At 69.2% G+C, this 226890-nt stretch carries 208 protein-coding genes, 5 tRNA genes, 1 pseudogene and 1 riboswitch (2 of these 215 cut by a window edge); of the genes and pseudogenes, 91 read left to right on the top strand and 123 right to left on the bottom strand.

Annotated features, from left to right (window positions below; translation table 11 throughout):
• The 7 genes from IEW87_RS08955 to glpK all read left to right on the top strand — a co-directional run.
• A protein-coding gene (locus IEW87_RS08955) for an iron-siderophore ABC transporter substrate-binding protein (protein WP_188711899.1) crosses the window boundary here: on the top strand, positions 1 to 1064 show its 3' portion. 4 nt of this gene lie to the left of the window's left edge; the window shows 1064 of its 1068 coding nt (coding positions 5-1068); its start codon lies beyond the left edge, outside the window; its stop codon occupies positions 1062 to 1064.
• 41 nt (positions 1065 to 1105) lie between these two features.
• Positions 1106 to 2101 (top strand): FecCD family ABC transporter permease, encoded by a 996-nt coding sequence (locus tag IEW87_RS08950; RefSeq protein ID WP_229731053.1) that lies wholly within the window; start codon positions 1106 to 1108, stop codon positions 2099 to 2101.
• Positions 2098 to 3144, top strand: a complete 1047-nt coding sequence (locus IEW87_RS08945) for a FecCD family ABC transporter permease (RefSeq protein ID WP_229731052.1) — start codon at positions 2098 to 2100, stop codon at positions 3142 to 3144. The genes IEW87_RS08950 and IEW87_RS08945 overlap by 4 nt, the downstream gene beginning before the upstream one ends.
• Positions 3141 to 3968 carry an ABC transporter ATP-binding protein gene (locus IEW87_RS08940; protein ID WP_188711897.1) on the top strand — a complete coding sequence of 276 codons (828 nt, stop codon included), beginning with the start codon at positions 3141 to 3143 and terminating at the stop codon, positions 3966 to 3968. The genes IEW87_RS08945 and IEW87_RS08940 overlap by 4 nt, the downstream gene beginning before the upstream one ends.
• Positions 3965 to 4882, top strand: coding sequence for a siderophore-interacting protein (locus IEW87_RS08935; protein WP_188711896.1), 918 nt, complete (start codon positions 3965 to 3967; stop codon positions 4880 to 4882). The genes IEW87_RS08940 and IEW87_RS08935 overlap by 4 nt, the downstream gene beginning before the upstream one ends.
• Positions 4883 to 4987: 105 nt before the next feature.
• A complete protein-coding gene (locus IEW87_RS08930) occupies positions 4988 to 6670 on the top strand; it encodes a glycerol-3-phosphate dehydrogenase/oxidase (protein WP_188711895.1) in 1683 nt (560 codons plus the stop codon).
• 23 nt (positions 6671 to 6693) lie between these two features.
• On the top strand, positions 6694 to 8205 hold the full coding sequence (glpK, locus tag IEW87_RS08925; protein ID WP_188711894.1) for a glycerol kinase GlpK: 1512 nt from the start codon (positions 6694 to 6696) through the stop codon (positions 8203 to 8205).
• 14 nt (positions 8206 to 8219) lie between these two features.
• Here the strand turns inward: glpK and IEW87_RS08920 are convergent, their stop codons facing one another.
• From IEW87_RS08920 to IEW87_RS08910, 3 genes are read right to left on the bottom strand one after another with little or no spacing between them, the layout of a single operon-like run.
• On the bottom strand, positions 8220 to 10079 hold the full coding sequence (locus IEW87_RS08920; protein ID WP_188711893.1) for a gamma-glutamylcyclotransferase: 1860 nt from the start codon (positions 10077 to 10079) through the stop codon (positions 8220 to 8222).
• A 22-nt stretch (positions 10080 to 10101) separates the two neighbouring features.
• A complete protein-coding gene (gene ffh / locus IEW87_RS08915) occupies positions 10102 to 11664 on the bottom strand; it encodes a signal recognition particle protein (protein ID WP_188711892.1) in 1563 nt (520 codons plus the stop codon).
• Between the two features lie 13 nt (positions 11665 to 11677).
• Positions 11678 to 12250, bottom strand: a complete 573-nt coding sequence (locus tag IEW87_RS08910) for a TetR/AcrR family transcriptional regulator (protein WP_188711891.1) — start codon at positions 12248 to 12250, stop codon at positions 11678 to 11680.
• Positions 12251 to 12329: 79 nt separating this feature from the next.
• Here IEW87_RS08910 and lipB point away from each other — a divergent pair, with 79 nt between their 5' ends.
• The 6 genes from lipB to IEW87_RS08880 all read left to right on the top strand — a co-directional run bounded on the left by lipB (position 12330) and on the right by IEW87_RS08880 (position 18987).
• Positions 12330 to 12971, top strand: a complete 642-nt coding sequence (gene lipB / locus IEW87_RS08905) for a lipoyl(octanoyl) transferase LipB (protein ID WP_188711890.1) — start codon at positions 12330 to 12332, stop codon at positions 12969 to 12971.
• Entirely contained in the window at positions 12968 to 13960 is a 993-nt protein-coding gene (gene lipA, locus IEW87_RS08900; protein WP_188711889.1) for a lipoyl synthase, read from the top strand. Before lipB ends, lipA begins: the two co-directional genes overlap by 4 nt.
• Before the next feature lie 101 nt (positions 13961 to 14061).
• Positions 14062 to 15690: an ABC transporter substrate-binding protein gene (locus tag IEW87_RS08895; protein ID WP_188711888.1), complete on the top strand. Its 1629-nt coding sequence runs from the start codon at positions 14062 to 14064 to the stop codon at positions 15688 to 15690.
• 2 nt (positions 15691 to 15692) lie between these two features.
• Positions 15693 to 16676 carry an ABC transporter permease gene (locus tag IEW87_RS08890; protein ID WP_188711887.1) on the top strand — a complete coding sequence of 328 codons (984 nt, stop codon included), beginning with the start codon at positions 15693 to 15695 and terminating at the stop codon, positions 16674 to 16676.
• Complete coding sequence (locus tag IEW87_RS08885) at positions 16673 to 17503, top strand: ABC transporter permease (protein ID WP_188711886.1); 831 nt, start codon at positions 16673 to 16675, stop codon at positions 17501 to 17503. The genes IEW87_RS08890 and IEW87_RS08885 overlap by 4 nt, the downstream gene beginning before the upstream one ends.
• Entirely contained in the window at positions 17500 to 18987 is a 1488-nt protein-coding gene (locus IEW87_RS08880) for an ATP-binding cassette domain-containing protein (RefSeq protein WP_188711885.1), read from the top strand. The genes IEW87_RS08885 and IEW87_RS08880 overlap by 4 nt, the downstream gene beginning before the upstream one ends.
• Here the strand turns inward: IEW87_RS08880 and IEW87_RS08875 are convergent, their stop codons facing one another.
• The 4 genes from IEW87_RS08875 to IEW87_RS08860 are packed head-to-tail and all read right to left on the bottom strand — an operon-like array spanning position 18988 to position 25236.
• Complete coding sequence (locus IEW87_RS08875; RefSeq protein WP_188711884.1) at positions 18988 to 19488, bottom strand: DUF2004 domain-containing protein; 501 nt, start codon at positions 19486 to 19488, stop codon at positions 18988 to 18990.
• Positions 19489 to 19527: 39 nt separating this feature from the next.
• Entirely contained in the window at positions 19528 to 20397 is an 870-nt protein-coding gene (gene ftsY, locus IEW87_RS08870; RefSeq protein ID WP_188711883.1) for a signal recognition particle-docking protein FtsY, read from the bottom strand.
• Positions 20398 to 20407: 10 nt separating this feature from the next.
• Positions 20408 to 21574 (bottom strand): class I SAM-dependent methyltransferase, encoded by a 1167-nt coding sequence (locus IEW87_RS08865; protein ID WP_188711882.1) that lies wholly within the window; start codon positions 21572 to 21574, stop codon positions 20408 to 20410.
• Positions 21571 to 25236 carry an AAA family ATPase gene (locus IEW87_RS08860; RefSeq protein ID WP_188711881.1) on the bottom strand — a complete coding sequence of 1222 codons (3666 nt, stop codon included), beginning with the start codon at positions 25234 to 25236 and terminating at the stop codon, positions 21571 to 21573. Before IEW87_RS08860 ends, IEW87_RS08865 begins: the two co-directional genes overlap by 4 nt.
• Positions 25237 to 25732: 496 nt before the next feature.
• Between IEW87_RS08860 and IEW87_RS08855 the strand changes: the two genes are divergently transcribed.
• The 3 genes from IEW87_RS08855 (at position 25733) to cofD (ending at position 28175) form a co-directional block, all read left to right on the top strand.
• Positions 25733 to 26023: a hypothetical protein gene (locus IEW87_RS08855; protein WP_188711880.1), complete on the top strand. Its 291-nt coding sequence runs from the start codon at positions 25733 to 25735 to the stop codon at positions 26021 to 26023.
• Positions 26024 to 26039: 16 nt separating this feature from the next.
• On the top strand, positions 26040 to 27116 hold the full coding sequence (locus tag IEW87_RS08850; RefSeq protein ID WP_188711879.1) for a GNAT family N-acetyltransferase: 1077 nt from the start codon (positions 26040 to 26042) through the stop codon (positions 27114 to 27116).
• A gap of 93 nt (positions 27117 to 27209) precedes the next feature.
• Positions 27210 to 28175 carry a 2-phospho-L-lactate transferase gene (gene cofD, locus IEW87_RS08845; RefSeq protein WP_188711878.1) on the top strand — a complete coding sequence of 322 codons (966 nt, stop codon included), beginning with the start codon at positions 27210 to 27212 and terminating at the stop codon, positions 28173 to 28175.
• Positions 28176 to 28296: 121 nt separating this feature from the next.
• Here the strand turns inward: cofD and IEW87_RS08840 are convergent, their stop codons facing one another.
• A complete protein-coding gene (locus tag IEW87_RS08840) occupies positions 28297 to 28866 on the bottom strand; it encodes a GNAT family N-acetyltransferase (protein ID WP_188711877.1) in 570 nt (189 codons plus the stop codon).
• Between the two features lie 64 nt (positions 28867 to 28930).
• Here IEW87_RS08840 and IEW87_RS08835 point away from each other — a divergent pair, with 64 nt between their 5' ends.
• Positions 28931 to 30022, top strand: a complete 1092-nt coding sequence (locus IEW87_RS08835) for an NAD(P)-binding domain-containing protein (RefSeq protein ID WP_229731051.1) — start codon at positions 28931 to 28933, stop codon at positions 30020 to 30022.
• Between the two features lie 37 nt (positions 30023 to 30059).
• Here IEW87_RS08835 and IEW87_RS08830 read toward each other — a convergent pair whose 3' ends face one another.
• The gene (locus IEW87_RS08830; RefSeq protein WP_188711875.1) at positions 30060 to 30641 is read right to left on the bottom strand and encodes a PadR family transcriptional regulator; all 582 of its coding nucleotides are present in this window, start codon (positions 30639 to 30641) and stop codon (positions 30060 to 30062) included.
• 118 nt (positions 30642 to 30759) lie between these two features.
• Between IEW87_RS08830 and IEW87_RS08825 the strand changes: the two genes are divergently transcribed.
• Positions 30760 to 33195, top strand: a complete 2436-nt coding sequence (locus tag IEW87_RS08825; protein WP_188711874.1) for a M20/M25/M40 family metallo-hydrolase — start codon at positions 30760 to 30762, stop codon at positions 33193 to 33195.
• 33 nt (positions 33196 to 33228) lie between these two features.
• Here the strand turns inward: IEW87_RS08825 and mutM are convergent, their stop codons facing one another.
• From mutM to IEW87_RS08795, 6 genes are all read right to left on the bottom strand, one after another.
• Positions 33229 to 34137: a bifunctional DNA-formamidopyrimidine glycosylase/DNA-(apurinic or apyrimidinic site) lyase gene (gene mutM, locus IEW87_RS08820; RefSeq protein WP_188711873.1), complete on the bottom strand. Its 909-nt coding sequence runs from the start codon at positions 34135 to 34137 to the stop codon at positions 33229 to 33231.
• On the bottom strand, positions 34130 to 34822 hold the full coding sequence (gene rnc, locus IEW87_RS08815) for a ribonuclease III (RefSeq protein ID WP_188711872.1): 693 nt from the start codon (positions 34820 to 34822) through the stop codon (positions 34130 to 34132). The genes mutM and rnc overlap by 8 nt, the downstream gene beginning before the upstream one ends.
• 8 nt (positions 34823 to 34830) lie before the next feature.
• Positions 34831 to 35040 carry a 50S ribosomal protein L32 gene (rpmF, locus tag IEW87_RS08810; protein WP_188711871.1) on the bottom strand — a complete coding sequence of 70 codons (210 nt, stop codon included), beginning with the start codon at positions 35038 to 35040 and terminating at the stop codon, positions 34831 to 34833.
• Between the two features lie 2 nt (positions 35041 to 35042).
• Positions 35043 to 35585 (bottom strand): YceD family protein, encoded by a 543-nt coding sequence (locus IEW87_RS08805; RefSeq protein ID WP_229731187.1) that lies wholly within the window; start codon positions 35583 to 35585, stop codon positions 35043 to 35045.
• A gap of 37 nt (positions 35586 to 35622) precedes the next feature.
• Positions 35623 to 36123 (bottom strand): pantetheine-phosphate adenylyltransferase, encoded by a 501-nt coding sequence (coaD, locus tag IEW87_RS08800; RefSeq protein WP_188711870.1) that lies wholly within the window; start codon positions 36121 to 36123, stop codon positions 35623 to 35625.
• Positions 36124 to 36261: 138 nt separating this feature from the next.
• Positions 36262 to 38439 carry an ATP-dependent DNA helicase RecG gene (locus IEW87_RS08795; RefSeq protein ID WP_188711869.1) on the bottom strand — a complete coding sequence of 726 codons (2178 nt, stop codon included), beginning with the start codon at positions 38437 to 38439 and terminating at the stop codon, positions 36262 to 36264.
• 56 nt (positions 38440 to 38495) lie between these two features.
• Here IEW87_RS08795 and rsmD point away from each other — a divergent pair, with 56 nt between their 5' ends.
• A complete protein-coding gene (rsmD, locus tag IEW87_RS08790; protein WP_188711868.1) occupies positions 38496 to 39065 on the top strand; it encodes a 16S rRNA (guanine(966)-N(2))-methyltransferase RsmD in 570 nt (189 codons plus the stop codon).
• Positions 39066 to 39069: 4 nt separating this feature from the next.
• Positions 39070 to 40038 (top strand): thiamine-phosphate kinase, encoded by a 969-nt coding sequence (thiL, locus tag IEW87_RS08785; RefSeq protein WP_188711867.1) that lies wholly within the window; start codon positions 39070 to 39072, stop codon positions 40036 to 40038.
• A gap of 135 nt (positions 40039 to 40173) precedes the next feature.
• On the opposite strand, the gene IEW87_RS08780 is transcribed toward thiL, so the two are convergent.
• Entirely contained in the window at positions 40174 to 40851 is a 678-nt protein-coding gene (locus IEW87_RS08780) for a TetR/AcrR family transcriptional regulator (RefSeq protein WP_188711866.1), read from the bottom strand.
• Positions 40852 to 40901: 50 nt separating this feature from the next.
• On the opposite strand from IEW87_RS08780, the gene IEW87_RS08775 reads away from it, so the two are divergent.
• The 5 genes from IEW87_RS08775 to IEW87_RS08755 all read left to right on the top strand — a co-directional run bounded on the left by IEW87_RS08775 (position 40902) and on the right by IEW87_RS08755 (position 46181).
• The gene (locus IEW87_RS08775; RefSeq protein ID WP_373285128.1) at positions 40902 to 42494 is read left to right on the top strand and encodes an MFS transporter; all 1593 of its coding nucleotides are present in this window, start codon (positions 40902 to 40904) and stop codon (positions 42492 to 42494) included.
• Positions 42494 to 43630: a tyrosine-type recombinase/integrase gene (locus tag IEW87_RS08770; RefSeq protein WP_229731048.1), complete on the top strand. Its 1137-nt coding sequence runs from the start codon at positions 42494 to 42496 to the stop codon at positions 43628 to 43630. Before IEW87_RS08775 ends, IEW87_RS08770 begins: the two co-directional genes overlap by 1 nt.
• The gene (locus IEW87_RS08765) at positions 43627 to 45102 is read left to right on the top strand and encodes a tyrosine-type recombinase/integrase (protein WP_229731047.1); all 1476 of its coding nucleotides are present in this window, start codon (positions 43627 to 43629) and stop codon (positions 45100 to 45102) included. Before IEW87_RS08770 ends, IEW87_RS08765 begins: the two co-directional genes overlap by 4 nt.
• Positions 45102 to 45491 (top strand): DUF6262 family protein, encoded by a 390-nt coding sequence (locus tag IEW87_RS08760; protein WP_188711865.1) that lies wholly within the window; start codon positions 45102 to 45104, stop codon positions 45489 to 45491. Before IEW87_RS08765 ends, IEW87_RS08760 begins: the two co-directional genes overlap by 1 nt.
• A gap of 198 nt (positions 45492 to 45689) precedes the next feature.
• A complete protein-coding gene (locus IEW87_RS08755) occupies positions 45690 to 46181 on the top strand; it encodes a DUF3515 family protein (protein WP_188711864.1) in 492 nt (163 codons plus the stop codon).
• Here IEW87_RS08755 and IEW87_RS08750 read toward each other — a convergent pair whose 3' ends face one another.
• The 8 genes from IEW87_RS08750 to IEW87_RS08715 form a co-directional block, all read right to left on the bottom strand.
• Complete coding sequence (locus tag IEW87_RS08750; RefSeq protein WP_188711863.1) at positions 46182 to 47276, bottom strand: D-alanine--D-alanine ligase family protein; 1095 nt, start codon at positions 47274 to 47276, stop codon at positions 46182 to 46184.
• Positions 47182 to 48288, bottom strand: a complete 1107-nt coding sequence (locus tag IEW87_RS08745; protein ID WP_229731046.1) for an NAD(P)H-dependent glycerol-3-phosphate dehydrogenase — start codon at positions 48286 to 48288, stop codon at positions 47182 to 47184. Before IEW87_RS08745 ends, IEW87_RS08750 begins: the two co-directional genes overlap by 95 nt.
• Positions 48285 to 48971 (bottom strand): lysophospholipid acyltransferase family protein, encoded by a 687-nt coding sequence (locus tag IEW87_RS08740; RefSeq protein ID WP_188712721.1) that lies wholly within the window; start codon positions 48969 to 48971, stop codon positions 48285 to 48287. The genes IEW87_RS08745 and IEW87_RS08740 overlap by 4 nt, the downstream gene beginning before the upstream one ends.
• Before the next feature lie 56 nt (positions 48972 to 49027).
• Complete coding sequence (gene murA, locus IEW87_RS08735) at positions 49028 to 50389, bottom strand: UDP-N-acetylglucosamine 1-carboxyvinyltransferase (RefSeq protein ID WP_188711862.1); 1362 nt, start codon at positions 50387 to 50389, stop codon at positions 49028 to 49030.
• Between the two features lie 65 nt (positions 50390 to 50454).
• A complete protein-coding gene (gene leuD, locus IEW87_RS08730; RefSeq protein WP_188711861.1) occupies positions 50455 to 51051 on the bottom strand; it encodes a 3-isopropylmalate dehydratase small subunit in 597 nt (198 codons plus the stop codon).
• 1 nt (position 51052) lies between these two features.
• The gene (gene leuC / locus IEW87_RS08725) at positions 51053 to 52507 is read right to left on the bottom strand and encodes a 3-isopropylmalate dehydratase large subunit (RefSeq protein WP_188711860.1); all 1455 of its coding nucleotides are present in this window, start codon (positions 52505 to 52507) and stop codon (positions 51053 to 51055) included.
• Between the two features lie 203 nt (positions 52508 to 52710).
• The gene (locus IEW87_RS08720; RefSeq protein WP_188711859.1) at positions 52711 to 53703 is read right to left on the bottom strand and encodes a TerC family protein; all 993 of its coding nucleotides are present in this window, start codon (positions 53701 to 53703) and stop codon (positions 52711 to 52713) included.
• A 217-nt stretch (positions 53704 to 53920) separates the two neighbouring features.
• A tRNA-Glu gene (locus tag IEW87_RS08715) sits at positions 53921 to 53993 on the bottom strand.
• 157 nt (positions 53994 to 54150) lie between these two features.
• On the opposite strand from IEW87_RS08715, the gene IEW87_RS08710 reads away from it, so the two are divergent.
• Both IEW87_RS08710 and IEW87_RS08705 read left to right on the top strand, forming a co-directional pair.
• Positions 54151 to 54786, top strand: coding sequence for an MBL fold metallo-hydrolase (locus IEW87_RS08710; RefSeq protein ID WP_188711858.1), 636 nt, complete (start codon positions 54151 to 54153; stop codon positions 54784 to 54786).
• A gap of 38 nt (positions 54787 to 54824) precedes the next feature.
• Complete coding sequence (locus IEW87_RS08705; RefSeq protein ID WP_188711857.1) at positions 54825 to 56075, top strand: CoA transferase; 1251 nt, start codon at positions 54825 to 54827, stop codon at positions 56073 to 56075.
• Here the strand turns inward: IEW87_RS08705 and IEW87_RS08700 are convergent, their stop codons facing one another.
• Positions 56076 to 56996: a diacylglycerol/lipid kinase family protein gene (locus IEW87_RS08700; protein ID WP_188711856.1), complete on the bottom strand. Its 921-nt coding sequence runs from the start codon at positions 56994 to 56996 to the stop codon at positions 56076 to 56078.
• Positions 56997 to 57238: 242 nt separating this feature from the next.
• Here IEW87_RS08700 and IEW87_RS08695 point away from each other — a divergent pair, with 242 nt between their 5' ends.
• Both IEW87_RS08695 and IEW87_RS08690 read left to right on the top strand, forming a co-directional pair.
• Positions 57239 to 57982 (top strand): pyrimidine reductase family protein, encoded by a 744-nt coding sequence (locus IEW87_RS08695; protein ID WP_188711855.1) that lies wholly within the window; start codon positions 57239 to 57241, stop codon positions 57980 to 57982.
• Positions 57983 to 58077: 95 nt separating this feature from the next.
• Positions 58078 to 58821: a SurA N-terminal domain-containing protein gene (locus IEW87_RS08690; protein ID WP_188711854.1), complete on the top strand. Its 744-nt coding sequence runs from the start codon at positions 58078 to 58080 to the stop codon at positions 58819 to 58821.
• Positions 58822 to 58851: 30 nt separating this feature from the next.
• On the opposite strand, the gene IEW87_RS08685 is transcribed toward IEW87_RS08690, so the two are convergent.
• Positions 58852 to 59325: a hypothetical protein gene (locus IEW87_RS08685; protein WP_188711853.1), complete on the bottom strand. Its 474-nt coding sequence runs from the start codon at positions 59323 to 59325 to the stop codon at positions 58852 to 58854.
• Positions 59325 to 59738 carry a DUF4383 domain-containing protein gene (locus IEW87_RS08680; RefSeq protein ID WP_188711852.1) on the bottom strand — a complete coding sequence of 138 codons (414 nt, stop codon included), beginning with the start codon at positions 59736 to 59738 and terminating at the stop codon, positions 59325 to 59327. The genes IEW87_RS08685 and IEW87_RS08680 overlap by 1 nt, the downstream gene beginning before the upstream one ends.
• Before the next feature lie 174 nt (positions 59739 to 59912).
• Here IEW87_RS08680 and IEW87_RS08675 point away from each other — a divergent pair, with 174 nt between their 5' ends.
• The 3 genes from IEW87_RS08675 to IEW87_RS08665 are packed head-to-tail and all read left to right on the top strand — an operon-like array spanning position 59913 to position 62886.
• The gene (locus tag IEW87_RS08675; protein WP_188711851.1) at positions 59913 to 61037 is read left to right on the top strand and encodes a type III polyketide synthase; all 1125 of its coding nucleotides are present in this window, start codon (positions 59913 to 59915) and stop codon (positions 61035 to 61037) included.
• A complete protein-coding gene (locus IEW87_RS08670; RefSeq protein WP_188711850.1) occupies positions 61034 to 61738 on the top strand; it encodes a methyltransferase domain-containing protein in 705 nt (234 codons plus the stop codon). Before IEW87_RS08675 ends, IEW87_RS08670 begins: the two co-directional genes overlap by 4 nt.
• Entirely contained in the window at positions 61735 to 62886 is a 1152-nt protein-coding gene (locus IEW87_RS08665; protein WP_188711849.1) for an FAD-dependent oxidoreductase, read from the top strand. The genes IEW87_RS08670 and IEW87_RS08665 overlap by 4 nt, the downstream gene beginning before the upstream one ends.
• Before the next feature lie 24 nt (positions 62887 to 62910).
• Here IEW87_RS08665 and IEW87_RS08660 read toward each other — a convergent pair whose 3' ends face one another.
• Together IEW87_RS08660 and IEW87_RS08655 are read right to left on the bottom strand one after the other, a co-directional pair.
• Entirely contained in the window at positions 62911 to 64029 is a 1119-nt protein-coding gene (locus tag IEW87_RS08660) for a baeRF2 domain-containing protein (protein WP_188711848.1), read from the bottom strand.
• Positions 64022 to 64225, bottom strand: coding sequence for a hypothetical protein (locus IEW87_RS08655; RefSeq protein ID WP_188712810.1), 204 nt, complete (start codon positions 64223 to 64225; stop codon positions 64022 to 64024). The genes IEW87_RS08660 and IEW87_RS08655 overlap by 8 nt, the downstream gene beginning before the upstream one ends.
• A 157-nt stretch (positions 64226 to 64382) precedes the next feature.
• Between IEW87_RS08655 and IEW87_RS08650 the strand changes: the two genes are divergently transcribed.
• Both IEW87_RS08650 and IEW87_RS08645 read left to right on the top strand, forming a co-directional pair.
• Complete coding sequence (locus tag IEW87_RS08650) at positions 64383 to 65369, top strand: DNA topoisomerase IB (RefSeq protein ID WP_229731045.1); 987 nt, start codon at positions 64383 to 64385, stop codon at positions 65367 to 65369.
• 127 nt (positions 65370 to 65496) lie between these two features.
• Positions 65497 to 66696: a zinc-dependent alcohol dehydrogenase gene (locus tag IEW87_RS08645; protein WP_188711846.1), complete on the top strand. Its 1200-nt coding sequence runs from the start codon at positions 65497 to 65499 to the stop codon at positions 66694 to 66696.
• Between the two features lie 31 nt (positions 66697 to 66727).
• On the opposite strand, the gene IEW87_RS08640 is transcribed toward IEW87_RS08645, so the two are convergent.
• From IEW87_RS08640 to prfB, 12 genes are all read right to left on the bottom strand, one after another.
• Positions 66728 to 68212 carry an aldehyde dehydrogenase family protein gene (locus IEW87_RS08640; RefSeq protein ID WP_188711845.1) on the bottom strand — a complete coding sequence of 495 codons (1485 nt, stop codon included), beginning with the start codon at positions 68210 to 68212 and terminating at the stop codon, positions 66728 to 66730.
• Between the two features lie 228 nt (positions 68213 to 68440).
• Positions 68441 to 68515, bottom strand: a tRNA-Gln gene (locus tag IEW87_RS08635).
• A gap of 91 nt (positions 68516 to 68606) precedes the next feature.
• Positions 68607 to 70112, bottom strand: a complete 1506-nt coding sequence (gene gltX, locus IEW87_RS08630; RefSeq protein ID WP_188711844.1) for a glutamate--tRNA ligase — start codon at positions 70110 to 70112, stop codon at positions 68607 to 68609.
• Between the two features lie 11 nt (positions 70113 to 70123).
• Positions 70124 to 71347, bottom strand: coding sequence for an MFS transporter (locus tag IEW87_RS08625; protein WP_188711843.1), 1224 nt, complete (start codon positions 71345 to 71347; stop codon positions 70124 to 70126).
• Positions 71337 to 72104 carry a fumarylacetoacetate hydrolase family protein gene (locus tag IEW87_RS08620; RefSeq protein WP_188711842.1) on the bottom strand — a complete coding sequence of 256 codons (768 nt, stop codon included), beginning with the start codon at positions 72102 to 72104 and terminating at the stop codon, positions 71337 to 71339. Before IEW87_RS08620 ends, IEW87_RS08625 begins: the two co-directional genes overlap by 11 nt.
• A 4-nt stretch (positions 72105 to 72108) precedes the next feature.
• Positions 72109 to 73206 (bottom strand): branched-chain amino acid aminotransferase, encoded by a 1098-nt coding sequence (locus tag IEW87_RS08615; protein ID WP_188711841.1) that lies wholly within the window; start codon positions 73204 to 73206, stop codon positions 72109 to 72111.
• Positions 73207 to 73242: 36 nt separating this feature from the next.
• Positions 73243 to 74295 (bottom strand): 3-isopropylmalate dehydrogenase, encoded by a 1053-nt coding sequence (locus IEW87_RS08610; RefSeq protein ID WP_188711840.1) that lies wholly within the window; start codon positions 74293 to 74295, stop codon positions 73243 to 73245.
• A gap of 23 nt (positions 74296 to 74318) precedes the next feature.
• A complete protein-coding gene (locus IEW87_RS08605) occupies positions 74319 to 75860 on the bottom strand; it encodes an MFS transporter (RefSeq protein WP_373285104.1) in 1542 nt (513 codons plus the stop codon).
• Positions 75861 to 75932: 72 nt separating this feature from the next.
• Positions 75933 to 77522 carry a phosphoglycerate dehydrogenase gene (serA, locus tag IEW87_RS08600; protein ID WP_188711838.1) on the bottom strand — a complete coding sequence of 530 codons (1590 nt, stop codon included), beginning with the start codon at positions 77520 to 77522 and terminating at the stop codon, positions 75933 to 75935.
• Between the two features lie 105 nt (positions 77523 to 77627).
• On the bottom strand, positions 77628 to 77984 hold the full coding sequence (locus tag IEW87_RS08595; protein WP_188711837.1) for a hypothetical protein: 357 nt from the start codon (positions 77982 to 77984) through the stop codon (positions 77628 to 77630).
• A complete protein-coding gene (locus tag IEW87_RS08590) occupies positions 77981 to 78430 on the bottom strand; it encodes a hypothetical protein (protein WP_188711836.1) in 450 nt (149 codons plus the stop codon). Before IEW87_RS08590 ends, IEW87_RS08595 begins: the two co-directional genes overlap by 4 nt.
• Positions 78430 to 79539 carry a peptide chain release factor 2 gene (prfB, locus tag IEW87_RS08585; RefSeq protein WP_188711835.1) on the bottom strand — a complete coding sequence of 370 codons (1110 nt, stop codon included), beginning with the start codon at positions 79537 to 79539 and terminating at the stop codon, positions 78430 to 78432. Before prfB ends, IEW87_RS08590 begins: the two co-directional genes overlap by 1 nt.
• A 56-nt stretch (positions 79540 to 79595) precedes the next feature.
• Between prfB and IEW87_RS08580 the strand changes: the two genes are divergently transcribed.
• Positions 79596 to 80888 (top strand): MFS transporter, encoded by a 1293-nt coding sequence (locus IEW87_RS08580; RefSeq protein WP_188711834.1) that lies wholly within the window; start codon positions 79596 to 79598, stop codon positions 80886 to 80888.
• Positions 80889 to 80891: 3 nt separating this feature from the next.
• Here IEW87_RS08580 and IEW87_RS08575 read toward each other — a convergent pair whose 3' ends face one another.
• Positions 80892 to 81356, bottom strand: a complete 465-nt coding sequence (locus tag IEW87_RS08575; RefSeq protein WP_188711833.1) for a MarR family winged helix-turn-helix transcriptional regulator — start codon at positions 81354 to 81356, stop codon at positions 80892 to 80894.
• Positions 81357 to 81465: 109 nt separating this feature from the next.
• Between IEW87_RS08575 and IEW87_RS08570 the strand changes: the two genes are divergently transcribed.
• The 7 genes from IEW87_RS08570 (at position 81466) to IEW87_RS08540 (ending at position 88001) form a co-directional block, all read left to right on the top strand.
• Positions 81466 to 81936, top strand: coding sequence for a MaoC family dehydratase (locus IEW87_RS08570; RefSeq protein WP_188711832.1), 471 nt, complete (start codon positions 81466 to 81468; stop codon positions 81934 to 81936).
• The gene (locus IEW87_RS08565; RefSeq protein WP_229731044.1) at positions 81933 to 82847 is read left to right on the top strand and encodes an SDR family NAD(P)-dependent oxidoreductase; all 915 of its coding nucleotides are present in this window, start codon (positions 81933 to 81935) and stop codon (positions 82845 to 82847) included. Before IEW87_RS08570 ends, IEW87_RS08565 begins: the two co-directional genes overlap by 4 nt.
• A 4-nt stretch (positions 82848 to 82851) precedes the next feature.
• Positions 82852 to 84459: an AMP-binding protein gene (locus IEW87_RS08560; RefSeq protein WP_188711831.1), complete on the top strand. Its 1608-nt coding sequence runs from the start codon at positions 82852 to 82854 to the stop codon at positions 84457 to 84459.
• Positions 84460 to 84582: 123 nt separating this feature from the next.
• Positions 84583 to 85581 carry an ABC transporter substrate-binding protein gene (locus IEW87_RS08555; protein WP_188711830.1) on the top strand — a complete coding sequence of 333 codons (999 nt, stop codon included), beginning with the start codon at positions 84583 to 84585 and terminating at the stop codon, positions 85579 to 85581.
• A gap of 7 nt (positions 85582 to 85588) precedes the next feature.
• On the top strand, positions 85589 to 86383 hold the full coding sequence (locus IEW87_RS08550) for an ABC transporter permease (RefSeq protein WP_229731043.1): 795 nt from the start codon (positions 85589 to 85591) through the stop codon (positions 86381 to 86383).
• Positions 86383 to 87231: an ABC transporter permease gene (locus tag IEW87_RS08545; RefSeq protein WP_188711829.1), complete on the top strand. Its 849-nt coding sequence runs from the start codon at positions 86383 to 86385 to the stop codon at positions 87229 to 87231. The genes IEW87_RS08550 and IEW87_RS08545 overlap by 1 nt, the downstream gene beginning before the upstream one ends.
• Complete coding sequence (locus tag IEW87_RS08540) at positions 87228 to 88001, top strand: ABC transporter ATP-binding protein (RefSeq protein WP_188711828.1); 774 nt, start codon at positions 87228 to 87230, stop codon at positions 87999 to 88001. The genes IEW87_RS08545 and IEW87_RS08540 overlap by 4 nt, the downstream gene beginning before the upstream one ends.
• 6 nt (positions 88002 to 88007) lie before the next feature.
• Here the strand turns inward: IEW87_RS08540 and IEW87_RS08535 are convergent, their stop codons facing one another.
• The 8 genes from IEW87_RS08535 to IEW87_RS08500 form a co-directional block, all read right to left on the bottom strand.
• Positions 88008 to 88427, bottom strand: a complete 420-nt coding sequence (locus IEW87_RS08535; RefSeq protein WP_188711827.1) for a pilus assembly protein TadG-related protein — start codon at positions 88425 to 88427, stop codon at positions 88008 to 88010.
• A complete protein-coding gene (locus tag IEW87_RS08530; protein ID WP_188711826.1) occupies positions 88424 to 88858 on the bottom strand; it encodes a TadE family protein in 435 nt (144 codons plus the stop codon). Before IEW87_RS08530 ends, IEW87_RS08535 begins: the two co-directional genes overlap by 4 nt.
• A complete protein-coding gene (locus IEW87_RS08525) occupies positions 88833 to 89216 on the bottom strand; it encodes a TadE family protein (RefSeq protein WP_229731041.1) in 384 nt (127 codons plus the stop codon). Before IEW87_RS08525 ends, IEW87_RS08530 begins: the two co-directional genes overlap by 26 nt.
• A gap of 2 nt (positions 89217 to 89218) precedes the next feature.
• Entirely contained in the window at positions 89219 to 89431 is a 213-nt protein-coding gene (locus tag IEW87_RS08520) for a hypothetical protein (RefSeq protein WP_188711824.1), read from the bottom strand.
• A gap of 22 nt (positions 89432 to 89453) precedes the next feature.
• Entirely contained in the window at positions 89454 to 90395 is a 942-nt protein-coding gene (locus IEW87_RS08515; protein ID WP_188711823.1) for a type II secretion system F family protein, read from the bottom strand.
• A complete protein-coding gene (locus IEW87_RS08510) occupies positions 90392 to 91261 on the bottom strand; it encodes a type II secretion system F family protein (protein ID WP_188711822.1) in 870 nt (289 codons plus the stop codon). Before IEW87_RS08510 ends, IEW87_RS08515 begins: the two co-directional genes overlap by 4 nt.
• On the bottom strand, positions 91258 to 92445 hold the full coding sequence (locus IEW87_RS08505) for a TadA family conjugal transfer-associated ATPase (protein WP_229731039.1): 1188 nt from the start codon (positions 92443 to 92445) through the stop codon (positions 91258 to 91260). Before IEW87_RS08505 ends, IEW87_RS08510 begins: the two co-directional genes overlap by 4 nt.
• A gap of 70 nt (positions 92446 to 92515) precedes the next feature.
• Entirely contained in the window at positions 92516 to 92986 is a 471-nt protein-coding gene (locus IEW87_RS08500) for a low molecular weight protein-tyrosine-phosphatase (RefSeq protein WP_188711821.1), read from the bottom strand.
• Positions 92987 to 93028: 42 nt separating this feature from the next.
• On the opposite strand from IEW87_RS08500, the gene IEW87_RS08495 reads away from it, so the two are divergent.
• Positions 93029 to 93110 (top strand) — tRNA-Leu (locus IEW87_RS08495).
• 139 nt (positions 93111 to 93249) lie between these two features.
• Here IEW87_RS08495 and rdgB read toward each other — a convergent pair.
• The 4 genes from rdgB to IEW87_RS08475 form a co-directional block, all read right to left on the bottom strand.
• Entirely contained in the window at positions 93250 to 93837 is a 588-nt protein-coding gene (gene rdgB, locus IEW87_RS08490) for an RdgB/HAM1 family non-canonical purine NTP pyrophosphatase (protein WP_188711820.1), read from the bottom strand.
• Positions 93834 to 94562: a ribonuclease PH gene (gene rph, locus IEW87_RS08485; RefSeq protein ID WP_188711819.1), complete on the bottom strand. Its 729-nt coding sequence runs from the start codon at positions 94560 to 94562 to the stop codon at positions 93834 to 93836. Before rph ends, rdgB begins: the two co-directional genes overlap by 4 nt.
• 87 nt (positions 94563 to 94649) lie before the next feature.
• Positions 94650 to 95948, bottom strand: coding sequence for a UDP-N-acetylmuramoyl-L-alanine--D-glutamate ligase (gene murD, locus IEW87_RS08480; RefSeq protein ID WP_188711818.1), 1299 nt, complete (start codon positions 95946 to 95948; stop codon positions 94650 to 94652).
• A complete protein-coding gene (locus IEW87_RS08475) occupies positions 95938 to 97272 on the bottom strand; it encodes a MurL-like N-terminal domain-containing (RefSeq protein WP_188711817.1) in 1335 nt (444 codons plus the stop codon). Before IEW87_RS08475 ends, murD begins: the two co-directional genes overlap by 11 nt.
• 56 nt (positions 97273 to 97328) lie before the next feature.
• Here IEW87_RS08475 and IEW87_RS08470 point away from each other — a divergent pair, with 56 nt between their 5' ends.
• Positions 97329 to 98624, top strand: coding sequence for a nicotinate phosphoribosyltransferase (locus tag IEW87_RS08470; protein ID WP_188711816.1), 1296 nt, complete (start codon positions 97329 to 97331; stop codon positions 98622 to 98624).
• Positions 98625 to 98651: 27 nt separating this feature from the next.
• On the opposite strand, the gene IEW87_RS08465 is transcribed toward IEW87_RS08470, so the two are convergent.
• From IEW87_RS08465 to IEW87_RS08455, 3 genes are read right to left on the bottom strand one after another with little or no spacing between them, the layout of a single operon-like run.
• A complete protein-coding gene (locus tag IEW87_RS08465) occupies positions 98652 to 98918 on the bottom strand; it encodes a DUF3039 domain-containing protein (protein ID WP_188711815.1) in 267 nt (88 codons plus the stop codon).
• 44 nt (positions 98919 to 98962) lie between these two features.
• The gene (locus IEW87_RS08460; RefSeq protein WP_188711814.1) at positions 98963 to 100504 is read right to left on the bottom strand and encodes a hypothetical protein; all 1542 of its coding nucleotides are present in this window, start codon (positions 100502 to 100504) and stop codon (positions 98963 to 98965) included.
• Positions 100480 to 101292 carry an ABC transporter ATP-binding protein gene (locus tag IEW87_RS08455; RefSeq protein ID WP_188711813.1) on the bottom strand — a complete coding sequence of 271 codons (813 nt, stop codon included), beginning with the start codon at positions 101290 to 101292 and terminating at the stop codon, positions 100480 to 100482. The genes IEW87_RS08460 and IEW87_RS08455 overlap by 25 nt, the downstream gene beginning before the upstream one ends.
• A gap of 213 nt (positions 101293 to 101505) precedes the next feature.
• Here IEW87_RS08455 and IEW87_RS08450 point away from each other — a divergent pair, with 213 nt between their 5' ends.
• Both IEW87_RS08450 and IEW87_RS08445 read left to right on the top strand, forming a co-directional pair.
• Positions 101506 to 102201 (top strand): phosphocholine cytidylyltransferase family protein, encoded by a 696-nt coding sequence (locus IEW87_RS08450; RefSeq protein WP_188711812.1) that lies wholly within the window; start codon positions 101506 to 101508, stop codon positions 102199 to 102201.
• A gap of 76 nt (positions 102202 to 102277) precedes the next feature.
• Entirely contained in the window at positions 102278 to 102559 is a 282-nt protein-coding gene (locus IEW87_RS08445) for a hypothetical protein (RefSeq protein WP_188711811.1), read from the top strand.
• Positions 102560 to 102571: 12 nt separating this feature from the next.
• On the opposite strand, the gene IEW87_RS08440 is transcribed toward IEW87_RS08445, so the two are convergent.
• The 3 genes from IEW87_RS08440 to IEW87_RS08430 form a co-directional block, all read right to left on the bottom strand.
• On the bottom strand, positions 102572 to 102880 hold the full coding sequence (locus tag IEW87_RS08440) for a helix-turn-helix domain-containing protein (protein WP_188711810.1): 309 nt from the start codon (positions 102878 to 102880) through the stop codon (positions 102572 to 102574).
• A gap of 55 nt (positions 102881 to 102935) precedes the next feature.
• A complete protein-coding gene (locus IEW87_RS08435; protein WP_188711809.1) occupies positions 102936 to 104186 on the bottom strand; it encodes a CDP-glycerol glycerophosphotransferase family protein in 1251 nt (416 codons plus the stop codon).
• Between the two features lie 86 nt (positions 104187 to 104272).
• Complete coding sequence (locus IEW87_RS08430) at positions 104273 to 105499, bottom strand: CDP-glycerol glycerophosphotransferase family protein (protein ID WP_188711808.1); 1227 nt, start codon at positions 105497 to 105499, stop codon at positions 104273 to 104275.
• A 52-nt stretch (positions 105500 to 105551) separates the two neighbouring features.
• On the opposite strand from IEW87_RS08430, the gene IEW87_RS08425 reads away from it, so the two are divergent.
• Positions 105552 to 106661 carry a glycosyltransferase family 2 protein gene (locus IEW87_RS08425; protein WP_373285101.1) on the top strand — a complete coding sequence of 370 codons (1110 nt, stop codon included), beginning with the start codon at positions 105552 to 105554 and terminating at the stop codon, positions 106659 to 106661.
• 6 nt (positions 106662 to 106667) lie between these two features.
• Here the strand turns inward: IEW87_RS08425 and IEW87_RS08420 are convergent, their stop codons facing one another.
• The 3 genes from IEW87_RS08420 to IEW87_RS08410 are packed head-to-tail and all read right to left on the bottom strand — an operon-like array spanning position 106668 to position 110808.
• On the bottom strand, positions 106668 to 108104 hold the full coding sequence (locus IEW87_RS08420) for a CDP-glycerol glycerophosphotransferase family protein (RefSeq protein ID WP_188711807.1): 1437 nt from the start codon (positions 108102 to 108104) through the stop codon (positions 106668 to 106670).
• Positions 108101 to 109345, bottom strand: a complete 1245-nt coding sequence (locus IEW87_RS08415; protein ID WP_188711806.1) for a CDP-glycerol glycerophosphotransferase family protein — start codon at positions 109343 to 109345, stop codon at positions 108101 to 108103. Before IEW87_RS08415 ends, IEW87_RS08420 begins: the two co-directional genes overlap by 4 nt.
• A gap of 47 nt (positions 109346 to 109392) precedes the next feature.
• On the bottom strand, positions 109393 to 110808 hold the full coding sequence (locus IEW87_RS08410) for a S1C family serine protease (protein WP_188711805.1): 1416 nt from the start codon (positions 110806 to 110808) through the stop codon (positions 109393 to 109395).
• A gap of 112 nt (positions 110809 to 110920) precedes the next feature.
• Here IEW87_RS08410 and IEW87_RS08405 point away from each other — a divergent pair, with 112 nt between their 5' ends.
• On the top strand, positions 110921 to 112120 hold the full coding sequence (locus tag IEW87_RS08405; RefSeq protein ID WP_188711804.1) for an aminotransferase class I/II-fold pyridoxal phosphate-dependent enzyme: 1200 nt from the start codon (positions 110921 to 110923) through the stop codon (positions 112118 to 112120).
• A gap of 3 nt (positions 112121 to 112123) precedes the next feature.
• Here IEW87_RS08405 and IEW87_RS08400 read toward each other — a convergent pair whose 3' ends face one another.
• Entirely contained in the window at positions 112124 to 112936 is an 813-nt protein-coding gene (locus tag IEW87_RS08400; RefSeq protein ID WP_188711803.1) for a carbon-nitrogen hydrolase family protein, read from the bottom strand.
• A gap of 108 nt (positions 112937 to 113044) precedes the next feature.
• Here IEW87_RS08400 and IEW87_RS08395 point away from each other — a divergent pair.
• Positions 113045 to 113121 (top strand) — tRNA-Met (locus IEW87_RS08395).
• A 116-nt stretch (positions 113122 to 113237) separates the two neighbouring features.
• Here IEW87_RS08395 and IEW87_RS08390 read toward each other — a convergent pair.
• Positions 113238 to 114467: an MFS transporter gene (locus tag IEW87_RS08390; RefSeq protein ID WP_188711802.1), complete on the bottom strand. Its 1230-nt coding sequence runs from the start codon at positions 114465 to 114467 to the stop codon at positions 113238 to 113240.
• Between the two features lie 41 nt (positions 114468 to 114508).
• Here IEW87_RS08390 and IEW87_RS08385 point away from each other — a divergent pair, with 41 nt between their 5' ends.
• Positions 114509 to 115198, top strand: coding sequence for a FadR/GntR family transcriptional regulator (locus tag IEW87_RS08385; protein WP_308420916.1), 690 nt, complete (start codon positions 114509 to 114511; stop codon positions 115196 to 115198).
• Between the two features lie 58 nt (positions 115199 to 115256).
• Here the strand turns inward: IEW87_RS08385 and IEW87_RS08380 are convergent, their stop codons facing one another.
• On the bottom strand, positions 115257 to 116060 hold the full coding sequence (locus tag IEW87_RS08380; RefSeq protein ID WP_188711801.1) for a DUF4352 domain-containing protein: 804 nt from the start codon (positions 116058 to 116060) through the stop codon (positions 115257 to 115259).
• Between the two features lie 215 nt (positions 116061 to 116275).
• A complete protein-coding gene (locus tag IEW87_RS08375; RefSeq protein WP_188711800.1) occupies positions 116276 to 118330 on the bottom strand; it encodes a transketolase family protein in 2055 nt (684 codons plus the stop codon).
• A 65-nt stretch (positions 118331 to 118395) separates the two neighbouring features.
• On the opposite strand from IEW87_RS08375, the gene IEW87_RS08370 reads away from it, so the two are divergent.
• The 4 genes from IEW87_RS08370 (at position 118396) to ulaA (ending at position 121930) form a co-directional block, all read left to right on the top strand.
• Complete coding sequence (locus IEW87_RS08370) at positions 118396 to 119559, top strand: ROK family protein (RefSeq protein ID WP_188711799.1); 1164 nt, start codon at positions 118396 to 118398, stop codon at positions 119557 to 119559.
• Between the two features lie 97 nt (positions 119560 to 119656).
• Positions 119657 to 120106 (top strand): PTS sugar transporter subunit IIA, encoded by a 450-nt coding sequence (locus tag IEW87_RS15050; RefSeq protein ID WP_268234595.1) that lies wholly within the window; start codon positions 119657 to 119659, stop codon positions 120104 to 120106.
• A gap of 48 nt (positions 120107 to 120154) precedes the next feature.
• Entirely contained in the window at positions 120155 to 120436 is a 282-nt protein-coding gene (locus IEW87_RS15045; RefSeq protein ID WP_229731035.1) for a PTS sugar transporter subunit IIB, read from the top strand.
• A gap of 33 nt (positions 120437 to 120469) precedes the next feature.
• Positions 120470 to 121930 (top strand): PTS ascorbate transporter subunit IIC, encoded by a 1461-nt coding sequence (ulaA, locus tag IEW87_RS08360; RefSeq protein ID WP_188711798.1) that lies wholly within the window; start codon positions 120470 to 120472, stop codon positions 121928 to 121930.
• A gap of 21 nt (positions 121931 to 121951) precedes the next feature.
• On the opposite strand, the gene IEW87_RS08355 is transcribed toward ulaA, so the two are convergent.
• Positions 121952 to 122434: a YciE/YciF ferroxidase family protein gene (locus IEW87_RS08355; RefSeq protein WP_188711797.1), complete on the bottom strand. Its 483-nt coding sequence runs from the start codon at positions 122432 to 122434 to the stop codon at positions 121952 to 121954.
• Positions 122435 to 122630: 196 nt separating this feature from the next.
• Between IEW87_RS08355 and IEW87_RS08350 the strand changes: the two genes are divergently transcribed.
• The 6 genes from IEW87_RS08350 to IEW87_RS08325 all read left to right on the top strand — a co-directional run bounded on the left by IEW87_RS08350 (position 122631) and on the right by IEW87_RS08325 (position 128460).
• Positions 122631 to 122987 (top strand): ArsR/SmtB family transcription factor, encoded by a 357-nt coding sequence (locus IEW87_RS08350; RefSeq protein WP_188711796.1) that lies wholly within the window; start codon positions 122631 to 122633, stop codon positions 122985 to 122987.
• A complete protein-coding gene (locus IEW87_RS08345) occupies positions 122984 to 124687 on the top strand; it encodes a SulP family inorganic anion transporter (protein WP_229731032.1) in 1704 nt (567 codons plus the stop codon). Before IEW87_RS08350 ends, IEW87_RS08345 begins: the two co-directional genes overlap by 4 nt.
• 119 nt (positions 124688 to 124806) lie before the next feature.
• Positions 124807 to 125742: an ATP-binding cassette domain-containing protein gene (locus IEW87_RS08340; protein WP_188711795.1), complete on the top strand. Its 936-nt coding sequence runs from the start codon at positions 124807 to 124809 to the stop codon at positions 125740 to 125742.
• Positions 125739 to 126584: an ABC transporter permease gene (locus tag IEW87_RS08335; RefSeq protein WP_188711794.1), complete on the top strand. Its 846-nt coding sequence runs from the start codon at positions 125739 to 125741 to the stop codon at positions 126582 to 126584. The genes IEW87_RS08340 and IEW87_RS08335 overlap by 4 nt, the downstream gene beginning before the upstream one ends.
• A complete protein-coding gene (locus IEW87_RS08330; protein ID WP_188711793.1) occupies positions 126581 to 127759 on the top strand; it encodes a sensor histidine kinase in 1179 nt (392 codons plus the stop codon). Before IEW87_RS08335 ends, IEW87_RS08330 begins: the two co-directional genes overlap by 4 nt.
• Entirely contained in the window at positions 127756 to 128460 is a 705-nt protein-coding gene (locus tag IEW87_RS08325; RefSeq protein ID WP_188711792.1) for a response regulator, read from the top strand. Before IEW87_RS08330 ends, IEW87_RS08325 begins: the two co-directional genes overlap by 4 nt.
• A 3-nt stretch (positions 128461 to 128463) precedes the next feature.
• On the opposite strand, the gene IEW87_RS08320 is transcribed toward IEW87_RS08325, so the two are convergent.
• Positions 128464 to 129060, bottom strand: a complete 597-nt coding sequence (locus IEW87_RS08320; protein ID WP_188711791.1) for a TetR/AcrR family transcriptional regulator — start codon at positions 129058 to 129060, stop codon at positions 128464 to 128466.
• 57 nt (positions 129061 to 129117) lie between these two features.
• On the opposite strand from IEW87_RS08320, the gene IEW87_RS08315 reads away from it, so the two are divergent.
• Positions 129118 to 130170 (top strand): alpha/beta fold hydrolase, encoded by a 1053-nt coding sequence (locus IEW87_RS08315; RefSeq protein ID WP_188711790.1) that lies wholly within the window; start codon positions 129118 to 129120, stop codon positions 130168 to 130170.
• 50 nt (positions 130171 to 130220) lie between these two features.
• Here the strand turns inward: IEW87_RS08315 and IEW87_RS08310 are convergent, their stop codons facing one another.
• Entirely contained in the window at positions 130221 to 133184 is a 2964-nt protein-coding gene (locus IEW87_RS08310) for a UPF0182 family membrane protein (RefSeq protein WP_188711789.1), read from the bottom strand.
• A 20-nt stretch (positions 133185 to 133204) separates the two neighbouring features.
• Positions 133205 to 134344: a YlbL family protein gene (locus IEW87_RS08305; protein ID WP_188711788.1), complete on the bottom strand. Its 1140-nt coding sequence runs from the start codon at positions 134342 to 134344 to the stop codon at positions 133205 to 133207.
• A gap of 167 nt (positions 134345 to 134511) precedes the next feature.
• On the opposite strand from IEW87_RS08305, the gene IEW87_RS08300 reads away from it, so the two are divergent.
• Positions 134512 to 135909 (top strand): zinc-dependent metalloprotease, encoded by a 1398-nt coding sequence (locus IEW87_RS08300; protein WP_229731030.1) that lies wholly within the window; start codon positions 134512 to 134514, stop codon positions 135907 to 135909.
• Between the two features lie 785 nt (positions 135910 to 136694).
• On the opposite strand, the gene IEW87_RS08295 is transcribed toward IEW87_RS08300, so the two are convergent.
• Positions 136695 to 138410: an ATP-dependent helicase gene (locus tag IEW87_RS08295; RefSeq protein WP_188711787.1), complete on the bottom strand. Its 1716-nt coding sequence runs from the start codon at positions 138408 to 138410 to the stop codon at positions 136695 to 136697.
• Complete coding sequence (gene nudC / locus IEW87_RS08290; RefSeq protein ID WP_188711786.1) at positions 138407 to 139300, bottom strand: NAD(+) diphosphatase; 894 nt, start codon at positions 139298 to 139300, stop codon at positions 138407 to 138409. The genes IEW87_RS08295 and nudC overlap by 4 nt, the downstream gene beginning before the upstream one ends.
• Before the next feature lie 59 nt (positions 139301 to 139359).
• Here nudC and IEW87_RS08285 point away from each other — a divergent pair, with 59 nt between their 5' ends.
• A complete protein-coding gene (locus tag IEW87_RS08285) occupies positions 139360 to 140550 on the top strand; it encodes a phosphotransferase (protein ID WP_188711785.1) in 1191 nt (396 codons plus the stop codon).
• Here IEW87_RS08285 and IEW87_RS08280 read toward each other — a convergent pair whose 3' ends face one another.
• Both IEW87_RS08280 and IEW87_RS08275 read right to left on the bottom strand, forming a co-directional pair.
• Positions 140551 to 143976, bottom strand: a complete 3426-nt coding sequence (locus tag IEW87_RS08280) for an ATP-dependent helicase (RefSeq protein ID WP_188711784.1) — start codon at positions 143974 to 143976, stop codon at positions 140551 to 140553.
• Entirely contained in the window at positions 143973 to 147215 is a 3243-nt protein-coding gene (locus IEW87_RS08275) for an ATP-dependent DNA helicase (protein WP_188711783.1), read from the bottom strand. The genes IEW87_RS08280 and IEW87_RS08275 overlap by 4 nt, the downstream gene beginning before the upstream one ends.
• A 160-nt stretch (positions 147216 to 147375) precedes the next feature.
• Between IEW87_RS08275 and IEW87_RS08270 the strand changes: the two genes are divergently transcribed.
• The gene (locus IEW87_RS08270; RefSeq protein WP_188711782.1) at positions 147376 to 147600 is read left to right on the top strand and encodes a DUF3107 domain-containing protein; all 225 of its coding nucleotides are present in this window, start codon (positions 147376 to 147378) and stop codon (positions 147598 to 147600) included.
• A 52-nt stretch (positions 147601 to 147652) separates the two neighbouring features.
• On the opposite strand, the gene IEW87_RS08265 is transcribed toward IEW87_RS08270, so the two are convergent.
• Complete coding sequence (locus IEW87_RS08265) at positions 147653 to 148366, bottom strand: ferritin-like fold-containing protein (protein WP_188711781.1); 714 nt, start codon at positions 148364 to 148366, stop codon at positions 147653 to 147655.
• A gap of 163 nt (positions 148367 to 148529) precedes the next feature.
• Here IEW87_RS08265 and IEW87_RS08260 point away from each other — a divergent pair, with 163 nt between their 5' ends.
• Entirely contained in the window at positions 148530 to 149945 is a 1416-nt protein-coding gene (locus IEW87_RS08260) for a DEAD/DEAH box helicase (RefSeq protein WP_188711780.1), read from the top strand.
• On the opposite strand, the gene IEW87_RS08255 is transcribed toward IEW87_RS08260, so the two are convergent.
• Positions 149946 to 150800, bottom strand: a complete 855-nt coding sequence (locus tag IEW87_RS08255) for a PHP domain-containing protein (RefSeq protein ID WP_188711779.1) — start codon at positions 150798 to 150800, stop codon at positions 149946 to 149948.
• A gap of 80 nt (positions 150801 to 150880) precedes the next feature.
• Between IEW87_RS08255 and IEW87_RS08250 the strand changes: the two genes are divergently transcribed.
• Both IEW87_RS08250 and IEW87_RS08245 read left to right on the top strand, forming a co-directional pair.
• Positions 150881 to 151903 carry an endonuclease/exonuclease/phosphatase family protein gene (locus IEW87_RS08250; protein WP_188711778.1) on the top strand — a complete coding sequence of 341 codons (1023 nt, stop codon included), beginning with the start codon at positions 150881 to 150883 and terminating at the stop codon, positions 151901 to 151903.
• A 49-nt stretch (positions 151904 to 151952) separates the two neighbouring features.
• Entirely contained in the window at positions 151953 to 153353 is a 1401-nt protein-coding gene (locus IEW87_RS08245) for an aminopeptidase P family protein (protein WP_188711777.1), read from the top strand.
• Here the strand turns inward: IEW87_RS08245 and IEW87_RS08240 are convergent.
• Complete coding sequence (locus IEW87_RS08240; RefSeq protein WP_188711776.1) at positions 153338 to 153985, bottom strand: YflT domain-containing protein; 648 nt, start codon at positions 153983 to 153985, stop codon at positions 153338 to 153340. The two genes, IEW87_RS08245 and IEW87_RS08240, sit on opposite strands and share 16 nt — an antisense overlap.
• 106 nt (positions 153986 to 154091) lie before the next feature.
• Between IEW87_RS08240 and IEW87_RS08235 the strand changes: the two genes are divergently transcribed.
• The 6 genes and pseudogenes from IEW87_RS08235 (at position 154092) to IEW87_RS08215 (ending at position 159365) form a co-directional block, all read left to right on the top strand.
• Positions 154092 to 155375 carry a magnesium transporter MgtE N-terminal domain-containing protein gene (locus IEW87_RS08235; protein WP_188711775.1) on the top strand — a complete coding sequence of 428 codons (1284 nt, stop codon included), beginning with the start codon at positions 154092 to 154094 and terminating at the stop codon, positions 155373 to 155375.
• Positions 155375 to 155881: a DUF1003 domain-containing protein gene (locus tag IEW87_RS08230; protein WP_188711774.1), complete on the top strand. Its 507-nt coding sequence runs from the start codon at positions 155375 to 155377 to the stop codon at positions 155879 to 155881. The genes IEW87_RS08235 and IEW87_RS08230 overlap by 1 nt, the downstream gene beginning before the upstream one ends.
• Before the next feature lies 1 nt (position 155882).
• On the top strand, positions 155883 to 157016 hold the full coding sequence (locus IEW87_RS08225; protein WP_188711773.1) for an Mrp/NBP35 family ATP-binding protein: 1134 nt from the start codon (positions 155883 to 155885) through the stop codon (positions 157014 to 157016).
• 193 nt (positions 157017 to 157209) lie between these two features.
• Positions 157210 to 157428, top strand: a pseudogene (locus IEW87_RS15220) (site-specific integrase); the annotation flags it as partial.
• Between the two features lie 24 nt (positions 157429 to 157452).
• Positions 157453 to 158112 carry a tyrosine-type recombinase/integrase gene (locus IEW87_RS08220; RefSeq protein ID WP_229731028.1) on the top strand — a complete coding sequence of 220 codons (660 nt, stop codon included), beginning with the start codon at positions 157453 to 157455 and terminating at the stop codon, positions 158110 to 158112.
• Positions 158109 to 159365: an MFS transporter gene (locus IEW87_RS08215; protein WP_188711771.1), complete on the top strand. Its 1257-nt coding sequence runs from the start codon at positions 158109 to 158111 to the stop codon at positions 159363 to 159365. Before IEW87_RS08220 ends, IEW87_RS08215 begins: the two co-directional genes overlap by 4 nt.
• Before the next feature lie 238 nt (positions 159366 to 159603).
• Here the strand turns inward: IEW87_RS08215 and IEW87_RS08210 are convergent, their stop codons facing one another.
• The gene (locus IEW87_RS08210) at positions 159604 to 159972 is read right to left on the bottom strand and encodes a twin-arginine translocase TatA/TatE family subunit (RefSeq protein ID WP_188711770.1); all 369 of its coding nucleotides are present in this window, start codon (positions 159970 to 159972) and stop codon (positions 159604 to 159606) included.
• A 62-nt stretch (positions 159973 to 160034) separates the two neighbouring features.
• Between IEW87_RS08210 and IEW87_RS08205 the strand changes: the two genes are divergently transcribed.
• Positions 160035 to 160664 carry an O-methyltransferase gene (locus tag IEW87_RS08205; RefSeq protein WP_188711769.1) on the top strand — a complete coding sequence of 210 codons (630 nt, stop codon included), beginning with the start codon at positions 160035 to 160037 and terminating at the stop codon, positions 160662 to 160664.
• A 69-nt stretch (positions 160665 to 160733) separates the two neighbouring features.
• Here IEW87_RS08205 and IEW87_RS08200 read toward each other — a convergent pair whose 3' ends face one another.
• The 3 genes from IEW87_RS08200 to dapE all read right to left on the bottom strand — a co-directional run bounded on the left by IEW87_RS08200 (position 160734) and on the right by dapE (position 163303).
• Positions 160734 to 160907 (bottom strand): DUF3117 domain-containing protein, encoded by a 174-nt coding sequence (locus IEW87_RS08200; protein WP_084644214.1) that lies wholly within the window; start codon positions 160905 to 160907, stop codon positions 160734 to 160736.
• A gap of 81 nt (positions 160908 to 160988) precedes the next feature.
• The gene (locus tag IEW87_RS08195; RefSeq protein WP_188711768.1) at positions 160989 to 162251 is read right to left on the bottom strand and encodes a putative hexosyltransferase; all 1263 of its coding nucleotides are present in this window, start codon (positions 162249 to 162251) and stop codon (positions 160989 to 160991) included.
• Entirely contained in the window at positions 162233 to 163303 is a 1071-nt protein-coding gene (gene dapE, locus IEW87_RS08190) for a succinyl-diaminopimelate desuccinylase (protein WP_188711767.1), read from the bottom strand. The genes IEW87_RS08195 and dapE overlap by 19 nt, the downstream gene beginning before the upstream one ends.
• Positions 163304 to 163346: 43 nt before the next feature.
• On the opposite strand from dapE, the gene dapD reads away from it, so the two are divergent.
• On the top strand, positions 163347 to 164300 hold the full coding sequence (dapD, locus tag IEW87_RS08185; protein WP_188711766.1) for a 2,3,4,5-tetrahydropyridine-2,6-dicarboxylate N-succinyltransferase: 954 nt from the start codon (positions 163347 to 163349) through the stop codon (positions 164298 to 164300).
• Positions 164301 to 164552: 252 nt separating this feature from the next.
• On the opposite strand, the gene IEW87_RS08180 is transcribed toward dapD, so the two are convergent.
• The 9 genes from IEW87_RS08180 to IEW87_RS08140 all read right to left on the bottom strand — a co-directional run bounded on the left by IEW87_RS08180 (position 164553) and on the right by IEW87_RS08140 (position 172479).
• Positions 164553 to 165845, bottom strand: coding sequence for a citrate synthase (locus tag IEW87_RS08180; RefSeq protein ID WP_229731027.1), 1293 nt, complete (start codon positions 165843 to 165845; stop codon positions 164553 to 164555).
• A 137-nt stretch (positions 165846 to 165982) separates the two neighbouring features.
• Positions 165983 to 167095, bottom strand: a complete 1113-nt coding sequence (gene dapC / locus IEW87_RS08175) for a succinyldiaminopimelate transaminase (RefSeq protein ID WP_229731025.1) — start codon at positions 167093 to 167095, stop codon at positions 165983 to 165985.
• Between the two features lie 27 nt (positions 167096 to 167122).
• Positions 167123 to 167449 (bottom strand): ferredoxin, encoded by a 327-nt coding sequence (gene fdxA, locus IEW87_RS08170; protein WP_188711764.1) that lies wholly within the window; start codon positions 167447 to 167449, stop codon positions 167123 to 167125.
• A 48-nt stretch (positions 167450 to 167497) separates the two neighbouring features.
• Positions 167498 to 167881: a DUF6113 family protein gene (locus IEW87_RS08165; protein WP_188711763.1), complete on the bottom strand. Its 384-nt coding sequence runs from the start codon at positions 167879 to 167881 to the stop codon at positions 167498 to 167500.
• A 4-nt stretch (positions 167882 to 167885) separates the two neighbouring features.
• The gene (gene typA, locus IEW87_RS08160) at positions 167886 to 169790 is read right to left on the bottom strand and encodes a translational GTPase TypA (protein WP_188711762.1); all 1905 of its coding nucleotides are present in this window, start codon (positions 169788 to 169790) and stop codon (positions 167886 to 167888) included.
• An 87-nt stretch (positions 169791 to 169877) separates the two neighbouring features.
• The gene (locus tag IEW87_RS08155; protein ID WP_188711761.1) at positions 169878 to 170579 is read right to left on the bottom strand and encodes a hypothetical protein; all 702 of its coding nucleotides are present in this window, start codon (positions 170577 to 170579) and stop codon (positions 169878 to 169880) included.
• A 98-nt stretch (positions 170580 to 170677) separates the two neighbouring features.
• Positions 170678 to 171355: a hypothetical protein gene (locus IEW87_RS08150; RefSeq protein WP_188711760.1), complete on the bottom strand. Its 678-nt coding sequence runs from the start codon at positions 171353 to 171355 to the stop codon at positions 170678 to 170680.
• Positions 171348 to 171860 carry an RNA polymerase sigma factor gene (locus IEW87_RS08145; protein WP_188711759.1) on the bottom strand — a complete coding sequence of 171 codons (513 nt, stop codon included), beginning with the start codon at positions 171858 to 171860 and terminating at the stop codon, positions 171348 to 171350. Before IEW87_RS08145 ends, IEW87_RS08150 begins: the two co-directional genes overlap by 8 nt.
• 64 nt (positions 171861 to 171924) lie before the next feature.
• Positions 171925 to 172479: a hypothetical protein gene (locus IEW87_RS08140; protein WP_188711758.1), complete on the bottom strand. Its 555-nt coding sequence runs from the start codon at positions 172477 to 172479 to the stop codon at positions 171925 to 171927.
• A 25-nt stretch (positions 172480 to 172504) separates the two neighbouring features.
• Here IEW87_RS08140 and IEW87_RS08135 point away from each other — a divergent pair, with 25 nt between their 5' ends.
• Positions 172505 to 173251, top strand: a complete 747-nt coding sequence (locus IEW87_RS08135; protein WP_188711757.1) for a CPBP family intramembrane glutamic endopeptidase — start codon at positions 172505 to 172507, stop codon at positions 173249 to 173251.
• 81 nt (positions 173252 to 173332) lie between these two features.
• Here the strand turns inward: IEW87_RS08135 and IEW87_RS08130 are convergent, their stop codons facing one another.
• Both IEW87_RS08130 and IEW87_RS08125 read right to left on the bottom strand, forming a co-directional pair.
• Positions 173333 to 173752, bottom strand: a complete 420-nt coding sequence (locus tag IEW87_RS08130) for an NUDIX hydrolase (protein ID WP_188711756.1) — start codon at positions 173750 to 173752, stop codon at positions 173333 to 173335.
• On the bottom strand, positions 173749 to 174222 hold the full coding sequence (locus IEW87_RS08125; RefSeq protein ID WP_188711755.1) for an NUDIX hydrolase: 474 nt from the start codon (positions 174220 to 174222) through the stop codon (positions 173749 to 173751). Before IEW87_RS08125 ends, IEW87_RS08130 begins: the two co-directional genes overlap by 4 nt.
• A 289-nt stretch (positions 174223 to 174511) precedes the next feature.
• Between IEW87_RS08125 and IEW87_RS08120 the strand changes: the two genes are divergently transcribed.
• Complete coding sequence (locus IEW87_RS08120) at positions 174512 to 174790, top strand: hypothetical protein (protein WP_188711754.1); 279 nt, start codon at positions 174512 to 174514, stop codon at positions 174788 to 174790.
• A 2-nt stretch (positions 174791 to 174792) separates the two neighbouring features.
• Here IEW87_RS08120 and IEW87_RS08115 read toward each other — a convergent pair whose 3' ends face one another.
• The 4 genes from IEW87_RS08115 to thiM form a co-directional block, all read right to left on the bottom strand.
• On the bottom strand, positions 174793 to 175218 hold the full coding sequence (locus IEW87_RS08115) for a GNAT family acetyltransferase (protein ID WP_229731023.1): 426 nt from the start codon (positions 175216 to 175218) through the stop codon (positions 174793 to 174795).
• A complete protein-coding gene (locus IEW87_RS08110; protein WP_188711753.1) occupies positions 175215 to 175352 on the bottom strand; it encodes a hypothetical protein in 138 nt (45 codons plus the stop codon). Before IEW87_RS08110 ends, IEW87_RS08115 begins: the two co-directional genes overlap by 4 nt.
• A gap of 183 nt (positions 175353 to 175535) precedes the next feature.
• Complete coding sequence (gene thiD, locus IEW87_RS08105; RefSeq protein ID WP_373285100.1) at positions 175536 to 177653, bottom strand: bifunctional hydroxymethylpyrimidine kinase/phosphomethylpyrimidine kinase; 2118 nt, start codon at positions 177651 to 177653, stop codon at positions 175536 to 175538.
• On the bottom strand, positions 177650 to 178423 hold the full coding sequence (thiM, locus tag IEW87_RS08100) for a hydroxyethylthiazole kinase (protein ID WP_229731022.1): 774 nt from the start codon (positions 178421 to 178423) through the stop codon (positions 177650 to 177652). Before thiM ends, thiD begins: the two co-directional genes overlap by 4 nt.
• A riboswitch (TPP riboswitch) is annotated at positions 178415 to 178509 on the bottom strand. Its footprint overlaps the gene before it by 9 nt.
• A gap of 93 nt (positions 178510 to 178602) precedes the next feature.
• Between thiM and nadA the strand changes: the two genes are divergently transcribed.
• Genes nadA through IEW87_RS08080 form a run of 4 tightly spaced genes read left to right on the top strand, consistent with a single transcriptional unit; the run spans position 178603 to position 182652 of the window.
• On the top strand, positions 178603 to 179886 hold the full coding sequence (gene nadA / locus IEW87_RS08095) for a quinolinate synthase NadA (RefSeq protein WP_188711750.1): 1284 nt from the start codon (positions 178603 to 178605) through the stop codon (positions 179884 to 179886).
• 28 nt (positions 179887 to 179914) lie between these two features.
• Entirely contained in the window at positions 179915 to 180787 is an 873-nt protein-coding gene (nadC, locus tag IEW87_RS08090) for a carboxylating nicotinate-nucleotide diphosphorylase (RefSeq protein WP_188711749.1), read from the top strand.
• Positions 180784 to 181950: a cysteine desulfurase family protein gene (locus IEW87_RS08085; protein ID WP_188711748.1), complete on the top strand. Its 1167-nt coding sequence runs from the start codon at positions 180784 to 180786 to the stop codon at positions 181948 to 181950. Before nadC ends, IEW87_RS08085 begins: the two co-directional genes overlap by 4 nt.
• A gap of 9 nt (positions 181951 to 181959) precedes the next feature.
• Positions 181960 to 182652: an NUDIX hydrolase gene (locus tag IEW87_RS08080; protein ID WP_188711747.1), complete on the top strand. Its 693-nt coding sequence runs from the start codon at positions 181960 to 181962 to the stop codon at positions 182650 to 182652.
• A gap of 20 nt (positions 182653 to 182672) precedes the next feature.
• Here the strand turns inward: IEW87_RS08080 and IEW87_RS08075 are convergent, their stop codons facing one another.
• On the bottom strand, positions 182673 to 184520 hold the full coding sequence (locus tag IEW87_RS08075; RefSeq protein WP_188712710.1) for an ABC transporter ATP-binding protein: 1848 nt from the start codon (positions 184518 to 184520) through the stop codon (positions 182673 to 182675).
• Positions 184521 to 184725: 205 nt separating this feature from the next.
• Between IEW87_RS08075 and IEW87_RS08070 the strand changes: the two genes are divergently transcribed.
• On the top strand, positions 184726 to 186177 hold the full coding sequence (locus IEW87_RS08070; protein WP_188712709.1) for an MDR family MFS transporter: 1452 nt from the start codon (positions 184726 to 184728) through the stop codon (positions 186175 to 186177).
• A gap of 34 nt (positions 186178 to 186211) precedes the next feature.
• On the opposite strand, the gene IEW87_RS08065 is transcribed toward IEW87_RS08070, so the two are convergent.
• The 7 genes from IEW87_RS08065 to eno all read right to left on the bottom strand — a co-directional run bounded on the left by IEW87_RS08065 (position 186212) and on the right by eno (position 192617).
• Positions 186212 to 187231: a pseudouridine synthase gene (locus IEW87_RS08065; RefSeq protein WP_229731020.1), complete on the bottom strand. Its 1020-nt coding sequence runs from the start codon at positions 187229 to 187231 to the stop codon at positions 186212 to 186214.
• A 57-nt stretch (positions 187232 to 187288) separates the two neighbouring features.
• Positions 187289 to 187362: transfer RNA gene (locus IEW87_RS08060), tRNA-Leu, on the bottom strand.
• Positions 187363 to 187417: 55 nt separating this feature from the next.
• Positions 187418 to 188806, bottom strand: a complete 1389-nt coding sequence (locus tag IEW87_RS08055) for an NAD(P)/FAD-dependent oxidoreductase (protein WP_188711746.1) — start codon at positions 188804 to 188806, stop codon at positions 187418 to 187420.
• Between the two features lie 23 nt (positions 188807 to 188829).
• Positions 188830 to 190188 (bottom strand): S8 family serine peptidase, encoded by a 1359-nt coding sequence (locus IEW87_RS08050; RefSeq protein WP_229731018.1) that lies wholly within the window; start codon positions 190186 to 190188, stop codon positions 188830 to 188832.
• Entirely contained in the window at positions 190185 to 190727 is a 543-nt protein-coding gene (locus IEW87_RS08045) for a DUF501 domain-containing protein (protein ID WP_188711745.1), read from the bottom strand. Before IEW87_RS08045 ends, IEW87_RS08050 begins: the two co-directional genes overlap by 4 nt.
• A 76-nt stretch (positions 190728 to 190803) precedes the next feature.
• Positions 190804 to 191304, bottom strand: coding sequence for an FtsB family cell division protein (locus IEW87_RS08040; RefSeq protein WP_188711744.1), 501 nt, complete (start codon positions 191302 to 191304; stop codon positions 190804 to 190806).
• A gap of 32 nt (positions 191305 to 191336) precedes the next feature.
• A complete protein-coding gene (gene eno, locus IEW87_RS08035; protein WP_188711743.1) occupies positions 191337 to 192617 on the bottom strand; it encodes a phosphopyruvate hydratase in 1281 nt (426 codons plus the stop codon).
• Between the two features lie 147 nt (positions 192618 to 192764).
• On the opposite strand from eno, the gene IEW87_RS08030 reads away from it, so the two are divergent.
• Positions 192765 to 193424: an SDR family NAD(P)-dependent oxidoreductase gene (locus IEW87_RS08030; protein ID WP_188711742.1), complete on the top strand. Its 660-nt coding sequence runs from the start codon at positions 192765 to 192767 to the stop codon at positions 193422 to 193424.
• Between the two features lie 4 nt (positions 193425 to 193428).
• Here IEW87_RS08030 and IEW87_RS08025 read toward each other — a convergent pair whose 3' ends face one another.
• The 3 genes from IEW87_RS08025 to IEW87_RS08015 are packed head-to-tail and all read right to left on the bottom strand — an operon-like array spanning position 193429 to position 197956.
• Positions 193429 to 194565 (bottom strand): N-acetylglucosamine-6-phosphate deacetylase, encoded by a 1137-nt coding sequence (locus IEW87_RS08025; protein WP_188711741.1) that lies wholly within the window; start codon positions 194563 to 194565, stop codon positions 193429 to 193431.
• A 30-nt stretch (positions 194566 to 194595) separates the two neighbouring features.
• Positions 194596 to 196926, bottom strand: coding sequence for a glycosyl hydrolase family 95 catalytic domain-containing protein (locus IEW87_RS08020; RefSeq protein WP_188711740.1), 2331 nt, complete (start codon positions 196924 to 196926; stop codon positions 194596 to 194598).
• Positions 196927 to 196954: 28 nt separating this feature from the next.
• A complete protein-coding gene (locus IEW87_RS08015) occupies positions 196955 to 197956 on the bottom strand; it encodes a LacI family DNA-binding transcriptional regulator (RefSeq protein WP_188711739.1) in 1002 nt (333 codons plus the stop codon).
• A gap of 211 nt (positions 197957 to 198167) precedes the next feature.
• On the opposite strand from IEW87_RS08015, the gene IEW87_RS08010 reads away from it, so the two are divergent.
• The 3 genes from IEW87_RS08010 (at position 198168) to IEW87_RS08000 (ending at position 201376) form a co-directional block, all read left to right on the top strand.
• Complete coding sequence (locus IEW87_RS08010; protein ID WP_229731016.1) at positions 198168 to 199445, top strand: ABC transporter substrate-binding protein; 1278 nt, start codon at positions 198168 to 198170, stop codon at positions 199443 to 199445.
• A 63-nt stretch (positions 199446 to 199508) separates the two neighbouring features.
• Positions 199509 to 200471, top strand: a complete 963-nt coding sequence (locus tag IEW87_RS08005; protein ID WP_188711738.1) for a carbohydrate ABC transporter permease — start codon at positions 199509 to 199511, stop codon at positions 200469 to 200471.
• Positions 200471 to 201376, top strand: coding sequence for a carbohydrate ABC transporter permease (locus IEW87_RS08000; RefSeq protein WP_229731015.1), 906 nt, complete (start codon positions 200471 to 200473; stop codon positions 201374 to 201376). The genes IEW87_RS08005 and IEW87_RS08000 overlap by 1 nt, the downstream gene beginning before the upstream one ends.
• Positions 201377 to 201397: 21 nt before the next feature.
• Here IEW87_RS08000 and IEW87_RS07995 read toward each other — a convergent pair whose 3' ends face one another.
• Both IEW87_RS07995 and IEW87_RS07990 read right to left on the bottom strand, forming a co-directional pair.
• On the bottom strand, positions 201398 to 203584 hold the full coding sequence (locus IEW87_RS07995; RefSeq protein WP_188711737.1) for an alpha-galactosidase: 2187 nt from the start codon (positions 203582 to 203584) through the stop codon (positions 201398 to 201400).
• Between the two features lie 71 nt (positions 203585 to 203655).
• Positions 203656 to 204681: a LacI family DNA-binding transcriptional regulator gene (locus tag IEW87_RS07990; protein ID WP_188711736.1), complete on the bottom strand. Its 1026-nt coding sequence runs from the start codon at positions 204679 to 204681 to the stop codon at positions 203656 to 203658.
• A gap of 148 nt (positions 204682 to 204829) precedes the next feature.
• Here IEW87_RS07990 and IEW87_RS07985 point away from each other — a divergent pair, with 148 nt between their 5' ends.
• Genes IEW87_RS07985 through IEW87_RS07975 form a run of 3 tightly spaced genes read left to right on the top strand, consistent with a single transcriptional unit; the run spans position 204830 to position 208115 of the window.
• Positions 204830 to 205537 carry a ThuA domain-containing protein gene (locus tag IEW87_RS07985; protein WP_188711735.1) on the top strand — a complete coding sequence of 236 codons (708 nt, stop codon included), beginning with the start codon at positions 204830 to 204832 and terminating at the stop codon, positions 205535 to 205537.
• Entirely contained in the window at positions 205510 to 206601 is a 1092-nt protein-coding gene (locus IEW87_RS07980) for a Gfo/Idh/MocA family protein (protein WP_188711734.1), read from the top strand. The genes IEW87_RS07985 and IEW87_RS07980 overlap by 28 nt, the downstream gene beginning before the upstream one ends.
• Complete coding sequence (locus IEW87_RS07975) at positions 206598 to 208115, top strand: alpha-N-arabinofuranosidase (protein WP_188711733.1); 1518 nt, start codon at positions 206598 to 206600, stop codon at positions 208113 to 208115. The genes IEW87_RS07980 and IEW87_RS07975 overlap by 4 nt, the downstream gene beginning before the upstream one ends.
• A 9-nt stretch (positions 208116 to 208124) precedes the next feature.
• On the opposite strand, the gene IEW87_RS07970 is transcribed toward IEW87_RS07975, so the two are convergent.
• The 7 genes from IEW87_RS07970 to mfd all read right to left on the bottom strand — a co-directional run bounded on the left by IEW87_RS07970 (position 208125) and on the right by mfd (position 219004).
• Positions 208125 to 209951 (bottom strand): beta-L-arabinofuranosidase domain-containing protein, encoded by a 1827-nt coding sequence (locus tag IEW87_RS07970; protein ID WP_188711732.1) that lies wholly within the window; start codon positions 209949 to 209951, stop codon positions 208125 to 208127.
• An 81-nt stretch (positions 209952 to 210032) separates the two neighbouring features.
• Positions 210033 to 210665: a hypothetical protein gene (locus tag IEW87_RS07965; RefSeq protein WP_188711731.1), complete on the bottom strand. Its 633-nt coding sequence runs from the start codon at positions 210663 to 210665 to the stop codon at positions 210033 to 210035.
• Between the two features lie 89 nt (positions 210666 to 210754).
• Positions 210755 to 212005, bottom strand: a complete 1251-nt coding sequence (locus tag IEW87_RS07960; protein WP_188711730.1) for an APC family permease — start codon at positions 212003 to 212005, stop codon at positions 210755 to 210757.
• 160 nt (positions 212006 to 212165) lie between these two features.
• Positions 212166 to 213434, bottom strand: a complete 1269-nt coding sequence (gene hisS / locus IEW87_RS07955; RefSeq protein ID WP_188711729.1) for a histidine--tRNA ligase — start codon at positions 213432 to 213434, stop codon at positions 212166 to 212168.
• Positions 213435 to 213479: 45 nt separating this feature from the next.
• Positions 213480 to 214100, bottom strand: a complete 621-nt coding sequence (locus tag IEW87_RS07950; protein ID WP_188712704.1) for a MazG family protein — start codon at positions 214098 to 214100, stop codon at positions 213480 to 213482.
• 59 nt (positions 214101 to 214159) lie between these two features.
• A complete protein-coding gene (locus IEW87_RS07945) occupies positions 214160 to 215311 on the bottom strand; it encodes a Na+/H+ antiporter NhaA (protein ID WP_188711728.1) in 1152 nt (383 codons plus the stop codon).
• 81 nt (positions 215312 to 215392) lie between these two features.
• Positions 215393 to 219004 (bottom strand): transcription-repair coupling factor, encoded by a 3612-nt coding sequence (gene mfd, locus IEW87_RS07940; protein ID WP_188711727.1) that lies wholly within the window; start codon positions 219002 to 219004, stop codon positions 215393 to 215395.
• 28 nt (positions 219005 to 219032) lie between these two features.
• Here mfd and IEW87_RS07935 point away from each other — a divergent pair, with 28 nt between their 5' ends.
• A complete protein-coding gene (locus IEW87_RS07935) occupies positions 219033 to 219461 on the top strand; it encodes a hypothetical protein (protein WP_188711726.1) in 429 nt (142 codons plus the stop codon).
• Between the two features lie 14 nt (positions 219462 to 219475).
• Here the strand turns inward: IEW87_RS07935 and pth are convergent, their stop codons facing one another.
• Entirely contained in the window at positions 219476 to 220057 is a 582-nt protein-coding gene (pth, locus tag IEW87_RS07930) for an aminoacyl-tRNA hydrolase (RefSeq protein ID WP_188711725.1), read from the bottom strand.
• Between the two features lie 68 nt (positions 220058 to 220125).
• Positions 220126 to 220743 carry a 50S ribosomal protein L25/general stress protein Ctc gene (locus IEW87_RS07925; protein WP_188711724.1) on the bottom strand — a complete coding sequence of 206 codons (618 nt, stop codon included), beginning with the start codon at positions 220741 to 220743 and terminating at the stop codon, positions 220126 to 220128.
• A gap of 425 nt (positions 220744 to 221168) precedes the next feature.
• On the opposite strand from IEW87_RS07925, the gene gnd reads away from it, so the two are divergent.
• Positions 221169 to 222617, top strand: coding sequence for an NADP-dependent phosphogluconate dehydrogenase (gene gnd / locus IEW87_RS07920; protein WP_188711723.1), 1449 nt, complete (start codon positions 221169 to 221171; stop codon positions 222615 to 222617).
• Positions 222618 to 222688: 71 nt separating this feature from the next.
• On the opposite strand, the gene IEW87_RS07915 is transcribed toward gnd, so the two are convergent.
• The 4 genes from IEW87_RS07915 to glmU form a co-directional block, all read right to left on the bottom strand.
• Positions 222689 to 224197: a sensor histidine kinase gene (locus tag IEW87_RS07915; protein WP_229731014.1), complete on the bottom strand. Its 1509-nt coding sequence runs from the start codon at positions 224195 to 224197 to the stop codon at positions 222689 to 222691.
• Positions 224197 to 224928: a response regulator transcription factor gene (locus tag IEW87_RS07910; protein ID WP_188711722.1), complete on the bottom strand. Its 732-nt coding sequence runs from the start codon at positions 224926 to 224928 to the stop codon at positions 224197 to 224199. Before IEW87_RS07910 ends, IEW87_RS07915 begins: the two co-directional genes overlap by 1 nt.
• A gap of 65 nt (positions 224929 to 224993) precedes the next feature.
• Positions 224994 to 226028 carry a ribose-phosphate diphosphokinase gene (locus IEW87_RS07905; RefSeq protein ID WP_188711721.1) on the bottom strand — a complete coding sequence of 345 codons (1035 nt, stop codon included), beginning with the start codon at positions 226026 to 226028 and terminating at the stop codon, positions 224994 to 224996.
• Positions 226018 to 226890, bottom strand: partial view of a bifunctional UDP-N-acetylglucosamine diphosphorylase/glucosamine-1-phosphate N-acetyltransferase GlmU gene (gene glmU / locus IEW87_RS07900; protein WP_188711720.1) — the 3' portion only. The gene runs 573 nt beyond the window's last position; 873 of the gene's 1446 nt are visible here — the last part of the coding sequence; its start codon lies beyond the right edge, outside the window; its stop codon occupies positions 226018 to 226020. Before glmU ends, IEW87_RS07905 begins: the two co-directional genes overlap by 11 nt.

Genomic DNA, 226890 nt, shown 5'->3' with positions numbered 1-226890 from the left:
CTCCCCACCGCCGCGTCATCTCGCTGGCCGCGCTCACCGGGTCGCTCCTCCTCCTCGCCTCGTGCGGATCCGGCTCATCGGTCGCCGGCGAAGGCCCTTCGGCGAACGACGCGGCGTGCGACGCAGCGGCGCATCCCGAGGCCTCGAGCACGTTCCCGGTTGAGATCGACCACGCCCTCGGGACCACCACGATCGAACAGGCCCCCGAACGGGTCGCGTCCATCGGCTGGGGGAACCAGGACGTCGCGCTCGCGCTCGGCATCGCGCCCGTCGGCTCGGACGATCAGACGTGGTCGATGACGGGTGACGAGGGACTCGGTCTCTACGACTGGACGCTCGACGCATACGACGAGCTGTGCGCCCCCGAACCCACCGTGTTCGAGACCGCAGATGGCGTTGACTTCGAGGCGATCGCCGACGCGCAGCCGGAGGTCATCCTCGCGGGCTACTCGGGGCTGACGGCCGACGAGTACGAGACGCTCAGCAAGATCGCCCCAACCGTCGCCTACCCGGAGATCCCCTGGTACACGCCGTGGCGCGAAGCCATCGAGATCGACTCCGCCGCGCTCGGCCTCGCCGCAGAGGGCGACGAGCTCGTGGCCGACCTCGATCAGCGCATCGCCGAGGCGACCGCCGACATCGACAGCTTCGAGGGCAAGACCGCCGCGTTCTTCTACGTCACCCCGTCCGACCTGTCGGTGATCTCGATCTACGCGACGGGCGACGCCCGCACCGCGTTCCTCGGCGACCTCGGATTCGACTTCCCGCAGCTCGCGCTGAACGTGTCGGAGAAGGGCGAGTTCTACACCGACATCGCCGCCGAGAATGCCGACATCATCGACGACGTCGACGTGATGGTGCTCTACGGCGACGACCAGGTCCTCGCCGAGATGCAGGACGACCCCCTGTGGAGCACGGTCCCCGCCGTGCAGAACGGCGCGGTCGTCGCCGTGGGCTCCGGAGACGCCTTCAGCGGATCCGTGACCCCCACCGCGCTGTCCATCCCGTGGATGCTCGACGACTACGTCGCACTGCTCGACGACGCGGCCTCGCACGTCGAGTGACTCTCGCGCCCGCTCCGCACCGCGTCGCACGATCGCCGCGGGTGATCGTCGTCGCCATCGGCGGTGTCGTCCTCGTGGTGATCGCCGTGGCGGCGTCGCTCGCGTTCGGCTCGCGGGCCGTCACCCTCGGTGAGATCGCCGAGGGGCTCGGCGCATGGCTGCGCAGCGACGTGGCGGAGCGGATCGGCGCCATTGCGGTCGCGGAGCGCATTCCGCGCACCGTCCTGTCGATCGTGGCGGGAGCGGCGCTCGCCGTCTCGGGCGCCGTGATGCAGGCCGTCACCCGGAACCCCATCGCCGACCCGGGCATCCTGGGTGTCAACACCGGCGCGGCGCTGTTCGTCGTCTGCGGCATCGCCTTCCTGGGCGCGACGACAACATTCGACTACCTCGGCCTCGCCCTCGTCGGCGGCGCGCTCGCCGCCGTCATCGTCTACGTCGTGGGATCGATCGGCCCCGGTGGAGCGACACCGATCAAGCTGGCGCTCGCCGGCGCGGCGATGACGGCGGCGCTGTCCTCCCTCGTCAGCGCCGTCCTCCTCCCCCGGCTCGCGGCCATGAACGACTTCCGCTTCTGGCAGGTCGGTGGCACGGGAGGAGCCGACTGGGAGGCCATGGCGGTCGTCGCCCCACTCCTGATCGTCGCGGCGGTGGTGGCAACCGTCTGCTCGGGTGGACTCAACGCTCTCGGGCTCGGCGACGACGTCGCGCGGGCACTGGGCGTCCGCGTCGGACTCACGCGCGCCGTCGCGGCGTCCGCCGGCGTCGTGCTCTGCGCCGCCGTCACCGCGATCGCCGGCCCGATCGCCTTCGTCGGCCTCATGATCCCCCACGCCGTCCGCCTCGTCGTCGGCCCCGACCAGCGCGCGATCCTGCCGCTCTCTGCCCTCGGCGGAGCCGCCCTGCTCGCGCTCGCCGACACACTCGGACGCGTCATCGGATCGCCGGGTGAGGTCGAGGCGGGCATCGTCACCGCCTTCCTCGGTGCGCCCGTGCTCGTCGTGATCGCCCGCCGCACGCGGATGAGAGCACTGTGAGCACCGCCACCGCCACTGCCGTCGCGACCACCATCCGGTTCGGCCGTCGCCGCCGCCTCCGGCGACGCGCCATCGTGTGCGGCGGCCTGACAGCACTCCTCGTGGCCCTGGCCGGGGCGATGCTGATGCTCGGCAACACGATCTATCCCGCATCCGACGTGGTCGCGGTTCTGCTCGGCGAGGACGTGCCTGGCGCTTCGTTCACCGTCGGCACGCTGCGCGTCCCGCGGCTCATCGGCGGCGTGCTCGCCGGCCTGGCGTTCGGCGTGGCCGGCTCGACATTCCAGACGATGCTCCGCAATCCGCTCGCGAGCCCAGACGTGATCGGCATCACCTCCGGCGCGAGCGCCGCGGCCGTGCTGTCGCTCGTCGTCCTCCACTGGTCCGCAGGCGCGACGATGGCCCTCGCGCTCACCGTCGGAATCGCGACCGCGGCCGTCATCGCCCTCGCCGCACGCGGGCGCGACTCGACGGGCGGACGCCTGATCCTGATCGGCATCGGAATCGGCGCCATGCTCGACGCGGTCGTCGCCTATCTGATCCAGCGTGCGGCCGAGTGGGACGTGGCGGTCGCGATGCGCTGGCTCACCGGCAGCCTCAACGGCGTCGGCATGGACGACCTTGCGCCGCTCGCGATCGCGGTGATCGTCATCGTGCCGCTCGTGATGGTCCTGTCGCGCGATCTCAGTGCGCTCGAGCTCGGCGACGCGTCCGCGACGGCCCTCGGTGTGAAGGTCGACCGTTCGCGGATCCTCCTGATCGTCGGCGCCGTCGCGCTTGCGTGCTTCGCCACCGCCACGACCGGACCGATCGCGTTCGTCGCGTTCCTCTCGGGGCCGATCGCCGCGCGCCTGGTCGGACCAGGCCGTCCCGCGATCGTCCCGGCAGCGCTCGTCGGCGGCTGCATCGTGCTCGCGGCGGATCTCGTCGGCCAGTACGCGTTCGACACCGCGTTCCCCGTGGGCGTGATCACCGGCATCGTCGGCGCGCCGTACCTGCTCTATCTCCTCATCCGCACGAGCCGTCTCGGAGGATCCTCGTGACCGAAACGCATCTGCTCGAAGTACGCGGGCTGTCGGCCGGATACGGCGGGCGGGCGATCGTCGACGGCGTTGACCTCCTGCTCCCGCCTGGCCGCATCAGCGTGATCGTCGGCGCCAACGCCTGTGGGAAGTCAACCCTCCTGCGGACGATGTCGCGCCTGCTCGCGCCGCGCGACGGATCCGTGCTCCTGGACGGGCACGCGATCGGCACGATGCCCACGAAGCAGCTCGCGCAGACGCTCGGCCTGCTGCCGCAGCAGCCGATCGCGCCCGAGGGCATCGTCGTCGCCGACCTCGTCGGCCGGGGGCGACACCCTCACCAGCGAATGTTCCGCTCGTGGTCGGCCGCCGATGACCGCGCCGTCGCCGAGGCGCTCGACGTCACCGGCATCGCAGAGCTCGCTGACCGCGCCGTGGACGAGCTCTCCGGAGGGCAGCGGCAGCGCGTCTGGATCGCCATGGCGCTCGCGCAGCACACGGACGTACTGCTCCTCGACGAGCCGACGACGTTCCTCGACCTCGCCCACCAGATCGATGTGCTCGACCTGCTCGCCGATCTGAACCGCGACCGCGGCACGACGATCGCGATGGTGCTCCACGACATCAACCTCGCGGCGCGCTACGCCCACCATCTCTTCGCGATGTGCGATGGCCGCCTCCTCGCGCACGGCGCGCCGCGCGACGTCGTCACTCCGGAGCTGATCGCCGACGTCTTCGGACTCGACGCCCAGGTCATCGACGACCCGGTCTCCGCGACCCCACTCGTGATCCCCCGCAGCCGCCACCACACCGGCGCCCCCGCCCGACAAGGAGACACCGCATGACCTTCGCCCTCGACACGCGACCCTCGAGGTTCTTCCGCACGCGCGTCACGCAGATCCAGGACCTCACGCCGAGCTTCCGTCGCTTCACGCTGACGGGCGACGACATCTCCGAGTACGGCGACCCGGGCTACGACCAGCGCATCAAGGTCGTCTTCCCGTCGGAATCGGCACCCCTCGACGCGATGCCGACCGGCGCCGACTGGTACACGGAATGGCGCGCGATGCCGGAGACCTCACGTCCGCCATTCCGCACCTACACGACCCGTGCCGTGCGGACCGCCGACCGCGAGATCGACATCGACATGGTCGCGCATGACGTGATCGGACCCGCCTCCGCATGGATCGCGGACGCCGCCGTCGGCGACGAGCTCCTCGTCTATGCGCCGACGATCCACCACGAGCCCGTCAGCCTCGGCATCGATTTCGTGCCGCCCGCGCAGACGGATCACGTGCTCCTCGTCGGAGATGAGACCGCCGCCCCCGCGATCGCAGTGATCCTGGAGCAGCTTCCCCGCGATGTCGTGGGCACGGTCGTGCTGGAGCTGCCCGACACGCGCGATGCAGCCTATCTGCCGCCGCATCCGGGATTCGACGTGTTCGTCGCTGGCCGTACCGACGGCGGTCGTCATGATCACCTCGAGGCGACCGTGCGGGCGCGTGCGGGCCTGCTCTGCCCGGACGGCCTCGGCGCCGACGTCGAGGAGATCGACATCGACCGCGACCTGCTCTGGGAGGTGCCGCGGACGGCGAAGGGCGGCGCCGCCCTGAAGTCGGCCCCGCTGTACGCCTGGATCGCCGGTGAGGCCAGCGCGGTGAAGTCGCTGCGCCGTCACCTCGTCCGTGACGTCGGAATCGACCGCCGCGCCGTCGCCTTCATGGGCTATTGGCGCATCGGCCGCGCCGAGGGATCCTGAACGAACCAAGGCTCTCGCGAACGCTGCTCGACCGCTGACGCGGCCTGCCTCCGCAGTCGCGCGCACCCCGAGGCGACACCCCCTCACAGTCGTTACGCTGGGGGTATGCGGAAGTCCGTCGAAGCCGCGCGGGATCGGGGCCGCGCCGACGTCGTCATCATCGGTGGCGGCATCAACGGCATCGCCGCGTTCCGCGACCTCGCGCTGCAGGGCGTCGACGTGCTGCTGGTCGAGCGCGACGACTTCGCGTCGGGCGCGTCCGCGGCGTCGAGCCATATGATCCACGGCGGTATTCGCTATCTCGAGAACGGCGAGTTCCGCCTCGTGCGCGAGTCGGTGCGGGAACGCAACGACCTGCTGAAGACCGCCCCTCACCGCGTCCGGCCGTTGCGCACCACGATCCCCATTCGCCGGTTCTGGTCGGGCCTGATTCAGGCGCCGCTGCGTTTCCTGACGGGGCGGGCAGGGCGCCCGACCGAGCGCGGGGCCGTGCTGATCAAGCTCGGCCTCATCATCTACGACCTGTTCGCCACCACCGGCCGCCGCACACCCTGGCACCGCTTCCGCGGTCGGCGCGCCTCGCACGCCGAGCTTCCGAAACTCGCGCCCGATGTCACCTGGACCGCCACGTACTTCGATGCGTCGATGCACGATCCCGAGCGCCTCGCTCTCGATGTTCTGGCCGACGGGCTCGCCGCAAGCCGCAGCGCTCACGCCGTCAACTACGTCGAGGCAACCGGTTTCGATGGCGGCTCCATCGCCCTGACCGACCGAGACAGCGGCGAGACGTTCCGCGTCGCCTGCGACGTGATCATCAACGCGACCGGTCCGTGGGCCGACCTCACCAACAGCGCACTCGGCTCCCCCACGCGCTTCATGGGCGGGACGAAGGGCTCGCACATCGTGCTCGACAATCCCGAGCTCGTCGCCGCGACGGGCGGGCGCGAGATCTTCTTCGAGAACGCCGACGGGAGGATCGTGCTGATCTACCCGCTCAAGGGACGAGCGATGGTGGGGACGACCGATATCGACGCCGATCCGGCGGAGCCAGTGCGCTGCACCGAGGAGGAAGTCGACTACTTCTTTGCTCTCATCGGCGAGATCTTCCCCGAGATCGCCGTCAGCCGCGACGAGATCGTCTACCGCTTCAGTGGGATCCGACCGCTGCCGGCGAGCGACGCGGCGAACCCGGGGCAGATCTCGCGCGACTACCGAATCGAGGTCGCCGACCACGGTGGCACCACCCTCGTCACCCTCGTCGGCGGGAAGTGGACGACGTTCCGCTCCCTCGGCCAGACGCTGTCCGATGTGACGCTGCGCCTGCTTCGGGCGCCACGCGTCGAGACGACACTCGGCCGTGCGATCAGCGGCGGTCGTGACTATCCGGCGTCGGATCGCGCGCGCGACGTGTGGCTGCGATCCCGTCTGCCCGGCGCCGGCTCGCGCGGTCCCGTCCTGCTGTCGCGCTACGGCACGCGCGCCGCCGAGGTCTGGCGCGTACTCGAAGACGACGACGACGTGCCGATCGCCGGCGATCGGCTGTCCACGCGGGAACTCGCGTGGATGGTCGACGAGGAACACGTGACCCGGCTCTCCGACGTCGTGAAGCGACGCACCGACCTCGCCTTCACCGGCGCCGTCACGCACGAGCTTCTCGAGCGGATCGCCGATGCGTTGGCTCCCCTGCTCGATTGGGACGACGAACGTCGCCGCCACGAGGTCGCCGAGACCATCGCCGAGTTGCGTGACCGCAACGGCATCGACCTCGCCACGCGCGCCACTGCCTGACCCCGCGTTCGAAGGAGAACCGCATGCCCGATCACGTCCTCGCCATCGACCAGGGCACGACCTCGTCGCGCGCGATCATCTTCGATCGCGACGGTCGCGTCGTCGCAAGCGGCCAGAAGGAGCACGAGCAGATCCTGCCCCGCGCGGGCTGGGTCGAGCACGACGCGAGCGAGATCTGGCGCAACGTACAGGAGGTGATCGGCCTCGCCCTGAGCCGCGCCGGGCTCACGCGCCACCACATCGCGGGCATCGGCATCACCAATCAGCGCGAGACGACCGTCGTCTGGGATCGTGCGACCGGCGCGCCCGTCGCGAACGCGATCGTGTGGCAGGACACGCGCACACAGGACATCGTCGATCGCCTCGCCGCCGACGGCGGCGCCGACCGGTTCCGCGACGTCGTCGGGCTGCCACTGGCGACCTACTTCGCGGGCACGAAGATCGCGTGGATCCTCGAGAACGTCGAGGGCGCACGGGAGCGCGCCGAGGCCGGCGAGCTGCTTTTCGGCACGACCGACACGTGGGTGCTGTGGAACCTCACGGGCGGGTCGGACGGTGGCATACACGCCACCGACGTCACCAACGCCTCGCGCACGATGTTCATGGATCTCGACACACTGACGTGGCGCGACGACATCCTAGAGGCCTTCGAGGTGCCGCGCGCGATGATGCCCGAGATCCGTTCGTCGTCCGAGATCTACGGGCACGCGAAGGATTCCTCGCTCCTGCGCGAGACCCCGATCGCGGGGATCCTCGGAGATCAGCAGTCAGCGACGTTCGGACAGGCCGCGTTCGACGCTGGCGAGAGCAAGAACACGTACGGCACGGGCAACTTCCTCATCTTCCAGACCGGCGAGGAGAAGGTGCTCTCGGACGGCGGGCTGCTGACGACGGTCGGCTACAAGCTCGGCGACGACCCCGTGCAGTACGCTCTCGAGGGCTCCATCGCCGTGACCGGATCGCTCATCCAGTGGCTGCGCGACCAGCTCGGCATCATCTCGTCAGCGCCGGAGGTCGAGGAACTCGCAGCGAGCGTCGAGGACAACGGCGGCGTCTACCTGGTGCCCGCCTTCAGCGGGCTATACGCACCGTACTGGCGCGCCGACGCCCGCGGCACGATCGTGGGTCTCACCCGGTTCGCCAACAAGGCCCACATCGCTCGCGCGGCCCTCGAGGCGGTCGCCTTCCAGACGCGCGACGTCCTCGACGCCGTCGGTTCCGACACCGGGCTCGATCTGACGGAGCTGCGGGTCGACGGCGGAATGGTCGCCAACGACGCGCTGATGCAGTTTCAGGCAGACGTCCTCGGCGTGCCGGTCGTCCGTCCCGTCGTCACGGAGACGACCGCGCTCGGCGCCGCCTACGCCGCCGGCCTCGCCGTCGGCGTGTGGGAGAGCCTCGATGAGCTGCGGGGCAACTGGCAGGAGGACCGGCGCTGGGAACCGCAGCTGCCGTCGCACGAAGTCAACCGTACGCTGCGTCTCTGGCGCAAGGCCGTGACGAAGTCGATGGGCTGGGTCGACGACGACGTCTGAGGCGAGGCGGACGCTCAGGCGCGCTGTCTCGGGTGGGAGAGTCGGCGCCGGAGCTTCGCCACGGTGAGGGTGAAGGTGCCGACGACGAGCGCTCCGATCAGCACGAGCGCGATCACCACGCTGGGCACGATCGCAACGACGCCGATCAGCGCCACGGCGAGCAGGAGCATCATCTCGCGCAGCTCACTGCCGAACTGCTGCAGCCGCGCGGGTCGTGCGCGCAGTGTCCCCAACTGCTGCGGCGCGATGCCGAGCCGGGCGCGCGTCGATGCATCGACGAAGATGGTCGGAATATCCGGCCAGACGCCGAGCGTCTCCCTGACACCGGGAAAGCGCGCCCCCCAGATGCCGTTCGACACGCGTTCGCGCTCGGCCTGCACATCCTCCGGCACTTCGAAGGCCTTCACGGCCAACGTCTGGACCTCGCCCATCGCATCGGGACCGCCTTCGAGCACGACGTAGTCGCCGCTCGAGACCCCGAGCAGCTGCAAGGAGAGCCGGCTCATGAGGCAGACATCGCGCTCCGTCGAGGCCGTGTCGGCGAGGGTGACGCGCATGGTGAGCGAGTTCGGCGGACCGAGGATCACGTCCGACCATCGCTGTCGCCTCACCGCGACCGGACGGATGCGCACCTCTTCGCCCGCCTCGACGCCCATGCCCATCCGCAGCACGTGATCGATCTCGATGCCCTCCGCGGGGAGCGGCGCATCATCGCCTCCTCGCAGCACCGTGGCGATCGTGCGCGGGGCTCGATCACCCGCGACATCGAGCAATGCCTCCGACACCAGCTCGACGTGCCTCGGATGTCCGAGCAGCCGATCCAGCTCGCGGCCGAAGCGCACCACCGATCGGCCACGTCGCTCGAGAAAATCGTTGGATCGCCCCGAGATCGCGACGACCTCGCCGTCCTCCTCCTTGACGATCCTCGCGTCGATCAGAGTGCCGTACCGGCGCGGCCGCGCCCCCATCTCATCGCGCAAGTCCCAGAGCGGATTCTCTTCACGAACGAGTCCGGCCGCGCGCAGTGCCTCGGTGGACTCCGCGACGCTGGACCGTCGTGTGACGATCTCTTCCGGCTCCGATCCCACCACCGCGGCGACGGCCGGCTCCTCGCCGATTCGTTCGAGCACGGAACGCTGATCCGCGAACCAACGCTCGGGCGCGACCGCATCGGGCCGCTCCTGGTCGAGGCTGCCCATGATCCAGGGACCTTCCTCGCCGGCGAGACAGCCGTCACGAGCGACGTAGGCGTAGGCGCCGGTCAGCCGCTCGCCCGTCTCCAGCAGGATCGGCGTTTCGACCCAGACGCGTCGATATGCGGAGGCCTCGCTCCGATCGAGCTCCCGAAGCTGCTGATCGTCGAGCAGCTGCAGCGCCATCTCCGTGACGGCGCCCTCCTCCGGAACAACGGTCGCCGGGACGTACCCCAGCGGCGAGACGAACGAACAGAATCCCGCGATCATGCCCTCGACACGCGCGCGGATCGACGGCACGACGAGCGGCACCGCCGTGCCGGAGAACTTGTGTCGCAGCTGCGACGGCGCCGCGTTCGAACCGACTGCGAGGACGGGCACGCGCGGATCCGGGCCGATTCCGTACGACTCCTCGAGCACGGACGACAGGTGTGGGAATGCGGTGCGCGACAGCCCGAGTCGTTCGCGTTCGGTCACGGTGAGTTCCACGCGGCAGTTCGGAAGGCGCTGTGCGTGATCCGAGCGCCACTGGAGCTCCCCGCCGTCGCGATCACGAATCTGCCAGATGGCGTCTTCGGTGATGACCACCGATGCAGCCGGGCGGCGTCCGGGATAGGAGAGCGGATTCGCCCGCGGGGCGCTGGACGCGTCGAAATCAGACGCGGCAGTATCGTGCGGCATGGCGCTCAGCTTACCGAGACGCCTACTTGCCGAAGAGCTTCTGGATTTCGGCCATATCGGTCTCGTTCGGCGCCTCTGGGGCGGCAGCCGCACCGAGGCCGAAGCCGGATCCGCTCGGCTGCGCCGGCGGCTGTCCGCTCGCCTGCGCCGCGCGCTTCGCCGGGTTGCCCGACTGCCCGCCGACGTGTTTGGCCTTCTTGCCCTTCTTGCCGCGCTTCGTCGACGCTCCCGTCTTCTGGCCGGGGATCGTCCCCATCCCGGGGATGCCGGTGGACTCGCCGCGCGCGACCTTCTTCATCATCTTGGCCGCCTGTTCGAAGCGGTTCACGAGCTGGTTGACCTCGGTGACCGTGACACCGGAGCCGCGCGCGATGCGCGCCCGGCGTGAGCCGTTGAGGATCCGGGTGTTGTGGCGCTCCGCCGGCGTCATACCGCGGATGATCGCTTCCGTGCGGTCGATCTCGCTGTCGTCGAAGCCCTCCAGCTGCTGCTTCATCTGGGAGCCCATGCCCGGGAGCATCCCGAGCATCTTCTTCATGGACCCCATCTTCTTGACCTGCTGCATCTGCTCGAGGAAGTCGTCGAGCGTGAAGGCCTCCTTCGCGAGCTTCTCCGCAACCTTCTGCGCCTCTTCTTGGTCGAAGGTGCGCTGCGCCTGCTCGATGAGGGTGAGCACGTCGCCAAGGTCGAGGATGCGACTCGCCATGCGGTCGGGGTGGAATTCCTCGAGCGCGTCGAGAGTCTCACCGTTCGAGGCGAAGATGATCGGACGGCCGGTGACCGAGGCGACCGACAGCGCGGCACCGCCCTTCGAATCGCCGTCGAGCTTCGAGAGCACGACGCCGGTGAAGTCGACGCCCTCCTGGAACGCGCGCGCGGTGTTGACGGCGTCCTGGCCCGTCAGGGAGTCGATGACGAAGAGCACCTCGTCGGGGTCCGTCGCGCGGCGAATCTTCGAGGCCTGCTTCATCAGCTCCTCGTCGACGCCGAGGCGGCCGGCCGTGTCGATGATGACGATGTCGTGCTGCTTCTGGCGCGCGAACTCGACGCCGCTCCTCGCAACCTTGACCGGGTCGCCGACGCCGTTCCCGGGCTCGGGCGCGTAGACGGTCGCGCCCGCCTGCTCGCCGACGACCTGCAGCTGGTTCACTGCGTTGGGACGCTGGAGGTCGGCCGCGATCAGCAGCGGCGTGTGGCCGTCGTCCTTGAGCTTCTTGGCGAGCTTGCCGGCGAAGGTCGTCTTACCGGATCCCTGCAGGCCCGCGAGCATGATGACGCTCGGCGGCGTCTTGGCGAACTGCAGCTTGCGCTGCTCGCCGCCGAGGATCGCCACGAGCTCCTCGTTGACGATCTGCACGACCTGCTGCGCGGGGTTCAGCGCCTTGTTGACCTCGTCGCTCAGCGCGCGTTCGCGCACGTCGGCCGTGAACTTCTTCACGACCTCCAGCGCGACGTCAGCCTCAAGCAGGGCGCGCCGGATCTCGCGCACGGTGCCGTCGACATCGGAGGCCGACAGGCGACCCTTCGTGCGGAGATTCTTGAATGTCTCGACGAGACGGTCGGAGAGCGTGCCGAAAGTAGCCATGGTGGCCTCGATTCTAGTCGAGGGACGACCCCGGGCCGCTCAGGACGTCGAGCGCGCGCTCGAGATGGTCCGCCAGCGGCGCCGTCCCCGCGCCCGCAGCCGCCCACGCGCGGATCGCGGCGAGCGCCGCGGCACCGTATGCGCCTGCCGTGACCTCCGCGACAAGCGGATCGGTCCCCGTACGACGCAGTCCCCGCGACGCGATGTGGGCGATCCGCCAGGCACGCAGCGCCGACTCGCGTTCGAGGTGTGCTTCGATCCGCATCGTCTCGGCGTTCGCGAACGCGAGCGCCAGGGCGTCGGGGGCGAAGCCGTCCGCCAGGCGCCGCAGGGCGGTGGCCGGCGCCTCGCCGCTGGAGACCGCGCTGGCGATCTCCGTGATCCGCTCGTCGAGCCCGCCCCACAGCAGATCCGCCTTGCCGGCGGCGTAGTTGAAGAAGCTCGAGCGCCCCACTCCCGCGCGCGAGGCGATCTCGGCCACGTTCGTCTCGTCGTACCCCTGTTCGAGGAACAGCTCGCACGCCGCCTCGGCGAGCATCTCCCGAGAGATCGCCTTCGGCCGCCCCGGCCCCGTCGTCTTCGCCACGCCCCCAGCGTAGGCCCGCCGTCGCTCTGCGACACGCTAGGGTTTTCTGGACTGCGTCCATCTATTGAAAGGAAACGCGATGGTCACCGTGCTGGAGGCGGGCTACGGCCCGATGTACGTGCCCTACGCTGCCGGCTGGCACCTGCAGCGACGGATCCACGGGGAGATCGTCGCCGGCACACGCGAGGAGACTCTCATCCTCCTTGAGCACGAGGCGGTCTTCACCGCGGGTTCGCGGACGGAGGAGCACGAGCGCCCCGGACTCGGCGAGACCCCCGTGGTGGACGTCGACCGCGGCGGAAAGGTCACCTGGCACGGCCCCGGACAGCTCGTCGGCTACCCGATCGTTCACATCGGCGCGCAGCGCGAGGTCGTCGGTCACGTGCGGCGGCTGGAGGCCTGTCTCATCGACGCGCTCGCCGAGGTCGGTGTCCACGGCTTCCGCGTGCGCGGGCGCACCGGCGTCTGGGTCGGCAGCGAATCCTCCCTGGCGAAGATCGCCGCGATCGGGGTGCGCGTCGAGCGCGGCGTCACCCTGCACGGCTTCGCCCTCAACTGCAACAACGCGCTGGAGGCCTACGACGAGTTCATTCCGTGCGGTATCGAGGACGCGTCCGTCACATCGATTCGACGGGAGACCGGCCGCGACCTCTCCCCTGCCGACATGTCGGCGGCCGTGCGCCGCGCGTTCGCCGCCACCTTCGAGCGGGTGACCGCATGAGCGTCGCGGCGCCGGAGGGAAGGAAGCTGCTGCGGCTCGAGGTGCGGAACGCGCAGACCCCCATCGAGAAGAAGCCCGAGTGGATCAAGACCCGCGTGAAGCAGGGTCCGGAGTACCGCGCCCTGCACTCCCTCGTGAAGGACGAGGACCTGCACACCGTGTGCCAGGAGGCGGGCTGCCCGAACATCTTCGAGTGCTGGGAGGATCGTGAGGCGACGTTCCTCATCGGCGGCTCGCAGTGCACGAGGCGCTGCGACTTCTGCCAGATCGACACCGGTCGCCCCGCGGCGTACGACACGGACGAGCCGCGTCGCGTCGCCGAGTCGGTGCGCCGGATGGAGTTGAGGTACGCCACCGTCACGAGCGTCGCGCGCGATGACCTCCCCGACACGGGCGCGTGGCTCAACGCCGAGACCGTGCGGAAAATCCACGAGCTCAACCCGAACACGGGCGTCGAGCTGCTCGCGAACGAACACAACGGCGAACCAGATTTCCTCGGCGAGATCTTCAGCGCGCGGCCCGAGGTGTTCGCGCACAACGTCGAAACGGTGGCGCGCGTGTTCCGGCGGATCCGCCCGGCGTTCGACTATCACCGCTCGCTCGGCGTGATCACCCAGGGGCACGAGGCAGGACTCATCACGAAGTCCAACCTCATCCTCGGCATGGGCGAAGACCCCCGCGAGATCCTCGAGACGCTCGCCGACCTCCGCGAGGCGGGGTGCGACATCATCACGCTCACGCAGTACCTGCGCCCCTCACCGCGCCACCTCCCGGTCGATCGGTGGGTCAGACCGGGCGAGTTCGTAGACCTGCGCGAGGCGGCCGAGGAAATGGGGTTCCTCGGCGTCCTCGCGGGCCCCCTCGTGCGCTCGTCCTACCGTGCGGGACGGCTGTGGGCGCGCTCGATGCGCGAGAAGGGTCGGCCGATCCCGCCGCACCTGCAGCACATCGCCGACAGCGCGCCGGCCGAGTTCGCGCAGGCACTCTGATCCCCTCGCCCGAATGAGGCGGGAACAACCGCTCGCATCCGGGCGTTAAGCTGGGTGCGGTCTATTTCTGGACCGCGTCCACATCACTGTCGAGGGAATCCATGCCTCTGCTTCGTCGTGCCGTGTCGGCACTCGCTCTCACGTCCGTCGCGCTCGTCGCCGCCGCCTGCACGCCCGCCCCGCAGACCGAGCCCGAGGCCGTCGCGGGCGGCACCCTCGTGTACGCGACGGGCGATGCGGAGCCGACCTGCCTCGATCCCCACGTCGGCGGCAACTACCCCCAGGGCCTGATCTCGACGCAGTACCTCGAGCCGTTGTTCGGGCGCGACGCGGACGGCGAGATCGTCCCGTGGCTCGCGGAATCCGGTGAGGCCTCTGAGGATGGTCTCACGTGGGACATCGCGCTGCGAGACGACATCACGTTCACCGACGGCACCCCGTTCGACGCCGAGGCGGTCAAGGTCAACATCGAGCATCTCCAGGATCCCGACACCGCCTCGTCGACCGGCTACCTCTCGGTCGAGCAGGTCGAGGAGGTCGAGGTCGTCGACGAGACGAACGTACGGCTGCACCTGTCGACCCCGAAGTCCGCCTTGCTCGAGGTGCTGAGCCAGCAGTGGTCGGCGATGCAGTCACCCGCGGGCATCGAGCGCGGCATGGACGAGAACTGCCAGGCGCCGATCGGGACCGGTCCCTTCATCGTCGAGAGCTGGGCGCCCCAGCAGTCGGTGACCCTCGTACGCAACGACGACTACGTCCCGACGAACCCGGAGATCGACCACGAGGGTGCAGCGCACCTCGAGCGGATCGAATGGCGCTTCATCCCGGACGCCGCCACCCGCCAGTCGGCGCTCGCGTCGGGCGAGGTGCACGTCATCGACAATCCCCTGCCGGCCGACATCGCGGCCGCAGAGTCGCAGAGTCTCGGACACATCGACGCGCCGCGACCGGCTGCGGCGAACCGCATCGAGCTGAACTCGGCGCAGGCGCCATTCGACGACGCCCTCGTGCGCGAGGCGTTCATCCGCGCCGCCGACCCGTCCCCCGGTATCGAGACGCTCTTCGCCGGCACCGCGAGCCGCTCATACTCCGCACTGTCGAGCGCTGAGCCGTTCGCGCTGAGCGACGAGGAGCTGTTCCGCACGGATCCCGACGAGGCGGAGAGCCTGCTCGACGAGGCCGGGTGGACCGAGCGCGCCGATGACGGCACGCGCATGAAGGACGGCGAGCGCCTCGCCGTGCGCTTCCCCGTCTCGACCAACCAGTCGACCGCGGCCGAGCAGTCGCTGTTCGAGCAGATCCAGTCGAACACCGCCGCGGTCGGCTTCGACGTCGAACTGCAGCCCACCGACCTGTCGACGTGGTACGGCGCGCTCGCGGCCCACGAGTACGAGGCGGTGTCGGCGCCGTACACGACCGTCGGCCCCGACGTCCTGCGCATTCTGTACCACTCTGACGGCACGGTGCCGGCACCCTCCGGGTACTTCGCGAACAACGCCCAGCTGACCGATCCGGAGCTCGACGCCCTGCTCGAGGACGCGCTCGCGACGACGGACGACGCCGAACGACAGCAGCTCTATACCGACGCCCAGCGGATCATCCTCGACAGCTTCACCGTCCTGCCGCTGTACGACCAGCAGAACCACTTCCTCACGAACCAGGTGACGGGGGTCGGCACGCTCCACACGATCTCGACGCCGACGTTCGTCAACGCGCAGCTGACCGAGTGACGATGACGACGCTGAAGTGGCTCGCGGCGAAGCTCGCCGCGGCCATCGGCGTCGTCTGGCTCGTCGCGACACTCGTTTTCTTCGCCCTGCGTGCGTCCGGGGATCCGCTCGAGGCGATTCTCGGCGGCCCCGGCTCGCAGGCGAGCGAGGAGTCCGTGCGCGCGGCCGTCGAGGCCTACGCGCTCGATCAGCCGTTGGTGTCGCAGTACCTCCTGCAGCTGCGTGATATCGCGACGCTGCAGCTCGGCGACTCGTTCGCCCGACGCCAGCCGGTCGCCGACCTGCTGTGGGCTGCCCTGCCGTCCACCCTGTTGCTCGCCGCGATCGCCCTCGTGCTGGCGTGGATCCTCGCCGTCGCGGGCGCCGTCGTGCAGTCCGTGTCGCGCGGGCGCTTCGGGCGCGCGGTCGGATCCGTGATGCGCGCGCTGGAAGTGGTGGCGAGTGTGGTCCCGCAGTTCTGGCTCGGCGCCGTGCTCATCATGATCTTCGCCTCGAGCGCCGGCTGGCTTCCCGCGACCAGCACCGGGAACGACCCCGCTTCGCTCGCGATGCCCGTCGTCACGCTGGCCATCCCGATCGCCGGCTTCCTGTCGCAGGTCTCGCGCGACGCGCTCGATACGGCGGATATCGCGCCGTTCGCGACCTCGGCGCGTGCGCGCGGCGCCAGCGAGCTGCGGGTCCTGCTGCGCCACACCCTTCGGCACGCGAGCCTGCCGGCGATCTCGCTGTCGGGCTGGGCGTTCGGCAGCCTCCTCAGCGGGGCGGTCGTCGTCGAGGTGCTGTTCGCCCGTCCGGGCCTCGGACGCCTGCTGCAGCAGGCCGCACTCGCCCGCGATGTCCCCGTCGTCATCGGCGCGGTTGTCATCGTCGCGCTCATGTACGTCGTCGTCGTGATCGCGACCGACGCGCTCGAGCTCGTCGTGGATCCCCGCCTGCGTCGCGCCGCTCGCGCCCGCCGCGCGCCGGACGTGGCGGTGGGATCATGAGACCAGTCCCTCGCGTCCGCCACGCCGCGGCCGCGCTCGGCGCCCCCGGGATCACCGCCGCGGTCGTCGTGCTCGCGCTCGGCGTCTCGATCATTGCCCCCGGGCTCATCGCGCCGGGGGATCCCCTCGGCATCTCCCCTGCCGACGGCTTCCGACCACCCAGCCTCGCCCATCCGTTCGGGACCGACGAGTCGGGCAGAGATGTCCTCACCCGCGTCGTGCACGGCGCCGGGGCGTCGGCGGGGATCGGCATCGCCGCCACCGCAATCGGCATCGGGCTCGGCGTCGTCATCGGCTTCGCCTCCGGCCTCGGCCCGCGGCTCGTCGACCAGGCGCTCACCCGCGTCGTCGAGGTGCTCTACGCCCTGCCGACACTGGTCATGGCGCTACTCTTCGTTGCCGTGCTCGGCGCCGGCCCGACCAGCTCCGTCCTCGCGGTCGGGCTGGCGACCGCGCCCGGGTACGCCCGCGTCATCCGCGCGCGGGTGCGCCAGGTCGCGATGAGCGACTACGTCGCCTACGCCCGCCACGAAGGACTCTCCGCACCGCGCGCGTTCGTTCGCCACGTGCTACCCAACACGCTCTGGCCACTCGCCGCTCTCGTCACACTCGGCGTCGGACAGGCGATCGTGTGGGTCTCCGCCCTGAGCTTCCTCGGCCTCGGGGCCGAGCCGCCGTCGCCCGAGTGGGGCTCGATGCTGAACGCCGGACGGGTGTACCTCGCGACCGCGTGGTGGATGACGTTCTTCCCCGGGCTCGCGATCATCGTCACGGCGACCGCACTCACCGCCCTCGGCCGGGCGCTATCGAAGGGGTCGACGTCATGACGCTCATGAGCCTGCGCGGGCTCGACGTCGATCTGCCGGGTTCGGGTCGCGTCCTCGAGGACGTCTCGCTCGACATCGCTCCCGGCGAGATCCTCGCGATCGTTGGCGAATCCGGCGCCGGCAAGTCGGTCCTGGCGCGCACGCTGCTCGGTCTCACGCAGGCGGATCCGTTCGCCCGCGTGCACGCCGACGAGCTCACCTTCGACGGCACGGATCTGCGCTCCGCTCGGCCGCGTCGGTGGCGGCAGCTGCGCGGATCCGACATCGGCCTCGTGCTGCAGGACGCCCTGCAGTCCCTCGACCCGCTGCGGACCGTCGCAGCCGAGGTCGGGGAGCCCCTCGCGATCCGCGGCGTCCGGAGGCGCGAGCGCCGCCGTCAGGTGATCGAGGCGCTGGAACGGGCCGGACTGCCGGATGCAGAGGCGCTGCTCGGCCGTCGATCCGGCGAACTGTCCGGAGGGATGCGGCAGCGCGTGCTCATCGCGTCCGCGATCGTCGGCGGCGCGCGGATGCTCATCGCGGACGAACCGACGACGGCGCTCGACGCGACCGTGGCGGCGCGCGTGCTCGACCTGTTGCGCGGCCTCGCAGATGACGGCGCGGGGGTCCTGTTCATCACCCACGACCTGCTGGCCGCCCGCCGCATCGCCGACCGCGTCCTGGTGCTCGACGCGGGCCGCGCGATCGAGACCGGCTCTGCCGGATCCGTGCTGACGTCGCCGTCGCACCCCGTCACGCGCGCCCTCCTCGCCGCCCTTCCGACGGCGGCGGCACCACGCGACGCCCCGCCCGCAGATCACGGCACGGGCGTGGGAATCGAGGCGCGCGATGTGGTGCGACGGTACGGTCGCGTGACCGCCCTCGACGGCGTCAGCGTGCGCCTGACGGCGGGCCGGACCCTCGGGGTCGTCGGCGAGTCGGGCTCGGGGAAGTCCACGCTCGCGCGCGTGCTGATCGGCGCGGAGCGGCCCGACGCCGGATCCGTTCACCGCTCGGGCGAGCCGCGGGTGCGTCTCGTTCCGCAGGATCCGCTCGGATCGTTCGATCCGCGGCGCACCGTCGGCCGCATCCTCCGCGACGCGCGAGCGGACAGCGCTCCGCGTCCGGCGGAGCTGCTCGAACGCGTGGGCCTCGACGCCGGAATGCTCGACCGCCTCCCCGCTCGACTCTCGGGCGGGCAGCGCCAACGCGTCGCCATCGCGCGGGCGCTCGCGGCCATGCCGGAGGTCCTCGTGTGCGACGAGCCCGTCTCGGCGCTCGACGTCACGACGCAGGCCGGAATCCTCGCCCTGCTGCGCGACCTGCAGACGCGTGACGGCCTCGCCATGGTCTTCATCTCGCACGATCTCGCCGTCGTTCGCGGCATGGCCGATCACGTCGCGGTGATGCGAGACGGCCGCGTCGTCGAGGAGGGCCCCACTGACCGCGTGTACGCGGATCCACAGCACCCGTTCACGCGGGAACTGATCGCCGCGGCGGGATGATCAGTCGGCGTTCGTGACCGACTGCACCGTGCCGTCACCCGCGAAGTTGACGAGAAGCACGTCGTCGGTCTCATCCGGGTCCAGCGCGTACTCGAGCACCGCGAACGGATCCGAACCATCGTGCTCGTCGGCCAGGATCGTCATGCTCATCAGCTCGAGCGACCGAATGACGTCGACCGGCGCGTCGCCGGAGACGTCGACGAGGATGTCGTCAAGCTCGTCGCCGTAGCGCTTCGTCATCTCGAGGATGAACTCCGTCACGTCGCTCGCGCGGTTGTCGACCTCCGCGAGCATGGCGTGGCGCGCGCGACGATCGATCTCCTCGATCGACGTCACGAGCGACGCCGCGGCGTCGAGCGCGTCGAGCGTGACATCGTCCTGATCCGGCGCGGTGAGATCGACCGTGACGCGCATGTCCCCCAGGTCGACGTTCTCGCTCCAGAAGATCGCGCCGTCGGGGCCCGTCTCGAGCAGCCCGAAGTAGTCGTGTTCGATCGCCATACGCCCACTCAATCACGTCTCGGCGGGCGGCGGAACACTTCAGCCGACGAGCTGCGCGGCGAACGCGTGCGGCGTGAAACCCGCGAGGTCGCCGATGCCCTCGCCCTCGCCCAGCAGCTTCACGGGGATCCCCGTGCGTTCCTGGACGCTCAGCACGAACCCGCCCTTCGCGGATCCGTCGAGCTTCGTGATCACGAGGCCCGTCACGCCGGCGTGCTCGAGGAACGCCTCGGCCTGCATCACGCCGTTCTGGCCGGTCGTCGCGTCGAGCACGAGGAGCACCTCGCTGACGGGTGCCTGCTTCTCGATGACGCGGCGGACCTTCTGCAGCTCGTCCATCAGGCCGGCCTTCGTGTGCAGTCGGCCCGCCGTGTCGACGAGCACGATCTCGGTGCCGTGGGTCTTGGCGTGATCAATGGTCTGATAGGCGACCGACGCGGGGTCCTGCCCCTCGCGCTCGGGACGTACGATCGCCGCGTCCGCGCGTTCGGCCCACGTCGCGAGCTGCTCCACCGCCGCGGCGCGGAACGTGTCGGCCGCGCCGATCACGATCGATCGTCCGAAGCGCTTCAGGAAATGCGCGAACTTGCCGATCGTCGTCGTCTTGCCGACACCGTTGACGCCGACGACGAGCACCACCGCGGGGCGTTCGGTCAGTTTCAGGGTGGTGTCGAACTGGGCGAACCGCTCCTCGAGGCTCTCGACGAGCATGCGCTTGAGGTCTTTCGGATCCTCCGTGTGGAAGCGGGCGACCTTCTCGCGCAGGTCGTCGACGATCTGCTCGGTGATGTCCGGCCCGAAGTCGGCCGTGATCAGCGCGGTCTCGAGGTCCTCCCACGTGTCGTCGTCGATCGTCTCTTTCACGAACATGCCGCGCAACGCGCGGCCGAGGGACCACTTCTCCGCCATGTCGACCAGCCTACCGGCGCGTCGAGGCCGTGATCGTGAAGGTGCTGTTGCGCGCGATCTGTCGCGTCGGGCCGACCAGTCGCTCGAGCTGCGGGCGGTAGCGCAGGTGGCTATTCCAGACCGTCCACAGCTCGCCGCCCGGGCGCAGAGCTCGCGCCGCCTCGGCGAACAGGCGCGGCGCGATGCGGTCCGTGACCGCGTTTCCCGAATGGAACGGCGGGTTCAGCAGCACGAGATCGTGGGAGCCGTCTGGCTGCGCGGCGAGACCGTCGTCGCGCACGACCTGGACCCGATCCGTCACGCCGTTCGCCGCCATCGTGGCCCGCGCCGAGCTGACGGCGGCTGCGGAGCGATCGGTCGCGATGAGCCGGGCGCCGGGGCGCGCGCGAGCGTACGACGCGGAGATCGCGCCGGTGCCGCAGCCGAGATCGATCACGGATTCCGCATGCGGCATATCCTCGAGATGCGTCAGCAGGAAACGCGTGCCGATATCGAGGTCCGTTCCGGCGAAGGCGGCTCCGTGCGCCACGAGCTCGAGGCCGACATCGGCGTGATGGCGGCGGCGCGGCCACGGCTCCCCCGCGCCACGCACCGGCTCGGCCGCGTGCAGCGCGCGTGACTTCCCTACGCCGCGGCTGGCTCGCACCGACGCGAAGTGCATTCCCAATACCTCGTTCATCGTGCGCGTCATGTGCTTCACCCGTCCTCCCGCGATCACGCGCGCCGACGGGTCCGCGGCCTCGGCGACCACGCGCGCGATCTCGTCGAGCGCGTCGAGGCCGCGCGGCAGCTGCAACAGCACCGTCGTCGCATCCCGCGTGAGGGATGCGCCAAGGTCGTGCCAGGTCACGCGGCCGGTCAGCTCGATCCCGAGGCGCTCGGCGTTCTCCGCGAGTGCCCGTTCGCTCGTGAGGGGGTCCTGGTGCACGCGCACGCGGGCCGAGGGGTCTGCGACGAGGATCGGCAGCGTCAGGCCGCCGTAGCGATCACCGATGACGACCACGTCGTCCCCGAGCGGGAGCGTCTCGGCGAGGATCAGGCGGTCGCTGGCGTCGGCGGCGACGAGGTCGGGCGCCTCGAGATCGGGCGACCGACGCAGGCGGGGCGCGAGCTCGTCGAACGCGGCGAGCAGGGCGCCGCCCGTGGGCCCGGGCTGGAGATCGTCGGCGTCGCTCATGCGGTGGCGCGGTCGCCCACCCGCTGGCCGACGACCGCCGAGACGCCGTCCTGGCGCATCGAGACGCCGTACAGAGCGTCGGCGATCTCCATCGTGCGCTTCTGGTGCGTGATGACGATCAGCTGGCTGTTCTCCCGCAGCTTTTCGAACACGCCCAGCAGCCGGCCGAGGTTCGCATCGTCGAGCGCGGCCTCGACCTCGTCGAGAATATAGAAGGGGCTCGGGCGCGCCTTGAAGATCGCGGTGAGCAGAGCGACCGCGGCGAGCGACCGCTCGCCGCCGGAGAGCAGCGAGAGGCGCTCGATCTTCTTGCCGGCGGGCTTGACCGAGACCTCGATGCCGGTGGCGAGCATGTCGTGTGGGTCGGTGAGCGAGATGGATCCCGTGCCCCCGGGGAACAGGATCGGGAACACCTCCCCGAAGGCCTGCTTCGTGTCCTCGAACGCGTCCGCGAAGATCGTCTGCATCCGCTCATCGAGGTCGGCGATGATCGTCTGCAGGTCCTTGCGCGTCTGGGTGAGGTCGTCGAGCTGTTCCGTGAGGAACTTGTGTCGCTGTTCCAGCGCGTCGAATTCCTCAAGCGCGAGGGGGTTCACCCGGCCGAGCTGGCCCAGCTGGCGCTCCGCGGCGCGCAGGCGCTTCTCCTGCTGCGCGCGGTCGTACGGCACCGACTCGACCGCGGCGCCGGCGGGGTCCTCCGGCGCCTCGGAGCCATCCGGGGCGTCATCTTCTCCCGCCGGCGCCTCCTCAGGCGGGCCGAGATCGCCCGGAGCCGGCGCGTCCGTGCCGACGCGATCCGGTTCCCGCGTGACGTCCGGTTCGGTCGCCGGCGCGGCCGAGGTCTGTTCGGCGAGCACCTGATCGAGCGGCACCGGCTGATCCGGCCCGTACTCGGCGACGAGGATCTCCTCCCCCATCCCCAGCTCGGACTGCGCGCGCTCGGTGAGGCTCGTCAGGTGCAGCTTCTTCTCGTGGATCTGCAGTTCGAGGCCGTGAACGCTCTCGGTGAGCCGCGCGAGGCGCTCGCGGATCGAGGTGTCTCTCTCCCGCAGCTGGCGCAGCTCTCCCGACACGGCGCTGCGCGCGCGTTCCGCCTCACCGAGGGCCGCGCGCGCCTCCGCGACCGAGCGGTCGGCCGAATCAAGCACCGCCGGAAGCTCGTCGGCGACGGCCTGCGCGATCTCGCGCTGGCGCCTGCGCAGCACGGCGCGGCGCGCCGCCTGCGCCGCAGCCTCCTGCTCGCGCGTGCGCTGGCGTTCCAGGCCCGCGGCCTGCGCCTCCGCGGCCCGCACACGCTCGCGAGTCGTCTCGACCTCGAGGCGTGCGCCCATCTCGAGTTCGCGTGCCTTCTCGAGCTCCTCGAGCAGGCCGTCGCGCGATGACGCGTCGAGGATGGGGCGCGGTTCCTCGACCGCGCGCGTGAGCTCCTTCCGGGCCTGCGCGACACGCCCTTCGGAATCGGCAACCGCGGCACGAGCTTTGTCCAGATCCGCCGTCAAGCGCTCGCATTCCGCGATCGCCGCCTCACGACGCACCGTGACGCGGTTGACGTGTTCGGCTTGTTGCGCGAGCTGCGCGTCATGTTCGCGAAGCGACGCCAGCGCTTCCTTCTGCCGGCGTCTCGCCGCCTCGACGCGTTCCCGTCCGGCCGCGCGCTCGTCGTCGAGTGCCGCGAGGCCGTCGCGGATCCCGGCGAGGCGCGCGGAGGCGTCGTCTCGCTCGGCCTGCAACGCGAGTCGCGACGTGCCATCGCCGGATCCGGCGCGAATCGTTCGGGCGGTGACGACCTCGCCGACGCGGGTGACGATCGTCGCGTCGACGGGCACGCGCTCGGCGGCCTCGCGCGCCTGCTCGAGGTCCTCGGCGATCAGCACCGATCGCAGCAGCCCCATGACTCCGCTGGGGGCCTGGACGACGCCCGCGGCGGGCGCCAGCCCCGTCGCACCCGCCTCAACCGCGTCGCCCTCCGGGGCCTCGGCGATGACGACGTCGACCGCGCCGTCCTCGCCCGTCGACGACGCGACGTCGAATGCCGCGCTTCTGTCGTCGACGAGCACGCCTTCCGCGAGCGGCCCCAGCACCGCTTCGACAGCACGCTCGTAACCGGCGTCCACCTGCACGGACTCGCTCACGAGCCCGCGGACGCCCCGCCCACCGCGCGCGATGATCGCGCTGGCGGCGTTCTTGACGTCGAGGGCCGAGCTGAGCGCAGCGGTCTTCGCGGTCAAGGCATCCGCCTCGCGCTCCGCCTCCCGGTGGCGCTCGCGAACCTCCTCGTGGGCCTTCTCCGCAGCGCTGACCTCGCGTTGCGCCTGCTCGTACGCCGACTGAAGCTCAGCCGCAGCGGTCTCCCCCGCCTCGGCCGCCTCGAGCTGGTCGAACGCGTCCTGCGCTTCGCGCCGGCGCTCCTCGGCCGCGTCGAGTGCGGCCTGCTGCCGCACCACGCCTGCCCGCACGGCCTCGAGCGTCTGCTCCGCCGCCTCCGCGGATCCGCGCAACGTCGTCACCCGCATGTCGTACTCGCTCACGAGCGCGCTCTGCTCGGCGATGTCGGCGTCGAGTGCGTCGAGCTCGGCGCGGGCGTGGACGACCTCACGAGACGCGCCCTCGACGGCATCACGCGCCTCGATCACGATGTCCCCGAGCCGCGTGACCTCCTCGTGTGCGGCATCGATCGCCTGCTGCGAGACGGTCACGGGGTTTTCGCCTGCGTCGTCGTCGCTTCCGAGCAGCGAGAGCCGCTGGTTCGCAAGCGTGTAGAGCCCGCGGATCCGCTCCTGGACCTGCTCGAGACCGAACACCACGCGCTGCGCCTCGTCGACGGCCCGGGCGGTCTGTTCCCGCTCGAGGTGCGTGATTCGCGATCGGATGTCGGAGGCCTGTTCCTCGAGCGCGATGCGCTCCGTGTGTCGCTCCTGCTCGCCGCGGGCGTGCTCCGCGAGCTGGCGCCGCAGCTGTACGACGTCATCCGCGTACAGGCGCGCCTTCGCATCGCGCACGACCGCGGCGATCGTCTGCGCCTGCCGCGCGATCTCCGCTTGCCGGCCGAGCGGCTTGAGCTGTCGACGGATCTCCCCCGCCAGGTCGCTCAAGCGCATGAGGTTCTGCTCCATCGCATCGAGCTTGCGGAGCGTCTTTTCCTTGCGACGGCGGTGCTTGAGGATCCCCGCGGCCTCCTCGATGAAACCGCGACGCTCCTCGGGCGTCGCACGCAGCACGCTGTCGAGGCGGCCCTGACCCACGATGACGTGCATCTCACGCCCGAGTCCGGAATCGCTCAGCAGTTCCTGCACGTCCAGCAGACGACACGCCTCGCCGTTGATGGCGTACTCGCTCTGGCCGCTGCGGAACAGCGTGCGGCGAATGGAGACCTCGCTGTACTCGATCGGCAGTGCGCCGTCGGCATTGTCAATCGTGAGCTGCACTTCCGCGCGACCGAGGGGCCCGCGCGTCGCGGTGCCCGCGAAGATGACGTCCTCCATCTTTCCGCCACGGAGGGTCTTCGCCCCCTGCTCGCCCATGACCCAGGCCAGAGCGTCGACGACATTCGACTTCCCGGATCCGTTCGGACCGACGATCGCAGTCACGCCCGGTTCCAGGACGAAGGTGGTCGGTTGCGCGAACGACTTGAACCCCTTCACGGTGAGGCTCTTCAGGTGCACGTCGGTCTCCTTCCCTGTCGTCGCCTCGCGCGCGGATCCTTCGTCACACCCTATTCCGCACGCCCATCGCGACTCGGGAACGGCGCGGGACACGCCGATATCCGCGTGTCTGCTTGACGTGGAGCATTCTCTGCGCGTACTTTCAGACAGCACCTAGTCGATCCGGGTTCATCGCCCGCAGAGGTCCGAGAGGAGGAAGACCATGATGATTCGAAAGTCTCAGATCACGGCTTCCGTCCCCGCTCTGCGTCTGGCGCGACGAGGTTCGACAGGCGTCCGCATTACGGCTAATCGCTAGAACCGTTTTTGCTGCAGAGCCCAGGTTCGCGATCTGCCGTTCTCGCCGGTCCGTTCTGAGGACCCTTGGCGTCGTGATCGACGCCGATCTCCCCGGTTGAGCACCTCTACCGCTCACCATTTCCCCTCCCTGTCCCGGTCAACGGGATCCCTGTGTCCGCGATTGCGCGGATGCGTCCTTCACACACTGGAGTCCATTGTGAAACTGTCTGTTCCCACCCATCCCCCGAGTATCGAGCGGCCCGCCGAGCAGTCGGCCGTCGACACCGCCACGCAGATCCTGCAGCGCCGCGCACCGCGCACCGCGCTGCTGGATCGCCTGGCGATGAGCGTCGGGGTCGCGCTGCTGATCTGGGGCACGCGCCCCGACAGGCGTGCCGCGCCCGACGTCAGCGGATACCGCGTGGCCGGCAAGTCGCCGGACGCACGCCGGTCCGTTGATCGCACCCTGGCCGCTCACGGCCTTTCGCACCACCCCTTCGCTCGCTGAAAGGAGCAGAGCACCCATGACTCCGGACATCGCGCCGCTGGGGGTCCCCGCATCCGCCGATGATGCCGCGTGGTGCGCGTACGTCGACATCTTCAATGCCGCGTACGCGCACGACGCGGGCACGGACCTGCTGAGCTGGGACCGCGTGGACCTGCTGTCGCGCCTGCAGCGACAGGAGCATCAGGAGATTCACGCGTACGTCGCACGGGACGGCGGCGTCACGATCGGCGCCGCCTCCCTCGAGTTCGACCGCTCGACGAAGAACGACGTCGAGTTCATGGTGTCTGTGTATCCGGCGCACCACGGTCGAGGCGTCGACGACGCGCTGTACGAGCACCTCGAGCACGAGGCGCGTCGCCTCGGTCGTTCGGTCGCGATCGACTTCAAGGCGACGCCCGTCGACGGATCCGGGATGGACGACGCCGACGTGATTCGCCCGTCGTCCGGAATCGGCGGTGTGCCCCGCTCCGACGAGAACGCGAAGCTCCTCACCGCCCGTGGGTATGCCCTCGGCCAGGTGGAGCGTGCGAGCGCCTACTCGCGACGGTCGGATCCGGCGGTGCTGCGGACGCTTCTTGCCGACGCGCTCGCCCTGGCAGGACCCGACTACGAGCCTGTCTGGTGGTCCGGCCGCACGCCGAATGCGTATGTCGACGCCTATGCGTACGCCATCTCGCGCCTGTCGACGGATATCCCCGCGGGCGATCTCACGCTGGAGGAGCAGACGTGGGATGCCGCGCGTATCCGCGCCCGCGAGGACCGCGTCGACGAGACCGGTCAGGTCTGGAATGTCTCCGGGGTCGTGCACCGCCCGACCGGCAGGATCGTCGCATTCAATGAGCTGGTCGTCCCTGCCGACCGCACGCGGCCCACGGAAAACTACGGCACGCTCGCGCTCACGGAGCACCGCGGTCGACGCCTCGGCACCGTCGTGAAGTGCCTCGGCCTGCTCGGATGGCACGAGACGGTGACCGAATCGCCGTGTGTCTTCACCTTCAACGCCGAGGAGAACCGCCACATGCTCGACGTCAACGAGCGCGTGGGTTTCGTCCCCCGGTTCTGGGAGGGCGTGTGGCAGAAGCGCCTCGCCTAACGAATGGGTCGCCATAGTTTGCAGGCGGGAGGGCCCCGCAGCTGCAAACTATGGCGACCCTCATCGCGGGACGCCAACGGGTAGCGTGGATCCATGCGGATTGTCGTCATCGGCGGGGGTGTGGGGTGTGCGCGGTTCGTGCTCGGGCTGCGCGAGCACATTGCGCGGGACAGCTCTGATGACACCATCGACGTCGTCGTGAATACGGCCGACGACTGGTGGGTGTCGGGGCTGCGGATCGCGCCCGATCACGACAGCCTGCTCTATGCTCTCGCGGGCGTGAACGACACTGAACGTGGCTGGGGCCGTGCCGGAGAGACCGAACGCGTCTCCGCGGAGCTGGCCGCATGGGGCACGGCGCCTGACTGGTTCACGCTCGGCGATCTCGACCTCGGCACGCACATCGCCCGCACCGCGTGGCTGCGGGAGGGGGCCTCGGTCAGCGACGTCTACCGGCGCCTTGGATCCCGGTGGCCGCTCGGCGCGACCCTGCACCCCGCGACGGACGCGGAGATCGACACGCAGGTCGTCACCGACAGCGGGCGGATGCACTTCCAGGAATGGTGGGTCAGGCATCGCTCGCGGCTGCCGGCACGCCGGTTCAAGCAGAGCGACATCGAGCGCGCCTCGGTCACGTCGGGCGCCCGTGACGCGATCGAGAACGCCGACGTGATCCTCGTCGCCCCGTCGAACCCCGTCGTATCGATTGGTCCGGTTCTCGCGGTTCCGGGGATGCGCGGGCTCCTGAAAGACGCCGCCGCTCCGATCGTCGGCGTCTCCGGCATCATCGACGGATCCGTCGTGCGCGGAATGGCCGATGCCTGCCTGACCGCGATCGGTGTCGAGACCTCGGCGCGCGCGGTGGCGGAGCACTACGGCGCACGACGCGCGGGCGGGATCCTCGACGGCTGGCTCGTCGACGAGACCGACGCGGCCGCGACGGATCCGCTTACCGCTCTCGGCATCACTACGCGCGCCGTTCCGCTGTGGATGCGCGACCCGGACTCGTCCGCGCAGGTCGCCCGCGACACGCTCGCCCTCGCGCGCACGCTGCGCTGACCCCTCCCGCGACGCCCTCCTTCCGCGACGAGGCGCGCGAATGCGGGGCCCGCGATCTGGTTCGCGAGTGCCCTCCCGCCCTTTTCCACGTCCGTGAGGGCGAAATCGCACTCGCAGGGCGTCAGAGCGCGAGACGCATCAGCACGCGCGGGAAGCCGTTGAGAACCGAGTCGGTGGATGCAGCCTTCGTGAAGCCCGCCCGTTCAAACAGCTTGCGCGTGCCGACGTACGCCATCGTCAGATCGACACGCGCGTCGCCGTTATCGACCGGATAGGCCTCGATCGCCGGCGCTCCGCCGGTGCGCGCGTGCGCGACCGCGCCCTGAACGAGGGCATAGGTGATCCCCTGCTTTCGATAGCCGGGACGCACACGGAGACACCACAGTGACCAGACGTCGAGGTCATCGATGGCCGGTATCCGTCGGTTGTGCGCAAAGCTCGTGCGGGCGCGCGGGTGCACAGCCGCCCAGCCGACGGGCTCGCCGTCGCGGTAGGCGATCACACCCGGCGGCGGATCCTCGCCGCACAGCTCGCGAACACGCTCGGCGCGCGCTGGGCCCCGAAGGGCGTTGTTCTCTCTGCTTCGGAGACGATAGCTCAGGCAGAAACAGACGTTGGAGGTCGGTTTCTTCGGGCCGACGACGGCCGCGACGTCTTCGAACACGACCGCGGGGCGAACATCGATGTCCATAAGAGCAGGGTATGTGCCGTGGCCGGTGCGGAATAGTGCCGGTGCCTCGCGGGTTGGCCAGGATGTGACCACCTCCCGATTCGCCACCGTCGTCGTCATCGGTGGAGGTCAGGCGGGGCTCTCGGCGGCGCATCACCTCTCCCGGCGAGGGTTCGCCAGCGCTCTCGACCACTCGGAGGCTGATCGCTCGTTCGTCGTACTCGACGAGAACGACGCTCCGGGCGGCGCCTGGCAGCACCGGTGGGAATCACTCGTCGTGCCGAAGCTCAACGGCATTTTCGCGCTGCCCGGCATGCCACCGCCGGATACGCATCGACCCGACCCCAGCCGAGAGGCGGTACCGCGGTACTTCGCGGAGTTCGAACGACGCCACGGGCTACCCATCGTGCGTCCCGTACGGGTCGAGCGGGTCGACTACGCAGACGACGAGGAGGACGGCGACCTTCTCGTCCGCACGCGCGACACGCTCTGGCGCACGCGCGCGGTCATCAACGCCACGGGCACGTGGAACGCGCCGGTCCTTCCCGTCTACCCGGGCGCCGACACATTCCTCGGCGAGCAGTTGCACACCCGCGACTACACGCGGCTCGAAGATTTCACCGACCGGCGGGTGGCGGTCGTCGGCGGCGGCATCTCCGCGGTGCAACTGCTCGAAGAGATCTCCCGCGTCGCCGACACGTTCTGGTACACCCGCCGCGAACCCGTGTTCATCGAGGGCGACTTCGAGCCCGAGACGACCGGACGCGACACGATCGAGAAGGTGACCGCCGACGCGGAGGCCGGGCGGCCAACCGGCAGCATCGTGAGCTACACGGGCCTGAACTGGAGCCCGGCGGCGCGCGCCGCGCACGACCGCGGCGCGCTCGATCGACGACCAATGTTCACGCGCATCGAGCCCGAGGGCGTCCGCGAAGCGGACGGATCCCTCACCCCCATCGACACGATCCTCTGGGCGACGGGGTTTCGCGCCGACATCCGACACCTGGATCCGCTCTACCTCGTGAACGAGATCGGCGGGGTGACGATGCGCGGCACGCAGGTCTTCGGCGAACCGCGCGTGCACCTCATCGGCTTCGGGCCCTCGCAGTCGACCGTCGGTGCGAATCGCGCCGGGCGTGAGGCAGTGGCACAACTCGTGCGCGATCTCGCGATCTGAACGGCGAGGACCAACTCCGTCAGCGCGAGCGGCTGTCTCACTCCGCGGTTGAGCCGTTGGCGGCACCGTCCACATCGATGCGCTCGGGCAGGAGCGCCAGCCAGTCGACCATCGCCTGTTCGTAACGGATCCCGAGATCAAGGACCGCGAGCGTGAAGTCGTCCACCCCGGGGATCTCGACGCCCCGCGCGGCTGCGTCTTCCGCTGCCGCGCGCTCCGCGAAGTAGGACTCGAGTGCCGTGGAGTGCTCGGCGTGCGCGTCACGAATGAGCGCGGCGATCTGCTCCGCCGACAGGAAGCGTCCGAAGCGCAGGCGCAGGAGGAGCGGATAGCGGATGACTTCCCGCTGGGGCTCTGTCGCCAACCACTCCTGGAACGCCGCGCGGCCGTCGCCGGTGAGGCTGTAGGGACGCCGATCGCGCGCGCCCGCACGCCCGGCCTCGATCAGTCCGCGCTCCGACAGCGTTTTGAGCTCGCGATAGACCTGGCTGCGCGTGAGGCTCCAGAACGCGCCGATCTCGTCTTCGGCCTTCGCGACGAGATCCCACCCGCTCAGCGGACCGTCGTGCAGCATCCCGAGCAGGGACGCAGCGGTCGTGTTCAGCGGCTTGTCGGTCACGGTCCCCCTCGAGTTCTGCTGCGTTCACGTCGATCTTAGCGCTTGACACTCCACTGTGGACGGTCAATACTTTTCATATTCCACTGTGGACTGTCGACCGTCAAGGAGCACCGAATCGATGAGCACGACGAACGACCCGAGCGAGACGCCGCGCCGCGCGTCTACGCTCGTCGGCGCCCCCGTCCGAGCACTCAGCGGGCTCGTGGCCTCACTCGTGCTCCTCATCATCGGCGCCATGGCAACGCTGGATCTCATTCCGCCGGGACCGGAGCCCTCGTCGGCGCCGCAGAGCGAGTTCAGCGCCGCGCGCGCCGCTGAGCACATCCCCGCCTTCGCGACCACGCCGCACCCGACCGGGACGCCCGCCGCGGATCGCGCGCGGGACGAACTCGTCGATCGCCTGCGCGAGCTCGGGCTCGAGCCGCAGCTGCAGCAGACGCTGGGCGCATCTCCGGTGCGCTCGGGCAACGACGGCTCGGACCTCGTCGGCGCGGTCGACAACGTGGTCGCAGTCATCCCTGGTGCCGATTCGAGCGGTCGCATCTTCCTCCTGGCGCACTACGACTCCTCGATGAACAGCCCCGGGGCTGCCGACAATGGCGCCGCGGTTGTCGCGATCCTGGAGACCGTGCGCGCCCTGCAGCATGGCGAGGAACCCCGAAACGACATCGTGGTGGTGTTCACCGACGGCGAGGAACCTGGCATGCTCGGCGCCGACGCGTTCGTGCGCGATCATCCTCTTGCGCACAACGGCGGTGTCGTGTTGAACCTCGAGGCCGGCGGCAGTCATGGCCCGTCGACGGTGTTCGAGACGTCTGCCGGTAATCGCTGCCTGCTCGACGCATACGGATCGGTGCCGCATCCCTTCGGCGACTCCGCCACCGCGTCGTTCTTCGAGCTGACCTCCCACAACACCGACCTCGGGGTCTTCACCTCGGCGGGATTCTCCGGACTGACCTCGGGATTCTTCCGCGGCACCACGGCGTACCATACGCCGCAGGACACGATCGAGAACCTCAGCGCGGCAAGCCTCCAGCATCACGGTGCGAACCTGCTCGACCTGACGCGTACATTCGGCGCGGCAGACCTCGGCGAGGCAGCCACGACGGAGTGCGACGACGCGGTCTTCTTCACGGCCTTCGGACAGCTCGTGCAGTACCCGACGGGCCTTGCGCTGCCCCTCGCGGGCCTGAGCCTCATCCTCCTTGTCGGAGCGATCATCGTGGCACAGCGCCGGGGCCTGCTCCGCATCGGGCGCACGCTTGCGGCATTCGGATCCGCCGCCGTGATGATGGCCGTCTCCGCTTTGGCCAGCTTCGGCCTCTGGGAGGCGCTGGTCGCGTTGCGGCCCGGCTACGCCGACTTCGGGATGGGCGACCCGCACCGCGCGGAGCTCTACCGCTTCGCCATCGTCGCCCTGACGGCGGCGGTCCTCGTCGGCTGGTACGCGCTGCTGAGGCGTCTGCTCGGTCCGACCGCTCTCGCCCTGGGCGCGCTCGCCTGGCCGGTGTTGATCGGCGTCATCACGGCAGGAACGGTGCCCGGGATGTCATATCTCTTCACGCTCCCTGCCCTCGGCGGAACGGTCGGGATCGCGGTCGCTCTCTTCGCGCCGTCGCCACGGTGGCGGCTGGTCGCGCTCACCGCGGGCGCCGTGGTCGCGGCACTGTTCCTCCCGCAGCTCGTGTGGGAGCTGCTTGCCTCCTCGGGCGGCATCGCCTCCGGGGCAATGGTGGCCTTCCTCATCGCCCTGCTCGCCGTCCCGTTCCTCCCCCTCATCGAGCTTGCCTTCCGGGCGCATTCGCCCACAGACCGCCGATCGCGCGTGCGCCGAATACTCGCCGCGCGCGGCACGGGGATCACCGGCGTCCTTCTCGTGCTCGCGGTGTCCCTCACCGCGGCGGGGCTCGCGATCGACCGCTTCGACGCGGACCACCCTCGCCCCGCACACCTGCATTACGTCGTCGACGACGACACGCAGACAGCCGCGTGGGTCAGTCGCGATCGACAGCCGTCCGACTGGACCTGTGACTTCGTCACCTGCGGCGGCGAAGCGGATCCGCGTTCGGCGGCCGTCGCGCAGCAGGTCCCGTGGTTCGGTGACTCCGCTCGCACGGGCCTCGCCGACCCCGCTGACCTGGCGGCACCCGAGGTGGCCGTTCTCGACGACCGACTCGACGGCGACGTTCGCGTCCTCGAGGTCCGGGTGCGTTCCGCGCGCGACGCCCCCGTGGTCACGCTGTACAGCGACCGACCCGTCGCGGCGTCGACAGTCGACGGCCTCCCGCTCGCCGACATCACGGACCGGGAAAACGGCCCCTGGGCGTTCGGATTGGAGATCCACGGGCCGTCCAACGACGGCGTCGTGGTGACGCTGCGGGTCGAGAACGGCGGATCCGAGGCCATCGGCCTCCGCGTCGTCGACCACACGTACGGGCTCGACGACGTCCCCGGTTTCACGCCGCGCCCGACCGGTATCGGCATCGCGATGGCTCCGTCCGACGTCGTCTCGGTCGGCCGCTCGCTGTCGGTCCCGGCCGCCGCTGCGGAATGACCGGCCGGCGCCGTCTGAGCGATGGTCCGGCGGCTACCTTTTGCGCTGGCAACGGCGACAGAAGTGGCTCGACCGGTTCGTGAACGACACCCGGACCAGCGGCGTGCCGCAGCGCGCGCACGGCTCGCCGTGCCGCCCGTAGGCGTTGAGCGAGTGGGCGAAATACCCGGCCTCGCCGTTGACGTTCACGTACTGCGCGTCGAAGCTCGTCCCGCCCTCGGTGAGTGCCTTGGCGAGCACCGCCCGCACCTCGGCGAGCACACGGTTCGCCGCGCGCGTCGAGAGCGTCGCCGCGAGGGTCTCCGGGTGGACCCGGGCCGCCCAGAGCGCCTCGTCGGCGTAGATGTTGCCGATGCCACTCACGGCGGTCTGATCGAGGAGGACCCGCTTGATCGCCGAGGAGCGGCGTCGCAGCAGCGCCCGGAACGCGCCGTCGTCGAACGCCGGATCGAGCGGATCCCGCGCGATGTGCGCGGCCTGGCTCGCCACCACAGGCAGCGGATCCCCGAAGCCGCCCGCCGCGCCGTCCACGGTCGGCACGAGCTGGTCGATCGCAAGGGATCCGAACGTGCGCTGGTCCGCGAAGACGACGGCGAGCTCGCCATGGTCCGGATGCTCGATCGAGAAGCGGATCCGCTCGTGACGTTCAGGCGCCGCGCCGGGCGCGCGGAGGAGCATCTGGCCGCTCATGCCGAGATGCGCCACGATCGCGTCCGCGGCGCCGTCGAGCGGGAACCAGAGGAACTTGCCGCGGCGGACGGCCGCGCGCACCGCGGATCCCGTCAGTCGCGCCTCGAAGTCGGTGCCGCGCGAGGTCGCGGAGACGGCGACATGCCGCGTGAGGGCACGCTCATCGTGCACCTCGACACCCGTGATGCGCGCGCCGATGAGCGCAGGCGCGAGGCCCGATCGGACCACCTCGACCTCGGGCAGCTCAGGCATGCACGTTCCGCCACAGCGTGAGCGCCGCGGCCATCTCGGCCTGCTTCTTGCTCGTGCCCGTGCCGGTCGCGCTGTGCTCGCCCACCGTCAGGACCGCCACGTACCGACGGTCATGATCCGGGCCGGTGCCCGTGATCTCGTATCGCGGCGGAGGCACCTCGAGGCGCGCCGCGAGCTCCTGCACGCTCGTCTTCGGGTCGACAGCGGCACCGTATCGCGCCGGGTCGTCCACGAGCGGCGTGATGAGGCGCAGCACCAGCGCGTCGGCAGCGGCGCGCCCCGCCGCCAGGAAGGCCGCGCCGAAGAGCGCCTCGGTCGCGTCCGCGAGGATCGAGTCCTTCGCGCGCCCGCCGGTCTGCTCCTCGCCTCTGCCGAGCTTGAGGTGCTCCCCCAGCCCGATGCCCCTCGCGACATCGGCCAGCGCGATCGTCGACACGACCGCGGCGCGTCGCTTCGCCAGCTCACCCTCGGACACGTCCGGGAAGCGTTCGTAGAGCATCGCCGTCACAGCGAGACCGAGCACAGAGTCGCCGAGAAACTCGAGGCGCTCGTTGTGCGGGATGCCGCCGTTCTCGTAGGCGTAGGAGCGGTGCGTGAGCGCTAATACGAGAAGCTCGGCGTCGATATCGACGCCGAGCTTCTCGGTAAGCGACTCGAGCGCGCGCTCGTCAGTGCGCGGAGTCATGACGCGGTTCAGACGTCGGCGACCTTGCGGCCCTTGTACTCGAGGAACAGCTCGGTGCCCTGCGAGTCGGTGACGACCTTCGCCTGGTGCGGACGGCTGTAGGTGACCTTGCCGTTCTCCACCGTCTTGACGAGGGCCGGCGCCTTGGCCTTCCACTGCGAACGACGCGAGCGCGTGTTCGAACGGGACAGCCTTCTCTTCGGGGGGTTACCAGCCATGGCTAGCTCTCTTCTCTGCTCTGGCCGACGCCGTGCGCCGGATCGGTTTCGGTAAGTTCTCGGAGCGCCGCCCACCGTGGATCGATGGGGTCCTGCGCCACACCGGGTGACTCGGTCAGCTCCTCGCCCGTGACGGGGTCAAGACCCGGGCAGTCCGGCCGACACACCGGCTGAAACGGAAGCGACAATACAATCGCATCCCTCACCAGAGTTTCAAGATCCACGTGGTCGTCTTGAAGCTCGAAGTCAGGGGTTTCGTCTCCAGGATACTCGAAAAGCTCTTGGAACTCGACTTCGACGGGCTGCGTGATCTCACGCAGACAGCGACTGCATTCACCTTCGTACGTTGTGCGGGCCGTCCCCGAGACGAGGATCCCTTCGTGAACGGACTCGAGGCGCACGTCGAGTGCGAGCTCGCTTCCGGCCGCGACCGACACGACGCCCTCGCCCCAGCGTTCCGGCACCGGGATCGTGAGCGCGTGCTCGCGCATGTCGCCCGGCCGCCGCACGATCTCGCGCGCGGGCAGCACGAAAGGCCCGTTCAGATGTTTCTTCACGGTTTCAGCCTACGTCCGGATGCGCTCAGAAGTCGCTGGGCGACGAATCGTTCAGATAGCGCACAACCGCCGGCGGAACATACGGCGAGACGTCGCCGCCGAGGCTCGCGACCTGGCGCACAAGCGAGCTCGACACGACCGAGTTGGCGGGATCCGCGAGGAGGAACACCGTCTCGACGCCAGCGAGGTGGTTATTCACGACCGCCATCGGCGTCTCGTACGCGACGTCCTGCTGCGAGCGGATGCCCTTCACGAGCACGCCAGCGCCGACTTCCTGCGCGTAGTCGACGAGCAGACCGACGCTCCAGGATCCGACGACGACCTTGCCTGCCAGCCCCTCCTCCTCGATCGACTGCTCGAGCAACCGCAGTCGAAGCGCGCTCGGGAGCATGCCCTCCTTGTCGGGGTTGTGAACGACAACCACGTGGATCTCGTCATAGAGACCCGCGGCGCGACGGATGATGTCGAGATGCCCGAGTGTCGGCGGGTCGAAGGATCCGGGGACAACGGCGATCCGGTTGCTCATGCCTCCAGCCTAGGGTGTGTTGCTCAACGTGGTGCCGCCGCGAGCGCTTCGCGGTGCGCCGCGGCGTGCCACGGGCCGCGCAGGAGGTACCACGTTGAGCAACGCGCCCAAGAGGGTGAAGCGAAGAAGAAGCCGCTCTCAGTTCTTGCGGAGAGCGGCGCGTTCGGCCTCGCCGAGTCTGGTCGTCAGCATCGTGGCGAGACCCGCGTGCGTGTCGAGCGCGGGGTCGTCGGCGAGGATCCGCTCGGCCAGATCGCGGGCGCGTTCGATCAGCGGCGCGTCCTTGATGACGCGCAACAGCCGCAGCGATGACCGCGAGCCGGACTGCGCGCCGCCGAGGACGTCGCCCTCGCCGCGGAGCTCGAGGTCGACCTCCGCCAGCTCGAAGCCGTCTGTCGTCGCGGCCACGGCGTCGACGCGCTCGCGCGCCGGCGTGCCCTCGAGGGCGTCGGTGACAAGCAGGCAGAGTCCGGGGATCCGCCCGCGCCCGACGCGCCCGCGCAGCTGGTGGAGCTGCGAGACGCCGAAGCGGTCGGCATCGAGGATGATCATCGTCGACGCGTTCGGAACGTCGACGCCGACCTCGATCACGGTCGTCGCTACGACGACGTCGATCTCGCCGCGGGCGAACGCCTGCATGATGGCGTCCTTCTCCTCGCTCGGCATCTTGCCGTGGAGGGGGCGGATCCGCAGGTGCGACGTCGCCGGCTGTTCGCGGAGCGAGCTGGCGACTTGCACGACGCCGAAGCGCGGGCCGCGCTGGCCTTCCTCCGGGTCGATGGGGACATCGTCGACGTCGTCCTCCACGACCGCCGTCGAGCCGCCGGCCTCGACGTCGATCGCCGCGCACACGACGAACACCTGATGTCCCTTGGTGACTTCCTCGGCGGCGCGCTGCCAGACGCGGCCGAACCACGCCGGCTTCTCGGCGAGCGGCGCGACAAACGTCTCGATGCCCGCGCGCCCGGGCGGCATGGTGCGGATCGTCGACACGTCGAGGTCACCGAAAACCGTCATCGCGACGGTGCGCGGGATCGGCGTCGCGGTCAGCACGAGCACGTGCGGGTGGGTGCCCTTCGCGCGCAACGTCTCGCGCTGCTCCACGCCGAACCGGTGCTGCTCGTCCACGACGATGAGGCCGAGGTCGGCGAACGTCGTCTTATCGCTCAGCAGCGCGTGCGTGCCGACGATGATGCGTGCCTGGCCTGACGCGACGCGCAACGAGGCCTTCCGCCGTTCCGCGGTCGACATCTGTCCCGTGAGCAGCGTCGGCATCAGCTCGGCCGCCATGTCCGGGCCGAGCATCTTCGTGATCGACCGCAGGTGCTGTGCCGCGAGCACCTCCGTCGGCGCGATGAGCGCGCTCTGCCCGGCCGAGTCGGCCACCTGCAGCATCGCGCGCAACGCCACGAGGGTCTTGCCGGAGCCGACCTCGCCCTGGATCAGCCGGTTCATCGGAGCCTCGCCGACGAGGTCGTCAGCGAGAGTCGCTCCCACGCTCTGTTGGTCGGGTGTCAGCGCGAACGGCAGCGACGCGTCGAATCGCGACAGCGGGCCGCCGTCGACCGGTGGGCGGGACGTCGCCGACATCGCGCGCACGAACCACCGCTGCTGCAGCAGCGCCGTCTGCATCACCAGCGCCTCGTGCAGCCGGAGCGTGTGGCGGGCGCGGTGCACATCGGCATCGGTGCGCGGGCGATGGATCCGCTCGAGCGCGTCGCGCGACGCCAGCGCCTTATGCTCCCGCCGCGCGTCGTCCGTCAGCGGATCCGGCACCTCGCCGAGGTCGTCGAGCACCGAGCTGATGACCTTCTGCAGCTGCCATGTCGGCAGCGTCGCGGTCGCGGGATAGAACGGCAGGGGGCGCTCCGCGAAGTCCTCGGCGTTCTGATGCGCCTCGAGCTCGTCGTCGAACAGCTGATAGTCCGGATGTGAGAACTGGAGCTGGCCGCGGTACTCCCCCACCTTCCCGGAGAAGATGCCGCGCGCACCGGGGACGAGCTCCTTGCCGCGCCATGCCTGGCCGAAGAACGTCAACGACATCTCACCGAAGCCATCTCCGATGACGACCTCGAGCAGCGTCCCGCGCCGGTTGCGCATGGGGCGGGAGTTCGCGCGCCGCACCTCAGCGACGATCGTGGCCGTCTGGCCGATGGGAAGTTCGAGAATGGGCGTGAGGTCGCCGCGCTTCGCATAGCGGCGGGGGTAGTGTCCCACCAGATCACCGACGGTCGACATCGCGAAGGCGCGCGCGAGCGAATTCGCCAGCTTCTGCCCGACCGCGTCTGCGAGCGGGGTCTCCAGCGCCAACGTCATGGGTCGATCCTACGGTCGACCTCGGACGGGCGCGGCGTCGCCCGTAGGCTGGATCCGTGACTCGCATCATCTCGGGCCGCGCGAGCGGCCTCCGCCTCGACGTGCCCGCGAGCGGCACGCGCCCCACGAGCGACCGCGTGCGCGAGTCCCTCTTCTCTGCGCTCGAGGCGACGGGAATGCTGCCGGACGCGGTCGTCGTCGATCTCTACGCCGGATCTGGCGCGCTCGGCCTCGAAGCGCTCAGCCGAGGAGCGGCGCGCGCCGATGTCGTCGAGCGAGACCGCAAGGCGGCCGCCGTCGCGTGGCGCAACGCCGACCGCATCGCGCGCGCGACCGGATCCGAAGCCGTCGTGCACACGTCCGCGGTCGCCGCGTTCCTGCGCGCATCTTCGCGTCAGTACGACATCGCGTTCGTCGATCCGCCGTATGACCTGCCGGACGCCGATCTCGCGGCGGCGCTCGACGCGCTTCGTCCACTCCTCGTCGACGACGCGCTCGTGATCGTCGAACGTGCGTCGCGATCGGGGCCGCCCGGATGGGAGGAGGCGCACCTGCGCGCCGTCCGCGACCGCCGGTACGGCGACACGACGCTGTGGTGGGGCGAGCCCGCCGTCGCCATAGGCTGAGCAGATGAGCGAACGCGAGATGGTCCGCGACCTGTCCGAGGGGGAGATCCTGCGGCGCATCCTCGCGCGCACCGGCCGGGCGACGGTGACCGAGGTCGGCCCGGGTGACGACGCCGCGGTGCTCGCGGTGACGGGATCCGTCGTCGCCACGACCGACACGCTCGTCGACGGCCCCGACTTCCGGCGCGAATGGTCCACGGGATACGACCTCGGCTGGAAGGCCGCCGCGGTCAACCTCGCGGACGTCGCGGCGATGGGTGCCCGCGCGACGAGCCTGTTGGTCGCCCTCGCCGTGCCCGGAGAGACGCCGGTCGGTGAGATCGAGGCGATGGCCGACGGACTGCGCGAGGCGTGCGATACGCTCGCCCCGGGCTGCGCCGTCGTCGGCGGCGACCTCACGCAGTCGTCCGTGCTCACGATCGCGGTGACCGCACTCGGCGACACCGACGGGCGCCCACCGGTGCTGCGCTCCGGAGCGCGGTCTGGCGACGTCGTGGCGATCGCCGGCGACATGGGCGTCTCGGCGCGAGGTCTCGACATGCTGTTCGAGCGCTACGACGGATCCCCTCCGGCGCTCGACGAGCTGCGGGACGCGGACCGGCACGCCGTGGAGCGCCACCTTCGTCCCCGCCCCCCACTGACGAGCGGTCCCGTGGCCGCTGCCGCTGGTGCCACGGCGATGATGGACGTCTCGGACGGCCTCGCGCTCGACGCGTCGCGCATCGCTGACGCGTCGAACGTGACGCTCGATCTGCATGCGTCCGCGCTCGGGGACGACCCGTCGCTCGCCCTCCGTGGCGGCGAGGACCACGCTCTGCTCGCGACGTTCCCGCCGGCGGCCGTGCCGGCGGATTTCCGCGAGATCGGCCGCGTCCTCCCCCGCGCCGACGCCCCGGTCACGGTCGACGGATCCCCGTACCGCGGCCACGGCGGCTGGGACCCCTATCGCGACTGGTCATCCCCGACCCCCTGAAGATGACGCGAATGCACCGAAAACGTCGCTTATCTAGAGTCCTGAGGCCAGAAGCTTGCTGTGATCTTCAGTTCTGTGTCGTGGACGGTGTCTACGGTAAGGAGGACCTGGGGCCGGCTTGGTCGCGTGACCTGTTTATCCCCGCTGTACCGGGTGTGGGTTCTGGCGTGCCTCGACTCCGTCGAGAATTACATCCAGCCCGCTTGTGAACCAGTCTCGTTCGCCGGCGGGATGCCGATGCGCGATGAGTCGGCTCAGGTGTGGGAAATCTCCCAGGTCCAGATCGTGGAGTCGGTGCTGCCAGGCACGGCCCGGGTCGTCGCCCGCGTCGGCTTGCCGGTCTCCGAGGGCAACGCGTGCGCTGCCCTGGACGTAGTTGTTCATCGTCATGATCGCACGGGCGGCCTCGTCCGGCATCAGGTGCAATTCCTCCAGGGCGGACAGTGCCCACTCCATCGCGGCTAGCGAGGCGGTGCCGAAGGGTGGGGTGACGGTGGCGTTGGCAGTCAGCAGCCACGGGTGAGCGAGAAACGAAGCCCAGTCCTGCCGGGCAAGTATGTGCATGCATTCCCGCCAGCCCAAGCCGGTTGCATCAGGGTAGGAGTACTCGGCGGTGACCTGCTCGACCATGGCACCGATGAGCTCGTCCTTGTCGGCCACGTGCCGGTACAGCGACATCGCTCCGGCACCGAGCCGTTCGGCAACGCGCCGCATCGTCACCGCGTCCAAACCGTCCTCGTCAGCAAGCTCGATCGCCGACGCGACGATCCGGTCGCGGGATAAGGGACCAGACGGCCCGACTCGTGGACTCAAGCGACACCTCCGGAACCCAGTGTATCGCGATGGGTACAACGTACGCTACGGTGGTTTGCGTACGTTGTACCCAAGGAGGAATCGTGTCGTCCCAAACTTCTCGTTCACTCGGTCCACGGTCGCGGTGGCTCGGACTCGCCGTGCTGACGCTGCCCGTGATATTGACCTCGATGGACATCACAATCCTGCACATCGCGATTCCGACCATCACGCATGAGCTGACCCCGAGCCCGAGCCAGACGCTGTGGATTCTCGACGCCTATGGGTTCCTGCTGGCCGGCCTGCTCATCGTCATGGGCAACATCGGCGACCGGATCGGCCGGCGTCGGCTGCTCCTGATCGGTGCCGCGGTGTTCGGCATGGCCTCGACGCTGGCGGCGTTCGCTCCGACCTCGGAGGTTCTCATCGCCGCACGTGCCCTGATGGGAATCGGCGGGGCCACACTCATGCCCTCGACGCTCTCACTGATACGCAACATGTTCACCGACCCGGCCGAGCGCACCCGAGCGATCGGCATCTGGACCGCGAGCCTGTCCGGGGGCATCGCGCTGGGTCCGATCATCGGCGGTCTGCTACTCGAAGCCTTCTGGTGGGGATCGGTGTTCCTCATCAACGTGCCCGTCATCGTGCTCCTGTTGGTACTGGCACCCCGCCTCGTTCCCGAGTACCGGAGCCCGACATCGGCGCGACTGGACGTGCTCAGCGTCCTACTATCCTTCGCCGCGATCATCCCGGTCGTCTGGGCGATCAAGACCGCCGCCGAGGAACTCGCACTCACCCCTGCCGCCGTGGTCGGACTGGTCGTCGGCGTACTGGCTGGCACCGTGTTCCTCATCCGGCAGCGGCGTCTCCAGTCGCCTTTGGTCGATGTCCGCCTGTTTGCCAACCCTCGTTTCAGTGGTGCCGTCCTGGGGGCGGGTCTGGCGATGTTCTCACTTGTCGGCGTGATGCTCTATAGCGCACAGTATCTGCAGCTCGTTGCAGGACTGTCGCCGTTGCTCGCCGCCCTTGCGATGCTGCCGATCATGGTCGCCGTCGGTGGAATGTCTGTTCTCGCCTCCGTGCTCGTGCCCCGCTTCGGCTACCCCCTTGTCTTCGGGGCAGGCGCGGCCGTGGCTGCCGGGGGAATGCTAGTGCTCAGCCGGGTCCCGGTCGACGATGGCTTGATCGTCGCCATCGTCTCATCCGCCTTCATCGGTGCAGGTATCGCCCCGATGATGACGCTCGCCACCGACGTCGTGGTCGGCTCCGCCCCGCCGAACCGCTCGGGTGCTGCGTCCGCCCTGTCGGAGACCGCCGCAGAACTGGGCGCCGCGCTGGGCATTGCTGTTCTGGGCTCAATCGGTACCGCCCTGTACCGTTCACGAGTCCTCGACGGAGTACCCGACGACCTCCCTCCGGATGCCACTGAGGTCATCAGTTCGAGCCTCGGCGCAGCCATCAGTGTTGCCGAGCAACTTCCGACTGAAGCCGCGACTCACCTCGCTAACCTTGCCCGTCACGCCTTCGTCGACGGGCTCGGTGCCGCCACAGTCACTGGAGGACTCGTCCTCGTCGCGACCGCCATCGTGTGCCCGATATTGCTCCATCGGGGAAGAGCCTCAGCCCAGTCCACGCACCCGACCGCAGATACCGAGAATTGATGAGTGCAGTCGCGCCGATGAGTGGCCTGTTTGTCCAGCGGGTGCTCTCGCCGATCGATGCCGTGGAGTCGTGGACGGTGCTCGGTGGTGACGGTGCCCCGGTGGCTCCGATTGAGCGATATCTGGCGTACTTGACGCAGATCGAGCGGTCGCCGAACACGGTCAAGGCCTACGCCCACGATTTGAAGGACTGGTTCGAGTTCCTCAGCGGCCAGGCTTTGGACTGGCGTGAGGTGCGATTGGAGAACGTCGCCGAGTTCGTCGCCTGGCTGCGCCGTCCGCCAGAATTGCGCGACGGGACGGTCCTGATCCTGTCGTCGGTGCAGCACCACTGCACCGAGGTGACGGTCAACCACAAGCTCTCCGCTCTCAGCGCGTTCTACCAGCACGCCGCCCGCCACGGCATCGACCTCGGGGAGCTGCTCAGGACGTGGCAGCCGGCCGGAGGCCGCAGTTCGGGATGGAAGCCGTTCTTGCACCACATCAGCAAGGGCAAACCGCAGCCGCGGCGGGCCATCGTGCTGAACGCGCAGCGCAAGCTCCCGCGCGTGCTCACCGCCGTCGAGGTGCAGACGATCCTCGATGCCTGTGCCCATCTGCGGGACCGGTTCCTGTTCGCCGTGCTCTTTGACACCGGGATGCGGATCGGGGAGGCGCTGGGCCTGCGACATGAGGACATCGCCGCGGCCGAGTCCCAGATCACGGTCCAGCGCCGGGTCAACGACAACGGGGCACGCTCCAAGTCACGCAACCCGCGGACGGTACCGGTCAGCGCAGAGTTGGTCCGGCTCTATGCCGACTACCTGCACCTGGAGTACGGCGACCTGGACTCCGACTACGTCTTCGTGACCCTGTGGGGCCGACCCCACGGCCACCCGCTGACCTACACGGCCGTCTACGACCTGGTCAAGCGGCTGCGCCGCCGTACCGGGATCGACTTCGATCCGCACTGGTACCGCCATACCGCCGCGACCCGGATGCTGCGGGACGGTGTGCCGATCGAGGTGGTCTCCAAGCTCCTTGGCCACGCCGACATCACCACTACTGCCGCCGTCTACGGGCATCTGAGTGCCGAGGACGTCCGCCAGGCGCTGGAGGAAGCGGGCTGGTTCACCGGCCGAGAGGTCCGACTGTGAGCACACCGAGTCCGCTGGTGCCTGAACAGCCATCAGCGACGGCGAGCGAGCGGCGCCGGACACCCCGCCAGACCAGCAGATGGGACGCCGAGTACGGCAAGGACGTCTGGCGGCTGCGTGAGCTCGGCGTCAAGGACAGGCGGCTGGCCCGGATCATCTTCGAGGACATCGGGCAGTCCTGGCTTAAGGTCTTGGCCAAACGCTGGGCGCGGTGGCGCCTGGCCACGGGCCTCGGTGTGATCAGCGTCTCCTCCGGCACACGGGCGATCATGCACTTCGGGCAGTTCCTCGAGGACGTGGCGCCTTCTGTCCAGGGGATGGCAGACCTAAACCGGGAGGTGTTGGAGCGCTACCTCGCTCACCTGCATGCCCGGTTCGCGGGCACCGTGAAACACCGCATGCTGATCGGCCAGCTGAATCTGTTCTTCACCACCATCCGGCAGCACGGCTGGGATGACTCCCTGCCGTCGGCGGTGATGTTCTTCAGCGAGGACTTCCCCAAGGAAGCCATCCGGCAACCGCGCGCGCTGAGCGAAGCCGTGATGGCCCAGCTGGAGAACTCGGACAACCTCGCCAAGTGGAACAACCCCAGCTACGAGCTGATCACGCAGATTTTGATGGGGTGTGGGCTGCGCATCACCGACACCGTCCGCCTGCCGACCGACTGCATCGTCCACGACGGTGAGGGAGCGCCCTACCTGCGCTACCTCAACCACAAGATGAAACGCGAGGCCCTGGTGCCCATCGACGCCGAGCTCACCGAGGCCATCACCGCGCAGCGCCGCCGCCTCCAAGAGCGATGGCCGGACGGTGCGCCGGTGCTGTTCCCGCGCGTCACGCACAACGACGATGGTCAGGAATCGGTCGGTGACGGCGCCTACCGCAAGGCGCTTCACCGCTGGCTCAAGCGCTGCGACGTCCGTGACGAGCACGGCCAACCCGTTCGCGTCGTCCCGCACAGCTTCCGGCACACCCTGGGTACCAGGCTGATCAACCGCGACGTCCCCCAAGAAGTGGTTCGGCGGATTCTCGACCACGACTCCCACGCCATGACCGCCCACTACGCCCGGCTCAGTGACACCACGATCCGCCGGCACTGGGAAGCCGCGAAGAAGGTCAACATCAAGGGCGAGACGGTCACCCTCGACCCGGACGGACCGTTGGCCGAGGCGGCCTGGGCCAAGCAGCGGGTCGGGCGAGCGACCCAGGCCCTGCCCAACGGCTTCTGCGGGCTGCCAGTCCAGAAGTCCTGCCCGCACGCGAACGCGTGCCTGAGCTGCCCGATGTTCATCACCACCTCGGAGTTCCTGCCCGAGCACCGCCAGCATCGTCAACAGGTTGTGCAGATCATCACCGCGGCCGAAGCCCGCGGTCAGCAACGGCTGATCGAGATGAACCAGCAGGTCCTGGGAAACCTCGACCAGATCATTACCACATTGGAGAACGACGAGGATGGCGAGGCAAGCACCTGATGCATGCCGATAACAGCCATCACCTGATCGCCGCCGCCCAACTGCGTCACGAGGCCACGCGCGCCAAAGCCACCCAGGCTCTTCGTGACCTCGACCGCGAAGGCGGTGCGGTCACCTTCCAGATCGTCGTGCAGAAAGCGCAAGTCTCACGTTCCTGGCTCTACACCCAGCCCGACATCTGCGCCGAGATCCGACGACGCCGCGACCTCCAGCAAGGAGCCGGCGGCGCACCGCTGCCCGCGTCGCAACGTTCCACCGATGCGTCCTTACGACGCCGCCTCGAAGTTGCCAACGCTCGCGTCCGTGACCTCACCACCGAGAACCAGCGACTCCGGAAACAGTTGGAACACACCCTCGGGCAACTACGGGCATCGACCACGGCACGGTGACGAGGCCGAGCCGCTCGATGGACGGCTCAAGATAACCGCGTCCACCAGGAAGACTTCCGATCCGCTGAGTCTCGTGCTGGACGTCATGACCACGTCTGACCAGACCCCAGATAACGGGTCGTTTTCGGTGCATTCGCGTCATCTGGCGGAGACGGAGAAGTCAGATCGTCCCCAGGACGCAGGATCTAGGCTGGGTGCGTGATTCGTCGTCTGCTCGCGCTGGCCGCTGCCGGTGTCGCTCTCGTGGCTGCCGGGTGCACCCCGACGGTGCACCTCGAGCCCGCGGCGCACGCGAACGATCCGCGCTGCGCCGACGTCACGGTGCGTGTCCCCGATGCCATCGCCGACTTCGATCGCGTCTGGACCGATGCCCAGGCGACCGCCGCGTGGGGCGATCCGAGCGCCGTGCTCTTCACGTGCGGCCTCGAGCCGCCGGGGCCCTCAACGCTCCAGTGCGTCTCCATCGGCGGCGTCGACTGGATCGTCGACGACAGCGACTTCCCGAACCTGCGACTGACCACGTACGGCCGCACCCCGGCTGCCCAGGCCTACGTCGACACCGAGGCCGTCAGCAGCAACGACGTCCTCAGCAGTCTCAGCAATGCCGTCGCCACCCTCCCGGAGAACACCAGGTGCACGACGGTCGAGGACGCCGAGATGATCGACGAGGACGTTCCGCAGACGAGCTGATCAGGCGGTGCGCGCGCGCCCGAGCTCGATGAGCTCCGAGATCAGGTCGGCGTAGCTGAGGCCCGAGGCGATCCAGCACTTCGGGTACATCGAGATGGGCGTGAAACCCGGCATCGTGTTGAGCTCGTTCACGACGATCTCATCGTCATCGGTGAGGAAGACGTCCACACGCGCCAGGCCGCGCCCCTCGACCGCATCGAACGCCCGTGCGCCGATGTCGCGGATCCGCTCAGTCTGTGCGTCCGTGAGGTCGGCCGGGCAGATGACCTCGGCCCCGTCGCCGCCGAGGTACTTGCCCTCGAAGTCGTAGAACTCGCGCGTCGTGACAACGATCTCGCCCGGAAGCGAGGCACGTGTCGGCGCCGATCCGCGGCCCTCGAGGACCGCGACCTCGATCTCGCGCCCGCGCATGCCGCACTCGACGAGGATCTTGTCATCTTCGTCGAAGGCCGTGCGCATCGCACCGTCGAGCTCGTCTGGGCCGTGCACCTTCGAGACGCCGACGCTCGACCCGGCGCGCGCAGGCTTGACGAATACCGGGTAGCCGAGCGCCGTCACCTCGTCGCGGACGACGTCCGGCTCGGAGGCCCAGCGGCGCGACCTGACGACGATGCCGGGCGCGACCGCGATCCCTGCGTCGTGCAACGCGATCTTCGTGAAGTGCTTGTCGAGGCACACCGCGGAGTCGAGCACACCGCCTCCCGCGTACGGGATCGCAAGCGTGTCGAGAAAGCCCTGGATCGTGCCGTCTTCGCCGTGCAGGCCGTGCAGGATCGGAAGGACGACGTCGACGGCGCCGAGGTCATCGATCGTGCCGTCGGCGCGACGCACGCGCAACGCGCGGTCATCACCCGGCATCGGCCACAGGATCCGGGTGCCGTTGTCGACGACCTCCGGGAGCTTGTGCGCGTCGAGGCGAAAGCGGTCCGGATCGTCCTGTTCGAGGACGAAGACGCCCTCCCTCGTGATGCCGACGGGAATGACGCGGTACCGGTCGCGGTCAATTGCGCCGAGCACGCCCCCCGCCGTCGCCGAAGAGATCTCGTGCTCGCTCGACCGCCCTCCGAAGAGCACCGCCACCGTTGCTCGCTGCATGCTGTGTCTCCTCCTGCGGAGTGTCGTCGTCGGTCGTGAGATGCGGCGCGATGTCGCGAGGCTCCATCGTGCCATCCAGCACCATCTTCACCTGCTTCACGATCGGCATGTCGACGTCCTTCGCCTGCGCGAGCTGCAGGATCGGCGCCACCGAACTGAGCCCCTCGGCGGTCTGCTCCATGTGCGCGACGACGTCGTCGAGCGTGTATCCCTGGCCGAGCAGGCGCCCGGCGGTGTTGTTGCGACTGAGGGGCGACTGGCACGTCGCGATGAGGTCGCCGAGCCCCGCGAGCCCCTGCATCGTCTCGTACTGCGCGCCGTAGGCGACCGCGAAGTCGGTCATCTCGACGAGGCCGCGCGTGATGATCGAGGCCTTCGTGTTCTCGCCGTAGCCGACGCCGTCGACGATGCCCGTCGCGACGGCAATGAGGTTCTTCAGCACGCCGGCGAACTCGGTGCCGGCGACATCGGTGTTCACGAACGTGCGGAAGTAGCCGTTGGAGGCCGTGAGCGCCAGGCGCGCCGCGGTGTCTGCCGCGTGAGCTGAGACGACGGCGGCGGTCGGCTGCTCCTCAGCGATCTCCCGCGCGAGATTCGGTCCGCTGATGACGGCGATCCGCGATCGGTCGCAGCCGATGACCTCCTCGATCACCTGGCTCATCCGCAGGCCGGTCTGCTTCTCGACGCCCTTCATCAGGCTGACGATCGGTGCATCTGTGCGCGACAGCATCGTCCGCAGCGGCTTGAGAGTCTCGCGCGCGGACTTGCTCGGGACCGAGAGGTAGACCTCGTCCACACCGTCCAGCGCGCGCGTGATGTCGTGGGTCGCGCGCATCGAGCGCGGCAGGTTGATGCCGGGCAGGTAGCGCGAGTTGCGCTTCGCCTCGTCGATCTCGCGCGCCATGTCGGGGCGGCGCGCCCACATTATGACGTCCGCCCCGCCGTCGGCGAGGATCTTCCCGAACGTCGTGCCCCAGCTGCCGGCGCCGAGCACGGCGACGCGCGCGCTCACATGCGCCCCGTCTCGTTCTGGCCGCGGCGCACCGGATCCCAGCGCTCCTTCGGCGGAGCCTCATCCCGGAGTTCGCCGAGCAGCCGGGAGATCTCGTCCATGAGTCGCGTCGTCGCCTCCGACAGCGCACTCGCCTCGTGGGCGCGCCCGCTCAGGTCGGACAGATCCACCGGCTCGCCGATGAGAACGGTGACGCGGCGACGCGGCGGGAACGGCTTGAGCTTGCCGTAGCGCGGCATGAACTGCTGCTCTCCCCAGTGCGCGACCGGGATCAGCGGGATGTCACCGGCAAGCGCGAGGCGCACGGCGCCCGACTTGCCGCGCATCGGCCACAGGTCGGGATCGCGCGTCAGCGTGCCCTCGGGATAGACGATGACGCCGCGCGCTCCCCGCACCAGCTCGCTGGCCTGCTCCATTGACTGCGCCGCGCCGCTCTTGCCGCGAGTGACGGGCACCATGCCGGTCGCCTTCAGTGCCGACCCGAGCACGGGCACGCGAAACAGGCTCTCTTTCGCCATGAAGCGTGGCGCGCGCCCGATCTTCCAGGTCGCGACCGCCACCGTCAGCGGGTCGATCTCGCTGTGGTGGTTCGGCGCCATCACGTAAGCGCCGTCGCGCGGGAGGTGATGGGCGCCGCGGATCTCGATCCTCGCGAGCCACCCCACGATCGGCACCACGATCATGGCGAGGAGCCAGAACAGGCTGGGGCGGGTCTTCTCTCGGGAGGCTCTGCCCACGATCACCCCACGATGTCGAAGTCGGCACCGAGGGCGGTGAGCTTGTCGAAGAACTTCTCGTATCCGCGGCGGATGATGCCGACGTTCGACACGCGCGAGGTGCCCTCCGCCGCGAGGGCGGCGATCACGTAGGCGTACCCGCCTCGCAGGTCCGGCACGATGATCTCGGCACCGCGCAGCGCGGTGGGCCCGGTGATCACGGCGGCCTGCTCGAGCTCGCGGCGCGGCACGCGACGGTCGTTGCTGGCCAGGCCATCGGGGTGCACGACGATGTCGGCGCCCATCTGGTTGAGCGCGGCCGTGAAGCCGAGGCGGTTCTCGTACACAGTCTCGTGCACGGTCGACACGCCTTCCGCCTGCGTCAGCGCCACGATGAGCGGCTGCTGCCAGTCGGTCATGAAGCCGGGGTGCACGTCGGTCTCGACCATGACCGGGCGCAGCGGCGTCTTCGCGCGACGGAACGTGATCCCGTCGTCGCGGATGTCGAATTCGCCGCCGACCTTCCGGAAGACGTTGAGGAACGTGAGCATCTCGTACTGGCGAGCGCCCTTGACGAAGATCTCGCCGTCGGTCGCGAGCGCGGCGCAGGCCCAGCTCGCGGCCTCGTTGCGGTCGAAGAGGCTGCGGTGCACGTAGCCGCCGAGCTCGTCGACACCCTCGATGAAGATCACGCGGTTCGGCTCATAGGAGATGATCGCGCCCATCTTCTGCAGCACGCCGATGAGGTCCATGATCTCGGGCTCGATCGCGGCATTGCGCAGTTCGGTGACGCCCTTCGCGCGCACGGCGGTGAGCAGCACCTGCTCGGTCGCGCCGACGCTCGGGTACGGCAGCTCGATGTTCGCACCGTGGAGACCATCGGGCGCAGACAGGCGGATCCCATTGGGCTGCTTGTCGACGACGGCGCCGAACTCGCGCAGCGCGTCGAGGTGGAAGTCGATCGGACGATCGCCGATACGGCATCCGCCGAGGTCGGGGATGAACGCCTGACCGAGCACGTGCAGCAGCGGGCCGCAGAACAGGATCGGGATTCTGCTGGATCCGGCGTGCGCGTCGATCTCCTCGAAGCCGGCGGACTTCGCACGGGTCGGGTCGAGTACCAGGGATCCTGGCTCCTCGCCCTCCGTGACCGTCACGCCATGCACGCCGAGCAGCGAGCGCACGACCTCGACATCGCGGATCTCGGGAACGTCACGCAGCGTGGATGGCGTCTCGCCGAGCAGCGACGCGACCATCGCCTTCGTCGCGAGATTCTTCGCGCCCTTCACGTCGACCTGACCGCGCAGCGGCCGACCGCCGCGGATCTCGAGGACGTCTCCGAGCGTCGGAGTCGCCTGCGCCTGCGTGCCGCCTATGAGCGTCATTCTCGTGGATCCTCACTGTCTTCCGGCGAACCCGCCACCCCGGGTCTCGGGGTGGCGTCCTCGGCTCACGGAACCGGGAGGGTCCGCGGCCGCCACGCCTCGCGGCGGGCCTCGAACTGCGTGATCTTGTCTTCGTGTCGCAGCGTGAGCCCGATGTCGTCAAGCCCTTCGAGGAGCCGCCATCTAGTGTAATCGTCGATCTCGAAGGGGGCCGTGAAGTCGCCGAGCGTTACTGTGCGCTCGACAAGATCGACTGTCATCTCGACGCCCGGGTTCGCGTCGATCGCTCCCCAGAGCTTCTCGAGCGTCTCTTCGGAGATGACGCCGGCCACCAGTCCCTGCTTGCCCGAGTTGCCGCGGAAGATATCGGCGAATCGCGTACTGAGCACGACCCGAAAGCCGAAGTCGCGCAGCGCCCACACAGCGTGTTCGCGGCTGGATCCCGTTCCGAAGTCGGGGCCGGCGACGAGCACCGACGCGCCACGGAAGGAATCCTGGTTCAGCACGAAGTCCTCGTGCTGACGCCATTCCGCGAAGAGGGCATCCTCGAAGCCCGTCTTCGTCACGCGCTTGAGATAGACGGCGGGAATGATCTGGTCGGTGTCGACGTTCGAGCGCTTCAGCGGCGCGGCGACGCCCGTGTGTGTCGTGAACTTCTCCATGTCAGGCTCCTACCAGCGCGCGGACGTCAGCGTTCTCGAGGTCGCTCGGGCTCGACAGCGTGCCGCGCACGGCCGTCGCGGCCGCGACGAGCGGAGAGACGAGGTGAGTGCGTCCGCCCTTGCCCTGGCGCCCCTCGAAGTTTCGGTTGCTCGTGGAGGCGCAGCGCTCCCCCGGCGCGAGCTGGTCGGGGTTCATCCCCAGACACATCGAGCACCCCGCGAACCGCCATTCCGCGCCGAACGCCGTCACGATCTTGTCGATGCCCTCGGCCTCGGCCTCGAGGCGCACGCGCGCGGAACCCGGCACGACCATGACGCGGACGCCGTCGGCCTTGGTGCGGCCCTCGATGATCGACGCGAACGCGCGCAGATCCTCGATTCGGCTGTTCGTGCACGACCCCATGAAGACCGCATCGACGGGAATGTCCTTCATCGGCGTGCCCGGCGTGATGTCCATGTACTCGTAGGCGCGCTCGGCCGCCTGGCGCGACGCCTCGTCGGCGAAGCTGTCCAGCAACGGCACGGAGTCGCTCAGCGAGACACCCTGGCCTGGGTTCGTCCCCCACGTGACGAAGGGTTCGAGCTCGTCGGCGTCGATGAACACCTCGGCGTCGAACGTCGCTCCCTCGTCTGTGGGCAACGTCTTCCAGTACGCGACGGCCTCGTCCCAGTCGGCGCCGGTCGGGGCGTGCGTGCGCCCCTTCACATACTCGAAGGTGGTCTCGTCCGGCGCGACCATGCCCGCGCGAGCGCCGGCCTCGATCGACATGTTGCAGACGGTCATCCGTCCCTCCATCGAGAGGGCCCGGATGGCGGATCCACGGTATTCGAGCACGTACCCCTGGCCGCCGCTCGTGCCGATCTTCGCGATGACGGCGAGGATGATGTCCTTCGCGGTCACGCCCGGCTTCAGCTCGCCGTCCACGTTGATCGCCATCGTCTTGAACGGCTTGAGCGAGAGCGTCTGCGTCGCCATGACATGCTCGACCTCGCTGGTGCCGATGCCGAACGCGAGGGCACCGAACGCGCCATGCGTCGAGGTATGACTGTCGCCGCAGACGACGGTGATGCCGGGCATCGTCAGTCCGAGCTGCGGCCCCATCACATGCACGATTCCCTGCTCCACGTCACCGAGCGAGTGCAGTCGCACCCCGAACTCCTCGGCGTTGTTTCGCAGCGTGTCGACCTGCGTCCGACTGGTGAGGTCGGCGATCGGCTTGTCGATGTTGAGCGTCGGGGTGTTGTGATCCTCCGTGCCGATCGTCAGATCGAGCCGGCGCGGCGCGCGCCCCTCGGCGCGCAAGCCGTCGAACGCCTGCGGGCTCGTCACCTCGTGAATGAGGTGGAGATCGATGTAGATCAGGTCGGGTTCCTGGCCCTCACCGCGGACGACGACGTGGTCGTCCCACAGCTTCTCGGCCAGTGTGCGGGGGCGATTCGGTGTATCAACGCTCATTTTCGTTCCCTCTCTCCTGAGACGTCGTGGGTGTCGGCCGTCGACTGACTCCGCGACGGGAGGGCCTAGAGCGTGATCCCGTCGCGGCAGATAAGGAGGAGACTCTTGTGCCGCACCCCTTGACAATAACAGAGTGCTCACCCCTGATCGCCGGAAGGGCGCCAGAGATGAGCACTCTGCTCAGGACAGAATCTCGGAACCGATCATTCCTCCGCGACGGCGCGCTTTCGTTCGATGCGGCTCACCGCGAGACTCGCGACGGTGGAGACGACGATCGCTCCAGCGATCACCCCAAGCGACGTCCAGTTGCTGATGACGGGCACCCACTCGATGTGCTCGCCGCCGTTGATGAACGGCAACTCGTTCACGTGCATCGCGTGGAAGACGAGTTTCACACCGATGAACGCGAGGATGAAGGCGACGCCGTACTTCAGGTAGCGCAGTCGCTCGAGCAGATCGCCCAACAGGAAGTACAGTTGCCGCAGACCCATGAGCGCGAACAGGTTCGCCGCGAACACGAGGAACGGCACCTGAGTGATACCGAAGATCGCGGGGATCGAGTCGATCGCGAAGATCACATCCGTCACGCCGATCGAGAGGAACACGATCAGCATCGGGGTCAGCATCTTCCTCCCGTTCACGGTCGTGCGAAGTTTCGCGCCGTCGTAAGAATCGTGGATCGGGATGAACCGCCGCAGCTGCCGAACGAGGAAGGTCTCCTTCTTCGCGTCGTCGTCATGTCCCCGCTCGAAGATCTGACGCGCCGCGGTGTAGACGAGGAACGCGCCGAAGATGTAGAAGACGAAGCTCCAGCGCTCGATCAGGGCGGCACCGACGAGGATGAACGCCGCGCGCAGCACCAGCGCGATGATGATGCCGACCATCAGCACCTCTTGCTGATACTTCCGTGGCACCGAGAACTGCGACATGATCAGCACGAAGACGAACAGGTTGTCGATCGACAGGCTGTACTCCGTCAGCCAGCCCGCAACGAATTCGACAGCGTGGTCCGCGTCACCGATCGCCCACAGCACGCCGGCGAAGACGAGCGCGAGCGTGACGTAGAAGCCGACCCACAGCGCCGACTCGCGGGTCGACGGGATGTGCGGTCGCTTCAGGATCAACAGCAGGTCGGCGATCAGGATGACGACGAGCAGCGCGAGCGCGCCGATCTGAAACGCGAGGGGAATTTCCAACGGTGGTCCTTTCGGGGTGCGGTGACGTCCGAAAGTCTCTCCCCGCACCCGGAGGTGCGCCACGCGCCCGGAGCCTCTTGGATGGAGCTCGTCCTGACGATGCGCGCGAAGTTCGGGATACTCCCTCTCGCGGTGTCTACCCTACCGCCCCACCGGGGCGGTACTGGCAGGGAAGACGCCGAAAGCCCGGACTCGCGTCCGGGCTTTCGAATGTGCGTGACCCCAGCGGGATTCGAACCCGCGTTACCGGCGTGAGAGGCCAGCGTACTAGGCCGCTATACGATGGGGCCGCATCTTCTTTCCGTTGTTCCGCTCTCGCGGCAACCCCCCCAGCATACATTGCGCTTCGACGCCTCTCCAAATCCGGCCGCCCGCCCTCTCCCCCTCGGGCGTGTCTTCCCCGCCAGGGTGGTCGATCTGCGTCCTGACGGCTGGCATGCTCGACATATGCACGTCACAAAGCACCCGCACGCGTTTCTCACCGTCGAGCGATCCGGCGAGACCCTCGTGATCGATCCCGGCGGTCTGACCCCGGCTCTGACAGACCTCGACGGCGTCGTCGGCGTGGTCGTGACTCACGAGCATGCCGACCATTGGACGCCGGAGCACCTGCGCCGGCTCCGCGACGAGTTCCCGGACGTCCCGATCTACACAACCGCGGCGACCGCGGCCGCCGCTCCCGTCGAGACCACCGTCGTCTCCCCCGGAGACGCGGTGCGCGCCGGTGTGTTCGAACTGGCGTTCTTCGGCGGCACCCACTGCGAGATCCACTCGTCGATCCCCCTCATCGACAACGTGGGCGTCTTGGTCGACGGCGCGCTGTATTACCCGGGGGATTCGTATGCGGTGCCGACCGGCGTCGACGTCGCGATGCTGGCCGCTCCCATCGGCGCTCCCTGGCTGAAGATCGGCGAGGCGATGGACTTCGTCCTCGAGGTGGCGCCCCGCGCGGCCTTCGGAACACACGATGGCACCCTCTCCCCGGCGGGGTTGCGCATGCACCGCGATCGGCTTGCGTGGGCGACCGCGCAGGGTGGCGGCACGTTCCACGAACTCGACGCGGGCGACACCATCGACATCTGAACCTGGCCCTCCACGCGCCCAGTCGATAGCCTGCTCGCATGAGCGTGACGGTGCGCAGATGGTGGCAGTGCGCCCTTGACGTGGAGTCACTTGCGGTTCCGGCCGTCGAGATCGCCGCGGACGAGGCGGCACGCCTGTCCGCTGTGCGGGGCCGCCCCGCGCGGGTCGAGACGACCGCTGAGCTCGTCCGCGCCGCCTTCGGCGCCTTCTCACACCTGCGTGTGAACGGCCGCACCGTGAATCCGTGGGCCCCGCTGTCGGGGTTCGTCGAGACCCGCGACGGCGTGCTGCGCACGCACGCGAACTATCCGCACCATGCGGAGGCGATCGCGCGCGCCACCGGCGCATCCGACCGTCCGTCGCTCGACGACGTTGCGGCGGCATGGCGCGTCGACGACCTCGAGGCCGCGATCCTCGACGCGGGCGGCGTCGCAACGCGCGTGCGCACCGAGGAGGAATGGCGAGAGCACCCACACGAGATCGCAACGGCCGGCGACCGGTGGGTCGAGGTCTCCCCCGCCGCGGAACGCGCGATGCCGCCCGCGGCCACGATGCCGCTCGAGGGGATCCGAGTCCTGGACCTCACGCGCGTGCTCGCGGGCCCGTCGGCTTCGCAGCTGCTTGCGTGCCTCGGCGCCGACGTTCTGCGGATCGATCCACCGCGGATGCCGGAGCCGATCGTGCAGCACCTCGTCACCGGCATGGGCAAGCGCTCCGCCGTAGCGGATCTCGACCACCACGCAGACGACGTGCTGGCGCTCGCGCGCTCGGCCGACGTCGTCCTGCTCGGGTACCGCCCCGGCGCCCTCGATCGGTTCGGGTTGTCTCCCGAGGCGCTCGTGTCCGAGATGCCGTCGCTCATCGTCGGGTCGCTGTCGGCGTGGGGCGAGCACGGACCGTGGGGCGACCGGGTCGGCTTCGATTCGATCGTGCAGGCAGCGACGGGAATCGCCGACGCCTGCCGCACCGCCGACGGATCACCCGGGGCGCTGCCCGTGCAGGCGCTGGACGTCGCGACGGGCGCCCACCTCGCCGGCCGCGTCATGGGCCTGCTGGCCGATGGCTCCGGCGGCATCATCCGCGCGAGTCTGCTCGGAGCGGCACGCACTCTGCTCGCGCGCGACCGCGTCGCGCACGATGCGGACATTCCGCTCGGCGTACCGGTCGTCAACGTCTCGTCACCGCACGGCGAGTTGCTCGCCGTGCCGCCGCCACTCCTCTACGACCGGCGGACGATCGAGCGCGACGTCGGCGAGTACGGCGGCGCGGCACTTGCCTGGACGCAATAGTCAGCGCACGCGCAGCGCACCCGGCTGGAGCGTGATCTCGAGCGACGTCGTCTCGGCGACCTCGTCGCCGTCGACCTCCACCACGCGCGGCTCGGCCAGCTCGAGCGATAGCGAACGAACGCGACGGTGAGTCACGCTGTCGCTCGACTGCGCATCGGCGCCGCGGCCGAAGGCACGGGCGATGCCGTTGTCCCACACGACGTTGCGGAGCGTATCCATCCAGCCGCCCACGCCGTCGGCGTCGAGGAGCAGCAGGTCGAGCTCGCCATCGGAGGGGTCGGCATCGGGAAGGAGTGTGAAACCACCCTGCAGCGTGCCGCAGTTGCCGACGATCAGCGTGTGCGCGGATCCGTCTCGGGGCTCGCCGTCGTCCGCCGTAAGGCGCACGTCGATGACCTCGCTGGCCGTCACGGCGCGGCCGAGCGCCTCGACGTAGGCGACCCACCCCGCGCGATCCTTCAGGTCGTCGTCGGTCTCGGTGATCATGTGCGCGTCGATGCCGAAGCCCGCCATGACGACGAACGCGTAGCGAGCCTGTCCGGTGTCGGCCCAGCCGACGTCGATCCTGCGCGGCTCGCCGATCACGGCGCGCTCAACGGCCGCGGCGACGTCGCCGAGCGGCACCTCGAGGTTCCGCGCGAGAAGGTTCCCGGTTCCGAGGGGGACGATGCCGAGGTCTACGTCAGCGCCGCTCTCTGCGAGGTGGGCGGCCACCGCGCGCACGGTGCCGTCACCCCCGGCCGCAAGCACAAGTTCCGCGCCCGCCTCGATCGCGGCGCGAGCGGCCGCGATCCCCGGGTCATCGGGGTCCGTTTCGTGCCACGTGACCGTCGCGTCGACGCTCTCGAGCGCCTTCTCGAGCTTGTCCGGAGCGCCCTTCGACGGGTTGAATACGACGCCGATGCGCGTAGGTGCCGACATGATCGTTCTCCTCATGGTGACCACCGGATGCGGTCGTTACGAGGAGCTTATGCACGCAAGCCGTGACCGGCCAGCAACGACCGTCCGATTCGCGCCGCCCGTGCACCATGATGGAAGAGACCGTCGCCGTCGACGAGTGAGGAGTTCGCCATGGATCCCCGGGACGCCACACGGCGCGGGGGCGTCGGCGGATGGCGCGCACCTGTCCGACTCGGACACAACACTCGCCCCAGGAGGAACGTATGACTGCTCGCATTGACCGCCTGTTTCCGCATCCCTCCGACGACCTCGACGACGAGGCCCTCCTCGCGACGTACGCATTTCCGGACACCGTCCCCTGGCTGCGCATGAACTTCGTCTCCAGCCTTGACGGCGCCGCGACGCGCGACGGACGCTCGGCGGGCTTGGGAGGCGACGCCGACAGCCGGGTGTTCACACTCCTGCGCCGCCTCGCCGACGTGGTGCTCGTCGGCGCAGGGACCGTCCGTGTCGAGAAGTACAACGAGATGGAACTCGACGAGGACGCCGCCGCGTGGCGACAGCGCCACGGATTCGCCCCGCAGCCGACCTTCGCCCTCGTCTCGCGGAGTCTCGACGTGGATCCGTCGTCGGCTGTGTTCCGAGACGCACCGGTGCGCCCGATCGTCTACACGGTGGCTGCGGCCCCCGCCGAGCGCCGGGAGCGCCTCGCGAACGTCGCCGACGTGGTCGATGCGGGTGACTCCGACGTCGCGCTCGGGCAGGTCCGCGCAGACCTCGTCCGGCGAGGCCTCGGTCGGATCCACTCCGAGGGCGGCCCGTCGCTGTTCGGCGCGGGGATCGTCGAGGGGGCGATCGACGAGCTGTGCCTGACTCTCGCCCCGTCGCTCGAATCGGGCGACGGCCGGCGCATCGCCGACGCGACAGAGGCCGCCCCGACCGCCTTTCGGCTCGCGACCCTCCTGAAATCCGGCGACGAACTGCTGCTCCGATACGTCACGGGCTGACCGGTTACGTTGTGCGTTTTCTGACTGCGCGCTGACTGCGCTCCTCAGCGCGGGGTGTAGCGTCGCGCAAAACGTTCGGACGCTCTGGAGGCCCTATGTCGATTTCCCGTTTGCTCGTCGCCGGCACGCTCGTCGGCGCCCTTGCGCTGGCCGGGTGCAGCGCCGGCGCCGAGGATCCCGAGGAGGAAGCGACACCAGCTCCGACGGACGCCGCACCCGCCGCCCCCGAGGCCGACCTCGACGGTCTGCCCGACATCGTCGCCGTCGTCAACGACGAGGAAATCACGCTCGAGGACTTCACGTCAGCGTACGAACCGCAGCTGCAGCAGGCGTCGATGATGCAGCAGCAGTCGGGCCAGGAGGTCGACCAGGACGAGCTGAAGGTGCAGGTCGCCGACATGCTCGTGAACTCGGCACTGCTGACGCAGGCCGCAACGGCTTCGGGCATTGAAGCGACGGACGAGGATGTCGATGGCGTCCTGAAGGATCTTGCAACGCAGAACGGCCTCGAATCGGTCGACGACGTCATCGCGGCGTTCGACGAGCAGGGCATCGCCGAGGAAGACGTCCGCGAAGACGCCGCAGATCAGGTGCGCATCGACGCCTACGTCGCGGCAGAGACCAACGTGGAGGCGCCCAGCGACGAGGAGCTGCGCGAGCAGTACGACCAGATGGTCGAGCAGTCGAAGCAGCAGCAGGGCGGCGAAGGCGAGATCCCGAAGTTCGACGAGGTGAAGCAGCAGCTCGCCGACCAGGCGGTCTCCCAGGAGCAGAACGCGGCCGTCGAGAAGATCGTCACGAAGCTCCGCGAGGACGGGAACGTCGAAATCAAGCTCTGACCGGCGCCTTCCCGTCGGTGCTGCCGCCCGTCAGTGCTCGTGGTGGGTGCCGTGCGGCACGGCCATATCGCCGGGCTCGGTATCAGCCAGCGCGGGCGTCGTCACGGCCGCGACGGCCATCGCCTGGACGACGATGACGGCGACGAGAGGCATCCGCGAATCGGTCGCCGAGATCGGTTGATCACGAGCACGCCGTCGCAGGACAACGGCGGCGGCGATCCCGACAGCGCCATGCAGCGCGAGCAGCGCGAGGAAGGGTGCCAGACCGATCCTCGCAGTGAACAGCAGGAGGGTCGCTCCTGCCACGATCGCGACGCTCGCGGCCAGCGCACTGCGCGGTGCGAGCACACGCCGCGTGTGCATCGTCGCCACGGCCCACGCGAACTCTGCCAGCGCCAGCGCGACCAGGCCGATCGCCGCGGGAACGCCAGCCCCGGCGCCGACGGCGCAGAGGATGAGCCCTGCGCCGATCGCCGCGAAGCCAGCTCCTACGGCCGCCATCATCACGCGACGCCGCGGTCAGGTGCGCCCCGCCCCTTGTCCGCCGCGATACTGACGCCTAGAAGCACGAGCGCGCTGCCCAGGTGCAGGATGTGGTCGGCCGTATTGAGCGCGAGGATGTTGGCGGCGGTGTCGGCGATGAAGAACCCGACGACGCCCACAACGAGATAGACCGCACCGACGACACCATTGACTGACCTCGCAGCCATCACCCCCGCCAGGCCGCCGAGCAGGAGCGCCGCGCCGACCGCGAGGTGGACGATGTTGTGAAGCGGGTTCACCTCGAAGACTCCGAGCAGCAGACTGCCCTCGGTAGCGAGGAACCCAACCCCCATGGTGACGAAGAATCCGAGCACGCCGACCACGAGGTAGACGGCGCCGAAGATGATTCCGACAAGCCGGTTCGCTGATTTCATGAGGTTCTCCTCTTCACTCGTTGACTGCACCCCATCGTGAGCGTTGATCGCCGCGCGGGCGACGGGGTTGCCGCACGGCCACCGAGCTGTTATATCGCTGAGGCCATCGCGAGTGACGGCGGTCGTCGTGTCAACCCCCACGACACCGTGCATGGGCACGACTATCGTGCGGGCATGCGCACATCGATCCTCGGCCTCGGGACTGCTGTTCCCGACGGCCATCTCAGTCAGCCCGTTGTCCGAGATTTCTTCGCATCGCAGCCCGGCACGGACCGGCTGGCGCGCCGGCTGATCGGATCCGTCTTCGATCATTCCGCGATCGACAGCAGATATTCGGTGATCGGTGAGATCGGCGCGCAGCACACGCTGTTCACCGACGACGACGGGAACCTGCTCTCACCGACGACGGGCGACAGAAACGCGCTGTATCGCCGCGACGCCCCGGCGCTCTCTGCCACGGCGGCCAGGACAGCGCTCGCGCGGTCGCACGTCGCCGCCGCGGACGTCACGCACGTCGTGACGGCGTCGTGCACGGGCTTCTTCGCGCCCGGCCCCGACTTCCGACTCGTCCAGGATCTCGGACTGGAGCCGACCGTCGAGCGCTATCACATCGGATTCATGGGCTGCGCGGCCGCGTTCCCGGCCCTGCGCGCTGCCACCCGCATCGCCGACGCGCAGCCGGGCTCGGTCGTCCTCGTGGTGTGTACGGAGCTGTGCTCGCTCCACATCCGGTCGTCGAGCGACCCGGAGCAGATCGTCGCGTCCGCGGTGTTCGGCGACGGGGCCGGCGCTGCCGTCGTCTCCTCTCGCGCCCCCTCGCGCGAGGGCGCCTTGTTCGAGATCGGCGACTTCTCGACGGCGATCACCAGCGAGGGTGAGGCCGACATGGACTGGACGATCGGCGACCGCGGCTTCGAGATGCGTCTCACGGCGGAGGTGCCGCGCATCATCGGCCGCGAGATCCGCGGCGTCGTCGACACGATGTTCCCCGGAGTCGAGGATGCGGCCGCCGAGGTCGACGCGTGGGCCGTGCACCCGGGAGGTCGCAGCGTGCTCGACCGCGTCCAGGACGGGCTGTCGCTCGTCGACTCGGCGATGGCGGATTCGCGTGCCGTACTGCGCGACTACGGCAACATGTCCAGCGCCACGATCCTCTTCATCCTTGAGCGGATCCTCGCCGACGACGCACTCGCGGACGGCGCTGACGTCGTCGGGCTCTGCTTCGGACCGGGACTGACGGTCGAGACGGCTCAGTTCACGCGGCGCGCGTCACCCGCCGCCGATGAGGCGGCGCGATGAGCCTGCGCACCCGCGCGGACGACCTGACGGAGCTGATGGACGACCCCGACTGCGACGCGGAGCGGCTCACCCGCACACTGCGCCGCCTCGCGATCGTGAACCGCGCCGTCGCCGCCTGGGGCCGGGTCTATCGCACCTTGCTGCGCCCGGCGTTCCTCGGCCTCGGCCGGCCGGTGCGCATCCTCGACGTCGGGTGCGGCGGCGGTGACGTGCTGCGCCGCGTGGTGGGCCTGGCCAGGCGGGACGGGCTCGACATCGCGGGAGTAGGGATCGATCCGGAGCCGCACGCCTTCGCGGTCGCGCGCGCGGCGACGCCGATGCCGGGGGTGACGTATCGACAGGCCGTCAGCGGGGATCTCGTCGCCGCCGGCGATGCGTTCGACGTCGTCCTCTCGAATCATCTCCTCCACCACCTGGATCGCGAGCAATTCGACGGACTCCTCGCGGATTCGACGATTCTCGCCACGACGCTGAGTGCGCATTCCGACATCGCACGGAGTCGCGCCGCGTACGCTGCGTTCTCCGCCGCGGCCGCACCGCTCGCGCCCGGATCCTTCGTGCGCGTCGACGGGCTGCGCAGCATCCGGCGCAGCTACACCCGGCGCGAGCTGTCGATGCGGCTGCCTGCGGGCTGGCACGTCCACGCTCCCGCCCCGTATCGCCTGCTCGCCCTCCACGACGCGTCGGGTCGGGTGACGTGACCCCACTTGACCACGACGTCCTCATCATCGGCGCCGGTCCCGCCGGTCTCGCCCTCGGCGCCGAGCTCCGCCGCCTCGGCGTCGACGCGAGCATCGTCGACCGTCGCCCGGATGGGGCGCCGGGCTCGCGCGCGATCGGTGTCCACCCACCGACGCTCGCCGCGCTCGAGCCGTCGGGAGTGACCGATCACATCCTGGCGCGAGCAGCCCGGATCACACGGGGCGTGGCCCGAGCGGACGGACGAATCCTCGGCGCCGTGCGCTTCGATCGACGACGCGCACGGTTTCCTTTCGTCGCGGCGGTGCCGCAGGCCATCACGGAAGCCGCCCTGCGTCACGCGGCTCCCGCTCCGGAATGGCGAACGGAGGCGCGAGCAGTGATCTCGCGATCCGATGACGCAATCGCGTCACTCGTCACGCCCGCGGGCGAACGCGACGTCCACGCTCGGGTGATCGTGGTCGCGTCCGGTGCTGGCGGCGAATCGCTGGGAGTGCCGATTCGCTCCGTGTGGCACCGATACCCCGACGGGTATCTCATGACCGACCTCGCCGCCGGTGGGGACGAGCCCGCCGACACGGCAATCGTGGACCTCGGTGCACGCGGCGTGCTCGAATCCTTCCCGTTGCCGGAAGGAGCACGCCGCCTCGTCGCCTGGGACCCCGGCGCCCGGGGCGCGGAAGCGACCGCGCAGCGAGCGACCCGGCTGCGCGCGGCCGTCGCCGCTCGCGATCCGAAACTCGCGGAACGAATCGAGACGGCAACAGCGTTCGGGATCCGGCGTTCGCTCGTGAGCAGGATGCGGGCGGGTCGCCTCCTCCTCATTGGCGACGCGGCGCACGAGGTGAGCCCGATCGGGGGTCAGGGAATGAACCTCGGCATTCTGGACGCCGTCACGCTTGCGTCGCCGCTCGCCGCCTGGCTCGCCAATCCCGAGCACTTCCAGGCGCTCGACCGCTGGGAGAAGCGTCGTCTCGCCTCCGCCCGCGCTGCCGCGCGGCTCGCGAGCGTCAACACCGCGCTGGGTCGCGGTCGGGGTGCGCGGACGCACGGGCTCGTCGTGGCCGGCATCCGCACCGCGATGCGCTCCCCGCTCGCGCGAGCGGCCGGTCACGCCTACGCGATGGGCTTCGACCAAGACGCGGCGTGACCGGCGACGACGGAAGCGATCCCGTCAGCCCGCACTCCAGCGCAGTGCCGCGAGCGGCTGGTCCGGTTCGCCGAGGCGTCGCGGTTCGTCCTCGCCGACGGGCTCATCCTCTTCGACGAGCACGCGCGCATCCGTGAGAAGAGCCGCGCGTGCAAGCGCCTCGGGCGCGGACACCCGGCCGACGACGCCCACGTCGAGGTTTCTCCCGTCGCCGACCCACGGCTGCGTTTCGAGTGCGTCGAGGGTGTGGTCCGACTCCCAGAGGCGAACGTCCAGCAGGAGGGTCTCGACCTGCGCCTGCTGGAGAGCGGCCATGACCTCCTCGGTGCCGCGTGCCCCTCGCTCTCCGTCGGCCGCCGCCGCGCGGTCCCGTGCCGCCGCGGCGCGCCCCTCGATTCGGTCTGCGATCGCCTCCGTGACGGCGCGATCAAGGGCAGCATCGTCCGTGCCGTCGGCGGCTGTGTGCGCGTCGACCTCGACAGCGATCTCGCGGCTGGCCGGAGCGAGCTGTTCCTGCAGCAGCTGCCGCGCCCGGACGTCGCCAGCGATCACGACGAACGCCGGCTGCCGCTCACGCACGACACGGTCGACCGCCTCAGCCACCTCGCTCTGGTTCGCCTTCCAGTTCTCCTCGGCCGAGCGTTGGTAGCGCGAGTGCGCGAGCCCCGCCCCGCGCACCTTCGACAGCGCATCGGCGTCTCCCTCGACGTCGTCGAGAGCCTCCGGCTGGCGGTCGGCCCGTCCCCACGTCAGGTGCGCACCGTCGCGTGCCGCCTCGACGACGAGGTAGCCCGCCGTTTCGGCGCCGTGACGCAGCATCGGCAGAAGCGGCGGCAATGCGGCCGTTCCGATCTCTTCGGGACCCACCCGCGGTTCCGGAAACGCAGCATCGACGACGACGTCGTCGTCGCGTGCGGCTATGTATCGGGCCGAGGGCGCGGGCATGCCCGTGGCGCGCGTGACGCAGCTCATCACGGCATCGACGGCGGCGTCGGTCGCGCCGGAATCGGAGAGCCTGCGACGCACAGCGTCCTGTTTCGCCTCTTCCTCGACCCGGGGGTCCGGGCCTGGTCCATCCACGTACGCGAACGTCCACCTACCCGGTTCGCCAAGCGCGGTCGTCAGCTTCCTGAGTTCACTCATCGTCGTCGGCCTCCTCACCACGGTCGAATGCCTGCTCGACTTCGTCGGGGTCGGTGTCGTCGGGTAGCGGCTCGCTCTCACGGAACGGTTCCGCGTGCGGTCGCCCGTGACCCTGCACCATGCCGCGCGTCTCCTGTTCCATCTCTTCGTCGAGTGCGGGTCCGTGCTTCGTGTTTCCGCGTTCGCTGTCACTCACGCTGTCGTCCCTTCTTCTCGGCGGTCGGAACAAACTAGCGGCGGCACTGCGCACGGTCGACCCCGTTGACGAGAGCGGATCGACCCGGTAATCGTCGGATCATGCACAACGACGGTCGGCCGGTCGCGCTGAGAGGGCCGAGGTGCGGCTGCGGCGCGTGAGTGCTCGTGCGGCGGGCTGGCGCCGGATCCGGCGCGGCCGCGGTTTCGAGTATCGCAACGCGAACGACGCGCGCATCAGTGCGGATGAGCACCTCGAGAGGATCCGCCACCTCGCCATCGCACCCGCCTGGCGCGATGTGTGGATCTGTCCGCGCGCTGACGGGCATCTGCAGGCGACGGGCGTGGACGATGCCGGGCGACGGCAGTACCTTTACCACGAGCAGTGGACCAGCCGAGCGTCGGCGCGAAAGTTCAATCGTGTCCTCCCCTTCGCGCGCGCACTGCCTGCAGCGCGCTCGTCCGTGACGCGCGACCTCCGGAAGAAGCCCGGCCTAGCCCGCGAAACCGTCCTCGCAGCCGCGTTCCGTCTGCTCGATGCCGGTCTGCTCCGGGTGGGCTCAGAACGGTACGCACACGAGAACGGCAGTGTCGGTCTGACCACGCTCACGCAGCGCCACGTCGAGATCGATGGCGACCACGTGAAGCTGCGATTCCCGGGCAAGAGCGGGCAGCCGTGGGAGTCGGTGATCCGAGATCGGGACCTCGCGCGCCTCCTGCGTCAGCTGATCCGCGGCGACCCCGGCGAGCACCTCCTCTCGTGGCACGACGGCGCCGATTGGCGCCCGCTCGCCGCGCGCGACATCAACGAGGACATCCGGAGACGGACGAAGGGAGACTTCTCGGCGAAGGACTTCCGTACGCTGCGCGGCACAGCGGTCGCTGCGCGCAGCCTCGCACGCGCCGGACCGCAACCCACCGCCACCGGCCGTCGCAATGCCGTCGCCCATGCCTTCGGCGAGGTCGCGCGCATCCTCGGCAACACGCCCGCCACGGCCCGATCCGCGTACGTGGACCCACGAGTTGTCGACTTATACGAGCACGGCGAGGTGCTCTGTCACCGCGCAGGGCGCGCGATTGAATCCGAGCTGCTCGAGCTGCTCGACCCCGCCTCCAGACGTGGCAACGACGACACCGTCCCCTGATGCGTCGAGAGACGGCCGACTCGCGCGCGCATACGCTACCGCGCGCAACAGATCCACCCCCTTTGTTCGCGCACCACCCTGCCCGCAGGGTGGTCGGCGACGGTAGCCGCGAAACGGAGGAGAGAACGTGCGTGCACTGACGTGGCAGGGAAAACGGAAGGTGAGCGTCGAGACGGTTCCAGATCCGACCATGACGCAGCCTGACGACGTGATCATCGAGGTGACCTCGACGGCGATCTGCGGGTCCGACCTGCACCTGTACGAGGTGCTCGTTCCGTTCATGGACGAGGGCGACATCATCGGTCACGAAACGATGGGGAAAGTGGTCGACGCGGGCCCGGATGCACATCTGTCGATCGGCGACCGCGTCGTGGTGCCGTTCATCATCTCGTGCGGGACATGTTGGATGTGCAGGCGTGGGCTCACCACGCAGTGTGAGACGACGCAGGTGCGCGAGTATGGGTCGGGCGCCGCGCTGTACGGCTATTCGCGGCTGTATGGTTCGGTTCCCGGCGGCCAGGCCGAGTATCTGCGCGTGCCCCACGCGAATACCAATCCGATCGCGGTGGGCTCAGAGCTGACCGACCACCGCTACCTGTTCCTGAGCGACATCCTCCCCACCGCATGGCAGGGCGTACGCTACGCCGGAGTGGGCGCGGGAGACTCGCTGGCCGTCTACGGGCTCGGCCCGGTCGGTCAGTTCGCCGCGCGTATCGGCATCCATCTCGGCGCGCAGGTGTTCGCCGTCGATCCGGTTCCCGAGCGACGGGCGCTCGCGGCGCGTTACGGCGTGCATGCGTTCGAGCTCACTGACGACGTGAACGATCGGATCCGCGATCTCACCGAGGGGCGCGGCCCGGATGCCGTCGTCGACGCCGTGGGCATGGAAGCACACGGCTCGCCGCTCGGGAAGCTGGCGCACCAGGCCACCGGTCTGCTGCCCGATCCCGCGGCGCGCAAGCTGATGGCGACGGCCGGGACGGATCGTCTGGCCGCACTGCATGCCTCGATCGATCTCGTGCGTCGCGGCGGAACCGTCTCCCTCAGCGGCGTCTACGGCGGCCAGGCGAGCCCCTTGCCGATGCTCACGCTCTTCGACAAACAGGTTCAGCTGCGGATGGGCCAGTGCAACGTCACCGAGTGGATCGATGACCTGCTTCCGTTGGTCGAAGATCCGCTCGACCCGCTCGGAACGGATGACCTCGTGACGCACCGGCTGCCCCTGAGCGAAGCGCCGAGCGCGTATGAGATGTTCCAGCAGAAGAGCGATGGGTGCGTCAAGGTCGTCCTGGATCCGCGTCCACGACGCAGTGAGTCCGCGCTCTGATCCGAGCGCGGACTCACTGGACGGCCGTACGTCAGTGGGCCATGGCGGCCAGAGCCTCTTCGTCGAGGGTCGCGATCGAGCGCGTGTCCTGGAACGCCCGCACACCGTGAACGCCCTGCTCACGGCCGAAGCCCGACAGCTTCATCCCGCCGAACGGGGCGCGCAGGTCGAGGCGCGGGGCACCGTGGTCGTTGATCCAGACGTAGCCGCACTCGAGCTGGGAACCGATCCGCTGCGCGGTCGCCGGGTCCGCGGTCCAGACCGAACCGCACAGGCCGCCCCACGTGTCGTTTGCCGCTGCGACCGCCTCGTCCTCGGTGTCGAACGGGATGACCGGGATGACCGGACCGAACTGCTCTTCGGTCACGACGCGCAGCGACGGATCCGGGTCGATGACGATCGCGGGGCGGACGAAGTTCCCGCCAGCCAGGTCGCCACCCGGGAGCTCGCCGAACTCGCGCACGTCCGCGCCGGCGTCCTTCGCCTCCTGGATGATCTCGTCGACGAACTTCTTCTGCGCCGGCTGGTGCAGCGGTCCCATCGTCGTGCCTTCGTCGAGGCCGTACCCGAGCACGACCTTTTCCAGACGCGATTCGAGGCCAGCGACGAGTTCGTCGAGTCTCGAGCGGTGCACGTAGACGCGCTTGGCGTTCATACAGATCTGGCCCGTGGTGTCGTAGATCCCCGCGAACAGGCGGTCGAGGTGCGTGTCGTCGAGGATCGCATCCTCCGCGAACACCGCCGCATCGTTGCCACCGAGCTCGAGAGTGACGCGCGTCAGCGACGCAGAGGCCATTTCCATCATCTTCTTGCCGCCGTTCACGCTGCCCGTGAAGCACAGCTTCGCGACGTCGGGGCTCTGGATCAGGGCCGACATGTTCTCGTCCTTGCCGGTGACGACGTTCAGGACGCCCGCCGGCAGCTTCTCTGCCACCCGCTGCACCACACGGGTGATCGCCAGCGGCGTCGAGGGCGGCGGCTTCACGATCGTCGTGTTCCCGGCCAGCAACGCGTGCGGGAGCGCGGCGCCGAGGATTGCGATCGGCCAGTTGAACGGCACGATGAGGGAGGCGACGCCGAGCGGCTGGTATCCCACCTGCGTCGTGACGGGGATACCCGGGGCGGGCTCGAGGACCGTACCGCGATCGACGTCGTCGGCGAGCTCGAGCGCGAGGTTCCAGCGCAGCTCGAACACGAGCGCGTCGACCCAGCCCTCCATACGGATCTTGCCATTCTCCTGCGACAGGATCGCGGCGTCCTCGTCGCGGTCGTCGGCGATACCGGCGATCGCGCTCGCCATCGCGGACGCGCGCTCGTGGGCCGAGAGCGCCGACCAGTCGGGGAACGCGGCCTTCGCCGCGGCGATGGCATCGTCGACGTCGTCCGCGGACGCGGATGCGGCCTCGCCGACGACGACGCCCGGCTTACCGGGGTCGGCGACCGCGAGCACCTCGTCGGTGAAGCGTTCCTCGCCGCCGATGTACAGGCCCGTTCGGACCGTGGTGGTATCGCTCATCTCGAACTCCTTCGTTTCGATGTGTGATCCGCCGGTCGGGCAACCGGCGACGAACAACGATGTCGGACGCGCAGACGGGAGTCACTCGCCGGTCATCGGCGAACCGCGCGACGCCTTACGGCCGATCGTATCCGTTGCGGCCGGAGTCGGGGCCGCCGCGCGGCGCCAGAACCGCAAAAGCTCCCCGGAATGATGCGGGGAGCGGGTCTCGCACAGGAGCGAGGATATTGGCTGGGGTACCTGGACTCGAACCAAGAACAACTGAACCAGAATCAGCCGTGTTGCCAATTACACCATACCCCAAGGGCGTTCCGGCTCTCGCCGTCACAAGGGTCTAGCTTACCCGATCGATTTCGGCGGCGCCAATCGCGCCGCGCCGCCGGGCGTGCCCCGCTCAGTCGGCGAGGCGCTCCCCCAGCGTGCGCAGGCGCTGCAGCGTCCGCTCACGACCGAGCAGCTCCATCGACTCGAACAGCGGCGGTGAAACGCGCCGACCGGAGATCGCGACGCGCGGTGCGCCGTATGCCACGCGCGGCTTGAGCTCGAGCCCGTCGACGAGCGCCGCCGCAAGCGCGTCCTGGATCGGTTCGGCGCGGAAGTCCTCGAGGCCCGAAAGCGCCTCGACGCTCGCCGCGAGGATCCGCGGGGCATCTTTGAGCTTCGCGACCGCATCCTCGTCGTAGGCGATGTCGTCGGTGAAGAGGAAGCCGAGCATGTCGCTCGCGTCTCCGAGCAACTGCAGACGCTCCTGCACGAGTGGCGCAGCCGCCTCGAGCAGAGACAGCTCCTCCGCCCCCGGTTCCTCGCCGAGCACGCCGGACCGCTGGAGGTACGGCACGAGCCGCTCGACGAAGGTCGCACCGTCGAGAAGACGCACGTGGTCGCCGTTGATCGACTCGGCCTTCTTCTGGTCGAAACGCGCCGGGTTCGGGTTCACGTCGACGATGTCGAACGCCGCGACGAACTCGTCGAGCGAGAAGACGTCACGGTCGGGCGCGATCGACCAGCCGAGCAGAGCGAGGTAGTTCAGGAGGCCTTCGCGGATGAATCCCTTGTCGCGCTGCAGGAACAGGTCGGCGCGCGGATCCCTCTTCGAGAGCTTCTTCGTGCCGTCGCCGAGCACGAGCGGCATGTGTCCGAATCGCGGGATGAACGATGCCACGCCGGCTTCGATGAGCGCGCGGTAGAGCACGATCTGCCGCGGCGTCGACGGCATGAGGTCCTCACCGCGCAGCACGTGGGTGATGCCCATCAGCGCGTCGTCGACAGGGTTGACGAACGTGTAGAGCGGCACGCCGTTCGGCCGCACGATGACGAAGTCGCTGAAGCTGCCGGCCGGGAAGGTCACGTTGCCGCGCACGAGGTCGTCGTACGTGATGTCCTCGTCCGGCACCTTGAGCCGCAGGGCGGGCGTGCGCCCCTCCGCACGGAATGCGGCCTTCTGGTCCTCGGTGAGGTCGCGGTCGTAGTTGTCGTATCCCTGCTGCTTCGCTCGGCCGTTCGCTTCGTTGCGCGCGTCGATCTCCTCGGCCGTCGAGAAGCTCTCGTACACGAGGCCCTTCTCGAGCAGCCGATCGAGCACCTCGCGATGGATGTCGTGCCGCTCCGACTGGCGGTAGGGCGCATGGGGCCCTCCGACCTCGACGCCCTCGTCCCAGTCGAGGCCGAGCCACCTGAGCGCGTCGATCAGCTGGTCGTAGCTCTCCTGGCTGTCGCGGTTCGCGTCCGTGTCCTCGATTCGGAACACGAGCGTTCCGCCGTGGTGGCGCGCGAAGCCCCAGTTGAACAGTGCCGTGCGAATGAGACCGACGTGCGGCAGACCCGTCGGTGACGGGCAGAACCGAACGCGCACATCGGATCCGGTCGCGCGGGTGGTGAGGGAATCAGCTGCGGAAGACATCACTGTCGATCTTACCGACGGCCCAGAGGAGAAAGCAGACAGACCACCGCGACGACCACCAGCGCGACGAGCGCGAGGCCGCCATATCCGATCCAGGACAGCACACCGCCCGCGCCGATGGCGCCGGTCGCGCCGACGAGGTTCATGATGAGGTCGCTTCTCCCCTGACGTCGCGTGCGGTGCGCCGGCTCCGTCGCCTCCGTGAGCAGCGCGGCGCCCGCGACCGTGGACGCGCTCCACCCGAGGCCGAGCAGCACCAGGGCCGCCGTGACGAGGAGCGTCGAGTCTTGTCCCACGGCCGCCAGGACGAGTGAGACGACGAGGATGCCCTGCCCGAGGAGCACGGTGGCAACCCGGCCGACGCGGTCAGCGAGCATCCCGAAGACCGGCGACAGCGCGTACATGCCCGCGATGTGCAGACTGATGGTGAACCCGATGATGCCGAGCGAGGCGCCGTGATGCTCGAGATGCACGGGTGTCATGGCCATGACCGCGACCATCACGCCGTGTGCGCCGGCGACCGCGAGGATCGCGTACCGCGCGGCGGCCGGGCGATCGACGGGAGCAGCGCGCGTCGCGGTGCTCCCGCTGCGGAGCAGCTGCGCCGCGATCACGAGCGGATCCGGTCGGAGGAACCCGAGATACAGCGCCACCGCCGCGAGCTGCGCGGCGATGGAGAAGACGTAGGGACCGGTCAGCTCCGGCATCCCGAGCGCGCGCCCGATCGCCTCGCCGGGTCCGGTGAGATTCGGTCCGAGCACCGATCCGACGGTCGTGGCCCAGACGACCAGCGACAGGTCCCGCGCCCGAGTCGCGTTCGTCGCGAGGTCTGTCGCCGCGAAGCGGGACTGCAGGTTCGCCGCCTGTCCCGCGCCGATGAGCACGAACCCCGCGATCAGCAGCACGAACGTCCCCGAGGCGGTGGCGGCGACCACGACGAGGATCCCGAGCAGCGCGACGATCATGCCGGTCGTCAGCGAGACGCGGCGCCCGGCCCGTCTCGCCGTCGCGGCGAGCGGAACGGCGATCAGGGCGGCTCCGAGCGTGATGCCGGCGGTGGCGAGTCCCGACAGCGCGTCGTCACCCGAGACGTGTGCCGCCAGCAGCGCGCCGAGGGAGATCGTCACTCCGGTTGCGATGCCGCCCAGCACCTGACCGATGCTGAGCACCCAGACCATGCGGCGCTGGATCCCCCGGATGCGCTCAGGCGTCAGCGTCTCCACGTCAAGCGGCATCGCGCGCGAGATTGCGCAGGATCCCGATTCCGGGAATCTCGACCTCCACGGCGTCGCCGCCGCGGAACGGCCCGACACCGGAGGGCGTGCCCGTCAGGATGACGTCACCCGGCAGGAGCGTGAAGGCCGCCGTGATGTATTCGATCAGCTCCGGAATCGGAAAGATCATGTCCTGGAAGCGACCGCGCTGCACCTCGACCTCGTTGTGCCGCGTGATGACCTCGCCCGATGCGACGTCGAACTCGGTCTCGATGGCCGGCCCGAGGGGACAAAACGTGTCCATTCCCTTGGCCCGCGCCCACTGGCGATCCGGACCCTGCAGGTCACGCGCGGTGACGTCGTTCGCGACCGTGTAGCCGAAGATCACATCCGCCGCGTCGTCGGCGGCGACGTTCTTCGCAATCGTGCCGATGACGACGGCGAGCTCGCCCTCCCACTGCGTGTCGTCGGTCTGCGACGGCCGGACGATCGCGTCGCCCGGCCCGATCACGGCGGTGTTCGGCTTGAAGAACAGCAACGGCTCGTTCGGGAGGTCGTTGTTCAGCTCTTCCGCGTGTGCACGATAGTTGCGACCGACGCACACGACCTTCGAGCGCGGGATCACGGGCGCGAGCAGCGCGACGTCGCCGAGCGATACGCGCTCCCCCGTCGTGTCGAATCCGGCGAACATGGGGTCGCCGGCGAGCACGACGAGGTCCGTCCCGTCGACGATGCCGTACTTGATGGCGTCGTTGTGACTGAACCGGGCGATCTTCACGGCCTCAGCCCAGCTTCGTCAGCCAGCCGTGGCGATCCGCCGCACGACCGTACTGGATGTCGGTGAGCTCTTCGCGCAGCGAGTGGGCGAGGGATCCGCTCGGCTGCTCGTCGACGAAGCCCTCGGCCTTCAGCTCGCCGATCGGCGTCACGACGGCGGCCGTGCCGCACGCGAACACCTCGACGATGTCGCCCGAGGCGACGCCCTCGCGCCACTCCGTGAACGGCACGGCTCGCCGTTCGACGCGGTGTCCGCGATCCTCCGCCAGCTGCAGGAGGGAGTTGCGCGTGACCCCGTCGAGGATGCTTCCGGAGTCGGGGGTGACGAGCGTGCCGTCCTTCTTCACGAACACGACGTTCATGCCTCCCAGTTCCTCGACGTTGCCACGCGAGTCGAGGAAGACCACCTGGTCACATCCCTGTTCGGCTGCCTCGGCCTGCGGGAGCAGACTTGAGGCGTAGTTGCCGCCGGTCTTCGCCGCGCCCGTGCCGCCCTGGGCGGCGCGCGCGTAGTTCTCGCTCAGCCAGATCTTCACCGGGGTAACGCCTCCGGTGAAATACGCGCCGGCGGGGCTGCCGATCACGTAGAAGTCGTACTTCTTCGCCGGGCGCACCCCGAGGAACGCCTCCTTCGCGAACATGAACGGACGCAGATACAGCGTCTGGTCCGCGCCCGAGGGCACCCAGTCGCCGTCCGCCGCGATCAGCTCGCTCAGCGCCTGCAGGAAGATCTCCTCCGGCAGCTCGGGCATCGACAGGCGCCGGGCGCTGCGGTTGAAGCGTCGCGCGTTCTGCTCGGGGCGGAACGTGTAGATTCCGCCATCGGCGTGGCGGTAGGCTTTCAGCCCCTCGAAGACCTCCTGCGCGTAGTGCAGCACGGCGGCGGCAGGATCCAGCGAGATCGGCCCGTAGGGTTCGACACGCGGTCGGTGCCATCCGCCCTTCTCTGACCAGCAGAGGTTGACCATGTGGTCGGTGAAGACGCTGCCGAACCCGGGATTCTCGAGCAGCGTCTCACGCTCGGCGGCGCTCTTCGCCGCGAGGTTCCGGCGAACGAGGAACTGCAGCGGTGCGGAGTCCTCGGCGGGGGCGGTGATGTCCATGGCTTCTTCTTTCTGCGGGGTCGTCGGCGCGCGGTCTCAGGCCGTCAGGCGCGCCACGATGGCGTCGCCGATCTCGACCGTCGATCGCTGTCGGCCGTCGCGCGCGGCGATGTCCTCTTCGAGTGCCCGGTCGACCCTGACACTCTCCTCGGTGAGGCCGAGGTGGTCAAGCAGCAGCGCGATCGATCCGATCGCGGCGGTAGGATCCGCCTTCTGCTGTCCCGCGATGTCGGGCGCCGAACCGTGCACGGGCTCGAACATCGACGGGAAGTCGCCGGCCGGGTTCAGGTTGCCCGACGCGGCCAGTCCGATGCCGCCGGTGATTGCACCGGCGAGATCGGTGAGGATGTCGCCGAAGAGGTTGTCGGTGACGATCACATCGAACCGGCTCGGCGTGTCGACCAGGTGAATGGTGGCCGCGTCGATGTGCATGTAGTCGACGGTGACGGCCGGGTGCGCGCGGGCCACCTCATCGACGATCCGCGTCCAGAGTCGGCCGGCGTTCACCATCACGTTCGTCTTGTGCACGAGCGTGAGCTTGCCGCGACGGCGCTCGGCGAGGTCGAACGCGTACTCGACGACGCGGCGCACGCCGTGGGCTGTGTTCACGCCCAGCTCGTTCGCGATCTCGTGGTCGGTTCCCGGCCGCAGCACGCCGCCGTTGCCGACGTAGGCGCCCTCGGTCCCCTCGCGCACGACGACGAAGTCGACGTCGCCTGGATCCCGCAGCGGGCCCGGTACGCCGGGGAACAGCTTCGAGGGGCGCAGGTTCACGTAGTGATCGAGCGCGAAGCGCAGCCCCAGCAGGAGACCGCGCTCGATGTTCGCGCCGGCCAGGCGCGGATCGTTCGGCACACCGCCGACCGCGCCGAGCAGGATCGCGTCGTGCTGGGAGATCGACGCGAGGTCGTCGTCGGTGAGCACGTCTCCGGTCTCGAGGTAGCGCCCGGCTCCGAGCGAGAAACGGGTCTTGTCGAACGTCACGTCGCTGCCCTGGCTCGCGGCGTCGAGCGCCTTCTCCGCTTCCGCGATGACCTCGGGGCCGATGCCGTCACCCGGGATGACGGCCAGTTTCACGACGCGCGACATGAAGACTCCTTGTCTGTGGCGAATCACCGCGGCTCGACGGCGCGGCGTCTTCCCAGCGTAGCCGCCGAGACGACGCCTGCGATCACCAAGAAGGCGGCCGCGATGAGCGATGTGGCGATCACTCCCCCGTCGAACGCTGCCGCGGCGTTCTCCGAGAGAGCCTGACCGACGGGTCCGCCGATCTCGTCGGCGGCGTTGACTGCCCCCGCCAGCGTCTCGCGGGCGTGCGCGCCCAGGCGACCCGGGACGCCCGCGGGAATCTCGAGCGCAATGCGATACCAGGCGGTGAGGATCCCCCCGAGGATGGACGTGCCGAGCACAGCGCCGAACTCGTACGCGGTCTCGCTGATCGCGCTGGCTGCGCCGGCTCTCTCGGCCGGCGCCGACGAGATGATGAGCTCACCGGACACAGCCTGGGCCGCGCCGAGACCGACTCCGAGCAGGACGAATGCCAGGATGAGCATCCACGTGTCGTGGGCTCCCGCGACCCCGACGAGGACGAGCCCCGCGACGCCGACGACGAGCGTCACGGGCACAACGATGGAGGCGCGGTAACGCCGCGCGAAGGGCACTACCGCGAATCCCGCCGCGATCGCGACGACGGCGCCCGGCAGCAGCGCGAGGCCCGCGTCGAGCGCCGAGAGCCCGGCGATCATCTGCAGGTGCTGCGAGGCGAAGTAGAGGAACCCGATGTAGGCCATGATGCAGGCGAGATTCACGATGAGTGAACCGGTGAACTTCGGTCGCTGGAACAGCGACAGGTCGAGCATCGGATGCGGGATCCGCCGCTGCCGGCGCACGAAGCCCCACCCGAAACCGAGCCCCACCACGAGCGAGAGCACGCCGGCCACGGGAGACTCGGACGCGAGCTCCTTGATGCCGAATGCGAGCGGCGCGAGGGCGAGCATCGAGAGGACGATCCCCCACCCGTCGACGGGCCCGGGGTTCGGGTCGCGACTCTCGCGCACGAGCAACGGCACGAACGCGAGCATCAGCACGAGCACCGGCACCGCGATCAGGAACACGCTCCGCCACGGGAAGTATTCGATGAGCAGGCCGCCCACGATGGGCCCGAGCGCGCCGCCCGCGGCGAAGCTGCCGGACCACGCCGCGATCGCGATGCGCCGCTGATCACGGTTGCGGAAGGTCGAGCGCAGCAGAGACATCGTCGACGGCATGAGCGCGGCGCCGAACACGCCCATCGCGGCGCGCGCGGCGATCAGCGTGCCAGACGTCGGCGCGAAGACGGCCCCGACGGAGACCAGCGTGAAGCCGACAGCGCCGATCAGCAGGATCCGTCGCCGCCCGATACGGTCGCCGAGGCTGCCCGCGGTGACCAGGAGACCGGCGAGGACAAGTGAGTACGCGTCGATGATCCACAGCTGCTCCGCGCTGCTGGGTTCGAGCTCGCGGGCGATGGCCGGCAGCGCGAAGTTGAGGATCGTGTTGTCGATCGACACCAGCAGCACGGGCAGCATCAACACCACGAGCGCGGCCCAGCCGCGCCAGTCGGCGCGCGGACCATCGGTCGCGATCGCATCCGTCGACAAACTCATCGTCGGCATCCTTGTGCAGGGGGCTGGGAAGAACCCGCGCCCCTCGACCGAAGCCGAGGGGCGCGGACATTCATTGGTGATTCAGGCCTCGATGAGCTCGATCTGACGGATCACGCGCGCGTCGATCGCCGATCCGATGGCGTCGACGACGCTCTCGGGAACGCGCTTGTCGACGGTGACGACGCTGAGCGCTTCGTCATCGCCGCCGCGGGAGACCTGCAGACCATCGATGTTGATGCCGTTCTCGCCGAACTGCTCCGCGTAGACCGCGACGACGCCCGGTCGGTCGCGGTACAGGATGACGAGGTGGTGGTCGGCGAGCGGTGCGTCGAGCTCGTATCCGTTGATGCCGACGAGCTTCTGCACCATGCGCGTGCCCGCGAGCGTACCGGCGACACTCAGCACGGTGCCGTCGGCGAGCGTGCCCGTAAGGGTCGTCAGGTTGCGGAACTCGGGGCTGTCCTTCTCGACGGTCAGGCGCGTGTCGATGCCGCGCTGCTCGGCAAGAACCGGCGCGTTGACGTACGACACCTTCTCGCTCACGGTGCCCGTGAGGATCCCCTTGAGCGCCGCGAGCTTGTACACGCTCACGTCGTAGTCGGCGAGCTCGCCGCGCACGTCGATCTCGAGGCTCGTCAGGGCGCTGCGCGAGATGCCGGAGAACACCTGACCGAGCTTCTCGACGAGATCGATGCCTGGGCGCACGAACGGGTCGATCACACCGCCGGCAACGTTGACCGCGTCCGGCACGAGGTCGCCTTCCAGCGCGAGCTTCACCGACCGGGCGACCGACACCCCAGCCTTTTCCTGCGCCTCGACGGTGGATGCGCCCAGGTGCGGCGTGACGACGGCGGACGGCTGGCCAGTCAGTGTCGCGTCGACGGGGGGCTCCTGCGTGAACACGTCGATGCCGGCGCCGGCGATCTCGCCCGCTTCGAGCGCGGCGGCGAGCGCCGCCTCGTCGATGAGGCCGCCGCGCGCGACGTTAACGACGTACGCGGTGGGCTTCATGGCCTTCAGCTGCTCGGTGCTGATCATGCCGGTCGTCTCCGGCGTGCGCGGCATGTGGATCGTCAGGAAGTCGACCTGCGCCACGAGCTCCTCGAGCGAGACGAGCTCGACGCCGAGCTGCTGCGCGCGCGCCACCGTCACGTAGGGGTCGTATGCGACGACGCGCATACCGAATGCCTGCATCCGTTCGGTCACGAGCGCCCCGATCCGGCCCAGGCCGATCACGCCGAGGGTCTTCTCGAACAGCTCGGTGCCGGTGAAGGAGTTGCGCTTCCATTCCCCCGCGGCGAGCGATGCATTCGCGGCGGGAATGCTCCGCGCGAGGCTGATGATGTGACCGCAGGTGAGCTCGGCCGCCGAGATGATGTTCGACGTCGGGGCGTTGACGACCATGACACCGGCCTGCGTCGCCGCCTTGATGTCGACGTTGTCGAGGCCGACGCCCGCGCGGGCGATGACCTTCAGGTTCGGCGCGTGCGAGAGTGCCTCTTCGTCCATCTTCGTCGCCGAACGGATGAGCACCGCGTTCGCCTCAGACAGAGCACCGAACAGCGCGTCGCGGTCGGTGCCGTCGACGGTGCGCACGTCGAAGTCGGGGCCGAGAGCCTCGATCGTTGCGGGTGAGAGCTGTTCTGCGAGCAGGACGACGGGCTTCGACACTATGGTTCCTCCGCGGTGGCACGGCGTTCAGGGGAACGGCCGCGCCCCCGGCGCCGCCGTGGTCAACAGCCTAATGCGCCTCGGAGGATGCTCAGAACCGAGATGTCATTGGAAGACGACGGCGGCGTGCGTGAACAGCGCCTGCACGTTGATCCAGTAGGCGCCGACGATCGAAAGTCCCACCGTGAGAAGGACCGCGAGCTTCCACACCGCGCGGCGGGCGCCCGTGACGACGGCGACCACGAAGATGATCACGGGCAGCACCATTGCCAGGATGAGCGCGATCCACGCGGTCGGCTGGAGGGATCCGCCGAGGACGTTCGTCGCAAGCGAGTTCATCGCGAGGAGGTTGGCCAGGCCTGCCCAGACCGCGTAGGCGTAGAAGAGTCCGAAGATGCCTGCGATCGTCGCAATGATCCATGCGGGCGCAGCGCGGCGCCGGTCGGTTCTGGGGGCGCTCACCCGATCACCCCGACCGTCACGAACGGCCACGGTACGAGCACCAGGGCGCCGATACTGAGGGCGACGAATCGCAGCCACGCCCGCTTCCGACGGGTGAGCAGCAGCGAGGCGCCGAACCAGAATGCCGGGGCGAGGATCGCCAGCACCATGCTCGCGAGATACATCGGATCGGGCACGGACCCCGGTTGGGCGACGATCCAATCGAGGACGCGTCCGGACCCGAGGATCCAGCCGACCGTCCACAGGGCGTAGACACCGCCGAGCACCCCGTAAGCGACCAGCGCGACGTTCCCGGTGCCGGCAACCTCCGTGGTGGTCTCGTCGGTCTCCTGCGGCGCCAGATCGGGCTCGGGCGACGGCTCGGCCGCGTCCGCATCCGCGTCGGGCGTGACAGCGAGGGTGGGGTCGTCGTCCCCGTCCCAGCGGAACGCGTCGTCGTTCGACATCAGTCGTCGTCCGAGCGCTTGCGCCAGCGGATGCCCGCGTTGATCAGCCCTTCGAGATCGCCGTCGAACACCTGATCGGGCTGCGTCATCTCGTAGCCGGTGCGGAGGTCCTTCACGAGCTGCTGCCCATAGAGGAAGTACGAGCGGATCTGGTCGCCCCAGCTTGCCGTGATCGTGCCCGCGAGCTCCTTCTTCTTCGCCGCCTCCTCCTCCTGCTGTAGCAGCAGGAGGCGTGTCTGGAGCAGGCGCATCGCGGCGGCGCGGTTCTGGATCTGCGACTTCTCGTTCTGCATCGAAATGACGATTCCCGTCGGCACGTGCGTGAGGCGCACGGCCGAGTCGGTCGTGTTCACCGACTGCCCACCGGGACCGGAGGAGCGGAACACGTCCACGCGAATGTCGTTCTCGGGGATCTCGACCTCGGTCGCCTCTTCCATGAGCGGGATCACCTCGACCGCGGCGAAGCTGGTCTGACGCTTGTCGGCGGATCCGAAGGGGCTGATGCGCGCAAGGCGGTGCGTGCCGGCCTCGACCGAGAGCACGCCGTATGCGTAGGGGACGTCGACTTCGAACGTCGCCGACTTGATGCCGGCGCCCTCGGCGTAAGAGGTATCGAGCACCTTCGTCGGGTAGCCGTGACGCTCCGCCCAGCGCAGGTACATGCGCAGCAGCATCTGCGAGAAGTCGGTGGCGTCGTCGCCGCCCGCCCCCGCGCGGATCGTCACGACGGCGGCACGCTCGTCGTACTCGCCGTCGAGAAGCGTCTGCACTTCGAGGTCCTGGATCGTCTTGCCGAGGTCGGCGAGCTCGGTGCGGGCCTCGGCCGCAGCGTCCTCATCCTGCATCTCGTTCGCGAGCTCGACCATCACCTCGAGATCGTCGAGGCGAGACACGGCCGACTCGATCTTCCGGACGGCGGCCTTGCGGTGACTGAGCTGACTGGTCACGCGCTGCGCGTTGTCCTGGTCGCTCCAGAGCGCCGGGTCCGCGGCCTCCTGCTCGAGCTCGTCGATCTCGCGACGCCGCGCGTCGAGATCGACCACGTCGAGGATGTTGTCGAAGGTGGTGCGCAGGGCCTGGATGTCGGCGGACAGATCGAGTTCATGCATGACGCTTCAGCCTATCGCGATCGCCGGGCGACCACGCACGAGTAACGTGGCTCGTGATGAACGACGATTCGGCGACGCGGGGCGCCGCAGCCGACGCGATCCGCCGCTATTGGCCCATGATCTACGCGCCGACCGCCCTGTTCTCGATGGGTGAAGGCGCGATCGTTCCCGTGCTGCCCATGATCGCGACGGATCTCGGCGCTACTCTCGCAGCCGCCGCGCTCGTAGCCGCGTGCCTCATCGTCGGACAGCTGTGCGGCAACCTCCCGGCGGGGCTCCTCGTGGAGCGCGCGGGCGAACGGCGCGCGATGGTCGTCGCCTCGATCATCGCGCTCGTCGGCGTCGCCGCAATGTACGCCGCGCCCCACCTCGCGGTGCTCGGCATCGCCACGTTCCTCATCGGAATGTGCGCGGCGGTCTTCCACATCGCGCGTCACACGTTCATGACAGCGCGCGTGCCGTACTCGCATCGTGCCAGGGCGCTCGCCCTCGTCGGCGGCTCCTTCCGCCTCGGCGCGTTCACGGGGCCGGCAATCGCCGCCGGGCTGATCTGGTGGACAGGGCAGGATCGTTCCACCATCATCTTTTTCGGCGTGTGCCTCGTCGGCGTCGGGCTGCTCGTCGCGTTCGGCCCGGACCCGGAAGAGAAGGCACTGGCCGCCGAGCGCGAGGCGCGAGCTCGAGGCGTGGATCACGGCTTCGCCGACACCGGGGAGCCGATCACGGGCGGCATCCCGACCGGCGCGCGCGCCGGCCTGTTTCGCACCATGTGGGACCATCGCGTCGTGCTCGCGCGACTCGGCGTCGCGGGCGCGATGCTGTCCGCCGTGCGCACGGGACGGCAGACGATCCTCCCCCTCTGGGGTCTGTCGATCGGACTGGACTCCGCGAACGTCGCGCTCATCATCGGCCTGGCCGGCGCCATCGAGTTCTCACTCTTCTACGCCAGCGGGCAGGTCATGGACCGGTTCGGGCGCGTGTGGACGACCGTGCCCGCTCAGTTCCTGATGGGCGCGTCGTTCCTCGCGCTGTCGCTGACCCACGAACTGACGACGGCGTCGATGTGGTTCGGAGCTCTCGCGATCGCGGTCGGCGTCGGCAACGGCCTCTCGTCAGGCGCACTCCTGACGCTCGGATCCGATCTCGCGCCCCGCGCGAACACCCCTCAGTTCCTCGGCGCGTGGCGCACGATCACCGACTGCGGTGGGGCGGGAGCCCCCCTTCTCGTGTCCGCCGTCACCGCACTCGCGACCCTCTCCGTCGCTACCGGCGCCGTCGGGATGATCGGGGTGCTGGGCGGACTCGCCTTCCTGAGGTGGGTGCCGCGCTTCCTGCCGCATCCGCGGTGAGCGTCAGTCTGTCGGATCGTCGCTGGCGAGCCGGACGAGCGCATCACGACAGGTGCGCAGCGCGCGCACGAGGTCGTCCTCTTCGGCGGCGTCGAGTCCGGCCGTCATCCGCTCCTGCAGCGCGCGCACGTCCGGTCTGAGCGCGGCGATCCGCTCCCTGCCGGCGTCCGTGAGGAACAGCAGGATCTGACGCCCGTGGGCGGGATCCTTCTCGCGCCGCACGAGCCCCGCGTGGACGAGACCGGTCACCGTCTCTGCCATCGTCTGGGCGCGCACAAAGGATCGGCGTGCGAGCTCGGACGAGGTGATGCCCGGACGGTTCTGCAGCACGTTGATCGCCGTGAAGCCCCCCAGGGAGATCCCGTGCTCACCGAAGAGCTTCTCGAAGGGGCGGCGCATGCCCGCCTCGACTTGCTTGACGAGGTAGACGAGGTAACCCTCGGGAAGGGACGAAGGCAGCGGGTCCATGGGAATCCCCTCGATTATCGCGGATGGTCGGGCGCCTGTCGACGCCATGCCATAGTTTCAGGTAACCTGAATCTTATCCAGTCTGCAACGTCGCTGCTGAGGAGGACGCATGACTTCACAACCCACGGGAACCCTGACGATCCCACTACACGATCTGCCGTCGATGGCCGGACGCACGTTCGGTCCCTCGTCCTGGCGAGTCGTCACGCAGGACGATGTGCAGGCGTTCGCCGACCTCTCCGGCGATCGGAACCCGGTGCACATCGATCCGAACTTCGCGCGGGAGACGCCCTTCGGGCAGACGATCGTGCACGGCTACCTCACCCTCAGCCTCGTCGTTCCGCTGATGGCGGAGGTCTTCGAGGTCACCGACATCGGGGTGGGCATCAACTACGGGCTCGACCGACTCCGGTTCCCCGCCCCCGTTCCGGTCGGGGCACGGATCCGTGTCTCGGGCGAGGTGCTGCGCGTCGAGGAGGTGCCGGGCGGCTACCAGGTCGCCCCGCGCGTCACCTTCGAGGTCGAGGGCGGATCCAAGCCGGCGTGCGTCGCCGACATGGTGCTGAGGTACTACGCATGAACGGCTCGATCGACCTGGCCGGACGCGTCGCCGTCGTGACGGGAGCCGGTCGCGGACTCGGACGTTCGTACGCTGTCGCCCTCGCTCGGGCCGGCGCCGCGGTCGTCGTCAACGACGTCGACGAAGAGTCGGCAGAACAGACGGCGGCGCTCGCACGCGAGGCGGGCGGACGAGCCGCCGTGGTGGTGGCACCCGTCGGATCCGCCGAGACCGCCGACCAGCTCGTCGCCGCAGCCGTGAAGGAGTTCGGGCGCCTGGACGCGATGATCGCCAACGCGGGCGTTTTGCGCGATCGCGTGCTGTGGAAGACAACCGACGACGAGTTCGACACGGTCGTGCGCACCCACCTGCGCGGAGCCTTCACCTGTGGGCGCGCCGCCGCGACGCACTTCCGGGAGGCGGGTCACGCTGGGCGGATCATCCTCATCGGATCGCCGGCTGGCCAGTTCGGCAGCTTCGGCCAGACCGCCTACTCGGCATGCAAGGCGGGCATCGTCGCGATGGCTCGCACCTGGTCGCTCGAGCTCGCTCGCGCCAGCGTCGCCGTCAACGCAGTCATCCCGACGGCCATGACCGCCATGACCGGCACGATCCCGATCTACGCCGACGCGTGGGACGCGTTCCAGCGCGGCGAGGAGCTTCCTCGGGTGATCCGCCGCGAACACGCGCTCGGGTCCCCAGACGACGTCGCGCCGCTGATCGTCTGGCTCGTCTCCGAGGAATCCGCGGACGTGACCGGGCAGGCCATCGGTATCGGCGGCGACCGCCTCACCCTCTTCGCCCATCCGGTTCCGCTCGAGACGCGAGACCGCGATGACGGCTGGAGCGCAGAGGAGATCCGCGATGTCTGGAACGCCGAGCTCGCGCCGCACGCCCAGCCATCCGGCCCGACGTTCGCTCCGCTGGACTGACGCCATGCAGGGACACTACGCAGATCTCTGGCACCGGATCGCGCTGGCCGCACCGGATCTCCCCGCCATCGTCACGGTGGGCGAGGGCACGCTCACGAACGCCGAGTTCGATGACGCCGCCGCGCGCTTCGCCGCCCTGCTCGCCGAGCTGGGCATCTCTCGCGACGGCAAGGTCGCGATCCTCCTTCAGAACCGACCCGAGTGGCTCATCGCCTTCGCTGGCTGCCTGCGCGTAGGCGTCGTCCCGGTGCCGCTCAACTTCCGTTACCGCGCGCATGAGGTCACCGCCCTCCTGGAGGACTGCGATGCCGAGGCTCTCGTGTACGGAGGAGGTCTCGCCGAGGTCGCAGCCGAAGCGACGGGGGAACTCACGAACCCCGTCGCCCTCCTTCAGGTGCAGGACGTCGACGCTCCGCTGCTGCCCGGCGCGCGCGACTTCGCGGACATCGCGGACCTCGCGCCGCTCCCCCACGAGGACGCGGTCGACGGGGAGTTCTTCATCTACACGGGCGGCACGACAGGCGCGCCCAAGGCCGCCATGTGGGGCGTGCAGCAGATGCTCGAGATGCAACTCTACAACGCATATCTCACCGCCGATCTGCCCCTCCCCGAGTCGGCCGACGACGTGGTGCGGATGGCGACGGATCCCGAAACCCCACGGATCGCCGCGCTCGCGCTCTCGCCGTATATGCACGGCACCGCGCTGACGAGCGTCATCAATGCGCTGCTGCTGGGCGGATCCATCATCGTGCTGCCGATGCCGCGCTTCGACGCCGAGCGCGCCGTGCGCGCGATCATCGACCACCGCGTCACGCGGGTGGCCGTCGCGGGAGACGCGATCGCGATCCCGCTCCTCGAAGCCGCGGCGAAACTCGGGGTGGAAGAGCTCCCCGAGCTGACCTCGATGATCTCGGCGGGTATGCGATTCAGCGACGACACGAAGCGGCGCCTGCACCAGCTCGCGCCGAACCTGGTGATCTCCGACATTCTCGCTTCGACCGAGGGAGGCGCGGTCGCGCTGAGCATCTCTCGCTCCGCGGCGGACGTGCCGGTGCGGTTCGTGATGACGCCGGGCACCGTCGTGCTCGACGACGAACGCGAGGAGGTGCAGGACATCCCGGGCGCCGTGGGCCGGATCGCCTTCACGGGAGGCATGCCGCGCGGCTACTACAAGGACACCGCGAAGACCGCGGCGAACTTCGTGGAGATCCGCGGCAAGCGCCACATCATCGCCGGCGACCTCGTCCGGGTACTCGAAGGTGGCGAGATCGACCTCCTCGGACGCGGCGCGGCCGTCGTGAACTCCGGGGGCGAGAAGGTCTACCCCGCCGAGGTGGAGGCGTCTCTGATGCGCTTCGGCGTGATCGACGACGCCATTGTGCTCGGCATTCCCGACGCGCGGTGGGGAGAGTCGGTCGCGGCCGTCGTCGCCACGGAGGCCCCCGATCAGCTCGACGTGCGAGCGCTCGCGGACCACGTGAGCGCGGAGCTTGCGGGCTTCAAGAAGCCACGGCGGATCCTCGTCGTGCGCGATCTCGAACGCAGTCCCACGGGCAAGGTCGATCTTGCGATCATGCGCGAGCGCACGGTCGCGGAGGGGCAGGCAGTCTGAGTCCATTCCGTGATCTTCAGCCTCTTCCCGACGCGCTCTGTTTCAGGTAACCTGATATTGAGGAATCGTCACCAGACGGACTCCTCACCCGAGATCCACGCTCAAGGACGAGATGAGGACCACATGACGTACCCACTGAAGCGTGTCGCAGCTCTCGCTGCGGTCGCGACGCTCGCCGGCGTTCTCGCCGGCTGTGGCGGATCCGACTCCCCCGCTGGCGGCGGCGAGGCGCCCGATCCGGACAGCCCAACTCCGATCACGGTGGGCTCCCTTCCCGCCGGCGACTATGCCCCGCTGTACATCGCCGACCAGGAGGGCTTCTTCGAAGAAGAGGGCCTGGACGTCACGATTGAGACGATCGCCGGCGGCGCGGTCGGCGTGACGCAGCTCGTCTCCGGCGAGCTCGAATTCACCTCCGCGACGTGGACGAACACGCTCGCGGCCGTCGCGCAGGGCCTCGAGGTCGTCGTCGTCCGGGAGGGCACGGACTCCAGTAAGGCCGGCATCAACGGTCTGCTCGTCGACGAGAGCGCCGGATTCTCGTCGATCGAGGACCTTCGCGGCGAGACGCTCGCGGTCAACACCCTGCAGTCGGCCACCGAGGTCCAGCTGCGCGACTGCCTCGCGACGGGCGGACTCGCCGCCGATGACTACGAACTCGTCGAGGTGCCGTTCCCCGAGGTCGGCGCCGCGGTCCTCCAGGACCGCATCGCGGGCGGATTCGTGCCCGAGCCGTTCATCACGATCGGTGCCCCGGAGGGGCTCGTGAGCCTGTTCGACCCATCCGTCTGCAACGAGCGTCAGGAGAACAGTCCGCTGATCACGTGGGACGCGTCGAAGGCGTGGGCGGAAGAGAACCCCGAAATCGTCGACGCGTTCGTGCGAGCCATGGACAAGGCGACGCAGCTCGCGATCGACGACCCCCAGGTCGTCGTCGACATCCTTCCGACATTCACGACGCTGACGCCCGAGATCGCCGGAGAGCTGGTGCTGCCGAGCTTCGTCGAGGACGGCACGCCCAGCGTCGAGGGCGCCGAGCTCACGCAGGAGCTGATGCTCGAATACGAGCTGATCGACTCGCCGATCGAGGATCTGTCGCAGTACGCGTGGCAGGGCGAGTGATCTCCACGTGACCCGCACGTCCCGGGGCACGGCGATCCGCCGCGGAGCGGTGGGTTTCATCGCCCTCTTCGCCGTTGCCGAGATCATCTCGCGCTCGGGCATCGTGAGCGCGACATTCCTGCCGCCGACCTCCCTCGTGCTGCTGCGCGTCGGCCAGCTGCTGATCGATCCTGCCTTCCTCAGCGCGGTGGTCGCCACGCTCTACGCGTGGGCGATCGGGCTGGTGATCTGCATCCTCGTGTCGGTCACGATCGGGGTGCTGCTCGGATCGTCCCGGCGCGCCTATTCGGCGAGTCAGGCCATCATCGAGTTCATCCGTCCGATCCCGTCGGTCGCGCTCATCCCGGTCGCGATGCTCGTGCTCGGAAACGACGCGGAGATGAAGATCGCGCTGATCGTGTTCTCGACCTCGTGGCCGGTGCTGTTCAACACGATCTACGGCATGCACGACGTCGACCCCGTCGCGAAGCTCACCGCGAAGAGCTTCGGGCGCGGTCGCGTCGCGACGCTCTTCGCGGTCTCGCTGCCGAGCGCGGCCCCGTTCATCTTCACGGGGATCCGGATCGCGGCGTCGGTCGCGCTCATCGTGGCCGTCAGTGCGGAGCTGCTCGCGGGCGCCTCCGACGGTCTCGGCCGGTGGATGCTCGACGCCAGCGCGACCGGCAACCGACCGGATCTCGTCTATGCGTCGACGATCATCGCCGGACTCATCGGCCTCGTCGTCAATGGGATCCTCGTTCTCATCGAGCGGCGCTTCCTGTCATGGCAGCCCGCGCTGCGCACCGCGGGGAAGGAGACGTGATGGCCACGGTCGATACCTCATGGACCGCGGTGCCGCGTCGCGGACGACGCGGCATCGGTCGTCTCGGAGAGTTCGCGATCCGCTGGGGCGCGCTTCTCACGCTCGGCATCGTGTGGGAGATTGCCGCTCGCCTGGCGGAGTCGCTCTTCTTCCCGCCGATCTCGGCGATCATCCGGCGCTTCGTCGAGCTCTGGTTCTCCGGACCCGCGACGTCACTCTTCCTCACGGAGACGGTCGGGTCGCAGGTGGTGCCGAGCCTCAGCCGGATGCTCGGCGGATGGTCACTCGCGGTCGTGCTGGGTGTCCTGCTCGGCGTCGCGATCGGCCGCAGCAGGGCCGTCGGCGATTACGTAGAGCCGATCGTCCACTTCGTGCGGGCGATCCCCCCGCCCGCGCTCATCCCGATCTTCCTGATCCTGCTGGGCTTCGGTTCGGAGATGCGGATCTCGCTCATCGTGTTCACAGTGATCTGGCCCGTCGTGCTCAACACGATCGACGGAGTGCGGAGCGTCGAGCAGCTGCATCTCGACACCGGTCGAGTGTTCGAGTTCGACAAGCGCAAGGTGTTCTTCGGTGTCATCCTGCCGAGCGCGGCTCCGAAGATCTTCGCCGGGATGCGCGTGAGCCTGTCCGTCGCCCTGATCATCATGGTGATCTCGGAGATGGTCGGACTGCCGGACGGAATCGGAAACGTCATCCTCGGTGCACAGCGCACGTATCAGATGGAGGACATGTGGGCGGGAATCCTGCTGTTGGGGATCCTCGGCTACGTTCTCAACGCGATCCTCGCCCTGGTGGAGTCGCGGCTGACCAGCTGGCACCGGGGCTCACGAGAAGGAGCGTCATGACCGACCTGCTGACAATCGAGGGTCTCGGCCACGTCTACGAGGGCAGACAGCGGCACGAGGCGATCGGGCGATTGGACTTCGTCGTCCCCGAGGGCGCATTCATCTCGATCGTCGGACCGTCTGGCTGCGGCAAGACGACGATGCTGCGGTGCCTGTCGGGACTCATGGAGCCGACCCGCGGCGAGGTGCTTCTCGCGGGCGAACCAGTCGACGGCGTGCCGCGCGATCTCGCACTCGTCTTCCAGGACTACAGCCGCTCGCTGTTCCCCTGGCGCACGGTCGCGAGCAACATCGCGTTCGTACTGCCGCGCGACATGCAGAAGGCCGATCGCCGTGAACGCGTCGACGAAACACTCGCCGCGGTCGGGCTCGGCGGATCCGCGGACAAGTACCCGTGGCAGCTGTCCGGCGGCATGCAGCAGCGCGTCGCGATCGCGCGCGCCCTCGCGTATCGACCGCGGATCCTCCTGATGGACGAACCATTCGCGTCGGTCGACGCGCAGACGCGCGCCGAACTCGAGGACCTGATGCTCGACGTGCGGGAGAAGTTCGGGATGACGATCCTCTTCGTCACGCACGACATCGACGAGAGCGTGTATCTCGCCGATCAGGTGCTCGTGCTGTCGAAGTCGCCGTCCACGATCGTCGCCACCGTCGACGTCGATCTGCCGCGGCCGCGCGACCAGGTCACGACACGCGCAGACGACGCTTTCGTGCGCCTCCGCAGCGACATCGCGCGCATGATTCGCGACCAGTCGCAGATCGCGTAAGGCGCCTCAGCCAGCGAGCGACGCCCTGCTGGTCGCCGTCCCGGTCAGCATGACCTCGCCCGGGAGGAACGCCGAGACAAGGAACGGATGCCACACGATCGACACGATGGCCCGCGCGGTGGATCCGTCGGTCGTGGTGAGCTCGACCAGGTGAGCATCGACGGGCGACACAGCGACGATGTCCTCGGCGAGCGCGGCGGCCTTGCCGTGGTCGAGCACGATCGCCGCTCCGGATTCCTCCGCGATGATTTCGAATCCGTCGGATGCGGCGAGCGCCGACGCATCGGCAAGCGCGTCGACCCGCTTCTGTGCGACGAACAGGGAGATCGCGTTGACGCTCACGAGGACGATCGCGAGTGCGAGGACGGCGTAGCCGATCGTCAGAGGGAGGATGCTTCCCCTCTCGTCATCTGGGATGGGCCTCATTCCAGCTCCGCCAGCCGCTCGACGCGGTAGGTGCTCGTCGCCGACACGGGAACGCTCAGCGCCTCGGCGATCCCGAGCACCTCGGGAGCGAGGGGCAGCGCGACGGTGTCGGAGACGCTGACGACGATCGTCGCTCCCGCCGCCGGACAGGGGTCAGACCGCGGCACGCATGCGATGTCGACCTCGAGCCGGTGCGGGTCCAGCCCGTAAGCCGACGCGATGGTGTCGCGCACGAGCTCGGGCGGCACCGCCGCCCCCGACGCGAGGGTGCGGGCGACGAACCGCGCCGTGGCCTCCGTGCCGAGCGCGGCGTTCTGCACGGCAGCGAGCGCGATGACAAGGTAGACGATCGGTACGAGGAGGACGAGCCCCGCGACGATGAACTCGAGCGGCGCGCTGCCGCGCTCATCCGACGATCTCGACCGGCGCACGCGCGCTCACCAAGCTTCCTGCCGGGATCCCGAAGAGCCCGACGAGCGGATACGTCGTCGCGAGATCGACGGAGATGAGACGCACCCCGGCGTGCGTCGAGGGGGTGATGAACGCCCGATCGACGACGTCGCGGCCGAGCGCCCGTGTGACCATCTCGCGTGCGCGCTGCTCGGCGTCGGCGGCGGACGTGTCGGCGAGGCCCGCATGGAACGCCGCTTCGACCGCGGCATCCTGCACCACGTTGCGGGTGTATGCGGCGAGCCCGAACTGGAGCACGGCGAGGGTGAGGGCCGACAGCAGCAGCCCGACGAGGATGAACTCGACGGGCGCAGAGCCGCGCTCGGCGGGGTGTCGCACTGTCACAGGCCGGTGACGCGGTTCATCGCGTCTTCGAACAGGCCGCGCAGGGCCGGTTCGGCGAGCAACCAGATGGCGACGACGATCGCGGCGGTCATGAGCGTCACGAGCACCCAGCCGGGGATGTCTCCGCGTTCCTCGTCGCGCACCTCGCCGAACGCGGTGCGGATCCGTCGGGGCGCGCGCCGAGCGGCGCGGGCGAGAGATCTCAACATGTGTCTTCCTTTCTACGGGTTGTCAGAATCCGAACTGCAGCATCGTCACGCCGGGGAAGATCGCGAACAGGACCGAGAGCGGCAACAGCCCGAACACCACCGGCAGCAGCATGAAGATCTCCTTGCGGCCGGCCGTCTCGATGAGGCGGCGTTTGGCATCGTCACGGGCGTCAGCGGCCTGGGCCTGCAGGGTCTCGGCCAGCGGCGAGCCGCGGTCGATCGCGGCGATGACGTGGTCGCACGCGCGCGTCAGCACCGGGGCACGTAGCCGATGGGCCATCGTCGTGAGCGCGTCGGTGAGGGGCGTGCCGGTGTCGACGTCGATCGTCACGGCCCGCAGTTCCGCGGTGAGCTCCCCGCTGCCGACTGTCGCGACCCGGCGGACGCTGCCGAGGATCCCCTCGCCCGCCGCCAGACACAGCGAGAGGAACTCGAGGACGGTCGGCAGTTCCTCTTCGATGCGTGCGACGCGCGCCCGCGCCCGGGAGGTGAGAGCGACGTCACGAGCGATGAATCCGCCGACGGCGCCGACCGCCGGCAGCACGAGGGCGGCCGCGGAGAATCGGTCCGTCGCGACGAGCAGCGCGACGAGGGCGGTGGCAATCGCTCCCCCGACGAGCGCCCATGCGAGCTGGTTGCCGCGGAACGCCGCGACGTCGTGCCCGCGTCCCGCCTGCGCGAGTCGGAGTTCGATCGCCTCCGACCGGCCTGCGATCGTCGCGAACCGGCGCTGTGCGCGTCGCCACGCCGTGCTCATGCCGCCCGCGAGCACGAGGGTCGGATCCGCGATGGTCTGAGGCAGCGTCCTGCCCGACGGATCCGTCACGTCGCGGATGTATGGGGCGATGCGCACGACGAGCGTCGGCGCCCGCCATCCGGGAGCCGCGGCGGCGATGCACCACAGGCCCGCCCCGAGCGCACCCCCGAGGAGCACGGCGATCGCGGCGTCGGCCGGGTGGATCACGCGAACCACCGCCTGGGCTCGGGGAGGCGGCCGACGCGCAGCATGACACGGTACGCCACGACCGACACGCCCGCTCCGACGAGGATGAGCGCGATCCCGCCCGGGGAACCGTAAGCCGACGCCGCGGCGGGCCGGAGCGAGAGGAGGACGAGAACGGCCCAGGGGGCGACGACGCCGAGGATCGCCGCCCCCTTCGTCCAGGACTGCTTGGATTCCACCTCGCCTCGCAGTGCGGCATCGGACCGGATCGACGCCGAGAGCGCTCGGAGCACGGGAACGAGTTCGGTGCCGCCGACCTCTCGCGCCATCCGCAGCGTTTCGATGATGCGATCGGCCATCGGATCCGCCAGTGCCTGCTTGAGACGGTCGAGGCTCGAGGGGAAGTGACCCGACTGTCGCATGTCGCGTTCGAACCGCGCGAAGCCACCTCGCACGGCGGGTGGCGCGGATCCGGCGAGGGCCGACACCGCGTCGGGAAGCGAGAGGCCAGCGCGCACGGATCCCACGAGGAGGTCGCACACGTCCGGCCACATCCCACGGCGTTCGCGTACGAGCTTCGAAGCGCGTGCCCGCAGCCAGACGACGGGGGCGCACGCCGCGGCGACGGCCGCCAGGACCGTGAGCGCGACGGTCGCGGTGACGAGCCATACGACCGCGCTCGCGACGAGAGCGCACGCGGCGATGGCGACCGCGAGGACGCGCGGGGCGAGCGTCGCGTAACCGGCTGATTCGAGCAACACGGCCGCGCGACGCGCGAGGGCACCCGGTCCGGTGCCGCGCGGCGTCGGAGTCGCCCGCGGCCACAGCCACGGCGCCGCAGCAAGCAGCAGCCCGGCCGCGAGCATCGCGCCCAGCAGGACGGTCATGCCGCGCGCTCCGAGCGTCGCAGTGGCCTGCTCGGCACCGGATCGGTCGGGGTGGCGCGGTACAGCGTGCGCGTCACCGGCACACCGCCGTCGATCTGGCCCGTCGGCGCCGCGACTTCCGCAACGTGCCGCGAACCGTCCGCGGACCGTGCGCAGTGCACGACGAGATCGACGGAGGAGGCGACCGCCGGCAGGACGAAATCGCGATCGATGTTGCGCCCGGCCAGCAGCGGGAGGGACGAGAGCTTCACGAGCGCGTCGGCAGCCGAGTTCGCATGGATCGTCGCGGCACCTGGGAGGCCGGTGTTGAGCGCGAGGACGAGGTCGAGGGCCTCTGCGTCTCGGACCTCGCCGACGACGAGCCGGTCGGGACGCATGCGCAGGGATTCCTTCACGAGGCGGCGCAGCGTGATCTCTCCGGTGCCCTCCAGACTCGGCTGCCGCCCCTGCAACGCGACGAGGTCCGGAGCATCGATGGACAGCTCGAAGGTCTCCTCCACCGTCACGATCCGCTGATCGGGTCGGCACGCCGACACGAGCGCGCCGAGCAGGGTCGTCTTGCCGGCGTGCGTCGCGCCCGACACGATGATCGACTGGCCGCCTCGCATCGCGTGCGCGAGCATCCGCGCTGTCTCGGCCGGCAGGGATCCCAGGTCGACGAGGCGATCGAGCGTGCGAACGCCACGCAGGAACTTGCGGATATTCACGGCCCAGTGCCGCCGAGCGATACCCGACAGCACGACGTGCAGGCGGGATCCATCGGGCAGGGAGGCGTCGACGAAGGGCTGACTGACGTCGATACGCCGCCCGGCCTGATGCAGCATGCGCTCCACGACGTCGCGAATCTGCTCGGGGGTGAGGGTCAGGTCGAGGCGCTCGGAGATCCCGTCGCGCGCGACGAAGATGCGATCGGGCGCGTTGATCCAGATCTCTTCGATCTCCGGGTCATCCAGCAGTTGCTGCAGGGGCCCGTACCCCGCGACAGCCGCGACGACGCGCTCGATCGAGGCGTCGTCGAGCGTGCGACTGCCGCGCGCGAGCGCATAGTCGTTATGGCGCCGCACCTCCGCGATCGCGATGCGCCGGACCGCGTCCGGCGACACATCACCGGAGCCGCCCACGGCATGGTCGCCGCGGATCCGCTCGCGCACACGCTCGACGATCTGCTGCTGCTCGGAACTCACCCGGTCAGCGTGGCAGAGATCGCCCACCCGCCTCGAAAGTTATCCACAGGAGCGAATAAGTTGGATTTGATCAGGGATTATTCTCGCCGCGAACCTCGTCGATGATCCGGTCGGCACCCGCTTCGATGAGATCCAGCGTCTCCTCGAAGCCGTCGCGATCGCCGTACCACGGGTCGATTACATCGTCGCGATCATCGCCCGAGACGAACTCCATCCAGAGGCGCGTGCGATCGGGGTCGGCGCCGCGCCGAATGAGGGCGTCGCGGTGACGCCGGGTCATGGCGAGAATCAGATCCGCGCCGAGATCGTCACCGTCGAACGCCCAGCGCGCGGTGCGCGTCGGGATCTCGTAGCCGCGCTGCGCCAGGGCATCGGCCGCGCGCGGATCGATCGGGTTGCCGCTCTCCTCGTCACTCACTCCGGACGAGGCGACCTGGACCTCGAGACCGGCGGCGGCGAGGCGGTCGCGCAGCACGACCTCGCCCATCGGGGACCGACAGATGTTTCCGGTGCAGACCACGACGATCCTCGAGATGCTCATGGCTCCAGCCTATGGTCGGGTGCCGGATAGACTGACGGTCGCGCGGATGTGGTGAAACTGGTAGACACGCAGGATTTAGGTTCCTGTGGCTTCGGCTGTGCGGGTTCGAGTCCCGCCATCCGCACGCGTGACTGCTTCACAGAGCGTCACGTATCTCGGAGATCTCACGTATTTCGGACGAATCTGGCGAATCGGCCCGCGTTTCGTGAGATCTCCGAGTTTCGTGGCGCGAGCGAAGCGCTGCGACGCGCCCGGATCCGCGGTTACAGGTCCGCGAGGAACGGCACGAGAGCACGCAGCGCGCGCGAGCGGTGCGAGGACTCGTTCTTCTCGGCCGGCGTCAGCTCGGCCGACGTGCGGTCGTCCCCCTCGGGCACGAAGATCGGGTCGTAGCCGAAGCCGTTTTCGCCGCGTGCGGCGTGCGCGATGCGGCCTGGCCAGATGCCTTCCACGGTGCGCTCCGCTCCCCCGGGTTCGACGAGCGCGATGACCGAGGTGAAGTGCGCTGTACGGTCCTCGTCGCGGGCGAGATCGGAGATCTGGTCCAGCAGCAGCGCGACGTTCGCGGCGTCATCCTTCGCGTGCCCCGCCCAGTAGGCCGAGAACACGCCCGGCGAACCGCCGAGCACGTCGACGCAGAGCCCGGAGTCGTCGGCGAGCGCGACAAGCCCCGTGTGCTGCGCGGCGGTCCGCGCCTTCGTCAGTGCGTTGGCGGCGAAGGTCGTGCCGTCTTCGACCGGCTCGGGTCCGTCATAGCCGGTGACCTCGATGTCGGGGCGGACGGCAGAGACGATGGCCTGCAGTTCCGCGACCTTGTGCGCATTGTGCGTCGCGAGGACGATCCGCGTCATCGGCCGAGCGCCTCCTTCTGAAGCGCGGTGAGGTCGGCGCACCCCTTCGCGCCGAGGTCGAGGAGTCGATCGAGCTCCGCCTTGTCGAACGGCGCCTGCTCGGCGGTCCCCTGTACCTCGATGAAGGCACCGGATCCCGTCATGACGATGTTCATGTCCGTCCCGGCACGCACGTCCTCCTCGTAGGGAAGGTCGAGCATCGGCGTCCCGTCGATGATGCCCACCGAGATCGCCGCGACGCTGTCGGCCAGCGGCGTCGCCTTCTTCGCGACGTAGCCGCGCTCACGCCCCCACTCGATCGCGTCGCTGAGCGCCACGAAGGCCCCCGTGATCGACGCCGTGCGGGTGCCGCCGTCGGCCTGCAGCACGTCGCAGTCGATGACGATCGTGTTCTCGCCGAGCGCCGAGGTATCGACGACCGCGCGCAGCGCGCGCCCGATGAGGCGCGAGATCTCGTGGGTGCGCCCGCCGATTTTGCCCTTGACGCTCTCGCGCGGCGATCGGTCGTTCGTCGCGCGCGGCAGCATCGCGTACTCGGCCGTCACCCACCCCTTGCCCTGGCCCGTGAGCCAGCGGGGCACGCCGTTCGTGAAGCTCGCCGTGCAGAGCACACGCGTGCCGCCGAAGCTGATGAGCGCGCTTCCCTCGGCCTGGCTGCTCCACCCCCGCTCGATCGTGACGGGGCGGAGTTCATCGAGGGATCGACCGTCGGCGCGAGTTGTCATGGGCGTCCTTTTCGTGTTGAGAAATCGCGGAACACACGATTCCGCGGACAGGCTTCGACCCTACCGGGCGGCTCCCGATCAGCGCGTTCAGACGGACTGCGCCGCCGCCCGGAACACGGCCGAGCGCTCCTCGTAGTCGGTGAACTCGTCGAAACTCGGCGCGCCGGGCGAGAGCAGGATCACGTCGCCGGGCTCCGTCACGAAGCGTGCACGCCGCAACGCGTCGGCGAAGTCACGGGCGATGCGGATCCTGTCGAAGCGCCCTTCCGCTTCAGCTGCGAGCCGCGCTCCCGCCGGACCGATCGCGACCACGTCGACATCGTCACGGCGCGCAAGCGCCTCGATGAGCGGCGCGAACGGGACGTCGCGCTCCGCTCCCCCGGCAATCAACACGATGCGCTGGGCGGGCAGGCTGACGAGGGCCGCCGCGACGGCCTGCGGCGCGGTGGCGAGGCCGTCGTCAATCCAGGTGCGATCGTCAGACGAAGCAATCGTCTCAAGCCGGTGAGCGAGCGGCGTGAACCCCGCAAGGGACCCGAGTGCCGCCGCACGATCGAGTGTGCCGCGGTATTCGTGGACGGCGGCCAGCGCGAGCGCCGCGTTGTGGAGATTGTGGGTGCCGTTCATCGCGATCTCGCCGAGGCGGATCTGGCCGACGCCAGCCCAGACGAGTGCGTCGTCCGTGACGGTGATCCCGAGCGAGGAGGGAGACACGAGGCGCGACTGCTCCCTCGCGACCTCCCGTACCCGGCGTGCGAGGTCGCCGTCGGCGTCCGGCACGACGATGGTCTCGGGGCCGTGGGCGACCAGGCGCAGCTTGTCGGCGACGTACTGGTCGAAGCCGCCATGCCACGGCAGATGCTCGGGGTAGAGCGATGTCACGACGGCGACCCGCGGGGACGCCGTCAGTTCCGCCGCCTGGTAGCTGGAGACCTCCGTGACGGCGCAGTCGACGTCGACCGGCTCGCCGACGGGGATGCCGATGTTGCCCGCGAGGCGCGAGGTCGCACCGGTTGCCGTCAGCATGTGGTGCACCAGCGCCGAGGTGGTGCTCTTGCCCTTGGTTCCCGTGACGGCGATCACGCGGTCACCGTTCTCGGCGAGCCAGAGGTCCATCAACGACGTGAATCGTGCGCCGTCCTCGCGCAGGCGCGCGTACTCGGGTGACGTGTGCGGGATCCCGGGTGACTTCACGATCGCGTCGGCGTCCGCCAGCAGCGCGAGTGCCTCCTCGCCGGTGACGACGCCGTCAGGTGCGGTCGCGGATCCGGTCACCACGACGGTGGCCGCCACGCCACGCCGGGCGAGCTCGTCGCGCGCCGCCATGCCCTCGCGGCCCGCACCCCAGATGACGACGTCGCGGCCGCTGAGCTCGTCAAACCTCACGAAGAACCGCCTCGAGTGCCGGCGGCAGGAAGTGCTCGTCGTCGTGCCAGGCGAACACCGACTCGCGTTCCGCGTCCGTCGCCGCCAGCGCCGCGATCTCATCCCGTTCGAAGAACGGGTGCCCGGCCCAGTCGTCGTGCTCGCGCAGGAGGGTGAGGGCGACGCGACACTCGTCGGGTTCGCCGACGCATTCGAACGGCTTCAGGAGTCCGTCGGCGCCGAGCAGCTCGAGGAAGCCCGTCAGCTGCGACGCGTCTGAAAACAGGTCGCGGCCGCCGAAGATCTCCAGCAGCGCCTCGCGCGTGAGGAACGGAGCGAGGACGAGGAACACGAACCGGCACTTCGGACAGTCACCGCACCACGTGGCGTTCGCCGCAGCGCTGAGGCGGAACGCGCGATTGCAGCTCGTGAACACGCCGTGGTACGCCGTCATGCCCGCGAACGCGCGGGCGATGCGGATCTCGGTCAGCGGCCGCAGCAACGACAGGTACTGCGGAGATCCGTCGGGCAGGCTCTCGCGGAGCAGCCGTTCGAAGTCGGCGCTCTTCGACCACTGGTGATTGATGTCGCGTCCGGCCCAGCGCTGGTTACCGAACGACGCACTCGCCTCGTTGCTGAAGACGACCGTATCGAACCCCGTGGCGACGGCGGAGATGAGCGCGATGAGGGAGTTGATCGCCGTGACCGGCACGTGCCCGTTCGGCGCGCCCTCGTCATTCAGCCGCAGCAGCTCGGCATCGATGGCGCGCGTGGCGCTGTGGAGCGGCAGCCCAGCGGTCTCGGCCGTGCGCTCGATCGGCAGCCGGGGATTGACAGCGACGAGGCCGAGCTCGGCGTCGGCGCGCCGGAGCGTCTCGATCGAGACGACGGAATCTTTCCCGCCACCGACCGCGATCAGAGCCCGCTGCTCGGCGAGGACCGGCTTCCCGACAGGCTCGGCGACGCGTTCCGGGCCCGTCACAGTGGGCTCCAGCGCCTCCGGCATGTCGTTGATGACGGCGAACTCTCCGAGCCCGTTGCGAATCAGCTCGGTCACGAACTGTCGCTCGGCGGGAGTGAGTCCCGATGGCACGGAAAACGGAACGGGTGCGAACGCCTTGTAATAGCTCAGCGATGCCGAGAGCGAGAGCAGGCGAATCAGGCCCTTCGCGACAGGGCCATCCGCGACGTCGCCGGGGAAGACGATCTCCTCGGTGAAGCTGTACCCGGCGCCGTCAGCGCCGGTCGCGGCATAGGGCAGCCGGACCGTGGCCCCGACGAGCTCCGGTTCGCCGCATTCGAATCGCGTGATGCGGGGACGCATCTTCGTGAATGCCGTATCCATCGCGGTCAAATCTACACGCGCGATCTGGGCGTGGACCCGCCAGTAGAGTAGCCGTCATGGCACCCTCGACCGCGCTCATGACGGATCGGTACGAACTGACCATGCTCGATGCGTCGCTGCGCGACGGATCCGCGCATCGCCGGTGCGTGTTCGAGCTGTTCGGTCGGCGCCTGTCCGGCGGCCGACGCTTCGGCGTGGCTGCGGGCCAGGGACGACTGCTCGGTCTGCTGCGCGATTTCCGCTTCGGCGAGGAGGAGCTCGCGTTCCTCCGCGATGAGAGAGTCGTCAGCGATGAGACGGTGCGCTACCTCGAGAACTACCGCTTCTCGGGATCCATTGCGGGCTACCGCGAAGGCGAGCTCTATTTCCCGGGTTCGCCGCTCCTGACCGTCGAGGCGACGTTCGCCGACGCGGTCATTCTCGAGACGCTCGCGCTCAGCGTTCTCAATCACGACTCCGCGATCGCCACCGCGGCCGCCCGGATGTCGATCGCGGCCGGCGATCGTCCGCTCGCCGAGATGGGCTCCCGTCGCGCGCACGAGCACGGTGCCGTCGCCGCCGCGCGCGCCGCCTACATCGCGGGTTTCACCGCCACCAGCAACCTCGAGGCGGGGCGACGCTGGGGGGTGCCGACGATGGGCACGGCCGCCCACTCGTGGACCCTCCTGCACGACTCCGAGGAAGACGCGTTTCGGTCGCAGGTTGCCTCGCTCGGCGAGGACACGACGCTGCTCGTCGACACCTACGACATCGCCGAGGGAGTGCGCCGAGCGGTCGAGATCGGCGGACCGCGCCTCGGCGGCGTGCGCATCGACTCCGGCGACCTGCCGCTCGTGGCCGCCGAGGTGCGGGAACAGCTCGATCGCCTCGGCAATCACGACACGCGCATCACGGTCACCAGCGACCTCGATGAGTACGCGATCGCTGCACTCGCGGCCTCGCCCGTCGACTCCTACGGCGTGGGAACCTCGCTTGTGACGGGATCCGGCTACCCCACGGCGGGGCTCGTCTACAAGCTCGTCGCGCGCGAAGACGCGTCGGGTACGTGGATCCCCGTCGCGAAGAAGGCGCAGGACAAGTCGTCGACGGGAGGCCGCAAGAGCGCCTTCCGGCGCCTCGAGGTCGATCGCGCGACCGAGGAGATCGTCTGCCCGGCCGACGCCGCCGCACCGACCGACGCACGGACGCTCGTGAGGACACTCGTCGACGGTGGCGACATCGACGCCGCGGCGGAGGGAGCGGCCGGTGTCCGCGCCGCGCGGGAGCACCACCTCCGCGTGCGGAACGAGCTGCCCGTGCGCGCCCTCGCGCTCAGCAAGTCCGATCCGGCGCTGCCGACCGTGTCGGCGTGATGTCGCAACGGCTCACGCCGCGGTCTGTCACTTCTTGAGTGACTCGTAGATCTCCTTGCACGTCGGGCAGACAGGGAACTTCTCGGGGTCGCGCCCCGGCGTCCACTTCTTGCCGCAGAGTGCGCGCACGGGCTTCCCCGTGATCGCAGACTCCAAGATCTTGTCCTTCTTGACGTAATGACTGAATCGCTCATGATCGCCGGGATCCTGCGTCTGCTCTTCAATGAGCTCCTGCAGTTCACGGTCGAGAAGCGCGGTACCGCCCTGGTCCGGGCTGTCGAGTGGCGTGCTCATACGATCGATTTTAGTGGGGTTCTGACCGCGGTGGCCGCCGCGAGTCATCTCGTCTGCCCGATTTCGATGAGGCGGTGCCCGCGCCGCTGGAAGATGAGGGCCCCGATCAGGACCCCGAAGACAAGGACGCCGACCCCGGTTCCCGCCCCGATCCACAGCGCATCGACGTCTTCTCGCGTGCGCGACACGACCGCCCCGAACGCCGCGATGAGCGTGGGAACCGACACACAGAAGGTGCCGATCAGGACGACCGCTGGGGCGAGAACGCCGCGCCCGCCGGCCCGCTGCGGCTGGCGGAACGGGCTGTCGCCGGGACGCGCGACCGGGTAGGCGGCCGCCGCCGAGGAGACGCTCGACAAGCCGATCCCCGACAGCGTGAGGGCGAGCGCGACGCCAACGAGGGCGCCGAGATGCTCCCACGCGCCGGCGACAGCCGCCGTGACGGCGATCGTGATCGAGAGCATCGGGATCGCGATGACGACGATCGGCAGCAGGCGCCCGATGCGATCTGCGACGCCGCGCACGCTTGTGACGACGTGCAGCCAGATCGCCTCGGAGTCGTACGCGAGATCGTTGTGGATCGTCCAGCCGAGGAATGCGGCGATGATCGGCAGCGGGATCAGCGCGACGACGTCGACCGGGACACCGGCGATCAGCAGCGGGAGGACGGGGACGAGGCCAGCGATCGGGATGATCGCGACGTTCGCGAGGTAGCGCACGTCGCGCGACCAATAGATCATGCTGCGCGCGGCGATCACGCCCGTCGCGGTCGTCGGGAGGATGCCGAGCCAGCCGAGGCCCGCCTCCTGCTGCTCGGCCGATCGCGGCGGCGAGGCGAGGGCGTGCCGCACGATCAGCGCCCAGCAGGTGATCGCGACCACCAGCGTCGCGGTCGTGACGGCGATCACCGCGGACCCGCCAGTTGCCAGGAGCGCGGGGGCCGCACCGATCGGCATGAGCGCGGCGACCTGCGCGACGGTGACGATCAGTGCGGGTGCGCCGAGCTCCCAGGATGCCGACACCGCATATGCCGCGGCGGGAATGACGACGGCGACGCCGAGGATCGCCACGATGGTCGCACCCTCGCGGGTCCGGCCTCCGACGCGCACGCGCACGGCGAGCGCGTAGCCAAGTCGCGCGACCAGCGCGCACGTGAGCGCATGCGCGGCGACACCGGCGGCCGCCTCGACGACGGGGCGGCCCAGGGCGACCGCGGAGCTTGCGGCGGCGATGTCGACGGCGATCACGGCCATCAGGGGAAGACTGGTGAGGGCGGCGAGCATTGTCGCACCTGTCAACGCGATCGGAGACAACGGCAAGAGCGCGAACGCGGCGGGGTCGAGCGGATCCGGCCGCGGCGATCCGAACGGCGCGAGGAAGAACGCCAGCGTGATCAGCGACCCGCCGAGCACGACGGCGACCTCGAGCGTCTCTGCCGACGTCGACTGGAGCGCCACCGCCCCTGTGGCCGCGGCCGCCGCGGCGAGCACGATGAGGAGGTCCGCGACGATCGCGGAGCCGCGGCGTCGGGTGCGCAGCGGGGCGAGCTGCTGGGCGATCCTCAGCCGGAGGACGTGTGCAACCACTCCAGGCCGCCCCCCTCGACGCTTCCACTCAGATCCACGAACCGCTGTTCGAGCGTCATCTCGCCGCGCACTTCGTTGACCGTGCCCTCGGCGAGCACCTGTCCCGTGACGAGAACCGAGATGCGCGAGCAGATGCTCTCGATGAGGCTCATGCTGTGCCCCGACAGGATCACCGTGCCGCCGCCGTCAACGTACGTGCGCAACACGTCGAGGAGTGTCTGCGACGAGACGGGGTCGACCGATTCGAATGGCTCATCGAGCACGAGCAGGCGCGGGGCATGGATCATGGCGCAGGCCAGCAGCAGCTTCTTCGTCATGCCCGTCGAGTAATCCGATACGGCGCGGCCCATCGCGGGGATGAGCCCGAAGGCCTGAGCGAGTTCGTCGGCGCGCTCCCGGACAACGGGACCGGACAGGCCACGCAGCGACCCGACGTAGTGCAGCAGCTGACGTCCCGTGAGGCGGTCGAAGGTGCGCATCCGGTCGGGCAGCACACCCATCGCCGTCTTCGCGTCGCGCGGACGTGCGATCGCATCCACGTCGAACACGCGAATGTCACCCCGATCCGGACGGAGCAACCCGGAGATCATAGACAGCGTCGTCGTCTTCCCGGCGCCATTCGGCCCCACGAGACCGTAGAAGGTGCCGACAGGCACGCTGAGGTCGATTCCGGCGACGGCCGGCTCGCCGCGATACGTCTTGACGACACCGCGCAACTCGAGCGCCGCGTGCGCGGGCGTTTCCTCCTCGCGCACCTCGGATCTGTCCTCCCCCGACGTGACTGTCACCCGTACAACCTATCAATCCGGGCACGCGTATCCGCGCGCGCTCGCCCCGTTCCGACATGGCCGGTAACCTCCACATCCCCTCGGAACTCCCAGGAAAATCAGGACGCGTTGGTATCCTGGCGTGAGACAAGGGATGAACTCCGAGTAAACACGTCGCGCGGTCCGCGATGGCGGGGTTCCCGGGCGTGGCCCGTCCCGCAAAGGAGTATTCGCATGACCCTCCAGACCGTCATTCTTGCCGCTGGCATGGGCACGCGCCTCGGCCGTGCGTTGCCGAAGTCGCTCACGACGCTTTCCGACGGCCGCACGATCATGCAGCAGCAGCACGAGAACATTCGCGCCGCTTTCGGTTCCGATGCCCGCATCACGACCGTCGTCGGCTACCGCGCTGAGACGATCATCGATGCGTTCCCCGATGCCGACTACGTGCACAACGAGAGTTACGACGAGACGAACACGTCCAAGAGCCTCCTGCGCGCGCTCACGGCGACGGGTCGCGGCGGCGTGCTGTGGATGAACGGCGACGTCGTCTTCGACCCGCGCGTGCTCGGCCGCGCCGTCGAGCTCATCGAGCGCGAGCAGTCGTTCGTCACCGTCAACACGTCCAGTGTCAGCGACGAGGAGGTGAAGTACACGCTCGATGAGCGCGGCTTCATCACCGAGCTGTCCAAGACCGTCGAAGGCGCCGCTGGCGAGGCCGTCGGAATCAACTACATCGCGCGCCAGGACAAGCGTGCCCTGCAGGCACAGCTGCAGCGCGTCGACGACCAGGACTACTTCGAGCGCGGCCTCGAGCTCGCGATCGCCGAGAACGGCGTCCGCGTGAGCGCGATGGACATCAGCGACCTCTACGCGGTCGAGGTCGACTTCGCCGAGGACCTCGAGCGAGCGAACGAGGTCCTCGCCTGACGCCTCGCACACCGTCAGCGGCCCCCGCACACCGAACTTCGGCTCGCGTGTCGGGGGTCCGCTTTATTGTCTGCGCATGGAAGCACACGTCACCCGCCCAGCTCGTGCGAGCCCGTGGCTCGTGCACCGCTCCGCACCGCACCCGGTGATCCGCAACGCCTCAGCCGAACCGCTCTCCTACGCCCGCGCGCTGATCAGAGTCGGCGACGACGTGATCACCGAACGCTGGGGCACAGTGCTCCCCGGCGATGAGGGCGAGATCTGTCTGTGCGGGCTTGATCCGGCCGACGTCTGCGTCACGGTGTCCTGGCGCCCCGCCGGCACCGACGAGGAGCTCCTCTGGCAGTTCGTGCTGTAGCGACGGCGCGGTTCAGTAGGTCGAGCGCATGCCGCGTCGTCGATGTGGGATCTCGGTGTAGCCGTACGGGTAGCGACCATTCTGCAGGTCGTCCGCGCCGATCCCGGCGACGAGCTCCGACACGTCGACCTCGAGCGCGACGGCGATCTGTACGAGCGTCGAGATCGTCGGGTTGCCACGCCCTCGTTCGATGCGCTGGAAGTTCGTCAGATCCATGTCCGCACACTCCGCGAGGGCGCGAGCGCTCACGCCCGCGTCCGTGCGCGCTTTCGCAATGCGCCGGCCGATCTTCTCCGAAGCCGGTGAATGCGTGACTGCCATTCATCGATCGTGTCGAGACCACGGCGCAGACGCCTACGCATATATGAGCTAGCTTTTATGCCACCCCATGGAGGGAGCCGCGCGCCAGCATCGTCTGTCGCTCCTCCCACTCGCTCATGAGCTCCTCGATCGCGGCGTGGAAGCGCGCGGTCGGTTCCCCGGGCCGCGCATCGCCGAAGTGGTGTTCGACCCACCACTGCAGGCGCGCGGTCGTGTCCGGATCCTCCTGGACGCGGGAGATCTCGCGTTCGACCTGCTGCGCGGCCTCCACGGTCAGCCACTCGCAGGCGGAGAGGTATCCTCGCTCGTCGATCACGGCGTCCGGATCGGCGGGACGCGTGACGAGCAACGGTTTGCCGGTCGCGAGGCGGTCGTAGACCATCGCCGAGACGTCGCTGATCGCAACGTCCGCGGACGTGAGCTGCCACCCCATCTCCGGATCGACGTCGTGCACGTGGTGGGCCGTGGGATCCGCGCGATTCGCCTCCGCGATGGCATCTACGATGCGCTCGTGCGCGGCGAGGTAGTCCGGATCCAGCACGCCGGTGCGCGGGTGTGCGCGATAAACGAGGCGATATCGCGGGTCCGCGAGGAGTCTCTTCACGAGCGCCTCCCCGTGCGTGACGACGGACCCGTAGCTCATCGAACGACGATCGCCCTCCCACGTCGGCGCGTACAGCACGACGGTGCGGTGATCGCGCTCGTACGGCGGGTTCCCCGTCATGTGGTCGGTCTGCGGCCGTCCGATCTCGAACGTGCGCCGGTCGACGTCGTAGTCCCACAGCGTGCTCGCGAGGCGGTCCCGGGCCGCTCGCCCTGCGACGAAGGCGTAGTCGTAGGCCTTGTGCTGGCTGCTGACCATGTACGCCTTGTCGGATTCGCCGTGGTTGATGAACACGTGCCACCGGTGACCGTAGCGGAACATCTGGAAGTTGCGCCGGTTCTGGTTGACGTACAGCACGATGCGCACATCCTGCTCGTCGAGGGTCTCCTCGACACTCGTGATCGTCGGCACGTACGTGACCGGGAGCGCGCCATCCTCCAGGAGCATCCTGGCACCCGATGCGCTGCGCGCGAGGACGAGGATCGGGTGGCGCTCGCCGAGCTCGATGAGCGGCGCGTACCACTGGCGGATCTGATAGGCGTTGACGGCGCGGTCGGCGAAGTAGACGGCGATGCGGTATCGGCCGCGTTCGAGCGGTGGGAGCGCGCGAAATTCCCGTTCGACTGACTCAATCACGCGGCGTTTCCTGGCCGCGCGCCGGACGAGCCGAACGGCCTTCTTCGCGTCCGTCAGGAGCGTCATCTTTGCCACGCTAACCGCCGCGCCGGAATCCGCGGCGCGTGCTGATCCAATGCCCTGCAACCGTTCGTCTCGCTCTCAGATGCGGCTTACGCCGACACGGATCCGTGTGTGTCCCACTCGCGCATGAGACGTGCGATCGCGTCATGGAAGCGCGCGGTCGGCGCCCCGGGGGTGGTGTCGCCGAAGTATCGGCGCACCCATTCCTCGAGTCGGCCGGCGGTGTGCGGATCCTCGAGCACGCGCGTGATCTCCGGGATCACGTTCACCGCGGCCTCCGCCGTCAGCCACTCACACGCGCCGAGGTAGCCGCTCTCGTCGATCTCGGCGGCCGGCTCCACGGGCCGGGTCACGAGCAGCGGCTTGCCCGTGGCGAGGCGGTCGTAGACCATCGCCGAGATGTCGGAGATCGCGACGTCCGCCGCGGCGAGCTGCCACCCGATGTCGGGGCCGTCGTCGAAGACGTGCTGAGCCGCGGGATCAGCGTTATTCGCGGCCCGGATCGCGCCGATGATCCGTCGATTCGCTGCCCCGTACGCGGGGTCGACGACACCGCTGCGCGGGTGGGGGCGATAGATGACTCGGTAGCGGGGATCCGAGAGCAGCCGTTCGACGAGCGTCTCGCCGTGGCTGACGATGGAACCGTAGGACGCGCTCGGCCGGTCGCCCTCCCACGTGGGCGCATAGAGGACGATCGTGCGCTCATCCGGGGTGAACGGGGTCGTGCCGGAGTAGTGGTCTGCCTGGGGGCGACCGATCTCGATCACCTTGCGGTCGAGGTCCGCGTCCCACAGCGTGCGCTCGAGACGATCGCGTGCCGCCTGCCCCGCGATGAAGGCGTAGTCGTACGCCTTGTACTGGTTCGTCGTCATGTACATCTTGTCGGACTCGCCGTGGTTGATGAATACGTGCCAGCGGCGGCCGTAACGGAACATCTGGAAGTTCCGCATGTTCTGGTTGACGTACAGGACGATGCGAATGTCCTGCCGCTCGATGAAGCGCTCGACGCCGCGCACCTCGGGGACGAACGCGACAGGCAGCGCACCGTCGTCGAGAAGCGCCTTCGCGCCCATCGCGTGGCGCGCCATCACGACGACGGGCCACGTCTTCGCGAGCTCCTGCAGCGGCCGGTACCACTGCCGCATCTGGTACATGTTGACGTCGCTGTCGGCGAAGTAGACCGCGATCTGAAAGCGGTCACGCTCCAGCGGACCCTGTTCTCGCATCGCCGACGTGACTTCGCGGTAGGCGGAGCGACCGCGCGCCGCCTTCCGGACGACGGCAACGGCATTCTTCGCATCGTTCAACACACCCACACCCTCCACGGTATCCAGGCGCCCTGCCCCGTCCCCGTGCGATGATCGAGAAATGCGTAACGATCCGGGCTCGATGCGGCCGCGAACGATCCGGCGCGACGCGCCGGCGGTGCCGGCCGGCTCCGGAGTGTCCTTCATCATGCCGGTCCTCAACGAGCGCGACTACCTGCCTCGGGCCGTGGAGTCGACACTCGCTCAGGAGGTCGACGGGCCGATCGAGCTGATCCTTGCGCTCGCCCCCTCGACGGACGGCACGACCGAGCTCGCGCACCGCATGGCGGGGGCGGATCCGCGCATCACGCTCGTCGACAACCCGGCGGCGGACATCCCGGTAGGGCTCAATCTCGCGATCCGCGCGTCGCGCTACCCGACGATCGTGCGCGTCGACGCCCACTCCGAACTCAGTCCCGGATACACGATGCAGGCGCTCGACACCCTCGACCGCACGCGCGCGGCGAACGTCGGCGGCATCATGCACGCCGAAGGGCACAGTCCCTTCCAACGAGCTGCGGCAGCCGCCTACAACTCCCGCATCGGCCTCGGCGGCGGCGCCTATCACGGCGGCCGACAAGAGGCCGAGGCCGAGTCGGCCTACCTCGGCGTCATGCGGCGGACGGTCCTCGAGGAGGTCGGTCTCTTCGACGAGACCATCCGACGCGGCGAGGACTGGGAGCTGAACCTGCGGATCCGACGCGCGGGCTATCGCGTCATGTTCGACCCGGAGCTCGCGGTCACCTACCGTCCGCGCGAGAACTGGCCGCGGCTCGCGCGACAGTTCCTCGCGACGGGGCGCTGGCGCGGCGAGCTCGTGCGTCGGTACGGATCCCGCAATTCGCTGCGCTTCTTCGCACCGCCCGCGCTCGTGGGGACGTTCGCGGCCGCGCTCGTCGTCGCGGTGCTCCGCGGCACGCGCGCGCTCACCGGAGCCGCCGCGGCCATCGCGGGGCTCGTGTTCGTCCCCGTGGCCGCCTACGCGACCGTCGTGGCGGCATTCGCGGCCGCACGGCGTGGCGCCGGGTGCGGCGAGCGGGCCTGGATCCTCGCGGTCGTCCCGACGATGCACCTCGCGTGGGGCGCGGGCTTTCTCGCGGGGCTCGCACGCGGCGCGAGCGATACGGTCGACACCTCGCGGCTCGATGGGCGCAACACCCCGTTGCCGTAGCGCACGTCAGCGCGGCAACAGGCCCTGGTCGATCAGCCGTGCGACGACGCGCTCCGCGGCCCGTCCATCGTCGCGCGCGTTGAACACCGCGCGCCACGCGGCGTACTTCTCCGCGAACTGCGACGCGTCCTCGTCGAGCGCGGTGACGAGCTCGTCCTGAGACCGGACGACCGCTCCCGGCGCGCGCGCGACGAGGTCGAAGTAGAACCCGCGCAGGCGGCCGCGATAGTCCTCGAGGTCCGGCACAAGGAAGTACATCGGCTTCCCCGTGATGCTGAAGTCGAACATCACGGACGAGTAGTCGGTGATGAGCGCGTCCGCGGCGAGCATGAGGCGCGAGACGTCAGCATAGCCGGTCACGTCGATCACCCGGGGCCCTGAGGCGCTGCGGCCGGGCACGAGCGTGCGACTGTGCCCGCGCACGAGCACGACCGCATCGGCCTGTTCGGCGAGTGAGATGGGATCCACGTAGTCGACCATCTCGCTGCGATCGTCGCGCCACGTCGGTGCGTACAGCAGCACGCGCTCGCGCTCGCCGATGCCGAGCGCGCGACGGGTCGCACCGTCGTCTCCGGTCGCGAGGTGGTCGTTGCGCGGATAGCCCTCGACCCACACGGGGCGCCCGAGGAATGCGTAAGCCTTCGACAGGATCCGCGCACCGTACGGATTCTGCGCGAGCAGCACGTCCCAGCGGCGAGATTCCTTCAGCACCGCTCCCCACCGGCGCGGAGCGAACCCCCGGCGGTGGAGAGCCAGGCGCTTGAGCGGCGTGCCGTGCCACGTCTGCAGCACGTGCTGCCCGGGACGCGGGACGTAGCGGCGACGCAGCCAGTCGTTGATGACGAGCAGACGCGAGACGCTGCGTGCGCGCCACCAATCCGCGGATCCCTCGATGACGGGCACCGCGCCAGGAGGTACCTCCACCGAGAGGTCGATGACGCTCCAGAACCGCGTGATGTCAGGTCGCACACGTGCGATCTCCCGATCGAGCGCGAGCGGATTGTCGCCGGCGACGCGCCCGTAGTAGCTCTCGAAGAAGACGGCGTCCTCGAGCGCAGACGCGTGGACGGAGTAGCGATGTTCGAGCGCGGCGACGGCCTCAGGCGTCTCGATCGACGGATCGATGGGCGGACCGACGCGCACGGTGTCGCCGTCAACGGAGACCCGTGCCTCGTCGTCGATCGACAGCGGCAGGGAGCCCGCGATCTCCATGTCCGGAATCTCGATCCGGTACACCCCCGACGGCAGCGGCAACTCGGGCCCGCCCCACCGTGAGGCGCGGAGTGGGAAGCGCACCTTCCAGCTCTTGCCGCGGCCCGTGATCCGGCCGTTCACAGCCGCGCGCGATCCGGTGAGCACCGCGGTCTCGGGGCGATCGCCCTCTCCCGCGACGACGAGCACGCGCGTCTCATCGACGATCTCCACAACGGTCCCGGTCCTCATGGGCTGGCCTTCCCGATCCGCCTTCGGATCTCCTCGAGCACGCGGAAGGTGTTTCGTCCGTCGTGAAAGTCGTGCACCGACCGGCTCAGGGCGCGTGCCCGGCCCACGAGTCGCTCGCGCTCCTCATCCTGCCCGAGCAAGCGGTCGATCGCCGGGAGGAGTTCACGCCATGTCGTGGGAACATCATCTCCCGCCACGGCGGCGTACGCACCGTAGAAACCGCGCGTGCGCGCATACTCGGCGACGTCGGGAGCGAGGAACAGCGCAGGCAGCGGCACGAGCGCCGCGTCGTAGGCGAGGGACGAGTAGTCGGTGATGAGCGCCTCGAAGCCGGGCAGCGCGGGGGTCACGTCGATCAGCACGTCGGACCCGAGTGACACGACGCGGTCAGTCGCCACCGGCGGACGATACTCGCCTTCCCCGAGTCGATGAGAGCGCACCGCGAGCACGGCGTCGTGCTTCTCGAGCAGCACGACGATCCGCGTCCATTCCGCGGCGGAGGGGATACCGGGATCGGCCGTGCCGTCGCGCCAGGTGGGTGCGTAGAGCAGGATCCGCCTGTCGGTGTCGAGCGCGGGCACCGCCTGCCGCAACACCTCGCGGGCCTGCGCGGCCCGCGCTGACGCTGATCCGCGGGACAGCACGTCGACGCGGGGCTCGCCAGTGACCGCGATGCGCGCATCGGAGATGCCGAACGCCGACTCGAGGCGGCCGCGGACGAGGTGGCTCGCAGCGGGCAGGACCCCGATGCGCTGCGCCGAACGGCGGTACAGCCACGCAAGCAGGCGGCGGACGAGGCGTGAGCCCGGCAGGAAGGAGCTTGTGACCATCACGGGGGCGTCGAGACCGAGCCGCTTGAGCGGGATCCCGTGCCAGAGCTGCGCCACGAAAGCGCCGGTCACCGCATACGGATTCACGTCGCCGAAACCGTGCGATACGACGGCGACGCGCGCTCTCGCGGTCGCCCAGAAACCGCGCCAAGATGACTTCGGAAGCGTGGGGATCCCCCGCTGCCGCGCATCGTGATCTTCGTCGCGCGTCGTCGTCAGCCACACCGCATCGATGTTCTGCGACCGCGCCGCCTGCCAGAGGGCGAGAGGGCCGTCGGCGATGCCCGCACCGCAGCCGAACACCCACCGGTCACTGCGCGGTGTCACGGCGGTGACGAGGCGTCCGAGCGCGTACAACGGGATCCGCGCGAGCTTGCGCGCGTTTCCCGTGTCGAAGGAGAAGGACGCCACCCGACGAGCCTAGTGGCCGCGGGCGACGTCCTTCGTCTGATCTTCGCCTACTCGAGCGTGCCGAGCGTGACCTCGGCCTCATGCTCTTCACCGTCGCGGACGTACGTGATCGTGGCGGTCGACTCAGCGGGCGCGGCGCGCACCTGGGCCGTGAGATCGATCGCGTCATTGACGCGCACGCCGTTGAACGTCGTGACGACGTCGCCCGACTCGAGTCCGCCGGCCTCGGCGGCGCCGTCGGGCACGACCTCGTCGATGTAGGCGCCCGTCGTGGTCGTCCCCTCCATCATCGACGCGGGGGCGACGGTCGCGCCGAGGAGGCCGTGGGTCGCCGCCCCGTTATCGATGATCTCGGTCGCGATGCGTTCGGCGATGTTCGACGGGATCGCGAATCCGAGACCGATGGATCCGCCCTCCTCGCTCGAGGAGGCCGCCGTCGCGATCGCGACGTTGATGCCGACGAGCTTGCCCTCGTCATCGACGAGCGCACCGCCGGAGTTGCCGGGATTGATCGCGGCGTCGGTCTGCAGCACGGCGATCTTGATCGATTCATTCGACTGGCGCGGCTCGTCCTGGCCAGGCAAGTCGAAGAACCACGGTGTGTCGGAGTCGCCGTCGTCGGGAGATTCGGTGTCGTCCCCCTTCGGCGCGGCGGCCGAGGCGATCTCGATCGAACGGTTGAGGTTGCTGATGACGCCGGTCGTCACCGTGTTCGACAGCCCCATCGGTGCGCCGATCGCGACGGTCGTGTCGCCGACGTTGAGCTCCGACGAGTCGGCGATGTCGATCGGTGTGAGGCCGGAGGCCCCTTCAAGCTTGATGACGGCGAGGTCGTAGATCGGATCCGTGCCGACGATCGTCGCGTCGTAGAGCGTGCCATCCGACCCCGTCACGCGCAGCTGAGCATCGCCGGACGCACCGCCGAGGGTCACAACGTGCGTATTGGTCAGCACGTAGCCGTCTTCGCTCAGCACCACTCCGGATCCGCTGCCCCCGCCGGACTGGCTCGCGGCCTCGATCGTGACGACGCTCGGCAACGCAGCGGCGGCGATCGCGGCGGTCTGGTTGACCTCGTCGGGGTTGTTGATCGTGATGTTGTCCGAGCCGCCCGTGGGCTGGGCCGTCGATGTCGTGTCATCGCCCATGAGCGACATGCCGAGCCACGCTCCGCCGAGGCCGGCGCCTCCGCCGACGAGGGCGGCGACGACCACAAGGCCGGCGAGCTTCGCCCCGCCACCGGACTTCTCCTTCGTGCGCCGCTGCTCCTGTGGCGCCCACTGGTATGCGGGACCGTGCCCCTCCGGGACCGGGACCGTCTCCGGCGCGGGCGGCGCCCCGTGCACGGGCGGAGCACTGTGACTCGGGGGTGCGTATGGCGGTGCCGCGTACGACCCGTGGGTCGCGGCGTCGGCAGCCGAACGCTCGGGGAGCGGCGGAATGGGTGTTCCGTTGTCGTTGCTCATGGCCTCTCCTTCTGCCTGGTTCCCTCAGCGTGCATCCGGAACCTATGACGGCCCTATGTCCAGGGTACGGCGATCTTGTGAGGTCGGACGCGTGTGCCGGTAGCCTGCAGGAATGACGGAGGTACGCGGATCCTGGCGCCTCGCCGCGCGCGGTGCTCGACTGCTCGACTCTGCCGGCGCGGTCGCGCCGACGATCTTCGCCGAGCTGTCAGCGCGCGCAGCTGAGACGGGCGCGATCAACCTCGGACAGGGGTTCCCTGACGAGGACGGGCCGACGGAGGTGCTCGAGGCGGCGCGCTCCGCGATCGCCAGCGGGAGGAATCAGTATCCGCCCGGGCGTGGCGTCCCCGAGCTGCTCGAGGCTGTCGCCGAGCACCAGGAGCGGTTCTACGGGATCCATCTCGATCCGCGCACCGAGATCATCGCCACGGCCGGCGCGACCGAGGCCCTCACGGCCGCCCTGCTCGCGCTCCTCTCCCCCGGCGACGAGGTCGTCGTCTTCGAGCCGTTCTACGACTCGTACGCGGCCGCGATCGCGCTAGCGGGCGCGCGTCTCGTGCCCGTGCGTCTGGCGTGGCCGGACTTTCAGCCGGACACCGCGGAGCTCGAGCGCGCCGTGACGAACCGTACGCGCGCGATCCTCGTGAACGATCCCCACAATCCGACAGGAGCCGTGTTCTCCGACGCGGTCCGGCGCAGCATTGTCGACCTCGCCGCTCGCAACGACGCCGTCATCATCACCGACGAGGTGTACGAGCACCTCGTGTGGGGCGCACCGCACAGGCCGATCGCGACGCTGCCGGGCGCGGCGGAGCGCACGGTATCGATCTCGTCGGGCGGCAAGACCTTCAGCGCGACCGGATGGAAGATCGGATGGCTCACCGCGCCGGAAGACCTCGTCACTGCCGTGCTCACGGTGAAGCAGTATCTGACCTACGCGAACGGATCCCCGTTGCAGCCCGCCATCGCGCGGGGCCTGCGCCTGCCGGACGAATTCTTCTCCGAGCTCGGCCGAGACATGCACGCGCGCAGCACGGTGCTGGGCGACGGTCTCGAGGCCGCCGGCCTGTCGATCTCACGCCCCGCCGGCACCTACTTCACCGTCGCCGACGTATCGCCTCTGGGACACGAGGACGCGGCCGCGTTCTGCCGCGCGCTGCCCGAGAAGGTCGGCGTGATCGGCGTTCCCGTGTCGGCGTTCGTCACGCCCGAGCACGACGAAGAGTACCGCTCGCTCGTCCGATTCGCCGCCTGCAAGAAGGTCGATGTGCTCGAACAGGCGACGTCGCGGCTTGCGAAGCTGCGCGCCTGAGGGTCAGCCGGTCGGTTCGACCCGGTACCGGCGCAGGTCGAGCGCCGGATTCGCGCGACGGACCTCGTCGATCGCACTGCGGGAGGCCCACCCGACGGCGACGCCGCGCTCGGGACCGATTCCCGCCGACTGCACGCCCCGCGGGTCAACCACCATCGACCGTCCGACGCCGATGGGCGCGGTGTGGTCAGCCGCCGCGATGTAGATCGTGTTCTCGATCGCGCGTGCCGCCACGAGCGTCTCCCAGTGAAACTCCTTCAACGGACCCCGCACCCACTCCGCCGGTACCAGCACCACGTCCGCTCCTGCGTCGACGAGTGTCCGAGCGACCTCAGGGAATCTCAGGTCGTAGCAGGTCATCAGGCCGAAACGCAGGCCGTCGACAACGAACGTCTCCACGGATCCGGTCTCGCCCGGCTCGACCCACGCGCTCTCGGTCTGCCCGAACGCGTCGTACAGATGTTGCTTCCGGGAGGCGGCGACCACACCCGTGCCGTCGACGGCGACAGCGGTGTTGCGGACGCGATCGCGTGTGCCCTGCTCGACGAGACCGGCGACGATCGTCAGATCGTTCTGCGCGGCGATCGTCGCGAGCGCCCGCGTGAACGGCCCGTCGAGCGGCTGCGCGTTCGCGGCGAGGGTCGCGTCGAACGGATCGACGAAATAGCTCGCATACTCGGGCGCCACGACGACGTGTGCTCCGCGCTCTGCTGCCGTCGACGCGAGCTCCGCCAGCGTCGTGAGGTTCTCGTTCGCGTCGGCCCCGGGGGCGAACTGTGCCACGGCGATCCCGACAGCGTCGTGCTCGATCGTCATGCGGCTCATCCTGCCATCTTTTCCAGCGTTCCCACAGACACGCCCGGTGGACACCTCGCGACCCACGATTTGCCGGATCCTGAACCGCTGGTAAAGTAGACCTTGCGCCGCGGGGTGGAGCAGTTCGGTAGCTCGCTGGGCTCATAACCCAGAGGTCGTAGGTTCAAATCCTGCCCCCGCAACCAAATCCGAAGGCCCGGTCCCTCCTCACGAGGGCCGGGCCTTCGCCGTGTGCCGGGTCGCTCCAGGATGTGGTCCCAGAGCTCGGCGCAGCGGCCCCGACAGTGACCCGGCGAGACCCTCAGCGGGTCCTCGGAGCAGCGTCTTCGACGAAGCGGGGACGGCACGCGAACCAGCCCGCAACCAGACCGGGCACCGTCGTCGCCGCGAGGACGAGGAGTGGGATCGTCCACGACCCGGTCGCCTCATGAAGCAGCCCCAACCCGATCGGGCCGACGCAGGCGATCGCGTAGCCGATGCCCTGGACGAAGCCCGAGACAGCTGAAGCGGTCTGCGAGGTGCGCGTTCGGCGGTTGATGAGGGTCATGCACAGCGGAAACGTGCTCACTCCGATACCCAGCGCACACACCCAGGCGAGAGTCCCAGCGACGGGCGACAGCAGGAGCCCGACGTACCCGACGATCAGTGCGATCGCGCAGATCACGACGACGATGAACGGGTTCGCCATGCGGGTCGCCAACTGCGGAACGACCAGCGCCGCGACCATGCCCCACGCCGAGTACAGTGCGACCATGGTTCCGCCCAGCTCCGCGCTGCCACCTGCGTCGGTGAGCACCGACGGCAGCCACGTGATGATCGCGTAGTTCGACAGCGACAGCATCGCGAAGAGCACCATCAGGCCCCAGACCGTCGACGATCGCGCGATCGTCGGCGCCCGCTCCGTCGTCGCCGCTGCGGCAACCACGTGGTGACCGTCTGCGGGGAGCGTGATCGCGAGGACGAACCATGCCACCGCGGCCACCGCGGCGGGTGCGGCCCACATTCCCACGGAGACGCGCCACGTCGCCCCGACTGCTAACGGAACCGCGATGAGAGGAGCAAGGAACTGCCCCGTCTGCATGAGGATCAGGTAGAGGGAGGTCCAAAGCGCCAGTCGGTCGGCGAACCACGCCTTCACCAGCGGCACCACCACGACGTTCGCCGCCCCGATGCCGGCGAGCGCCAACACGGTCGAGAGGATGAGAACGGCGGAATTCGGCGCGAAGGCGCGCAGCACCAGAGACAGGGCGGTCATCGCGAGTGCCACCGCAGCCGTACGCTCGAGTCCGAACCTCTTCGTCACCGCCGGAGCCAGGAATCCGAAGACACCGAATGCGGCCGCGGGAATGGTCCCGAGCAGGCCGGCCAGCATGACACCGAACGCGAGATCGGATCCGATGATCTCCAGCAGAGGAGTGAACCCGGTGACCGCCGTGCGAAGGTTGAACGCGGTCACCACGATGGCGAACCCCGCCCACAAGAGCTGGTGCCGGCGGCGCACCGCGGCAAAAGGACGGGAGGGCGCGGTCACGGTAAGCTCCAAGAGACGACGACGAGTGATGGGATCATGGGATGAATCGCGACGAGTCTGCCACAGCTCAACCGATGCGTCGAGTCGGGCTCATCGATCAGGCGGCTGAGCGCTTCCGCGAGGAGGTGGTCTCCGGACGTTGGCCGATTGGCGAGCGGATCCCGACCGAACCCACTCTCGTCTCGATGTTCGGCATCGGCCGCAACACAGTTCGCGAGGCGCTGCAGTCTCTCGTGCACGCCGGCCTGTTACGCCGTGAGCAGGGGCGCGGCACATTCGTCATCTCGGCATCCGAACTCACCGGCACGCTCGAACGTCAGCTCGGCGGCGGCACGCGTCGCCACTATCTCGAACTGCGCCTCGCTCTCGACTCAGCGGCGGCCTCGCTCGCCGCCCGCAACCGTTCCGACGCCGATGTCGATCAGCTGCGCGAGCTGCGCGACCGTCGACGAGCGAGCTGGTCGACAGAGGATCCCAAGCGGCGCGCGAGCGCGGATCTCGCTCTCCACCACGGCATCGTGGCCGCGACGCACAATCCGCTCTACGTCACGCTCTACTCGAACATGCTCGATGTCTTCGCGGAGCACATGCGTGACGAGGAGAGCGACGATCCGGAGGTCGCGCACCGCCACCACCATGACCTGATCGAGGCGATCGCCGACGGCGACGCCGACCAAGCCACCGCAGCGGTCGCCGCGATCTTCACTCCGTTCGTGGAGTCAGCGACGTGACAACTGAGTTGCACTCCTGCGCGTTCCCGATCGGTGCGCTCCGGCCGACCACGCGCCCCTATTCGTTCGCATAGGTGAAGGTCGGCCCGGTGAAGTGGGGAGTGCGCACGCGAACCAACCAGTAGCCGCCCTCGCTGCCCTCGGGGACTTCGAACACATAGTTCCCGCTGTCGCTCTGCCCGACGGGCGTCTCCGAGAGCAGGTACGCGTCATCGGGAGCGACCGCCGTCGACGTGAGGAACTGCTCACCGCTCTCATCGACGTACGCCATGGCGATGTTGTCATAGATTTGCGCCGCTTCATCGCCCGTGTTCGTGGCGGTGAGGTTGATGGTCACGTAAACGGTGCCCTCGGGTGGCTCGGGGTTGCCGCGGTCGAGCAAGTCGCTGGTCGCGTCCATGTTCGGATCATCCACAACGACTTCCCAGTCCTCGCCGATGGCCACCGACTCACCCAGAGCCAGTTCCTGTCCCGGCTCGCCGGTGTCGTCGCTCGGAGGCTCTCCCGTTCCGTCGCCCGGATCTTCCTCAGGCGAGGGCGACTGCGTCGCGGGCGGACGTTCCTCGCCGCCGGTCGCACCGAACATCGACGGTCCGAAAATGACGACCGCGGCGATGGCCGCCCCCGCGACGATGACGGTCGCGACCGCGACCCACAGATACCAGCGCGCATACCACGGGGTCCCGCGTCCGGGACTGGTCGGCGGGCGCGTTCCCGGTCCACCACCGGGACCGTAGTCCAACTGCTGGCCCTGCTGCGCGTACGGTGCCTGCTGCGGTGCTCCGTGCCCGGACGGGTGAGACCCTGCGTCCCCGCTACCGGAATCGGGCACGTGGCCGTATGGTCCTTGCGGCTCGCTCATCTGATCCACGCTACGCTCTCAGCCGCCGTTCGGGCAGGCGGAACAGTGGGGACATCTCCCCATCGGTGACTCCGCGCCGCGCGCCGCCTCTTCGGGTCCTCGGGGCCCTGTGCCTGGGCATGCAGGTTGAACACCTCGCGCGAGAGGTCGCGGCCCTGAAACACGGTCGCGTCGTCGCCGGCATCTCCCGCCTCGTTCCGCGGCGCCAGCGTGGCTCAGTCGGCGGCGAGCTGCTCTCGCGCGGCGGCGATGACCGCGTCGACGCTGATGCCCGCGCGCGTCAACACCTCGGGACCAGGCCCGGACTCGCCGAACTCTTCAACGCCCACGACCCGGCCGGACGCACCCACCCATCGGTACCAGGCGTCGCCACGCCCTGCCTCGACGGCGACCCGTGCGCGCACCTGCGGCGGCAGCACCCGTTCCTGCACGTCCGCTCCGGCACGTGCGAACCATTCCACGCTCGGCATCGACACGACTCGCACGTCGACATCGTCGGCGGCGAGCACGCGCGCCGCCTCCACCGCGAGCGCGACCTCGCTGCCGGTCGCCAGCAGAGCGACGTCCCGTCCATCACCGTGCTGCCAGACCACGTATCCGCCCTGCCGCACACCAGCCGCCGCATCGATGCGATCCGGCAGCACGGGAAGATCCTGCCGTGAGAGCACGAGCGCGACGGGCCCATCCGGATCCGCGAGGATCGCCCGCCACGCCGCGACGACCTCGACGGCGTCGGCCGGGCGCACCACAGTGAGCCCAGGGACGGTCCGCAGCGACGCGATCTGCTCGACCGGCTGGTGGGTCGGCCCGTCCTCCCCCACAGCCACCGAGTCGTGGGTGTAGATCAACACCACCGGCAGATTCATGAGCGCCGCCAACCGGATCGCCGGGCGCTGATAGTCGCTGAACGCGAGGTACGTCGAGCCGTAGGGGCGCCAGAGCCCGTGCAACGCGATGCCGGAGAGGATCCCGGCCATGGCGTGTTCGCGCACGCCGAATGCGATGACGTCTCCCGCCGGGTTCTCCCTCGAAACCGGCGATCCCGGCACGGCGACCGCGGTCGACTCCGACAGGTCAGCGGATCCACCCCAGAGCCCGCCCCACGTCTGCAGTCCGCGCATCACAGCGCCGTTCGTCTTGCGCGTGGCGATTCGCTCCCCTTCGGCTGGCGTGGCGATGCCATCGAGGAGCGACAACGCCTCGGCGCCCGAGGCAGCGAGCGCGTCACGGCGACGCGCCGCATCCGGGTGCTGCTCCCGCCACCGCGCGCGGCGGTCCTCCCATGCGCGGCGCAGCTCGATGCCGCGCTCGCGGGCCGCACGCGTGACCGCGAGCACCTCGTCGCCGGCGAGCTCGTGGAGCGCGGCATCGGTGGCGTACCCCAGCGCTTCGAGGACGCGGCCCACTTCATCTGCGCCGAATCCGCCGGCGTGCGCGGCGCTCGTACCTGCACGGTTCGGCGCGGGCGCACCGATCACGCTCTGGACGGCGACGAACGTCGGCCGGCCGTCTCGCGTCCGCGCCGCCGTGAGCACCCTCTCGATCTGCGCGAGGTCGCGGAAGTCATCGATCTCCAGCACTCGCCAGCCGTACGCGCGGTAGCGCGCACGGACATCCTCATCGAAGGCGAGGTGCGTCCCCCCGTCGATGGTGATGCGGTTGTCGTCCCAGATCATCACGAGATTGTCGAGCCCAACGGTCGCCGCGTGACTCGAAGCCTCGCCCGAGACCCCCTCCTGGAGGCAGCCGTCGCCGGCGAGGACGTAGACCGTCGGGTCCCACACGTCGTCGCCGCCGTGCATCGCGGCGTCCCGTCGCGCTGCGAGGGCGATGCCGACCGCACTGGCGACGCCCTGGCCGAGGGGCCCCGTGGACATCTCGACGCCAGGGGTCACGCCGAGCTCAGGGTGCCCAGGGGTGCGCGCGCCGAGCGTGCGACTCGCGGCGAGGTCGTCGATCTCGAGGCCGTAGCCGCTGAGGAACAGCTGCGTGTAAAGCAGCATGCTCGCGTGACCCGCGGACAGGACGAATCTGTCGCGACCCTCCCATGTGGGCTCGGACGGGTCGTGGCGCAGAATACGCTGGAACAGCACGTGAGCCAACGGAGCGAGAGCCATCGCCGTGCCTGCGTGACCGTGACCCTTCGCCTGCACCGCGACGGCCGGGATCGCGATCGCCGCGGCGACGGCGCGCTCCTCGGCGCGATCGCGAGCACCGACGATGGGTGACGGATCGGGACGGGACGCTGGGTTCGTCGCACGGGATGACATGGCGCCCACTTTGGTATACAACTATCCGTAAGTCAATGCGGGCCACTGCAACAGGAAGGGACACCATGCCGCGAGGTGCGCCAACCGGATCCGGGGTGGTCCTCGACCTCATCCGCGACGGGATCACGACGCGCACCGAGCTGCTCGACAGGCTGGGGTGGTCGCGCGTCACGCTCGGCCGACGCCTCGATGAGCTGCTGGGTCACGACATCATCGCACCGGCCGGCTCCCGCGCGAGCGGCGGCGGACGGCCGCGCGAGTCCTTCGCAGTGAACGGCGACGCCGGCGTTCTCCTCGCGATGGACATCGGCAGCTCCCACACCCGCGTCGGCATCACCGACCTCGTCAGCGACGTATTGTGCGAGGACGAGGCAGACATCGGGTTGTACGACGGCCCGGACGAAATCTTCTCCTGGGCGCGGCAGGTGTTCGACTTCCTCCTCCGCGGCGTGGGGCGCACGCACGCCGACGTGCGCGGCATCGGCATCGGCGTTCCCGGACCCGTCGACTCGGCAACCGGGCGGCTGGGAAGCCCGCAGCTCGACCCCCGGTGGGACGGCGTCGAAGTCCGCGACCGACTGTGGCCGATGCGCGACGACGCGGTTATCGTCGTCGATCGGGACGTGAACATCCTCGCTGTCGGCGAAGCGCGACTCGGACGACCGGACCTCGACGATCTCATCGTCGTGAAAGCCGGGATCGGCGTGGGATCCGCATTCGTGCTCGACGGGCGGATCTACCGCGGCTCGCGGGGCGGAGCGGGCCAGCTGAGCGCGCCGCTGCGTGACCGCCTAAGCGAGCCGCTGCGCCGCCTCGAGACGGTGGCGAGCGGGGGGACGGTGCGCGATGCCCTGAACCGCGGCGCACATCACCTGCGCACGAGTGCAGACATCGTCACGCTCGCCGAGTCGGGCGACGAGGAAACGGTCGCGCTCGTCGAAGAGGTCGGCGAGACGATCGGATACGCACTTGCCGATGCGGTCGGCCTCCTCAACCCCTCGGCAGTCATCATCGGCGGCAACCTCTCCGAGGTCGGTGAACGCTTCATCGGCGCGATTCGGCGCTCGATCTTCGGCGCGTCCCACGTCTTCGCCCGCCAGGGACTCACCGTCGAGCGGGCCCGCCTCGGCGAGAAGGCGGGCGTACACGGCGCATCCCTGCTCGCGCAGGACGCGCTGTTCGATGCAGAGCGCATCAGCATCCTCACTCGACCCGCCGCCCGTGACTGATCCGACGGGGCGGGTCGCGGCAGATTCGCACTAGCGCTTTGGTCCACGTATGTGCAAAAGTGTGCGTACGATATGCGCACCGACGTGAGGAGCGATGATGAGCCTGGCCGATGACCTTCCCAAGTCCGCCATCGTCACGCGTGCGCACGCGTCGGACTGGCGGGCGGCGATCCAGCTCGCGGGCGGTGCCCTCACGGCCTCCGGCGCGACGACCGCTGCGTACACGGACGAGATGATCGCTGCCGTCGAGAAGCATGGCCCGTACATCGTGATTGCGCCGGGCTTCGCGCTCGCACATTCTCGTCCCTCCCCCGCAGTCCTGCACACCGGGCTGAGCTGGGTGGCGCTGGCCGAACCGGTCGACTTCGGCAGCGGAACGAACGACCCCGTCCGGCTGGTGGTCGGCCTGGCGGCGCTCGACCACGACTCACACATCGAGACCATGGCGGCACTCGCCGGCATTCTCTCCGACGAAGCGGTGCTCAGCGAGCTGATCGCCGCCGAGACGGCGGCGGAGGTGCACGCCATTCTCGGCCGTGTCCCCTGACGCGGCGACCGACCAGACCCGAACATCCTCACAGCGAAAGGCAGAGCAATGAAGATCGTGGCCGTATGTGGAATGGGCATCGGAACCTCCGTGCTCCTCAAGATGAACACGGAGAAGGCGTTGCGCCAGATGGGCGCGGACGCCGACGCGGACGTCGAGGCAGCCGATATCGGCACGGCCCGCGGCGCAGCCCGCACCGCGAACCTCGTGCTGACGTCGGCCGAACTCGTCGATGAGATCGGCGCCGTGCCCGCGCAGGTCATCGTGATCGACAACTTCACAGACGTGGCCGAGATCACCGAGAAGCTGCGCCCCGTCATCGAGAACTAGAACCGCTGTTTCATCCGTTCGAAGGAGACCCCAATGGAGTGGTTAGTCGTCGTCCTAGAGTTCATCGGGCAGCAGATCCTCAACGTGCCTGCGTACTTGATTGGGCTCATCACCGCCATCGGCTTGATGGCACTGAAGAGGCCGTCGGGCAAAGTTATCGGCGGCGGCCTGAAGGCCGCGATGGGATTCCTGATCCTGGGCGCTGGCGCGGGCGTCGTGACGGCGTCTCTCACACCGCTCGGCGATCTCATCCTCTCCGTGACGGGAGCGCAGGGTGTCATCCCCACCAACGAGGTGATCACGGCGATCGCGTCGGAGGAGTACGGGGCGACGAGCGCCTACGTGCTGGTTCTGGGCTTCCTGGTGATGCTCGTGTTCGCGCGCTTCACGCCGCTGAAGTACATCTTCCTCACCGGGCACCACATGGTGTTCATGGCTCTCCTGCTGAGCGTCGTGCTCACGGTCGGGTTCGGCGAGGAGCTCAGCTGGCTCGTCGTCATCGTCGGCGCGCTGTTGCTCGGCGTGATCATGGTCGTGATGCCGGCGTTCGCGCAGCCGTGGATGAAGAAGATCACTGGCGACGACACGATCGCCATGGGGCACTTCGGCACCGCCGGGTACATCGCGGCCGGTGCTGCCGGGCAGATCACGGGACGACGCAGCCGCTCGACCGAGGAGATCAAGTTCCCGCAGGGACTGAGCTTCCTGCGAGACTCGATGGTCGCCACCGCCCTGTCGATGGTGCTGATCTACATGGTGTTCGCGATCTGGGGCCTCATCGCCCAGCCCGAGCAGGCCATGGAGATTCTCGGCGGTGACGACGCGGGCGCGACGATCATGGCCGGGTTCGCCCAGGCCCTGCAGTTCGGCGTCGGCGTGGCCGTCATCCTCTACGGCGTCCGCACAGTGCTCGGAGAGCTCGTCCCGGCGTTCCAGGGCATCGCGGAGAAGGTCGTGCCGGGCGCACGGCCCGCCCTCGACATCCCGATTGTGTTCCCGTACGCCCCCAACGGCGTCCTGATCGGATTCCTCACGTCGTTCGCCGGCGGGCTCGTTACGCTGGGCGTCATCGCGATCTGGCTGAATCCGGCACTCGGGCTCGCGCTCATCCTCCCCGGCATGGTGCCGCACTTCTTCACCGGTGGTGGCGCCGGCGTGTTCGGAAACGCCACGGGTGGTCGCATCGGTGCGGCCGTCGGCGGGTTCGTGAACGGCGTGATCATCACGATCCTGCCCGCGGTGCTGCTGCTCGTCCTCGGCGAGCTCGGCTTCTCGAACAGCACGTTCGGCGACGCTGACTTCGGCTGGTACGGCACTCTCGTCGGCATGAGCGTCATGGGTCCGACCGGCGTCGGAGTCCTCCTCAGCATCCTGCTCGCGACCGTGCTCGTCATCGCGGCATCCGTCTTTCAGGTGAGAGTAGTCAACCGCGGCTGGATCCCCGGAGCCAAACGCGACGCCTTCCTCGCCGAGAAGGAGGCCGCCGAAGCGTGACGCCGCCTCGCCGACGGCGCGTCACCCCGCGAGCTGCTTCAGCGTCGCGTGGAGCTCTTCACTGGTGTGCGTCTCCTGGTCAAGGTTGCTGTTGAGCAACGCCACGGCTTCCGTCGCCGCCTGGGCCGTCGCCGCCACGATGAGCGACTGGTACACAGAGATCTCGTAGTGCTCGTTGCCCAATGCACACGTCAGCGTGACCTGGTCGAGAAGCGGCTTCGACGTGCGCTCGATGAGCGAATGGGCCTGACTCGAGATCCCCTTCGTCGCGGGCGAGCCCGCTGTCGATACCGGGAACTCGAACAGGTCGAACACCTTACGCAGATTGTCGATCTGCTCTCGGGTCTCCTCCGCGTGGTGGCGGAACAGCTCTTGCACCTCCGTCGACGGAGCGGCCTTCTCGAGGTCGCCCAAGGCGGCCAGCGAGTCCTCCTCCATGGACATCGTCGTTCGCAGCTGGAACCGCAACAGGTCGATCGGCGTTTCGAGCGTCTCCTGAGACATGGATCCTCCTTGCTCACTGACGGCCGATTCAGCCGTCGTCGCCGAGCGTACGAATCTCGTGGACGCGCCTCCAGAGGGTTGCGCACACGACGCTGCGGCGGTATCGGATCCGTCCTCGCGACAAGCGGCTACCGCGCCGCGGTCCTGTCACGGACTGAGCATCTCGCCCGCAGCCTGTTGATATGATGGATTCATCATGTCGCAATCTTGGAGTGCTCGTCCTCTGTACGAGGTGAAGGCCGGCCTGTTCCGCGGGCTGTCGCATCCGTTTCGGATCCGCATCCTCGAGCTGCTCGCCGACGGTGACGAGCACTCCGTCGCCGAGCTGCAGGACCTGACCGAGCTCGAAGCCTCGCACCTGTCGCAGCACCTCGCCGTCCTGCGCCGGCATCGCCTCGTCGTCTCCGAACGTCGAGCGAGCCACGTCTACTACCGCATCGTCTCCCCCGCTGTCGCCGAGCTGCTCGCCGTGGCGCGCGCGCTGCTGACCGAGTTCGTGAGCGCCGATGCCGCACGGGCGGGCGACGTCGCAGCGCTTCCGGAGCTGCCGTGACCCACGAGCCTGATCACGACACTGCACGCCGCGCGCCCGCGATCCTCCGCGCCGCGCGACAGGCGCGCGCTTTGTTCCCCTCGCTCGCCGACTACCGCCGGCTGCGCCGCACGTGGAAGACCGATCTCGTGGCGGGGATCACCGTCGGCGTCGTCGCGCTGCCGCTCGCGCTGGGATTCGGCGTGAGCTCAGGGGTCAGCGCGGAAGCCGGCCTCATCACCGCGGTCGTCGCGGGCCTCATCGCGGCCGTCTTCGGCGGATCAAACGTACAGGTCTCGGGCCCCACTGGCGCGATGGTTGTCGTCCTGCTGCCCATCGTCGCGACGCACGGCGTGACCGCGATCGCCGCCGTCAGCGTCCTGGCGGGCCTCATCGTGGTGCTCGCGGGCGCTCTGCGCCTGGGGCGCGCGGTCTCGTTCATTCCGTGGCCCGTCATCGAGGGCTTCACTGTCGGCATCGCAGCGATCATCTTCCTGCAGCAGGTGCCGCTCGTCACCACCCCCACGCAGGTCGAGGTCGGCGAGCACAGCTCGAACGCGGTCGTCGCCGCCGTCCAGTCGCTCACCGCCGCCGACTGGAGCTATCTACCGTGGTCACTCGGCGCCGCCGCCATCGTCGCGGCGTGCACGACCCTCCTTCCGCGTCTCCATCGGGGCATCCCCGGATCGCTGATCGGCATCATCGTCGTCACGCTGCTGAGCCTCGCGATCGCGAATCCCCTCGGTGTCATCGGAACGCTTCCGAACACGCTCCCGGCACCGTCACTGCCCGCGGTCGACGCGGAGACCTTCTCCGCACTCCTCCTGCCCGCGCTCACGGTGGCTGCGCTAGCGGCGATCGAATCGCTGCTGTCAGCGCGCGTCGCCGCAACACTCGACGACACCGGACCGTATGACGCCGACCGTGAACTGTTCGGCCAAGGCCTCGCCTCGATCGGGTCCGGGCTCTTCGGCGGCATGCCCGCCACCGGCGCGATCGCTCGCACGGCCGTCAACGTGCGCTCCGGCGGGCGCACGCGACTCTCGTCTGTCGTGCACGCGCTCGTCCTGCTCGCCATCGTCTTCATCGCCGCCGGTCCAGTCGGCACGATTCCCCTCGCCGCGCTCGCTGGCGTCCTGATGGTCACCGCGACACGCATGGTGCAGCCCGCGCGCGTCGTCTCGCTCATGCGGTCCACGCGGGCCGATGCGATCACCTTCGTGGTGACGGCCGTCGTGACGGTCTCCTTCGATCTGGTGATCGCCGTGCTGGTGGGAGTCGTCCTCCTCGGCGTCGTCGCGATCCGTAACCTGTCGAGCGCCACCCACGTCGAGCGTGAGCCGATTCACGGACTCCCGCAGGCTGGGGATGAGCGCATCGCCATCTTGCGCCTCGACGGCCCGCTCATCTTCGCGTCGTCGGAGCGGGTGTTCGACACGACGATGAAGATCGACGGCGTCACCGTCGTCATTCTGCGTATGTCCCAGTTGGAGCTCATCGACGCCAGCGGCGCCCACGTGCTCACCGAGATCGTGCAGGCGCTGGAGCGCCGCGGGGTCACCGTGCTGATCAAGGGCGTCCAGGAAGGCCACGAGCGCCTCTTCCGATCCGTCGGAGTGCTCGCCTCCCTGCGCCACCACGAGCACCTCTTCGCGGACATGGAGACAGCCATCGCGCACGCGCGCAGCCACGTCGGGCGCGGGAGCGCCTCCCCCGGCTGACCTCCGGACCAACACCCGATATAGACCTGGGTACTGGGCGCGCACCGAGGCCTGCCCTCTCGGCCGATGTGCGTCCCGCGCCGCCTCCGTAGCGTCATTCGTGAACGAAAGGTGGCCCCATGATCCGAGTCAGATCCCTGACGAAGCGCTACGGCAAGAAAGTTGCCGTAGGCGGCATCGACTTCACCGTCGAACCAGGGAAGGTCACGGGATTTCTGGGGCCGAACGGCGCTGGGAAATCGACCACGATGCGCATGATCGTCGGCCTGGACCGACCGACTGGCGGCGTCGCGGAGGTCAATGGCCGCGCGTATCGCGATCTTCCCGCGCCGCTTCACGAGGCGGGTGTGCTGCTCGACGCCCGGGCCGCACACCGTCGCCGCACCGCGTACAAGCACCTGCTCGCCATCGCCGCGACCCATGGCATCGCCACCACTCGCGTGCACGAGGTCATCGAGACCGCCGGGCTCACCTCCGTCGCGGACCAGCGCGTCGGTGGTTTCTCACTCGGCATGGGCCAGCGCCTCGGCATCGCGACGGCGCTCCTCGGAGACCCGCCGACGATCATCCTGGACGAGCCGGTCAACGGCCTCGACCCGGACGGCATCCTCTGGATCCGTGCCCTGCTGCGCCGACTCGCCGCTGAGGGGCGAACGGTGCTGCTCTCGTCGCACCTGATGAGCGAGATGATGCAGACCGCCGATCACCTCATCGTGATCGGGCAGGGCCGGATCCTCGCGGACGGTCCGATGCACGAGGTGGTCGCGAATGCAACGCGTTCCGCCGTCCGCGCCCGGACTCCGCAGGTCGCGGAGCTGATCTCGGCGGTCGCGACCGCCGAGATCACCGTCACGTCGCTCCCGGACGGAGCGATCGAGATCGTCGGAGCCTCCGCCGAGCGCGTCGCTACGCAGGCAGCCGCCGCGGGTGTTGTGCTCCACGAGCTGACGACCGTGGCAGGATCCCTCGAAGACGCATACCTCGCGTTGACCGCACACGACACCGAATACCGGGCGGCCTCCGCCGACCCGATGCCGAAAGGAGCAGGCCGATGACGTCGCTGGCCACGAAGCCCGGGCGCGCTGACGACCGCGCGACACGGGTCCCGTTCCGGGGCGTCGTGAGGTCCGAATGGATCAAGTTCACGAGTGTGCCCTCCTCCTTTCTCGCGATCGCAGGAATCGCCGCCGTCGGACTCGGCGGCAGCGTATTCCTCGGCGCCACACTCGAGTCGTCCGGTGTGCCCTCGGTCCCCTCGCTCGAACGAACGATGAATGACGTGCTCTCACCGATGGTGATCCTCGGCCAGATCATCGCCGGGATCCTCGGGGTCATGTCGAGCGGAGCCGAGTACGCATCCGGATCCATGCAGACGACGGTGCTCGCGAGCCCGCGCCGCGTCCGCATCCTCTGGGCGAAGGTGATCGTCGTGTTTGCCGCCGTCACGGTGACGAGCCTCCTCACGGCGATCGTGTCGTGGGCGGTCTCGTTCGCCTTCTATGCTCCGCACGGGCTCGAAGCCCCCCTCGATGCGCCCGGCGTGCTGCTCGCGATCATCGGATCCGGCGTCTACCTCGGCTGCTGTGCCATGTTCGGCGTCGGCATCGGCATGCTCGTGCGCTCGACGACGGCCGGAGCCGTCCTCGTGTTCGTGGTGACGCTGCTCGGCCCGATCCTCGCGTCGGTCCTCCCTTACGGTCTGTTCTCTCGGGTGGTCCGCGCAATGCTGCTCGGCAACGCCGGTGATGCCATGGCGCGCGTGCACGACATGCCGGGACCCTTCCTCGACATCTGGGGCGGCCACATCAGCCCCGGCGCAGGCTGGATGATCGCGGCCGCGTGGGTCGTCCTCGCTCTGACGCTTGGAGCGGTCGCTCTGAAGAAGCGCGACGCATGAGCCTCACGAAAGCCGGCGCGGCTGAACTCGCGGCGTATCTCCTGCTCGCCGGACTTCTCGGCTACCTTTCCCTCGAATCGGAACTTGGGTCTCCGGCGTGGGCCGTCGTCCTCCTCGGGCTCGGTGGTGTCGCAACGATCCTCCTGCGACAGCGTCTCCCGCTCGTGACCCTTGTCGTCGCCCCTGCCCTGATGCTGCTGTCCGCCGCGGCCGGCTCGATGGCGGAGGCGCTGCCCGTGGTCGCGGCACTGCTGCGCACGGGGGTTGCGGAGAGCGCCCGACGTGCGTGGGCGCTCTTCGGCGTGACGATCGCGGCAGGCACGGCCGCCGCGCTCGTTCTTGCCGTGCGCGTACGCACCGGTCCGCCGTTCCTCGGCCTCTCGCCGCGCGCCGAGGCCGACGCGTGGGACCTCGACTGGCTCAGCCTCGGATCCCTGTTCGCGACGATCGCGCTCATCGCGACGCTGATTGGCGTCAACGTCGGCCATCGGCGCCGTCACATCGCCGCACTCGTCGACCGTGCCGAGCGCATGCGTCGCGAACGCGACCAGCAGGCGGACATGGCCCGCGCGCTCGAGCGCGAGCGGATCTCGCGGGAGATGCACGACGTGATCGCCCACAGCCTCTCTGTGATGATCGCGCTCGCGGACGGAGCGCGCGTGACCGTCCCGGAGCGGCGCGACGAGGCGCAGCGGATCATTGGTCAGATCGCGGACACGGGACGCCGCACGCTCGGCGAGGTGCGGCGACTGCTGTCGACCGCAACGCATGGCGAGACCGTTTCCGAGCGCCCGCTCGGCGTCACAGAGCTGCCCCGCCTCGTCGACGAGTTCGTCGAGGCGGGCCTGCCGGTGCGGCTCGAGCGCTCCGGCGAGCTCGGCGCCGACACGGCCGTCGGACTGACCATCTACCGCATCGTGCAGGAGTCGCTGACGAACGCGCTGCGGCATGCGAAGGACGTGCGAAACGTGCTCGTGCGGCTCGAGCTCAGCGAGAGTGCGGCCACGATCCTCGTCGAGGACGACGCCGCGCCCGCCATCCCCTCGGAGTCGCCGGGGCGCGGCCTGGTCGGGATCCGCGAGCGCGTCGCGCTCTACGATGGGGACGTCGAAGCCGGCCCGCGCGACGGCGGTGGCTGGCGAGTGTTCGTGCGGCTGCGAACGGAGGGGTCATGACAGAAGGCGCATCGCACGACGCGCGCATCAGGGTGCTCCTCGTCGATGACCAGGAGCTCGTCAGATACGGCATGCGCCTCGTCCTGGAGGCGGAATCCGATCTCGCCGTCGTGGGCGACGCGTCCGACGGCGCTGAGGCGCTGCGCGCCGTGGCCCGTTTGGCACCGGATGTCGTTCTCATGGATGTGCGCATGCCGGGGATGGGTGGGCTCGAGGCCACCCAGCGAATCACGAGCGAGCACCCCGACGTGCGCGTGCTCGTCCTCACGACCTATGACCGCGACGAGTTCGCATTCGGCGCACTCCAGGCGGGCGCAGCGGGATTCCTGCTCAAGAACACGAGGCCGGACGAACTCGTCTCCGCGGTACGCACCGTGCACACCGGCGACGCGGTCGTCTCCCCCCGCATCACGGCGAAGCTCATCGACGTCGCGGTCCCGCATCTCACCGGCACCGCTCCCCGCGATGACGGACGGCTCTCCGTGCTGTCGGCTCGCGAACGCGAGGTCTTCGAGCGCGTCGGGAAGGGACTCAGCAATTCCGAGATCGCGCAGGCGATGCACGTGAGCGAGTCAACGGTGAAGGCTCACTTCGGCCGCGTGCTGATGAAGCTGGACCTCGCCGGCCGGGTGCAGGCCGTGATCCTCGCGTACGAGCTCGGCGTCGTCGGCGTCGGGAAGAACACGGGGACGTCGACCTGATCATCACCGCGAGAGCGCGGTGTCCAGCATCCGTACAAGCGTCTCTGCGGCAACCGTGACGTCGTAGCCAGGATCGTGGAGGTGCTCCGCCACGAGGGCGTCGATGCCTCCACCCGCGATGAGCGCGGTCGCTCGCGCGTCGACTGGTTCCACACCGCGCGCCCGCGCCGCAGCCTCGATGATCTGGGCGAGAGGTTCCCATCGCGTCCTGGGGTCGTGGTCTGCCCCCGCATTGGTCATCGCCTCGATGATCATCCGCGAGTGACGCGGGTGCGCGGCCAGATGACCGACCATCGAGCGCACGTAGACCGCGGGCCCTTCCGCCGGATCCGCCCCTTCGACAGCGGCGGCCACTTCGCCGATGAGCGCCGTCAGCACGTGTTCGTACGCTGTCTCGACGAGCGCGTCCTTCGTCGGGTAGTGGTAGAGCACGGCGGCCTTCGTCACCCCCGCACCCTCGGCGATGCGGGCGAGCGACGTCTGCGCATAGCCGTGTTCGGCGACGATCCCGATCGTGACGTCCAAGAGCTGTGCGCGCCGCGCCTGCGTCGCCAGCGTCGACTCGCGGTGAGCGCCTGCGTCTCGTCGACCCGTTGTCATGTCCTCAAGCTTACCGTACGGTGGAAATACTTACCGATCGGTTAGGAGATGCGGCGAATGAACAACGAGAGCACGACGCGGACGGGATCGGTGGCGTCGACCGACGACACCTCTGGCACGAACCTGCGCGGAGACAGACCCGTCCGGCGCCGGCGCCGACGGCGACGTCTGGTCATCGCGTTGTCGCTCATCGCCGTCGTGGTCCTCGCGGCGGTGATCGCGGTGCGTTCACCGTCTCCGGTCGGTCACTGGGAGAGCTCTGCGGGGCACGACCGCTACCTCGCCGCGTACGACGACGCACTCGCTGACCTCCCGGCCCCGGATCGCGTGTCCGACGTGCGCACCGAGTACGGGCTCGTCCGCGTCTATCGATTCAACGGATCCGGTCCGGCCACCGACCCGCTGGTTCTGCTGCCAGGGAGGGCGTCGGCATCACCCGTCTGGGCAGACAATCTCCCCTCATTGCTCGACGTGGGCGACGTCTACACGATCGACCTGTTGGGAGAACCCGGAAGGAGCATCCAGGAACGCCCGATCACCGACGACCACGACCAGGCGGAATGGCTCGACCAGACCCTCGACGCGCTGCCGGAGTCACAGTTCCATCTCGTCGGACTCTCGATCGGCGGCTGGACGGCCACGAACCTCGCCCTGCGCGTTCCGGACCGAATCAACACGCTGACTCTCCTCGACCCCGTGTCGGTCTTCGACGACATGCCGCTGGAAACGATCGTCCGGTCCCTGCCCGCGTCGTTGCCGTGGCTGCCGAAGTCGTGGCGCGACGGATTCAACTCGTACACAGCGGGCGGCGCCCCTGTCGAGGACGTGCCGGTCGCCGACATGATCGAAGCGGGAATGCAGCACTACTCTCTGAAGCTGCCGCAGCCGACGCGGATCCGCGAATCGCAGCTCGCAGAACTCACCGTGCCCGTGCTGGCGCTGCTTGCCGGTGAATCGGTGATGCTCGACGCGACACGCGCCGCCGAAACCGCCGAACGCGAACTTCCGGACGCCCGGGTCGAGGTCTATCCGAATGCGTCACACGCCATCAGCGGCGAGTATCCGGACGAGATCGCGGCAGACATCGCCGAGTTCCTCGCGGAGCGCTGAGAGGGGAAGGCGCCCCGGGGAGATCCCCGAGGCGCCTTTCCATCACCGGCTTACTCCGACAGCGCGAGCAGCCGCTCGATCGCCTGCGTCAGCTGCTGATCCGCCTCGGCGTACGCAACCATGTCGCCGCTCTCGAGCGCCTCTGCCTTGGCGTTCATCGCTTCCTGAGCGTCCGCGAGGGCCGCGTCGAGCGAACCGGAGGGTGTTTCACCCTGGTCAGTGCCGCCCTGGTCAGGCTCGTCGCCCTCGTCCGGCGTGCTTCCGCCGTCCGGGGTCTCCCCCTCGTCAGGCGTATCGCCCTGATCTCCAGCGCCGTCCGGCGTCTCGGATTCGCCCGGGTCGATGTCCTCGTCGCCCGTCTCGGCTCCCGACTCGCCCTGGAAGAGGCTGTCGAGCGCCTCGGCGAGCGTGTCCTCGAAGGCGAGTTCGTCACCGAAGGCGACGAGCACCTTGCGCAGCAGCGGGTAGGAGGTGTCTCGCGAGGACTGCACGTACACCGGCTGCATGTACAACAGACCCTCGCCGACGGGAAGCGTGAGCAGGTTGCCGAGGCTCACGTTCGAGTCACCGATCTGCAGAACGTTCAGTTCCTGAGCGATCGACTGGTTCGAGTCGAACGCGTTCTGCACCTGACCGGGTGCAGGAACCGTGCTCGCCGATGAGATCTCCAGAAGGCGGAGATCGCCGTAGCCATCGCGGATCGCTCCGGGTTCGCCCCCGGCGTTCGAATCGACCGACAGGTATCCCATCAAGACCTGACGCTCACCGCCCTCGGGGATGAACGAGGTGAACATCGAGAACTGCGGCTCTTCCTGACCCGGCATCTGCATGGTCAGGTAATACGGCGGCTGGAGCTCCTGATCGTTCGTCGGGTCCTGCGGCGTCTCCCACGCGTTGTCGCGCTGGTAGAACTCGCTGGCCGTGTCGACGTGGTAGGTGCCGAGCATTGCACGCTGCACCTTGAACAGGTCGGTCGGGTAGCGGACGTGACTCATGAGCTCGCCCGACATCTCGTCGATCGACTCGATCGTCGACGGGTAGATACTCTGCCACGTCTGGAGAACCGGGTCCTCTTCGTCCCACGCGTAGAGCGTCACGGATCCGTCGTACGCGTCGACCGTCGCCTTGACCGAGTTGCGGATGTAGTTGACGTCGTCGACGAGCAGGTTCGGCTGCGGGTTGGACGAGTCGCTGATCGCCTCGGATAGACCGATGTGCGACGCGTAGGGATACGAGGCCGACGTCGTGTAGCCGTCGACGATCCAGACGATGCGCCCGTCGACGACGCTCGGGTACGGGTCGCTGTCGAGCGTGAGGTATGGGGCGACCTTCTGCACGCGCTCGCGCGGGGCGCGGTCGTAGAGGACCTGCGACTCCGCATTGATCTGGTCGGAGAAGAGGATCTCCGCCGCCTGGAACTTCAGCGCGTACAGCATGCGGTTGAAGTAGCTGCCGATGCTCGGTCCGCCGTCACCCCGGAAGGTGGTGTAGTTCTGGTCGTCCTCCGCGGACCCCGTCGCGTAGTCGAGCTCGAGCGGGTCCGATCCCTCCGGCGCCCCGACGATCGAATACTGCGGCGACTGCTCGCCGAAGTAGATTCTCGGCTCATACTCCATGTCGGTGAGGAAGCCCGAGGAGGGGATGTCGCCCTCGATGAAGACCGGCTCGCCCTCGCTCGTGCGCTCGTTGCCGCGCGCCGCCACCATGCCGTAGCCGTGCGTGTAGGTCATCGTCGTGTTGACCCACTGCTGCGCCTCGGCACCGAGGTTGTCGATGTTGAGCTCGCGCAGCGACACGACCGTGTCCTGCACCTCGCCGTCGATCTCGTAGCGGTCGACGTCGAGCACGTCCTCGAACTGGTAGTACGGGCGCACCTGCTGCAGCTGCTGCACGGTGGGGCTGATGAGGCTCGGGTCCATCAGGCGCAGCGAGGCCGTCGTCGCCGCGTCGTCGCGCAGCTGACCCTGCTCGACCGTCGTCTGTGCCTCGTACGGGATCGTCTCGATCTCGTCGAGATCGTATGCCGTGCGTGTCGCGTCGACGTTCTCCTGGTAGTAGTCGAGCTGGAGAGCGCGCTCGTTCGGCGTGACCTGGAAGGTCTGCACGCCCCACGGCAGCGCCACGGTGACCACGAGCGACGTGAGGATGAGAAGACCTGTCGCAACGAGTGGATACCGCCATTTGCCGATGAAGGCCGTGATGAGGAAGAGGACCGCGACGAGCGCCGCAACGACGGCAAGGATCGTCTGTCCCGGGATGAGCGCGTTGGCGACGACGTAGTCAGGTCCGGTGATGCGACCACGCTGCGAGATGAGCGATGCGAACCGGTCGAGCCAGATGCTCACGGCCTGCAGCAGCAGGTAAACGCCGGCGATGATCGCGATCTGGATGCGCGCCGACTTGGAGATGCTCAGTTCACCCTGCCCCACGCGCACGGACCCGTACAGGTAGCAGACGAGAGCGGTCACGAGCAGCGACAGCAGCACGACTGCAGAGGCGAACCCCACGACGCCCTGCCAGAACGGCAGATCGAACATGTAGAACGAGGTGTCGAGGCCGAACTGCGCATCCGTCTCACCGGAGGCGACGCCGTTCAGCCACATCCACGTGGTCTCCCACTGCGTCGCGGTCGCGAAACCAGCGAAGAAGCCGAACAGCACCGGGATGCCCCAGGTGGCGAGTCGGCGCAGCGGCTCGACGACCTCCTGGTAGCGATCGAGCTGCGAGCTGAGGCGCGCGTAGACGGGGCGCAGCCGGTAGGCGAGCGTGATCGACAGCCACACGGGCAGGGCCATGGCGACGAACCCGACGACGAACATCACGACCCGGGCGATCCACTGAGTGGTCAGCACCGACCGGAAGTCCAGCTGGCTGAACCAGAGGAATTCCGTGTACAGGCTCGCCATGCCGAACAGCACAGCGATGATCACGGCGACGATCGCGATCGTGGCAATCGCGATGCGTCTGGTCGGGGAGGCGGGTGTGGCCGAGTTCTGCGTCGAGTTAGAGGTCACCCCCCTATCCTACGGGCGCGTCAGCCTCCAGGCGTACACGCGGGCAGACTGGCGGCTTCGCCCTCGGCGATCGCCTCCACTGCGGAGATCGCATCGTCGAGCGTTGCGACACTGACCACCTGGAGGCCGTCCGGTACGTGCCCGACGACCTCGTCGCAGTTACCGGTCGGTGCGAGGAAGTAGCTGTTGCCGGCCTCACGCGCGCCGTGCATCTTCTGCCGGATCCCGCCGATCCGTCCGACGTCGCCATCGATCGTGATCGTGCCCGTGCCCGCGATATGTTCGCCTCCGGTCATCTCCCCCGGCGTGAGCGCGTCGATGATGCCGAGCGCGAACATCGTCCCTGCACTCGGCCCGCCGACGTTGTCCAGCTGGATCGTCACATCGATCGGAAGCTCATAACTCGTGCTGATGCTCACGCCGACCGCCCATGAGTCGGATCCGTCGACCGTGAGCCGTTCCGGTGTCACCTCGACGGTCCTCCGCTCGCCGTCGCGTTCGAGCCGGAGTTCCACCGGATCCCCCGCAGCGGCATCGATGACGGCGCGCAGCTCGTCGACGTCCGCAAGCCGAGTGCCGTCTGCCGCGAGGATCCGATCGCCCTCCTCGACGACCCCCTGCGACGGCGACCCGTCGGTGAGCGAGACGACGCGCATGTCGGCGGGCACGTCGTAATCAAGAGCGCGCAGTGCCGCCGCCGAGGCCTGGCTCTGCGAGTCGGTCATCATCACGGCATTCTGCTCATCGCGCTGCTCGGACGTCAGACCTTCGGGGAAGACCGCATCGATCGGCACGATCGCGCGCGCCGGGTCCATCCACGCCAGGGCGAGTTCGATCCACGAGATGGGGTGCTCGCGGTTGCCCACGACCTCGACGGTGGTCAACGACAGCGATCCCGTCGTGTCGAAGGTCTCGGCGCCGTCGACCGCGATCAGGGAGACCAATTCGCCCTCACCGGACTCGACCTCGCCGAGCGTGTTGTAGACGGGACCGGGGCGCTCGAGAACGAAGTCGCTCGGAAGGAAGCTCATGGTGAACAGGGAGACAAGAGCGACGAGCAGGGCGACGGATCCGACGACGAGACGGCGCGGGGCTCGACGCCCCTCATCGATGCGTCGGCGCGCCCCGCGCGAAGCGGCGTCGTCGTCGAACAGCGTCATCAGTCTCCCTTCGGGCTTCGCCCGCTTCGGTCGGTGCGATCGGCCCGGCGTTCGCGGGGGGCGTACGACCAGGCCGGCGCGAGAGCGCCTCAGACGTGACGCATCCGATTAGCGTAGGACGTGATCCCGAAGAACCGGCTGAGGATCGCGGCGGAAAGGCGACGGACGTGAGCGACGAGAACTCCCCCGAGGACGACTTCCAGGAGATGCTGCGCCGCATGCTCGGCGGCGACGCGACGGGCGAAGGCGGCATCGACCCCGAGCAGCTCAAGGGCCTCGGCATCGACCCCGCGCAGATGCGACAGATGATGTTCGCGTTCCAGCAGGCTATGTCGAGCCAGTCGGGCGACGGTATCTCGTGGGACGCCGCACGTACCGGCGCCCTGCACGTGGCCAACCAGGACGCCAGGAGCATCGGAACCGGTCAGCGCACCGACCTCGCGCGAGCGTTTCAGCTCGCCGACCTGTGGCTCGGCGAAGCGACCGTGATCGCGCCGATCGGTGCGGGCCCGGAGGTCCTCACGCGCGGCGACTGGGTCGAGAAGACCCTGCCGGTGTGGCAGGAGCTCGCCGAACCGGTCGCCGAGAGCATGGCGGACGCCCTGACGGGCGCACTGCGCTCGCAGGCCCCCGAGGACATGCGCGACACGATCGAAGCCGCGTCTCGCATGCTCCACCAGGTGGGCGGGACGCTCTTCGCGACGCAGCTCGGACAGGTCGTCGGCAAGCTCTCGAAGGAGGCCGTCTCGGGCGGCGATGTCGGGATCCCCGTGATGCCCGCAGGAACGGCGGCGATCCTGCCGCAGAACTTCGCAGACCTCGGCGCGGGCCTCGGCATTCCCGACGACCAGCTCGCTCTGTACTTCGCGGCGCGGGAGCTCGCGCACGCGCGCCTGTTCAAGCACGCCAAGTGGCTGCGCCTTCATGTGATGAGTCAGGTCACCGATTACGCGCGCGGGATCCATGTCGACACCGAGGTGCTTGAGGATCTCGCCGATCGCTTCGACCCGACGAACACCGAAGAACTGCAGGAGGCGCTGCAGACGGGCGCGCTCATCCCCCAGAAGACCGAGGCGCAGGAGCTCGCGCTCGGACGCCTCGAGAACATGCTCGCCCTCATCGAGGGGTGGGTGGACGTCGTGGCGTCTGACGCCACGAGCCGCGTTCCGAGCTTGGACCGCATCGCGGAGGCCACCCGTCGCCGCCGCGCCGTGGGCGGTCCCGCGCAGGACGCGCTCGGAGCCCTCGTTGGTCTCGAGCTGCGGCCGCGCCGTCTGCGGGAAGCCGCCGCGATGTGGCGTGCGGTTGGCGACGCCGTGGGCACCGCGGCGCGCGATGCGCTGTGGGACTACCCCGACCTCGTGCCGAGTGGCGACGACATCGACGACCCGGCGGCGCTCATCGCGCGTCTCGAAGCCGCCGAGCGCGGCGACGACGCCCCGCGCGATGAGATGGACGATGCGCTCGCTCAGCTGCTCGCGGATGCCGAGGACGACGGTACTGCGGGGCAGGAGGGCGACAAGGACAGCGACGACGAGGGGCCCGAGGGACCGCGCGCCGTCTGATCCACAGGCCGCGCACGCGCATTCGCCCTGTGGATAAGTGCGGTCGGCGCGCGGAACGCGCCATGATCGACAGATGCCCCTGCTCGAGCTCGACCCCGCGTATCCGGTTCTGTGGCGCGATGATCGCGCCATCCAGATCGGCTCGCGACCGGCGTTCCGGGTGATCGCCGATCCGAAGCAGTGGCAGCTCGATCTCCTCGACGCGCTCGCTGGCGGGATCCCCGCCGGTCATCTCGCCGGTGTCGCCGCGGCGTTGGGCGCCGACCCCGCGGCGGCCGCAGACTTCGTCGCGCGCCTCTCCCCTGTGCTGCGCGAGATCGACGTGCCGCGCGAGGTGTCACTCGTCACGACCGACCGGGTCCCGCACGACGCTGTGCTCGGCGCGCACGATGCGTTGCGCAGCGCCGGTCTTGCCCCGGTCCACCGCACCATGCACGACGCGGTCGCGGCCGGCAGCGAAGCCGTGGTCCTGGCAGGCGCTGTCACGCCCCCGCACGTGGTCCGCGCGCTGATGCGCGCGGACGTGACTCACGTGGTGGTGTCGCTCGAATCACGACGCGCGAGCGTGGGGCCACTCGTCGTGCCCGGACACACTGCGTGTCTCGCGTGCCTCTGGGAGCACGAGAGAGCGCGCGACGCGTCTTGGCCGGTCCTCGCGACGCAGCTCGTCTCTCGGCGACAGCCGGATCCACCCTCACGCGCGCTCGCGACGATGGCCGCGGCGCTCGTCACGCGCGTCCGGGACGCCGTGGATGACAGCTCCGGCCGCACCCGTTCGGTGACGATCAGCGCCGACGGCCGCCACCGGTGGCGTTCGCATCGACCGCACGAAGCGTGTCTGTGCCGATCTCCGCAAGAAATCGCGACGGCTGCCGTCCCCGTGCCGATCCGCCCGCCCACGAGATCTCAAGCGACGTCGCAGCACGGGTGATCCCGACGTAGGCCAAGCGCCGCTCCTCGTCGACCGCCTCGAGCGTGCGCGCATACGAAATCGGCAGCAGTCCCTCCGAGGCCCCCATGAGGAACACATGAGGCCATTCGAGCCCCTTCGCCGCGTGCAGCGTGGCGAGCGTGATCGTCGCCATCGCTGGCTCGTGCTGATCCTTTGCGCGCGCGAGCAGGCCGTCGGCGAAGTGACGCATCGACGAGTGCTCGGGGGCCTCCTCTGCGAGGCGCAGCAGCGCCTGACGCGCCTCCCACGCCGTGCGCAATGCGCCGCCGGCCTCCGGCGCTTCGTCCGTGTGCCCGAGACCGCGCAGCACATCGCGCACCGCCGCGACGAAGCTCATGTCGGTCGGAGCAACCGCCGCGGCACGGATCGCCATGATCGCCTGGCGGACCTCGGGCATGTCGAAGAACCGCGTGCCGCCGAGCACGCTCGCCGCGATGCCGTGCCGCGAGAGCGCGTGCTGCAGCGGCTGGGACTGCGCGTGTGAGCGATACAGGACGGCGACGTCGCGCGGAATGACCGGGGCGCCGTTCGCGCCGTCGAGCAGACCGCGGATCCGCGACGCGATTCCGTCCGCCTCCGCGGCGTCATCCGCATACGCGCGGACGACCGGTGCAGGAGCCTCCCGTGCGGATACGGCGGGCTGCAGCCGCAACGCCCCCGGGCGATCCCGCATCAGAGCGTTGGCGACACGCAGCACCGGCTCGGCCGAGCGGTAGTTGCGTTCGAGTCGCACCACGGTGGCATCGGGATAGCGCGTGCCGAACTCGAGCAGGAACGACGCCTCCGCGCCCGCGAAGGAGTAGATCGTCTGGCTCGCGTCGCCGACAACGCAGATGTCACGCCGTTCGCCCAGCCAGAGCTCGAGCAGACGGTTCTGCAGCGGCGAGACGTCCTGAAACTCGTCGACCGTGAAGTGACGGTACTGCTCGCGGACCGCCACAGCGACGCGCGGCTCCGATTCGATCATCCCCGCGCACGCGAGCAGGACGTCCTCGAAGTCGAGCTGACGGCGTTCGTCCTTCAGCCGCTCGTACGCGCTCATCAGCTCGACGAGCGCGTCGGCTCCGATGGATCCGACCGACCGACCGAGCATGGCGTACTCATCGATGGGCCGCATCGTGACCTTGCGCCATTCGATCTGCGCGGCAACGTCGCGGAGAGTCCCCGTGTCCGGACGCAGCCGCAGCGAGTCCGCGGCGTGCGCGAGCAGGCGCACCTTGTTGTCGACGATCGAGGGGGCCGTGTCACCCGCGACGGTCGGCCAGAAGAAGTTCAGCTGCGCCAGCGCCGCGGCGTGGAATGTCTTCGCCTGCACGCCGACCACGTCCATCGCACGCAGTCGTCCGCGCAACTCTCCGGCGGCCTTCGACGTGAAGGTCAGCGCCATCACGCGGTTCGGCGTGTACGTGCCGTCCGCGACGCCGAACGCGATCCGGTGGGTGATCGTACGGGTCTTGCCGGTCCCCGCACCAGCGAGGATCGCGACGGGACCGCGCACGACCTCCGCCGCGGCTCGCTGCTGTTCGTCGAGTCCGTCGAGGGGGTTCACGGCGTCTCATCGGCGGCGTCGTACCAGACGCGGATGAGGCGATGCGCGACCGACAGACCTCCCGGGAGGCGCACATCGAGTTCGCCGCGCAGCCCTCGTCCGATCTCCTCCCGGGTGAACCACCGCGACGAGATGATCTCCTCCCCGTCGGGGCGCACCTCCGCATCGTCGATGACGCGGGCGTGGAACCCGAGCATGAGCGAGCGCGGATATGGCCACGCCTGAGATTCGACATACTGCACGTCGGTCAACCGCACGCCCGTCTCTTCCTGCAGCTCGCGATGCACGGTGCGCTCCGCCGACTCGCCCGCCTCCACGAACCCGGCGAAGCACGAGTACATCTCGCCGCGCCATGCCGCGTTCGCGCCGAGGAGGAGGCGCGTGCCATCGGCGCTCCGAGGGGCGACGATCACGGCCGGGTCCGTGCGCGGGAAGTGCTCACGGCGACAGCCATCGCAATGCCGTGACCACCCGCTCGTCGCCAGGAGCGTGGCTTCGCCGCACGCGGGGCAATGCCGCGCGTCCCGCAACCAGCGCCCGAGTGCGACGGCGGCGACGGCCATCTCCGCCTCGGCGTCCGGCAACGCGGCGCCGAACTCGCGCAGCGAGCGCGCGCCGTCGAGCTGCGGCGCATCCCTGTCGGCGGCTGCGAGCAGAACGGCGGATCCGTCCTGGTCCCTGCCGAGGAACGCGACCTCCGCGCCGGCGGGGATCGACGCCGGATCCACGAACCGCAGTGCGGGCGCGGCCGCGTCGCCAACGGGCATCCGATCGCCGTCCACGAGGAGTACTCGCGTATCGCGATCACGGCGCAGGGTGTCCACGAGATCAGGCGTGAGACGCTCTGCTGCGCTCGGATCGAATGTGCCGGCGGTGTCGGAACTGGTCATCGACTCCCTCTCTGCGTGGCGTGGTGCGGCGCGTGGCGGGGCCACATAGTGTGGGCGGCATGGCACGATCCACTCTCACTCTAGCGGCGGCTGCGTCGGCGGCTCTGGGAGACGAGGTCATCACGACGACGCGCCGACTGACGGCGCAGGGAGCCGGCCGTTTCGATGCTGCGCTCGTGACGGCGTCCGGCGAAGACGTCGTCGTGCGGATCCCCACGGATGAGACGGCGCTCACGGACGTCGAGGCAGAACTCGTCGCGCTGCGCGCGCTCACCGCGGGCGCACGCGAACTGCTGGGGTTCGCGGCCCCGGAGATCCGAGGAACGGCGCCGCTGGAGGATTCGCGCGTCGTCGCGACGACGTTCCTGCCGGGTTATCTCGTCGAGGCCGCGCACATCCCCGCGGGTCGCGGCGTCGCGACGGCAATCGGCTCCGCCACTGCGCGCCTGCACACCCTGCCGCCGTCGATCGTGCGATCGGCGGGCCTTCCCGAGCGCAGCGCGGCGGATGCGCGTGCCGACCTCGAGAAGCTGCTCGACGCGATCGGCCGCAGCGGCCGGGTCCCCGTGCGACTGATGGTGCGCTGGCGGGAGGCCGCCGAGGACGACCGCCTGTGGGGGTACGAATCGACAGTCGTGCTGGGCGGAGCGCAGTCGACCTCGTTCGTGATGCGGGACGATGCGGAGGGCGCGCCCGTCGTGACGGGCGTCCTCGACTGGCAGGGCCTGGCGATCGGCGACCCTGCCGTCGACCTGCACTGGACGGCGGGCGCGCCTGACGCCGCCGACGACGTCTTCCGCTCGTACGCGGGCGGAGCCGTGCGCGCGCCCGATCGCGCGCTCCGCGTCCGCACACGGCTGCACGCCGAGCTGGAGTTCGCCCGCTGGCTGCTTCACGGCATCGAAGCGCACCGCCCGGATGTCGTGGACGACGCGGCGGACCTGTTGGAGTCGCTGTCCGACGGGCTCGTCAACGACGTGCTTCTCGCCGACCTCCCGGCGCGCGAACGCGCCGACGTCTCGGAGGCGGTCGCGCTGCTCGATCGTGTGCCGCGCACCGAACGTGAAACGTCGGATACCTCAATGCACACCGATGCCTTCGATCCCGACGAGCTCCGCCTCCACGCAGAGGAGGACTGGGACGCCGCTCCCCCGCGGAGCGCTCCGGATGACGCCGACGCGACCCAGCCCTCGCTCGAACTGGAACCGGACGCGACCCAGCCCGTCGACCTCACCGACGACGAACGCTGATCAGCGGCGGGCGGCGCGCCACCTGTCGACGAGTTCGTGCTCCGTCAGCGGTGATTCGTCTCGGATCACGAGATCATCCGACACGTAATAGAGCGCGACGTCGATCTCGTCGAGGGGAACGCCGTGGCGGCGGTGGTAGGCGAGCCGGTACAGGGCGAGCTGCAGCATGCGTTCGTCGCGCTGACGTCGGTCGGTCGGCGCCTTGCCCGTCTTCCAGTCGACGATCTCGATGCGTCCGCCGCGGTCCTCGCGGCGATAGACGGCATCGAGCTTGCAGATCATGATGTGCGGCGGCGCACCGTCGTCGAGCGCGAGGGCGAAGTCGACTTCGGTCTCGACCTCGATCGGTTGAAGGGGAGCCCATTCGCTGCGCTCGAAGATCTTCCGCAGTCGGGCGAGGTCACGTTCGTCCTCGGCGGATGCTCCGCCCGCCGCGCCGTACTCGTCATCGTCGATCTCCCAGAGGGCGTCGTCGGGGGTCAGCGTCGCACCGATGAGCCCCGAGCGCTGCTCGACCCACTGGTGAAAGAGTGTGCCGAGCCGCGTCTGGCGGAACGGACGCTCCGGCATGGGGCGCTCGATCTCGGTGAGGGTGGCGTCGAAGTCGACGACATAGTCCTTGAATCTCGATGCCGGGACGCGCGTCGGGATCGCCGTCCGCGCGCGCCGCGCGGTCGCCTCGCGTTCGGCGAGGAGCCTCGCCAGCTCGGCGGTCGGTTCGGCGACGCCGGCGCTCGTCACCCGTTCGGCGGCGGCCGCGACGCGCTGACGGCGCGCGCCGAGCGCATCGACGGGCCACGCGAGCGTCACCCCCGCGCCGTCATACGGGTTCTCGTCGTCGTCGATCGGCGCGAGCGGTTCGCGTCCAAGCTCCTCGAGCACCTCAGCGAGGAACGGACTCGGCTGTTTCGGACGCTTCTGTCCGGACCACCGAGATCCGGTCAGGAGCAAGTTGGCCCGAGCGCGCGTGACCGCGACGTACGCCAGTCGTCGTTCCTCCTCGGCGTGGTAGGCCCGGTTGGCGTCGGCGAAAGCATCGAAGGCGTCTTTGAGGTCGCGCTTCGCGTCGCGGAGCGCCTCCGGGTCAGCGGGGCGGATCTCCGGAGCCTGCCAGGAGAAGCGCGGGAGCGCTGCGGCGTCGCCCCGAAACACGTACGGGAGCCGGCCGAAGGCGAATCCGCCGCTGATGTCACGCGACCCCGCGGGGAGCTCGCCGTCGACGACCCGCGCGACGACCACCGAGTCCCATTCCAGCCCCTTCGACCCGTGGATCGTGAGTAACTGGACGACCCCAGGTTCGGCGGGCTCCGTCCGCGGCATGAGGTCGTCGGCCCGCTCGGCGTAGTCGAGCCATGCGAGGACGCTTCCGATCGTCGCCCGATCGTCGACGGACAGGAACGCACGGACCTCCTCCGTGAACGCGCGCAGCTGCGCCCCGGCCGTCCGCGCTTCACCTCTCGTCTCGTTCGCCGCGAGTTCGACGTCCAGGCGCAGCTCCTGCTCGATCATGCGGATGAGGTCGGGAATCGGACCGGTCGCGGCGGCGCGCAGCCGGTCGAACAGTTCGGCCGCCTCCGTCAGCCGGGCGATCCCCTGTTCGCTGAAGTCTGCGAACAGCCTGCTGCCGTGCCGACGGGTACGGATCGCATCGAGCCCGTCGATGATCGACACCTGCTCGTCGATTCCGGCCGATGCGCGGACGCGCTGCCGCACCTCCTCGCTGAGGCGCGCGCCCGACGCGTCCTGTTCTGCGAGCCGCGACGCGAGATCGTACAGCGCGGCCATATCGGCGACGCCGACGGCGAACCGCGGTCCGACGAGCAGGCGGATGAGCGCCGAGCCGGCGCCCGGGTCGTCGATCACCCGCAGCGCGCACACGACGTCGGTCACCTCGGGGACGTCCAGAAGGCCGCCCAGCCCGAGGATGCGGTGCGGGATGCCGCGGTCGGCCAACGCGTCCGCGAATCGGCGCATGTGCTTCTTCTGGCGGAACAGGATCGCACCGGAATGGCGGTCGGCGTGCTCGGCCGCGTCGTGGTCGGCGATCCGGTCACCGAACCACTCCGCCACGTGACGGGCTTCGTCGTCCACCGTGTGGGCGAACTCGATGTCGAGCAGCCCGTCGCCTGCCCCGTCCCGTGCACCGAGCGGTTCGACGCCGTCGCTGGAGCCGGCGAGTGGGCGCACGAGCCGGTTGGCGGCGTTCAGCACGACCTGCTCGTTGCGCCAACTGGTCATGAGGCTGAACCGATGACACACCCGCTCGTGTGCGAATGCGCGCGGGAAGGAATGGATGCCGTCGGCGCTCGCCCCGCGCCAGGTGTAGATCGCCTGGTTCGGATCGCCGACGGCCATCACCGACTCGTCACGGAACAACGTCGAGAGCAGCCGCGTCTGCAGCACCGACGTGTCCTGGTACTCGTCGAGAAGAACGACACGGTACTGATTCCGGATCTCGTCGGCGACGTCGGGCGCGCGCTCGACGACCTCGAGGGCGCCAGCGACCTGATCCGCGAAGTCGAGGACGCCGCGCCGCTGCTTCTCGCGGTCATAGCGGGCGACGAGCTCGAGCAGACGCGGCAGCGACGTCAACGAACCGTACGCGCGGTCCCAGGCCGCGGGCCGAGCAGAGAGCGGATCCGCAAATGGCTCCAGCGCCGCGGACAGTTCGCTCGCGTAGCCGCGCACCCGGTCTGCCAGGGTGCGCCCATCGGCATTCGAAGTGGGCCGGTTCTCGAGGAGGTCGCCAGACAGGCTCAGGATCGCATCGGCGATCCTGCCGACCCCCTTGTCGAGTTCGTCGAGTCCGAGATCATCGGCGTGGATGGCGACGTGTCGCGCGATGATCCAGGCAGCGGAGGAACTGAGCATGGCGGCGTCGGGATCGCGTCCGATGCGGGACGCGTTCTCGCGGACGACCGCGTCGGCGAAGGCGTTGTAGGTCGACACGCGCACCTGATCCAGCAGCCTGTCGATCAGCGGTCGCTCGTCGCGTTCCGCGCCGAGGTCGCGCGCGAACGCATCGAGGACGTCTCGGCGCACGGCATCGCGCGCGGGCCCCGCCGGTGCGCGCTCGATCCGCGTGAATTCGGAGGTCTCGACGATCGTGTCCAGGTGCGGCAGGAGCCCGCGCCTGCCGAACTCGTCGAGGTCCGCGAGTCGGGCGGAGATGCGCTCGGAGAGTTCGCCGGCGGCTTTCCGTGTGAAGGTCAGCCCGAGGATCTCGTCGGCGCGGACGTGACCGTTCGCGACGAGCCACAGCACGCGTGCCGACATCGTCGCGGTCTTGCCACTGCCGGCGCCCGCGATGACGAGAGCTGGCTCGAGCGGCGCTTCGATCACGGCACGCTGTCGCGGCGTCGGCGCGAACGAGCCGACTGCACGCATGATGACATCAGCGGAAAGCGACAGAGGGGTGGCGGTCATGCGCTCACGGCTCCGATCGTGTGGATGCGGCAGATCGGCGATCGACGGGAATCGTCGCAGTGGGCGTCGACCGACGCGGAGAAGCTGGCCGCCGACATTCCCCGCGCCGCGCCGATGACGCGCTCGAGGTACTCGTCGCGCGCGAGGTGCGGCGCGCCGGTCTCATCGCCGTCGAGCACGCGCTGGTGAGCGACGCGATAGGTGCTCCGCGATAGCGTCTTCGAGACCACCACGAGGCGCGCGCCGGCGAGCGCGCCGGGTTCGGCCGCGTCGACGAGCCCCTCCTCGACCGCGAGTTGGTATGCGGCGAGCTGGGCGTCGTCGATGACCTTCGCATCGGCGACGCGCTCCTCGGAGCGTCCGCTCTTGAGGTCCGTGACGACGACGCGCTCGGCCGCCTCGTCGTCGCGCGAACGCATCACCTCGAACGACTTCGGCGAGCGCGCCGGCGCGTGCTCTCCCTCGCCGCGCGGGTACGCCTCGACCCGATCGATCACGCCGCTCAGCACGGCGCGGCCCGGTCCGCGCACGTCGTCGCCGGTGATGATCTCGCCCGTGTCGAGATCGATGGCGAAGGCGAACGCCGCCTCTGCCGCGATGACGCGGCCACGCTGCGCACGGACGTTCGCAAGGTAGTCATCGAGGCGGACGAGATACTCGTCGAGCCGTCGCCGCTCCCCCGTCGCGACCCACCGGGATTCGAAGTCGAGCTCGCCCCAGCGTTCGTCGACGACCGCACGCATCTCGTCGATGCCGCCGTCGGGAACGCGCTCGAGCGCGGCGTGTAGGAGGGTGCCGATGCCCGCGCTCGGAGAGGTCATCGTGTCGCCGCCGAGCGCGGAGATGACCCACTCGAGGCCGCATTCGAGGAACGAGGTGATCTTCGACGGTGAGACGCGCACATGCTCGCTCTCGAGGTCGCGCAGCGGCGCCGTCGAGGTGGGCGCGCGGAGCCCGTACCACTCGTCAGGGTCAGCTCCCGGGACCCGCGCGGCCGCGAGCAGCCGCAGCTGCTCGGCGGCGTGCTGGCGGTCGGCTTCCTCCGCGGTGGTCGCGGTCAGGGTGCGGCGGTGACGGGCGACCAGCCCGCGCAGGGTGAGCGGGTGGCCGTTGTCGTGAATGGGCTCCGGGTCCGGGAGGGAGGCGAGGAGCGGGCTGGGGGTGGCGTCGTCGTCATCGACCGCCGTCACGATCACGCGACTGCGGGCCCGTGACAGCGCGCGGACGAACAATCGCACCTCGTCGTGGAGCGCCTGGCGGCGGCGGTCGAGGACCGGCGGGTCCGCCTCGTCTGCGTGACCGGCCCGATGGGCGAGCACGGTGTCGGCGAGGCGCCAGGTTCCGAGCATTCCGCCACGCAGTCGCGTGTTGGGCCAGACGCCGTCCTGCAGGCCAGCGATCACGACGATCTCGAACTCGGTTGAGAGCGCGTTCGCGGGCGTGAGCAGCGCGACCGTCTCTCCGAGATCGGGCGAGGAGAGGGTGTCCTCCGGGACATCGCTGTCGAGGATCTCACGGATGAATCGTTCGGGACGGTCGTTCGGGCTGCGTTCGATCGACCGCTTGGCCGCGGCGAAGAGCGCGACAAGACCGTCGAGGGCGCGCGCGGCATCGCCAGAGGAGCGTGACGTCGATGTCGCGGCATCGCGCCATTCGTCGCGCAGCCGACGACCGCTGATGCCACGCGCACGGTCCCAGACATGCCAGAGCAGATCGTGCACGGTGGCTCCGCCGCGACGGAGGACCGCGATGTCTCTCATCGTCGTCGCGAACCGCTCGGCCGCGCGTCCTTCCGGCGTGCCGAGCGTGCCGAAGGAGACCGGGTGGGCGAATCCTTCGTGGACGAGTTCGCGTGCCGGCCGGCTGCCGCCCTGTTCGAGCTCGGCGTGACGGAGGCTCCCGCGCAGACGCCGCAGGGCGACGCCGTCGAATCCACCGTACGGAGAACGGAGCGCGGCGACGAGGGCGTCCGGATCGCGCTCGGCGGGATCCGTGAGTCCCAGCCGGAGGATCTCCATGATCTGACGCACGGCGCGCTCGCTCCCGAGCGGCCTCGGGACGCCGGCAGCGCGCGTCGGTACGTCGCGGGCGGCGAGTTCGGATTCGAGAGCGACGAGCTGGCGCGTGTCGTGCGCGATGACGGCCATCTCGCCCCAGCGGACGCCGTCGTTCAGATACGCGTCGCGCAGGCGTCGCGCGATCTGGTCGACCTCCTCTGGCGGCGACGGTGCGCGAACGACCGACACAGCGTGCCACTCGGTCGGTTCGGGCCCCGGCGCCCGGCGATGCTGGACGTGTCCGCCGACGCCGATCGCCGCGGTCATGTGCCGCACGAGCCACGTCGGCTCGCCGCCCGCTCGATGTTGTTCACGCAGCACGAGCACTTTCCCCAGCGACGCGACGAGCTCGGAGAAGACCTCCGGAGTGATGCCGCGGAACGCTCCCGAGCCGATGTCCGGGTCGCCGGCCGCGAGCACCGCCACCCCGCGGGCGCGCAGCGCCTCGACGAGGGCCGTGCCGCCGCGCGTCAGCTCTTGGGCGTCGTCGACGATCACGGCCCGCAGTTCGTCGACGCCGGGCACGTGCGCGCCGTCGCGGAGCGCCGCGGTCGCCCCCTGCAGGAGCTCCGCGGCGTCGCGCGCCTCGTCGTTCATGTTCTGAATGACCCCGGCGTACTCGTCGAGCAACGCGACGATGGGCCCCCAGGCGCCGCCGCGCACGGTCTGCAGCTCGTCACGAGATGCGTCGAGCTCGACGGCGGTATCGAGGAACGCGCGGAGCTCGGAGCGGAACTCGCGTGACCGGCGCACGGTCGGACCGAGGTGGTCGGGCCAGGCGATCCGCGCGTCTTCGATGTCGCCCTCGATGAGGTGCGCGAGGATCCGGTCCTGCTCCGCGCCGGTCAACAGCGTCGGTCCGGCGGCTCCTCGTGCCGCGGCGTCGGCGCGCATCACGTGGAACGCGAAGGAGCCAACCGAGCGCGCGACCGGACCCGGCGTCGCGGCACGCACGCGCTGGCCGAGACGATCGCGCAGGCGTGTCGCGGAGGCACGGGACGGCGTGAGCACGAGGACCTGGCCGGGGGCGAACGGCGCGTCGTCGCCGTCGATGAGCCGCGCGACGCGTTCCACGAGGACGGCCGTCTTGCCGCTGCCAGGCGCGCCGATGATCGTGCCCGTCGCGTCGGGCGCGAGTGCCAGCACGGCCTGCTGGTCGGGATCCCACCTCGTCAGAGCCATGTCTCACACGCTACTGACGAGCGGCGACATTCTTCCCTCGCCGCCCGGTGTCGCGGGGAAGCGTTCGCCGTCAGCGTGCGTCGGGTCGCGTTGCCCGCGCCTGCAATAGGCTGGTGCGGAGCCCCGTTCGGGGCGGAAGTCGCTACGAAAGGCACGATCCGTGGATATCCGCATCGGCATGATCAACTCCGGCCGCGAGCTCACCTTCTCCTCCGACGAGACCGCGGACGCGATCGCGAAGAAGGTCGACAATGCCCTCTCCGGTGACGGCGCGTCGCTGAGCCTCACCGATTCCAAGGGCGCCACCTATATCGTGCCGACCGCGGCCCTCGCGTATGTCGAGATCGGCACCGAAGAGGCGCGCCGAGTCGGCTTCGTCGCCTGAGGGAAGACGTCCCGCCCGAGGACAACGCCGCGATGTGCGTTCCCGCGGCGCGTCAGGCGGAGAGACCTAAGTGGGACATGCGTTGTGAGTGCGCGGTCACCAGTGCGGTGAACACGGGCTCGACGCGTTGCTCCTCTTCGAGGTCGAGGCGGGTTCGGCTGAGGCCGGCGCGCGCGACGAGGAGTGTGTCGCCAACGAGGCGGCGCGCCCACATCGACAGCAGCCCGCGCATCTCCGCGTCATCGCGGATGGTCGTGACCAGCAGATCGACGAGCAGGTCGCGGTCGTGCTCGACGCGCAGGACGCGCTCGACGCGGCGTCCCGTGTCGCCGTAGCTCGAGGCCAATGCGAGATAGAAGTCATCGAGGATGCCGGCGGTGATGTGCACCGTGAGCATCGTCTCGCGCTGCCGCACCCCGAGTGTGCTGTGTCGGAAGTGATCAAGAGATGCTCGGAACGGCTGCATGAGCTCGGTCGGGTCCTCGTCGCGGTCGCGGATGATCTCGACGATCCCGCGGTGCTTCTCCAAGGCGGCCCCCGCGGCGTGCGACAGCGCTTCCTTCTCGGCAAGTTCCGGCGTGTGTCGGATTAAGCGCGTGAGCGTCTCGAAGTAGCCGAGCTGCAGATACGCGGCCTGGCCGAGGAAGACGTTGACATCCGGCGCGAGTTCCTCGAAGTCGACGCGGACAGCGTCCCCCGCTTCACCACGCGCGCGGAGCCGCAGCTTGCGGACGGGGCGGCGACGCTTCCAGAACCAGTTGACCACCAACTCAGCGTATCGGGGCTTCAGGAGTCGGCAGGTAAGCTGGCCTCAGCTCCGGCACCGGATCGGAGTCCCGCGCCTGTGGCTGTGATGTGAAGGGCGTGGACGTCACAACCGGCGGCAGCCGCGTCGACACGTCGCGCCGCCGAGACAGGCAGCATTCTTCATGACCGCATTCGCCGATCTCGCGATCGATCAGGACATCGTCGATCAGCTGACCGAGAAGGGGATCGAAGAAGCGTTCCCCATCCAGGAGCAGACGATCCCGATCTCGCTGCCCGGGCAGGACGTCATCGGCCAGGCCAAGACGGGCACGGGAAAGACGTTCGGATTCGGCATCCCCATCGTGCAGCGTCTCGGCAAGGACCCGGAGCCGGGCGTCAAGGCGCTCGTGGTCGTACCGACGCGCGAGCTCGCCACGCAGGTGTACGAAGACATCGACCTCCTCACTCGCGGCCGCTCGACGAGCGTCGTCGCGATCTACGGCGGCAAGGCCTACGAGGGTCAGATCGAGCAGCTCCGAGCCGGCGCGCAGATCGTGGTCGGCACGCCCGGGCGCCTCATCGACCTGGCCGGTCAGGGACTCCTCGACCTCTCGAACGCGACCGAGGTCGTGCTCGACGAGGCCGACAAGATGCTCGACCTCGGCTTCCTCGCCGACATCGAGAAGATCTTCCAGCGCGTCGCGCAGAAGCGGCACACACAGCTGTTCAGCGCGACGATGCCTGGCCCGATCGTGGCCCTCGCACGCCGATTCATGTCGAACCCCATCCACATCCGCGCCTCCGACCCGGATGAGGGTCTGGCTCAGGCGAACATCCGCCACGTGATCTACCGCGCACACCAACTCGACAAGGACGAGGTCATCGGCCGCATCCTGCAGGCGAACGGCCGCGGCAAGTCCGTCATCTTCACGCGCACGAAGCGTCAGGCGCAGCGTCTCGTCGACGAGTTGGCGGATCGCGGCTTCGCGGTCGGTGGCGTGCACGGAGACATGGGTCAGGAGCAGCGCGAGCGCTCGATGGCGGCGTTCAAGGCGGGCAAGCGCGACGTCATGGTGGCGACCGACGTCGCCGCGCGCGGCATCGACGTGTCCGACGTCACGCACGTGATCAACCACACGATCCCCGACGACGAGAAGGCTTACCTGCACCGCGTGGGCCGCACGGGGCGCGCGGGTCGCGAGGGGATCGCGGTGACGTTCGTCGACTGGGACGACCTGCACAAGTGGGCGCTCATCAACCGCGCGCTGGACTTCGGTCAGCCCGAGCCGACGGAGACCTACTCGACGAGCCCCCATCTCTACTCCGATCTCGACATCCCCGAGGGAACCAAGGGGCGCATCGCCAAGGCGCCGACGAAGAAGAGCGGTGAGGACAACAAGCGCGGCAACGCAGATGAGGGACGCTCGCGTCGTCGTCGCCGTTCGTCGAACGACGACCGCCAGCGCACGCCGCACAAGCAGGAGGGCGAGGGCACGCACGACGGCTCCGGCAAGGAGCACCACGACGGCAAGCCCGCCGCAGCGCGCCGTCGCCGTCGCCGTCGCCGCTCCTCCGGACAGACGCAGCAGGGCGCGTAGTCAGAGCACCGGGTCGGTCCCGGATGCGGCCCGGAGGATGCGTTCGACCATCTCGGGACTCGTGGTGTTCTCGCCGATGACGTTGGGCTTGCCCGCGGCTCCGTGGTAATCGCTTGAGCCGGTCACGATGAGATCGCGCGCCACGGCGATCTCGCGCAGGAGCGCCACGCCGTCCGGGCGATTCTCGCGGTGGCCGAGCTCGAAGCCGTGAAGGCCCGCGTCGACAAGCCGCTCGATGGCGCGGCGCGGCAGCATGTCGCGGCCAGCCGGATGCGCGATGATCGCGACCCCGCCGGCTGCGACGATCCGCGTGACGACCTCGTGCGGCGAGGGCGCGGCATGCCCGACGTAGTACGGACCCCGGTGATGGAGGATGCTCGCGAACGCCTCATCGCGCCCCGGAACGATCCCTGCCGCGACGAGCGCGTCGGCGATGTGCGGCCGGCCGATCGTCGCATCGCCCTCGCGTTGAGCGAGGACGGATTCCCACGTAATCGCGTAGTCGCGCGCGATGGCATCGACGATGCTCCGTGCGCGACCGACGCGATCGTGCCGGACTCCGGACATGAGTGCGGCGAGTCCCGGCTCATCGGGGTCGAAGAGGTATCCGAGCACATGAACGCTGCGCCAGGCGTGCTTCGTCGAGAACTCGGCGCCGGGCAGCAGCGCGATGCCGCGTTCGCGGGCGGCGTGCTTTGCTTCGTCCCAGCCGGCCACCGTGTCGTGGTCGGTCAACGCGATCGTCCCCATCCCGGCGTCGGCTGCGGCGGAGACGACGTCCCGTGGCAGTTCTGTGCCGTCGGAACGCACAGAATGCAGGTGGAGATCGGCAGGGCCGGGAGCACGGGACGGCACACGAGGATCCTATGCCGATCCGCAGGTTTCGTTCGCCCGCGATGGCGGAAGTTCCCAGGACGCAAACGTAGGCTCCACTCGTGTTGCGATCGCTGGGTGTCCTCGTCACCGTGCTGTTCGCGTGCGCCGCGGCCGTCGTCACGTGGCCGGGCTTCTTCCGTCTCGAGGACAAGGTTCCGTTCGCACAGATCGTCGCCGTTCGCGGCGCGACGGTCGTCGTCTTCGCCATCCTCACGGTCCTGTTCCTCTGCTTCGCCGCGAGCCGCCGGCTCCGCGGATTCGCCGTCTCGATGGCCGTCGTGAGTGCGGTGGCCGCGATCGCCGGCGGCGTCACGCTCGGACTGCGCGGCTACGGCGCCGCGACGATGCCCGACAAGGAGGAGTCGAGCGTGCGGGTGATGACGTGGAACACCCTCGGCAATGCGACAGGAGCCGAGACGATCGCGCGCACCGCCGTCGCCATGGAGGCCGATATCGTCGCGTTGCCGGAGACGGCGAAAGGCGTCGGCGAGGAGGTCGCGGTCCTCATGCGCGACCTCGGCAGCCCGATGTGGGTGCACAGCGAGATCTACAATGAGGACGTCGAACGCGGACCCCAGGCGTGGCAGACGACGTTGCTCGTCTCCCCCGGCCTCGGCGACTACTCCGTCATCGACGCGTCCCAGGACGGCACGACGATGCTGCCGAGCGCCGTCGCGATGCCGCTGAACGACGGATCCGGGCCCATCATCGTCGCCGCGCACGCGGTCGCTCCGCAGGCCCGGTACATGGCGGAGTGGCGCAGCGACCTCCGCTGGCTCGCCGATCAGTGCGTGGACGACAACGTGATCATGGTCGGAGATTTCAACGCGACGGTCGACCACATGGCCGCCCTCGGCGAGGGCGGAAACGACCTCGGCTGGTGTCGCGATGCGGCCGCAGAGTCGGGTAACGGGGCCGTGGGCACCTGGCCGACCTGGCTGCCGTCCACCCTCGGCACGCCGATCGACCACGTGCTCGTCTCCGACGCGTGGGAGGTCAGCGGATCCATCGTCGTGACGAACGTCGACGACGCGGGCAGCGATCATCGCCCGCTCGTCGTTCAGCTCGAGCCAGCCGATTAGGGCACCCCCTCCCGGTCACGTCTCGACAGGACGGTGAGAGACTGGGGACATGAGCGACACGACCGACACCACCACGGCCGAGGGCGAGACGAACACGAATCGCCGGCAGCCGTTCCCCCAGGGCTTCCTCGACACGATCGGAACCGGCTGGGCGGAGCGTCCCGACACGATCCCCGCCCCGCGCGACGTCGCGCCCTACGCCGCACGCCGGCGTGAGGCGCTGAGCCAGCTCTTCCCGGGCCGGCGACTCGTCGTGCCGGCCGGCGCCTTCAAACAGCGTTCCAACGACACCGACTACCCCTTCCGCGCCCACTCGGCGTTCGCCCACCTCACGGGCTGGGGAGCCGACGCGGTGCCGGATTCCGTTCTCGTCTTCGATCCCGACGGCGACGCGCACGAGGTCACGCTGTACGTGCGCGATCGCGCCACGCGCGAGACGCCGGAGTTCTACCGTGACGCGTCGATCGGCGAATTCTGGGTGGGCCCGAGGCCATCGCTTGCCGCGGTCGCGGCCGAGCTCGGCGTCGCCACCGACCACATCGAGCGCTTCTCGGCGAGCGACGACGACCTCGTCGTCGGCGATCACGACGGTCTCACCAGCGCCGTCAGCGAACTGCGCCTGGTGAAGGACGCGTACGAGATCGAGCAGATGCGCCTCGCCGTGGACGTCACCGCGAAGGGGTTCGACGACATCGTCCGCGAGCTCCCCCGAATCATCGAGCACCCGCGCGGTGAGCGCGTGGTCGAGGGCGTCTTCCACCTCCGCGCCCGCAGCGACGGCAACTGGGAGGGCTACGACACGATCGCCGCGTCCGGCCCGCACGCCTGCTATCTCCATTGGACGCGCAACGACGGCGCGGTGGTGCCGGGCGACCTCATGCTCGTCGATGCGGGCGTGGAGCTCGACAGCCTCTACACCGCCGACATCACGCGGACCATCCCCGTTTCGGGGCGATTCACCCCGATCCAGCGCACCATCTACGAGGCGGTTCGCGAAGCCGCGGACGCCGCTTTCGCGGCCGCGCGCCCCGGGATGAAGTTCCGCGAGCTGCACGACACCGCGATGCAGGTGATCGCCGCGCGCACCGCCGAATGGGGTCTCCTGCCCGTCACTGCTGAGGAGGCGCTCGACGCCGACCGCGGCGGCCAGCAGCGCCGGTACATGGTCCACGGAACGAGCCATCACCTCGGGATGGACGTGCACGACTGCGCCCAGGCACGGCGCGAGATGTATTACGACGGCGAGATCGCACCCGGCATGATCTTCACGATCGAGCCGGGCCTGTATTTCCAGATCGATGACGAGACCGTTCCGGAGGAATATCGCGGCATCGGCGTCCGTATCGAAGACGACATCCTGATGACCGAGGACGGTCCGGTCAACCTGTCGGCGGGCATGCCGCGGACGGCGGACGAGATCGAGGAGTGGATCGCTCAGTCTCGCGACTGAGCCTCGCTGTCGCCGGAGGAGGCGCGGCCGTCCGCGGGGCGGTCGGCGGACGTCTCGGGCGCCGCCGGCTCCGTCGTCTCCGCGGGGCGCGCCGCCTGCTGGTCCGACAGGCGGATGCCATACTTCGGCGGCTCGTCCGTCGGCGGCTGAACCACCTGCGTGCGCGGCTGCGTCGTCCCGAGCAGGCGACGCGCCTCCGCCACGTGCGCGCTCATCACGGTCACCTCGTACCGGTCAGCGGAGACTGCCATGATGCTCGCGTAGTCGCGGCGACGACGCACGATCGAGTAGCTCAGGAGGCGGAAGGCCATCCCGAAGCCCACACCGATCAGCAGGATCCCGCCGATCATCGGCATCGCGAGGTCGGGCGACCAGATGACGGCGAACGCGGCGAACAGCAGTCCGATCATGATGCCGTTGAGCGCGCCCTGCCACGCGGCCCGGGCCCAGCCGAGCTTGCCCGTGACCTTCTCGACGGTACGGAGCGCCTGGCCGACGATTGCGATGTCGCGGGCGGGGACGTCCTGCGCGATGAGCGTCGAGACCGCCTTCTGCGCACCCTCATACTTGGTGTACGTGGCGACAGTCTCGCCCACCTCGGGGGTCGGCATCGCGGCGTTCAACATGCTCATGCCCCGATTGTCCCACGTCGCGACCGGGTCGTCCCCTGAGCCAGCTATGCGCCTCCTGTGAACGCACGTCAGCCGCAGCTCGTCAGCGCAGGGCTACGCTGGAGATGTGAGCACGCAGAGGGTATTCGTAGGCCGGTTGGCCGGCTGCCCCGTCTTCGATCCGGCGGGTGACCGGCTGGGCAAAGTGCGCGATGTCGTCGTCGTGTACCGAAGTTCTGGCGCGCCCCGTGTGATCGGCCTCGTGCTCGAGATTCCCGGACGCCGCCAGGTGTTCGTGTCGATCGGCCGAGTGACCTCGATCGCGCAGGGGCAGATCATCACGACGGGGCTCATCAACGTGCGCCGATTCCAGCCGCGCGCGGATGAGCGTCGCATTATGGCCGAGATCATTGGCCGCCGTGTTGCCCTCCGTGACGGATCCGGAAACGCCACAATCGAGGACGTCGCGATCGAGCGCAGCCGCATCGGCGAATGGGAGATCGGTCAGGTCTTCCTCCGCAAACCCCGCACGAGCGCCTCGCCGTTCGCCAAGGGACCGACGGCCTTCGCCACGTGGGGCGAGGTCCGCGAGCAGCACGCGCCCGGAGAGGCGCAGTCGGCCGAGCACCTCGCGCAGAGCTACGCCGAGCTGTGGCCGGCCGATCTCGCCAACACGCTGCTCGACCTGCCGCACGAGCGGATGATCGAGGTCGTCGCTGAGCTGAGCGACGAGCGCCTCGCGGACGCGCTGGAGGAGATGCCGGAGGACGAGCAGGTCACGATCCTCGAGGCGATCGGCGACGAACGCGCCGCGGACGTGCTCGATGTGATGGATCCGGACGATGCCGCGGACGTCCTCGCGGAGCTGGACGCACAGCGCAGCGAGCAGCTGCTGCAGATGATGGAGCCCGAGGAAGCGGAGGACGTGCGCCTCATCCTCCAGTACGGTGCCGACACCGCCGGCGGCCTCATGACGACTGACCCGATCATCCTGCCGGCCGACGCGACGATCGCGGAGGCCCTCGCCCTGATCCGACGCCACGAACTGCACCCCGCGCTCGCGACGAGCGTCTTCGTGACGTTGCCTCCGTACGAGACGCCGACCGGGCGATACCTCGGCACGGTGCACTTCCAACGGATGCTGCGCTACCCGCCGCACGAGCGCATTGGAGCGATCATCGACGACTCGATCGATGCGGTCGAGGGCGAGTCACCGGGGGCCGAGGTCGCACGCCGACTCGCGAGCTACGACCTCGTCGTGATGCCCGTGGTCGACAGGGCGCACCGTTTGATCGGCGCGGTCACCGTCGACGACATCCTTGACTCGCTGCTGCCCGAGGACTGGCGCTCCCATGATGCGAGCGAACCGATCCCCTCACTGACGGGCGCCATTCGAACGGTGGAGACCTGATGGCCTCTCCGGAAGGGCGCAGCTTCGCCCGCGGACGCCGCCCCCTGCTCGAGGAGGCGTCGCCGCGCAGCGGTGACCGCTTCGGACGCGCGACGGAATGGGTCGCTCGCGCGATGGGAACCCCGTGGTTCCTCATCATCCTCACGCTCTTCTGCGCCGCGTGGATGGTGTGGAACACCGTCGCGCCTCCTGAATGGCGCTTCGACTCCGCCGCGATCGGGTTCACCGCGCTGACCCTGATCCTCTCGCTGCAGGCGTCGTACGCCGCCCCCCTCATCCTGCTGGCGCAGAACCGTCAGGACGACCGCGATCGCGTCGCCCTGCAGAACGACCGCCAGCGCGCCGAGCGCAACCTCGCTGACACGGAGTACCTCGCGAGGGAGATCGTCTCGGTGCGCCTCATGCTCGAGGAGCTCGAGAAGAAGGCGGTCGACCGTGATTCGCTGCGCGACGCCCTGGAATCGGCGCTGCGCGATATCGAGGAGAAGAAGTCGGAGGATCGTTGAGATGACGGACCGTGAGCGGCGCGTAACCGAGGCCGTGGGGCGCGTGATGGATCCGGAACTGCGCCGTCCGCTCTCCGAGCTCGACATGGTGCGGGGCGTGAGCGCGTCCGGCGAGGACGTGACCGTCGCCATCTCTCTGACGATCGCCGGCTGCCCCGCAGCTGACCGCATCGAACGCGACGTGCGCGAGGCAGCCGAGAGCGTCGTGGGCGCCGGGCACGCGACGATCGACGTCGGCGTGATGTCGCCCGCGCAGCGGCAGGCGCTCACGGAGAAGCTGCGCGGCCCACAGAAGCGCAATCCGTTCGGCGAGGGAACGCTCACGCGCGTGATCACCGTCACCAGCGGCAAGGGCGGCGTGGGCAAATCCACCGTGACCGCGAACCTTGCGGTCGCTCTCGCCCGCCGCGGCCTGAAGGTCGGTCTGATCGACGCCGACGTCCACGGATTTTCGATCCCGCAGCTGGTGGGGCTGATGGAGGACGGCGAGGCGCCCTCCCCCACGCAGGTCGGCGACATGATCCTGCCGCCGATCGCCCACGACGTGAAGACGATCTCGATCGGAATGTTCCTGCGGCAATCTGACGGTTCGAACCCGGGCGCGGTGATGTGGCGCGGCCCGATGCTTCACCGCACGCTGCAGCAGTTCCTCACAGACGTCTTCTTCGGCGACCTCGACGTGCTCCTCGTCGACATGCCGCCGGGAACGGGCGACATCGCGATCTCGGCGGGTCATCTGATGCCCGGTGCCGAGGTGCTCGTCGTGACGACGCCGCAGGCGGCCGCATCCGACGTCGCCATCCGCTCCGGACTCGTGGCGCGACAGGTCGGACAACGGGTCATCGGGGTCGTCGAGAACATGGCCGCGATGACGCTGCCCGACGGCACGAGCATGGAGCTGTTCGGCTCGGGAGGCGGCGCTGAGGTGGCGCGCGCCCTCGGCGACGACGTCGAGGTGCTCGCGTCGGTGCCGCTCAGCCCGGCCCTCCGCGAGGACGGGGACGCCGGGACACCGGTTGTCGTCTCACACCCCGAGGATCCGTCGGCCGTCGCGATCGAACAGCTCGCGGATCGCGTCGTCGAGAGCGGGCGCGGATCCCTCGCAGGACGCAAACTGCCCGTCAGCACCCGCTGAGCGGCTGCAGAGAACAGAGCGCAGCGGCGCCCACGTCACACCCCGCACGGAGCGAAGCCGTCGCGACGAAAACGAGACGACAACGGGCTACAGGTCTTGCCCGAGGCCGCGCGCGTGCCTATGGCCGCGTTCGGTCAGTTCCGGACTCGCGGCGGGTCTTCACACAACCTGTGTCAATTGATATTGTCACAGAATGCAGGCACACGAAGCGGTCCGGTCTTACCTGAATGACTTGCGTGATGCAGGACGTCGGGCGACGACCTTGCGGGGGTATGCCTCGGATCTCAGCGTGCTGGTCGAGTGTGCGGCCAAGCATGGCGGCGCACTCAACGAGCAAGCAGTTAGCGACTACCTCGCCTGGCCGAAAGGTCGATCCACCGCGACACGGGCGCGTCGGTCATCATCGCTTCGAGGGCTCCTTCGCCATTGCGATCGAATGATCCTCATGCCGACTCATGGAGAGGTCGAGCCACCGAACGATCGCGAGGCGGAACGCCCACCCCATCGAGTACTCAGGTCGGAGATCGATGCGGTGTTCTCGATGATTCCTCTCCATGAGGATCGTGATCACCTGTTGTTCGGATTGCTCGCGCATCTCGGGCTCAGACCGAGCGAGGCTTTAGCTCTCCGGGTCGAGGACTTCGAAGAGTCGTCCGCATCCCTCTCGGTGGATGGGTGGGGCGGCAAGCGGAGACGCGTACTCGTCGACGATCGGCAGATCTACCTCCGGTTGACCAACTACTTGCTCCTTACGGCGTCACCGTCCGGGCCACTCTTCACTGCATCGGGCCGAGAAACGCCGCTACGGTACCAGTCAGTCCAGCATCGATGGGCGCAGTACTGCTCACAGGCGGGCGTCGACGTGAAGCTCTCTGATCTCCGGCGCGCGCACGTAGCAGACCTTGTGTCGGGCGGAGTTCCGGAAGCGATCATCCGCGAGCGTATCGGGCAAGCCGCCGGCGCACTTGAAGGGACCCACGTCTCTTTCTCGAACGCGGAGAGTGACGCAGAGATCCGTGCGTGGCAAGAACGCCGCGACGCCCGGAGGACCGCGCCCGACGGCACGCTCGACGCCTCGGAACGGCGCGTCGGGTGAGTTCGGGGTTACGCACGCTGGGTAAGCCCTTCATCACGTTCCTTCTCGCAGAGACCATCAGCGCGACGGGCACGATGGTGGCGGTTGTCGCTCTCCCCCTGATCGCAATCGAGCAGCTGCAAGCCTCGACATTCACCGTGGCACTGCTGGAAGCACTTCAGTGGTTGCCTGCCGCCTTCCTCGGTCTCCTGCTGGGGGCTCTGGTCGATCGAAGCCAACGACGCTGCCGCGCGATACTCGTTACGGCGAACTTCGGCCGCATGGCGAGTCTCGGAGCGGTCCCTCTTGCGGCGCTTCTGGGGTTGCTGACGTCCTCGGTACTCCTTGTGCTGGCCTTCGCGACCGGAATATTCACCTCCATGTTCCAGTCCGCCTACACGCCATACCTACGCCAATTGGTTCCGTCGACGACATACGCCGCAGCGAATGGATCGATGCAGGCGGGACGATCGACCGCGCGAGTCGTCGGGCCTGCGATCGGGGGGCTTCTCGTCGCGCTGATCGGCGCGGCAAATACCCTGATCGTCACCGCCGCGTGCTTTCTCATCTGTGCCATCGCGCTCCTCACGATCGTCAGCCAGGTTGCCCCTCCCCCTCCGCCGCTCCGAAGGCGGCTCACCACCGAGATCGGCGAAGGGCTGCACCTCCTGCGCTCAAGCCGAGTTCTTGCGTGGCTCACCGCAGGAGCCGCCACCGCGAATCTGCTCCTCTCCGCCAGCGGAGCATTGGACATCCTTTACCTCGCGCGAAACCTCGATGTCCCGTCGGACGTCATCGGGTTCATCCTCACCGCGAGTGGTGTCGGCGGATTGGTCGCGGCGCTCATCAGCGGCAAGCTCATCAGGCGCTATGAGGCGGGGAAGGTAGCAACCTTCACCTTCCTCTTCACATCCCCCGCGTCGTTGCTCCTGCCTGCGACACAGTCTGCATCTTCCCTTGCCCTCTTCACCATCGGCGCCTTTACGGTGAGCTTCGGGATCGCGCTCGGGGGTGTTGCGCTCATGACCCTCCGCTTGCACTACACACCACCGCACCTCCAGGGGCGAATCAGCTCGGTCTCGCAGGTCCTCAACGCGGCAACGATCCCGGTCGGTGCCGTCTTGGGCGGCACAATGGGCGAGTTCCTGGGAACACGCAGCGCGATGATTGTGCTCGCGATTAGCTATATCGCGTTCGGAGTCTTCTTCGCCTGTAGCCCCGTACGCACCGCGGCACCAGAGCAGATATCGAAAGCGGCCGAGAACCCACGTTAAGGTCCCGCACGAGCCGGCCCACATCCGTCCCACGCAAATGACCGGTCGCACTGCCGCACAGAACGCAGGGACCGACGCAAGAGGCATGCTTGCGTTGCGACGGAGCGAAGCGATCGTGTGCGCACGTCCGCTGGCTCGGGTCTGGCGGGAGGAGCCGCGGAGCGGGTCCTCGGGATCGCGGACGCGCGTACGCGATCGCGCAGCGAACCGACGACGAGTCGGAAGACGACGAAACCCGCTACGTCGCCTCGTCGTCGAAGGGGGGCGGATCCTCGGCAGAGAACGTCCGTGCGATCAGCGGTGACGTACGCGGCGGGCGCACGGCCGCGGCGGCGGGCGCGGCGGCGGGCGCGTCGTCCTCGAGGAGCGCCTCGCGGATGATGCGCCGCGGGTCGTACTGGCGCGGATCCAGTTTCGTCCAGTCGACCTCGCCGAAGTCGTCGCCGACCTCCTCCTCGACGCGCGTTCGGGCGCCCCGCGCATAGTCGCGCACCCGGCGCGTCGTGCGGCCCAGCCATTCCGCGGCCTGCGGCAGCCTCTCCGGGCCGATCAGGATAGCCGCGATCACGGCGATCATGATGACCTTGTCGAGAGAGAAACCGCCCATCTGTTCAGATTATCGTCGCACGCTGGGGTTCCCCCACACCTTCCAGTCATTAGTGTGAGGGCATGACATCTTCTGCCGTCGTCCGGTTCGTCCACGAAGCGCTCGCGGAGCCCGAAGCGATCGTCCGAGCACGCCAGAGTGCGCTCGAGCTCGGCGCCGCTCCCGTCAGCGCGGCGGTCGGTGCGCAGTGCGCGGTCATCGCCGCTGCGTCGGGCGCACGGTCGATGATCGAGATCGGCACGGGGGCCGGTGTCTCTGGCCTGTGGCTCCTGCACGGCGCTCCTGACGCCGTGCTCACGACGATCGACAAGGAGCCCGAACACCTCGCCGAGGCGCGCAAGTCCTTCCAGGCCGCCGGGGTCGGATCCTCGCGGGCGCGCTACATCACCGGCCGCGCGGCCGAGGTGCTGCCGCGGATGAATGAGGCGTCCTACGACGTCGTGCTCGTCGATGCCGACCCGGAGGACGTTCTCGAGAATGTCGAGCACGGGCTGCGGCTCGTGCGCGCGGGAGGCACCGTGCTCGTGCCACGCGTGCTCGCGTCGGGGCGCGTGGCGGATCCGGTGGCCCGCGACCAGCTGACGACCGACCTGCGCGGTCTGCTGTCCGAGACGCTCGGATCCACGACGATCATCTCGTCGCTGCTGCCGATCGACGAGGGCCTCCTGCAGATCACGACCGCGCGCGCCTGACGGCCCCGCGGACAGCGAAAGGGCCGGATCCCATCAGCGGGATCCGGCCCTTTCGGCAAGCGAGGTGCCTCAGGCCGCTTCCACGACGCCCGAGAGGACGCCGTGCAGCTCCTTCGCCTCCTCGTCGTTCACGGAGACGACGAGGCGTCCACCGCCCTCGAGCGGAACGCGAACGATGATGAGGCGACCTTCCTTGACGGCCTCCATGGGTCCGTCTCCGGTGCGCGGCTTCATAGCAGCCATATGTGGCTCCCCTTCCTGATTGTTCCCCTCCATCTTATCGTGACCGGCGCCCGTCACCGCTGTTCCGGGAGTCATACGCAGTCACGGCACGAGGTAGTACGTGTTTCCGATGCCGTACATCACGTGCATCCACCAGAATTGGCCGGCGACGCAGCCCACGAGCACGAGGGTGCGCGTCGAGCGGAGCATGCCGACCGCGGCGACCGCGCCCCACAGCGGCGCGAGAGGAAGCAACAGCCGGATCACGCTCGACTGCGGGAAGACGACGAGTACGACGTACACCAGGTAGCTCGCGGCCCAGAGGCGCGGCACGATGCCGATCGCTCGCACCCCGGGGGTGAAGAACATCGCGATCGCGCCGGCGGCGAGGACGGCGAGGAGCACGTACCCGGCCCAGGCGGGAATGCCCCACAGCCGCGTCCAGACCTCGGCAGCCTGGATCCAGCCCTCCCCCGGCACGAAGCCGTGGGCGTCGGGCACCCAACCGCGGCGCCACGCGAGCTCCGTGGCGAAGTACGCATTCGCGTCGCCCGTGACGGTGTTCGCCACGATCGGCCAGCAGAACCCCGCCAGCGTGCCGACCGCGCCGGTGCCCAGGATGTGCACCACCTCGCGACGAGCAATCGGGTGATCGCGCCGTCCACGGATCCGCCAGAGCCCGTAGAGCGCGACGGTGAGCGGCAGTGCGAGCTCACCGGGGCGCGTGAACGCCGCGAGGATCATCAGCGGATAGATCCACCCCCACCTCTCGCGATCGAGACAGACGAGCGCAGCCACGATCACCGCAAGGAAGAGCGCTTCGGCGTACGCGACGTGGAACATCAGGGCGAGGGGCCCGGCGGCGACGAACGTCACGCCCCACAGGGCGCTGCCGTGGCCGATCCGTGAGACGAGGAGCGCGTAGAGCCCCCAGCAGGCGAAGAACCCCGCCACGAACGACACGAGCGCCGCGCACACAGCCCACGCGGTGGCGACCGCCCACACGTCGTCGGCGCCGACCCCGGCGCCCGGCACGAGCAGCGAGAGGGCACGCGCCAACATCGGGTAGACCGGCATGAACGCCCAGGCGTTCTGTCCCACGTTGCCGGTGTCATCGATCGGCAGCTCGGTCGGATACCCGTTGAGCGCGATCTCGCGGTACCACGCGCCGTCCCAGCCGACGATGTAGTCGAGCAGAGACGGATCCGCGCCGTGGCGGCCGTCCGGCGGTGCGAGAGCCGTGCTGACGACGATGAAGAGACTCGTGACGACGCGCGCGGCGAGGTAGATCCCGAGCACCCGCGCCCAGGCGGGCGGATCCGTGCGAAGGCGACGCACGCGGCGGGTCAGCTGCTCGTCAGCCATCCCCTCAGTCCCTGCTCGACGTCCTCGATCTCGCTGATACGCACGCGCTCCTCGTCGTGGTGGGCGAGCTGACCGTCGCCGGGGCCGTAGTTGACGGCGGGGATCCCCAGCTCGCTGAACCGGGCGACGTCCGTCCAGCCGTACTTCGGCTTCGGAGCGACGCTGGTCGCCGCGACGAGGGACTGCGCGAGCGGCGCGTCGAGGCCCGGGCGTGCGCCGCCCGCAAGGTCGGTGATGTCGACCTCGTACTCGTCGAAGAGGCGGCGGATGTAGGCGACGGCCTCATCCGCGGTCTTGTCCGGCGCGAATCGGTAGTTGACCTCGACCTCGCACGCGTCGGGAATGACGTTGCCGGCGACGCCGCCCGAGATCCGCACGGCGTTGAGCCCCTCGCGGAAGTCGAGGCCGTCTACGTCGATCGTCTTCGCGGTGTAGGCGGCGAGCTTCTGCAGGATGGGGGCTGCGAAGTGGATGGCGTTCTCGCCCATCCACGCGCGTGCGCTGTGAGAGCGGATCCCTCGCGTGCGCACCGCGGCCCGGAGCGTGCCGTTGCAGCCGCCCTCGATGCCGCCGTTCGAGGGCTCGCCGAGGATCGCGAAGTCGCCCTCGAGCAGGTCGGGTCGGTTCCTGGCGAGACGACCGAGACCGTTCTTGGACGCCTCGACTTCCTCGTTGTCGTACCAGACCCAGGTAACGTCGTGCACCGGATCCGTCAGCTCGACCGCGAGCTTCAGCTGGATCGCGACGCCGGCCTTCATGTCGACCGTGCCGCGGCCCCAGAGGTAGTTCTCGCCCTCGATCGTGACGTCGCGCGTCGGCAGGTTGTCGGCGATCGGAACGGTGTCGAGATGCCCGGCGATGATGACCCGGCGTGCACGTCCACGCGACGTGCGCGCGACGACCGCGTCACCGTCGCGGATGACCTCCAGATGGCCGTAGGGCTCGAGCGCGGCGGCGACCGCATCGGCCAGGCGCGCCTCGTCTCCGGACTCGCTGGGGATGTCGCAGAGTGCGCGCGTCAAGTCGACGGAGGAGGCCGTGAGATCGAGCATTCCCCCACCCTATTGGGTCGTCGAGTGCGGCTAACCTGGAGAGATGACTGACACGCTCTGGGCCTCCGGCGTCGGCCTCGCCACGCGCGCCGCCGATGGCACCATTCTCGACACCTGGTTCCCCTCCCCCGCCCTGGGCCGTCTCGCGGACGGCGACGCGGCGTCGACCCGTGCGTCACTCGACAGCCAGACCGGCGCGGACGAGCGACGCGGTGTTCAGCTCGAGGTCGTCGAGATCGAGATCGAGATCGCCGCCGCCGTCGCGTCCACGCCCGACGCGTACCTGCGGCTCCACCTGCTGTCGCACCTGCTCGTGACGCCCAACTCGGTCAGTCTCGAGAACGTGTTCGCTCACCTGCCGAACAACGCCTGGACGTCGGCCGGGCCGGTCGCGCCGGAGTTCGCGTCGCAGAATCTGCCGGCGCTGAAGCGGGCCGGCATCCAGGTCTACGCGCAGGACAAATTCCCGCGGCTGACCGACTACGTCCTGCCCGAGGGCGTGCGCATCGGCGACGCCTCGCGGATCCGCCTCGGCGCGCACCTGTCGCCCGGCACGGTCGTCATGCACGAAGGCTTCGTGAACTTCAACGCCGGCACGCTCGGATCCTCGATGGTCGAGGGCCGCATCTCGCAGGGCGTGGTCGTCGGCGACGGATCCGATGTCGGCGGCGGAGCGTCGATCATGGGAACGCTGTCCGGCGGCGGCACCCACCGGATCTCGATCGGCGAGCGCACGTTGCTCGGCGCGAACGCGGGCGTCGGGATCTCGCTCGGGGACGACTGCGTCGTCGAGGCCGGCCTCTACGTCACCGCCGGCACCAAGATCGTGCTCGCCGACGAGCCCCGCACGGCGGAGGGCGCGCCCCAGGTCGTCAAGGCATCGCAGCTATCCGGCGTCAACGGCGTGCTGTTCATCCGCAACTCGGTGTCGGGCGCCATCGAGGCACGCAAGCGCACGGGCGTCGGCGTCACTCTCAACGAGGCGCTCCACGCGTAGCCGCGCAGGAACGTGCGGACGTGGCGGCACTCGCGGCCGCCACGTCCGACCACGCCCCTGAGGCCCGCGGGTGCGTTAATGGCAAGGCGGAGAAGGGAAGGCGCACCGAGGTGCGTCGACCGCCGACAACGCCGCCAGTGGCGTGCCAGTGACCCTGAGGTCCGCGGGCGCGTCAGTGGCAAGGCGGAGAAGGGAAGGCGCACCGAGGTGCGTCGACCGCCGACAACGCCGCCAGTGGCGTGCCCGCGGGCCTCAGGCGGGGTAGCGACGCTCGGGTTCGCCGGTGTACAGCTGCTGCGGGCGACCGATCTTGCTCTTGTTGTCGAGGTTCTGCTCGCGCCACTGTGCGAGCCATCCCGGCAGGCGGCCGATGGCGAACAGCACGGTGAACACGCGCGTCGGGAAGCCCATCGCCTTGTAGATCACGCCCGTATAGAAGTCGACGTTCGGGTACAGGTTGCGCGACTGGAAGTACTCGTCGTTGAGCGCGATCTCCTCGAGCTCCTTTGCGAGATCCAGTAGCGGGTCGTTCACGCCGAGCTGGTCGAGCACCTCGTCGGCCGACTGCTTGACGATCTTCGCGCGCGGGTCGTAGTTCTTGTAGACGCGGTGTCCGAAGCCCATGAGCTTCACGCCGTCTTCCTTGTTCTTCACGCGTTCGACGAAGCGCTGCACGCTCTCGCCCGATTCGCGGATCTGGCCGAGCATCTGCAGCACGGCCTCGTTCGCCCCGCCGTGGAGCGGGCCGGAGAGCGCGTGGATGCCAGCCGACACGGATGCGAACTGGTCGGCGCCGGTGGATCCGACGAGCCGCACGGTCGAGGTCGACGCGTTCTGCTCGTGGTCCTCGTGCAGGATCAGCAGTCGCTCGAGCGCGCGTGCCATGACGGGGTCGATCTCGTAGGGCTCGCTCATCACGCCGAAGTTGAGGCGCAGGAAGTTTTCGACGTACCCGAGCGAGTTGTCGGGATACAGGAATGCCTGGCCGATCGACGTCTTGTGCGCGTATGCGGCGATCACCGGGAGCTTCGCCAGCAGACGGATGATGTTCGTCTCGACGTGCTCGGGGTTGTCGGGGTCGGTCTTGCCCTCATAGAACGTCGACAACGCCGACGTCGCCGACGACAGAACTGCCATCGGGTGCGCGCCGGAGGGCAGCGCGGAGAAGAACCGCTTGAGGTCCTCGTGCAGCAGGGTGTGACGACGGATCCGCTCGTCGAAGTCTGCGAGCTCGTCCTCCGTCGGCAGGTCGCCGTAGATCAGCAGCCAGGCGACTTCGAGGAAACTCGCGTTCTCGGCGAGCTGGTCGATCGGGTAACCGCGGTAGCGCAGGATCCCCGATTCACCATCGATGTAGGTGATGTCCGAGCGCGTGGCGGCGGTGTTGACGAAGCCGTAGTCGAGGGCGGTGTAGCCGGTCTGCTTCGACAACGTCGAGACGTCGATCGCGGGCTTGCCGTCGGTGGCCGGCAGAACCGGGAACTCGGCGATCTTGTCCCCGACGGTGAGAGTGGCCTTCTCAGGCAGCTGTCCCGCATCGCTCACGGCGCCTCCTCGCAATTGTGTTGTGCCTTTAGCGGTGGATACGCCCGCGGGTTCTGCGGGACATCCCGCCATAGCCTACCGGCCTCCGAGGGCAACTGTGAAAAACGGCAGGGTTCAACGGTTCCCGTTGACGATCCCTACGAAGCGAATGCCTCGAGACGCCCGGCGGCCGCGCGCACGCGCTCGTCGGTGGCGGTGAGCGACAATCGCACGTGGTGCGACGACGCGTCGCCGTAGAAGAGCCCCGGCCCGGCCAGGATTCCGAGGTCGGCGAGACGCGACATCGACTCCCAGGCGTCACGGTCCTCGCTCGCCCACAGGTAGAGGCCCGCCTCGCTGCCGTCAATCCGGAAGCCGGCCCGCTCGAGTGCCGGGCGAAGCACGTCGCGGCGCGCGCGATAGGTCTCGCGCTGCTGCTCGACGTGCGCGTCGTCGCCGAGCGCGACCGCCATGGCGTGCTGCACGGGCGCGGGCGGCATGAGTCCGAGGTGCTTCCGGTTCGTCAGCAGCCGGGCGATGATCTTTCCGCAGCCGGCGATGAATGCAGCGCGGTAGCCGGCGAGGTTCGACTGCTTGCTTAGCGAGTAGACGCTGAGCAGGTTCGCGCGCGAGTCGCCCGCGACCCGCGGATCCAGCACGCTCGGGATCCGCTCGCTGCGCCACGGCTCGTCCCAGCCGAGTTCCGCATAGCACTCGTCGCTCGCGACGATCGCGCCCATCTCGCGTGCCCGAACGACCGCTTCGCGCATCTGCCCGACGTTCCAGACGCGGCCGTCGGGGTTGCCGGGCGAGTTGATCCACACGAGCTTCGTATCGGCGGGCCAGTCGGCGGGATCGTCGACTGCTACGGGCGTCGCTCCCGCGACGCGCGCGCCGACCTCGTACGTCGGATATGCGGCGCGCGGGTGCACGACGACATCACCCGCCCCGAGGCCGAGGAGGGTTGGCAACAGCGCGACCAGCTCCTTGGAGCCGATCGTCGGCAGGATGTTGCGGTCGGTCAGTCCGTCGACGCCGCGGCGCCGCGCATACCAGGCGCCGATCGCGGCACGCACCTCGGGGGTACCGGCCGCCGTCGGATAGCCGTGCGCGTCGGTCGCCGCCACGAGCGCGTCTCGCACGATCTGCGGGGTCGGGTCGATCGGTGACCCGATGGAGAGGTCACAGATGCCATCCGGGTGCTGCGACGCGCGTTCGCGGAACGGCACGACCTTGTCCCACGGATAGTCATCGAGATCGTTGATCGACATATGCGCGAGTCTATCGGCGCGAGTCGGTCAGTCCCCTTGCGGCTGTGGCGGCAGCGCGGCGACGAGCGGGTGATCCTTCGGGATGACGCCGACCTTCGCGGCACCTCCCGGCGACCCCACATCGTCGAAGAAATCGACGTTGACCCGGTAGTAGTCTTCCCACTCCTCGGGGACGTCGTCCTCGTAATAGATCGCCTCGACGGGGCACACGGGCTCGCACGCGCCGCAGTCCACGCATTCATCCGGGTGAATGTAGAGCATGCGCTCGCCCTCGTAGATGCAGTCGACGGGACATTCGTCGATGCATGCGCGGTCTTTCAGGTCCACACAAGGCAAGGCGATTACGTAAGTCACGCCCTCAATCCTAGCCGTGACTACTGGACGCGGCCTCGACAGAGGGGCCTACTGTGTCGGCGCATTACCGCTGCGCAGCCGGGGCCACGCTGCGACGATGAGCACAATGCCCGTCAGCACGATCATCCAGGTGACGCCATACGGGAACTCGCCGGGGGCGGCCTGGGCCACGACGACGGATCCGCCCGGACCGCGACCGGAGAACACGATGAGTGCGCCGATCATGCCGGCGCCGCAGGCGAGAACGCTCGCGCGGTCCTCGATCAGCAGGCGGACGGCGATCATCAGCGCGAGACAGCCGACCGACGCGACCACCAAACCGACCGGAAACCACCCGATCGCGATCGGGTGCGAGATCGTCCCGGCGACGCCGAAGACGGCTCCCGCGAGCGCGGCGAAGAGCCACGAGATGATCCGCGTCGGCCAGGCCATGACGTCAGTCCTGGCGCTTCCGGCGGGCGGTCTCCCGGCCCCGCTGCACCTGGTCGAGGATGACCTTGCGGATCCGCACGGTCTCGGGGGTCACCTCGACGCACTCGTCGTCGGCCGCGAACTCGAGAGATTCCTCGAGCGACAACCGGCGCGGCGGCGTCATCGACTCGAACGAGTCGGCGTTCGCGGAGCGCATGTTGGTGAGCTTCTTCTCTTTGGTGATGTTCACGTCCATGTCGTCGGCGCGCGAGTTCTCGCCAAGCACCATGCCCTCGTAGACCTCTTCGGTCGGGCCGACGAAGAACGTCATCCGCTCCTGGAGAGCGATCATCGCGAACGGCGTGACGACGCCGGCGCGGTCGGCCACGATGGATCCCTGTGCGCGCGGAGAGATCCCGCCCGCCCACGGGCCGTAGCCGTGCGAGATCGCGTTCGCGATGCCGGTGCCGCGCGTGATCGTGAGGAAGTTCGTGCGGAAGCCGATGAGCCCGCGGCTCGGGATGATGAACTCCATGCGGATCCACCCGGTGCCGTGGTTGACCATCGTCTCCATACGGCCCTTGCGTCCGGCGAGCAGCTGCGTGATTGCGCCGAGGTACTCCTCCGGCGCGTCGATCGTCAGGCTCTCGTACGGCTCGATGACCGCGCCGTCGTCGCCCTTACGCGTGACGACCTGCGGCTTTCCGACCGTGAGTTCGAAGCCCTCCCGGCGCATGTTCTCGACGAGGATCGCGAGCTGCAGCTCGCCTCGACCCTGCACCTCCCACGCGTCGGGCTGTCCGATGTCGACGACGCGAATCGACATGTTGCCGATGAGCTCGCGGTCGAGACGGTCCTTCACCATGCGCGCGGTCAGCTTGTGGCCCTTCACCTTGCCGACGAGCGGCGAGGTGTTCGTCCCGATCGTCATCGAGATGCTCGGCTCGTCGATCGAGATCTGCGGCAGCGGCCGAACGTCGTGCGGGTCGGCGATCGTCTCCCCGATCGAGATGTCGTCGAAGCCGGCGATCACGGCGATGTCGCCCGGGCCGGCCTCCTCGGCCGGGTAGCGCTCGAGCGCCTTGGTCATCATCAGCTCGGTGATGCGGGCGTTCTGCGTGGATCCGTCGCTGCGCACCCACGCGACCGTCTGGCCCTTCTTGAGCGTGCCGTTGAACACGCGCAGCAGCGCGAGGCGACCGAGGAACGCCGACGAGTCGAGGTTCGTCACCCATGCCTGCAGCGGCGCCTCATCGTCATAGGTGGGAGCGGGAACGTGCTTCAGGATCGCCTCGAACAGCGGCTCGAGGTTCTCGCTGTCGGGCAGGGATCCGTCAGCGGGCTGGGTCGCGCTCGCGAGGCCGGAGCGACCTGACGCGTAGACGACGGGCACGTCGAGCAGCGCGTCGACGTCGAGGTCGGGCACGTCATCGGCGAGATCGCCCGCGAGTCCGAGAAGAAGGTCCTGCGCTTCGGACTCGACCGCGGCGATGCGCGCGTCGGGGCGGTCGGTCTTGTTGATGACGAGGATGACGGGGAGCTTCGCCTCGAGCGCCTTGCGCAGCACGAAGCGCGTCTGCGGCAGCGGGCCCTCGGAGGAGTCGACGAGGAGCACGACGCCGTGGACCATCGACAGACCACGTTCGACCTCACCACCGAAGTCGGCGTGGCCCGGGGTGTCGACCACATTGATCGTGATGGGCGAGTCGGTGTGCTCGCCGTTGTAGGTGACCGCCGTGTTCTTGGCGAGGATCGTGATGCCCTTCTCACGCTCGAGGTCACCCGAGTCCATGGCACGTTCATCGACGTGCTCGTGGTCGCCGAAGGAACCGGTCTGGCGCAGCATCGCGTCGACAAGCGTCGTCTTGCCGTGGTCCACGTGCGCGACGATGGCGACGTTACGGAGATCGGAGCGGTGGGCAAGCGCCATGAAGGGATCCTTCTGGGTCGTTGGGAGATGCCCCGAAACCAGGGCAGTCCATCCTATCGTCCGCGCTTGACCGCGCGCTGTGCGGGGTCAGGCGGTGGGGACCAGCGCCGATTCGACACGCACCGCGGGCCCATCCCCGCTCGTTTCATCGAGGGCCGCTCGGATGGATCCGTCATCGAAGACGACACTGATCGTCAGACGTCCGCACTCGTCGCTGTAGCCGGGCGGCACAGCGATACCGAACCGCTCGGCGACGAACTGGGATGCCGTCTCGTCGAAGAGCGGGCGCTCGTGCGGCGCCAGTGTCGGGGACCCGTCCGGGCACACCTCAAGGGGCGCGGGCTCCGAGCCGCCCGGTTCGATGGACGTCACTTTCAGGCTGTTGTCCGCGCGCGAATAGTCACCTGTCACAGTGAACTCGCCCCAACGGACGGGTCCGCGCTCGACTTCACCCCAGTCCATTCGTCCGCGCTGCTCGTCGTCGCCGTCCACCGCACCCCAGTCCCACCCGATGAGCTCCACGCCAGAACAATTGGGCGGTAGTGATTCCTGGACGCCCTCGACACAGAGCTGTGGTGGCCGGTCCCCGTCTTCGATCACCATCGTGCGGTGGCGGGTCGTCACCGTCACCGTGCCGTCAGGATTCGTTGTCGCGGGCGGGTCCGTGCGGGCTGGGGACGCGCTCTGTGCCGCGTCGGCGCCGGATGGCTGGCTCGCACACGAGACAAGGCCCGTTGCCAGGACCAGGCAGGCGACGAGCCCGAGACTGGCGCGTCGTGTCGTCGTCATAGCGTGTCTCCTGTCCATCAGTCCTGTCTGGACTGTTGCCGCAATCGGCGGATCGTTACAGCGCACGTCAGCTGATCGGCGGATCGTTACAGCGCACGTCAGCTGATCGGCGGAACCTCCCGCTCGACGCCGTTCATGTCCATCACCGCGACGATCGCGCCGGTGTCCGCGCGGATCACAAGGGTGATTTCGTCAACGGAGACGCGCCAGAGCGCGTTGCCGACGGGATCCGTGCTGCGCGTCGCGCTCGACGCACGCCCCCCTACCGCGAGAGACTCGAGCAGTTCCGCTTGTGCGGTGGGAGTCGCCGCTGACGACGTCAGCCACGCCACGAGCGAAGCGCCGTCCGGCGTAGCCTGAGGCACCTGCAGCGCGGTGCCGCGATCCGCCTCATCGCGGCTCTCTTGACCGTTACGGTCTTCCTGCGCGTCCTCGGACGAAGCGTCGCTCGCCGCGAGCCGATCGGCGGCGCCGGACAGCACGGTCGATGGATCGGGCTCCGCAGGGGTCGCGACGGCACGCGGTGCACCCGGTGCGCTCACGAGCGCACTGCCGATGCCGATCGCGGCGATCGCGACCACGGCACCGACTGCCAGCGACACCACGATGGCACCTCGCCACCGGCGCCGACGCGGCGCAACGTGTGCGGCGCGCGGGGGCCGTGGCCGCGGCGCGATGAGCGCCTCGAGCTCCCGCTCCGCACGGTCGCTCAGCGGACGGTCACGGTGTCCAGAGTCCGGGCGCGCATCGCGCACGAGCAGTTCGATGTCATCCATCCCCTTCTCCTTCGCGCGCAGTGGGTGGTGCGAGGCGCCGACGCAGCCGATCTCGTGCTCTCGTGAGGCGCACACGGATGGCGCCGGGCGTCGTGCCGAGGATGCCCGCCATTTCGTCGCTGGTCAGGTCTTCCCAATAGGCCATGTAGAGCACCTCCCTGTCGTTCTCCGAAAGTCCACGAAGGGCGATTCGCGTCTCGATCTTCATGTCGTCCGGCGTTTCGGGCGCCACGTCCTCACGGATCCGTTCATCCGCGCGCCGCGACCGCGCGCGCCGCCGGTATTCCGTGCCGATCACGTTTCGGAGGATCTGGTACAGCCACGGAAGTGTGAGTGCCGCGCCGTCGTCGGTGTACCGCCGCCACGCCACCTGAAACGCGTCGGCGGTCGCGTCCTCGGCTTCCTGATGGCTGTCGAGGCGCTGTTCGGCGACCGTCAGGAGCAGCCCGTAGTAGGCGCGGTAGAACGCGCGGAACGCGTCCGCATGTTCAGGCCCGTGCCCCACGCCGCAACTTTCGTCGATGGATCCCTCTGAGCCTCATGTTGCCGCAGACCCTTCGCCTGTTACATCAGCCGGGCAGAACGATGCCGTTCGTCTGAGTGAGCGAGAAGACGAGCCAGGCGGCGATGACGATCGCGGCCGCGATGCTCGGCCAGTCCCAGGTCTTGGTGACCGCACCAGGCGAACCGTCGGCGTGGGAGTGCAGTCGCTGCAGTGCCTCGGCCTCACTGTCGGCGGGATCCTCGGCCGAGCGGCGGCCGATCGACCGGTGCAGACGGCGCGAGGATCCGCCCCATGCGGTGATCTTTCCGCCCTGACGCAGGGTGAACTCGACGTTGTACCGCAGGCGCACCTCGGCGACCGTGCCCCACGGCACGTCGATCACGCGCAGCAGGTTGAACAGGCGCGCCGCGGAGTCGTCGGCCTCGATACGCGGCACGACCTGGAACACCCACACGACCCAACAGATCGCGGCGAGCCACGGCGCGACGAGGAAGGCATCCCAAACGCTCCCGCGGATCGCCATGTCGATCAGGAGGAACGCGGCGATCGCCGTGGCCAGACCGAACCACACCCAGCCCATGACGGAGCGGAAGACGAGCTTGTTCTCGGCGGGGGGCATGAGGTCAACTCTATGATGACGGGTGATGTCCTCCCCCTCTCGCACGCGCCTCGGCTGGGAGATCGCGATCGTGCTCGCCCTGTCCATCGGACAGTCGGCGATCTATTCGGTCCTGTCGTTCACCCGATCCCTGTTGCGCGAAGCCGCGCTGCGCGATCAGGCGACGGCGCTCAATCCATCGCGGGCAGACGAGGCGGTCTGGGACGCGATCTACCGCGTCTTCGACGTCTTCTTCGACCTGGCGATGGTCGCTCTCGTGCTGTACCTGCTGTGGGAACCGGGGCGGCGCGCGTTCGACCGCATCGGGCTGACCTTCTCGCGGTTCGGACGCGACTGCGGCGTCGCGGTCCTGCTCGTGGCGGCGATCGGGATCCCCGGGCTCGCGCTCTACGGCGTGAGCCGGTTGATGGGGCTTACGCTCCAGGTACAGGCTGCGGAGCTGGACGCGGCGTGGTGGACGATCCCGCTGCTCGTGCTCTCGGCTGTGCGTGCAGGGCTGCTGGAAGAGATCATCCTCAACGGCTACCTCGCCGAGCGCTTCTCGCAACTGCGGTGGTCCGCATGGCAGGCGCTGGTGTTCATTGCCGTGCTGCGCGGGCTCTACCACCTCTATCAGGGGCCCGCGATGGCGCTGGGCAACGTCGTCATGGGGCTCGTATTCGGGTGGGTGTACCTGAAGTGGCGCCGAGTGATGCCGCTCGTGCTCGCTCACGCCCTGATCGACATCATCGCCTTCGTCGGCTATCCGCTCGCGGCGCCCTTCCTCCCGTAGTCCCCCTCATTTCCACAAGTCTCCGACGAGTACGGCGCGATTCGCTGCGGACTCGTCGGAGACTTGTGGACTTGTGGAGCGTCACACCGCAGCGGCACGCAGGGCCGGAAGGATCCGTTCCGTCATGAGCGGCGCGAGGTCGGGCGACGCCGAGACGGTCGGGACGACCCACCGGATCTCCTCGATCTCGGCCTCCGGCGCCGTCACCTCGACGGGCGGATGCGTGAACACCGTTCCCCGGACGACGTAGCCGCCTTCATTCGCGGCGGGTGCCTCGAAGACGCCGAGCAACCTCATCAGCGTCGGTTCGAGGTCGACGCCGAGCTCCTCGCGAACCTCGCGGATCGCGGTGTCGACGGCGCTCTCCCCCGGATCCGGCTTGCCGCCCGGCTGCATGAACCGCGTCGTGCCACGCTTGCGGACCGCAAGCACGTGCCCCGTCTCGGGGTGACGTAGCACGACGGCGCTCACGTGGATCCGCCGGCGATCGTGATCGATCATGTCTCGAACCGGGCCGAGCCCTCGCGCGTGAGCGCCACGTGGATCCGCTCGCGCATGTCGTCGCCGAGACCCGCATTCTCGAGCTCGGAGATCGGGCACCACCAGGCGCGCGTATTCTCGCCGTCGGCTGGGTGCGGATCGCCGCCCGTCCAGCGACAGCGCACGACGTGGTCGAGGAACTGCGCCTGATCCCCGTTCGAGAACGTCATCGGCGGCATCGCGTGCACCCACATGAGCGCCTCGGCCTCCGAGGTGATCCCGGCCTCTTCCTCAACCTCGCGCACGGCGGCGGTCGCGGGCTCCTCGCCCGGATCCACGATTCCGGTCACCGGAGTGATCCGCCCGTTGTCCGCCCGCTCGACGAGCAGCACGCTGTCGTCCTTCACGACGACGGCCGTCACACCGATGAGCCACAGCGGGTCGTGCCCGATCTTCTCGCGCAGCCGCAGGATGAAATCAGGTGTCGCCATCCCCCGACCCTATGCGTGCCCCGCTCCACGGCTCCTCACGACACCGACGAGTCCGCAAGTCTCCGACGAGTCCGCAACGAATGGCGACGGACTCGTCGGAGACTTGCGGATATCGGTCGGACGCCGGGCCCGCCCCGCGGGATAGCGCGGGCGAGCTTGGGTGGGTCGCACCAGTGCGGAGTCGGGTGCGCGGGGCATACCTCGTCCACAGGCGAACGATACGCCCTTTCTGTTCCCGATGGCGGGGTTCGCAGCCATGTGACTCACACGGATATGCGACGCTCGGCGCATGTCCATATTCTCGCCGACACGAAGGGCGCCGCACGGATCACCGGGCAGGTCCACGGCCACTCTCGCGGTGATCGAGTGGCTCGGGCATCCGATACCTGAGCTGCAGGTGGTGTTCGACCTCAAGGGGTACGGCGAAGCGCGCGTCGACACCTACTGGCGTGACTCCGATGTCGTCGGAGAGGCGGACGGAGACATGAAGTATCGCGATGATCCCCGCGGGTCGCACACCGCGATCCTTGTGGAGAAGAAGCGCGAGGATGCGCTGCTGACGCGCTGATGTCAGCTGTCGGCGAGCAGACGCCGGCCAGCCACCAGAACGTCCGACCGCTCATAGCCGCGTCCGTCGTAGAACGCGAGCACCGGTGCGTTATCGGAGCGCACCATGAGCTGCACCTTCGGACATCCGAGTGCTTCGAGACGCTGCTCCGCCTCGCGAACCAGCGCGGATCCGATCCCCTCGCCCGTCCTCGATGGGTCGGTTGCGAGATAGTAGAGCCAGCCGCGATGACCGTCATAGCCGGCCATCACGGATCCGACGACGCCCTCGTCGTCCGCGACGAGCAGCAGATCCGGCCAGACGGCGCGAGCGCGGGCGATGTCAGCACGCGGGTCGTTCCACGGTCGAACAAGACCCGTGCTGTGCCAGAGGGCGATGACCGGCTCGATGTCGGCATCCGTGATCGGACGGATTCGCACGTCGGTCACGGCAGCCGCTGCGCGAGACCGTTGCGCACGCCCGGCCACTCCGTGTCGAGGATGGAGTACACGGCCGTGTCTCGGACGTGGCCGTCGCGGAGGATCCGATGACTACGCAACATCGGAGTAGACGAGAAGCTCATTCGGCGACCCTATCGTCGGACGCATTTCCGCAAGTCTCCGACAGGTCCGCAAGTCTCCGACGAGTCCGGTGCAAACAGCTGCGGACCTGTCGGAGACTTGCGGACTCGATGGAGACTTGTGGACTTGTGGGGGCGTCGCGCCGGGCGGCTCGCGCGCCGCGACCGGCGACGGCGCACGGCCCCTCACTCCCCCTGCGCGAAGAAGGCGCGCTCGTGTTCCGCCGACTGAACGAACGCGCGGCGCATGAGCCGCAGTCGTGCGCCAGGTGCGCGTCGTGCGGCCTGCTGCACCCATGCGATCGCGGCCCGTGTGTCACGCGCGAACTCGTCGGATCCGTAGGTGTCGAGCCAGTCTCGATACGGGTGGTCCGCGCGGTTCGCGGCGGCGAGGTCGCGGCCGATGTCGTCGTACAACCCGAAACACGGCAGCAGGGCCGCGACGAGCACGCCGTGGTCGCCGGTCGCGGCCGCCCGCTCGAGGTGCGCGAGGTAGGCGGCGGCCTCCCGGGACGGCGTGCGCGCCTCGGTCGCGCCGTGCGCGCGGTGCAGCTCCATCTCAGTCTCGCGACACGAGGCCGCCGACGCCTCCCAGAAGCGACGTTCCGCGCGCGTGGGTGCCACGACCGCGGCGCGCGCAAGCAGGTGAGCATACGCCTCGAGGTAGATCGCGTCTTGTCGTAGGTATTCCGCGAACCGCGCGGCGTCGAGGGATCCGTCCGCGAGCTGCGTCACGAACGAGTCGGAGACGATCGCGGCGCGGAGCTCTGAGATGTCCTCCCACCACGCGTCGAGCTCGGCGTCACGACGCGGCGGCGCGATGCCGGCACGCAGCGCGTATGCATGGTCGACCGGACCGTGCCCGCCGTCCGAGCCCACCTCGAGCCCGTCGGCGGCCGCGATTGCACCGCGCAGCCACTCTCTCGCGAGCCGCGCGGACCATGCCCAGCGCACGTCGTCCGCGAGCGCCGTCCGGTCGCCGGCTCGAATGGAGGCGATCGCCGATGACAGCGAGCATCCCGTGCCGTGGGTGCTGGCCGTGTCGATCCGCGTCCCGTCGAACGCGGCGAGCACACCCGCGGATCCGACGAGCGCGTCCGGGCTGCGATCGCCGGGAAGGTGGCCTCCCTTGGCGTAGACGAGCACCTCGTGGCGCGCGGCGAGCCGCTGCGCCTGCGCGAGTGCCTCCGGCCACTCGCGCGCCTCGGGTTCGCCGACGAGCACCGCCAGCTCCGGCAGGTTCGGCGTGATCACATCGGCAAGACCGACCAGCCTCGTCAGGGCCGCCTCCGCGGCAGCGTCGAGCAGACGGTGACCGCTCGTGGCGATCATCACCGGGTCGAGCACGACGGGCGTGGATTCGCGGCGCGCCGCGAGCCAGTCGGCGACGACGTCGATCACGGTCGCGTCGGCGAGCATTCCGATCTTCACCGCATCGATACGGACGTCGGCGTCGAGCGCCGCCAGCTGCTCACCGAGGAACGCGGCGGGCGGAACGTGGACACCGGCCACGCCCTGGGTGTTCTGGATCGTGAGGGCCGCGATCGCGGCCATGCCGTAGCCGCCGGTCGCCTGGATCGTCTTGAGGTCCGCTTGGATCCCCGCCCCTCCCGACGGGTCGGATCCCGCGATCGTGAGCACGTTGGGCACGGGGTGCGCGGCGCGTTGCCACTCGTGGTGCAGCTCCCGAGCGGCATGCTCAGGATCCGCCGCGCGGCAGATCGCGCGCACGACGGCGATCCCCGCCGCACCGGCCGCGATCGCGTCCGCCGCGTCGCCCACGCCGACGCCGCCGATTGCGACGCACGGCAGAGCTCCGGCGGTCTGCGTCGCGCGAGCGAAGCCATCCCATCCGAGCGGCTCGGGTGCGTCGGGTTTCGTCGGCGTCGCGCGCACGGCGCCGACACCGAGATAGTCGACGGTTCCCGGAGAGAGCGTGCGGGCACGTGTGATCTCGTCGCCGGTCGACGCGCTGAGGCCCACGATCGCCCGCGGCCCCACGCGTTCGCGCACGTCTTCGACGGGTTCGTCGCCCTGCCCGACGTGCACGCCATCGACGTGCATCCCCGCCGCACGCGCGGCGAGGAAGACGTCGACGCGGTCGTTGATGAGAAGCACCGCTCGGCCGGCGATCGCCTCAGCGCAGGCGTCAACGACGCGGAGGAGGTCGCCATCGGCGAGGTGCTTGCCGCGGATCTGTATCGCGGTCACCCCGCCCTCGACCGCCGCCGCGACGATCGCGGCGGGGTCGCCGTCGTCGATCGTCGCGAGGTCGGCGACGAGGTACGTGCTCACGTCGATCATCGTGATGCCAGCTCGGCGGTCGTCACCGCATCGAGCGCGTCGAGGAAGCGCACGGCGAACGTCCCCGGGCCGACGTCGCCCTGCGCTGCGCGCTCGGACGCGGCCGCATACAGCTCGTGGGCCGCGACGGCGCCCGCGAACGGATCCGACACCGCAACCGCTGCGGCCACGATCGCGCCGAGCGAGCAGCCGCCGCCCGTGACGCGCGTCAGGAGCGCGTCACCACCCGTCACGCGCGCCTCGCCGGTCGGCCCGACGATGAGGTCGACGGGCCCCGAGACGGCGACCACCGCCCCCGTCTCCGCGACGAGCCGCTCGACGGCGCTCCGTGCCGCCTCGACGCCATCGGTCGCGTCGACACCGCGACCACCGGATCCCTCGCCCGCCAGCGCGCGGATCTCGGACGCGTTGCCGCGGATCACGTCGGGCCGCAGGCGCAGCAGCTCACGCGCGAAGTCGGTGCGCAGCGTCAGCGCGCCGACGCCGACCGGGTCGAGCACCCACGGGGTCTGCGCGTCGTGCGCCGCCGATGCGGCTTCGCGCATCGCCCGCCGCTGCTCGTCATCTGGCGTGCCGAGGTTGATCAGCAGCGCCGACGCGTTCGGCGCGAGCTCGGCCGCCTCGCCCGGCACGTCCGCCATGACCGGCGCGGCGCCCGCCGCAAGCAGGGCGTTGGCCGTGTAGTTGATCACGACCGCGTTAATGATGCACTGCACGAGGGGCACGCCCTCGCGAAGCGACTGGAGAATACGGGCACTGGCGTCCGTCATGATCGACATCCCTCCGCTCGTGTGAACGAGATCAGGTTCTTCGGGTGTGGTCTCAGTCCCCGGCGGGGACACCCCGTGTCTTCTGCCGACCACCGTAGCGGACACCCTTACGGTCATGCGTACCCGAAGTCCGCGTATACTTCAGGTCACAGCTACCTGAACCACAGTGAGGACCACGCATGCCCGCCACCCGCGTCACGCTCGGCCCCTCCGTGGCCGATGCGATCTCCGCTTCCCCGGACGACTCCTGCACGACCGATCTCGCCGAGTCGCCCTGGTCTTTCGACGACGTGCCCGGCTACGGTCCCGGGTCGTCGATGGCGGATCCGTTCCCGCAGCACGCTCCCGTCCAGAGGGACCTGCCGCCCACCTACCGCGACGCCTCGGACGACGAGCTGCACGCGCGGATCCGTGTCGCCCGGGAGGAACTCGGCGAGCGCGTCGTGATTCTCGGCCACTTCTACCAGCGCGACGAGGTCGTGCAGCACGCCGACTACGTGGGTGACTCCTTCCAACTCGCGCGTGCCGCGACCGAGCACCCGAACGCCGAGGCGATCGTGTTCTGCGGCGTGCACTTCATGGCCGAGACGGCCGATCTGCTGTCGGGGCCCGACCAGGAGGTCGTCCTCCCCCACCTCGGCGCCGGGTGCTCCATGGCCGACATGGCATCGATCGACGAGGTCGAAGACTGCTGGGAGCAGCTCGAGGACATCCTCGGGCCGCTCGACGAGCCGGACGCCGATGGCCTCGCGCCGGTGATTCCGGTGACGTACATGAACTCCTCGGCCGCGATCAAGGGCTTCGTCGGCCGCAACGGCGGCATCGTGTGCACCTCGTCGAATGCGCGCACGGTGCTCGAATGGGCGTTCGCGCGCGGCCGGCGCGTGCTGTTCTTCCCGGACCAGCACCTCGGCCGCAACACCGCCAAGGCCATGGGAGTGCCGCTGACGAGCATGCCGATGTGGAACCCTCGCCAGCCCCTCGGCGGATCCTCCGCGTCCGAACTCGTGGGCTCTCGCGTCATCCTGTGGCACGGGTTCTGCTCGGTGCACCGCCGCTTCACGACCGCGCAGATCGACAAGGCGCGCGCCGAGCATCCTGGGGTGCGCGTGATCGTGCACCCCGAGTGCCCCATGCCCGTCGTCGATGCCGCGGACGAGTGGGGGTCGACCGATGTGATCCGCCGCGCGATCGAGGGCGCGACAGAGCCGCAGACCTTCGCAATCGGCACCGAGATCAACCTCGTCCAGCGGCTCGCCGCACAGCACCCCCAGCACACGATTTTCTGCCTCGATCCTGTCGTCTGCCCCTGCTCGACGATGTACCGGATCCACCCGGCCTACCTCGCGTGGGTGCTGGAGCGCCTCGTCGCCGGCGAGACGGTCAACCAGATCACCGTCTCCGATGACGTGGCCGCCCCCGCCCGTCTCGCGCTCGACCGCATGCTGGCGGCCACCCCGTGACGTCCTCCCCCTCGACCCCGGAGCGCACATGCTGACCACCGCTGCCATCGATCGCGTTGTTCGACTCGCCCTCGACGAGGACGCCCCGTGGGGCGACCTCACGAGCGAGGCGCTGATCCCCGCCGGCGCGGTCGCGCGCGCCGAGCTCGTCGCCCGCGAGGCCGGCGTGTTCAGCGGCGGCGACGTGTTCCGTGCGGCCTTCACCACCGCCGACTCACGGATCCAGGTGGAGATCCTCGCCGAGGAGGGAGGGCGCTTCGACGCCGGCGTCCGCCTCGCGCGGATCGACGGGCCAGCCCGATCCGTCCTGACGGCCGAACGCGTCGCCCTCAATCTCGTCCAGCGCATGTGCGGCGTCTCGACGTTGACGGCTCGGTTCGTCGACGCCGTCCGTGACACTCCGGCGCGCATCGTCGACACGCGCAAGACCACGCCCGGACTGCGCGCGCTCGAACGTCACGCTGTCATCGCGGGCGGCGGACGCAACCACCGGTATTCGCTGTCCGACGCGGTACTGGCCAAAGACAACCACCTCGCGGTGCTGGCGGGGCGGCCGCTCGCCGACGTGCTGCGCGACGCTCGAGAGCGTCTGCCCCACACGACGCACTTCGAGGTGGAGGTCGATCACGTCGACCAGATCGACCCCGTGATCGCCGCGGGCGTCGACACGATCATGTTCGACAACTTCTCGATCGACGACCTGCGACGTGGCGTGGAGCTCGTCGCCGGCCGCGTGGTCGTCGAGGCGTCGGGCGGCGTGACGCTCGACTCCGTCGCGGAGATCGCGCGCACCGGCGTCGACGTCATCTCGGTGGGCGCGCTCACACACTCGGCCGTCGCGATCGATCTCGGCCTCGACATCGCCCTGACGGAGGGCGCTGTCACCCCTGGCGCGCCGTGACCCTGTACCTCGATCACGCCGCGACCTCCCCGGTGCGTCGCGGCGTCCTCGACGCCATGGCGCCATTCCTCACCACGCGGTTCGGCAACCCGTCGAGCACGCACGCGGTGGGCGACGCCGCTGCGCGCGCCCTCGAGGAGGCGCGACGCGGTGTCGCTCGACACCTGGGCATGCGACCCAACGACGTGATCTTCACCTCCGGCGGCACCGAATCGAACAACCTCGCGATCAAGGGAATCGCGGTGGCCGCCGCACTCGACCGCGGCGCGCGCCACGTCGTGACCACGGCGATCGAGCATTCCTCGATCCTCGAGTCGATGCGCCAGCTGCGGCGCGTGCACGGCTTCGAAGTGACGGTGCTGCCGGTCGACCGGCACGGCGTCGTGGACCCGGCTGCGGTCGGCCGCGCCCTCCGCGCGGACACGGCACTCATGGCGCTCGGCGCCGCGAACAACGAGGTGGGCACGGTACAGCCGGTCACGCAGATCCGCGACGTCTGCCGGGCGGCGAGCGTTCCGCTGCACGTCGATGCGGTGCAGGCCGCCGGGTGGCTTCCGCTCTCCGGCGTGGCGGCGGAGGGGCGCCGCTCGCCCCTGGGTGACGCGGTCGCGCTCTCCGGCCACAAGATCGGCGCGCCCGCGGGCAGTGGCGTGCTCGCGGTGCGTCAGCGGATCCCGCTCGAGCCGCTGCTGCACGGCGGCGGCCAGGAGCGCGGCCGGCGCTCCGGCACCGAGTCGGTCGCCGGGGCCGTCGCGCTGCGCACCGCGCTCGACGTCGCTGAGGCGGAGCGTGAGAGCGCCGCGCAGCGCGTCTCCGACGTGCGCGACGCGTTCGTCCGCGACGTGCTCGCGCGCGTCGACGGTGCGGACCTCACGGGCCACCCGACGGAGCGCCTGCCGCACATCGCGAGCTTCACGGTCGCCGGAGCGGGCGGCGAGAGCGTGCTGCTCGACCTGGAACGGCGCGGCGTGATCGCCTCGAGCGGATCCGCGTGCTCCGCAGCAAGCGTCGACCCCTCGCACGTGCTCGTCGCGCTCGGCATCGGCGACGACCTGGCACGCACCGCGATCCGGTTCTCACTCGCGGCATCGACCCCCGATCTGACGCCCGTCGTCGCCGCACTCGCCGAGGCCGTCTCGGCGCACGTGGGGGCGGGTCGGTAGGCTCACGGTGTGACACCTGCCGCAGACGATCCGATCCGCGTCGCCGTCTCGACCGTGATCTTCTCGGTGCGCACGCGCGAGGACCGCGACGTGCTGATGATCCCCCTCGTGAGACGCACGCGCGATCCGTTCGTCGGATCTTGGGCGCTGCCGGGCGGATGGCTCGCGTCTGACGAGGGCCTCGGCCTCGCCGCGGGACGGACGCTCGCTGAGACGACCGGGCTCGCACCGAGCTGGCTCGAGCAGCTGTACACCTTCGGCGACCTCGACCGGTCGCCCTCGCGGGTCGTGTCGATCGTCTACTGGGCGCTGCTGCGCAGCGACCTCGTGGAAGCGCAGCGAGAGGCCGTCGACGCTCCCGAGAACGTCGCGTGGTTCGACGTCGACGACCTGCCGCAGCTGGCCTTCGACCACCGGCACATCATCGACTACGCCGTGTGGCGCCTGCGCAACAAGGCCGGGTACAGCCGCATCGCCGCGGGCCTGCTGCCCGACGAGTTCACGCTCGCCGAACTGCGCGCCGTCTACGAGACCGTTCTCGGCCGCCGCCTCGATCCGTCGAACTTCCGGCGACTGCTCGAGGGCAGCGAGGCGCTTGTGCCGACCGAGCGATTCCGCACAGGATCACACCGCCCCGCGCGCATCTTCCGCTACAACAGTGAGGTGGAGCTCGCCGACCTCGGCCCACTCGGCTCGTCCTGAGGCCGACGGCGCGACGTCGGCTAGGTGACCTGCTCCGCGACGAGCGTCGCGTAGGACCCGCCCCGGGCGAGCAGTTCGGCGTGCGTGCCGCTCTCGACGATCCGACCGCGCTCGAGCACGTGGATCACGTCCGAGGAGACGACGGTCGAGAGCCGGTGGGCGATGGTGATCGTGGTGCGCCCGCGCGCCGCGAGATCGAGTGCGTCCTGCACAATCCGCTCGCCGACGGCGTCGAGGGCGCTCGTCGCCTCGTCCAGCAGCAGCACGGGCGGATCCTTCAGCAGCACGCGCGCGATCGCGATCCGCTGCTTCTCGCCGCCGGACAGGCGGTAGCCGCGCTCGCCGACGACCGTCTCGTAGCCGTGCTCGAAGCTCTCGATGCGGTCGTGGATGTTCGCCTGGCGACAGGCCGCGACGATCTCGTCGGCGCTTGCATCCGGCTTCGCGTAGCGCAGGTTCTCCTCGATCGTCGCATGGAACAGGTAGGTCTCCTGACTGACGATGCCGACGTGGTCGATGATCGACGTCGCCGACAGATCGCGCACATCGGCGCCCGCGAACAGCACGCTCCCGCTTGAGGCCTCGTACATCCGCGGCACGAGGTAGGCGATCGTCGTCTTGCCCGCACCGCTCGGTCCGACGAAGGCCACGTCCTGCCCCGGCTCGACGACGAAGGAGACGTCGTCGAGCGTCGCGGTCGTCTCCGCCGCCGCATCCGGATAACGGAACGTGACGCCGCGAAACTCGATGCGGCCGACGGGGCCCGGCACGTCGGCGACGTCAAGAGCGTCGTCGCGGTCCGCGATCGCGGGCGTCAGGTCGAGGTATTCGAAGATGCGTGCGAAGAGCGCGGTGGACGTCTGCACGTCCAGCGCGACCCGCATCAGGCTGACGAGCGGCATCGCGAGCCGCGCCTGCACGGTCGTGAACGCGACGACCGTGCCCGCGGTGAGGGATCCGACGTCACCCGCGAGCAGGAATCCCGCGGCGAGGTAGATGAGCGCGGGGACCGACGACATCAGCGCGCTCACGAGCGCGAAGAAGCCCTGACCGCTCATCGTCTGCCGCACCTGCAGGCGGATCTGGTTGCGGTTCTCCCGCGCGAAGCGCTCGGACTCGGCGCCCTGCCGATTGAAGGACTTCGACAGGAGGATCCCCGACACGCTCAGCGTCTCCTGCGTGATGGCGGTCATATCCGACAGCGACTGCTGCGTCTCGGCCGCGATGCGCGCCCTGGCTTGCCCCACGCGGCGCTGCACGAACACGAGCAGCGGCAGCAGGATCACGGCGATGATCGTGAGTCGCCAGTCGATGAGGATCATCGCCACGAGCGAGGCGATCACGGTCACGGCGTTGCCGACGATGCTCGTCACGGTGCTCGTCAGCACACTCGACACCCCGCCGATGTCGTTCTGCAGCCGCGACTGGATCACCCCCGTCCGGGTGCGCGTGAAGAAGGCGAGCTCCATCCGCTGCAGATGATCGAACATGCGTGTGCGCAGGTCACCCGCGACGCGATTGCCGACGCTCGAGGTCAGCCAGGTCTGCGCGACCTGCGTCACGGCCGCGGCCACGTACAGGCCGATCATGAACCCGATGAGCGCCCCGAGCAGACCGAGCTGCACGGGGCCGGAGTCGGGAAACAGCGCCTCATCGAACACGCGCTGGATGACGAGCGGCGGCACGACGCCGAGTACCGCACCGAGTATCACGAGCAGGATCGTCGCGAACACGCGTCGACGATACGGACGGAACAGCGCGAGGACGCGTCGCCCCAGGTGCGGGATGCGCGGCGCCTCGGCGTTTCGACGCCGCTGCGCCGCCACGTCGACGGGGCCCCGCAAGCCCACGCCCATCGGTCTGCCCATGCTCACACGACCGAGCGTATCGCGGGGCTCGGTAGGGCGACCCGACCGGTGCACGATGAGTATTTGCCGTGAGCAGCGCCCACCTCGTCCGTTGCCGAGTAGACTTACCCGGCTGCCTGCGAGGGACCTCTGAGACGCCCTGGCCCGAGGCAGATCGCCTTCTACTCTGCACGGAGTGCTTCTCGTGACGACCGATACCGGACCCATGCGCGCCCAGCCTGCCCCGCGCGATGCGATCGACCCCGCGGGTATGCGGGTGATCTGGCTGCTCCTCGTCGCGGCGTTCGTCGCGATCCTCAACGAGACGACGATGGCGATCGCCATCCCGCAGCTCAACATCACGCTCGGGATCCCCGAGGAGCAGGGCCAGTGGTTCACGAGCGCCTTCATGCTCACGATGGCCGTCGTCATCCCGACGACCGGCTTCCTGCTGCAGCGCTTCACGACACGGCAGGTGTTCCTGTCGGCGATCACGCTCTTCTCCGTCGGCACCGCCGTGTGCCTCGTCGCGCCCGGCTTCTTCGTGCTGCTCCTCGGCCGCATCATCCAGGCCGGCGGAACGGGCATCATGATGCCGCTGCTCATGACGACGATGATGAACGTCGTGCCGCCCCACTCCCGCGGGCGCATGATGGGCCGCGTCGGCCTCGTGATCTCGCTGGCGCCCGCACTGGGCCCGACCTTGTCCGGCGTCATCCTCGACACGCTCGGCTGGCGCTACATCTTCGCGATCATCCTGCCGATCGCGCTCATCGCGATGGCGCTCGGCGCCAAGTGGATGACCAACCTCGGCGAGACGACGACCGCTCCGATCGACGTGATATCGGTCGTGATGTCGGCTCTCGCGTTCGGTGGCATCGTGTTCGGCCTGAGTCAGCTCGGCAGCGCCGAGGCCGAGGTCGGCGTCCTGCCGATCGCGCTCCTCGTGATCGGCGTCATCGTGCTCGCGGTGTTCGTCTGGCGCCAGGTGCGGTTGCAGCGCACCGACCGTGCGCTGCTCGACATGCGCGTGTTCCGCTCGAAGAACTTCGTCATCGCGGTGCTCATCATGACGGTGGTCTCGTTTGCAATGTTCGGCACCCTGTCGATGCTGCCGCTCGTGCTCCAGACCGTCTCACAGCTCGACGCGACCCAGTCGGGCCTCGTGCTGCTGCCGGGCTCCATCCTGATGGGTCTGCTCGGCCCGGTGATGGGGCGAATCTACGACGCGCGCGGCCCGAAGACGCTGCTGATCCCGGCCACGATCCTCATCGCGCTGGCGATGTTCACGTACTCGACGATCGGGCCCGAGACGCCGATGTGGTTCATCATCATCGTGCAGATCGCGCTGTCGCTCGGGCTCGCCGGGTCGTTCACGCCACTGTTCTCCGCCTCGCTCGGCTCGCTCCGCCGCCACCTGTATTCGCACGGTTCCGCGGCGCTCAACACGATGCAGCAGGTCGCGGGTGCCGCCGGTACCGCTCTGCTCATCGGGATCTACTCGGCGCTTCTGCACACGGGCGTTGACGAAGGCCAGACGGCTCAGACCGCTGGCACGACCGGTGCCCACACGGCGTTCCTCCTCGGCGCGTGCATCGCCGTGATCCCGGTGATCTTGGCGTTCTTCATCACGAAGCCCGCCGACGATCAGGAGGAGCAGGCCCCGATCGAGGCCTGACGCGCTCGTGTGGCGCGGACCGTCCGGCCGCGCGTCATCCGCGCGACGGATCCAGCTTCCGTCGCGAATGAAACGCGCGCGGCTCGCCCGTGAACGGATCCGCGAACTCGAGCTCGACGGCGACGAGCTGCAGCGGATCCGAGAAGTCGTACGGATCGGGATTCACGTCCCGCGGATAAACGGGGTCGCCGACGAGCGGCATCCCGAGCGCGTTCATGTGCACGCGCAGTTGATGGGTCTTGCCCGTGTGCGGCTCCAGGGCGAACTCCCCCACCCACCGCTCGGCGTGACGGAACGTGCGCACGAGCCGGATCGAGGTGCGGGCGTTCGGCTCGCCCGCGATCTCACGCACGGCGCGCTCGCCGTCGATCTTGCGTAGACGGCTGATCCGCTCGCGTGCCGCACCGGCCTCGAGGTCGAGCGGCAGGTCAGCGCCCGGCTCCCACCCGACCGGCAGCCAGGCGAGCGCGCGGTACGCCTTGCGAATGCGCCGCTGTTGAAACAGCACCTGATAGGCACCCCGCGTGTGGGCGCGACGGGAGAGGACGAGAAGACCGGCCGTCACGCGGTCGAGACGGTGGATCGCGACGATGTCATCCTCGCCGCGCGCGATGCGCATGCGGGTGACAACGCATTCGCGTTGGAAGGCGCCGTTCGGGGTCGACGCCAGGAAGTGCGGCTTATCGACGACGAGCAGGTCCTCATCCTCGTGAACGACCTCGATGTCGAACGGGACGGGCTTCTCCGGCGGGACCGGCTTGTGGAAGAAGTAGAACCCGCCGGGGACGACGGCGTCGTCCAGGCCAACACGGGCTCCCCGTTGATCGGTCAGCTCTCCGGGATCGACGAACAGCTCCGGCGTCAGCGGCCGATCCCGGAACGCCTCCTCGCGACCGAGCCGCGTGGGGATGACGGTCTCTGCGAGCCATTCCCGCACGGTCGCCGGCACCGGCAGGTCACGCTCGGCGTGCGTCTGCGTCCCACCCGGCGCCCGCAGACGGGCGGCGGAGATGCCCTCGCGGGGCGCGAGAATGCGCCTGCCGAATCGTGCCACGCAGCAACCTTAGCCACGACAGGTCGGCGACGCGGCGCACGCCCGCGAGACTCGCTGTCCCCCCGGCGGGATTCGAACCCGCACTGTGCGAATTTTAAGTTCGCCGCCTCTACCGGTTGGGCTACGAGGGGATGCGCGAAGGGCGCCCCTCCACCGTAGTGGGAGGAGCGCCCTTCACGAACGGGATCAGGCGTCCTGCTTCTCCGGGGAAGCGGCCTTGACCGCCTCGGGCGCGACCTCATCCGGCTTCGGCTTGGGGCGCGAGGCGTACTCCTCGAAGAACGCGCGCGGGTCCTGAACCTTCTCGATCTGCACGAGATCGCGGCCGAGGAAGAAGTTGTGCACCCATCCCCACAGCACGCGCCACTTGCGCTCCCACGTCGGCATCGCGAGGCCGTGGTAGCCACGGTGCGCGAGCCACGCGAAGAAGCCCGTCATTCCGAATTTCCCGGACTGGAACGCACCCTGGTACAGGCCCAGACCCGCGACGGCGCCGAGGTTCTTGTGGAAGTAATCGACCGGCTCCTCGCCGCGGATGACCGCGACGAGGTTCTTCGCGAGCAGCTTCGCCTGACGCACCGCGTGCTGCGCATTCGGAACGCACGTGCCGTCGGGCAAACCGCCGGTCTTGTCCGGAACCGCGGCGATGTCGCCGGCCGCCCAGGCCCCCGCGACGACGTCGCCCTCTTCCGTGACGACCCGCAGGTCGGCCTGGGTCGTGATGCGCCCGCGCGGCTCACGCGGCAGATCGCTGCCGCCGACGACCTTCGGGTTGGCCATGACGCCCGCGGTCCACACGATGAGGTCGGAGGGGTACTCCTCGCCCGTGTTCGTGGTGACGACGCCGTCGGTCGCGTCGGCGACCTGCGTGTCGAGGTGCACGTTGGCCCCGCGCGAGGCAAGATCCTTCAGCACCTTCTCGCTCGTCGCGAGCGACACCTCGGGCATGATGCGGCCCATTGCCTCGATGAGGTGGAACTGCGTCTCGTCGAACGTGATCTCCGGGAAGCGTCCGAGCAGCGCGTTCGCAGCGGAGCGGAGCTCGGCGAACGCCTCGATACCGGCGAAGCCGCCGCCGACGACAATCACCGTAAGAAGCCGGCGACGCAGCTCGCTGTCCTTCGGAAGGCTCGCGGCCAGCTCGAAGTTGCGGATCAGCGTGTCGCGCGCCGCGACGGCCTCCTCGATCGACTTCATGCCGATCGCGTGGTCGGCGATGCCGGGGATCGGGAAGGTGCGAGAGATCGATCCGGCCGTGACGACGATCTGGTCGTACTCGTACTCCCAGTCCTCACCCCCGGGGGCGCTGATCGTCGCCGTCTTGTTCGCGTGGTCGATGTTCGTGACCTTCGCGTTGACGATCTTCGTCTTCTTGAGGTGTCGGCGGTGCGAGACGACCGCGTGACGCGGCTCGATGCTACCGGCGGCCACCTCCGGAAGGAACGGAAGGTAGGTCATGTAGGGAAGCGGGTCGACCAGCACGACTTCGGCTTCATTCGACCGAAGGTGCTTCTCGAGCTTCCAAGCGGTGTAAAAGCCCGCGTAGCCGCCGCCGACGATGAGAATCTTGGGCACGGAAGAAAATCTCCTTGAAATAGTCAGGTGTTCGATTCGCGCTCCGCACGAAGCGATCGAACGCGCCGTGACACGACGATGACGCCGATCAGCACAAGAATACCAGCGGCCGTGATCGCCACGAGCGGCAGCGTCACCTCCCGCAGGCTCTCGGGCGACGGCAGGAACGGATTCGCGGCTTCCGCGGGCGGATCCGGCGGCGGAAGCGCGGGCAGTTCGATCGGTGCGGGCGTCGGCGACGTGCCCTCTTCGACCTCGCCGGAGGACGAGGCACCGCGGTTGATCCGGATCCACTCTGCGAGCTCCGCGGCCGGGTCGCGCTCAACGGTCGCGACGTTCGCCGACACGGCCGCCTCGGCGTCGATGATGCCGTGTCCGTAGTTCGGATCGTGAACGCCGTTCTGTCCCGCCGCAGGGACAGCCGTCTCCTCGATCCGATGAATGAGGTTGCCGGCGTCGAGGTTCGGATGGGCCGCCTTGACGAGCGCCGCGACGCCCGCGACGATCGGCGCCGCGCCGCTCGTGCCGCGCCACCGGTCGATGCCTCCGGTCGGCCCGATTCCGATGAGCTTCTCGCTCGGCGCCGAGACCCCGATCGTCACGCCGCGCGTCGACGCGTCGTGGCTCGCCCGGCCAGACGGATCCACGCCGCCCACGACGAGCACCCCGGGAATCGTCGCCGGAGCGCCGACCATCATCGTGCCGCTCGCGCGGTTGCCGGCCGCGGCGACCACGAGCACGTCGCGTTCGAAGGCGTACATGAACGCCTTGTCCCACGTCTCCCCCCACGCGGTCTGGTTCGTCGTGACGGAGAGATTGATGATGTCGGCGCCGTTGTCGACCGCCCAGACGATCGCGTTCGCCACCTGGTCGGCAAAGGAGACGTCACTCACGGATCCGAAGCCGATCGAGATCGCCAGCAGGTTGGCCTCGGGAGCGACGCCGATCATGCCTTCGTCCTCCCCCGTGCCGCGCGCCGCGGCGAGCGAGGCGACCCACGTACCGTGACTGCGGGTGTGGGCGTTGGTGCCGATGGGTGTGCGACCGTCCGGCGTGCCGACGCCCGAGACGTCGGTCCCGCCCGCGACCGCATCGTCAAGTTCGTCGATCTCGTCGGCGATGCCGCTGTCGATCACCGCGATCGTCACGCCGTCGCCACGTGTGGATTCCCAGGCGTCCTCGATGCCGTAGTCCTCGAGCCAGTACTCCGAGGCCCGGATCGGGTCGGGCGTGGGCGTCGGCGACGGCGTCGGCGACTCGCTTCCCGCGGGCGCGTCCGGGTCCGCGGCCGCCACGGCGGCCACGGGCGCGGTCACGAGCGCACCCGCCGTCACCAGCACGGCGAGGGCCGCGCGGATCCGGCGATGCGCGCGGGTGGTCATGCCGCCGGAGCTCCGTCGTCGGCGAGAGCCGCGCCGGGGTCGGTGCACTCGCACCGCTCGGGCGACCACGCCGAGCGCTCGAGCGCGAGGTCGCCGATCGGATTGACGCCGGGCCCCGCGGCAAGCGCGTGGCCAGCGAGAGCGTGGAGACACTTGACGCGGGTCGGCATTCCTCCCGCGGAGACGTCGGCGATCTCGGGCACATCGCCGTAGGGCGCGCGGTCCGCGAGGAACGCCGCGTGGGCGCGCGCGTACTGGTCGCGGACGGCCGGATCCTCGGCGAGCAGGTGCGTGAACTCGACCATGACCTGACCGGCCTCCAGACGCGACATCTCGGCGGTCGCGGACGGGTGGGTCAGGTAGTAGAACGTGGGGAACGGTGTCCCCTGCGGCAAGCGCGGCGCCGTCGCGACGACGGTCGGGTTACCGCAGGCGCAACGCGCCGCGATGCCGACGACGCCGCGGGCGGGTCGGCCGAGCTGCGCGCTGACCACGCGGATCTCCTGCTCGCTGACGGGATCGAAGGGGGGAATCGTCACACCGCGAGGTTACCCGCGTTGTCTGGGGCCCCGCCGCCGGAGACTCGGCGCGGCACAAAGTGCCGTGACGACAAAGTCAGGGAGCGAAGACCTCGTCGTCGGACGCGACGCCCTGCTCGGCGAGGCCGGCCTGCACGATCGATCGCAGCGTGACCGTCATCCAGTCATGCTCATCCTTGGCGACCTCATCGTCGACGGGCTCCGGATCCTCGTTCTCGTCGGCGGGGAGATCGTCCTCGATGAGGTACACGATCTCGCCCGGCTCGACGTAGTACAGCCGCTCACGCGCCTCGCTCATGATGAACGCCGGGTCGCGCCAGCGGTCGCGCTCGACCTCGAGCTCGGCGATCTGCTCTTCCGCGAGGGCGACACTCGCCTCGGCACGTGTGATCTGCTGACGCATGTCGACGTAGCCGCTCACGGACGGGACGAGCACGAACGCGCCCAGGACGACGAGGCCGAGCATGATGACGGTGAACCCGGACAGCCGGATCCCGCTCAGCCAGTCGCGGGCGGAGGGTCGCGGGCGCCCGGACCCCGCCCGGGAACGCGAAGAGGGGGCCGCGTGTCGTCGCATGCGGCCCCCTCTCTCGTGGTGCGTGTCGTTCGTCAGCCCTGGAAGCGCGGGTAGGCACCGCGGCCCGCGAACGTCGCGGCGTCGCCGAGTTCCTCTTCGATGCGCAGGAGTTGATTGTATTTCGCCACGCGGTCGCTGCGCGCAGGCGCGCCCGACTTGATCTGGCCGCAGCCCACCGCGACCGCGAGGTCGGCGATCGTGACGTCCTCGGTCTCGCCCGAACGGTGCGACATCATCGAGGTGTAGTTCGCGTTGTGCGCCATCGAGACCGCATCGAGCGTCTCGGTGAGCGTGCCGATCTGGTTGACCTTGACGAGCAGCGAGTTCGCGATCCCCTCGTCGATGCCGCGCTTCAGACGCTCGGGGTTCGTCACGAACAGGTCGTCGCCGACAAGCTGCACCTTATCGCCGATGCGCGCCGTGAGGGCGGCCCAACCATCCCAGTCGTCCTCGGCCAGCGCGTCCTCGATTGTGACGAGCGGGTAGTTCGCCAACAGCTCCTCGTAGTAGGAGGTGAGCTGCTCGGCCGACATCTCCTTACCCTCGAACGTGTAGACGCCGTTCGCAAAGAACTCGGTCGACGCGACGTCGAGGCCAACGGCGATGTCCGTGCCGGGGGTGAAGCCAGCCTTCTCGATCGACGCCATGAGGAAGTCGAGTGCTGCGCGGTTGCTCGGGAGGTCCGGGGCGAAGCCGCCCTCGTCACCGAGGCCCGTCGCGAAGCCGCCCGTGAGCAGCTCCTTCTTCAGGACCTGGTACGCCTCGGCACCCCAGCGCAACGACTCGGCGAACGAGTCGGCGCCGTGCGGCACGAGGAAGAACTCCTGCATGTCGATGCCGTTGTCGGCGTGCTCGCCGCCGTTGATGACGTTGAGCGCCGGGACGGGGAGGATGTGCGCGTTCGCGCCGCCGACGTAGCGGTACAGCGGCAGATCGGCGCTGTCTGCGGCCGCCTTGGCCACGGCAAGGCTGACGCCGAGGATCGCGTTGGCGCCGACACGCTTCTTGTTGGCCGTGCCGTCGACCTCGTTCAGCGTCAGGTCGACGAGACGCTGGTCTGCGGCGTCGAGACCTTCGATCGCGGGACCGAGCTCGTCGATCACGCTCGCGACCGCCTTCGTCACGCCCTTGCCGCCATAGCGATCCTTGTCGCCGTCACGCAGCTCGTACGCCTCGAACGCTCCGGTTGAGGCGCCCGACGGAACGGCCGCGCGCTGCACGATGCCGTCGTCGAGGAGGACCTCAACTTCGACGGTCGGATTCCCTCGGGAGTCGAGGATCTCGCGTGCGCCTACTGCTTCGATCTGTGCCACGGATGTACTCCTTGAAAAGTGGGCGTTGTCGGGTGATGAGACCCACTGCACAGTCTATGGCGTCGCCGCGGCGGCCGATATCCGGCGAGCGTCGCCCCCGCGCTGCGGGCGGTGGCGCAGGCCGCGATCACGCGCGAGGATGGCAAAATGACGATTCGGGGAACTCTCGAGGAACGACAGGTTCTGCTCGCGGGCGGGACGTCCGAGGCCGGTTGGGCGTGCGCTCACGCGCTGCGCAGCCGCGGCGCGCGCGTCATCGTCGCGGGCCGCTCGCCGGAGAAGCTCGCCCGGTTCGCCGACAGCGGGTTCCTGACGATGGAGCTGGACCTCGCCGATGCGGCCGCGGTCGACGAACAGATCGGCGCGCTGTCCTCGCTCGACGGTCTCATCCCGCTCGTGGGCGGGTGGCGCGGCGGCGGGGGCATCTCCGGTCAGTCCGACGAGGACTGGGCGTTCCTGTCGACAGCACTCTCGACCGTGCGCCACACGTGCCGGGCCGCCTGGCCTCTGCTCGACGCGTCGCCAGCCGCGCGCGTCGCGGTGGTCTCATCCGTGCAGGTCACCAGACCGCGAGCCGGTGGCGCGAACTACGTCGCCATGAAGGCCGCTACCGAGGCCTGGATCCACGCGGTCGCGCACGGCTTCTCTTCCGCGGCGCGGGCACATCAGCGCGCGCAGACCGGATCCTGCACGATCTTCCGCGTCGATCAGCTCGCCGGACGGGAACAGGCGCTCGCGGACGCCGTCGCGGCACTCTGGGACACCCCGGCTGCCGACGCATCCGCACGCATCGAGACTCTCGCGTAGCCCGTCAGCCGATTTCGCGACCCGCGCCCCAGACGCGGCGCACGCGCAACGCGGAGGACATCAGCACGGCGTCGGCCGCGCTGCCGACCGAGAGCGAGCCGAGGTCATCGCGCCCGATGGCACGCGCCGGGATCCGCGTGAGGGCGTCGACCGCGTCGACGAGCGGGAGACCACACGCGTCGACCGCCTGGCGGAGGGCTTCGTCGAGGAGCAGCGTCGACCCCGCGATCGCTCCCCCGTCGAGGAGCCGGGCGACGCCCTCCGTGACGGTGACGGCGAGGCCTCCGAGGTCGTAGCGGCCGTCGGCCTTTCCGGCGGCGGACATGGCATCGGTGATGAGCGCGACGCGGCCGGGAGCCGCGTCGAACAGCATCTTCACGACGGCAGGATGCACGTGCACGCCGTCGTTGATGACCTCGATCGTGACGTGCGGGCGTCGCAGCGCGGCGCCGACCGGCCCCGGCGCGCGGTGATGGATGCCGTCGACGGCGTTGAACGCGTGGGTGACCAGCGACGCGCCGCGGTCGAAGGCCGCGAGAGCCTCGTCGTAGCTCGCCGCGGTGTGTCCGACCGCAACACGCACGCCCGCGGCGACGAAGCGGTCGACCGCGTCGAGGCCCCCGGGCCGCTCCGGGGCGATCGTGACCTGCACGACGGATCCGCGCCCCGCTTCGACGAGCGCGTCGACGTCGCGCGGTTGCGGATCGGTCAGCAGCGTCGGATCGTGGGCGCCGCGGTGGGCGTGATCGAGGAACGGGCCTTCGAGGTGCGAGCCGAGCACGAGCGGATCGCTGTCGACGACGTCAGCGATCGCGCCGACCTGCCGGGCGAGGTCCGGGATCCGGGCCGTCACGAGCGACAGCACGCTGCGCGTCGTGCCGTGCGCGCGGTGGGTCGCGAGTGCGTCGCGGATCGCCGCAGGGTCACCGTCGAACGCGCCGCCTCCCCCACCGTGGCAGTGCAGGTCGACGAAGCCGGGAACGAGGATGCCCCCGTCGGCGTCGACGACGTCCTCATCCTGTTCGGCGCGCCACGAGGATCCCATGCCGCGGGCAGCGATGCGGTCGCCCGCGAACCGCACCCACGCGTCGGTCTCGGTCGAGCCGTCGGCGACAAGCTGCGCAGAGTGGATGAGGGTCATGCTCCGATCCTGCCAGGTCTCGTGCGAGGGTCACCGGGCTCGGGCGCGCACGAGCCGTACGGTCGCGGATTCGCCGGCCCGCAGCGTGAGTTCCTCGTCCCGCGGGTCCTCGCACCGGAAACCTGACCCGGGGAGCAGGCGCACACGGCCATCCGGACAGAGCCATTCGGCCGCGTCGAGCCGACGCAGCTCGAGCGCGCACGAGGAACCGTCCCATTCGAGAACGTCGACGACGACGCCGCCCCGTCCGCGCAGCCCCGTCACGCGCCCGGTCGGCCAGCTTTCGGGAAGGGCGGGAAGGACCGTGAGGGTGTCGGCGGTCGATCCCAGGAGCATGGCGGCCACGAGCGCAGGCAGTCCGCCGCTCGCGTCGAGATTGAAGATGCGCCCGGCATCGTGACGGGTCGTCAGCGCAGGCGCGACGTGATCGACGGCGAGCCATTCCACGCACCGAAGCGCGTCGTCGGCGTCACCCAACGCCGCCGATGCGAGCCCGAGCTGCACCAGGCCGAACGACATCTCCATGCGCCCGGGCGGCGGCGTCGGGTCGGCCGCCCGCCACGCGATCTTGGCCCGGATCGTGGCCCGGGCGGCCTCGCGGAGGCGCGCGGCTCGCTCCCCCGGCCCCGTGAAGGCAGGGTCGACCTCGTACCAGAGCGGGTAGAGCTGCGTCGCGTGTCGATGGGCGTGATTCTCGCGCCACGGCTGGCCGATCCACTCGGCGAGCGTGCCGTCGTCGGCTATCCGATAGTCCGGGAGCGCGTCGACGAGCGCGGTCCAGCGCTCCTCGAGCGCTTCATCGCCGCGAGCGCGCGCGAGCACGGCCGCGGCGCGGGCGGCGTCACGATGGATCGCGACGTCGGCCGTGCTGTCCGAGGCGAGCGAGGATTCGGCGTCTGACGGAGTGTTCTCCGGCGAGTAGCTCGGCACGAAGTGCCGGAGGCCATCGCGCGACACCGTCGCCGTCTCGGCGAATCGGAGGACGCCGTCGACGAGCTCCCACACGCGGTCGTCGACGAGCGAACGGTCGCCCGTCACCGCGACCAGATCGGCGATGACCCGCAACACCCAGCCGCCGCATCCCGTCCAGAACAGGTGCGGGAACCGGGCGTTGAAGTGATCGGCCTTACCGTGCGTCGACATGCGCGACGGCAGCAGCATGCCGTCGGCTCCAAAGACGCGGCGCGCATTCGCGCGGTAGTGGTCGGCGAACGGCAGGATGAGCTCGAGAAGCGAGGCAGCCAACTCGGGGGTTCCCGTCGGGATGAGCCCCGCGATGCCGCCGTTCTGCACGTTTCCGTTGAGGGTGTAATCGGCCGACCAGGCCGGCGTGAATGTGCCCTGCCAGACTCCCTGCAGCGTGGGAGGCAGCTCGCCGGTGGCCGCGATGATGTGCGATCGACCAGCGGCGTAGGCGATCTCGATCGCCCGCCGCCGAGCCGCCGGATCACCTGCGGCCGCGCGATCCCAGATCTCCTCAACGACCCGACCCTCGCGTCCCTCCAGCTGCAGCGTCGAGGCCTCGACCAGCTCACGATGCGGCCGGGTCTGGTCGCGCAGGATCGCGTCCCAGTCCGCGTCGTCGGCCGGCCGGACCGGACTGCCGGCGACCTCGACGTCCAGGCGCAGCAGCGTGCGGCCGCCGGCGGGCACGATCACGCGCGCGACGAGTGCCTGCGGATCACCCGCGTCCCACGACCTCGCCCCGGTGGCCCGCACGCGGGCGAGGCGCTCGCCGTGCGCATCGCGCAGCTCGAGCCGACCGATTCGCCCACCCGCCACGGCCGAGGTGACCCGCCCGGAGTAGTCGGGTGCGAAGGACGCGGCGGGGCCGTCGTCGCGCGGATCCAGCCCGAGTCGCAACGTCACCTCGGCGGCGAGGTCGGATTCCAGCGCGATCCACACAGAGTCCGTGCCGCGCGGGGCCACCAGCGTCACGCGGCGCTCGCCGCCACGGTCGTCCGCCCACGCGATCGTCGCCGTGCCCCGGCGCAGATCGATGCTGCGCACCGCATCCGTGACGCCTCCGGGCGACGCCACCGCGAGCGTCGCGCACACGGCGAGCGGGTCGGTCCAGACGAGGCCGTCGTATCCGGCCTCGTTCGCGGCTGACTCGAGCAGGTTGGCGGCCGCGGAGCCGTCACCGGCGAGGATCCGGGCGCGCATCTCGGGGAGAACGCCGGTGAGGTCGGGCGCATCGGGCCGGGGGTTGACCGGAAGGAGGAAGCGCTCGTGAGCGAGCGCGATCGTGAGCGCGTCGGCCGGTCCGTATGCGATCGCGCCAATGCGTCCACTACCGACGACGAGCCCGTCCTCCCAGGTCGGCGCCGCCGTCCGCGTCGTGAAGCGCCAGCGCGTCACCCGCACTCCCGGACCGCGTCGCCGGTTCTCACAGCGACTCTCGCCGCACGAGCGCGGTCGGGAACTCCCGCACCCGATCCACCGGATCGCCCTGGATCACGGCGATCAGCGCCTCTGCGGCGGCGCGTCCCATCTCCTCGAGCGGCTGCCGAACCGTCGTCAGGGGCGGTTCGGACGTCGTCGCGATGAGCACGTCGTCGAAGCCCACGAGCGAGACGTCGACGGGCACTCGGCGCCCGGCCGCCTGCAGCACGCGCATCGCGCCCGCGGCCATCAGGTCGGACGACGCGAACACGCCGTCGAGCTCCGGATCGCGCTGCAGCAGCCGCGTCATCGCCGCCATCCCGCTGTCGACGGTGAAATCGCCGTGGACGATCGGTCCGGGAGCGATCCCGGACCGTGTGAGCTCCTCGGTCCAGCCTCGCGCCCTGTCGTTGGCTTGCTCCATGTCGGGCGGCCCGGTGATGATCCCGATCCGGCGACGGCCGGCCTCGACCAGCGCGCGCGCCGCCAGGACGCCGCCGCCATGATTGTCGACGTCGACGATGATGGGATCCGGCCCGATGTCGCCGTGCGGGCGTCCCACCCAGGCGATCGGCACGGGCGCGTCAGCAAGCACCTCGACGAGGTGCGTGATCTCGTGTTGCAGGATCACGACGACACCGTCGACGGCGCCGGACCGCAGGAACTTCGGGATCTTCGTCCGGTCCTCGTCGTCGGCGGGCAGCAGCACAGGCTGGACGTCGCCCGCAGACAGGCCCTTCGCCGCTCCCTTGAGCGCCGTGGCGAAGAACGTGCCGTTGATGCTGCCGATCTCGTTGAACGCGATCACGAGCCCGATGGCTCCAGCGCGGCCGCCGCGCAACACGCGCGCGGCGGCGTTCGTCTCGTATCCGAGATTGCGCGCTTCGCGCTCCACGGCGGACGTCATCGCGGGGTCGACGTTCGTGGCACCCGCGAGCACGCGAGCCGCCGTTGCGCGCGAGACGCCGGCTGCTCTGGCGACGTCGATGATCGTGGGTCGGGCCATTGCTCCCTCTCCTGAGGTCTTTCGCGAAAGCGTAGTGGATCGATCTCTCGCGTCACGATCATTGCACACTTCCCACGCGAAGCTGGAGCGAAGCGAGGGGTTGCCGGGCCACGGTGTGACGGCTATCGTGTGGATCCTGCGAGATCGTTCTCTCGCCGAGAGCATGGTGCTCTCGATCGCAATCGCATGTCCCCAACGAAGAGGAGCCGTTGTGAACCGTCGCAAGATCGCCCTGCGCGTGACCTTGGCCGGAGCGCTCGCACTCGTCCTGACCGGCTGCTCAGGCGGCGGCTCGGGCGGCGCGTCCGATGCCCCGAACGCCGAGTTCGAATTCTGGTCCTTCACCGGCATCGGCCAGAAGGACTCTGTCGAGCGCTACCTGGACGAGAACCCCGATGCCAACGTCAAGCTCTCCGAGGTGGGGAGCACGACCGAGACAGCCACCGCTCTGACGGCAGCCCTCGCCGGAGGACGCGTGCCGGACCTGGTCATGATCCAGAACGACGACCTGCCGAAGTTCGTCGAGAATCCCGGCAACTTCACCGATCTGCGCACGCTCGGCGGTGACGACGTCGGCGAGGAATACCTCGACTGGGCCATCAATGCCGCGACGGGTGAGGACGGGTCGATCATCGGCATCCCCACCGATGTCGGCGGACTCGCCTTCGCGTATCGCGCCGACCTGTTCGAGGAGGCGGGTCTGCCGACGGATCCGGATGAGGTCGCCGAAATGTGGTCGAGCTGGGACGCCTTCATCGCAATGGGTGAGCAGTACGTTGAGGCGACCGGCGAGCCGTTCGTCGACAACGTCGAGACGACCGTCTTCTTCTCGACGGTCAACCAGGTCGACGAGAAGTACTACTCCCCTGATGGCGAGCTCGTCTTCGACACGAACCCCGAGGTCGAAGAGGCCTTTGACGTCGCGGTGCGCGCGTACGACTCCGACATCAGCGCCGGCATCGCCGCCTGGTCGTCCGGATGGGCGCCGGGCAAGGCGAACGGCAAGTTCGCCGTGACGACGGCGCCGTCGTGGATGCTCTCGAGCTTCGAGACCGACGCGCCCGACACCGAAGGACTGTGGCGCGTCGCCTCGATTCCCGGCGTCGGCGGAAACTGGGGCGGCAGCGTGATCGCCATCCCCGCCCGGGCGGACAACCCGCAGGCCGCGTGGCAGTACGTCGAGACGATGCTGTCGCCCGAGGGCCAGGAGGAGCACTTCGCCGAAACGGGCACGTTCCCCGCGGCCCGGGCTGCTCTCGAGAGCGACGAGATCCGCGAATACCAGAACGAGTTCTTCGGCGATTCCGCGATCGGCGAGATCATCAGCGATTCGGTGCTCGAGTTCAACTCGTTCTACAACGGACCCGACACCAGCGCCATCGGCGCGGCACTGCTGAACGTGCTCGTCGATATGGAGGCCGGCAACGTCGATCCGGCCGATGCCTGGGGCGACGCCGTCGCCAGCGCAAACGCCGCGATCGGCGGCTGACACACCCATCTGACACCGGCGGTGGCGCCACGCGCGGCGCCACCGCCCCGACCGAGGTAGATGATGACCGCGACTGCATCCGCCATCCCTGTCCAAAAGGTGCGCCGCCGCGACCGGCCGCCGACCATCCAGATCCGCCAGACGTTCGCCGAACGCATCGCTCCGTACGCGTACGTCGCCCCGTTCTTCGTGATCTTCGCGGTCTTCGGCCTCTTCCCACTGCTGTTCACGTTCTACGTCGCCCTGTTCGATTGGAACCCCGTCGGCGAGCAGACGTTCGTCGGCCTGGCGAACTTCGAACGGCTCTTTCAGGATCCGCGATTCTGGAACGCGTTCGTGAACACCTTCGGAATCTTCCTCATCTCGACGATCCCGCAGCTCCTCCTCGCGCTGCTCCTCGCGCACCTGCTGAATCACGCGGCACTCAAGGCGGCGAACTTCTTCCGGATGGCGCTGCTCGTGCCGTACATCACGTCGGTCGCTGCAACCGCCCTGGTATTCGCCCAGATCTTCGACAAGAACTTCGGCCTCATCACCTGGGTGTTCGGCCTCTTCGGCCAGCCCGGCGTCGATTTCCTGTCGTCGCAGGTCGGCTCGTGGGTCGTCATCTCGTCGATGGTGATGTGGCGATGGTTCGGATACAACACGCTGCTCTATCTCGCGGGGCTCCAGGCGATGCCGCGTGAGATGTACGAGGCGGCGTCCGTCGACGGTGCATCCAGCTGGCAGCAGTTCATTCACCTGACGATTCCATCGCTGCGCCCGATCATCATCTTCACCGTCATCATGTCGACGATCGGCGGGCTGCAGATCTTCACCGAGCCTCTCCTCGTCGCCCCAGAGTCCGGTCTCACGTGTGGCGGCGGACGTCAGTGCCAGACGCTCGCGCTCTTCCTCTATGAGCAGGGCTTCGGTCAGTTCGAGTTCGGCTACGGATCCGCGATCGGCGTCGCGCTGTTCGTGATCGTCGTCGTCGTCTCGCTCATCAACTTCTTCCTCACCACCCGCACACGGAAGGCTCGCTGATGTCCGCCGTCGACCAGTCGCTCCCGAAGGCCGCCGGGGCCGCTCCCCTGCCGATGCGGTCGAACCGCTCCAAGCGCGGCCACCGCGTCGGCAAGGTGCCGTGGCCCGTGTACGCGATGCTGATCGTCGCGGTCATCATCAGCGTCTTCCCGCTGTATTACATGTTCGTCATCGCGTCCGTGGGCGCATCCGCCGTGACCTCGATTCCGCCGCGGCTGTACCCGGGGTTCAACTTCGTCGAGGTCGCGAGCAAGGTCTTCGAGACCGTGCCGTTCATCCAGTCGCTGATCAACAGCGTGATCGTGTCGCTGACGGTCGCGGTCCTCGCCGCGATCCTGTGCGCCTTGGCCGGCTTCGCTTTCGCGAAGCTGCGCTTTCCTGGTCGCAACGCGCTGTTCCTGATCGTGCTGCTGACGATGACGGTGCCCGCTCAGCTCAGCGTGATCCCCCAGTACCTGATCATCTCGTGGCTCGACTGGGTCGACACGCTCCAGGCGATCATCGTTCCGGGGCTCGCCAGCGCGTTCGGCATCTTCTGGATGCGGCAGCACATGGCAACGACCCTCAGCGACGAGCTGATGCAGGCCGCACGCATCGACGGCTGCAACAGCTGGCAGGTGTTCTGGCGGATCGGATTCCCCGTTGTGCGTCCTGCGGCGTTCGTGCTCGGGCTCATCACCTTCACGGCGGTGTGGAATGACTTCATGTGGCCGTTCATCGTGCTCAAGTCGCCAGAACTGTTCACCGTCCAGATCGCGCTGAAACAGCTTCAGGCGAACCGCACGATCGACCTTGCCCTCACCATGGGCGGGTCGTTCCTCGCGACCCTGCCGCTCCTGCTCGTGTTCTTCTTCGTCGGCAGACGTATGGTCGCCGGCATCATGGACGGCGCCTTCAAGGGGTGAGTCGTGCGGGCGTCTTCCGCGTCAGCTCACCGCGCTCGCGTGGACGACGACCGCACGATCAGGGTGGAACGTCGGAAACTCCAAGCCGACATCGCGCAGCATCGCGCCCGACATCACGCGCGCGCCGGTCTCGTCGCCGAGTGCCGCCGCCTCACGCAACCAGTCCGGCACCTGCCATGGCGGCCCGAGCGAGGCCGGGAGGTCGGCCGAGATCCGGTATCGACGCTCGTCGTGCAGGCCGACGAGTCGCACCCGCGTGAGGGTGTCGGCTGCCGTCGGCGGCGCAACGATCGTGTAGAGCGCCTCCGAGTGATCCGCAGCGACGACTCCGCGCAGTGAGGGGGCCATCGGATCCGTCTCTCCGCCGCCGACGTGGCGCCCCGTTGCGATCGTGCCGCGGAAACGACGGAAGAGCGCGATCCAGTGCCTGAGCGTCGCGCGCTCGTCGTCGGGCAGGCCGCGGATGTCCCATTCGATTCCGAAATGGCCGAGGAAGGCGATGGCGCAGCGGAAGTGCAGGTCGTGCGTGCGCCCCGTGACGCTCGAGGTCGGCGACGCGACGTGCGATCCGAGCATCTCCGGAGGCACCAGCAGCCCCGTCCAGCGCAGCAGCTGGAAGCGGTCGAACGGATCGTGGTTGTCCGAGGGGTGGACGCGGTCGGCGCGTTCGAGGATCCCGAGGTCGATGCGTCCGCCGCCGGACGCACAGCTCTCGATCTCGAGGGCCGGGTGCCGCTCGCGCAGCTCGTCGAACAGGCGATAGACCGCGAGCGTCTGCTCGTGCACCGCGGCACCTCCGCTCGCCGGATGACCGGCGGCGATCAGGTCGCGATTGTGATCCCACTTGACGTACGCGGCGCCGGTGTCGCGCACGAGCTGGTCGAGCGCGTCGAGGATGTGCGCGTATGCCTCGGGATTGGTCAGGTCCAGCACCTGCTGAAAACGGAAGAGCGCGGGCAGCTCCGGTCGCGCGCGCAGAATCCAGTCCGGATGTGCGCGGGCGAGGTCCGAGTCCTCATTGACCATCTCCGGCTCGACCCAGACGCCGAACTCCATGCCGAGTTCGCGCACGGCGTCAGCGAGCGGAGCGAGGCCCTCCGGCCACACCTCGAGGTCGGGGGTCCAGTCGCCGAGACCCGCACGATCGTCCCGACGGTTCCGGAACCACCCGTCGTCGAGGACGAACCGCTCGACCCCGAGCGCCGCCGCTTCCTGCGCGAGCTCAAAAATCGTCTCGGGATCCTGGTCGAAATACACGGCCTCCCACACGTTCAGCGTGATGGGACGCGGCCGCAACCTCGAGCGGGAGCGACGCCGCAGGTGCGCGTGGAAGCGCGCCGACGCCGTGTCCAGCCCGTCGCCGTAGCTGCCGTAGACCCACGGCGTCTCGTAGGCCTCTCCCGGCGCGAGGCGGACCTCTCCGGGGAGCAGTAGCTCCCCGCCGCGGAACGCGAGCGTCGCGTCGCCGCGCTCGAGCGCGTGATGATGGTTGCCGCTGAATCCGACGTGACCGAGCCAGACCTCGCCCGCGTCCGAAGAGAACCCCGGAACGCCCGCCGCCAGGATGGTCGTCGCGTCGAGGCCCGTCCGTCCGCGCCGCGAGTCACGCACGTGCGCACCGCGCACGACCGGGTGCCGCTGCGGGAGTCGCTCATGTCCCCATCTCCCTGCGAAGTCGAGCAGCTCGCTCGCCCGCGTCGGGATCGACAGCGCAAGCGTCATCCCCTGGATCTCGAGCGGTTCGCCGGAGGCGGCGCCATTTCGCACGCTGCTGCGCACCCGCAGGAGTCCCTCCGGCGAGAGTTCGAGGTCGATCTCGAGCTCGACCGCCGCCCACTCGTCGTGCGCTGTGAACGCCACACGCGCCGGTCCGGTCTGGACGACGGCGCGCGTCATCTCGCCGCCGTCGATCTCGACGGACCGCACGACGAACCGGGGCGCCCAGGCGGCGCCCGCGCGATGCGCTTCGAACCCCGGGTGGCCGAACCACGCGGCCCCATGCTCGGGGAGCAGCGAGGGCCGATACGGCACGTCGGAGACGCCCTCGAGCCCCGGGCGGTGCTCCGCGTCCCAGAACGCGACGAGGTCGTCGTCGGTGGCGCGGATCCGTGGACCCCAGTGTGCGATGACCGGCAGCGCGTGATCGGACGAGACGAGGACGACGGAGACGTCGCCGGCGGTGAGGTGGATGAGGCGCTGAGCGTTCATCCGACCATTGTTCGCACAGGTCGAGGCTCCGGCACAAGACCCTGTGAGATCGATCTCCGACGGTCGGGAGGTCAGACGGGGAAGCGCGCCCGCGTCGACCCGCGCGTCACGAGCTCGGTCGGGAGGTGCACGACGTCGTCGACGCGGTCGCGACCTGCGACCTGGCGCGCGAGCATCTGCACCGCGGCCGCCGCCATCTCGCGGATCGGCTGACGGATCGTCGTCAGCGAGGGGTGCAGCCACCGGGCGCCGCGCACGTCGTCGAACCCGACGACCATCACGTCCCGCGGGATCACCAGGCCCGCTTCGCCGATCGCGCGGTAGGCGCCCGCCGCCATCTCGTCCGAGCAGGCGAACACCCCGATGGGCCCCTGTCCCCCGATCTGCGCGAGGGACTGCGCGCACGCACGCCACGCGCCCATCGCGCCCCAGTCGGCCTCGGCCCGCACACAGGGCGCGCCGGGCGTTGCACGCTCGATGGTCGAGAGGAAGCCCTCAACCCGGGCGCGACCGTACCGGTAGGAGGGCGCCCCGCCGATGACGATGAAGCGGCGCACGCCGCGTTCGAGGAGGTGCTGCGCGGCCGCGGCGCCGCCCGCGTGGTCGGTCGTGCGCACGCTCGGCAGACGCTCGGGTGCTTCCTCGGGCGGCTCGAGCAGCACGACCGGGATCCCGGCCTCGCGCATTCGGCCCAGTTGGGCCGCGGTCGGGACGAGCAGGCCGAGGATGACACCCGCCGTGCCGCGCGAGCGGATGCGGTCCGGCCAGTCGTCGTCCGGGTTCCCGTGCGCCGTCGTCAGGACGAGGTCGTACCGCAGCGTGGCGGCAGCCGTTCGCGCTCCCGCCGTGACCTCGTCGGTGTACGGGTCGTGAAAGTGTCCGAGCACGAGGTCGAACATGAGCGAGGTGCCACCCCGCGGCCGCCCGCGCCTCTCCCCCGTCGGCGAATAGCCCAGTGCATCGGCGACCCGCAGCACACGGGCGCGCGTGGCCGCCGACATATCTCCGCGCCCGCGGACCGCTCGCGATGCCGTCGAGACGCTGACGCCCGATTCGCTCGCGACACGGGCGAGGGTGACCCGGGAGGGAGCGCGCATCCGTCTATTTTGCGCAATTTACGAGACATTCGTCAACGCACCTGGCAGTGTTTCTCGCGATCCGCACGGGTTCTCGAGGACGCGCAGACGTCGACGCCGACGTCGACGCGTACCTCGCTCGCGATGCATCACAGCGGAAGGAGCGCACATGACCACTCGGAGAGCGCTGGTCGTTCGCGGGGGGTGGGAGGGCCATCGCCCCGTCGAGGCCACCGACATGTTCCTGCCATTCCTCGAACGCAGCGGCTTCGAGGTGAGCGTCGCGGAGTCAAACGACGTCTATGCCGATGAGACCACGATGGCCAAGACCGATCTGATCGTGCAGTCGGTGACGATGTCGGAGATCTCCACGGAGGCGTTCACCGGTCTCCGCCGCGCGGTCGAGCGCGGCACCGGTCTGGCCGGCTGGCACGGCGGAATCGCCGACTCGTACCGCAGCAACTCCGACTATCTGCACCTGATCGGCGGGCAGTTCGCGACGCACCCGGCGAAGCACCCCAACGACCGCGCCGGCGACGAGTCGGACAATTACCTCTGTTACACAGTGGATCTGACGGAACTCGGTCGCGAACACGAGATCATGGCGGGTCTCGAGGACTTCACCCTGAAGACAGAGCAGTACTGGGTGCTGACCGACGATCTCAACGACGTCCTCGCGACCACCACCCATCCCGTCCAGGCGCACCACCCATGGCATCGCCCGGTGGTCACTCCCGCCGTGTGGACGCGGCGCTGGGGCCGAGGACGTGTCTTCGTCGCGACCCCCGGACACGGTCCGGTCGTCCTCCGGGACGTGAATGTGCGCACCATCATCGAAAGGGGAATGCTGTGGGCGAGCCGCACGGTATCGGAATAGTCGGAATCGGCGTCATCTCAGGACAGTACTTCGACACGCTCGCCGCGCATCCTGACGTGCGCATCGTCGCCACGGCGGATCTGGACCCGGCGCGCGCGGCCGCGGGTGCACAGCGGATCCCCGGCTGTCGCTCGCTCACGGTCGAGGAACTCCTCGCGGATCCGGCCGTCGACACCGTGTTGAACCTCACCGTGCCCGCCGCACACGCTCCCGTCGCGTTGGCGGCTCTCCGCCACGGCAAGAACGTCTACGGCGAGAAGCCCCTCGCCCCGACGGTCGCGCCGGCGCGCCAGATCCTCGACGCGGCCGGATCCGCGTGGGTCGGCTGTGCTCCGGACACCGCTCTCGGTGCCGGCGTACAGACCGCCCGGGCCGCCGTCGACGCCGGCGAGATCGGCCGCCCGGTCGCCGCCGTCGCCTCCTGGACGGCTCCCGGCCACGAGGCATGGCACCCGCACCCCGACTTCTACTACCGCGAGGGAGGCGGCCCGCTGTTCGATATGGGACCGTACTACCTCACCGCGCTCTTCCACCTGCTGGGCCCTGTCGCACGCGTCTCGGGCGCATCGTCGCGATCGCGCGACGTGCGGCAGATCGCCACGGGGCCGCGCGCGGGCGAGGAGATCCCGGTCGAGGTCGACACGCACGTCACCGGCATCCTCGAGCACGTCAGCGGCGCGGTCTCGACCGTGACGTTCAGCTTCGACGGCGTCGCCACCCAGGCCGCGCCGATTGAGATGCACGGCGAGGAGGCGACCCTCGCGCTGCCTGATCCGAACTTCTTCGACGGCGAGGTGCGTCTGAGGCGTCCGGGCGCCGACAACTGGGATTCGCTGCCCGTGCGCGCGGGTTACGAGAACGCCGGGCGCGGCATCGGACTGATCGACTTCGTGCGGGACGGCGGCGCCCGCGCGCACGGCGACATCGCCCTGCACGTGCTCGAGATCATGACGGCGCTCACGGACTCCGCGCGTGAGGGGCGTCGCATCGATCTCATGACGACGGCCACCCGGCCGCCCATCGTGCCACGGACCTCGCGCGCCGACTGGGGGGCGGCACATTGAGCGCCGTCGCCCGCGCCGTCGTCGACCTCGACGTGGTCGGCGCTCGGATCAGCCGCCACCTCTACGGCCACTTCGCTGAACACCTCGGGCGCTGCATCTACAACGGCTTCTGGGTCGGCGAGGGCTCCGAGATCCCGAACGTGCGCGGCATCCGCCGCGACGTCGTCGACGCCCTGCGCGCGCTCCGGATCCCGAACCTGCGGTGGCCGGGCGGTTGCTTCGCCGACGCATATCACTGGCGCGACGGCATCGGTCCGCGCGACGAACGCCCCCGCATCGCGAACACGAACTGGGGCGACGTCGTGGAAAACAACCACTTCGGCACCCACGAGTTCATGGACCTGTGCGACCTCCTCGGCGCCGACGCCTACGTCAACGGCAACGTCGGCAGCGGCACCGTCCAGGAGATGTCGGAATGGGCGGAGTACCTCACCCGGGGCGACGACAGCCCCATGGCGCGCCTTCGTCGCGAGAACGGCCGCGACGAGCCGTGGCGCGTGCCGTTCTGGGGGCTCGGAAACGAGCCGTGGGGCTGCGGCGGCAATATGTCGGCCGAGGCTTACGCGGAACAGGCCCGCCGCTACGCGATGTACAGCCGCAACCACGGTGACAACCGACTCGTGCGCATCGCCGCGGGCGCCAACGAAGACGACCTGGACTGGACGCGCGCCCTCATGAAGGGCGCCGTGGAGAGCCACACCAACGTTCTGTACAACAGCCTGCCGTACGAGGCGATCTCGTTCCACTACTACACGCACTCCGGATCCGGCATCAACACGGAGGACGCGACTGCGTTCACCGACGCGCAGTTCTACGACACGATGGCGTACGCGACGGACATCGATCGCGTGATCCGCGGACACATCGCCGTCATGGACTCGTATGACCCCGACCGGCGCATCGATCTCGTATGCGACGAGTGGGGCACCTGGTGGAACGCCGCGGAGGGCACCAACCCCGGTTTCCTGTTCCAGCAGAACACCGTGCGCGACGCGCTCGTCGCGGGGATCCACTTCGACGTGTTCCATCGACACGCTTCGCGGCTCGCGATGGCCAACATCGCCCAGACGATCAACGTACTGCAGGCGATGGTGCTCACCGACGGCGATCGCATGGTCCTGACGCCGACGTACCACGTGTTCGAAATGAACTCCGGGCATCACGACGCGCGGCAGTTATCGGCGCATCTGCTCGAGGCGCCCACCACCATGGTCGGCGACGACGAGCTCACCCTCGTGTCACTGTCCGCCTCGACGTCGGAGGATGCGGCGCTGATCTCGCTGACGCACATGTCGGTCGACGCCGACTGCCGCGTCCGTGTCGACCTGCGTGGCCGTGCCGCGAAGCTCACCCGCGCACGGGTGCTGACCGGCGAGAGCGCGACAACGTTCAACGACCCCGATGCCCCCGATCGCGTCGCGCCCGCGCCGCTCGAGGCACAGATCGAGGATGGGGTGCTCACGGCTCAGCTGCCGCCGCATTCCTTCGCGACGTTCGAACTGCACCTCGGCTGACACCGCGCGTCAGGATCCGCCGACGACGGGGAAGTACACAGCGAACGGCTCGTCGGCGATCTCGTGCAGCGGTCGAAAGCGGATCGCGACCGGTTGCCCGACCGTGCGGTAGCGCGGGAGCCACCGCGTCCAGTGCCGTTCGTCGTCGCGCGCGAGCAGTTCGGGCGCGCGACTCGCGTCTCCGGTCAGGGCGACCTCACGGTCGACGAGACCGCCCAGCACGACCGGCCCCTCGGCGAATGCGACCGTGGTCGGCTCGTCCGGAATCGGCACCGCGCGGAGCGCATACCGGAAGGAGACGTCCACGCTGAGCCTGCCGCCGGGGTGCGCCAGAAAGAGCGCGTCGCCCTCGCGCGTCACCAGGTCGTCCGCCGACGTTTCCGGGGCGCCCTCCGCCCACTCCGGAATGCGGATCCGCACCCGCATCGACGCCGGAGCATCGACGGTCACGCGCATCCGCGTGCGCATCGGGCGATGCCGGTCCCCGGCGGCCCCCGCATTCGCGTCCGGACCGACGTCATCGGCCTCGTCGAGGAGCTCCAGGCGCAGATCGGCGGTCGCGGTGCCGACGGGCACGCTCGCCCGTGCCGCGATGAACTGCGCGATCGTGACGGTCTCGTTGTCGCCGTCGGCGTAAAAGACCAGCTGCGCGTGGCGTGTGTGCGCCTGCACCAGCGATCCGTGGCAGCACCAGAAGTCCTCGGTCGGGCTCCCCCAGTCCTTTCGGGCACCGCCGACGAGCGGCAGAAAGTACGCCACCATCCCCGTCTGCGGATGCTGCTGAGCGAGGACACCGTTGTAGAGGTTTCGTTCGATGTAGTCGGCGTACGACAGGTCTCCGGTCCAGCGGAGCAGGACGTCGGCGAGTCGGATCATGTTGTACACGGCGCAGTGCTCCTGCGTCTTCTCGCCGCGTCGCGCCGCGAAGGCGAACGGTGGCGTCCAGATCTCCCCGGACGTCTGCCCGCCCGTGCAGAACGTGCCGCGGCGCACCACCGCCCAGTCCCAATACGCTTCGACGATCCGCCGCCAGATGTCGTCCCCGGTCACCTCGTAGGCGCGCGCCGCGCCGAGCACCTCCGGGATGGTGGTGTTGGCGTGCATGTTCGTGAGCACGTCGTGCCCCGCGAGGAGGCCGTCGAACAGCGAGCGGCGATAGTAACGGTCGAGCAGCTCGCGATAGATCGGATCGCCGGTCGCCTCCAACAGATCCGCCCAGACCTCCAGCATCCCGCCGGTCTCCACTTCGAGGATCCGTTGGAAGCTGGCGTCATCGTGACCGCGCACCCACCGTAGCAGTGGCTGAGTCGCGCGCCGGGCGAGCGCGAGCGCACGCTCGTCGGCCAGGTCACGGTGCACGTCGACGAGGCCCATGAGGGTCTTGTGCATGTTGTACTGCGGCGCCCATACGGAGCGTCCCTCGTCGAGGCGACGCAGGACGCTCGGCGGGATCGCCCACAGCCACTCCCCGTCGCTCTCGCGCTGACAGCGCTCGAGGCCGTCGAGCACCGCGTCGAGCTGCGCGCGCAGCACGCCGTCACCGGTCACTGCGACCTCGCGCGCGACCGCCGACATCCAGTGCCCGACGAAGTGCCCCCGCAGGAGCGCGCCCGGCGTCTCCCAGCCCCAGTGGCGATCGAGGCCGCGGTCGCGCGACGAATCCCGTGAGGGGTGCAGGTGCCAGAGCTGTGATCCCACACCGGCCTCGATGTAGTGGTTCTGCAGCAGTGCATCGGGCTGCAGGGCAGCGAGGTACTCGCGATTCAGGCGGCGACGGGAGTCGAACAGCCCCCGCTCGAGTCGTGCGGCTGTCAGCGGAATGTGGTGCAACGTCACGGTGGCTCCTCCGGCGCGGTCAATCGCTTCGTCGAGTATCTCGCACCGCGGCGGCGCGGCGAACAGGTTCGCCCGCGTGTCTCAGGGGCGATCGACCGCGTGCCCGGCCTCACGTCGAAGGGCGTTCAGGACGGCGACGGCGCCCGCCGCGTCATCGACCGTGATCGTGAGATCGCTGCGCCGGTCGCGACCGATGCGGATCGCCTCGCCGGTGCGCAGCACGACACCGTCGCCCGCGCCGACGGTGCGCCACCCCCACCCGCCGAAGTCGGCGAGCGGACTTACCTCCGCGATTACGTCGGCGGAGGTGATCTTCTCGAGCGGGACCCGGACCCGGGGCCAGCCGAGTGCTGCGCGTGCCGTGACCCCGCGCTCGTCGATGCGGACGTCGAAGCGCAGCGCGGCGAGTGCGACGAGCGTCACCGGCAGCATGATCGCCAGCGCGATCCACAGGGGAACAGGGACGCTTCCGTCCGTGCGCAACCCCACGACGCACGCCGCGACGAGCGCAAGGTTCGTCGCGCCGAAGAGCACACCCAGCGTGATCGCGCCGCCGCGGGAGATCGAGACGGACCGCCGCCAGGTCGTCGGCACCGTGTCCGCAGACCCGGTCACGCCTTCGTCCGACGAGCCTGCGGAACCGGTCGGATCCTCACTCGCGAAGAAGATGGCACGGCCGCCGTGTCGCCGATCGATCGCGCGTCCCAGCATCACACCTCACCTCATCGAAAGGGCCCCGCCAGCGTCTTCGCGGCCCGTGGGCGAGGCTATCAGGGCGCCGCGCGCTGTCCGAGACTCGAGCCTCACACGGATCGGCGTTCGATGACGAGGCGGATCCCGCGCACCGCGATCCCCGCCGTGACAACAACGACACCGCCGATCACCGATGGCCAGGGCAGCGTCGCGGCCAGGATGACGCATCCGAGAGCGCCGACGACCTGCATCGCCCGCGGATACCGCCGCGCGGCGGCTCCCTGGCGGTGCGCGGCGACGTTCGCGACGAAGTAGTACAGCAGCACGCCGAAGGAGCTGAAGCCGATCGCGTCGCGCAGGTCCGCGACGAGCACGATCGCGATGACCACTACGGCGACCGCGATCTCGGCGCGGTGCGGCACGTGCGAGCGCGGGTGGATCCGTGCGAAGAACCGCGGCAGGTCGCCCCCGCGTGCCATGGCGAGGCTGGTACGCCCGATGCCGGCGACGAGTGCGAGGAGCGCCCCGAGGGAGGCGCACGCGGCCCCGACACGTACGATCGGTTCGCCCCAGTCCCAGCCCGCGGTCGCGACGACGTCGGCGAGCGGGGCGGCGGATCCGGCCGCGCCGGTGCCGAGCGTCGTGAGCACCGCCAGCGCGAGGAGGATGTAGATGCCGACGGCGCCCGCGAGCGCGATCACGATGGCCCGAGGGATGGTGACGGACGGACGCGTCACCTCCTCGCCCATCGTCGCGATGCGCGCGTACCCGGCGAAGGCGAAGAACAGCAGCCCTGCGGACTGGAGGATGCCGTACCAGCCGCCGACGAGGATCCCGTCGCCGAGGAGGCCGCCGGGAGCCGCCGGCTGGGCGATCGCGGCGGCCCCGACGAACGCCAGCACGGCGAGCACGACGGTCACGATGATCTTGGTCGCGAGCGCCGTGCGCGTGACGCCGAATAGGTTCACGGTCGTCAGCGCCACGACCGCGGCGATCGCGACGGGCCGTTCGAAGCCGGGAGCCGCGTACGCCGCGAAGGTGAGTGCCATCGCGGCGCAGCTCGCGATCTTCCCGACCACGAAGCACCAGCCCGCGAGGTATCCCCACCAGGCGCCGAGTTCGGCGTTGCCGTAGGCGTACGTTCCGCCGGCGACAGGATGGACGGCGGCGAGCTGAGCGGACGAGGTCGCGTTGCAGAACGCGACGACGGCGGCGAGGACGAGCCCGACGAGGATTCCGCTGCCGGCGACCGCGACGGCGGGAGCGAACACCGCGAACACGCCCGCGCCGATCATGGATCCGAGTCCGATGGCGACGGCGTCGATGAGGCCGAGCCGCCGGACGAAACCGGAAGAGGTCATGCCGCGAGGCTAGCGCGGCGGAGGCCACCTCACGCCCGCCGCCGCTCGCGAACGCGGGGAGTTCACCGGTCGTTCACGCGTCGGCCGCCTCCGCCGAGCCGATGGCTTCGTCCCGACGGCATGACGATCCCGGCGAAGAACACCTCCGCTGGACGCATCGTCATTCGCTCGGCTCCGCGAGCGGCTTCAGCTCGAGCTCGTCCTGGCCGCGCGCGACCGTCGCGAACACGGTGTACCCGTCGGCCGCGGCGCGCTCGAGCGCGCCCTTGAGATTGCGCGGGCGCTGTTCGAGGCGCACTCGTGCTCCGCTGGCGACGAGCGCCTCCTTGTGCGCGAGGAGCTCGGCGACCGGCACGTCCTTATCGTGCACGAGCACGACCGCCTCGCTCCCCACGGCGGGGTCGAGCTCGACGAGGTCGAGGATGCGCTCGAACCCGATTGAGAAGCCGACCGCCGGCACATCCTGGCCGAGGAAGCGACCGATCATGCCGTCGTAGCGGCCGCCGCCGCCGAGCGAGTACGACACCTCCGGGTGCTCGACCTCGAAGATCGTGCCCGTGTAATACCCCATGCCGCGCACGAGGAACGGGTCGAAGCGCAGGGCGGCGGGCCCGCCCACAGCCTCTCCGATGCCGACGAGGTGGTCGACGACGTCCTCGGGGATCCCCTGGGGCAGCAGGGCGCGAATCTGCGCGGCGCCATACGGCTCGGTCGGCTCGGCGAGCCCGTCGAGGAACTCCTCCAGGGCCGTGACGGCCTCGTCGGCGGATCCCCGCTCGCGCAGCTCCGCCGCGACACCGGAGGGGCCGATCTTGTCGAGCTTGTCGATCGTGATGAGTGCACCGGGACGGTCGGTCACCGGGAATCCGAACACGTCGAGCATCGCGTCGAGCGCGCGTCGGTCGTTGATGCGGATCGTGACGTCACGGAGGCCGAGCGTGGAGAATGCGTCGAGCGACGCGGCGAGCAGCTCGGCTTCCGCGCGCGGGGTCGCATCGCCGATGATGTCGATGTCGCACTGCACGAACTGGCGGTAGCGCCCCTTCTGGGGCCGCTCCGCACGCCACACGGGCGCGATCTGGATCGCCCGGAACACGCCGGGGAGGTCGCCGCGGTGCGACGCGTAGAAGCGCGAGAGCGGAACCGTGAGGTCGAACCGCAGGCCGAGGTCGGCGAGATCGGCGGGATCCGCCGCGCTGCGCAGCTTCTCGGTCGTGAGAGCGCGCTTCATCACCGTGAACGCGAGCTTCTCGTTGTCGCCGCCGAGCCCGCCGTGCAGACGCGCATAGTCCTCCATCACGGGCGTCTCGATCTCGTCGAAGCCGTGCGCTTCGTAACGATCCCGGATCATCGCGAGCACCTGCTCGCGGCGTCGCTTCTCGGCGGGAAGGAAGTCGCGCATGCCGCGCGGCGGGTTCACAGTAGCCATAGACCTTCCATTATCCCAGGCGTCGCGCGCGGACCGCACCGCCCGCTACTCGGCGGCGCGGATCTCCTCGGCGACGTCCCGCGTCCGGCCGCGGAGGGCGCGCTCGGCGTCCCAGCCGCGCACCCGTGCGAGTGCGACGAGCGCGAGAAGCGCCTCACCCAGCTCCTCCTCGCTGGCTGGCAGCAGTTCTTCCTCGCCGGCGGCCTCGAGCGCCTCCGCCGCGAGAATCTCCTCGGCGAATTCGAGCCCGGCTCCGACCTTCTCCCCCTTGCCGAGCACCTTCTGAGCCCGTGCCAGCGCGGGCATGCCCGCGGGGATCCCGTCGAGCACCGAAGTGCGTTCGCGCTTCTCGTCGGCCTTCGCGGCGTTCCACAGTTCGAGCACGCGGTCAGACGTCTCCGCGGTCTCTCCCGCGAACACGTGCGGGTGGCGGCGCGTCATCTTGTCCGCCAGGTCGCCCGCCACATCGTCGATCGTGAACTCGTCCGACACGGCGGAATGGAACAGCACCTGCCACAGCAGGTCGCCGAGCTCCTCGCGCAGTTCCGCGGCGGACCCGCTCTCAACGGCTTCGATCACCTCGGCCGCTTCCTCCGTGAGATACGGCACGAGCTTCTCGTGGGTCATCTGCTGCGACCAGACGCAGTCGGCGCGGACGCGATCCATCACCTCGGCCGCGCGGCGCAGCCCCTCACCGATTTCGCTCACGGCCCCACTCTGCCACGTCAGGTGCGCTCGGCGAGGCGGCGGTAATGCCGTGCGCGAGCGCTGACGAGGAATGCCGCCAGGATCAGAGAGATGAGGGATCCGAGCAGCACACCCAGCACCGCTTCGTCGGCGACGACGTTGTCGGTGAATGCAAGTCGTGACAGCAGAAGCGACACCGTGAAGCCGATCCCGCCGAGGGCAGCCGCGGGCAGGATGTCGGCGACAGGCAACTCAGGCTTCTCACCCTTCTTGCGCCCCACGAACATCGCCAGCCAGCCGAACAGCGTGATGCCGATCAGCTTGCCGACGGGCAGCGCGACGAGGATCCCCCAGAGTGCAGGAGAGAGCTCGTCGAGCGCCACCTGCGGAATCACGACGAGCGCCGAGAAGAATGCGAAGATCGGCAGGATCAGCGCGTTGATCCACGGCTCGAGCACGTGCCGCGCCTGCATGCCCTCGTGCTGCCGGCTCAGCAGGCCAAGGAGAACGCCGGCGATGGTCGCGTGAATACCCGACAGGTAGGTGAACGCCCAGGCCGCCAGCGCCACGATCACCATCGCGATCACGATCGTCGGGGTATTCAGGCTGCGGCGCAGACGGCTCAGGATCGCGAAGACGAGGATGCAGGCGAGGCCCGCCAGCATCATCCCGAAATCGAGGTCCGTCGCGAACAGCACCGCGATGAACACGATGCCGACGATATCGTCGATGATTGCGAGGGCGAGGAGGAAGATGCGCACCTTCGTCGGCAGTCCCTTGCCGAACATGGCCAGCACACCGAGCGCGAACGCGATATCCGTCGCGGTGGGGATCGGCCAGCCGCTGTTCGTCTCGGGCCCACCGGCGATGGCGAGGTAGACGGCGATCGGCACGATCACGCCTCCCGCCGCGGCGATGGCGGGCTTGATCGCCTTCGAAAGGCTGTTCAGCTGGCCGCGCGTCATCTCGTACTGCAGTTCGACGGCGACGCCGAAGAAGAAGATCGCGAGCAGCAGATCCGCCACCCAGTGCGATAGCGAGAGGTTCAGACCCAGCGAGGCCGGACCGATCTCGAGATGGCTCCACTCGATGACCCGATCGCCGAACGGCAGATTCGCGACGATGAGGCCGAGGGCGGCGGCGCCCAGTAGGAGGAACGCGGGGAAGCGCTCAGAGCGAAGCAGCGACATAGAATCCTTCGGATCGCGGGTGATTCGCGAGCAGCGCAGCTCGCTCAGCCGACCAGACTTCCCGGCACACCTCGGGCAAGCTTACTCGGGACGCGGATCCGGCGCAGTCGACAGCGGGAACAGCGCGTCGAGCAGTTGGCGCACCCACGTCACGAGGTCTGCGTCGGCGAGCGGCTCGCCGCCGCTCATCGGCAGCGGGACGATCAGCGCGTCGCCCCCGGCGACGATCTTCGCGCCCGGATAGAGCCGCTTCATGCGCACCGCCTTGGATTCCGGCAGGGCTCCCGGTGCGATGCGCAGGTTCTTGCCCATCGCGACGACGTCGGAGAGCTTCGACTGCGCGGCACGGCGCCGCAGCCGAGCGACCTCGACGAGGCCCGCGACGTCGGTGGGCGGCTCGCCGTAGCGGTCGGCGAGCTCCTCGACGACACGGTCGATCGCGTCATCGTCGGCGCTGGAGGAGGCCGCGGCCGAGAGCTTCTGATACGCCTCGAGCCGAAGCCGCTCGCTGTCGATGTAGTCGTCGGGGATCCGCGCCTCGATCGGGAGCTCGAGCCGCAGCTCGACCGGCCCGTCCGTCGCCTCGCCGCGGAACTCGCTGACCGCCTCGCCGATCATCCGCAGATAGAGGTCGAAGCCGACGCCCTCGATGTGCCCCGCCTGTTCGGCGCCGAGCAGGTTCCCGGCCCCGCGCAGCTCGAGATCCTTCATCGCCACCTGGATGCCGCTGCCGAGGTCGTTGTGGACCGCGATCGTCTCGAGGCGATCCGCGGCGGTCTCACTCAGCGGCTTTTGCTCGTCGTAGACGAAGTAGGCGTATGCACGTTCGCGCCCGCGGCCGACGCGCCCCCGAAGCTGGTGGAGCTGGGCGAGGCCGTACTTGTCGGCACGATCGATGATGATCGTGTTGGCGTTCTGGATGTCGATTCCCGTCTCGATGATCGTCGTGCAGACGAGCACATCGAACTTGCGCTCCCAGAAGTCGTCGACGACCTGTTCGAGCTGGTGCTCGCCCATCTTGCCGTGGGCGACGGCGATGCGCGCTTCCGGCACGAGTTCGGCGAGGTGGTTGGCGACGCGTTGGATGCTCGTCACGCGGTTGTGCACGAAGAAGATCTGCCCCTCGCGCAGCATCTCGCGACGGATCGCCGCCGCGACCTGTTTGTCGTTCGACGGTCCGACGTACGACAGGATCGGGTGGCGGTCCTCGGGCGGGGTCGCGAGGGTCGACATCTCGCGGATCCCCGTCACGGCCATCTCGAGGGTGCGAGGGATCGGCGTCGCGCTCATCGCGAGGATGTCGACGTTCGTCTTCAGCTTCTTGAGCGCGTCCTTGTGCTCAACGCCGAAGCGCTGCTCCTCGTCGATGATCATGAGCCCGAGGTCCTTGAACACGACCCCCTCCGTGAGGATCCGGTGCGTGCCGATGACCATGTCGACGGATCCGTCCGCGAGCCCGCGCAGCGTCTCGCGCGCCTGCTTGTCGGATTGGAAGCGACTCAGCGGGCGCACGTTCAGAGGGAATCCCGCGAAGCGGTCGGAGAACGTCTCGATGTGCTGCTTCACGAGCAGCGTCGTCGGCACGAGCATCGCAACCTGTTTGCCGTCCTGGATCGCTTTGAACGCCGCGCGGACGGCGACCTCGGTCTTGCCGAAGCCGACGTCTCCGGACAGCAGGCGGTCCATCGGGATCTCGCGTTCCATGTCGCGCTTGATCTCGTCGATCGTCTGCAGTTGGTCGGGCGTCTCGACGAAGGCGAACGCCTCCTCGAGCTCCCGCTGCCACGGGGTGTCTGGGCCGAAGGCGTGGCCCTTCGACGCCATGCGCGCCGAATAGAGCTTGACGAGTTCGACGGCGATGTCGCGCACCGCACGGCGCGCCTTCCGCTTCGTCTGAGACCAGTCGGATCCGCCCATCTTCGACAGTTGGGGATTCTCGCCGCCGACGTACTTCGACAGCAGGTCGAGCTGGTCGGTGGGCACGAACAGCTTGTCGCCCGGGTAACCGCGCTTGGCGGGGGCGTACTCGAGCACGACGTAGTCGCGCGTCGACTTCTGCGCGTTGCGCCCGCCTGTCGACACCTCGCGCTGCATCATCTCGACGAACCGTCCGATGCCGTGCGTGGCGTGCACGACCGGGTCCCCCGGCTTCAGCTGCAACGGGTCGACGACGTTGCGGCGGCGCGATGCGAGCCGATTCGCCGACTGCCTGCCGCCGCCGGCCGTGCGGCCGTAGAACTCCGCCTCGGTGAGCACCGCGAGCTTCACCTGCTCCACCCGGAAGCCGCGCTCGACCTCCGCCTGCACGAGCGTGACGACGCCGCGCTCGGGCGCCTCGGTCAGGTCGTCCACGATCCGTGCCGCGACCCCGCGCTCGCCGAGCACGTCGCGTGCGCGGTCGACCATGCCCGTGCCGGCGGAGGCCAGCACGACCGCCCACCCCTCGCGCACGAGATCGCCGACGAAGCCGGTCGCGCCCTCGACGTTGCCCTGGAAGGAGGCGATCGGCTCGCCCGCGACGCGCGTCGCGGCGTCACGAGCGATCGCGGCACCCTCTGCCGCATCGGAGAGCTCGGCCGCGATCTCGCCGAGTCCGGTGTCGAACGGGCTCAGCGTCCACCAGACACCGTCCAGTGCGCGCACCCGCTCGCGGAGCTCTTCGAGCGTGAGGAACCCTCCGCTCGAGAGATCGACGGGCGCCTCACCGCCCGCGGTCGCGGCGCTCCATGCCGCCTCGAGGAACTCGGTGTTCGTCTCCTTCAAGCTCACCGCGCGCGACACGGCGCGTTCGGGGTCGACGACCGCCGTCGTGGATCCCGCGGGCAGGTAGTCCGCGATCGACACGAGCGGGCCGGCGACGAGATTCGACAGCGACTCCATGCCCTCCGCGGGAATGCCCTCCGCCATCTTCTCGAGCATCTGTGCGATGCCGGGGTAATCGTGCTGCAGCTCTCGCGCGCGTTGCCGCACCGACGGGGTCAGCAGCAGCTCGCGACTCGGGAGAAGCTCGATCCGGTCGACGTCGCCCGGCACGGAGCGCTGATCCGCGACGGAGAACTCGCGGATCTGGTCGACCTCGTCGCCGAAGAACTCCACGCGCAGCGGATGCGGGGCCGTCGGCGGGAACACGTCGAGGATCCCGCCGCGCACGGCGAATTCGCCGCGTCGCGAGACCATGTCGACGCGATGATAAGCGAGCTCGACGAGCCGCACGGCGATGTCGTCGAGGTCGTGATCGCGCGCGCCCACCGCGAGGGACACGGCGTTCGCGTCGCCGAGCCCGGGGACGACGGGTTGGATCGCGGCGCGGATCGACGCGGTGACGATGAGCGGCCGCTCGCCGTCCCACGCCGTGAGAGCGCGGAGCGTTTCGAGCCGACGCCCGACGGTCTCGGCGCTCGGGCTCAGTCGCTCATGCGGCAGCGTCTCCCACGCCGGAAACTCGCGGACGTCGGCCGTCGGCACGAAGGCGGCGAGAGCCGTCGCGAGCTGCTCGGCGCGCCGGCTCGTCGGGACCACGACGAACAGCACACCGGCCTCACCGGCTGCCTGACGTCGATCGATCAATGCGGCGAGCGCCGGCGCATCGAGTCCGTCGACGAGCGAGAGATCCTGGTCGACCGATGTCGCCGCGAACGCCTCCCTGAACGATTCGGACGTGTCGAGGGCGCGCAGGATCCCGGAAAGACTCACCCGACAAGTGTACGGATACTGTAGGGGCGTGACTGCCGCGTATCCTGTTCCCGTCCGCTCGCGCCGTGGCACCGGTCTTGGCCTCGTCGCGTTCATCGCGTCGGTCACGGCGCTGGTGGTCGGGATGGTCGGGATCTGGCTGGCGGGCTTCCTCGTCGGCCGCGTCGTGCGCCTGGTGGACTATCCGGATCTCATCCAGGAAACCGAGGCGCAGCTCTGGGACACCCTCGAACGCGCGGTCGGCGCGGTCATCGTCCTCGTCGTCGCGTGGGTCGTGCATGCGCTCGTCGCCCTGTGGGGGCTGATCCAGGGCATCGTCGCGACGTCGCTCGGTCGCGGTCGTGGCTGGGGCATCGCCGCGATCGTGCTCGCGAGCAGCGGCTGGATGCTGTTGCTCGCCTTCACGCAGCACGCGCTCCTCGCGGGGCTCGTCGGGCTGATGCCCTTCACCTTCTGACCAACGCGGACTGATCAGCGCGGAGCGTGCACGCGCTGCTGCGCTGCGACCAGGCCGTCCTCGACGATGAGCTCCGCGGCATCGGCGGCCTCCGCGACGAGCGTCCCCAGGGTGCGCCGCTCGGCCGCGCCGAACTCACTCAGGACCCAGTCTGCGGCGTCCTGGCGACCGGGGGGCCGGCCGATGCCGACGCGGACGCGGACGAAGTCAGGGGTATCGAGGGCCTTGGCGATGTCGCGGATCCCGTTGTGGCCGCCGTGGCCGCCGCCGCTCTTCAGCTTGAGCGCGTCGAAAGGGAGGTCGAGCTCGTCATGGATCACGACAACGCGCTCTGCGGGAATCGAGTAGAACGACGTCAGCGCGGCGGCGGGCCCACCGGAGGTGTTCATGTACCCGTTCGACTTCGCGAGCACGAGCTTCGCTCCGCCGGGTCGGGCCCACGCTTCCGCCACGCGCGCGCCGGCCTTGTGTTGGCGCCACGACGCGTCACGCCTGACCGCGAGGTCGTCGACGACGAGCTGCCCGACGTTGTGGCGGGTGCGCTCGTATCGCGGGCCGGGGTTCCCGAGCCCCATGACCAGCCACGTCTCACTCATCCGCTGCCTCCCAGAGAGCAATCGAGGGGGCGCGATCCGTCGCGCCCCCTCGATGATGCGTTGAACCCTTACTCGGACTCTGCTTCGGCAGACGCCTCGGCCTCGCCACCGGCGTCCGCGGGTGCATCGGCCGCGTCGTCGTCGTCCGACGCCGTCGGCATCGTGACCGACAGGACGTGCAGCTCCGGGTCGTCGACGAGCGTGACGCCCTCCGGCAGCGTGAGGTCCTTCGCGAAGATGTTCGTGCCGTCCTCGAGCCCCTCGACGTTAACGACGATGGTGTCGGGGATGTTCATGGCGTCGGCCTCGACCGAGATCGCCGACGCACCGAAGGTGATGTACGTGCCGGGGAACGGGTCGCCCTCGGTCGTGTAGGGCACATCGACCGTCATCTTCTCGCCGCGGCGCACGGCCACGAGGTCGATGTGCTCGATGATGCTGCGCACCGGATCGCGCTGAACATCCTTGACGAGCGCGAGCTGGCTCGTACCGTCGATGTCGAGGTCGATGATCGCGTTCGCGTAGCGGACGATCAGGCCCGTCTGGTGCGCGGGAAGCGCAAGGTGCTGGACGTCGGCGCCGTGACCGTACAGGACGGCCGGGATCTTGCCCGCGGCGCGGAGGCGGCGAGCGAAACCCTTGCCAAACTCGGTGCGGACGTCTACGGAGAGCTTGTTTTCGCTCATAATCTTGCTCCTGGGGTGTGCGCGGCAAAGGTGCCGGCCGCGCGGGCGGGAAAGGGGTTCTCGACTCGAACGCAGCGCGTGAGGAGACCGCTTCCGGCCAGCTTCACCGCGTCGATCACGGACGCACACACGTGCATCCCTCGCCGAGGTCGTACCTCAGCGTACCCGATCACTCCGATAGAATCGACTTCGTGCGTCTCGACGCACCGTCCCATTCCCGGCTTCAGGAGGCGCGTACCGTGGAACCCTCGCATATCATCGAACTCATCGTCCTCGTGCTGGCCGGCATCGGCACTGTCACCGCCATCGGCGCCATGTGGTCGCTCGGCCGGCACTCGTCATACGACGACTGATCCGATCGGCCTCCTCCCCCGACCCACTAGCCTGGTGGGCGAATCCAGATCCATCTCCCTAAGGAGAAGTGCGTGAACGCGTCCGCAGCAAACATCGGGGTCGTCGGCCTCGCCGTCATGGGCTCCAACCTGGCCCGCAACCTCGCCAGCCGCGAGGGGAACACGGTCGCCGTGTACAACCGCAGCCGCGAGAAGACCGATGCGCTGGTCGCGGAGCACCCCGAGGCGGGCTTCATTCCGTCGTTCTCGTACGAGGAATTCGCCGCGAGCCTGACGACGCCGCGCACCGCCATCATCATGGTCAAGGCGGGCCGCGGCACCGACGCGGTCATTGACGAGCTCGTCAAGGTCTTCGAGCCCGGCGACATCATCGTCGACGGCGGCAACGCTTACTTCCCCGACACCATTCGCCGCGAGAAGGCCGTGCGGGAGACGGGCATCAACTTCGTCGGCGCCGGCATCTCCGGTGGTGAGGAGGGCGCACTCAACGGCCCCTCGATCATGCCCGGCGGCTCGGACGAGTCGTGGGTCACCCTCGGCCCGATCTTGACGTCGATCGCCGCGGTGGCCGAGGGCGAGCCATGTGTCACCCACATCGGCCACAACGGCGCGGGCCACTTCGTGAAGATGGTGCACAACGGCATCGAGTACGCCGACATGCAGCTCATCGCGGAGGCGTACGACCTCATTCGCCGCGGCACCGGCAAGACGCCGGCCGAGATCGCCGACATCTTCACGGACTGGAACGGCGGAGAGCTCGAGTCGTACCTCATCGAGATCACCGCGGAGGTGCTGCGTCAGATCGACGCCGAGACGGGCAAGCCTCTCGTCGACGTCATCCTCGACCAGGCCGGCGCGAAGGGCACGGGCGCGTGGACGGTGCAGACCGCCCTGTCCCTCGGCGTCCCCGTCTCGGGCATCGCCGAGGCAACGTTCGCCCGCTCGCTCTCGTCGCACCCGGAGCAGCGACGCGTCGCCGCCGCGCTGCCCGGCCCAGACAGCACGTTCGAGGTCGACGACGTGGACGCCTTCGTCGAGGACGTGCGCCAAGCGTTGTTCGCGTCGAAGATCATCGCCTACTCGCAGGGCTTCGACGAGATCCGCGCCGGGGCCGAGGAATACGACTGGTCGATCGATCTCGGCGCCGTCGCGAAGATCTGGCGCGCCGGCTGCATCATCCGCGCGCAGTTCCTCAACCGCATCGCGGACGCATACGCCGAGGAACCAGGTCTGCCGGTACTCGCCACCGCGCCGTATTTCGCCGACTCGATCGCGCGCGGCCAGGGCGCATGGCGCCGCGTCGTCGTCGCCGCCGCACAGGCGGGGATTCCCGCCCCGGCGTTCAGCTCATCGCTCGCGTACTACGACGGCATCCGCGCCGACCGCCTGCCAGCCGCACTCGTCCAGGGACAGCGCGATTTCTTCGGCGCGCATACGTACAAGCGCATCGACAAGCCCGGCACCTTCCACACCGACTGGTCGGGCGACCGCACCGAGTCCGAGGCCGAAGACACGCACTGAGCCTCAGCCGAAGCGCCCCCGCCTCGCCCGCCCACGGCAGCTGAGGCGAGGGCGCTTCGCCGTGATGCGGATCAGGCTGCGTCGCGCGGCTTGGCCGGGAGCGTGACGGTGAAGGTCGTGTCCCCCGGCGCGCTCTCCACCGAAATCGTGCCGTGATGCGCCTCCACGATCGCCTTCGCGATCGACAGCCCGAGGCCGGATCCGCCCGTCTTTCGCGCGCGCGACACGTCCGCACGGGCGAACCGCGAGAACAGCGTCTCCTGTACGGCCTCCGGGATACCCGGCCCGGTGTCGTGCACGGACAGCACGGCGCGGGTTGCGGACTCGGCCCCCTCGATGCGGAGCGACACCGTCACGGACGTCCCCTCGGGCGTGTGCGTTCGGGCATTCGCGAGCAGGTTCGTCACGACCTGCGTGAGCCGCGCACGGTCGCCCGCAACGAGGACCGGCTGTTCCCCCACGTCGGCCCCCCAGTCGTGCTCCATTCCGGCCATCGCCTGATCGGCGACCGCGTCGATGACGAGCTGGTTGAGGTCGACCATGTCGTAGGTCAGCTCGTGCCCCTCGTCGAGGCGCGCGAGCAGCAGCAGATCTTCCACGAGCCCCGTCATCCGCTGCGACTGGGCCTCGATCCGTTGCAGCGATTGCCGGCTCTCGGGGCTGAGGGTCTGATCCCGCAGGGAGAGCTCGCTGTAGCCACGGATCGAGGCGAGCGGCGTGCGCAGCTCGTGGCTGGCGTCGGCGACGAACGTGCGCATCGTGTCCTCATTGCGCTGGCGGGCCGACAGCGAATCCTCGACATGGTCGAGGAGCGTGTTGAGGGACGCCCCCACCTGTCCGATTTCGGTAGCGGGATCAGCCTGATCCTCCGACACGCGCTCGGTGATCGACACGTCGCCGCGGTCGAGCTGCTGCTGGGAGACGCGAGCGGCGGTCTGCGCGATGTCGCGCAGCGGGCGCAGCCCCTGCCTGATGACGCCCGAAGTCGCCACGCCGAGCAACAGCATGCCCCCGATGGTCGCGAGCGCGATCGACCACAGCATCTGTTTGAGCGTCAGGCTCTCGCTGGCCGTCGACAGCCCGAACGCCCCGGCCGACTCGCCCGTTCCCGTGTGTTCCAGGGCGTTGACGCGGTACGAGCCGAGACCTGGCAGCGCGACAGTCGTCAGCCCGCCGTCGACCCGGTCGAGTGCGTCGAACACGCGCTCGATCTGCCCCTCCGAGAGGGTGTAGCGACGAAAGTCCTGACCGACGATGGCGCCGGATGTGCCCGTGAACGGGCTGCTGATCACGAGCAGCATGCCCGGCGAGGCGTGCGCGGAGTTGAGCTGCTCGACCGCCGTGCCGTCGAGCAGACCGATGCCGAATTCTGGAGCGAGGTTGGCCATCGCCTCGCGGGCGCGGGCGTCGACCTGTCCGTTGAGCACGTTGTTCAGCAGAACGCCCGTCACGATCGAGACGACGATGAGAATTCCGGCGACGATCGTGAAGACGATCACCATGAGGCGCGACTGCAGCGTCATCCGGTGCGCGCGCGGCGACGCGCTGCTCGCGGGATTGTGCTGCGTCGCGCCGTCCATCACTGCGGTGCCTTGATCATGTACCCGACGCCGCGCACGGTGTGGATCAGGGGCTGCTCGCGCCCGGCGTCGATCTTCTTGCGCAGGTAGGAGATGTACAGCTCCACGACGCTCGACTTGCCGCCGAAGTCGTAGTTCCAGACCCGGTCGAGGATCTGCGACTTCGACACCACACGCCGGGGATTGCGCATGAGGAATCGCAGCAGCTCGAACTCCGTCGCGGTCAGCTCGATCTCATCTTCGCCTCGGATCACTTCGTGGCTGTCCTCATTGAGGCTCAGGTCGCCGACGCGCAGGATCGGCTCCGGGTCCGCGGCGAGCGCGGTGCCCGAGCGCCGCATGAGCGCCCTGACCCGCGCCACGACCTCTTCGAGACTGAACGGCTTGGTGACGTAGTCGTCGCCGCCCGCGGTGAGTCCCGCAACGCGATCGCTCACGGCGTCCTTCGCGGTCAGGAACAACACCGGCACGAGGTTCTGACTTTGGCGGAGGCGCTGCAGCACGCTCATCCCGTCCAGGTCGGGCATCATGATGTCGAGCACGAGCGCGTCGGGATGGAACTCTGCAACGACGTCGAGCGCCTCGAAGCCGCTCGCCGCCGTACGCACTTCCCAGCCCTCCATGCGCAGTGCCATCGAGAGCAGGTCCGTCAGCATCTGCTCGTCGTCGACGACGAGAACGCGCACGGGCGAGCCGTCGGGTCGGGTGAGTGCGGATCCGGAGGTGGTCATGCCCCCATTGTGCGCCGGTTCCTATGACTTCGCTATGGAGTCGACTATGCGCTTGCTGTGAGTCGTTACGCCGCGCCGTCGAACATGCTCGTGACGGATCCGTCGTCGAAGACCTCCTGGATCGCGCGCGCGAGCAGCGGAGCCGCGGACAGCACCGTGAGCCCGTCGAAACGGTGGTGCTCCGGCACGGGAACCGTGTCGGTGACGACGACGCGGTCGATCGACTCATCCTGCAGCCGCTCGATCGCCGGGTCGCTGAAGACCGCGTGGGTCGCGCCCACGATGACCTTCTTGGCGCCGTTCTCCTTGAGCGCCTGGGCGGCCTTCACGATCGTCCCGGCCGTGTCGATCATGTCGTCGACAAGCAGGCATGTGCGGCCTTCGACAGCGCCGACGATCTCGTGCACCGAGACCTGGTTCGCCACGCGCGGGTCGCGGCGCTTGTGGATGATGGCGAGCGGAGCTCCGAGGGAGTCACTCCACGTGTCCGCGACGCGGACGCGCCCCATGTCGGGCGACACGACGGTGAGTGTGTCGCGCTCGTCGGGAGTGAACGACTCGAGGAAGTGGCTCTCGAGCACAGGCTTGGCGAAGAGGTGGTCCACGGGACCGTTGAAGAACCCCTGGATCTGGGAGGCGTGCAGGTCGACGCTCATGATGCGGTCGGCGCCTGCTGTCGCGATCAGATCGGTGATCAGACGCGCGGAGATCGGCTCGCGACCGCGCCCCTTCTTGTCCTGTCGGGAGTACGGGTAGTACGGCATGACGAGGGTGACGCGCTTCGCGGACGCCCGCTTGAGGGCGTCGAGCATGATGAGCGTCTCCATGATGTCCTCGTTGACGTTCTCACCGAACGACTGCAGGAGGAACACATCGGTACCGCGCATCGACACCGAGAAGCGGGTGTAGATCTCGCCTGAGGCGAAGGTGCGGTGCTCCGTGGGAGCGAGTTCGATGCCGAGGCACTCGGTGACGTCCGCCGCGAGCTGCGGGTGCGCGCTGCCAGAGACCACCACCATCCGCTTGCGCGTCTTCTGCTCCTTGCCGGGAGCGATGCCCTGTTCGATATCGAGGCTGACCGTCTTGTTCTTACTCGCCATCAGACGCTTCCTGTGCGGTGCGGGACCGTTCGGCCGCTTCAGCGGCCGCCGTTCCCGCTCGGTTGTTCTCGACCCATCCCCCGAGATTCCTCTGAGGGGCCACGCTCATCGCGAGCGCTCCGGGCGGAACGTCCTTGCGGACGACCGCCCCCGCACCCGTCTTTGCGCCGGCGCCGAGCCGGACCGGCGCGATCATGACGGTGTGCGATCCCGTATGCACGTGGTCCTCGATGACCGTGCGGTGCTTGTCGACGTCGTCGTAGTTCGCGGTGATCGCACCGGCGCCGAGGTTCACTCCGGCGCCGATCTCGGTGTCCCCCACGTACGACAGATGCGGCACCTTGCTGCCGGCGCCCACCTGCGAGTTCTTGATCTCGACGAACGTACCGGCCTTCGCACCGTCCGCGAGCTCAGCCCCAGCGCGCAGGTACGCCCAGGGTCCGACGTTGACGCCGGCGCCGATCACCGCGAGCGTGACGTCACTGCGTCGCACGACGGCGCCCGCACCGACCTCGGTATCGACGATCGACGTATCCGGCCCGATGATGGCGTCCTCGCCGATCGTCGTCGCGCCGAGGATGTGGGTGTTGGGCAGGATCGTGACGTCGCGGGCGAGCTCGGCCGTGTCGTCGATCCAGGTCGTCTGCGGGTCCTGCACCGTGACGCCCTCGAGCTGCCAGCGCCGCACGACGCGCTGGTTCAGAATGCGTGCGGCGTCGGCGAGCTGCACGCGGTCGTTCACGCCGAGCGCGGCGGCTGCGTCCGGGGCGGTCACCGCGGCGATCCCGCCTCCGGCGGCGCGCAGGAGCCCGACGACATCGGTGAGGTACATCTCGCCCTGCGCGTTCTCCGTACCGACGCG

It is taken from the genome of Microbacterium faecale (assembly GCF_014640975.1).
Classification (GTDB): domain Bacteria; phylum Actinomycetota; class Actinomycetes; order Actinomycetales; family Microbacteriaceae; genus Microbacterium; species Microbacterium faecale.
The sequence above is the reverse complement of the archived record's forward strand: the minus strand, read 5'-3'. Positions and strand labels throughout refer to the sequence as shown.

What these genes read in the sequence shown, in the direction of transcription:
- IEW87_RS15045 (WP_229731035.1), top strand. Translation starts at nt 120,155, where the DNA reads ATGAAGATCGTGGCCGTATGTGGAATGGGCATCGGAACCTCCGTGCTC.
- IEW87_RS08220 (WP_229731028.1), top strand. Translation starts at nt 157,453, where the DNA reads ATGATCCTCATGCCGACTCATGGAGAGGTCGAGCCACCGAACGATCGC.
- dapC (WP_229731025.1), bottom strand. Translation starts at nt 167,095, where the DNA reads ATGTCGATCAACGATCTCGATGACTATCCGTGGGACAAGGTCGTGCCG.
- IEW87_RS08165 (WP_188711763.1), bottom strand. Translation starts at nt 167,881, where the DNA reads ATGGCCTGGCCGACGCGGATCATCTCGTGGCTCTTCGCCGCGCTCGCG.
- nadA (WP_188711750.1), top strand. Translation starts at nt 178,603, where the DNA reads ATGCCCGCCACCCGCGTCACGCTCGGCCCCTCCGTGGCCGATGCGATC.
- IEW87_RS08005 (WP_188711738.1), top strand. Translation starts at nt 199,509, where the DNA reads ATGACCGCGACTGCATCCGCCATCCCTGTCCAAAAGGTGCGCCGCCGC.
- IEW87_RS08565 (WP_229731044.1), top strand. Translation starts at nt 81,933, where the DNA reads ATGAACGGCTCGATCGACCTGGCCGGACGCGTCGCCGTCGTGACGGGA.
- IEW87_RS08125 (WP_188711755.1), bottom strand. Translation starts at nt 174,222, where the DNA reads ATGGCGACACCTGATTTCATCCTGCGGCTGCGCGAGAAGATCGGGCAC.
- IEW87_RS08690 (WP_188711854.1), top strand. Translation starts at nt 58,078, where the DNA reads ATGTCGATTTCCCGTTTGCTCGTCGCCGGCACGCTCGTCGGCGCCCTT.
- IEW87_RS08575 (WP_188711833.1), bottom strand. Translation starts at nt 81,356, where the DNA reads ATGGACCCGCTGCCTTCGTCCCTTCCCGAGGGTTACCTCGTCTACCTC.
- IEW87_RS08000 (WP_229731015.1), top strand. Translation starts at nt 200,471, where the DNA reads ATGTCCGCCGTCGACCAGTCGCTCCCGAAGGCCGCCGGGGCCGCTCCC.
- nudC (WP_188711786.1), bottom strand. Translation starts at nt 139,300, where the DNA reads ATGACCAGTTCCGACACCGCCGGCACATTCGATCCGAGCGCAGCAGAG.
- lipA (WP_188711889.1), top strand. Translation starts at nt 12,968, where the DNA reads ATGAGCGTCGCGGCGCCGGAGGGAAGGAAGCTGCTGCGGCTCGAGGTG.
- IEW87_RS08245 (WP_188711777.1), top strand. Translation starts at nt 151,953, where the DNA reads ATGAGCGACACGACCGACACCACCACGGCCGAGGGCGAGACGAACACG.
- IEW87_RS08885 (WP_188711886.1), top strand. Translation starts at nt 16,673, where the DNA reads ATGAGACCAGTCCCTCGCGTCCGCCACGCCGCGGCCGCGCTCGGCGCC.
- IEW87_RS08130 (WP_188711756.1), bottom strand. Translation starts at nt 173,752, where the DNA reads ATGATCGATCACGATCGCCGGCGGATCCACGTGAGCGCCGTCGTGCTA.
- IEW87_RS08475 (WP_188711817.1), bottom strand. Translation starts at nt 97,272, where the DNA reads ATGGATACGGCATTCACGAAGATGCGTCCCCGCATCACGCGATTCGAA.
- IEW87_RS08405 (WP_188711804.1), top strand. Translation starts at nt 110,921, where the DNA reads ATGACGGAGGTACGCGGATCCTGGCGCCTCGCCGCGCGCGGTGCTCGA.
- IEW87_RS08920 (WP_188711893.1), bottom strand. Translation starts at nt 10,079, where the DNA reads ATGCCGCACGATACTGCCGCGTCTGATTTCGACGCGTCCAGCGCCCCG.
- dapD (WP_188711766.1), top strand. Translation starts at nt 163,347, where the DNA reads ATGACTGACACGCTCTGGGCCTCCGGCGTCGGCCTCGCCACGCGCGCC.
- lipB (WP_188711890.1), top strand. Translation starts at nt 12,330, where the DNA reads ATGGTCACCGTGCTGGAGGCGGGCTACGGCCCGATGTACGTGCCCTAC.
- rph (WP_188711819.1), bottom strand. Translation starts at nt 94,562, where the DNA reads ATGACAACTCGCGCCGACGGTCGATCCCTCGATGAACTCCGCCCCGTC.
- IEW87_RS08305 (WP_188711788.1), bottom strand. Translation starts at nt 134,344, where the DNA reads ATGACGCTGTTCGACGACGACGCCGCTTCGCGCGGGGCGCGCCGACGC.
- murA (WP_188711862.1), bottom strand. Translation starts at nt 50,389, where the DNA reads ATGACGCTCATAGGCGGCACGCAGGCGCAGGCGACTCCGACGCTCGGA.
- IEW87_RS08500 (WP_188711821.1), bottom strand. Translation starts at nt 92,986, where the DNA reads ATGAGCATCTCGAGGATCGTCGTGGTCTGCACCGGAAACATCTGTCGG.
- IEW87_RS08110 (WP_188711753.1), bottom strand. Translation starts at nt 175,352, where the DNA reads ATGAGCTTCTCGTCTACTCCGATGTTGCGTAGTCATCGGATCCTCCGC.
- IEW87_RS08315 (WP_188711790.1), top strand. Translation starts at nt 129,118, where the DNA reads ATGAACAACGAGAGCACGACGCGGACGGGATCGGTGGCGTCGACCGAC.
- IEW87_RS08685 (WP_188711853.1), bottom strand. Translation starts at nt 59,325, where the DNA reads ATGATGGCGGCCGTAGGAGCTGGCTTCGCGGCGATCGGCGCAGGGCTC.
- IEW87_RS08710 (WP_188711858.1), top strand. Translation starts at nt 54,151, where the DNA reads ATGCACGTCACAAAGCACCCGCACGCGTTTCTCACCGTCGAGCGATCC.
- IEW87_RS08375 (WP_188711800.1), bottom strand. Translation starts at nt 118,330, where the DNA reads ATGTCATCCCGTGCGACGAACCCAGCGTCCCGTCCCGATCCGTCACCC.
- IEW87_RS08075 (WP_188712710.1), bottom strand. Translation starts at nt 184,520, where the DNA reads ATGGGCAGACCGATGGGCGTGGGCTTGCGGGGCCCCGTCGACGTGGCG.
- rnc (WP_188711872.1), bottom strand. Translation starts at nt 34,822, where the DNA reads ATGACTCCGCGCACTGACGAGCGCGCGCTCGAGTCGCTTACCGAGAAG.
- coaD (WP_188711870.1), bottom strand. Translation starts at nt 36,123, where the DNA reads ATGAGCAACCGGATCGCCGTTGTCCCCGGATCCTTCGACCCGCCGACA.
- IEW87_RS08275 (WP_188711783.1), bottom strand. Translation starts at nt 147,215, where the DNA reads ATGGCTCTGACGAGGTGGGATCCCGACCAGCAGGCCGTGCTGGCACTC.
- IEW87_RS08540 (WP_188711828.1), top strand. Translation starts at nt 87,228, where the DNA reads ATGACCGACCTGCTGACAATCGAGGGTCTCGGCCACGTCTACGAGGGC.
- IEW87_RS08825 (WP_188711874.1), top strand. Translation starts at nt 30,760, where the DNA reads ATGAGCACGACGAACGACCCGAGCGAGACGCCGCGCCGCGCGTCTACG.
- hisS (WP_188711729.1), bottom strand. Translation starts at nt 213,434, where the DNA reads ATGGCTACTGTGAACCCGCCGCGCGGCATGCGCGACTTCCTTCCCGCC.
- IEW87_RS08420 (WP_188711807.1), bottom strand. Translation starts at nt 108,104, where the DNA reads ATGAGGACCGGGACCGTTGTGGAGATCGTCGATGAGACGCGCGTGCTC.
- IEW87_RS08795 (WP_188711869.1), bottom strand. Translation starts at nt 38,439, where the DNA reads ATGACGTTGGCGCTGGAGACCCCGCTCGCAGACGCGGTCGGGCAGAAG.
- IEW87_RS08340 (WP_188711795.1), top strand. Translation starts at nt 124,807, where the DNA reads ATGATCCGAGTCAGATCCCTGACGAAGCGCTACGGCAAGAAAGTTGCC.
- IEW87_RS08445 (WP_188711811.1), top strand. Translation starts at nt 102,278, where the DNA reads ATGGAAGCACACGTCACCCGCCCAGCTCGTGCGAGCCCGTGGCTCGTG.
- gltX (WP_188711844.1), bottom strand. Translation starts at nt 70,112, where the DNA reads ATGTCTTCCGCAGCTGATTCCCTCACCACCCGCGCGACCGGATCCGAT.
- rdgB (WP_188711820.1), bottom strand. Translation starts at nt 93,837, where the DNA reads ATGACGCGGATCGTCCTCGCGACGCACAATGCGCACAAGGTCGCGGAA.
- IEW87_RS08700 (WP_188711856.1), bottom strand. Translation starts at nt 56,996, where the DNA reads ATGTCGGCACCTACGCGCATCGGCGTCGTATTCAACCCGTCGAAGGGC.
- mutM (WP_188711873.1), bottom strand. Translation starts at nt 34,137, where the DNA reads ATGCCTGAGCTGCCCGAGGTCGAGGTGGTCCGATCGGGCCTCGCGCCT.
- rpmF (WP_188711871.1), bottom strand. Translation starts at nt 35,040, where the DNA reads ATGGCTGGTAACCCCCCGAAGAGAAGGCTGTCCCGTTCGAACACGCGC.
- IEW87_RS08040 (WP_188711744.1), bottom strand. Translation starts at nt 191,304, where the DNA reads ATGCGACGACACGCGGCCCCCTCTTCGCGTTCCCGGGCGGGGTCCGGG.
- IEW87_RS08850 (WP_188711879.1), top strand. Translation starts at nt 26,040, where the DNA reads ATGACTCCGGACATCGCGCCGCTGGGGGTCCCCGCATCCGCCGATGAT.
- IEW87_RS08570 (WP_188711832.1), top strand. Translation starts at nt 81,466, where the DNA reads ATGACTTCACAACCCACGGGAACCCTGACGATCCCACTACACGATCTG.
- typA (WP_188711762.1), bottom strand. Translation starts at nt 169,790, where the DNA reads ATGGCGCTTGCCCACCGCTCCGATCTCCGTAACGTCGCCATCGTCGCG.
- IEW87_RS08580 (WP_188711834.1), top strand. Translation starts at nt 79,596, where the DNA reads ATGAACGACGATTCGGCGACGCGGGGCGCCGCAGCCGACGCGATCCGC.
- IEW87_RS07915 (WP_229731014.1), bottom strand. Translation starts at nt 224,197, where the DNA reads ATGGACGGCGCGACGCAGCACAATCCCGCGAGCAGCGCGTCGCCGCGC.
- IEW87_RS08640 (WP_188711845.1), bottom strand. Translation starts at nt 68,212, where the DNA reads ATGAGCGATACCACCACGGTCCGAACGGGCCTGTACATCGGCGGCGAG.
- IEW87_RS08470 (WP_188711816.1), top strand. Translation starts at nt 97,329, where the DNA reads ATGGCACCCTCGACCGCGCTCATGACGGATCGGTACGAACTGACCATG.
- IEW87_RS07925 (WP_188711724.1), bottom strand. Translation starts at nt 220,743, where the DNA reads ATGAGCGAAAACAAGCTCTCCGTAGACGTCCGCACCGAGTTTGGCAAG.
- thiD (WP_373285100.1), bottom strand. Translation starts at nt 177,653, where the DNA reads ATGATCGACGTGAGCACGTACCTCGTCGCCGACCTCGCGACGATCGAC.
- IEW87_RS08155 (WP_188711761.1), bottom strand. Translation starts at nt 170,579, where the DNA reads ATGACGACGACACGACGCGCCAGTCTCGGGCTCGTCGCCTGCCTGGTC.
- IEW87_RS08705 (WP_188711857.1), top strand. Translation starts at nt 54,825, where the DNA reads ATGAGCGTGACGGTGCGCAGATGGTGGCAGTGCGCCCTTGACGTGGAG.
- IEW87_RS07960 (WP_188711730.1), bottom strand. Translation starts at nt 212,005, where the DNA reads ATGACCTCTTCCGGTTTCGTCCGGCGGCTCGGCCTCATCGACGCCGTC.
- IEW87_RS07995 (WP_188711737.1), bottom strand. Translation starts at nt 203,584, where the DNA reads ATGAACGCTCAGCGCCTCATCCACCTCACCGCCGGCGACGTCTCCGTC.
- IEW87_RS08280 (WP_188711784.1), bottom strand. Translation starts at nt 143,976, where the DNA reads ATGACCGCCACCCCTCTGTCGCTTTCCGCTGATGTCATCATGCGTGCA.
- nadC (WP_188711749.1), top strand. Translation starts at nt 179,915, where the DNA reads ATGCTGACCACCGCTGCCATCGATCGCGTTGTTCGACTCGCCCTCGAC.
- IEW87_RS07950 (WP_188712704.1), bottom strand. Translation starts at nt 214,100, where the DNA reads ATGGATCGCGTCCGCGCCGACTGCGTCTGGTCGCAGCAGATGACCCAC.
- IEW87_RS08200 (WP_084644214.1), bottom strand. Translation starts at nt 160,907, where the DNA reads ATGGCTGCTATGAAGCCGCGCACCGGAGACGGACCCATGGAGGCCGTC.
- IEW87_RS08680 (WP_188711852.1), bottom strand. Translation starts at nt 59,738, where the DNA reads ATGAAATCAGCGAACCGGCTTGTCGGAATCATCTTCGGCGCCGTCTAC.
- IEW87_RS08615 (WP_188711841.1), bottom strand. Translation starts at nt 73,206, where the DNA reads ATGGACATCACCGCCCCCGCCGAGGACTCCGCACCGCTGCAGTTCCTC.
- IEW87_RS08410 (WP_188711805.1), bottom strand. Translation starts at nt 110,808, where the DNA reads ATGAGCAACGACAACGGAACACCCATTCCGCCGCTCCCCGAGCGTTCG.
- IEW87_RS08135 (WP_188711757.1), top strand. Translation starts at nt 172,505, where the DNA reads ATGTCCTCCCCCTCTCGCACGCGCCTCGGCTGGGAGATCGCGATCGTG.
- IEW87_RS08385 (WP_308420916.1), top strand. Translation starts at nt 114,509, where the DNA reads ATGAATCGCGACGAGTCTGCCACAGCTCAACCGATGCGTCGAGTCGGG.
- IEW87_RS08140 (WP_188711758.1), bottom strand. Translation starts at nt 172,479, where the DNA reads ATGCCCCCCGCCGAGAACAAGCTCGTCTTCCGCTCCGTCATGGGCTGG.
- IEW87_RS08760 (WP_188711865.1), top strand. Translation starts at nt 45,102, where the DNA reads ATGCATGCCGATAACAGCCATCACCTGATCGCCGCCGCCCAACTGCGT.
- IEW87_RS08370 (WP_188711799.1), top strand. Translation starts at nt 118,396, where the DNA reads ATGCCGCGAGGTGCGCCAACCGGATCCGGGGTGGTCCTCGACCTCATC.
- IEW87_RS08590 (WP_188711836.1), bottom strand. Translation starts at nt 78,430, where the DNA reads ATGTCGAACGACGACGCGTTCCGCTGGGACGGGGACGACGACCCCACC.
- IEW87_RS08230 (WP_188711774.1), top strand. Translation starts at nt 155,375, where the DNA reads ATGGCCTCTCCGGAAGGGCGCAGCTTCGCCCGCGGACGCCGCCCCCTG.
- pth (WP_188711725.1), bottom strand. Translation starts at nt 220,057, where the DNA reads ATGAGTGAGACGTGGCTGGTCATGGGGCTCGGGAACCCCGGCCCGCGA.
- IEW87_RS08400 (WP_188711803.1), bottom strand. Translation starts at nt 112,936, where the DNA reads ATGACGATCGAGCACGACGCTGTCGGGATCGCCGTGGCACAGTTCGCC.
- IEW87_RS08510 (WP_188711822.1), bottom strand. Translation starts at nt 91,261, where the DNA reads ATGACCGTCCTGCTGGGCGCGATGCTCGCGGCCGGGCTGCTGCTTGCT.
- IEW87_RS08030 (WP_188711742.1), top strand. Translation starts at nt 192,765, where the DNA reads ATGACGATTCGGGGAACTCTCGAGGAACGACAGGTTCTGCTCGCGGGC.
- IEW87_RS08440 (WP_188711810.1), bottom strand. Translation starts at nt 102,880, where the DNA reads ATGGCAGTCACGCATTCACCGGCTTCGGAGAAGATCGGCCGGCGCATT.
- IEW87_RS08425 (WP_373285101.1), top strand. Translation starts at nt 105,552, where the DNA reads ATGCGTAACGATCCGGGCTCGATGCGGCCGCGAACGATCCGGCGCGAC.
- IEW87_RS08210 (WP_188711770.1), bottom strand. Translation starts at nt 159,972, where the DNA reads ATGGGCGGTTTCTCTCTCGACAAGGTCATCATGATCGCCGTGATCGCG.
- IEW87_RS07905 (WP_188711721.1), bottom strand. Translation starts at nt 226,028, where the DNA reads ATGGCGAGTAAGAACAAGACGGTCAGCCTCGATATCGAACAGGGCATC.
- IEW87_RS08930 (WP_188711895.1), top strand. Translation starts at nt 4,988, where the DNA reads ATGCGGAAGTCCGTCGAAGCCGCGCGGGATCGGGGCCGCGCCGACGTC.
- IEW87_RS08450 (WP_188711812.1), top strand. Translation starts at nt 101,506, where the DNA reads ATGACCCTCCAGACCGTCATTCTTGCCGCTGGCATGGGCACGCGCCTC.
- IEW87_RS08465 (WP_188711815.1), bottom strand. Translation starts at nt 98,918, where the DNA reads ATGAGCACGCCACTCGACAGCCCGGACCAGGGCGGTACCGCGCTTCTC.
- IEW87_RS08240 (WP_188711776.1), bottom strand. Translation starts at nt 153,985, where the DNA reads ATGAGCATGTTGAACGCCGCGATGCCGACCCCCGAGGTGGGCGAGACT.
- IEW87_RS08350 (WP_188711796.1), top strand. Translation starts at nt 122,631, where the DNA reads ATGTCGCAATCTTGGAGTGCTCGTCCTCTGTACGAGGTGAAGGCCGGC.
- IEW87_RS08150 (WP_188711760.1), bottom strand. Translation starts at nt 171,355, where the DNA reads ATGGATGACATCGAACTGCTCGTGCGCGATGCGCGCCCGGACTCTGGA.
- IEW87_RS08555 (WP_188711830.1), top strand. Translation starts at nt 84,583, where the DNA reads ATGACGTACCCACTGAAGCGTGTCGCAGCTCTCGCTGCGGTCGCGACG.
- IEW87_RS08750 (WP_188711863.1), bottom strand. Translation starts at nt 47,276, where the DNA reads ATGCAGCGAGCAACGGTGGCGGTGCTCTTCGGAGGGCGGTCGAGCGAG.
- IEW87_RS08740 (WP_188712721.1), bottom strand. Translation starts at nt 48,971, where the DNA reads ATGATCGTGGTGCCGATCGTGGGGTGGCTCGCGAGGATCGAGATCCGC.
- IEW87_RS08330 (WP_188711793.1), top strand. Translation starts at nt 126,581, where the DNA reads ATGAGCCTCACGAAAGCCGGCGCGGCTGAACTCGCGGCGTATCTCCTG.
- IEW87_RS15050 (WP_268234595.1), top strand. Translation starts at nt 119,657, where the DNA reads ATGAGCCTGGCCGATGACCTTCCCAAGTCCGCCATCGTCACGCGTGCG.
- IEW87_RS08675 (WP_188711851.1), top strand. Translation starts at nt 59,913, where the DNA reads ATGCGCACATCGATCCTCGGCCTCGGGACTGCTGTTCCCGACGGCCAT.
- IEW87_RS08380 (WP_188711801.1), bottom strand. Translation starts at nt 116,060, where the DNA reads ATGAGCGAGCCGCAAGGACCATACGGCCACGTGCCCGATTCCGGTAGC.
- glpK (WP_188711894.1), top strand. Translation starts at nt 6,694, where the DNA reads ATGCCCGATCACGTCCTCGCCATCGACCAGGGCACGACCTCGTCGCGC.
- IEW87_RS08535 (WP_188711827.1), bottom strand. Translation starts at nt 88,427, where the DNA reads ATGAGGCCCATCCCAGATGACGAGAGGGGAAGCATCCTCCCTCTGACG.
- IEW87_RS08015 (WP_188711739.1), bottom strand. Translation starts at nt 197,956, where the DNA reads ATGGCCCGACCCACGATCATCGACGTCGCCAGAGCAGCCGGCGTCTCG.
- IEW87_RS08560 (WP_188711831.1), top strand. Translation starts at nt 82,852, where the DNA reads ATGCAGGGACACTACGCAGATCTCTGGCACCGGATCGCGCTGGCCGCA.
- IEW87_RS07985 (WP_188711735.1), top strand. Translation starts at nt 204,830, where the DNA reads ATGACCACTCGGAGAGCGCTGGTCGTTCGCGGGGGGTGGGAGGGCCAT.
- IEW87_RS08545 (WP_188711829.1), top strand. Translation starts at nt 86,383, where the DNA reads ATGGCCACGGTCGATACCTCATGGACCGCGGTGCCGCGTCGCGGACGA.
- IEW87_RS07990 (WP_188711736.1), bottom strand. Translation starts at nt 204,681, where the DNA reads ATGCGCGCTCCCTCCCGGGTCACCCTCGCCCGTGTCGCGAGCGAATCG.
- cofD (WP_188711878.1), top strand. Translation starts at nt 27,210, where the DNA reads ATGCGGATTGTCGTCATCGGCGGGGGTGTGGGGTGTGCGCGGTTCGTG.
- IEW87_RS08320 (WP_188711791.1), bottom strand. Translation starts at nt 129,060, where the DNA reads ATGACAACGGGTCGACGAGACGCAGGCGCTCACCGCGAGTCGACGCTG.
- prfB (WP_188711835.1), bottom strand. Translation starts at nt 79,539, where the DNA reads ATGCATGAACTCGATCTGTCCGCCGACATCCAGGCCCTGCGCACCACC.
- ftsY (WP_188711883.1), bottom strand. Translation starts at nt 20,397, where the DNA reads ATGGCGGAGAAGTGGTCCCTCGGCCGCGCGTTGCGCGGCATGTTCGTG.
- thiL (WP_188711867.1), top strand. Translation starts at nt 39,070, where the DNA reads ATGAGCGAACGCGAGATGGTCCGCGACCTGTCCGAGGGGGAGATCCTG.
- IEW87_RS08875 (WP_188711884.1), bottom strand. Translation starts at nt 19,488, where the DNA reads ATGGCGATCGAACACGACTACTTCGGGCTGCTCGAGACGGGCCCCGAC.
- IEW87_RS08670 (WP_188711850.1), top strand. Translation starts at nt 61,034, where the DNA reads ATGAGCCTGCGCACCCGCGCGGACGACCTGACGGAGCTGATGGACGAC.
- thiM (WP_229731022.1), bottom strand. Translation starts at nt 178,423, where the DNA reads ATGACGGACGCCAGTGCCCGTATTCTCCAGTCGCTTCGCGAGGGCGTG.
- IEW87_RS08840 (WP_188711877.1), bottom strand. Translation starts at nt 28,866, where the DNA reads ATGGACATCGATGTTCGCCCCGCGGTCGTGTTCGAAGACGTCGCGGCC.
- IEW87_RS08865 (WP_188711882.1), bottom strand. Translation starts at nt 21,574, where the DNA reads ATGAGCGACGCCGACGATCTCCAGCCCGGGCCCACGGGCGGCGCCCTG.
- IEW87_RS08605 (WP_373285104.1), bottom strand. Translation starts at nt 75,860, where the DNA reads ATGCCGACGATGAGTTTGTCGACGGATGCGATCGCGACCGATGGTCCG.
- ulaA (WP_188711798.1), top strand. Translation starts at nt 120,470, where the DNA reads ATGGAGTGGTTAGTCGTCGTCCTAGAGTTCATCGGGCAGCAGATCCTC.
- ffh (WP_188711892.1), bottom strand. Translation starts at nt 11,664, where the DNA reads ATGGCTACTTTCGGCACGCTCTCCGACCGTCTCGTCGAGACATTCAAG.
- leuC (WP_188711860.1), bottom strand. Translation starts at nt 52,507, where the DNA reads ATGAGCGTTGATACACCGAATCGCCCCCGCACACTGGCCGAGAAGCTG.
- IEW87_RS08890 (WP_188711887.1), top strand. Translation starts at nt 15,693, where the DNA reads ATGACGACGCTGAAGTGGCTCGCGGCGAAGCTCGCCGCGGCCATCGGC.
- IEW87_RS08660 (WP_188711848.1), bottom strand. Translation starts at nt 64,029, where the DNA reads ATGAGTGAACTCAGGAAGCTGACGACCGCGCTTGGCGAACCGGGTAGG.
- IEW87_RS08335 (WP_188711794.1), top strand. Translation starts at nt 125,739, where the DNA reads ATGACGTCGCTGGCCACGAAGCCCGGGCGCGCTGACGACCGCGCGACA.
- IEW87_RS07945 (WP_188711728.1), bottom strand. Translation starts at nt 215,311, where the DNA reads ATGTCGCTGCTTCGCTCTGAGCGCTTCCCCGCGTTCCTCCTACTGGGC.
- IEW87_RS08770 (WP_229731048.1), top strand. Translation starts at nt 42,494, where the DNA reads ATGAGTGCAGTCGCGCCGATGAGTGGCCTGTTTGTCCAGCGGGTGCTC.
- dapE (WP_188711767.1), bottom strand. Translation starts at nt 163,303, where the DNA reads ATGCTCGATCTCACGGCCTCCTCCGTCGACTTGACGCGCGCACTCTGC.
- IEW87_RS08520 (WP_188711824.1), bottom strand. Translation starts at nt 89,431, where the DNA reads ATGTTGAGATCTCTCGCCCGCGCCGCTCGGCGCGCGCCCCGACGGATC.
- IEW87_RS08325 (WP_188711792.1), top strand. Translation starts at nt 127,756, where the DNA reads ATGACAGAAGGCGCATCGCACGACGCGCGCATCAGGGTGCTCCTCGTC.
- IEW87_RS08260 (WP_188711780.1), top strand. Translation starts at nt 148,530, where the DNA reads ATGACCGCATTCGCCGATCTCGCGATCGATCAGGACATCGTCGATCAG.
- leuD (WP_188711861.1), bottom strand. Translation starts at nt 51,051, where the DNA reads ATGGAGAAGTTCACGACACACACGGGCGTCGCCGCGCCGCTGAAGCGC.
- IEW87_RS08205 (WP_188711769.1), top strand. Translation starts at nt 160,035, where the DNA reads ATGACATCTTCTGCCGTCGTCCGGTTCGTCCACGAAGCGCTCGCGGAG.
- IEW87_RS08050 (WP_229731018.1), bottom strand. Translation starts at nt 190,188, where the DNA reads ATGACCACCCGCGCGCATCGCCGGATCCGCGCGGCCCTCGCCGTGCTG.
- IEW87_RS08355 (WP_188711797.1), bottom strand. Translation starts at nt 122,434, where the DNA reads ATGTCTCAGGAGACGCTCGAAACGCCGATCGACCTGTTGCGGTTCCAG.
- IEW87_RS08225 (WP_188711773.1), top strand. Translation starts at nt 155,883, where the DNA reads ATGACGGACCGTGAGCGGCGCGTAACCGAGGCCGTGGGGCGCGTGATG.
- IEW87_RS08880 (WP_188711885.1), top strand. Translation starts at nt 17,500, where the DNA reads ATGACGCTCATGAGCCTGCGCGGGCTCGACGTCGATCTGCCGGGTTCG.
- IEW87_RS08610 (WP_188711840.1), bottom strand. Translation starts at nt 74,295, where the DNA reads ATGTCGCGCGTCGTGAAACTGGCCGTCATCCCGGGTGACGGCATCGGC.
- IEW87_RS08935 (WP_188711896.1), top strand. Translation starts at nt 3,965, where the DNA reads ATGACCTTCGCCCTCGACACGCGACCCTCGAGGTTCTTCCGCACGCGC.
- IEW87_RS08070 (WP_188712709.1), top strand. Translation starts at nt 184,726, where the DNA reads ATGCGCGCCCAGCCTGCCCCGCGCGATGCGATCGACCCCGCGGGTATG.
- IEW87_RS08285 (WP_188711785.1), top strand. Translation starts at nt 139,360, where the DNA reads ATGGCACGATCCACTCTCACTCTAGCGGCGGCTGCGTCGGCGGCTCTG.
- IEW87_RS07910 (WP_188711722.1), bottom strand. Translation starts at nt 224,928, where the DNA reads ATGACCACCTCCGGATCCGCACTCACCCGACCCGACGGCTCGCCCGTG.
- IEW87_RS08895 (WP_188711888.1), top strand. Translation starts at nt 14,062, where the DNA reads ATGCCTCTGCTTCGTCGTGCCGTGTCGGCACTCGCTCTCACGTCCGTC.
- IEW87_RS08435 (WP_188711809.1), bottom strand. Translation starts at nt 104,186, where the DNA reads ATGACGCTCCTGACGGACGCGAAGAAGGCCGTTCGGCTCGTCCGGCGC.
- IEW87_RS08695 (WP_188711855.1), top strand. Translation starts at nt 57,239, where the DNA reads ATGACTGCTCGCATTGACCGCCTGTTTCCGCATCCCTCCGACGACCTC.
- IEW87_RS08195 (WP_188711768.1), bottom strand. Translation starts at nt 162,251, where the DNA reads ATGGCTGACGAGCAGCTGACCCGCCGCGTGCGTCGCCTTCGCACGGAT.
- IEW87_RS08120 (WP_188711754.1), top strand. Translation starts at nt 174,512, where the DNA reads ATGTCCATATTCTCGCCGACACGAAGGGCGCCGCACGGATCACCGGGC.
- IEW87_RS08625 (WP_188711843.1), bottom strand. Translation starts at nt 71,347, where the DNA reads ATGCCGCTTGACGTGGAGACGCTGACGCCTGAGCGCATCCGGGGGATC.
- IEW87_RS08025 (WP_188711741.1), bottom strand. Translation starts at nt 194,565, where the DNA reads ATGACCCTCATCCACTCTGCGCAGCTTGTCGCCGACGGCTCGACCGAG.